Source organism: Comamonas suwonensis, assembly GCF_012844455.2.
Classification (GTDB): domain Bacteria; phylum Pseudomonadota; class Gammaproteobacteria; order Burkholderiales; family Burkholderiaceae_C; genus Comamonas; species Comamonas suwonensis.
The window spans coordinates 1-169,389 of the sequence record NZ_JABBCQ020000011.1; the positions used below are offsets into that span (position 1 = coordinate 1).

Here is a 169,389-nt window from a genome sequence, read left to right on the forward strand (position 1 = left end):
AATAGAAAAATAGCTGAATCTCCAGACGTGCTGAATGGGCCGTTGGTAGATTCAGGACTGTAATTGTTGATGCCGCTACCCACGACAGCAAACCATCGATAAGTTGCAGGTGATGCAGTGCCACTGGTCTTGAATTTCAGTATCTGAGGCTGACCAATTACTTGTCCGAGGTCCGCATCGTCGGCGCGTGTGAATTCCCACATGACATTCGATGCTGTAAAGCTGCCGGGGGATGTAACGTCTAGGGCAAACACGCCCGACCCGCCGCCTCCTGTGCCGCCCACGAGTACTGTCTTCCAGTCAGCGGCCACATCATTGTTGGCAACTTGCGCTTCGCTGATAGCGAGAGGTGCATCAACGTAGTTCTGATGGTTGTTGACATAGCTTGGGCTTGTCAGAGCAGCCAGTTTGGGGCCAAGCCAGCTTGGAATATATCCGAATAGCTCATTTCCATTATTGGCATTGAACGCATGAAGCATGCCATCGTTGGCACCAGCAAAAACACTCGGCGTGCGTGCGTTATATGCAGTGCGAAATGCTGCATAACCTACACCGCTGTATGCGGCTGAGGGAGCGCCTGAATACACCACATTGGAGTTGACAATATCACCCAGCAAAGTACTTCTGACTCGAAATGGATTGCCTTCAAGTGAGCGATCTCCTCTGATGAAATTCAAACGCTCCTGCCCGCGGCCATCCCCAGTGGAGGTGGTTGTGAGTTTTCCTAAGTCAGTTCGCAACTGCGCGCTGATCGTATCCCAGGTGAAGTTGTTCGCTGTGGGGTTGGTATTTCCGCCACCTGCTCCAACCACAATATTGCGATTAGTCGCCGGTGAAGTCATTGCTCCCAATTGATTTGATGCACTCCACAAGGGGCTAGAAATTGATACTTGATTATTGGTGTCCACGGTCACAGGCTCTGCAACCACATCTCCGCTCCAGTTGCTAGTGTCAAATTTGGCGGAATAGGTGATGGCTCCATTGGCACTTGAAACCACGCTGGAAGGTGTGGCGACTCCTGCAATGCTTCGTGCAGACGTTGAAGCGCGGCTGAAAATTTCGTCAAATGCATTTAATACCGCGCGAGCATTACTTTGTAGGTAATAGCTGGAGGCTTCGCCAGGGGTTGCAGATTTTTGCCAAACATTATTATCATTGGTAGCATCCTGCTTCTTAAATGGATTTCCCCAGGTATTGTAGGGGCGTGAACCTTGATTGGAAGGATCGCTTTCAAAGCCTCCGTACTTTGCAGCCATGAAAAACTGGTTGGCATTTCGACGAGTAGTTTCATTGTTCATCGTGCCATTTTCATTGACGTCAAAAACATGGGTTTTAACGCGCAATCCCGGTCGTTTTTTAGTTCCGACATTCTGTGTCCAATCATTGCCGCGAATATCATGGGTGTGGGCCCAATATGCGTAGCCCATGATTTGGCTCGTCTGAGACGATGACGGAACACTATTGTTGGTGCCGTTGGGGTTTCCACTCGTTCTTGCCGCCCCTTGGCCGTCTACATAGTTGGTCGCACTATTCTTTTCGAAGTTTTGAACAAGGCTGTGCCATGTTCTAAAGTTAGGAACGTTGCTGGCTTTATTGTCTGTCGTCGGAATATTCCGCCAATTTCCATCATGGGTGTTGACATCGCCGATTACGACAATATTACTTTTAAGGCAGGAATAATCAGAGGAATCACTTCGAGTTCCTCCATATGGATCTTCATCCCAAGTGGTATAAACAGGGAAGCCATCACGCATGGTGTCATCAATGTTGTTAATTGCATCGGCAGTGGGGCCGAGCCCTTGTAAATACCTTAAGCTTTGATAATAAAGCTCACCCACAGGGTCATATTTTTTGTATTTGCCTGGTGTGGGGCCTGTACGCCCAAATTTATTGAGATAGTTGATCACGCCGCTGGTTTGCATGGCGTGATTTTCGGGGTTTTCAATAAATACGCCGGTATTGGAGTTCCATTCTGCTTTGCTGTTGCCGCCAGCAGGGGTGTTGTCTTGCCCATTTTCATTGTATGTCTTGTTGCCTACATACTTCATTGGGGCACGCAAAACACCACCATAGCGACCTGTATTGTTGTTGTCATAACTAGCAGTTTGATCCATCAAATAACCAAATGCAGACAGCCGTAATTGATCGCTATACTTCTGAATAACACCGGTTGGCTTGTAATTTCCATTTGGGTATTGTTGGCACAGTTTGTAATCTCTGGAGTCTTGGAGTGAGCCATTGCTCGAATTACAGACTTGCACTCTCGAATAGAAAAAACCATCGCTGTTTAAAGCGGTGGTGGCAGTCGGCGTCCAAGAACCGGTGTATGGGCGCACGTAGCAGCTTTTAGATGCCCCAGATAATGGGTCGCCCAAGTTCGTGTAAGAGCACAGGGCCCCGTTAAAAGCTGGGCCTTTGTTCCAGTAATTTCTACCATTTGTCCTTGTGCCAAACCAAACTTCCTGTACACCCGTAAAGCTGCATTGGCTTGTGGAGCCATCTGCAGCACAGAGGATGGCATCGGAGGGAAGAGTCGCGGATGAGTTCTCTCTAGGTCCTAATTGTGAGCCTGCAGAGCTGAGTGTGTAGGAGCTGGTGTTTGTGCAGCTGCCGCCTGATGCCGTACCGAAGTAAATACGATTAAGCGTATTGGCAACAAAAATGTTGTTGCTGCCAGCAGCTGTTCTCATGGCCGTGGGGACAGCGCCCAAGAAATCTCCGCCGTTTCGTGATAGTTGCTTTGACGGAAAATTTCCACTATTCCACATGCAAACAGGATCGCCGTTTGGGAGAGCTGCTCGCTGCAAAATTGTCAGGTTGGGCGTGTCTATATATCTGTCTCCGCCAGATAATGCCAAGCGAAGCATGTCAATGGCAGAGCTGGTAGACCAATTTAAAAAATTTCCACTGAAGGCGTTGGTGCATTGTCGAGATGTCGCAGGCCCCGATCTGTCAAATCGTTTGTAATCAGTTAGCGTTTTTGGTGAAACTACAGTTTCTGTGGGGGAATCGTTATAGGTGTAACAGCTTTCTGCATCATAATATCCCAGATATTCATCTGTGTTGCTGTATGTGTTCACTGCATCACTGGAGTTGCGTGGAACATATTGTGCTCCTACTGTAGGATATTCAACAGATAATGCGAGCGCCATTGTTGGTTTGTCCACAGTAACTGCTGCGTACAAAGGCTCAGTGGCTAAATTAATGGCAGGGATGCTGGGTGGAGTTCCTGTGCCATAAGCAACTAAAGATGTGATCGCTGCGATGGGTAATATTCCCCACGCTAGCCAGGAGCGAGGAGAGCTCGGGAGTAAGGGCTTCCAGTTTTTTTCTTCAGCGGGTTGCTGGTGACCAGTATTTGAGGATTTGCGTAACTGCATATTAATCTCAATTGCGGTACAGCATTTGCACCACGGTTTGTGTTTCTGGGTTAGGGCCAAAACCCATGGCTGTTACGCGATAAATATATTTAATATCGGTGGGTTTGGTGGTTCGTGAATTTTCCGGATCGGGTATGGCCTCTATAACGTATCGAGGTGGTTTTGATGGTTGAATTCCAGCACCACCGGCAGGAAAGGTGCGGCCCGTAAAAGTGCCGAATGCAATGGTGTTCGCATTATTTCCGCTGTTGGTGAAATCCACAGCGAGCCATGCAGGTTTTCCGGTTTCATTCAATGAGCATAAGCCCGTTGAGGGGGAGCTTGCTCCGCAACCGGTGATGAATTTAGAAATATCGGTTTGGCCTAATTTGAATATGGAATTTCTTTTGTTGGTTGCTCCGGCGGGAAGTCCCTCAATGTCGAACTCAGCGTCAACAAGAGCAGCCTCGCTAGCTTGCCAAGCAATTTGATAATCTCGATCATTTCGTGAACTCTTTTCGGCCATCATCGATATTTGAACGCCGCTAACACCCAGGATTGAAACTATTACTAATATTAGCAATACGACAATCAGGGAAACACCACGTTGGTAATTATTTTTCTTTAGATGGATCTGATTGAATAGTAAAGACATGCTCAGAGGTCCTCTTGATAATTTCGCAAGTGGATCGTAAAGGTAACAACTTGACGAAGTCGACCATCTGCCGTGGGGGTGAATGTGGTGCCGGGATCGGCACTGCTGGCAAATGCGCTGCCTTCGGCTCCTGTTGATGAGGCTTTGCTGGATCCCAGAGGGTAGAACGTCTGGCTGCTTCTGTCGAGTGCGCTGCCAGTTGCTCCTCGCAGAACCAATCCCACACGTATGCTTCTAACTCTTTGCCAATTGGCATTAGTGGCGGAATCATTTCCCGTCACCGTTAATTGGTCCGCGCGCAGATAGCGTTCCGGCACAGAATCAGCTGTGTTTGTAGGTATTGGAACGACTGTATTTGCTGGGCCGATGCCATCAACTCCATAGAGAAATTGTAGATTCTCAACGCCTTGAATAATTGGTTGCGAGTCATAAGGTGCCATTCCCGTACTTGATCTAGAGCACATTAAAGATGGCTCGCCGTTGGCACTTGCTCCGATATGAAGAATACTGACAATGCGATCATCGCGCGCACTAGGAATTACGGAAGGACTTATGCCCATGCAGTCAATAATCGTGCCATCAGAAGCTGTAGAGTTAACCGTTGATGCGCTGGCTTGATAACGTAGAACCAAAATATCGCTACCATAACCGACTGAACCTGAAGAGCGCGTTGTGCCTTGATCCCATGTGTTGGTGGTGGTTCGGGATGCATTGTTTAATCCGAATACATTAGGTGCGGGAGTGTCCGAAATTCCATCGGTACTAACCGCCCTTTTTGTGGCTGCATATTGAAGGCTTTTGTAGCCTGTTTGAACCCCAATGCGCTGAAGCATGTCTTGAATAAAGCGGCCGTTATCGCGTAATTGAGCGGCGGCATCGACATTGTTAAATCCTTGTCTTGCAAGCACCAGTGCACCCGCTGCGGCCATGGTGATTAATAAGGCTAAAACCATTGCGACCATGAGCTCGACCAAGGTCAATCCAGATTGCAGCCTTCGGATGTGCGGAGAATTTTTAAAAGGCATTTTCTTTACGGTGTGCTTCCACTGGTGCTGTTTCCGCTTGTAACCGGGAACGTTAATCCGGGGCGCGAAGTGCTGTCTGTTGTTTGTTCAAACGCATTGGCGCCCGTGAGTGTTTTGTTGGTGCTCACTTGCGTCCAACCGATCTTGATGTAAATGATCTCGTCAGCGCCCGCTGCTGAACATGTCCACTGTGCGAGGCCGTCACTGGTGAAGGGTGATCCATCCAGGCAGACGGAAACACGTGCACCTGGGAGCGTTGTGTCAACTCTCGCTAGCCAGTCCGACATTTGTGCAGATGCGACTTGTGCTGTGGATGTGCAGCCGGTACTGGCATTGCTAACATTCAAGCAATATGAAGGGCTGCTCAGGGTCAGATTACTGGCGCTGAAGGTGCCTAAATAAGGATTTTCTGCGGAGGTGGTTTTGGCTGCTATCTGCAGATTGCCGCGCATCATCTCGGCCAGCTCTCTTGCAAGCGAGGTTGCTTGACTTTGAAGGCGCGCCTCTCGATTGGCTTGCAAAGCAAAAGCCTGCATTCCTACCATTCCAAGAAGTCCGAACGAAAAAACGACAATGGCCACCAAGACTTCAATCAAGGTGAAACCTTTGGGATGGCGGCGCTTGAGGCGCGTGTGGCGTCGTTGAGGCTCAGGTCTGGTAAGTAGCATGTAAGTATGCTAATCAGACCCCTTGATGAAAGGTGTACCGTTGATCGCTGGAAAACCCGCCGTCTGGCTGGAATTTCTAGCCATCACCCCCATAGTTTCAAATAGTTAGCGTCTTGTGTATCCCGCACAAGCTCCCGCATTGGGCCTGCCTTGGCACTCGCGGTATAACCTGCGATCGCGTTCAGCGGTTGTTTCTTGTGATCCACTACGGATGTTCTCAATTTTGACGCGGCTGCTTTGACGCTTTTCAGTTTTGGACTTGCTCGACGCGTGCGAATAGGGCGCTTGCAGCGCAAGCCCCACCGTCAGCAAGAAAGCAGTGGCTGCGGCAAGAGAGAGCTTTGAATGTGGCAGTTGCATGACATCTTCCTCTCGGGTTTAAAGCGCTTGCATTGTGCGACTTGTGTAGCGCACGATTTGTCAGGGGTTGGCTTGATCTCGCTGTTCCAGATGCCGCAGTGTGGGTAGGTGCTTGAGATGGGTAAAAGGCTATTGATATAATCGATTGGTTTTGCATGGTGCAGAACGCACGCTGAGGCCTTTCCAGCCCTGGCGCAAGTAACCAAGGTGCTCCTTGCTGAGTGCCAAATCCTAAGGAAAACAAAATGATCGCTGCCTCTATCAAGGCCGAAGTTGTCAAGGCTAACGCTCGTTCCGAAAACGACACTGGTAGCCCCGAAGTGCAAGTGGCTCTGCTGACCGCTCGCATCAACGAACTGACTCCTCACTTCAAGGCAAACGCCAAGGACCACCACGGTCGTCGCGGTCTGCTGCGCATGGTGAGCCGTCGTCGTAAGCTGCTGGACTACCTGAAGTCCAAGGACGCTGAGCGTTACACAGCTCTGATCGCCAAGCTGGGCCTGCGTAAGTAAGCACGGTAAATGATCGAAACGCCTGAGTTAGATTCCTAGCTCAGGCGTTTTTTACTTCGGAGTTCGCAAAACAGAGCGAAGCTGTGTCATTCCAGTACTGCATTAAATGCTGCATTATTGATAGCGCCTAGCGCAGTGCTGGAATGGCATCGTGTTCTGTTTGCACTCCAAATTTAAGCGGGATGTATGCATCCAGCTATACATAAAGGAGTCACTATGACCATGTTCAATAAAGTCACCAAGACTTTCCAGTGGGGCCAGCACACGGTCACCATGGAAACCGGCGAAATCGCCCGTCAAGCTTCCGGCGCCGTGCTGGTCAACATCGACGACACCGTAGTTCTGGCCACTGTCGTGGGTTCCAAGATTGCCAAGTCGGGTCAGGACTTTTTCCCTCTGACCGTTGACTACATTGAGAAGACATACGCTGCCGGCAAGATCCCCGGCAGCTTCTTCAAGCGCGAAGCCAAGCCTTCGGAGCTGGAGACTCTGACCTCGCGTCTGATCGACCGTCCTATTCGCCCTCTGTTCCCCGAAGGCTTCTACAACGACGTGCACGTGGTCATCCACACCATTTCGTTGAACCCTGAAGTCGATGCTGACATTGCCGCCATGATTGCCGTGTCCGCCGCGCTGTCGGTGTCGGGCCTGCCTTTCAATGGCCCCATCGGTGCCGCCCGCGTGGGTTACATCAACGGCGAATACGTGCTGAACCCCGGTCAGACCCAGCGCAAGGATTCGCAGATGGATCTGGTTGTTGCTGGTACGGAATCTGCCGTGTTGATGGTCGAATCCGAAGCCCTGCAGTTGCCTGAAGAAGTGATGCTGGGCGCCGTGGTCTATGGCCACGAGCAAAGCCAGATCGCCATCAACGCCATTCACGACTTGGTGCGTGAAGGTGGCAAGCCCGCTTGGGACTGGACTGCGCCTGCCAAGGACGAAGCCCTGATCGCCAAGGTGGCTGAGCTGGGTGAAGCCAAGCTGCGCGCTGCTTACCAAGAACGCAACAAGCAAGTGCGTACGCACGCTTGCCGTCTGGCTTATGCCGACGTCAAGGCTGGCCTGACCGAGCAAGGCGTGGCGTTTGACGGCGTCAAGGTCGAAAGCATGCTGTTCGACATCGAAGCCGGCATCGTGCGTTCGCAGATCCTGGCTGGTGAGCCCCGCATCGACGGCCGCGACACCCGCACCGTGCGTCCTATCGAAATTCGCAACTCCGTGCTGCCCCGCACCCACGGCTCGGCCCTGTTCACCCGTGGTGAAACTCAGGCTCTGGTGATTTCCACTCTGGGCACCGAGCGTGATGCACAGCGCATTGATGCGCTGGCTGGCGAATTCGAAGACACCTTCCTGTTCCACTACAACATGCCTCCCTTTGCCACTGGCGAAGTGGGTCGCATGGGTTCGACCAAGCGCCGCGAAATCGGCCACGGCCGTCTGGCCAAGCGTGCTCTGGCCGCTTGCCTGCCTTCCAAGGAAGAGTTCCCCTACACCATTCGCGTGGTGTCGGAAATCACCGAGTCCAACGGCTCTTCGTCCATGGCTTCGGTCTGCGGCGGCTGCCTGTCCATGATGGACGCTGGCGTTCCCATGAAGGCACATGTGGCAGGTATTGCCATGGGTCTGATCAAGGAAGACAACAAGTTTGCCGTGCTGACCGACATCCTGGGCGACGAAGATCACCTGGGTGACATGGACTTCAAGGTGGCCGGTACCACCAACGGTATTACTGCGCTGCAGATGGACATCAAGATCCAGGGCATTACCAAGGAAATCATGCAAGTGGCACTGGCGCAAGCCAAGGAAGCGCGCATGCACATTCTGGGCAAGATGCAAGAAGCCATGGGCGAAGCCAAGACCGAAGTGTCGGACTTTGCTCCCAAGCTGTTCACCATGAAGATCAACCCCGAGAAGATCCGTGACGTGATTGGCAAGGGCGGCGCTACCATTCGTGCGCTGACTGAAGAAACCGGTACCCAGATCAACATCTCGGAAGACGGCACCATCACCATCGCTGCGACTGACGGTGCCAAGGCTGAAGCTGCCAAGCTGCGCATTGAGCAGATCACCGCTGAAGTCGAAATCGGCAAGATCTACGAAGGCCCGATCGTCAAGCTTCTGGAATTCGGTGCCCTGATCAACCTGCTGCCCGGCAAGGATGGCCTGCTGCACATCAGCCAGATCGCCCACGAGCGCGTGGAGAAGGTGACGGACTACCTGCAAGAAGGCCAAGTGGTCAAGGTTAAGGTTTTGGAAACCGATGACAAGGGCCGGGTCAAGCTGTCCATGAAGGCTCTGATTGAGCGTCCTGCTGGTATGCCCGAGCGTGAACCCCGCGAACAGCGCGAGTACCGCGACCGTGCTCCTCGTCAGAACCGCGATTCCCGCGACAACCGTGAGCCACGTGAAAATCGTGCTTTCGGCGACGACCAGCAGCAACAGCAGCAGTAATTGCTGAGCAGGAGTCCATCGCGAGATGGGCTCCTGTTTTGTTGATGGCGAATTAATCCTGATTTGATAGCTGTTGGCGCTTATCTAATAAGAGCTAGCGCTTGATTTCATTGAAAAGCAAAGCCTGAATATGGAAATGAACACAATGCGAGCGGTGGAAATCACCAGCTATGGCACGCCCGACGTGCTGCGCATGGGTGTGCGTCCCATGCCTGTGGTGGGCGAGGGTGAAGTACTGATTCGCGTTGCCGCGAGCGGTATCAATCGCCCCGATGTGCTGCAGCGCAAAGGTCATTACGCGCCGCCTCCGGGGGCTTCGGATCTTCCGGGGCTGGAGGTGGCAGGGGTGATCGTTGCGGGCGATGAGCCGGCCATGGCGAAAGCGGGCTTCAAGCTCGGCAATCGCGTCTGCGCGCTGGTGGCGGGTGGTGGTTATGCGCAGTTTTGCGTTGCACCACTGGCCCAATGCCTGCCAGTGCCGACAGGCCTCAGTGATGTACAGGCGGCAGCCTTGCCCGAGACCTTTTTTACGGTCTGGAGCAATGTGTTTGACCGGGGGGCTTTGCAGCCCGGTGAAACCTTGCTGGTGCAGGGCGGCAGCAGCGGTATTGGTGTCACGGCGATTCAACTGGCCAAGGCCAGAGGTGCGCAAGTGATTGTCACGGCTGGCAGCGATGCCAAATGTGATGACTGCCTCCAGCTCGGGGCGGATCACGCCATCAACTACAAGACGCAGGATTTTGCGGCTGAAGTGCAGCGCATTACGGCAGGTGAGGGTGTCAATGTCATTCTGGACATGGTTGCCGGCAGCTACGTAGCGCGTGAAGTGCAATGCCTGGCGCCTGACGGGCGACTGGTCATCATTGCGGTGCAAGGTGGCGTCAAGGCCGAGCTGGATGCAGGTCTGGTGCTGCGCAAGCGGCTGACTATTACTGGCTCAACGCTGCGTGCTCGGTCTGTGGCCTTTAAGGCGGCAATTGCCGAGGCGCTCAAGCGCAATGTCTGGCCCCTGCTGGAGTCCGGCAAGGTGCGCCCAGCCATTTATCGTGAATTCGATGCTGCTGACGCGGCGCAGGCTCATGCGCTGATGGAGTCCAGCCAGCACACCGGAAAAATCGTTTTGACTTGGGAAACATGAAGCAAAAACTCATTGTTGGCAACTGGAAGATGAACGGCAGCCTGGCTGCCAATGCTGCTTTGCTGCAGGCCATCAAGCAGGGCTTGCCCGCCGATAACAAGGCCGGTGCTGCCGTGGCTGCACCTGCGTTATATCTCGCTCAAGTTCAGGCGGAACTTGCGGGTTCTGCTATCGGAGTGGGAGCGCAGGATGTCTCTCAGCACGAGCAGGGCGCCTTTACCGGCGAGATTTCAGCCACCATGCTCAAAGAGTTCGGCGTGCGCTATGCGCTGGTCGGACACTCCGAGCGTCGCCAGTACCATGGCGAAACCGATGTCATCGTGGCTGCAAAGGCGCAAGCTGCTTTGTCCAAGGGAATCACTCCCATCGTTTGCGTGGGTGAAACTCTGGCTGAACGCGAAACCGGTCAGACCGAAACCGTGGTCAAGCGTCAGCTGGCAGCCGTGATTCATCAAGTGGGTCAATGCGTGAGCGAGCTGGTGGTGGCCTATGAGCCTGTCTGGGCGATTGGCACCGGCAAGACGGCATCGCCTGAGCAGGCTCAGCAAGTGCATGCCGTGCTGCGTGCGCAGCTGGCGGCGGCTAGCGACAAGGCGGCTCGGGTTCCCTTGCTCTACGGTGGCAGCATGAATGCGGCAAATGCCGAGCAATTGCTGGCACAAGCCGATATCGATGGTGGTTTGATCGGCGGAGCTGCGCTAAAGGCCCCTGATTTCCTCGCCATCATTGCGGCAGCGCAATAATTCGTTTCTTCGTTAGCGCCATACCGCCGGTGTGGCGTGCAATGATTCAGATAACTAGGTTTTGATATGAACGTCTTTTCCAGCGTCATTCTCGCGGTCCAGATGCTGGCCGCTCTGGGCATGATCGGCCTGATCCTTATGCAGCACGGCAAGGGGGCCGATATGGGGGCTTCCTTTGGTAGCGGCTCATCGGGTAGCCTGTTTGGTGCATCCGGCAGTGCCAACTTCCTGTCACGCTCCACAGCGGCTCTGGCCACCGTGTTTTTCGTGGCGACTCTGGCTCTGGCCTATATGAGCAACATCCGCCCCGCTAGCTCCGGCAGCGTGCTGGAAGGCGCTCCTGTGACCGCTCCCGCCCCCGCTTCGTCGGCTCCTGCAACTGGTGCTGATGTGTCTGTGCCCTCAGCAACGCCTGCAGCCGGTGCTGAAGGCGCAGCGCAGATTCCTACGAAATAAATTAATAAAAGCTTGAAGAACTCCGGAATGCGGGGTTTTTCAAGCTAGAATCTAGGGATTGTCTGGGGATCAGAATCTTTGCAACGAAGGTTCCTGTGGTTGCCAGACTTTGAGACGATGCCGTCGTGGTGGAATTGGTAGACACGCTATCTTGAGGGGGTAGTGGCGAAAGCTGTGCGAGTTCGAGTCTCGCCGACGGCACCAACACATAACTAAAAACCTGCCCTGCTGATCAGGCAGTGATCGGTGAGGCATGTTTTAAAAAAACAAGGCCCACTCGATGAATATCGATCAGTACCTTCCCGTTCTCCTGTTTATTCTCATTGGTATTGCCGTGGGCGTCGTGCCCTTGGTGCTCGGCTACGTGCTGGGTCCGAATCGTCCGGATGATGCCAAGAACTCCCCTTACGAATGCGGTTTCGAAGCGTTTGAAGACGCCCGAATGAAATTTGATGTGCGCTACTACTTGGTCGCCATCTTGTTCATTTTGTTCGACCTGGAAATTGCATTTCTGCTGCCCTGGGCTGTCGCACTCAAAGATGTTGGCGGCGTGGGTTTTGTTGCTGTTCTGATCTTCTTGGCCATTCTGGTCGTGGGCTTTGCTTACGAGTGGAAAAAAGGCGCCCTGGATTGGGAATGAGTAGCTTCACTGAGGAAACACGATGATCGAAGGCGTGATGAAGGAAGGCTTCGTCACCACCAGTTATGACACGGTGGTGAACTGGGCCAAGACGGGGTCGATCTGGCCCATGACATTTGGCCTTGCCTGTTGTGCGGTGGAGATGATGCATGCAGCTGCTGCGCGCTATGACATTGGTCGCTTCGGCTCCGAAGTCTTCCGTGCCAGCCCCCGCCACTCGGACCTGATGATTGTTGCCGGTACGCTGTGCAACAAGATGGCCCCAGCGATGCGCAAGGTATATGACCAGATGTCCGAGCCTCGTTGGGTCATCTCCATGGGCTCTTGTGCCAATGGTGGTGGTTACTATCACTACAGCTATTCGGTGGTGCGCGGTTGCGATCGCATCGTACCGGTGGATGTCTATGTACCTGGTTGCCCCCCGACAGCGGAAGCGCTGATCTACGGCATCATCCAGCTGCAGCAGAAGATCCGTCGTACTCATACCATCGCTCGCGTTTAAAGGGCTGAGATGACTGCAATTGCAATTCACCCCGAGAAGCTTCGGGACGTGGTTACTGCGGCTTTGGGTGACAAGGTTCGCTCCATTACTCTGGCTTATGGCGAAGTGACGGTGGAAGTTTCCGCTGACAAATATCTGGAAGTGATGCAGATCCTGCGCAATGCGCCTGACTGCCAATTCGAGATGTTGATGGATTTGTGTGGTGTGGACTATTCCACGTATGCGGAAGTCGGCAAGGACGGTCCGCGTTTTGCCGTGGTGTCCCACCTGATGTCTCTGACGTTGAACCAGCGTCTGCGTGTGCGCGTGTTCTGCGCCGACGATGACTTCCCTGTTGTCGCATCGATCAACGACATCTGGAATGCGGCCAACTGGTTCGAGCGCGAAGCGTTTGACTTGTTCGGTATCGTGTTCGAAGGTCACGAAGATCTGCGTCGTATCCTGACCGACTATGGTTTCATCGGACACCCATTTCGCAAGGACTTTCCTGTGTCCGGCTATGTGGAAATGCGCTACGACGCCGAGCAGAAACGTGTGGTGTACCAGCCTGTCACGATCGAGCCGCGCGAAATCACTCCGCGCATCATTCGTGAAGAAAACTATGGCGGAGGCCTGCACTAAAGGGCGCGCCAGCGCCTTTTGACGGAAGACCATGGCTGAAATCAAGAACTACTCCCTGAACTTTGGTCCGCAGCACCCGGCAGCGCACGGTGTGCTGCGTCTGGTGCTGGAGCTCGACGGTGAGGTGGTGCAGCGCGCCGACCCTCATATCGGCCTGCTCCACCGTGCGACCGAAAAGCTGGCCGAAAGCAAGACGTATATCCAGTCGCTGCCCTATATGGACCGCCTGGATTACTGCTCGATGATGAGCAACGAGCATGCTTACTGCCTGGCCATTGAAAAGCTGATGGGCATTGAAGTGCCTATCCGTGCCCAGTACATCCGCGTGATGTTCTCGGAAATCACCCGCATCATGAATCACCTGATGTGGCTGGGGTCCTCGGGTAACGATGCTGGCAGCTCCACCATTCTGATCTACAGCTTCCGTGAACGCGAAGCGCTGATGGACATGTATGAAGCCGTTTCGGGTGCACGTATGCACGCGGCTTACTTCCGTCCTGGTGGCGTGTACCGCGATCTGCCGGACAGCATGCCTCAGTACAAGGCCAGCAAGGTGCGCAATGTGCGCTCCATGGAAGCCATGAACGAAGACCGCAAGGGCTCGCTGCTGGACTTCATCGATGCCTTTACCCAGCGCTTCCCCAAGTGCGCCGACGAATACGAAACCCTGCTGACCGATAACCGTATCTGGAAGCAGCGTAACGTTGGTATCGGCGTGTTGACCGCGGAGCGTGCTATCAATCTGGGTCTGACTGGCCCCATGTTGCGCGCCTCCGGCCTGCCTTGGGATATGCGCAAGACGCAGCCCTACGAGGTCTATGACAAGATGGACTTCGATGTGCCCGTGGGTGCAACAGGCGATTGCTATGACCGTTATCTGGTTCGCATGGCTGAAATGCGCGAATCGAACAAGATCATCAAGCAATGCGTGGACTGGCTGCGTGTCAATCCCGGCCCCGTGATTACGGACAACCACAAGGTTGCACCCGCAAGCCGCGAAGCCATGAAGTCCAATATGGAAGAGCTGATTCACCATTTCAAGCTCTTTACCGAAGGCTTCAAGGTTCCCGAGGGCGAGGCCTATGCCTCTGTCGAGCATCCCAAGGGTGAGTTCGGCATTTACTTGATCAGCGATGGCGCTAACAAGCCTTATCGCCTGAAGATTCGTCCACCAGGATTTGCGCACATGGCTGCTCTCGATGAAATGAGCCGTGGCCACATGCTGGCTGACGCCGTGATGGTGCTCAGTACCCTGGACATCGTGTTTGGAGACGTTGACCGATGATTACCGAAGCGACCAAAGAACGCTTTGCGCGTGAGGTGGCCAAGTACCCGGCTGAACAGAAGCAGTCGGCTGTCATGGCCTGTCTGAGCATCGTGCAGCAGGAGCAGGGCTGGGTCAGTGCGGAAAGTGAAGCCGTCATTGCCGATTATCTCGGCATGCCCGCTATTGCTGTGCACGAAGTTACTACGTTCTACAACATGTACAACCAGCACCCCGTTGGCAAGTACAAGTTGAACGTGTGTACCAACCTGCCATGCCAGTTGCGTGATGGCTACAAGGCCTTGCACCACCTGGAAAGCAAGCTGGGCATCAAGATGGGTGAGACCACTGCTGACGGCATGTTCACACTGCAGCAGTCCGAGTGCCAAGGCGCTTGCGCTGACTCTCCCGTGTTGCTGGTCAATGACCGCCACATGTGCAGTTTCATGACCAATGACAAGCTCGATGAGCTGGTTGACGGCCTGCGTGCCGCGGAGGGCAAGTAATGAGCTCCGCAGCACAAAACGTTCTGGCCAAGTTTGCCTCGACTGGTGAAGAAACCTGCTTTCATAACCGTCACATCAACCCGCAAATCTGCGCTGATCTGAATGGCAAGAATTGGTCCATCAAGGACTATGAAAGCCGTGGTGGTTACCAGGCTCTGCGCAAGCTGCTGGGTAAAGATGGCGGCGAAGGTCTGACGCAAGATCAGGTCATTGCTACCGTCAAGGAATCCGGTTTGCGCGGCCGTGGCGGCGCTGGCTTCCCTACGGGTTTGAAGTGGAGCTTCATGCCTCGCCAGTTCCCCGGTCAGAAGCACCTGGTGTGCAACTCCGACGAGGGTGAGCCGGGTACCTGCAAGGATCGCGAGATCCTCATGCATAACCCCCATATCGTGATCGAAGGCATGATCATTGCGGCCTACGCAATGGGTATCAGCATTGGTTACAACTACATCCACGGTGAAATCTTCGAAGTCTATGAGCGCTTCGAAGCCGCACTGGAAGAAGCCCGCGCTGCTGGCTTCTTGGGTGACAACATCATGGGCAGCAACTTCAGCTTCGAGCTGCACGCTCACCATGGTTTTGGCGCTTATATCTGCGGTGAAGAAACCGCGTTGCTGGAGTCGCTGGAAGGCAAGAAGGGTCAACCCCGCTTCAAGCCACCATTCCCCGCCAGCTTTGGTCTGTACGGCAAACCTACGACCATCAACAACACCGAAACCTTTGCGGCAGTCCCATGGATTATTCGCAATGGTGGCCAGGCGTATCTGGAATGTGGCAAGCCCAATAACGGCGGCACGAAGATCTATTCGGTCAGCGGTGACGTGAACCTGCCCGGCAACTACGAAGTGCCCATGGGCACGCCTTTCAGCAAGTTGCTGGAGCTGGCTGGCGGTGTGCGCACCGGCCGCAAGCTCAAGGCCGTGATCCCTGGTGGTTCCTCGTCGCCTGTGCTGCCTGCAGACATCATGATGCAGTGCACGATGGACTATGACTCCATCTCCAAGGCCGGCTCCATGCTGGGTTCGGGCGCCGTGATCGTGATGGATGACTCGCGCGATATGGTTGAAAGCCTGCTGCGCCTGTCGTACTTCTATTCCCACGAGTCCTGCGGCCAATGCACGCCTTGCCGTGAAGGCACAGGCTGGCTGTGGCGCGTGGTGAACCGTATTCAGCACGGCGAAGGCCGTCCGGAAGATATCGAGCTGTTGGACTCGGTATCCGTAAACATCATGGGACGCACAATCTGTGCGTTGGGCGATGCGGCAGCCATGCCGGTGCGCGCCATGATCAAGCACTTCCGCCACGAGTTTGAAGCGAAGATCCAGAACGCTTCCAAGCAGGCCGCATAAGCGGACTGATCGCGAGACAAGCATATGGTTGAAATTGAACTGGACGGAAAAAAGGTAGAGGTTCTGGAAGGCAGCATGGTCATGCATGCAGCCGAAAAGGCCGGCACCTATATTCCTCACTTCTGCTACCACAAGAAGCTCTCCATTGCGGCTAACTGCCGCATGTGCCTTGTGGATGTTGAAAAGGCTCCCAAGCCCATGCCTGCCTGCGCCACGCCAGTGACGCAAGGCATGATCGTGCGCACCAAGAGCGAAAAGGCCATCAAGGCCCAACAGTCGGTGATGGAGTTCTTGCTCATCAATCACCCACTGGATTGCCCCATCTGCGACCAGGGCGGCGAATGCCAGCTCCAGGACTTGGCAGTGGGCTACGGCAGCAGCTCTTCTCGTTACGAAGAAGAAAAGCGTGTTGTGCCCGTGAAGGATGTGGGGCCGCTGATTTCCATGCAGGAAATGAGCCGCTGCATTCACTGCACCCGTTGCGTGCGCTTTGGCCAGGAAGTGGCCGGCATCATGGAGCTGGGCATGGTCAACCGCGGCGAGCACGCTGAAATCACCACAGTCGTGGGCGATACAGTGGACTCCGAGCTGTCGGGCAACATGATCGACATCTGCCCCGTGGGCGCGTTGACCAGCAAGCCTTTCCGCTACAGCGCCCGTACTTGGGAGCTGTCGCGACGCAAGTCGGTGGCCCCGCACGACTCCACGGGTTCCAACCTGATTGTTCAGGTCAAGAACCACAAGGTCATGCGCGTTGTACCCTTCGAAAACGAAGAGATCAACGAATGCTGGATTGCCGACCGTGACCGCTTCTCCTACGAAGCACTGAACAGCGATGAACGTCTCACCAAGCCCATGCTCAAGCAGGGCGGCGTGTGGAAGGAAGTTGACTGGCAGACCGCTCTGGAATACGTGGCTAACGGCCTGCAGCAGATCAAGAACGACCATGGCGCTAGCGCCATTGGTGCTCTGGTCAGCCCCCACAGCACTGTGGAAGAGCTGTACCTGGCTGGCAAGCTGGTGCGCGGTGTGGGCAGCGAGAACATCGACTACCGCCTGCGCAATGCTGAGTTCACCGCCGCCCAAGGCGTGCAGTGGCTGGGTATGCCTATTGCCACTCTGAGCAATCTGCAGTCGGCTCTGGTCGTAGGCTCGAACCTGCGCAAGGATCACCCACTGTTTGCTCAGCGCATTCGTCAGGCGGCCAAGAAGGGCTGCAAGGTCTTCTCCATCAACGATCGCGTGTACGACTGGGCTCTGCCTGTTGCCGCTTCGGTGGTCGCTGCAGGTGACTGGACTCAGGCGCTGGCTGATGTGGCTGCCGCTGTGGCTGAAGCCAAGGGTGTGACTGCACCTGTGGCAGGTCAGGCTCATGACGAAGCCAAGGCCATTGCTGCAGCGCTGCTGGCGGGCGAGCAAAAGGCTGTGCTGCTGGGTAATGCCGCAGCTCACCACGCTCAAGCTACCACGCTGCTGGCTCTGGCTAACTGGATTGCTGAGCAAACCGGTGCGACTGTGGGTTACCTGACTGAAGCGGCCAACACCGTTGGCGCTCAATGGGTCAAGGCTGTACCGGCTGCTGGTGGCATGAACGCTGCTCAGATGATTTCTGGCAATGTCAAGGCTGCCATCTTGCTGAACGTCGAACCCGAGTTCGATAGCGCTGCTGGCAAGGCTGCCGTTGCGGGTCTGAACAAGGCCCAGATGGTTGTGACACTGAGCCCGTTCAAGGCGAACATGGAATTCAGCGATGTACTGCTGCCCATTGCTCCGTTCACCGAAACATCGGGCAGCTTTGTGAACGCCGAAGGTCGTCTGCAAAGCTTCCACGCTGTGGTCAAGCCTCTGGCTGAAACCCGTCCCGCATGGAAGGTGCTGCGCGTTCTGTCCAACTTGATGGGCGTGAAGAGCGTGGACTACGAAACGTCGCAAGACGTGCTGGCCGCTGCTACTGCTGGTGCCACGCAAGTGCCTGCCAGCGTGCTGAGCAATGCCGCTAAGGCAGTGAGCGCAGTGTCGGCTGGCAATGTGGCGGCTCCCGTGGTCGCAAGCATTTACCAGCTCGACAGCATTGTGCGCCGCGCTACGTCGCTGCAATTGACGGCAGACGCCCGTCAAGTTCGTGAGGGAGGCGCCGCATGATCGACGCATTGAAAGCTTGGGGCCTCGGATTGTCCGCAGCCCCCTTCTGGACCGACATGGCCTGGCCTGTCATCTGGATTCTGCTGGGCATCGTAGCTATCGTGGCTCCGCTGATGGGCGCTGTGGCTTATCTCACACTGTGGGAGCGCAAGCTGCTGGGCTTCATGCAGATTCGTTTTGGCCCTAATCGCGTGGGTCCATTTGGTCTGCTGCAGCCTCTGGCTGACGGCTTGAAGCTGCTGACCAAGGAGCTGATTCAGCCTACGGCAGCTGCCAAGGGCCTGTTCTATGTGGGCCCTGTCATGGCCATCATGCCGGCTCTGGCTGCATGGGTTGTGATCCCTTTCGCTCCCGAAGTGGCTCTGGCTAACGTGAATGCGGGTCTGCTGCTGATGATGGCCATTACTTCGATCGAAGTCTATGGCGTGATCATTGCGGGCTGGGCTTCGAACTCCAAGTACGCCTTCCTGGGCGCGCTGCGTGCTTCGGCTCAAATGGTGAGCTACGAAATCGCGTTGGGCTTCTGTTTCCTGGTGGTCATCATGGTCACCGGCAGCATGAACCTGACAGATATCGTGATGAGCCAGGGCAAGGGGCAGTTCGCATCCATGGGTGTGAGCGTTCTGTCGTGGAACTGGTTGCCTTTGCTGCCAATCTTCGTGGTCTACCTGATCTCGGTGGTTGCTGAAACCAACCGTCACCCGTTTGACGTGGTGGAAGGTGAAGCGGAAATTGTGGCCGGTCACATGGTCGAGTACTCGGGTATGGGCTTCGCAGTCTTCTTCCTGGCTGAATACGCCAGCATGTGGCTGGTTTCCATTTTGGCCGTCATCATGTTTCTGGGTGGCTGGTTGCCTCCGGTTGACTTCCTGGGATTCATCCCCGGTTGGATCTGGCTGGCTATCAAGACCTTCCTCGTGGTGTCGTGCTTCATCTGGATTCGCGCTACCTTCCCTCGCTTCCGTTATGACCAGATCATGCGTCTGGGCTGGAAGATCTTTATTCCCGTCACCCTCGTGTGGCTGGTGGTCGTGGGTGCTTGGCTGTACTCGCCTTGGAACATCTGGAAATAAGCGGAGTACGTATGTCTGCTGCAGTCGCTGCAACTCCTTTCTCCTTTAAGGATTTCCTCAAGAGCTTCATGCTCTGGGAACTGGTCAAGGGCATGGCCCTTACTGGCCGCTACACCTTCCGTCGCAAGATTACGGTGCAGTTCCCTGAGGAAAAAACCCCTCAGTCGCCACGCTTTCGTGGTCTGCACGCTCTGCGCCGTTATGACAACGGTGAAGAGCGCTGCATTGCCTGCAAGCTTTGCGAAGCCGTGTGCCCTGCCATGGCTATCACTATCGAGTCCGATGTGCGTGACGACGGCTCACGCCGCACCACGCGTTACGACATCGATTTGACCAAGTGCATCTTCTGTGGCTTCTGCGAAGAAAGCTGCCCGGTGGATTCCATCGTCGAGACGCACATCTTCGAATACCACGGCGAAAAGCGCGGTGACCTCTACTTCACCAAGGACATGCTCCTGGCAGTGGGTGACCGTTATGAAGCCGAGATTGCTGCCAACAAGGCAGCAGACGCCAAGTACCGCTGAAGCGGCTCCTTGATCACTTGAAGAGATTCGATTCATGGACGCCAAAACTGGTTTTTTCTATCTGTTCTCGGCAGTGCTGCTTTTTGCAGCCTTCCGGGTCGTCACGGCTCGCAACCCTGTGCATGCCGTGCTCAATCTGATTCTGGCTTTCTCGCAAGCAGCTGCTATCTGGCTGCTGTTGAAGGCTGAATTCCTTGGCATCGCTCTGGTGCTGGTCTATCTGGGCGCCGTGATGGTGCTGTTCCTGTTCGTGGTGATGATGCTCGATATCCGTATCGACGACATACGCCGCGGCTTCTGGAAGCATTTCTGGTATGCGGCTCCATTTGGGGTGCTGATTGCCGTTGAAATGGGCATGGTGCTGATGGGTGGTTTCGGTGATGTGGAGGACGTGAAGGCTGCAGGTGCGACCATGGTCAACGCTGCGGGTCAGATCGTTCCTTACTCGAACACTCATGAGCTAGGCAAGCTGCTGTACACGGAGTACCTGTACCCCGTGGAAATCGCGGCGGTGATCTTGCTGGTGGCCATGATTGCCGCCATTGCTCTGACCCTGCGCAAGCGCAAGGACAGCAAGGCAATGAACCCAGCGGATCAAATTCGTGTGCGCGCTTCTGACCGTATCAAGCTGGTCAGGGTGGAGACAACCAAGCCTGCACAAAAACCTGACGCCGAAGCTGCGGCGCCTGCTGTGGAGACAAAAGCATGACGCTGACTTTGGGCCACTTCCTGACGCTGGGTGCAATGCTGTTTGCAATCGCGGTGGTTGGCATCTTCCTGAACCGCAAGAACCTGATCGTCTTGCTCATGGCCATCGAGCTGATGCTCCTGGCCGTGAACACGAACTTTGTCGCGTTTTCCAGCTATCTGGGCGACATGCACGGGCAGGTGTTCGTGTTTTTCATCCTGACCGTAGCCGCTGCTGAAGCGGCAATCGGTCTGGCGATCTTGGTGCTGTTGTTCCGTAACAAGAGCAGCATCAACGCGGAAGACCTCAACACCCTCAAGGGTTGAGTTCGCCGTTACTTGCAAGGTTCTCTAGAAATGAGTCAAACCCTTTCTGCATCCCTGCTGCTTGCGGTGCCTCTGGCACCGCTGGTCGGCTCCCTACTCGCGGGTATTTGGGGCACGGCTTTCGGCGGCAACAAGATTGGTCGCACCGGCAGCAGCTCCCTGACGATTCTGGGCGTGCTCGCCGCCTTCATTCTGTCGGCACTCACGTTCAAGGCCGTCGTTTTTGACGGCGCCACGTTCAACGAGTCCATCTATACGTGGATGGTTGTCGGCGGCCTGAAGATGGAAATCGGTTTCCTGATCGATTCCATCACCGCCATGATGATGTGCGTGGTGACCTTTGTGTCGCTGATGGTGCACATCTACACCATGGGCTACATGGAAGAAGACGAAGGCTACAACCGCTTCTTCTCCTATATCTCTCTGTTCACCTTCTCCATGTTGATGCTTGTCATGAGCAACAACCTGCTGCAGCTATTCTTCGGCTGGGAAGCCGTGGGTCTGGTGTCCTACCTGCTGATCGGTTTTTACTACAAGAAGTCCACAGCCATTTTCGCCAACATGAAGGCCTTCTTGGTCAACCGTGTGGGTGACTTTGGCTTCATCTTGGGTATTGGTCTGATCGCTGCCTACACCGGTACGCTGAACTACTCTGAAATCTTTGCCAAGCTGCCCGAGATTCAGAACACTCAGCTGCCCGGTACAGGCTGGATGCTGGTGACCGTGACGGCCATCTGTCTGTTTGTGGGCGCAATGGGCAAGTCGGCCCAGTTCCCTCTGCATGCATGGCTGCCAGACTCCATGGAAGGCCCCACACCTATCTCCGCGCTGATTCACGCGGCGACCATGGTGACGGCGGGTATCTTCATGGTGTCCCGCATGTCTCCTCTGTTTGAGCTGTCGGATACGGCCCTGAACTTCATCCTCGTGATCGGTTCGATCACGGCGCTGTTCATGGGTATCCTGGGCATCATCCAGAACGACATCAAGCGCGTGATTGCGTACTCCACGCTGTCTCAGCTGGGTTACATGACCATAGCCCTGGGCGTGTCGGCTTACTCTGTGTCCGTGTTCCACCTGATGACGCACGCCTTCTTCAAGGCTTTGCTGTTCCTCGGAGCGGGTTCCGTCATCATGGGTATGCACCACAACCAGGACATCCGCTGGATGGGTGGCGTGCGCAAGTACATGCCTATCACCTGGATCACCTTCCTGCTGGGTAACCTCGCGTTGATCGGCACACCGTTCTTCTCGGGCTTCTACTCTAAGGACGCCATCATTGAAGCGGTTCACGCTTCTACCCTGCCTGCTGCTGGCTTTGCCAACTTCGCCGTGCTGGCTGGTGTGTTCATTACGGCCTTCTACTCGTTCCGCCTGTATTTCATCGTGTTCCACGGTAAAGAGCGCTACGACCAGAACCCCGATGCGCACCATGATGACCATCACGCACATGACGACCACCACGGCCATGGCCACGATGCCAAGCCGCATGAGTCGCCTCTGGTCGTGACCGGTCCTCTGATGCTGCTGGCCATCCCTTCGGTGGTGATCGGTGCGATTGCACTGATGCCCATGCTGTTTGGCGACTTCTTCAAGGGCGTGATCTACGTCGAGGGCTCCAAGCACGGCGCCATGGCTGAACTGGCCGAAAAGATTCACGGCTGGGTGCCTATGGCCCTGCACGGTTTCACGGCTGCACCGTTCTGGCTGGCTCTGGCTGGTGTGGTGGTGTCCTATGTGTTCTACATGGTCAAGCCTGAGATCCCCACCGCCATCATGGCTGCTTCCAAGAAGGTTGGTCTGTACCAGGTTCTGGAAGGCAAGTACGGCGTGGACTGGGTGTATGAAAACATCTTTGCCCGTGGTGCCCGTGCCTTCGGTAGCTTCTTCTGGAAGGTTGGCGACCAGGCCATCATTGATGGCGCGATGGTGAACGGCTCCTGGAAGCTCATGGCCAAGTTTGGTCAGTGGATGCGTGGTCTGCAAACAGGCTATGTCTATCACTACGCGTTGGTCATGCTGCTGGGTATCGTTGCCCTCATGACGTACTTCGTGTGGCTCAACAAGTAGTAGAGGAAGAACAAAAATGGGTTTGTTGAGTCTTTCTATCTGGGTACCGATTGCATTCGGCGCCCTTCTGCTGGCCTTCAGCAAGGAAGGGCAGGCCAACGCAGTGCGCTGGCTGGCCCTGATCGGCGCGCTGATCGGCTTTGCGGTAACCATTCCTTTGGTTACCGGTTTTGACACCACTACTGCCAATATGCAGTTTGTGGAGAACGCGCTCTGGATTGAGCGCTTCAACATCCACTACCACCTCGGCGTGGATGGCATCTCCATGTGGTTCGTTCCACTGACTGCTTTCATCTCCGTCGTTGTGGTGATTGCCTCCTGGGCAAACATCACAGAGCGCGTGAACCAGTACATGGGCGCGTTCCTGATCCTGTCGGGTCTGATGATCGGCGTCTTCTCGGCGCTGGACGGCATGCTCTTCTACGTGTTCTTCGAAGCCACCCTGATTCCGATGTATCTGATCATCGGTATCTGGGGTGGTCCGAACCGTATCTACGCTGCCTTCAAGTTCTTCCTGTACACCTTGATGGGCTCGCTGCTCACGCTGGTGGCGCTGATCTATCTGTACACCCAGTCGGGTGGCAGCTTCGAGATCCTGGACTGGCACAAGCTGCCACTGTCCGGCACCGCACAGACGCTGATCTTCTTTGCCTTCTTCGCCGCGTTTGCGGTGAAGGTGCCCATGTTCCCGTTCCACACATGGTTGCCAGACGTTCACGTGGAAGCGCCTACAGGCGGCTCCGCCGTGCTGGCTGCCATCATGCTGAAGCTGGGTGCTTACGGCTTCCTGCGCTTTTCGCTGCCCATTGCTCCTGATGCGGCACACGAGTGGTCGGGCCTGATGATCACGCTGTCGCTGATTGCCGTGATCTACGTGGGTGTGGTGGCTCTGGTGCAAAAGGACATGAAGAAGCTGGTGGCTTATTCTTCCGTAGCGCACATGGGCTTTGTGACTCTGGGCTTTTTCATGTTCAACAACCTCGGTATCTCCGGTGGTCTGGTGCAGATGATTGCCCACGGTTTCGTGTCTGGCGCCATGTTCCTGTGTATCGGCGTGCTGTATGACCGCGTTCACTCGCGTGAAATTGCTGCCTATGGTGGTGTGGTCAACACCATGCCCAAGTTTGCTGCCTTCGCACTGCTGTTCTCCATGGCCAACTGCGGTCTGCCTGCAACGGCCGGCTTCGTGGGTGAGTGGATGGTGATTCTGGGCGCTGTGCAATACAACTTCTGGATTGGCATGGGCGCTGCAACAGCCCTGATCTTTGGCGCTGCCTACACCCTGTGGATGTACAAGCGCGTGTACCTGGGTCCTGTGGCCAATGACCATGTGAAGGAACTCAAGGACATCAACTGCCGTGAATTCCTGGTTCTGGGCATTCTGGCTGCAGCCGTGATGGTCATGGGCCTGTATCCCAAGCCCTTCACCGATGTGATGGATGTGTCTGTGGCAGAGCTCATCAAGCATGTGGCTGTGAGCAAGCTCAACTGACCAGACTGAAACGAGAGACACGAGATGATTGACAACATCAGCTGGCTGGCTATTTACCCGGAGATTGTTCTCCTGGTCATGGCCTGCATCATTGCCTTGGTGGACTTGGGCGTGACAAGCGCCCGCCGCACAGGCACCTATGTTCTGACCATGCTCACCCTGCTTGTTGTAGCGGTGATGCAAGGCATGTATGCCTCTAGTGGCAATACCTTCTACGGCTGGGGCAACATGGTTGTCTCTGACGCCATGGGCAACTGGCTCAAGTGCTTTGCTACGATTGCCATGATGATCACCATGGTCTACGGCCGTCCCTACGCGGCCGAGCGTGACATGCTGCGCGGCGGTGAATTCTTCACCCTGTCCATGCTGTCGCTGCTGGGCATGTTCATCATGATCAGCGGCAACAACTTCCTGGTCCTGTATCTGGGGCTGGAGCTGCTGACCCTGTCCAGCTACGCGCTGGTGGCTCTGCGCCGTGACAATACTGCTGCTGTTGAAGCGGCCATGAAGTACTTCGTGCTGGGCGCCATGGCTTCGGGCTTCCTGCTGTACGGCATGTCCATGCTCTACGGTGCTACCGGTTCGCTGGATATCGGCCAAGTCTTCAAGGCCATTTACTCCGGTGAAATCAAGCATCAGGTGCTGGTCTTCGGTCTGGTGTTCGTGGTTGCTGGTCTGGCCTTCAAGCTGGGTGTGGTTCCCTTCCACATGTGGGTGCCTGACGTTTATCAGGGCGCACCTACAGCCATCACCGCTTTGATCGGTGGCGCTCCCAAGCTGGCTGCTTTTGCCATGACTATCCGCCTGCTGGTGGATGGACTGCTGCCCCTGGCCGTTGACTGGCAACAGATGCTGATGGTTCTGGCTGTTTGCTCGCTGCTGGTGGGTAATCTGGCCGGTCTGCAGCAGACCAGCCTCAAGCGCATGCTGGCTTACTCGACGATTTCCCAGATGGGCTTTGTCATGCTGGGCCTGATGTCGGGTGTGGTGGATGGCAAGGTTGATCCTGCGACCGTCGAAAACGCCTATAGCTCTGCGATGTTCTACGTGGTGACCTATGTGCTGACGGCTCTGGCATCCTTCGGTGTGATCTTGCTGCTGGCCCGCGAAGGCTTTGAAAGCGAAGAGATCGCTGATCTGGCTGGCCTGAACCAGCGCAGCCCGCTGTACGCTGGCGTGATGGCGATCTGTCTGTTCTCCATGGCTGGTATTCCTCCACTGGTGGGCTTCTATGCCAAGCTGTCCGTGCTGCAAGCACTGATTGCTTCGGGCAGCAGCCTGTACATCGGTCTGGCCGTGTTTGCTGTGATCATGTCGCTGATCGGCGCTTTCTATTACCTGCGCGTCGTCAAGGTCATGTACTTTGATGCTCCAATCACAGCTACCAGCGTGTCCGCTCCTCTGGATGTGCGCGTTGTGCTGACCATCAACGGTGCGCTGGTTCTGCTGCTGGGCATCTTGCCTGGTGGTCTGATGGCCTTGTGCGCTGACGCCGTGGTGCGTGCCCTGGCTTCCTGATAAGACGAATGCGATGAGGGCTTGATGCCCTCATCGCTTTTTCTAGGAATGGCTTAGTGTCTATTACCGCCTCTATCTGGCTCATCATCTTGGCTGCCCTTGTGGCAGCCAATTTGCCTTTTATCAACCAGCGTCTGGGCATCGTCGGCCCGGTCGTTACAGGTCGCAAGTCCTTGTGGGTTCGCCTGCTCGAAATGGTGATTCTCTATTTGCTGGTCGGCGGTTTCGGTCTGCTGCTTGAGCGCCGTGCCGGGCAGATATCACCACAAGGCTGGGAGTTTTATGCAGTGACTGCGACACTGTTTCTGACGCTGGCATTCCCCGGCTTCGTGTATCGCTATCTTGTCCATCGCAAGGGTTGAATGCAGCTATGAAAGTGCTTGATCTTCACTGCCCTGCAGGCCATGTCTTTGAAGGCTGGTTTGCATCGGAAGATGATTTTCAGAATCAGCTGCAACGCCAATTGGTGCAATGCCCCATGTGCGGCGACAGCGATGTGACCAAGCGCTTGAGTGCCCCTCGCCTGAATCTGGGTGCCCAGCCACCCAAGACACCTCAAGTCTCCACACCGGCTACAGCATCCGCCCCTGCGGTTCCGGCCGTCACGCCGGAGATCAGTGCGGAGGCGCGCGCACATCTTCAGTCCATGCAGGTCGCGTGGATGCAGTGGTCGCGCAAGGTGGCAGAAAACACCGAAGACGTAGGTCAGAAGTTTGCTGAAGAAGCGCGTCGCATTCACTATGGTGAAACCGAAGAACGTGCCATTCGCGGCCAGACCAGCCCCAAAGAAGCGATTGAACTGATGGAAGAAGGTATTGGCATTTTGCCACTGGCCTTGCCTGAAGCCGTCGGTGGCGAAGGTGGCAGCGGCAGCTTGCAATAGGCGCTGCTGATACTTTGCTGGCGAATTCGCACAGTGCAAAGATCAATCAATCAAGCTGGCAATAGATCGCATCGGCCAGAACTTGCAAACTCTCGCGCGGCAAGTCGGCACTCAGGGCGTAACCCTGCTGGCCATCAATCCAGTAAAAGCCATGTGTTGTGCCATTACGTGACCACTGAAAAGCGGCCGGTGCCGATGCTGTCGTAGTCTGCTGATCCAAGACAGAGACATAGAGCGTGAGACGCTCGCCGGCCATGTCTTCATACATGAACTGTGCTCGCGCCTGCCCTGTTTCGCCTGGCAGCAACCTTCCCCCCATGAGCTGAAAGCCTTGTGCCTCCAACACAGGTGTTTTCAGTGGCACGCCTAACCGTTTGGACAGCCACTGCACCAGATGCGCCTGCTGCTGCGCCACGACCTCTACCGGGTGGCGCTTCTCTGGCACATAGACCGCATGGGCCGCTGCGGCCTCGCGCACAAAGCCCGGCAACTGCTTTGTTAGGCCGGTTTGCGCGACTGCCATTTTTTGCTGACTTGCACCATAGCCAAGACCAAACCCCGCGCTGATACCCAGACTCAGCATCAGACCGGCAGCCAGTGCATGCTGCCAGCGCCATTGGATTGGCGGTTGACGCAGCGCCCGGGTGAGTTGAGGCGGAACTGGCTCATCCAGCACCTGAGTGTGCAGAGCTTGCAGGCTCGCAGTCTGGGCTTGAATGGCGGCCATACGCGCAGCTTCATCGGGGTGATCAGCTAGCCACTGCGCAACGGCTGCGGCACTTTCGGGCTGCAACTCTCCATCGACCCAGGCGTGCAGCGTGGTTTCATCAGGTCGCTGGTTGCTCATCTCACTTTCCTTCACTTCACAGCCCTCAGCACAGCACTTGCAGGCCGCTCGCCATCCATCAGGCGTCGCAGTTGCTCGCGTGCGCGGGACAGACGTGACATCACCGTACCCACTGGCACGCCCAGCATTTGCGCCGCTTCGCTGTAGCTGAATTGCTCCATGCCAATCAGCAACAGTACCTCCCGCGCCTGAGGGGAGAGCAGGCCCAGTGCCCGCTCCAGATCCAGCTGCAATGCCAGCTTGGGCATGGGGTCGTGGCTGGGGTCTTGCGCGTCATCGAGCTCCACGGTGCGATGCCGCGCCGCCTGCTGCCACTGGTTGGCGTAGAGGTTGTGCATCACCGTCAGCAGCCAGCTGAGCAAGGCTTTTTGCGCTTCTTCAGCTGTGGCAGCAGCGGGTGGATGCCATAGCGCCCATTTCTGGCAGGCCCGCTCCAGCGTATCTTGAACCAGATCATCAGCCAGCGCTGCATCACCCGCCAGCGCACGGGCATAGCGGCGCAGGCGGGGAATGTGGGCGAGGGCTGAGTTGATGTTCACTCGATACGCTCAAACAGGCTCAGGGCTTGGCAACATGCCAGCTGTTGTTGAGGAGGCCGTCGCCGGTCATGTCGCCGGGTTTGGTGTCCTTGGCCCAGTGGTAGAGCGGACGGCCTTTATAAGCCCACTGTTTGCTGCCGTCGTCGCGCATTACCACGCTCCAGTCGCCAATAGGGGTGGCATTGGCGAGGGCCATCAGCGGCGGCCAGTTGGTGGCGCAGCCGCCGTTGCACATGCTTTTGCCGGCAGCGTCTTTGTCAAAGACATAAAGCGTCATTTGCGTAGGGCCGACCAGCATGCCGTTCATGGTTGTCGCCGGAGACTTTGCCGGGGTGGCTGTGCCGGTGGCGCAGCCCGCTAGCAGGGCGGCAGAAAGAATCGTCAGGGATGCGATGCGAAGCATGGGAACTCTCCTTGTGGTTGACCTGCGGTAAACAGTTCAGGGGGGCGTTTTATTCCATGCTTTTTCAACAATGCATGCAAGCGTTGTTGATTTAATTTTTTTGATAGCGCCTACCGCTTGTTAAAAATGGATTTCATGAATAAAACAAGCTGGAACTTATGAATAAAAAGAGCAAGCAGCTTTGAAATGAATAGCGACTCCTGATGTCATTTGTCGCCATGGGTTTTCATGGGCGACAAATAGCAAGCATATTTGCGGCGCTTGGGATAGTAACCAAGTTACCTGCGTGGGAATTTTCAGGCACAGGGTTTACGGCAACTTTGCTGCTGCCTACACAGCTTGTCGGCGTTTGATCGACAGGCTGTTGTTATGAATATTGATAGCGCGACAGCTATGCCCATCATGAGGTTTGCGAGTACTGAAGTGGACGCTGACATCTGTGCGAGCTACTTTCTGCCGAATGCTTTGAGTCTTGCTCTTGCCGTTTGAAGTTTGCGATTACTCCTTTTGAGACCACCTATTTTTGGAGTACCTAGGGAAAGCATAAGTGGCTGCCTGCCACTCCCCTAGGAGTTTCCCGCTGCGGCAGCGCCGCCGGGCAGCCCAAGATGCCAAGCAAGTAGAGGGTGCATTACAAGGTGCACCTGTCTTTTGTTTTCCAGCACTCAGGATTGACGGCCAGCGCATGAGCGACCTAATTCTCGAAACCAAGCAACTCACCAAAGAGTTCAAAGGCTTTACCGCCGTCAGCAAGGTGGATCTGGCCGTGCAGCGTGGCTCCATTCATGCATTGATCGGGCCTAACGGTGCGGGCAAGACCACTTGCTTCAATTTGCTGACCAAGTTTCTGGAACCTACTTCCGGAAGCATTCAATTCAACGGCGTAGACATTACCCGCGAAGCCCCGGCGCAGATTGCGCGGCGCGGCGTGATTCGCTCGTTCCAGATATCGGCCGTATTCCCGCACAGCACTTTGCTGGAGAACGTGCGCATTGGCCTGCAGCGCAAGCTGGGTACGGCCTACCAGTTCTGGACCAGCGAGAAGACGCTGAATCAGCTCAATGACCGTGCCATGGAACTGTTGACCGAAGTCGGCCTGCAGGACCTGGCCGATGAACTGACCGTGAACCTGCCTTATGGCCGCAAGCGTGCATTGGAGATCGCCACCACGCTGGCCATGGAGCCCGAGTTGATGCTGCTGGATGAGCCCACGCAGGGCATGGGCCACGAGGACGTGGACCGCGTCACGCAGCTCATCAAGAAAGTCTCGGCTGGCCGCACCATCTTGATGGTGGAGCACAACATGAAAGTGATTGCGACGATTGCAGATCGCATCACCGTGCTGCAACGCGGCGCTGTGCTGGCCGAAGGGCACTACGAAGAAGTTTCAAAAAATCCGCAGGTGATGGAAGCCTATATGGGGACCACGGATGGGCAGTTGCAAGGTGCGCATTGAATGCTCCTCCCTGTGCCGTTCACGCGGCTTCCCCCTGAGGGGGACAGCACCATCGCTGCGGGGCGGCCCTTGCTTGGTGTTTTTGACTTGGGTTCGTGCCAGTTTTGAGATCAGATGAACAATGAATAAGACAAGTACTCCGGCGCTGGAAATTTCGGGACTCAATGCCTGGTATGGCGAGTCTCATGTGCTGCATGGCATGGACCTAGTGGTTAACCCTGGCGAGGTGGTGACATTGCTGGGCCGAAATGGTGCGGGCCGCACCTCCACGCTGCGCGCCATCATGGGCCTGACAGGATCGCGCAAGGGCTCCATCAAGATCAATGGGGTGGAAACCATTCAGTGGCCTACGCACAAGATTGCACATCTGGGCGTGGGCTACTGTCCCGAAGAGCGCGGCATTTTTTCCAGTCTCTCCTGCGAAGAAAACCTGATGCTGCCGCCGCCGCTCAAAACCGGCCAGCCCGGTATGAGCGTGGACGAGATCTACCAGATGTTCCCCAACCTCTACGAGCGCCGCAATAGCCAGGGCACGCGCCTGTCGGGTGGCGAGCAGCAGATGCTGGCCGTGGCGCGCATTCTGCGCACGGGCGCACGTCTGCTGCTGCTGGATGAAATTTCTGAAGGCTTGGCGCCCGTCATCGTTCAGACCCTGGCCCGCATGATTAAAACGCTGCGCGAAAAGGGCTACACCGTGGTGATGGTGGAGCAGAACTTCCGCTTTGCCGCGCCTCTGGCTGATCGATTCTATGTGGTCGAGCACGGCCATGTTGCGCTGCGTTTTGGCGCTGATGAGCTGGACGCAAAGATGTCTGTGCTTAATGAGCTGCTGGGCGTTTGACGCACTGAATTTCTCTTTTCTTTTTCATAACAAAGACCTAACCCTGGAGATCAAGATGAAAGCAAAACTGAGCGTTCTCTCGTGCATGCTGGCTGTTGCTGGTTTGACCAGCCCTCTGGTGCAAGCCCAGGAAAAAGTGAAGATCGGCTTTGTGACCGATATGTCCAGCCTGTATGCCGACGTGGAAGGCAAAAACGGCGCTCTGGCCATGCAAATGGCAATTGACGACTTTGGTGGCAAGGCGCTGGGTCAGCCCATTGAGCTGATGAGCGCAGACCACCAGAACAAGGCCGATATTGCTGCATCCAAGATGCGCGAGTGGATTGATACGCAGAACATCTCGCTGGTCTTCAGCGGCACCAACTCCGGTACAGCGCTGGCGGTCTCGCAAGTGGCGAATGAGAAGAAGCGCGTGCACATCAACAGCGGTGCAGGCTCTTCTGCTTTGACCAATGAGCAGTGCAACCCCTACACCGTGCACTACGCTTATGACACCGTGGCGCTTGCCAAGGGCACGGGTGGCGCGGTGGTCGATCGCGGTGGCAAGGACTGGTTCTTTTTGACGGCTGACTACGCCTTCGGTCAGGCGTTGGAGAGCGATACCACCAAGGTCATTCAAGCCAAGGGTGGCAAGGTGTTGGGCTCGGTCAGGCACCCTCTGAATGCGTCGGACTTCTCGTCCTTCCTGCTGCAGGCGCAAAGCTCCAAGGCCCATATTCTGGGCCTGGCCAATGCGGGTGGCGACACCATCAACGCCATCAAGGCAGCCAAAGAGTTCGGTATCAACAAGACCATGAAGACCGCCGGCCTGCTGGTCTTTCTGACCGATATTCATAGCCTGGGTCTGAAGAACACAGAAGGTCTGCTGCACACCACCAGTTGGTACTGGGACATGAATGACGAATCGCGCAAATTCGCCAACAAGTTCTTTGCCAAGACCAAGCGTATGCCTACCGATGTGCAGGCCGCGGACTACTCGGCTGTCATGAACTATCTGAAGGCCGTCGAAGCCGTCAAGACCACCAATGCGGACAAGGTGATGGCCCACCTGAAGAGCACGCCCATCAATGACTTTTATGGCAAGGGCGTGATCCGTCCGGATGGCACGTTTGCCCATGATATGTACCTGGTCGAAGCCAAGAAGCCCAGCGAATCCACCAAGCCCTGGGACTACCTCAAGGTCCTGACCAAGCTGCCTGCTGACACGGTCTGGACGACCAAGGCCGAGACCAAGTGCGCGCTCTGGAAGTAATCGCGACCTTGGACTGATGCACACCTAATACCCACCAGCGTATCTCTCATGGAAATCTTCGGCGTTTCATTGCCCGGCCTGATGAGCCAGCTCCTTCTGGGGCTGGTCAACGGTTCGTTCTACGCAATTCTGAGTCTGGGTCTGGCCGTGATTTTCGGCCTGCTCAATGTCATCAACTTTGCGCATGGCGCACTGTTCATGCTGGGCGCCATGTGCACCTGGATGGCCATGAGCTACTTTGGCATCAACTACTGGGTGATGCTGATTCTGTCGCCCGTGCTGGTGGGTATTCTGGGTGTGCTGATAGAGCGCTTTTTACTGCGCTGGATCTACAAGCTCGATCACCTCTACGGCCTGCTGCTCACGCTGGGACTGTCGCTGCTGATCGAAGGCGTGTTTCGCTCCGTCTACGGCGTCTCGGGTCTGGGCTATGACACGCCCGAGTTGCTGGAAGGTGCGACCAATCTGGGCTTCATGATTTTGCCCAACTACCGGGCGTGGGTGGTTGTGGCCTCCATTGTGGTCTGTGTGGCCACCTGGTTTGTGATCGAGAAGACGCGTATCGGTGCCTATCTGCGTGCTGGTACCGAGAACCCGCGTCTGGTTGAAGCCTTTGGCGTCAACGTGCCCGTCATGATCACGCTGACCTATGCCTTTGGTGCCGCACTGGCGGCTTTCGCTGGTGTGTTGGCTGCGCCGGTCTACCAAGTCACGCCGCTGATGGGGCAGAACCTCATCATCGTCGTATTTGCCGTGGTGGTGATTGGCGGCATGGGCTCCATCATGGGCTCCATCCTGACGGGGCTGGGGCTGGGTGTCATCGAAGGGCTGACCAAAGTGTTCTGGCCTGAAGCATCGTCCACCGTCGTGTTTTTTATCATGGTCATTGTTTTGCTGATTCGCCCCGCTGGCCTGTTCGGTAAAGAAAAATAAGAGGGGCACGACATGAAATCCAAGACGCTTGTTCAACGCATTGCCCCCGTGGGCTACGGCCTGCTGTTACTGGGCCTGATTGCAGCGCCGTTTCTCGGTGCCTATCCCGTCTTTGTGATGAAGCTCATGTGCTTCGCACTGTTTGCTTCTGCCTTTAACCTGCTGCTGGGCTATACGGGTCTGCTGTCCTTTGGTCATGCAGCCTTCCTAGGTGGCGCAGCCTATGTGGCGGGCTACAGCATCAAGGCCTGGGGCTTTACGCCAGAAATTGGCATGCTGCTGGGCACCGTGGTCGGCGGACTGCTGGGCTTGATCTTTGGCTGGCTGGCCATTCGCCGCCAGGGCATCTACTTCTCGATGATTACGCTGGCGCTGGCGCAGATGCTGTTTTTTGTCGCGCTGCAAGCCAAGTTCACCGGCGGTGAAGACGGCCTGCAAGGTGTGCCACGTGGCAAGCTGTTCGGCGTGATTGATCTGAGCAGTGATCTGACGATGTACTACGTGGCATTGGTGGTGGTGACACTCGCCTTCCTGCTCATCGTGCGCACCATTCACTCGCCTTTTGGTCAGGTGCTCAAGGCCATCAAGGAAAACGAGCCACGCGCGATCTCGCTGGGCTATGACGTGAACCGCTTCAAGCTGCTGGCCTTTGTGATCTCTGCTGCGCTCACCGGTCTGGCGGGCTCACTCAAGACGCTGGTATTGGGCTTTGCCACCTTGTCCGATGTGCACTGGACCACCTCTGGTCACGTGATTTTGATGACGCTGATGGGTGGCCTGGGCACGCTCTCCGGCCCGTTGCTGGGCTCGGCTGTGGTCGTGGCGCTGGAAAACAAGATTGGCGACTTCGGCACCTTCCTCGCTCACACCACGGGTGTTGAATGGTTTGGCACGCTGGGTGAGTCCGTTACCATCGTCACCGGCCTGATCTTTGTGCTGTGCGTGCTGATGTTCCGCAAGGGCATCATGGGCGAGCTAATTGCTTTTCTGGAAAAGAAAAGGTAGACAACCCCTGAGCGGCTTGGCCGCTTCCCCTTCTCTCGCTACGCGGGAGAGGGGCGATAGCCTCGGTGCGGGACGGCCCTTGCTTGCTGTCTCTGACTTGGCGTGTTACGAATCCTCTTACTGGTGCTTGTTGTGACGCTATAGCTTCATCGCTGAAACATAGCCGGTCATTTCAAGATAGCCACGGCCCACCGGGCTGCTACGGCCATCGGATGCAATGCGGCGCAGCTCACATAAACCTTCCCAGTAAATCGCGCCAGTGCTGGCGCGGCTGTCCAGTTCTTGGTCATCCACCAGTGCATACACTTCAAAGCGTCCGGCGGGCGTCTGCACACGCCATGCAACCGGATAGCGCGCCTTGCTGTGAGGACTGATCCAGTAGCGCAGCGGCTTAAATTGCACTTGATTGGCACTAAAGATTTGCGCATTTTCCCCGGCTTGGCGAAACGAGCCGCCAGCCCAGAGTGCGGAGCCGTCCGGGTGCCGTAGATGAAAGGCCGTCAGGGCGCTTCCGTCATCCAGATTCATACCAATCCAGTCCCAGCCCTGTGCCTCTTTATCCATGATGGCGGCGCTGCATTCATGGTCTAACCATGCGCGGTTGTGGGGGCTGGCTTGCACTGGCAGGCGTTGCTTGCCCAAGGTGATGAAGCCGTTGACTCTGAGCTGAGGCTGGCTGTAGTAATAGCTGGCCTGTTCTACTTGCGGGCCTTTGCGTGAAAGACCGTTGGAGCCCTGTAACAGCAAGTGCTGCGTGCTATCAAATTCAAGATCAAGAGTGAAGTCTTTGGCGGCAAGCTTGGCGCTGTAGCGGCTGGCCTGCGCCGCATCTTTCCCGGGGACAGTCTGGCGCTTCAGATACCAGTCGTTGATGTAGACATGGGTGTCGCTTTCACTGGCATCGGCCAGCCCCAGGCCTGCGCGCGCCATGCGCTGGTCGTGATGCAGTTTCTGGCCCTGAACATCGCATAGTGCGGCGTGGGCAAAGATCAGTTGTTTGGCGGCCAGCGGTGATTGCAGGCCTTGCGCAGCCGCAATGCGCGAGCGAAAAAAAGTCAGTTGAAAGCCCCACGGCTTTCCGTCTGCCTGCAACTGCCCGGTGATGTACCACCACTCGGTTTGCAGATCTGGATGGCTGCCAAAATCACGCGGAAATTGCAGCGATTTAATGGGCAATGCTCTGACTGAAGGCGCAAGCATCCAACTGCTCAAACCCAGGCCTGCTGCAGCCAGTGCATGCAGAGACATCCGGCGTGAGATGGCTGCGTCGGTGGGTGCGAAATGAGGTGCGAATTCGGATGGCATCAGGGGCAGTTGGCGCATGCCCCATTGTTACCGCTCAGCGTGTAGCGATGCTCTTTCAGAATTGCTGTGCATTAGCCAATATCAAGCAGCGGAACAATCACCATCCAGCTAATGCCAAAGCGATCCGTCACCATGCCAAAGCTGCGGGCAAAAAAGGTCTCGCCCAACGGCATCTGTACCTGACCTCCTTCGCCGATGGCGGCAAAGATGCGGTGAGCCTCATTTTCATTCGGGGCGGTGATAGAGAGGGCAAAGCCTTTGAAGTCAGGCTTGCCGCCATTCATGCCGTCCGAGGCCATGATCTGTGTCTCGCCAATCTGCATATTGGCGTGCATGATTTTTTCCGGGTCCATCTGACCAGGACCGCAGCCTTGCTCGGCGGCTGGTTCGGGCTGGGGCGGAGCGTCCTTGTAGCGCATCAGCGCCGTGACTTCTGCGCCGAGGGCCGCTTGATAGAACTCCAGAGCCTCTTCGCAGCGGCCATCAAAAAACAGATAGGACTGGACTTGCATACGAACTCCCCAGAGCTGAGTCAGAGCATTGATTGTGCGCTGCCCTTGTTTGCCGTTGTATGAAAAACGCTGCTGAGATTGCAGGTATAGCGATTGGGTATTTACCAGTCTTCTTTGACGGCCAGCACGGCATCTGCGCTGGCGGCTTTTCGTCCGGCCAGCCAGGCGGTGACGACTCCGGCGAGTATCACGGCTGCAGCAAGGCTCAGCAGGCGCAGTGCGGGCAGGCGCAGCTCCATCGTCCAGTGAAAGCTTTGCGGGTTGACCACGTGTACCAGAATCACCGACACCCCCAAGCCCAGCAGCGTGCCAGCCATGGCACCCAGCGTGGTCCACGCAAGCCCTTCTGCCGCGACCACGCTGAGCACATTGCGGCGTGTGAGGCCAAGGTGGGCCAGCAGTCCGAACTCTTTGCGCCGCGCCAGCACCTGGGCGCTGAAGCTGGCGGCAATGCCGAACAGGCCAATGCCAATGGCTACGGCCTGTAGCCAGTAGGTGACGGCAAAGCTGCGATCAAATATGCGCAGCGATCGCTCGCGCAAGGAGGTACTGCTGACAAATTCCAGAGCCACCGCAGGCTGGCCTGGTGTGGTGATGGCTTGCTCTATGGCGGCTTGCAAATCGGCGGGTGTGAGAGCGCCATCAGGCCGGGGCCAGATGGCCACTTCGCTGATCTGGGCGGCATTGCCGGCATCACCCGTCAGAGCCAGATAGTCCTGCCAGTCCAGTGCCACAGCGCCAAACTGGCGCACATAGTCGCGCCAGATGGATGCTATGTAAAACGTAGCTTCTTGCGCTTTATGGTCATGGGTTTGAAGGCTAAAAGCCTTTGAAAGCAGCGGCCACTCATCGCCGGGCTTCAAGCCATATAGCTGGGCCACGGCTTCGCTGATGTGTACGGGAATGCCACTGCGCGTTGAGGCGATCGGCCCGTCGACCCATGGCAGTTGCATGGCCTGATCACCTTTTAGCGGGCGAATCAACAGGCTGATGGCGGGGCGATCAGGGCTGAGCAGCAACTGGCTGCTGCGCATGGCTTGTGCGCGCTCTATCGCCGGCAACTGGCTGATGCTCTGTGCGGCGTCGGTGGGAAGCAAGGCTGCATCGACACGGCTTGAGCCACCGGCGGCACGTACATACAGAGGCGCAGGCAGCACGGCGTCCAGCCACTCCATCATGCTGCCGCGAAAGCTGGTGACCATTACCGTCAGCGCCACGGCCAGACTCAGGCTGGCCACCACGCCGCCCACGGCCACCGTGGTTGCGTGGCGCATACGGCGTGCGCGCTCAAGCGCCAGCATGGCCAGTGGCTGGCGTGACAGTTTGGCGGGCACCATTCCCAGCACCGTACCCAGCAGCCACGGCAGCGCCGCCATGCCGCCCAGTAGCAGCAAGCCCACCGCGATGTACGCGGCCAGCGGAATACCGGCGATGGGGGGCATGAAGGCCAGCGCCACGCTGGCTGACAGAAGTAGCAGCGCAGGCCACAGGTGCGGCGTTTTTTCATGCGTGCTGCCCAGGCCTTTGAGGGTGGCAGCGGGCGGTAAATCCATGGCGGCGCGTGCAGGCCACCATGCGCCAGCCAGCGTGGCGGCAATGCCGAGCAGGCCAAAAACCAGAGCAGCGACAGGGCTCCAGTGCAGCGTGGGCTGCACGCCGGCAAAAAAGCCGCCGCCCAGATCACCGCCCAGTATTTGCAGCGCCAGCCAAGCCAGTGCGCTGCCGAGTGCAATACCGGCCAGACTGCCTAGAACGCCCAGCGCCAGGGCCTCAAGCAGCACCAGAGCCATGCGCTGACGCGGCGTGGCACCCAGCACGGCCAGCAGCGCAAACTGCGGCGCACGTTGCGCCACGCTGAGTGCCAGTACCGAGAACACCAGAAATGCCCCGGTAAACAAAGCCACCAGCGCCAGCACCGTGAGATTGACGCGGTAGGCGCGCGACATCTCGCCCACGCGCTGCTGGTCGTCGCTGGGTTGTTGAATCAGCACCTGGCTCTGCCATGCGGGCAGGGCGTGTAAAGCGGCCGTGATCTGGCTGCGATCCGTGCTGTCGGCCAGCAAAAGGTCGATGCGATCAATACGGTCAAAGCGCTGCAGTTTTTGCTGCAACGCGGCAATGTCCATGATGGCAACGGGTGCGCCCGTAGCCGCCACCGTGCCTGCAATACGCAGTTGTTGGGGCTGGACATTGAGCAGCCATTGCAAGGGGGCGTTGATGGCTTGCGCGGGGCTGAGATGCAAAGCCTGCAAGGCGGCGGCGTTGAGAAACACCGCATCGGGCGCAAACAGATCGAGCCGGTTGCCGCCTTCAAAAAAATGCGGCATCAGCGCGGGGGCGACGGGGGCCAGCTTCAGCGCATCGCTGCCCAGCACGCGCAGCGCGGTGCCTTGAGTCGCGCCTTGCACCGCGCTTTTTGTGCGGCTGCGGGTGCTGGTATCGCCGGGATTGTGCGTGGGCAGCAGCACGGTGGTCTCCAGCCAGGGCACGGCAGTGGCAATGCCTTGGGTCTTGGCGACTTGCGGGTACAGCGCCAGCGGCAAACCACCTTGCATGGCGTGCAACTGCAAATCGGGCTGGCCGTTGACGCTGCGCACGGCGCGCGAGAATTCATCAAGCGCCGACTGGTTGATGACATGTACTGCAAAGCCCAGCGCCACGCCCAGCATGATGGCGAGCAGCGCCGTGGCCGTACGCCAGGGGTGCTGGCGCAGCTCTTGCCAGGAAAAGCTGGTCAGCAGCAGAAAGATGGGGGAGCGTGACATCACAGCGCGGGCTCGGTCTGCATGCCGCTGGCCGTCAGCCGCAGCACGCGATCGGCACGTTTTGCTGCATCGGCGGAATGGGTGACAAGGATGAGCGCCGTGCCGTTGTCGCGGGTTTGCTGCAGCAGCAAGTCCATGACCTGCTGGGCGGTGCAGGGGTCCAGGTTGCCCGTGGGCTCATCGGCCAGTAGCAGCTGCGGCGAATGGACCAGTGCGCGGGCAATGGCCACGCGCTGCAGCTGGCCGCCGCTGAGCTGCTGCGGCAGGCGCTGGCCCAGTCCATCCAGTCCCACGGCCTTGAGCACCTGCTGCACGCGTTGCTCACCTTGTGTATTCATGCGGCCCAGCAGCATCAGCGGCAGGGCGATGTTCTGCGCCACATCGAGATGCGGCAGCACATGAAAGGCCTGAAACACAAAGCCCAGATGTGCGCGGCGCCAGATGGCACGCGCTGTTTCGTCCAGCGTGGAAAGGTCTGTACCCTGATGCAGCACCTGGCCTTGCTGCCAGCTGTCCAGCCCGGCAAGGCAGTTGAGGAAGGTGGACTTGCCTACGCCAGAGTTTCCGACGATGGCGACAAACTCACCGACCTGAACCTCACAGCTGATTTGCTCGAAAACAGTGCTCTGGGCTTGCGCCTGTCCATAGCGTTTGGCCAGGTCTTGAACTTGCAGCAGTGGCTGAGATGAGATCGGGTTTGATGCGTTGGCTGCCATGAAGGCATCTTAACCAGCGCAGGCTGGGCGTTGACCTCGCTCAGCGAGCGGCTTGCTGCGCTGCGTCAATAACGGCCATGGCCGCATCCAGCAGTTGCTGCTGGGCATCTGCTGCATCGCAGGCAATGGCACGGCGCTGGGGCATGGAGCGCAGCCAGGTGATCTGGCGCTTGGCCAGCTGGCGGGTGGCAGCAATGCCTTTTTCGCGCAGCAGTTGGAGGTTGATTTCGGACTGGTTGTGTTGCTCTTGCCAGTCCAGTTCTTCCCAGGCCTGACGGTAGCCCACGCAGCGCATTGATGGCAGATCCAGATGCAGATCGCCGCGTGTGCGCAGCTGGCGCACCTCATCCAGAAAGCCTTGCTGCAGCATCAGATCAAAGCGCTGTGCAATGCGCTGATGCAGCCACTTACGGTCTTCGGGTTCCAGGGAGAAAAGGGCTGTAAGCCCCATCTGCACTGCGGGACCTGCTTTGTTTTTGGTAGTGTGAAAGCTCGACAGCGGTTTACCGGAAACATGCCACACCTCCAGCGCACGCTGAATGCGCTGGCTGTCGCCGGGTGCCAGGCGCGCAGCGGTCACGGGGTCGACTTCAGCCAGCTTGGCATGCATGGCGGGCCAACCCCGCTCGGCGGCTTGCGCATCCAGCATGGTGCGCACTTCGGGGTCTGCAGCGGGCATGTCGTCCAGCCCGTCCATTAGCGCCTTGAAATACAGCATGGTGCCGCCCACTAGCAGTGGTATGGCGTTGCGACTGCGGATGTCATCGACCCGCGTTTGCGTGTCGCGCACAAACTCTGCGGCGCTGTAGGACTGCAGCGGGTCGATGATGTCGATGAGATGATGCGGCACGGCGGCCAGCTCTGCGGCTGTCGGTTTGGCCGTGCCAATGTCCATGCTTTTGTAGACCAGGGCCGAGTCCACGCTGATGATCTCCGTCTTCTGCCAGCGCTGCGCCAGTCGTTCAGACAGCGCCAGTGCCGCAGCAGTTTTGCCCGAGGCGGTGGGACCAGCGATGGCGATACAGGGCAGGGGATGAGAAGCAGTCATGGCGCAGAAATCATTACAGGGCTGGGAGCCAAAAACAAATGGCCCGTGAGGCACGGACCATTGGCGTTTGCAGGCTGCGAAGGATAACGCACCCTATGCCCTTCCCTGTAGCAGCGGGGCTTAACCCTGTTTCAGGCTGGCAGGCACATAACGGTCTGCCTGAATGTCGGGCGACAGGCCGTGGCTGTAGCTTTCGGCGGTAATCGGCAGCAACTGCTCATTCCACTCTTCCCATTGCCTGCGCAGGCTCGTGAAGATTTCGGGCTGATGGTCTTTGAGGTTGGCGCGCTCGCGGGCATCGTCCTCGACGTTGAACAGAAACTCGTTGTCATTGATCTTGAGGTATTTCCACGGCCCTTGTCGCACGGCGCGCTGGGCTTGGGATTTGTAGCGCCAGAACAGAGTGCGCTCTTCGCTTGGCACATCGCCTTCCAAAACAGGCAGGATGTTCTGACCATCGCTAGGGTAGTTGGGGTCTTGCTGGGCTCCCGCGGCTGTCAGCAGTGTGGGCAGCCAGTCAAAAGTGGCGGTGACCTGTTCCTGCACCTGGGGCTGAATGCGAGCGCTCCAGCGCAGCAGCGTGGGTACGCGGATGCCGCCTTCCAGAAGCTCGGTCTTCTGGCCCGTGAACGGCCAAGTCTTGGAAAAGCGCTCGCCGCCGTTGTCGCTGGTGAAGATGACGATGGTGTTGTCGGCCTGACCGCTATCGTCTAGCGCCTGCAGCACCTGGCCCACGGCCTTGTCCAGCGCTTCGACGATTTCGCCGTATTTCTTCAGGCTGCCGCCGTCGTAGTGAAACAGGTTCTTGATGCTGTGAGCGACATGCTCGTCATCCGGCCCCTCCCAGGGCCAGTGTGGTGCTGTGAAATGCAGCGAGAGGAAAAAAGGCTTGGCGATGTTCTTGCGCTCCTGCACATAGCGCGTGGCTTCGTCGCCAAGGATATAGGTGTAGTAGCCCGAGCGCTCCACAGGCTCGCTGCCCTGCCAGAGATCGCGGTCGAATTGTTCGCCCACACCGGGCTTGTGTGTGAAGTAGTCGATGGCTCCGTGGTGGTTGCCAAAGAAATAGTCGTAGCCGCTGCGCTGCGGCCCATAGGCCGGGGGCTGGCCCAGATGCCACTTGCCGATGAGTGCGGTGTCGTAGCCTGCCTTCTTGAGCAGCGATGGCAGCGTAGGATGATCGGGCGGTAGGCCCAGCTGGCCGCCATAGCGCGCCAGCGGCTCTTCAAGTCCTGCACGCAAACGGTATTGGTAGCGTCCGGTAATCAATGCGATGCGGGTGGCCGAGCAGACGGCGGAGTTGGCATAGGCCTGATTGAAGCGCACGCCTTGGGCGGCAAGGCGGTCCAGATGCGGCGTCTTGAAGTCGGTTGCGCCATAGACGCCAAGGTCGGCCCAGCCCAGATCGTCGGCCAGGATGAAAACAATATTCGGAGCAGTCATGAGTCAGTTGCAGTGATTATTCGATGGAGAAACCCGAGGCCGTGATGACGGGACGCCACTTGGCGATCTCGGCCACACGCAGTTGCTCCAGCGCCTGCGGCGTGCGCGGGTCGGGTTGCAGAGAAAGTTCGGCCCATTTGGGTTGCAGCTTGGGGTCGATCAGGGCCTGGTTGACTGCGTGGTTGACGGTTTGAATCGCCTCGGCCGATGTGCCCTTACGCGCCCACAGGCTGTACCAGCCGCTGCCCATGGCCTTGGGATAGCCGGCTTCGGCAAAGGTCGGCACCTTGGGCAGTTCGCGGCTGCGCTGGTTGCCGAAGGTGCCCAGAATGCGCACCTTGCCTTCCTTGTGCAAGGGGCCGAGCTCGCTGGTGGTCTGAATCGCGGACGCCAGCTGGCCGCTGATCAGGTCGGTCATCATGGCTGGGCCGCCCTTGTAGGGCACATGTACGATGTTGACTCCTGCGGCTTCACCCAGCAGCAGGCCGAAGAAATGGGGCAGGCTGCCCACGGCCGGGCTGCCGAAATTGGCTTGCTGTGGGTGGGCCTTGAGCCAGGCCACATATTCCTGAATATTGCGCGCCGGGTGCTTGGCCGGAACGGCCAGACCGAACTGGAAATGCGCGAGCAGGCTGACCGGGGAAAAGTCGCGGGCCGGGTCGTAGCCAGGCTTTTTGTAGACGATCTGTGAGAGTACCGGGGTGATCAGCGGCGCAATCAGATAAGTGCCGCCGTCGCTGGGCGCATTGAGCAGAATCTGCGCTGCAATCTGCCCGTTGGCACCGGGCTTGTTGTCCACCACGACATAGTGGCTCTTGCCCAGTTGTGTGGCGATGTTTTCGGCCAGCACGCGTGCCAGCAGGTCAATGCCGCCGCCAGCACCAAAGCCCACCAGAATTCGGCTGGCCTGGGGTACGGAAGCCGCTTCAGCCGCCTTGGCCAAGGAGTTCAAAGAGAAGCTTGCGGCGCTGGCGGCAAGCAGCGAGTGCTGCAGAAAAGAACGACGGGAATGCATGGCTGTAGATCACAAAAGTGCGGCGCGTGGGCCAGTCCATGCATTCTGAAAAAATCTCTATAAAAAGAAAAATAATAAAAATTGGTTTTTAAATAGCTGAAACATCTTATGGGTTGGTGTTTTTGGCTTTGACGGTGTGGCACCAGCCTATTGCGCGTCAGCCTTCATGCCGAACAGCTCCTGCAGGGCCGCGCGGTACTGCTTGAGCGCCTTGCTCTGGGTGTTGTGGTGCGTGGCACCATCCACCAGCAAAAAGCGTTTGGGTTGCTGGGCCGCGTCAAACAGCTGTTGGCCCAGCCGAGCGGGAATCAGCGGGTCTGCCGAGCCATGCACAACCAGCAGTGGCGAGCCAATGCGGGCCACCTTGTCCACGGAGTCAAAGCGCTGCGTAATCAGCCAGCCAACGGGCAGCCAGCCCCAGCGCATGGAGTCAAGCACATCGGGGATGCTGGTGAAGGTGGATTCGACGATCACGCCCTGTTCATCATTCACGGCGCTGGCCAGGTCGATTGCTATAGCTCCGCCCAGAGAGTGGCCAAAGATATAGCGCGGCTTGCCCCCCGCCTTCTGGCCCAGCCAGCGCCATGCGGCGCGGGCGTCTTCGGCGGCGGATGCTTCAGAGGGCAGGGCCTTGCTGCTCTGGCCAAAACCCCGGTAGTCCACGGCCAGCACCGAAAAACCCATGGCGTGCAGCCGCCTGATACGGGGCGATGAACCCGTCACATTCCAGCGCGCACCGTGCAGAAACAGCAGCAGTGGCGCCTTGGTGTTGCTGGATGGCATCCACAGCGCATGCAGTTTTGCGGCGCTGCCGTCGCGGCTGCGAAAGTCAATCCACTGCTCCTGCATGCCTGCGGTGTTGGCGCCGGGCCAGCTGCGGTCGCTGGGCTGAAAAATCCACAGGCGCTGTCGGGCATCCAGCTCGTTCAAGCCCCAGCTGGCAAGGCCTGCAAGCATGGCCAGCCCCAGCGCAACCATGGCGCGGCGCAGACTCCAGAAGCGTGAGAGGAAAGGCATGGTTGAGTGAGGTGCAGAGAAGGCGGCTGTCAAGTGCTGCGCAAGTATGGCTGTCTCAACCTGCCCGATTCATTTGCAGGACATGAATTGGCGATATTCTTGAGGGGTGTTTCAACGCACAAATCGATAGCTGGTTGTGCAGCATCTGTGAGCGCTTGAAGCCTGTTTGAGGATTAGTTCAATATGTCGATCTGCCTGGGCCTTGCGGCCAACAAACTTCATCACCAGACCGAGGATGCCGCGCTGTTTTCCTTGCTGCGCGCCTGTGAGGCGGGGATTCGTGAGCTCAAGCTCGGCTTTCACACCGTGGGCCGAACCTACGATGCCATCACGGCCGCCAGCATGCTGCAGGGCTATAAAGGTCTGGTGCGCTATCCCTATGGCCGCGAAGGCGGGCTGATGAAGCTGGTCGCCGAAGTGGTGGGCATGGAAGGCGACGAGCGCGCGCTGGATGGTGCCATCTACCTGATGGACCCGGTCGATCCTTCCTCCATCTTCCCGGAAGCGCTGGCCATGAAGCGCCAGTGCGTGATTCACGGCAAGCCGTTTCTGTCGACTGTGGCATCCGCGCGTGACTGGATTGAGATGGAGCGCATTCACGCCGGTTTTGCGCGTGACCGCAATGCAGACCGTTTTTATGACTATGAAAACCAGACGCTGGCGCTGATCGCCCACGATGCGATGAAGCCCACGATGATGGACTTTGCCGAGCGCAACTTTGACCTGCTCAGCCGCTACCGCCGTCGCGTGGGCACGGGCACCACGGGCCAGAAGCTCAACGAGATGGCCTGGAGCAAGGGCTGGCCTACCGACAAGCCATGGGTGGACCGCTACAACAGCGGCCCGCTGGGGGGCGATGCACAGATTGCCGACCTGGTACTGGAAAAGCGCTGCCACCGTGCTATCTTTTTTGAAGACCCGCATGTGGCCCGCCAGCACGAAGCCGACATTCAGCTGCTGGAGCGAGCCGTCACGACTGTCACGCATGATGCGGTGTGCAGCACGTCGCCCAAGGTGGCGCAGCGCTGGTGCGATGCGGCGGTACAGCGCGGCACCTGAGCGCCCGGCGAGCTGTTTTAACGGCTGTTACCTGGCGCGATAGCGCATCAGTTCGGCCTTCAGCCAGGCCGCGCTGGGCTCGGCCTCCTTGCCTGCGCAGCGCACCTGGTAGGGCTTATGGCTCATGCTGCTTTCGCTGGCGGCGCGGGCGATGAAGTCTTCAGACGTGAGCACCCAGCCCTTTTTGAGCAGGTAGTCGTATTTGCCGCGCAGGTGGTCTGCCGCCTTGGCGCTGTCATACCAGCTGCCATTGCGCTGAAATTCGCAGCCTGAATTTTTAAGGTGGCTGATCAAATGCTCAATCTCCTGCGTGGCCGCAGGTGTGGGCTTTTCGGCCAGAGCGGCGCTGGTGGCTGCGCACAGCAGCAGGGCAGTAATGAGGTGCTTCTTCATGGTGCGTTGATCGTACAAAGACAAAAGCCGCAGCGATGAACTGCGGTTTTTTGACAGCACTTGTGTGGGTCAGCAGAGGTTTTTTTAAACGTTCAAGGCGCAGGCGTGGCCAGCGGCTTACCCTTTTCCACCACATACACGCCAATCAGTTTGACCGTGCCGCTGCTGGCGTTGTGCGCGTCATGCACGACGCCGGCGGGCACCACAAACGATTCACCAGCCTTGAGGGTGCGGGGCGGCTGGCCGTCGATAAGCAGCTCCACTTCGCCTTCGCTGATGTAGCTGATTTCATCGCCGGGGTGGGTGTGGCGACCGGCGCGTGCACCCGGTGCTACCTCAACCTTGGCCACAACCGCCTCGCGGCCCGGCACCGAGACATCGGCCTTGCCCACCATGGTGCGCGACAGGCCGCTGGCCTGCGCCATGGCGCTGCCGCTGATGAGAAACAGGGCGCTGGTGCAAAGCAGGGCAGCGGGTTTGAGCAAGTGGCGCATGGCAGTCCTTGGGGGTGAAACGTCAAAGAAACTTTTGTACCCGCTGCGCGCAAGCGGTGCATGAGGGCTTGCCCGCTTATGCACAGCGCTTTCTGATGGGCGGCAGATTTTCTAGAAGTAGTGCCGTATGCCCATGGCCACAGAACGGGCACCCACGCCCGCCTCGCCCGTCAGATAGCTGGCGCGCTCGTGGTTGTTGACGCGGGTGTAGAGCGCGTAGAGCTTGGTGCGGGAAGTGACGTTGTAGTTATAGGCCAGCGTCCATTGCATGGCCTGCGTACCGGCCTCGCCGCCTACCGCGCTGGCATAGCCTGCGTTCAGGTGATACTCGCTGGGGCCGTCTTCATACTGAATAGCCACGCGACCCATATTGCGTGTTCGCTGGCTGCTATCAACCTTGTAGTGAGCCTGATCCCAGCCACGGCTGTTCTGGATCAAACCTGCTAGTGTCCACGCACCCGTGGTGTAGGTGGCGCGCAGGGTGGCTTGTTCGGCCGCGCCCCAGCGGTTGTAGCCCATGCCCAGCGTCAAGTCGCCCAGTGCGTAATTGGCTGCCAGGTCCCATGCGTTATTGCGAGGCTCGGCCTGCTTTTTATGCAGGCTGGTGCCCAGCTCCACGGTCAGGCCCTGATATTCAGGCAGGCGCCAGGACACATGGTTGCCTCCGTTGGAGACCCATGCATACAGTGCATCGGATGAGATGCCGGTGTCAAAGTTATGCATGCTCACCACATCGGCAGTGGCGTAGTAGGCCTCGCTGAACATATGGCCCATGCGCAGCATGCCGAAGCTGCCGCTCAGGTTCACCTCGTTCTTGCGGTTGAAGTAGTTGCCACCGCTGTTCGCGCCAGTGTCCAGCTCAAAGCCGTGCTCCAGAATGAACCCGGCCTGCATGCCGCCGCCCAGATCTTCCTGTCCACGCAGACCCCAGAAGGATTCATTGCTGCGCAGGCCCTGCACGGCGGCTTGGCCTTCGGTCCAAGAGCTTTCGACTGAAGTGTTGATGCGGCCATAGATTTGTAGCGTGCCATTGGGCGCTTGCTGGGCATGGGCGGAAGCTGCGGAAATCAGCGCGGTCAAAGCAGCGGTGCTGGCAAAAAAAGCCAGACGCCTGCGGGGTAAAGCGGTCACGGGCAACAACAAATGCAAAGCGCCCGGCGGTACCGGGCGTTGTCAGAGGGCAGAAGGCGCGAGGCCCAATGCAGGAAGAGGGGCAATCCTAGGGGAAGCCCTTTGTTTGTGCAGGGCTGCGACTAGATACCGGCGTGTGGTGAGCTGTTTTTGCGAGCCTTGAGAGGCCTCCAAGGAGCACTCTCAGCAGCCATGAAAAAAGGCCCCGTAGGGCCTTTTTGCGAGCAGGTCAAGCGGTAAAGCTTAGATCACGCCTTGTGCCAGCATGGCGTCAGCCACCTTCACAAAGCCAGCGATGTTGGCGCCGTCGATGTAGCTCACAGTACCGTCTTCGCGCTTGCCGTGCTTCACGCAAGCAGCGTGGATGCTTTGCATGATCTGCAGCAGACGAGCATCCACTTCTTCAGCAGGCCAGGACAGGCGGGCCGAGTTTTGCGACATTTCCAGACCCGAAGTGGCCACGCCACCGGCGTTGGATGCCTTGCCGGGGGCGTACAGCACGCCAGCTGCTTCGAAGGCACGGGCGGCTTCGTTGGTGGAAGGCATGTTGGCGCCTTCAGCTACACACAGCACGCCGTTGGCGATCAGGGTCTTGGCATCGGCTTCGTTCAGTTCGTTCTGAGTGGCGCAAGGCAGGGCCACGTCCACCTTGATAGACCAGGGGCTCTTGCCGGCCAGGAATTCCACGCCGGAAACCAGCTTGGCGTAGTCGCTGACACGGCCATACTTGTGGTTCTTCACATCCATCAGGATGGCCAGCTTCTCGGTGGTGAAGCCGGCAGCGTCGTACACGGTGCCCGAGGAATCAGACACGCTGACAACCTTGGCACCCAGTTCCATGGCCTTTTCCACGGCGTATTGCGCCACATTACCGGAACCCGACACGGACACGGTCTTGCCTTCAAACGACTGGCCGCGAGTGGCCAGCATTTCACGAGCGAAGTACACGGTGCCGTAGCCGGTGGCTTCAGGACGGATCAGCGAGCCGCCGAAGGCCAGGCCCTTGCCGGTGAACACGGAAGCTGCGGTGTTCGACAGTTTCTTGTACATGCCTGCCATATAGCCCACTTCGCGGCCACCCACGCCGATGTCACCAGCCGGCACATCGGTGTCAGGACCCACGTGGCGGTACAGCTCGGTCACGAAGGCCTGGCAGAAGCGCATGACTTCGGCAGGGCTCTTGCCCTTGGGGTCGAAGTCGGAGCCGCCCTTGCCGCCGCCCATGGGCAGTGTGGTCAGTGCATTTTTGAAGGTTTGCTCGAAAGCCAGGAACTTCAGCACGGACTGGTTGACCGAGGGGTGGAAGCGCAGACCACCCTTGAAAGGACCGATGGCCATGCTGTGCTGAATGCGGAAGCCGCGGTTCACTTGCACATGGCCCTTGTCGTCAGTCCAGCTCACGCGGAACTGGATGATGCGCTCGGGCTCGACCAGACGCTCCAGCAGAGCATGTTCAGCGTACTTGGGGTTGTTCTCGATGAAGGGCCACAGGCTTTCCATCACTTCGGTGACGGCTTGCAGGAATTCGGGCTGGCCAGGGTTGCGTTGTGCGACTTCTTCCAGAAACTGGCCTACGGACTCGTACTTCATAAAGAGCTTTCTGACTAAACAAGGGAGCGTGCAAACTTGCGGAACCAAGATTATGCCAAAAAGTTATGCCTCTATGCATTATTTTGGTGAGTGAGTGCCCAAATTTGGTGCTGAGAGGCTGTTTGTTGGTGCATTTCCAGGGAGCTTGGCTAGATTTGGTGCACGGTCGAGCCTTGCTGCCGTGCATAAGCGTGGAATGTATGGCCTGCATTTTTTGCGTGCATAGGCCTCAATTTCCTGACACAAGGGCTGTACGGTTGCGACTTTCAGGCCAAAAAAAACGGCCATGTCGATGGACTATGGCCGTTTCAAGGTGGGTCTGCCTAGGTTGACCCGCGGTGCAGCAGAGGGTGTTTGGCAAACAAGTCTGCGGCCCAGTCCACAAAGGCCCGCACCTTGGCACTGAGGTGGCGGTTGGGGGGATAAACCACGTGAACAGGCAGAGGCGGTTGTTTCCAGTCGGGCAGGATTTCAACCAGTGCACCGCTGTCTAGCAAGGGCTGAGCGATGACCGTGACAAGCTGGGCAATGCCGAAACCGGACAGCACTGCTGCGGTGTAGGCATTGCTGTCGTTGGTCGCAAGCCGGTAGTTGCCGGGCACATCGATGGATTCCTCGCCTTGCTGGAATTCAAGCGGGTACATGCGACGCGTGTGACCAGAGAAAAACCCCACGATCTGATGGGAGGAATGGAGATCGTTTGGATGTTGAGGCATGCCGTAGCGCGCTATATAGGCCGGCGAGGCGACCGTGATCCAGTTCAGGCTGCCGATGCGCCTTGCCACCAGTGACTGATCGCTGAGTTCTCCGCCGCGGATCACGCAGTCCACATTGTCCCCAATCAGATCGACAAGACGGTCGCCCACGCCCAGGTCGATCTGGATGTCCGGATAGCGCTCGCAGAAATCAGATAGCGCGGGGATGATGACCATTTTTGCCATGGAACTGCCCACATCCAGCCTCAGTCTGCCGCTGGGGGCCGTCTGGGTATTGGCCATGCTCGCATCGAGATCGTCGAAATCATTGAGCAGGCGCGCGGCGCGTTCGTAATAGGCCGCGCCGTCGGGCGTAACAGTGACACGACGTGTTGTGCGATTGAGCAGTTTGACGCGCACACGCGCTTCCAGCGCCTGTATCTGTTTGGTGACCGTGCCCTTGGGCAGGTCTAGCGAGTCTGCGGCACGCGTGAAGTTGCCAGCTTCCACCACGCGAACAAAGACTCGCATGGCTTGGATTTGGTCCATGAGATGTTGCTCCTGCAACGCACGGCAAGGAGGTGCCGGCTGCGGAGAATTCTCACACAGGCCAGATCGGCTGATTGTTAGCCAAAACGAAACAGAGCAATGGTCGAGAGGCGGTTTTTCGCATGCACAAGCTTGCTTATAGTCCAGCCATCGACCATTGCCGCAGGTTCGCGCCATGTCCACACATTCATCGCTTCCGTCGGGTTCGCCCACTGAAGTGCATATCGCAGAAACAGATATCTCCATCGAGTTGCCCGAGCGCGAGCCAGTGGCTGCGCGCACCTATGGAAAACGCAACCCCGGCGTTGCGTCGCCTTTGGTGCTGCACTTTCATGGCGGGACGTTTGACTGTGGCTCGCTCGATAGCGGCGGTCATATCAGCCGTTTGCTGGCCGCAGCGGGTGCGGTCGTGGTGTCTCTGGCCTATCCGCTTGCGCCCAAGTATCCGTTTCCTCAGCCGATTGAAGTGGGCTACGCGGTGCTGCAGTGGCTCTACAAACATCGTGTGCGGCTGGCAGGTAAGGGGGCTGCGCTGTTTCTTGCCGGTGAAGAGGCTGGCGGTAATCTGGCCGCAGCCGTAGCGGTGGTCGCGCGTGACCGGGGCCTGCCGCCCTTGGCGGGGCAGATTCTTGTGTCGCCCATGCTCGATCCTTGTACGGGCACGGCCTCCCAGCGAGAAGCCACGACCAGCGACAGCGAATGCCGCTGGGCCAAAGGCTGGCGAGAGTATCTGAGCTGTCCTCTGGACGCCATGCACCCCTATGCCGTGCCAGGTTCTTCTCTGAGGCTGACTCAGCTGCCGCCAGCACTGGTGCTGGTAGGAGGAGATGACCCGCTGCGCGATGAAGCCCAGGCCTACGCCGGGCGTATGCGTGCCGCAGGCGTCACGGTCAGCCACTACGTGCTGCCGGGTGCTTCCAACTGGCCCCAGGCCTTGTCTGAAGCCGAGGTGTGCGCCGCTTGCAGCTCGACAGTGCAGCAGCACTTCGCGCGCTTTTTTGAGGCCTCCGTGACAAAGCCTGTCACATCCGGCGAGTCAGGCTAGTTTTTAAGCCATAGACAACTGCCGCTGCCAGCTTGCCGGTGAGAAAGCGGCAGTCGTTTGCTTTCCCAAGTTCGCCTTCTCGGTGCTTTCAGGCACCGGGCGGGCATCGTGTTCCCCGAAATACCGTTGTTGATCCTGAGGACGACTGCCATGAATACCGAATCTTCCACTCCCGCACCGCGTAAACGCTGGGCAATTCCTGCGACCTTTGCCGCTATTTTGGCGGTCAGCGCGGGCCTGTTTGGCCTGCATGGGCTCGATGCCAAAGCCGATGCAGCCCCTGCCCAGCCAGCCGCGACTTCTGTGTCCGTGGCGACTGTCGCCAAAAGCGATGTCACCGTCTGGGACGAGTTCTCGGGCCGTCTTGAAGCCGTGGAGCGTGTGGACATCCGCTCTCGTGTGGCCGGTGCCGTGCAGGCTGTGCATTTTCGCGAAGGTGCATTGGTCAAGCAGGGGGAGTTGCTGATCACGATTGACCCTGCACCCTATGTCGCTGAAGTGGAGCGGGCTGAAGCACAGGTTGCATCGGCCCGTGCGCGTCAGTCCTATGCACGCAGCGAGCAGGAACGTGCACGTCGCCTGTGGGATGAACGTGCGATTGCCCAGCGCGAGCTGGATGAGCGCGTCAACGCGGGCAGCGAGGCGGAAGCCAATCTGCGTGCCGCCCAGGCCTCGCTGCAGTCGGCTCGGCTGAATCTGGGCTATACCCAGGTACGCGCTCCGGTATCGGGCCGCATCGGCAAGCGAGAGATCACGGTGGGCAATTTGGTAGCTGCAGGTCCGGGTGCTCCGGTGCTGAGCACACTGGTTTCAGTTAGTCCTATTTATGCGAGCTTTGATGCGGACGAACAAGTCATTGTGCGGGCCCTCAAGGACTTGGGACGCAGCGCAGCGAACCGCTCAAGCATCGACAGCATTCCAGTACAGATGGGTACAGCCACGGTTGGCAGCACGCCTTTCGAAGGTCACTTGCAACTGATCGACAACCAGGTGGATGCCAGGAGCGGGACGGTGCGCGTACGTGCAGCCTTTGACAACAAGGATGGCGTATTGATCCCGGGCCAGTTTGCCCGCATCCGCATGGGACAGGCGCAGACCAGCAACATGCTGCTGGTCAGTGAGCGCGCCATTGGCACCGACCAGAGCAAAAAGTTCGTGATGGTGGTGGATGGCAACAACAAGGTCAACTACCGCGAGGTGGCGCTGGGGGCCTCGATCAACGGCCTGCGTGCCGTCACTCAGGGTCTGCAAGCGGGAGAGCGCGTGGTCGTCAATGGCCTGCAGCACATTCGCCCCGGTGCGCTGGTGGAGCCCAGGGAGATGGCCATGGACGCTGTGGGAGATGCTACGCAAAAGTCCGTGGAATCCGTCGAAAAAGTCGCAGCCAAGTCCTGAGTCGCACATTGAATAACACGCCTTAGCCGTACCCCTCCAAGCCTCAAAAAATGCCGCTTCTCAGCAGGCGGTATGGGCCGCGCTTTGCCGCGGTAAAGCAAAAAATCATGAATCTTTCAAAATTCTTCATAGACAGACCGATCTTTGCGGGTGTGCTGTCGCTATTGATGCTGATTGCCGGCTTGATAGCGATGGGCGGTCTGCCGATCTCCGAGTACCCCGAGGTCGCGCCGCCGTCCGTGGTGGTGCGGGCCCAGTACCCGGGTGCCAATCCCAAAGTCATTGCCGAAACCGTAGCCACGCCGCTGGAGGAGCAGATCAATGGTGTGGAAGGCATGCTCTACATGGGCAGCCAGGCCACCAGCGACGGCGTCATGACGCTGACGGTGACTTTCCGCCTGGGCACCGACCCCGACAAGGCCCAGCAAATGGTGCAAAACCGGGTCTCGCAGGCCGAGCCGCGTCTGCCTGAGGAAGTGCGCCGCCTGGGCATCACCACGGTGAAAAGTGCCCCCGACCTGACCATGGTGGTGCACTTGGTATCGCCCAACAAACGCTATGACATCAATTACCTGCGCAACTACGCGGTGCTGAACGTCAAGGATCCACTGGCACGCATCGAAGGCGTGGGTCAGATTCAGATTTTCGGCGGTGGCGATTACGCCATGCGCGTGTGGTTGGATCCACAGAAAGTGGCGCAGCGTGGTCTGTCGGCCAGCGATGTGGTGGCAGCGATTCGTGGCCAGAATGTGCAGGCTGCGGCCGGTGTGGTCGGTGCTTCGCCGGGTCTGCCGGGTGTGGACATGCAGTTGTCCATCAATGCCCAGGGGCGTTTGCAGACCGAGGAAGACTTTGGCGACATCATCGTAAAAAGCGGCGCTGATGGCGCGGTAACACGACTGCGCGATATCGGCCGATTGGAAATGGGCGCGGCAGACTATTCGCTGCGCTCGCTGCTCAACAACGATCCGGCTGTGGGCATGGGCGTGTTTCAGGCGCCTGGTTCGAATGCGCTGGAGATCTCGGCCAATGTGCGCAAGACCATGGACGAGCTCAACAAGAACATGCCGGAGGGGCTGGAGTATCGCATTGCCTATGACCCGACGCAGTTCGTGCGGGCATCGATTGAATCGGTGATTCACACACTGCTTGAAGCGATTGCTCTGGTGGTGATTGTGGTGATCTTGTTTCTGCAGACCTGGCGCGCCTCCATCATTCCGCTGCTGGCCGTGCCGGTGTCGGTGGTGGGCACTTTTGCCGTGCTGCATCTGCTGGGTTTTTCCATCAATGCACTGAGCTTGTTCGGACTGGTACTGGCCATCGGTATCGTGGTTGATGACGCTATCGTGGTGGTGGAGAACGTGGAGCGCAATATCGAGGCCGGGCTTTCGCCCCGTGATGCCACGTACCGCGCCATGCGCGAGGTGTCTGGTCCCATCATCGCCATTGCGCTGGTGCTGGTGGCGGTGTTTGTGCCGCTGGCCTTCATCAGCGGCCTGACAGGCCAGTTCTACAAGCAGTTCGCGGTGACGATTGCGATCTCCACTGTGATCTCGGCGATTAACTCGCTGACCCTCTCGCCCGCACTGGCCGCGTTGCTGCTGCGCAGCCACGATGCGCCCAAGGATGCGCTGACGCGTGGCATGGATAGCGCTTTCGGCTGGCTGTTCCGTGGTTTCAATCGCCTGTTTCATCGTGGCTCCGAGGCTTACAGCGCTGGCGTGGGTCGCGTTATCTCACGCAAGGCGCTGATGCTGGTCATCTATGTGGCGTTGATTGCCGTGACCTTCGGTCTGTTCAAGGCCGTGCCTGCGGGCTTTGTACCAGCACAGGACAAGCAGTATCTGATCGGTTTTGCGCAACTGCCTGATGGCGCCACACTGGATCGCACAGACGAGGTGGTCCGCCGCATGGGCGACATCATGAAACAGAACCCCCATGTGGAAGACACCATTGCCTTCCCGGGTCTGTCCATTAACGGCTTCACCAACAGCTCCAATTCCGGCATCGTCTTCGCCACACTCAAGCCCTTTGACGAGCGCAAGCGCGCCGACCAGAGCGGCGGTGCCGTAGCCGGTCAGCTCAACCAGGCTTTTGGCAGCATTCAGGACGCGTTCATCGTGATGTTCCCGCCACCACCCGTGGCCGGTCTGGGGACGACCGGCGGCTTCAAGCTGCAGCTGGAAGACCGCGCATCGTTGGGCTATGACCAGATGGATGCCGCCGTGAAGGCCTTCATGGCCAAGGCCTACGAGACGCCTGAACTCATGGGCATGTTCACGAGCTGGCAAGTCAATGTGCCGCAGTTGTATGCCGATATCGACCGGACCAAGGCGCGCCAGCTGGGCGTGCCGGTGACGGATATTTTCGAGACCATGCAGATTTATCTGGGCAGCCTGTATGCCAACGATTTCAACAAGTTTGGTCGTACCTACAGCGTGCGCGTGCAGGCCGATGCGCCTTACCGTGCGCGTGCCGAGGATATCGGCATGCTCAAGGTGCGTTCCACCTCTGGTGAAATGATTCCGCTTTCTGCGCTGATGAAGGTGGATTCCACCTTTGGGCCTGAACGCGCCATGCGCTACAACGGCTATCTCACGGCAGACATCAACGGCGGTCCAGCCCCCGGCTATTCGTCGGGGCAGGCCCAGGACGCCATCAAACGGATTGCTGCGGAGACATTGCCTCAGGGCATATCGTTTGAATGGACCGATCTGACCTATCAGGAAATTCTGGCCGGCAACTCTGCGATGCTGGTGTTCCCGCTGGCCATCTTGCTGGTGTTTCTGGTGCTGGCTGCGCAGTACGAAAGTCTGACGCTGCCCATCGCCATCATCCTGATTGTGCCCATGGGCTTGCTGGCGGCAATGGCCGGTGTCTGGCTCTCGGGCGGCGACAGCAATGTCTTCACACAGATTGGCCTGATTGTGCTTGTTGGCTTGAGTGCGAAGAACGCGATTCTGATCGTGGAGTTTGCCCGCGAGCTGGAGTTCGAGGGCCGCACCCCGGTGCAGGCCGCCATTGAAGCCAGTCGTTTGCGTCTGCGTCCCATCCTGATGACTTCGCTGGCCTTTGTGATGGGGGTTCTGCCACTGGTGGTGTCTAGCGGGGCGGGCTCTGAAATGCGCCGTGCCATGGGTGTTGCCGTGTTTTCCGGAATGATTGGGGTGACGGCCTTCGGCCTGTTCCTCACGCCCGTGTTTTATGTGTTGCTGCGCCGAATGGCAGGCAACCGCCCGCTCAAACAGCATGGTGACGTGCATGCGGATGTGCCTCAGCTGCACTCTGCTGGAGCAAGCCAAACACAGCACATGCCCGCCGCACCACGGGGTGAGCACGAATGAGCATCGAACGAACCCCAAAACAGGAGCCGATCATGAAGAACTCTATGCTTTCGAGCCGCCTGCTGCCACTGGTCATGGCGCTGGTACTTGTCGGTTGTGCCAGCGTGCCCCAGAGCCTGCCAGAACTGGCTGAGGCTCCGGTCTTCAAGGAGCATGGCGTCACACCTCCCGCAGGATGGACGCAGGCCTTGCCTGCAGAAGCCCAGCAGCGTGGTCAGTGGTGGTTGGTATTTGCGGATCCGGTGCTTGATACGCTGGTGGAAAAAGCCAGCGTGGATAACCAAAGTATTCAGGCTGCGGCGGCTCGCCTGGCCGAGGCCCGTGCACTGGCGCGCAGCGCCAATGCCCAGCGGCTGCCGCAGGTGGGCCTGGGTGGCGGCGTCAGCCGCGCTGCGGGTGCGGACAGAGCTACCGGTACCCAGCCTGCAACTTTGGGCAATGCCGGATTGAATGTGGCCTATGAGGTTGACCTGTTTGGCCGCATTTCTCAAGGTGTCGATGCGGCCCGGCTGGATGCGGAAGGACGCGAGGCCCTGCTGCAAAGCACACGCCTGGCCGTGCAGGCAGAAGTGGCTCAAACCTATCTGCAGCTGCGAGCCCTGGATGATGAGCGTGCGCTGATGCGCAAGACGGTCGATGCTTACCGCGATACGCTGCGCCTGTCGCAGCGCCGCGAGCAAGCGGGCGATATTGCCGAGCTGGACGTGGCGCGCATACAGGCCGAGCTGTCGGCCACCGAGTCTGATGCGCTGGCGCTGGATCGTCAGCGTTCCCAGATGGAGCATGCGCTGGCGGTGCTGGTGGGTGATTCCGCATCGCGCTTTGACTTGCCAGGCAGCGAATGGTTGACAGCCCTGCCCAGCATTCCGGCGGGCGTGCCATCAACGGTGCTGACGCGCAGGCCTGATATTTCTGCCGCTCAGCGTGCCGTGTTTGCGGCGCAGTTGCGAGTGGGCGTGGCCAAGACGGCCTGGTTTCCCAATATCTCGCTCACTAGTGCGGCGGGCTTTGCAGCACCGGATCTTGGCGATCTCTTCAAGTGGTCGGCGCGCTCCTGGGGCGTGGGTGCACTGCTGTCGCTTCCGGTCTTTGATGGCGGGCGGCGCGAGGCCGGTGTGCAGTCGGCCAGTGCGCAGCTGGATGCGGCTTTGGCAGCCTATCGTCAGCAGGCCCTGGTGGCATTTCAGGAAGTGGAGGATCAGCTGTCGTCCATCCGCATTCTGCAGGAACAGTCCACGGTACAGGCCCAGGCGGTAGTGGCCGCGCAGCGTGCGACCAGCCTATCGGATACGCGCTATCGCAATGGCTATGTCAGTCAGCTGGATTTGCTGGATGCGCGTCGCAGCGAGCTGCGCAACCGGCGCCAGGCCTTGCAGGTGAAATCTGCCCAGTACCAGGCAGCCGTGGGCCTGATTCGCTCGATTGGTGGGGCCTGGGACGTACCGGGTAACGAAGTGCTGACGCAGGCCGCTTTGCGTTGATGGACTGACGCGATGAAAAAGGCCCCTGCGGGGGCCTTTTCTTATTAGCGGCCGCGCAAAAACAGCGCGTCCAGCTCTTTCATGGTCAGCTGGCGCCAGGTGGGGCGGCCATGGTTGCACTGGTCAGAGCGCTCGGTGACTTCCATCTGGCGCAGCAGTGCGTTCATCTCGTCCAGCGTGAGCTTGCGGTTGGCACGCACGGCACCGTGGCAGGCCATGGTGGCCAGAATTTCATTGCGTGCACGCTGTACCACGGTGCTGGCATCGTGCTGGGCCAGTTCTGCCAGTACGCTGCGGGCCAGCTCCACCGCATCACCCTGCGCCAGCGTGGCAGGCACGGCGCGCACAGCCAAGGTCTTGGGCGAGAAGGGCGAGACCTCCATGCCCAGCGCCAGCAAGGTGTCGGCATGGGCCTCGGCGGTGGCCACTTCTTCACGTGTGGCGGCGAAGGTCGCCGGAATCAGCAAGGGCTGGCTGGGAATGTTCTCTTCGCCATTTTCCGTATTCACCGCGTTCTTGAGCTGCTCATAGACGATGCGCTCGTGGGCGGCATGCATGTCTACGATGATCATGCCTTGACTGTTCTCGGCCAGGATGTAGACGCCATGCAGCTGCGCCACGGCACGGCCCAGCGGCCAGACGGGGGCGGTGTCTGCGCTGGCTGGGGATGCGGTGGTGGCTGCTGCTGGTGTTGCGGCAACGGGTGCTGCAGCTGGTGCGGGTTGTGCCGCCACTTTTACTACCGATTCAATAGCTGCAGGCGCTTCTTGCACCTGCGCTACAGCCGCTTTTCGCTGAAAGTAGCTGGACTGGCCCGATGGACGCAGCTTGATGCCGTTGTCTTGCTCTACTGGGGCAGGAACAGGGATAGGGGCTGGCACGGGCGCCGCAAAAGGCTTGGCCGAAGTGACAGGGGTAGCGACAGGCGCAGCCGGTGATTCCGCCACAGGGGCTTGCGCTGGCATGACTGGCGCGGTTACCGCTTCGGCTTCTGCTGCTGTCGTTGGCACTGTTTGCGCGATGGGTGCTGCTGGCGTTTCAGCCTCAACCACTGGCGTCTGCTCGCGCATGGGCTCCCAGAGCTTGGCCAGATCGCTGACCGGGTTGCCGATTACGGACTCACCAAAACTCATGCGCGTTTGCGGCCAGGCGGGGGCGGCGGCAGCTGCGGGCTTGGTCGCTGTGGCTGCAGGTTCGTCGCTCAGGCCGGGCTGGCGTGCGGCTTCTTGCGCAGCGGCTTCCACCATGGCCGCAGCGCGGGGTGCGGCCAGGGCATTCTCAATGGCGTGGCGCACGGCCTGATGCACTTCGCGGCTTTCGCGAAAGCGCACTTCGATCTTGGTGGGGTGTACGTTCACATCCACGCGCGATGGGTCGATCTCGATGTACAGCGCGTAAATGGGCTGTTTGTTGCCGTGAAGAATGTCTTCATAAGCAGCGCGTGCGGCATGTGTCAATACCTTGTCGCGCACAAAGCGGCCATTGACGTAGCAGAACTGATGGTCGGGCTTGGAGCGCGAAGCGTCGGGCACGCCTGCGCGGCCGGTGACATGCACGGGGCCGGACCAGTGATCGACGATGACGGAGTTGGCGACAAATTTCTCGTTCAGCACATCGGCCAGTCGGCTGGCGATGGCTTCCTCGGGCGTGCCGGTGGCGGCGCGCCATTGCTCGACCAGCTTGCCTTCATGCCAGATGGCAAAGCCCACATCGGGGCGGGCCAGCGCGTGGCGGCGCACAGATTCAACGCAATGCGCCAGCTCGGTCGCATCGGTCTTGAGGAATTTGCGGCGGGCCGGGGTCGAGAAGAACAGCTCTTTGACTTCGACCGTGGTGCCTTGATTGCGGGCGGCAGGACGCAGCTCGCCACTGCGGGCGTCCAGCAGATAAGCGGTGTCTTGCCCGGCCGGGCGCGAGAAGATAGAGGTTTCAGACACCGAGGCAATGGCGGCCAGCGCCTCACCCCGGAAACCCATGGTGGCTACGGTTTCCAGATCATGCAGATCGGTAATTTTGCTGGTGGCATGGCGGCGCAGGGCTACGGGCAGCTCGTCACGCGGAATGCCGCAGCCGTCGTCTTCCACCGCAATCAGGCGCACACCACCGGCCAGAAGGCGCAAGGTGATCTGGCTGGCGCCGGAGTCCAGGGCGTTATCGACCAGCTCGCGCACCACGGATGCGGGGCGCTCCACCACCTCGCCGGCGGCGATCTGGCTGATCAGCTCATCGGGCAGGTCGCGAATAGGCCGACGCGGAGACTCCGCGGCCGTGGCCTGTGCAATGGTTTCGGAAGGGGTGGAAGAGAGTTCAGGGCTGGATGCGTTCACATCAATCATTCTAGGCTGGTGCGCAAGCCGGCTGGCGAGTGAGTTTTTGTGTGCGTGTTTTTGGCCAGCCAAAAACAAAAAGAGCTGCCATGAGCAGCTCTTTATCAGCCTCTGAAAGAGGGCTTAGTGGCGGTGACCGCGGCCACCCTTGGTCAATTCATTGCCGACCAGCGCGCCGGCGGCAGCGCCACCGATGGTGCCGATAGGGCCGCCAAACAGCACATTGCCGACAGCGCCGCCCGCAACAGCGCCAGCGCCGATGCCCACTTGTTGACGGCTGGGGCCATGTGCGCAGCCACCCAGTGCCAGAGCGCCAGTGAGTGCGACTGCCAGAGTCAGGGCCTTGCCGTAGCGCGTAGTGATCTTGTTCATGCTCGTATTCCTCTCGTCGTGCTAGTTGTGGGGAAGCGGTCCGGTCTTGCAGGCTCCCCAGAATTGGGGACGTGCCAGACGCGGGACTTGCGGGCCTTGGGCCGTGTTCTGGACAGCAATGCACGGCTTGCTGTCTGACATCTCTACTGTGCCAGCAGAAAGGGCAAGCTGACGTATTGTTGACGTATAGATTTATCAAAACTTGTAACAAACACCGTTTTGATGCCTGTGATTGTTGCAAGGGGAAAGCAACTGTGCCCGGAACATCAAAATCGCTAGCAGATCAGCGGCTCAGGTACAGGGGCTTCTGCCAGTCGAAGTACATTACGTGCCGGCATGCGCTGGTATGCCTCTTCTTAATTTTGAGGACTGTGTTTTGGAAATCATTCAGTTTCTGATCGACTTCATCCTGCATATCGACAAGCACCTGGAAGCATTTGTCGTCGCCTACGGCCCCTGGGTGTATGCCTTGCTGTTCATCATCGTGTTTGTGGAAACCGGCGTGGTGGTCATGCCCTTCCTGCCCGGTGATTCGCTGATGTTCATCGTGGGGGCGCTGTGCGGTGCCGGTTATATGAACTATCCGCTGGCCGTGGTCGTGCTGCTTGCGGCCGCCATTCTGGGCGACCAGAGCAATTACACGATTGGCCGCTACCTGGGGCCCAAGGTTTTCCAGTGGGAAGACTCGCGCTGGTTCAACCGCAAGGCCTTTGATCAGGCTCACAGCTTTTATGAGCGCTACGGCGGTGTGACCATCATCCTGGCGCGCTTCATGCCGTTTATTCGCACCTTTGCACCCTTTGTGGCCGGTGTGGCGCACATGGACCGTGGGCGTTTCAGCATGTTCAACGTGGTGGGTGCGATTCTGTGGGTGGTGGGTATCAGCGCCGCAGGCTATTTCTTCGGGAATATGGAATGGGTGAAGAACAACCTGGAAAAAATCATCTGGGGTCTGATTCTGGTGCCCGGGCTGATTGCCATCATCGGCGCATGGCGTGCGGGCAAGGCAGAGAAGGCGGACAAGCCCAAGGCCGTTTGATCTGCCGTTTTAATAGCGCCTAGCGCTTGTCGAATAAGCGCTAGAGCCTTGTTTGATGCACAAGAAAGCCCCGGCATGCCGGGGCTTCTTTAATGGGTGAGTGGTTGTGAAGGGTCGGCTGACGTCTCGAGGCTGGTGCTCGCGGAGCTTATTGGCGCTTGCCCACTTCGTTGCCAATCAGTGCACCAGCGGCTGCGCCGCCCACGGTACCCAGTGTGCCGCCAAACACGGCATTGCCCACCACGCCGCCAGCCACGGCACCCACACCGGTGCCAACTTGTGCATTGGTGGGAGAGGTAGAGCAGCCGGCCATGAAGAGGCTGAGGGCTGCAGAGATGGTTAACGCCAAGGTTCGCAGTTTCATGAGGTCTCTCCTGTATCGCTGCCGCGAGGACAGCTTTTTGAAAACAGGCTTTGATAGTGAACCTTGACGCGCGCTCTTTTAGTAGGAGATGGGGCCAAGCTCATGTCATTTGAGCTTGGCAGCTGTCATCGTTTTGGCCATAAAGCTGACAGCAGTGACTAATGGTTTATGGCAAGCGCGGCGGATTTGTTCAAACCGAGCGGCTGCGCGCCAGCGGCGGGTTGTGCGCAAAGTAGTTGCGAATGCCGCGCATCAGCGCATCAGCCAGTTGATCGCGGTAGGCGGCAGATGCCAGCTTGGCCTCTTCTTCAGGGTTGCTGATAAAGGCGGTTTCGACCAGCACGCTGGGAATGTCTGGTGCTTTGAGTACGGCGAAACCGGCTTGCTCTACACGCGCCTTGTGCAGCTTGGCCATACCGCCAATCTCGCCCAGCAGCGAAGTACCGAGCTTGAGGCTGTCCTTGATTTGCGCCGTGGTACTCATGTCCAGCAGCATGCGCTGCACATGCCGGTCTTGCATGCCGCCCACATTCAGGCCACCCACCAGGTCAGCCTGATTTTCCTTGTTGGCCAGCCAGCGCGCCGCCGTGCTGGAGGCACCGCGTTCGCTGAGTGCAAACACGCTGGCACCGCGAGCGGCGGGTGTGGTGAAGGCATCGGCATGAATGCTGATGAACAGGTCAGCCTGCACGCGGCGGGCTTTTTCCACGCGGGTGGCAAGGGGGACGAAGAAATCGGCATCGCGGGTCATCACGGCGCGCATGGGGCTGCCGCCAATGCGGGAGTTGTTGATGCGCTCGCGCAGCAGGTGCGCCACCTTGAGCACCACATCTTTCTCGCGCAGACCGCTGGGGCCGGTGGCACCGGGGTCTTCACCGCCGTGGCCGGGGTCCAGCACCACGATGATGATGCGGTCCGTGCTTTGCGAGGTGGCAATGTTGGGCGCAGGCCGTGGCGCGGGTGCTGGTGCGGGCGCAGGCCTTGGGGCCGGAGCGGGCGCTTGAGCAATCACGGCGGGTGCTGCGGCGACCGGGGCAGGCGAGGGTGCAGGCACGCGCTGATTGCGCTGGGCAATCAGGTCGCCCAGCGGGTCAGCCTGCGGCGCGGCGGCAATGACGGCTGGTGGCGGTGTGGTGATCAGGCCGCTGTGAGGGGTGGGTGCGGCGGCGATAGCACCGGTGCTGCCCACGCTGCTGGCATCTCGCAGGCGTTCGCTGATCAGTGCTTCCAGCGGATCCACCGCCTTGGCGGGGTACAGATCCAGTACCAGGCGGTGCTTATAGGGGGCAATCGGCTGCAGCGTGAAGACCTGGGGGCGGGCTTCTTGTTTGAGGTCGATGACCAGTCGTACCACACCCGGTGCGAACTGGCCCACGCGGATGCTGGCGATATTCGGATCGTCGGGGCGAACCTTGGCCACCAGCTCTTTCAGGGCCGGGTTCAGATCCAGCCCTTCCACATCGACGGCCAGGCGCGGTGGGGAGGAGACGAAGACGGGCTTGGCTGTCAGCGGAATATCGGATTCCAGTGTGACACGTGAATAATCGGGGGCGGGCCAGATGCGCACGGCCACAATACTGGCCCCTTGCGCAATATGCTGGCGACCCAGCAGCAAGACGATGCTGCCTGCCTGCAGCAGGTTGCGCCGGGACAGACCGAATGGAGCAGGGGTGGGGTAAGTTTTGCTCATGCCGTAAATGCTTCAAGCACCGTGCAGCCTGCGGGGGTGCCTGCTTTGAGCGTCACCTGCCGTTGCACATCGTCAATTGCTTCAATATGGATAGCGATGTCCGCAACAGGTGTAACCGCTGCAGCCTTTTCGGGCCATTCTGCCAGCTTGAGCCCGGGGCTTGCAAAAATGTCGCGAAAACCCGCATCTTCCCATTCCCGTGGGTCGTCAAAGCGGTAGAAGTCAAAGTGCCAGATGGACAGGTCGCCCGCCTCATGCGGCTCCACCACGGCATAGGTGGGGCTTTTGATGCGGCCTTGCACGCCCAGAGCGCGCAGCCAGTGGCGCACCAGCGTGGTCTTGCCCGCGCCCAGGTCACCGTGCAGAGTGGCATAGGCGTTGCGCAACTGGGGCAGGGCCGCCAGTTGTTGTGCAAAACGCTGAGTATCTTGTTCGTCGCGCCAGACTATCTGTAGCTGCGCCAGCGCGGGTGCAGGATCGCTTCCTACAATTCGGGGAGTATGTTGAGCAGCAGTCAATTGATTCCTTTGATGCAAGCCTGGGCTCGCGAGCTGGGATTTTCCCAAATCGGCGTGGCGGGCGTAGATTTGTCTTCGGCAGAGCCCGGCTTGCTGCAATGGTTGGCGCAAGGGTTTCATGGCGAGATGCACTATATGCAGACCCATGGTTTAAAACGAGCGCGCCCCGCGGAATTAGTTCCCGGAACCGTGAGCGTGATTACCGTGCGCATGGATTATCTGCCCCAAGCCACGGCGGATGGTTGGCAGGCCGTGGAATGGGATCGCTTGAAGAACCCCGCCGAAGGCATTGTCTCCATCTATGCCCGGGGGCGGGATTATCACAAGGTGCTGCGCAACCGCCTGCAAAAGCTGGCCGAGCGCATTGCGCAGGAAATGGGCCCGTTTGGCCACCGCGCCTTTACTGATTCGGCCCCCGTGCTGGAGGCCGAGCTGGCCAGTCGCAGCGGCCAGGGCTGGCGCGGCAAGCACACGCTGGTGCTGAGCCGCGAGGCGGGATCCATGTTCTTTCTGGGCGAGATTTATGTGGACTTCGCCATTGACCCTACCGAGCCGGTGACTGCGCACTGCGGCAACTGTACATCCTGCATAGACGCCTGCCCCACGGGTGCCATCATCGCGCCGCACAAGGTGGATGCGCGTCGCTGCATTTCGTACCTGACGATTGAGCACGCGGGCAGCATTCCCGAAGACATGCGCCCGCTGCTGGCCAACCGCATCTACGGCTGCGACGACTGCCAGCTGGCCTGCCCCTGGAACAAGTTTGCCAAGCCCAGCCAGTTGCCAGACTTTGACGCCCGCGCCGGGCTGACAGGCTCGCAGCTGGTGCATTTCTTTGCCTGGGATGAAACCACGTTTTTGCGCATCACCGAAGGCAGCCCCATTCGCCGCATTGGCCATGCCCGCTGGCTGCGCAATGTGGCTGTGGCATTGGGCAACGCATGGCGTGAGACAGGTCAGCCCGAGCTGCAAGCAGCGCTGCAAACCCGTGTCAGTCACCCAGACCCCGTGGTCGCCGAGCATGTGGCCTGGGCGCTGGCGCAGCGCGCTTGATTTTTGATTCAATAGGGCTCTGGTACTTATTGAATAAGCCTTGGCAGCTATTGAATTTGATCAAACCCCAATCAGCCAAAGCCCAAACGGCAAGCTGAGCACGCCCAGCATGGTCGAGAGCGACACCAGGCTTGCCACAAACGCCCCCTCATATCCCATGCGCACCGCCAGCACATAGCAGGACGAGGCCGTGGGCATGCTGGAAAACGCCATCAGTGCAATGGCCTGCGCACCGTGAAGTCCGAACAATCGCACCATGCCAAAGGCAATCAGTGGCTGAATGGCATGGCGTATCAGCAGCAGCTCGCCGGCCAGCAGCTTGTTGCTGGCCAGTGCGCTGACCTTGAGCCCCGCCCCCGCCGCCATCAGCCCCAGGGCAATCGAGGCTGCGCCCAGGCGTGTCACCGGTGTTTCCAGCAACTCGGGAATCTTCAGGCCTGCGGCATTGAAGATCAGGGCGCAGACGGTGCTGACGATCAGCGGGTTGCGCAGCAAATGGCCCACAAAATGCTGGCTGCTGCCGCGTGTCATGGGCCAGACGGCTGCCACATTGAACAGCGGCACTGACACGCCGATCAGCACCGAGACATAAAGCAGGCCTTCCGGACCCGCGAGACGCGATACCAGGGCCAGAGCGATGAAGGAGTTAAAGCGAAACGCCACCTGCGCCGCCGAGGCATGGCTGCGCCGCTCAATGCGCCGACCCAGAAACGGCAGATAGGGCAGGCTGTAGGTCAGTGCAACGCCAAGCAGACCGCCCAGCACGCCCGCGCCCAGCAACTGGCTGGCATCGCCCCACTGAATCGGATTGCGCGTGATGGAGTGAAACAGCAAGACCGGGAACAGCAAGTAGTACACCAGTTGCTCCACCGCCTGCCAGACGCTGCGGTTAATGGGCGTGAAGCGGCACAGCACATAGCCCAGCACGATGAGCGAGAAATCGGGGAAAAGCAGTTCTAGATAGTTCACGGCGCAAGCATAGGGCCGGCAGAGCCTGGACTTTGGCTTGCTGAGAGAAAGCTGTCACCTTGGTGCTCAGTGGTAGTACTTACTGTTGCGAATCCACCGATTCGATTTGAACCTTGATCCGGTGCAATGTTTTTGCACAAACCTAGGGTTTTCACTGGCGAATCAGGGCTAACAAGGATGTGTCAGGTTTTTGTCGCCACTTACCATCAGCCGTCAATTTTTGAAATCATAAGGAGACCCCTTCATGAATCGTCGTATGTGCATGGGCCTGACCGTGGCTCTGGCAGCCGCAGGTTTTTCTACCGCTGTGATGGCTGAGGCCAACTACCCTACCAAGCCCATCAAGCTGCTGGTGCCCTTTGCCGCAGGCGGCACGACAGACATCATTGCCCGTGTGATCGCCGAGCCGCTGGGCAGGGAACTGGGTCAGTCCGTGATCGTGGACAACAAGGGTGGTGGCGGTGGCGTCATCGGCGCGCAGGAAACCGCCCGCCAGAAGCCCGATGGCTACAACCTGGGCATTTCCACGCTGTCGACCATGGCCACCAACCCGGCCATCAACCCCAAGACTCCCTACAACCCGCTGACCGACTTCACGCCCATCATCAACATTGCCGCCACGCCCAATGTGATCGCCGTGAACCCCAAGTTTGCGGGTAACGCCAACTACAAGGCATTCGAGGCTGAACTCAAGGCCAACCCCGGCAAGTACTCGTACGGCTCGTCCGGTACGGGTGGCATTCAGCACATGCTGATGGAACTGTACAAGTCGCTGACCGGCATCCAGATGACCCACGTTCCCTACCGTGGCGCGGGCCCGGCCCTGAATGACGCCGTTGCCGGCCAGATTCCCATGATTCTGGACAACCTGCCCTCGGCACTGCCCTTCATCAAGGACAACCGCCTCAAGGCCATCGCCGTGGCCGCCCCCCAGCGCCTGGCTGTGCTGCCTGATGTGCCCACCTTCAAGGAAGTCGGTCTGCCCCAGGTCAACCGCATGGCTTCTTACGGCATTTTGGGCCCCAAGGGCATGGACAAGGCCACAGTGGAAAAGATCAATGCCGCGGTGAAGAAGGTGCTGCAGGACCCCGCCGTGAAGAAGCGCATTGAAGATACCGGCTCGCTGGTGGTTGGCAACTCCCCTCAGGAGTTTGCCAAGGAACTCAAGGAAGAGTTTGAAACCTACAAGCAAGTCGTGGCCAAGCAGAAGCTGACGCTGGACTAAGCACCTCCTCTGCTACTGAAGAAGTAGCAAGTACCGCTAGCCCGAATTGCCTTTGAGGTGATTCGGGCTTTGTTTTTGATTGTGCTTGGGGGCGTTTTCGACCCGTTGCTGTCACTGAAGTATCTACCATGGACTTCCGCAGCTAGCCAAAGAGTTGTCGGTGGCGGTATGTAGAGCCGGTCGTTCAATGTTTCGGTTTTTGCAGTAGCGCCAGGTTGAAGTACGCATATGAATCCAAAATGCGTTTAGTGGCGTATAGAGAACATGCCGTTTTTTTCTAAACTTTCCACCTCTATGAGTCGCCGCCTAGGCCTTATCGGCATCGGTTCCGCCATCGCAGCGCTGCTGTCCGGGTGTTCTGGTGCCCAGGTGTTGGACCACCTAGTGGCACATGACACCTACCACGGCCCGACGGGCGTGCGCTATGGGCCCGATCCGCGTCATCTGCTGGATGTGTACCAGCCAGAGGGCGGCACAGTGCCCGGCAATGCACCCGTGGTGCTGTTTTTTTACGGCGGCAACTGGACAAGCGGCGAGCGGGCCGAGTACCGTTTCGTGGGCGAAGCCCTGGCGGCCAACGGCATCATCGCTGTGGTGGCCGACTACCGGCTAAGCCCCCAGGTGCACTACGAAGGCTTTCTGGCCGATTGCGCATTGGCCCTGCAGTGGACCTTGGCAAATGCAGCCAGCCTGGGTGGCGATCCTGCGCGGGTGATGGTGATGGGCCATTCCGCCGGGGCTTACAACGCAGCGATGCTGGCCTTGGACCCGCGCTGGCTGGCGCCTTTAGGCTTAACACCCAGTCGCCTTGCAGGCTGGATTGGCCTGGCCGGGCCCTACGATTTTTTGCCGATTGTGGACCCCCACGTCCAGGTTGCTTTTGGCTGGCCGCACACCCCTGCCGATTCCCAGCCCCTCTTCTACGCCAACGCCAAGGCCCCCAGCACCTTGCTGCTGGCTGCACGCAACGACAAGGTGGTGGACACGCAGCGCAACACCGTCGGCTTGGCGAACCGGTTGCGGGCTGCCGGTACTGAGGTGGATATGCGGATCTTTGACCGCCTCAGCCACGTGACTACCGTTGCCGCATTGGCCCGACCGCTGGACTGGCTAGCCCCGGTACTGCCGACGGTGGTGGACTTTGTGCGCAGTGAGTCACTGCGTAGCGGCATCAACACATTGAGGAATACAACGGCTTGAGCCATGGGGTTAGGCGGCTTCTCGATCTCGTTGGGCGCTTACCCTGCCAGCTTATTGCCTTCGGAAGAAGGCATGATTTCTCTAGGCATAAGCCAGTGCGGGGTAAGTTTCAGAGTAATCACGAAATTTGACAACGACTTAAAGGAAAACCGGAGTCGATAACGACTCAGACCAGCCTAGACCTGCCGTTTGCAGCCACGCGCCGGACGGCAGTTTCTGGCCGTTACCGACCATTGCCGCGCCCACTCCAGCGTGTACCCTCGCTCCATGCCTGAAGCCGAGAAAAAACCACGCCAATCGCAGACCCCTGAAAACTGGCCTGCGCCTTTGCCCGCCAGTCAGGATGCGCTGGATTTATTCATTGATGCCTTGCTGCTGGAGGATGGACTGTCGCGCAACACGCTGTCGGCCTATAGACGCGACCTGAGTGCGTTTGCGCAGTGGCTGGCCAGCTTGCTGCCGCCCAAGGCGGTGGATGACGCGCAGGAGGGCGATATCAACGCCTACTTTGCGGCGCGGGTCGGTGAGACCAAGGCCACGTCATCCAACCGCCGCCTCACGGTGCTGCGCCGCTACTACCACTGGGCGTTGCGTGAGAAGCGCATAGCTACTGACCCCACAGTGCGCATGCTGGCTGCCAAGCAGGCACCGCGCATGCCCAAGGTACTGACGCAGGAGCAGGTGGAAGCCTTGCTGAAAGCGCCCGATGTGGAGATGTCGCTCGGCCTGCGGGACCGGGCCATGCTGGAGCTGATGTATGCCAGCGGCCTGCGTGTGAGCGAGCTGGTGGGCGTGCGCATGCACGAGCTGGACTTGCGCGCCGGCGTGCTACGCGTGACGGGCAAGGGGCGCAAAGAGCGGCTGGTGCCCTTTGGCCAGGAGGCGCAGCACTGGCTGGAGCGTTATCTGCAAGGCGCTCGCGCCATTATTCTGGGCGGACAGCAGACCGACGCGGTGTTTGTCACCCAGCGCGGCGCGGGCATGAGCCGGGTGATGTTCTGGGTCATCGTCAAAAAATGCGCGCAGATTGCAGGTGTGACTTCACCCCTCTCGCCCCACACGCTGCGCCATGCGTTTGCCACACACTTGCTCAACCACGGAGCTGATTTGCGTGTGGTGCAGATGCTGCTGGGCCATGCCGATATCTCCACCACCACCATCTACACCCATGTGGCCAGGGAGAGGCTCAAGTCGCTGCATGCCGAGCACCACCCACGCGGCTAGTGCATGTTTAAGCGACGGCTGGGCTGATCTGTATGTAGTACAGCCCCCAGACCGCCGCAGGAAAGCGCTGTTGGATGGGCAGCTGGCTTAGTTCAGGGATGTGCTGGGGCGCAAAAACGGCCCAGAGCGGCCCTACGCCACCGACAGACAGCGGCAACCCGTCGAGCTGGGTGGCCAGCAGAATGCGCCAGCGCACGGCTTGTGTCAGTGGCATCTGGGTGCGGTAACCGTCAATGCCTTGCAGGGTGAGCTGCAGGCCTTGTGCAATGGCGTGGGCGATATCGATGCCTGCGGCCTGCAGCACATGCTCCAGCAAGGGACCTTGCAGGCGGTGCTCGGCTTCGTCGTATTCCAGCTGGGTGGTCAGCTGGTGCTGCTCCAGGCTGTTGAGCGCATCCAGCCCGCAAGACCAGGCTGCATCAAACTGATAGCCGTGTGTGTTGAGCATGCGGTCGGCAACGGCCTGGGGCTTGCCGCGATTGGCCTGCACGCCTGTGCCGCTGATGGTGAGCATGACGGGCTGCAGGCCATCCAGCACGCAGGTACTGGATGCCGAGCGGGAAGCCGGGCGCGAGGCGGTACGAGCCGATGCAGCGGCTGCGGGCAGGGCCATCGCACTCAGCGCCGCACTGGCGGCACTGCCTTGCAGCAGTGAACGACGTGAAAACAGAGACTTGGCAGCCATGAAGCGCTTTCTGTGGTGTGGACTCTCTGCAGTCTAGCGACAAGCGCCGTGGATCAAGCATTTAGCCGTCATTGATAGCATGTATTGGTCAACTTGTAGTTTTCTTATCGCTGTTTTGATGGTTTTTGAAGTTTTAATTGCCGATTCGACACCGCATTCATCTCGGGAATGCTCTTTGGTCAAAAATGCAGGCCTTGTTATCTGGATTTGAGTAATGACTAACTTTGTTCGCCGCAGCGTGCTGAGCTGTGCGCTGGCCGCTGCGCTGCCTGCCGCTTTTTCCCTGAATGCCCAGGCGGCTGATAAGGCCGATGCGGCGTGGCCCAGCCGTCCTATTCGTCTGGTGGTGTCTTATCCCGCTGGCGGCGTGAGCGATGTCGTGGCTCGTGCTTTGGGTGAAAAGCTCACCGCCTCGCTGGGTCAGCCAGTGGTGATTGAGAACAAGGCCGGTGCCGGTGGTGCGATTGGTCTGGATCAGGTGGTCAAGTCCAACCCCGATGGCTATACGCTGGGCTTTTCCTCCATCAGCCCGCTGACGCTGAGCCCGCATCTGGGCAAGCCGCTGTTTGATGCGCAAAAGGACATCACACCCGTGGTCAGCGTCATGTACTCGCCTGTGCTGCTGCTGGGCACCACGCGGCTGACGGCCAAGAGCTTCCCTGAAATGCTGGCGCAGGCCAAGGCCAACCCCGGCGATGTGCGTTGGGCTACGGCCGGTCTGGCATCGTTGGGCCACATCATGCTGGAGCAGATTGCCGACCAGTCCAAGACCCAGATCACGCATGTGCCTTACAAGGGCGGCGGCCAGCAGCTCAATGACGGCCTGAGCGCGCAGTTTGAAGTGCTGTCTACCAACGCCGGCCCGGCCGTGATGCAGCACATCAAGGCTGGCAAGTTCAAGGCGCTGGCTGTGGGCGCGCCTTCGCGCCTGGATTCGCTGCCGCAAGTGCCTACACTGGCTGAGCTGGGCTACAAGAACGCCAACACGACCTCGGTCTTTGGTATCTTTGCCCCCGCCGGTGTGCCCGCCCCCGTGCTGGCCCGCCTGAACGCCGAGGTGAACAAGGTGCTGGCGCTGCCTGAAATGCGCCAGCGCCTTGAGGCGACGGACAACGTGCCCACAGGTGGCAAGGCGGCTGACTTTGCCAAGCAGATCGAGGCGGAGTCCAAGGCCAATGCACACATCATCAAGGCAGCCAAGATTCAGCTGAACTGATAAGTAAAACGATAGCGCCTTGCGCTTGAATGAAAAGGGCTTGCGGCCGATTTAGCCGCAAGCCCTTTTGTCTATGTGCGCTAGAAGCTCACATTTTGATAGTCAAGCTCCTTCGCTGATCAGGCTGTCAGCCCAACTCAGGGCCTGCAGGTGGGCCCAGTTGACCTGATGGTTGGACAGGTGCAGCGCATTGGCGGCCTGTGCAAAGGCCGCTTCGTCGCCCGATTCGCAGGCGCGCGTCAGGTCGAGGAAGGGGGCGAACACGCCCTTGTTGTGCACCAGTGCATCGACGACGGATTGCGGCAGTGCCACGGATTCCAGTGCCTTGACGATGGGCTGGCCCAGCATCACGTCGAGCAGCGAGAACACGCCGACCACAAAAGCATGGTCGCTTTCCTCGGGGGGCAGTAGCTCGGCGCTCAGCAGTTCCATCAGGCGGCCGCGCACCACGGCGGTCTGGCCCACGGCGGGCGGCGTACCGCCTGCACGCGAGGTGGTCAGCAGCAGTGCCGCCCAGCGGAACAGCTTTTTGAGGCCCAGAATCATCACTGCATGGCGAAAGGATGTGACCTCGCAGGACAGGCCAAAGCCCGAGCTGTTGATGAAGCGCAGCAGGTTGAAGGACAGCGTGGGGTCCTTCTTGAGCAGCTCTTCAATCTCTTCGGTACTGGCCTGCTGGCGCACGAGGTTGATGAGCTGAATGATGGTCGCCTGCGTGGGCCGAATGGTGCGCGCCTGCACCACCTGGGGCTGGGCGAACCAGTAGCCCTGGAACAGTTTGATGCCCAGGCCGAGCATGTGATCAAACTGCTCGGCGGTTTCGACCTTCTCGGCCACGATCTGAGCGCGGGTGTAGGTCTGAGCAAACTTCACCAGCTTTTCGGCGTGCTCCAGTCCGAAGGCCTGCATGTCCAGTTTGACGAAGGAGGCCATGGGCAGCCACGACGCGTAGTTGCGGCGCAGCAGGTTCTGATCGAACGCCAGACGAAAGCCGCGCTGGCGCAGGGCGTTGAAGGTGGGCAGGCAGGCCTCGATGCTCTCCGGCGAGGCATCGGCAGGCAGGGCCGGCACTTCCAGTACCACGCGATCGGGGTGAATCAGCTCCAGATGGCCGCCACTGAGGCTTTCATGCGTGCAGTTGATGAAGACCGTCTTTTTGCCCACCAGCGCTTCGGCGCCTGCGTACGACAGGGCGTTGAACAGCAGTGCAGCATCAGAGGCGGCGGTGTGCGCGTTGTGCGAGACGGAGCGGTCAAACAGCTCGTAGCCGAACACATCCCGTTTTTCATCAACGATGGCCTGACGCGCAATGCTGGCGATGTTGGCATCGTCTTTGTCCGTGCTTGGGTCAGCGGGCTGAGGCAGGTCGGAGGTGTCTGAGGTTTCCATGGTTGCTATCAATAGGGTGTGTGCTGTGCTCTGTCAATCGGACAGGCACTCCGTCCAACTCAGTGCCTGCAGGTGGGCCTGGTTGATGTCGTTGTGTTCCAGCTCAAGGCTGTCAGCGCTGCGGTCAAACTGATCCAGGTCCTGGCTCTCGCAGGCTTGCGTGAGGATGAGCAGCTCACCCAGAATGCCTTCGTGGCGCAGCAGGGCGGCAGAGACGGCCTCGGATACGGGAATCAGCGCCAGAGCCGCGGGCAGAGGCATGTTCAGCATGCGGTCGAGCATGGAGAACATACCGCAGATAAAGGCCAGGTCGGTATCGGTCTCTGTCAGCGAATGTTTGGCCAGCAGCTCCATCAGGCGCCCGCGAATCACAGCGGTCTGGCCTACGGCGGGCGGTGGACCCCCTTCGCGGGCGGCCGTCAGCAGCATGGCCGCCCAGCGGAACAGCTTGTTCATGCCGAGCAGCATGACGGCTTGCTTGAACGAGGTGATCTCGCGGTGCGCGCCAAAGCTGGCTGAGTTGATGAGGCGCAACAGGTTGAAGGCCAGTGCTGCGTCTTTTTTCAGAACTTCTTCAATCGCATCGGTGCTGGCTTGCTCGCGCACGAGGGTCAGCAGCTGAATGATGCTTTGCTGTGAGGGGGTGAGCAGGCGGGTTTGCATCACCGTGGGGCGTGCAAACCAGAAGCCTTGAAACAGCTCGATGCCAAGGCGTTGGCCCAGGTCGTGCTGCAGCGCGCTTTCCACCTTCTCGGCAATCAGTTCGGCACGGGAGTGGCGGCTGGCAAATTTGACCAGTACTGTCAGCTGGGCCGGGGCCAGAGCCGACAGGTCCAGCTTGATGTAATCGGCCAGCGGCAGCCAGGCCGAATATTCAGACTCCAGCACCGTATGGTTGAAGGCCAGGTGAAAGCCTTGATCCTTGAGGGCCAGCAGTGTGGGCAGGCGTGCCGCGACTTCGTGAATGGCTGCGTGGCCCAGCGGGGGAATTTCCAGCACCACCTTGTCGGCGGGCAACAGCTCCAGGTGCTCGCCGGTCAGACCTTCATGCGTGCAGTTCACAAACATGAGCTTGGTGCCCACCAAGTCTTCTTCGCCCGCGTGCGTGAGGGCGGCAAAGATCAGCGTCGCATCGGACGACATGGTGTGGTCGTAAGGCGAGCGCGAGCGGTTGAACAACTCATAGCCAATGATTTGCTGCAGCCCATTGACGATGGGCTGGCGGGCAATCATGCCTTTGGACAGGTTGCGCGAGGGGGCGAAAGCCGTGTCCTTTAGGGTTTGTTCACTCATCTGTACATGCCATCTGTTGGTGAGGAAAAGTTGGCTTTGCTCGTTGCTGTAAGAATGAGCCGATCATAGTGTCAGCTTTGAGCGTGTGGGGCTTTTGCGCCAACAACTTGGGCTGAAGGGGTGTAACAGCTCAAAAAACTTGATTCGAGTCAAGAAAGATGACTCAATTTTGTTTGAGCCAGTCCATCTCCGTCACCGTAAAGCCTGCGGCAAGGCGCGCACTTTCGTTGAAGGGCGGGCGCATGCGCGGTGCCTCGTAGCGGGTTGCCAGTTCCTGATACAGCGGAACGGGGTCCCGTCCATCTTTCTCGCACAGCCAGCGGTACCAGTGGTTGCCGATGGCGACATGGCCCACTTCCTCGCGCAAGATGATGTCCAGAATCTCTACAGCTGCCAGTGCATCGGGTGCATGGGTGTTGCGCAGCTTGTTCTGAATTTGCGGCGTGGCGTCAAGACCACGGGCCTCCATCGTTCTGGGTACCAGTGCCATACGGGCGGTAATGTCGCCCGCCGTTTTCTCGCACATGGTCCACTGACCCTGATGGGCGGGGTAGTCGCCATAGTCCTTGCCATGGCACTGCTGCAGGTGCTCGCGCAGCAGGCGGAAATGCTTGGCTTCCTCGGCCGCAACCTGCAGCCAGTCGTAGTAATACTGCTGGGGCATGCCGTCAAAACGCCATACCGCATCCAGCGCCAGATTGATGGCGTTGAATTCGATATGCGCAATGGCGTGGATGAGAATGGCCCGCCCCTCTGGTGTGGCGGGTGAGCGGCGACCGACTTCCGTGTGGTGCTTGAGCTCGGGCCTGGCCGGGCGGCCCGGCAGCTCAGATTCGGGGACAGGCAGCGCAGGCGCGGTATCTGCTATCGAATAAAGAGCTTTTTGCGCATACAGATCAAGGGCTGCAGCGGCTTTTTGTTCTGGGTCTGAAAAGCACAAGACCTCTAGCGCGCGATGACGTAACTCCATCCCTACAATTCTAGGTTGTTGAGAGAAGTAAGAAGTCATAAACCACGGAGACAAAACACATGGCAATTTACGAACTGGATGGCGTGGCGCCCGAGATCGATGAGTCCGCCTGGGTGGCGGACAGCGCAGAGGTCATGGGGCGCGTCACGCTGGGCAAAGATGCCAGCGTCTGGTTCGGCACCGTGATCCGTGGTGATACCGACAGCATCACCATCGGCGAGGGCTCCAATATTCAGGATGCCAGCGTGCTGCATGCCGATATGGGCAAGCCGCTGAACGTGGGTTGCAATGTGACGGTTGGCCACCAAGTAATGCTGCATGGCTGCACGATTGGCGATGGCTCGCTCATCGGCATTGGTGCTGTGGTGCTCAATGGCGCAAAAATTGGCAAAAATTGCCTGGTTGGCGCAGGTTCGCTGGTGACGGAGGGCAAGGAATTTCCTGACGGATCCATGATTTTGGGCAGCCCCGCCAAGGCCGTGCGTGCGTTGTCGCCAGAGCAGATCGAAGGTCTGCGCCAAAGCGCCAAAAATTATGTGTTGAATGCACGTCGCTTCAAGAGCGGCTTGCGCAAGCTGGGTTGATAGCAGCCCAGCCTTTACCGGGATCTATTAGCGTGTCTGAACTGCATAAATTCATTTTTGACGGCCTGCCCGTGCGTGGTGCCATCGTCCGCCTGACCGATGCCTGGCAGGAAATCCTGCAGCGCCGTGCTGGCAACAGCGAAACCGGTGCCTACCCCGAAGCCGTGGCTGCCCTGCTGGGCGAGATGGCTGCTGCCAGCGTGCTCATGCAGTCCAACATCAAGTTCAATGGCGCTCTGGTGTTCCAGATCATGGGTGACGGCCCCGTCAAGCTGGCCGTGGCTGAAGTGCAGTCCGACCTGAGCCTGCGCGTCACGGCATCGCTGGTGGGCGAGGCCAACTACCCGCTCAAAGGTCAGCAGGCTCCGCTGGCGAATCTGGTCAATGCACGCGGTGCAGGCCGTTGTGCTGTCACGCTGGACCCCAAGGACCGCCAGCCCGGGCAGCAGCCTTATCAAGGCGTGGTGTCATTGAACGATCAAAATGGCGGCCGTTTTGAACGCCTGTCGGATGCTCTGCAGTTCTATATGCAGCAGTCCGAGCAGCTGGACACCGTGATGGTGCTGGCCGCCAACGATCAGGTCGCCGCAGGCCTGATGCTGCAACGCATGCCTGTGAAGGGCGAAGCCAATCTGTCCGCAGCCACCGAAAGCGGTGATGCCGAGCATGATGCCCAGGGTATGAACGAGGAATACAACCGCATCGCCACGCTGGCCTCCAGCCTGAAGCAGGAAGAGCTGCTGACGCTGGATGTGGACACCATCTTGCGCCGCCTGTTCTGGGAAGAAAAGCTGCTGCGCTTTGCGCCCCAGGCCGATGAGCTGGCACCCCGCTTTGCCTGCACTTGCAGCCGCGAGCGTGTGGGAACCATGCTGGTCTCGCTGGGCGAGAAAGAAGTGGAGTCCGTCTTGGCCGAGCGTGGCCAGATTGAAGTGGGTTGTGACTTCTGCGGTCAGCAGTACCACTTTGACCCTATCGATGCGGCGCGCTTGTTCACGGATTTGAAAACCCAGCCTCCAAGCTCTGCTGCGGTGCAATAAGTCGCTGCAGTAACTTACTGCGGTAACTGAAAAAGGCCAGCGTCAGCTGGCCTTTTTCAGTTGGGCGAACAGAGCCTGTTCGCATTCAGGGTCGTCGCACTGCTCGCAGCCCTTGAGGCGCATGCGCGCGCTGGGCTTCCAGGGGTTTTGGGCTGAAATCCAATTCCAATCAGCGTCAGGTGCTACGGATTTTAAAGACTCTGCGAGCTGCAGCCACTGTGCAGAAGGCTTTCCATACAGCATCACATAAGGCCGCTGCTCTGCGTCCAGCTGCTCTCGCCAGGCGCTGATCTGCCGCGCAATTGTTGGATCTGCCGGGTCGCTATCGCGCCAGTCTTGGCCTAGCACATACACCAAGGCTTCTTGCGGCCAAGCCTCACTCGCTTGAGGGGCAAGGCATTGCCATGCGTTCTGGCTGCCCTTGTTTGCACCTTGCTCCCACGCCTGCAGCAAAGCGTGGGCCATGCTGCGGGACAGCGCATGGGGCATGCCCAGCAGAACGACGGTGGGGTAGCGGTGATCAGTCATGAATATCAATGAAAAAGCCAGCGCAAGGCTGGCTTTGAATGCTGCGGGGCGGGCCGTGGTCAGCGCTTGGAAACCTGAATATAGATTTCATTGGGCTTGACCATGCCCAGCTCGTAGCGGGCTTTTTCTTCCACGGTCGACAGGCCGTCCTTCAAGTCATTGACTTCAGACTCCAGTCTGTCGTTTTCAGATTTTTCCAGGGCATTGGCGGCGTACTGCTCCTGAATCTGCTGATGCAGATCCTGCACATAGGCCATGCTCCCATTGCCCAGCCAGAGCTGGGCATGAATGGCGGCCAGAAGAACCAGCAGAGTGACGCAGACGACGCGGTTAACCATAAAAAAACCTGGTGGAAACAGGAGAAGCGCCGCAGCCGAAAATCGGTTGCTGGGCGCTTACTCTTAGCCCTGCACTTTAGCGCAGGTTGTAGAAGGCCGCGTTGCCAGGGTACTCAGCCACATCGCCCAGATCTTCTTCGATGCGCAGCAGCTGGTTGTACTTGGCGATACGGTCGGAGCGGCTCATGGAGCCAGTCTTGATTTGACCTGCGTTCAGGCCCACGGCGATGTCAGCAATGGTGCTGTCTTCGGTTTCGCCCGAGCGGTGCGAGATCACTGCGGTGTAACCAGCGCGCTTGGCCATTTCGATGGCAGCGAAAGTTTCGGTCAGGGTGCCGATCTGGTTGATCTTGATCAGGATGGAGTTGGCAATGTGCTTGTCAATGCCTTCCTTCAGGATCTTGGTGTTGGTGACGAACAGGTCGTCGCCCACCAGCTGAACCTTCTTGCCCAGACGCTCGGTCAGGATCTTCCAGCCATCCCAGTCGCCCTCGTGCATGCCGTCTTCGATGGAGATGATGGGGTACTTGTCGCACCAGCCGGCCAGCATGTCAGTCCACTGCACAGCGGTCAGTGTCATGTTGCCTTCGCCAGCCAGAACGTACATGCCGTCCTTGTAGAACTCGGAAGCAGCACAGTCCAGACCCAGAGCGATTTGCTCGCCGGGCTTGTAGCCAGCCTTCTCGATGGCTTCGATGATCAGCTGAATTGCCGCTTCGTGGTTTTCCACGGAAGGCGCGAAACCGCCTTCGTCACCCACGGCAGTGGACATGCCCTTGTGGTGGATGATGGCCTTCAGAGCGTGGAACACTTCAGCGCCCCAGCGCACGGCTTCACGGAAGGTGGGAGCGCCGACAGGGATGATCATGAATTCTTGCAGGTCCAGCGAGTTGTTCGCGTGGGCGCCGCCGTTGATCACGTTCATCATGGGCACGGGCAGTTGCACGCCGCCCATGCCGCCGAAGTAGCGGTACAGGGGCAGACCGGCTTCTTCAGCAGCGGCGCGGGCCACAGCCATGGACACGGCCAGCATGGCGTTGGCACCCAGGCGGCTCTTGTTGTCGGTACCGTCGAGGTCGATCAGGGTCTTGTCCAGGAAGGCTTGCTCGGAAGCATCCAGGCCCAGAACGGCTTCGGAGATTTCGGTGTTGATGTGCTCAACAGCCTTCAACACGCCCTTGCCCAGGTAACGGCTCTTGTCGCCGTCACGCATTTCAATCGCTTCGCGCGAGCCGGTGGATGCGCCGCTAGGCACAGCCGCACGGCCCATCACGCCGGATTCCAGCAGCACGTCGCATTCAACGGTGGGGTTACCGCGGCTATCCAGCACTTCGCGGCCTACGATGTCAACAATGGCACTCATTGCATTTCCTTTGGGTTTCTGAAATCGGTACGTGCAGGCTGATTTCGGTTATGAAATCACGCCCAAGCGCTTGAGCATCAAGCGCAAGCTGCTATTAAAACTTGTGAAGCTGGTTGCTTTCCACCTGCTGCGCGCGCCATGCACGCGATCAGTATGAAAGAGGCTGCGGCAGCTATTGTGCACAAATTTGACAGGCCGCTTTAGCCTTGACGTGATGCTGTAATCGAGTTTCTTCTTTTTGAATATTGCGGTTACAGGCTTTGGGCACAAAAAAGGCATGACGCCACGGTTCATCGTGTCAGTCATGCCGGGGTGCATCATGGGCTTAGACGCCTGGCCGCGGTTTGCGGCGCTCGGTGTGCGTGCGGTTGATGCGCAGTGCTGTCATGCTCAGGCTTCGAAATGGTTTTCGAGGAAACCGTTGCGCTTGGTGATGTCATCCAGTGCCACCAGGGTCTCCAGCAAGGCCTTCATGTGCTTGAGAGGCACGGCGTTGGGGCCGTCGGAGAGGGCGTTGCTGGGATCAGGATGGGTTTCCATGAACAGACCCGCCACGCCCACGGCCACTGCGGCGCGGGACAGAACAGGCACCATCTCGCGCATGCCGCCGCTGCTGGTGCCGTTGCCGCCAGGCAGCTGCACGCTGTGGGTGGCGTCAAATACCACGGGAGCGTTGGTCTCGCGCATGATGGCCAGCGAGCGCATATCGCTAACTAGGTTGTTGTAGCCAAAGCTGGCACCGCGTTCACAGGCGGTGAAGCTGTCAGCAGGCAGACCTACTTCGAGGGCGGCAGCGCGGGCTTTGTCGATGACATTCTTCATGTCATGCGGCGCCAGGAACTGGCCCTTTTTGATATTCACGGGTTTGCCGGACTGGGCCACGGCACGGATGAAATCCGTCTGGCGGCACAGGAAAGCCGGGGTCTGCAGCATGTCCACAATGGACGCTACATAAGGTACTTCTTCGACGGTGTGCACATCGGTGAGGATGGGCACGTTCAATTCTTTTTTCACCTTGGCCATGATTTCCAGACCCTTTTCCATGCCGGGGCCGCGGAAGCTGGTGCCGGAGGAGCGGTTGGCCTTGTCAAAGCTGCTCTTGAAGATGAAGTTGATGCCTAGAGAGGCCGTGATTTCTTTCAGTTGCCCAGCCACGTCCATCTGCAGCTGCTCGGACTCGACCACACAGGGGCCGGCGATCAGGAAGAAGCGTTTTTCAAGGCCAATGTCAAAGCCGCAGAGTTTCATGGTGGGTTCCTTTGTGCACGCATTGCATGCTTCAAAACTGAAGCTGCTGGCGCTATAAATTGAATGACTTCAGCAGCATTTGATGCTGAAGTCTTCATATTTCAAGCGCTGGCAGCTCCTATTTCAGGATTGATTCCAGTGAACGGGAATCAGGCCTTTTTGCCCGAACGAGCCTTGTTGTCCATCGCTGCCTTGATGAAGGCATTGAACAGGGGGTGACCTGCCCAGGGAGTGGACTTGAACTCGGGGTGGAATTGCACGCCGATGTACCAGGGGTGAGTCTTGGCAGGCAGTTCCACGATTTCGGTCAGCTGCTCACGCTGAGTCAGCGCCGAGATCACCAGACCGGCTTCACGCAGCTGGTCCAGGTACTGGGTGTTGGCTTCGTAGCGATGGCGGTGACGCTCGGTGACCACATCGCCATAGATGCTGTGGGCCAGTGTGCCGGGTTGCACGTCAGACGACTGTGCGCCCAGGCGCATGGTGCCGCCGAGGTCGGAGTTGGCGTCACGTGTCTTGATCGTGCCGTCCGCATCCTTCCACTCGGTGATCAGCGCGATCACGGGGTTGGGCGTGTTGGCGTCGAACTCGGTGGAGTTGGCACCTTCAAGACCGGCCACGTGGCGGGCGTACTCGATGGTCGCAACCTGCATGCCCAGGCAGATGCCCAGGTAAGGCACTTTGCTTTCGCGGGCGAACTTGGCGGTCGAGATCTTACCTTCCACGCCACGCGAGCCGAAGCCGCCGGGCACCAGAATGCCGTCGTAGTCCTTGAGCAGCTTGGAAGCGTCTGCATCGTGGATGGTTTCCGAGTCCACGTGCGTGATCTTGACGCGAACATGGTTGCGCATGCCAGCGTGCTTCAGGGCTTCGTTGACCGACTTGTAGGCGTCCGACAGTTCCACGTACTTGCCCACCATGGCAATCTTGACCTCGCCTTGAGGATGCTCAGTCTCGTAGACCAGCTCATCCCAGCGCTTGAGGTTGGTAGGAGGCGTGTTCAGGCGCAGCTTGTCGCAGATCAGGCCGTCCAGACCTTGCTCGTGCAGCATGCGGGGCACCTTGTAGATGGTGTCCACGTCCCACATGGAGATCACACCCCATTCGGGAACGTTGGTGAAGAGGGAAATCTTTTCCTTCTCTTCATCAGGCACCTGGTGCTTGGCGCGGCACAGCAGAGCGTCGGGCTGGATACCGATTTCGCGCAGCTTCTGCACGGTGTGCTGGGTGGGCTTGGTCTTGAGCTCGCCGGCCGTTTCGATGAACGGCAGGTAAGTCAGGTGCACAAAGGCGGAATTGTTGGGGCCGAGCTTCAGGGCCAGCTGACGGGCAGCTTCCAGGAAGGGCAGGGACTCGATGTCGCCCACGGTGCCGCCGACTTCGCAGATGGCAACATCCACTTCGTGGTCTGTGCCCAGACCGGCACCGCGCTTGATGTATTCCTGAATTTCGTTGGTGATATGGGGGATGACCTGCACGGTCTTGCCCAGATAGTCACCACGGCGTTCTTTTTCCAGCACGGACTGATAGATACGGCCCGTGGTGAAATTGTTGGTCTGACGCATGCGCGTTTCGATGAAACGCTCATAGTGGCCCAAGTCCAGATCGGTCTCGGCTCCGTCATCCGTCACGAACACTTCACCGTGCTGGAAGGGCGACATCGTGCCCGGGTCCACGTTGATGTAGGGGTCGAGCTTGATGAGGGTGACTTTGAGACCGCGCGATTCGAGGATCGCTGCAAGGGAGGCTGAGGCGATTCCCTTACCGAGGGAAGACACCACACCGCCGGTGACGAAGACGAACTTGGTCATGTCTTTTATTGGTGGTGGTAAAACAGGATTATAGGTTCGCCACGAATTTCGGCGTGGCGTACAGGGATGCTTGAGTCGCAGAAAACTGGCCCAGGTCTGATAAATTGCGCAGCATGAATGACGTGTTCGCAGGCAAACATCTGGTGCTGGGCCTCTCCGGGGGCGTAGCTTGTTACAAATCGGCCATTTTGTGCCGTTTGCTGGTTCAGGCCGGCGCTACGGTCCAAGTGGTCATGACGGAGGCGGCTGAGCAGTTCATGACAGCCGTTACCATGCAGGCGCTTTCTGGGCGCGCAGTCTACACCTCTCAGTGGGATGTGCGTGAGCCCAACAACATGCCCCACATCAATCTGAGCCGCGAGGCCGATGCGATGCTCATCGCCCCTTGCAGCGCAGACTTTATTGCGCGCCTGGTGCAAGGCCGTGCCGATGAGTTGCTGAGCCTGATGTGCCTGGCACGCCCCACGGACAAAGTGCCCCTGCTGCTGGCCCCCGCCATGAACCGAGAAATGTGGGCCCACCCCGCAACCCAGCGCAATCTGGCGCAGGTGCAAGCCGATGGCGCCACGGTGCTGGGAGTGGGTAACGGCAGCCAGGCCTGCGGTGAGACGGGTGATGGCCGCATGCTGGAGCCCGAAGAAATCATGGAGGAGCTCGCCGCCCACTTCACGGCTAAGCGCCTGCAAGGTCAGCATTTGCTGGTAACCGCCGGCCCGACCTTTGAGGCGATTGACCCTGTGCGCGGCATCACCAATTTGTCGAGTGGAAAGATGGGTTTTGCCATTGCCCGCGCCGCGCAGGAGGCGGGCGCGCAGGTCACACTGGTGGCCGGCCCCGTGCACCTGCCTACGCCGCGTGGCGTGGTGCGTATCAATGTGCAATCGGCCCGCCAGATGCAGGAAGCGGTGCAGTCGCAGGTGGGACGTGCCACTATTTTCATCGCTACCGCCGCTGTTGCGGATTGGCGTCCAGCCGAATTTTCTGATCAAAAAATCAAGAAAGACGGCTCTGGCGATGTGCCTGCCATGAGCTTTGTGGAGAATCCCGACATTCTGGCGGGCGTCGCCCAGTCTGCGCAGGCCAAGGCTGGCAAGCTGTACTGCGTGGGTTTTGCGGCGGAAAGCCATGACCTGCTCAAGCACGCCACGGCCAAACGCCTGCGCAAGGGCGTGCCGCTGCTGGTGGGTAATATTGGCCCCGCCACTTTTGGCAAGGACGACAATGCCCTGCTGTTGATTGATGGCAAGGGCACGAAAGAGCTGCCCCACGCCAGCAAAGATGTGCTGGCGCGCCAGCTGGTGGATGAAATTGCGCTGCGACTCCCCGCTGTGAATCCGTAATCTGGCAGCCCTGACCGAACACTGAGCCCTAGGAACCTGAACATGATCCCCTCCAGCTATGAAGGCCCGCGCAATGGCGACTATGTGGCCTATGTGGACCAGTTGCTGCGCGCCAGTCCTGAGTACCGACGTACGCAACGCAGCATTGCTGGAGCGATGCAGTCCGCTGTGATTACGCCCGGAGGGCAGGCCAGCTCACCCATGAGCCAGTTACGTGACACCCTGCAAAAAGCCAGAGACATGGCTGAGCAGCAGGTGGAGCGCAAGCCTGTCATTCAGAAGACTGTTGCCAGCCGCACCGTTGCAGCTCACCCCTTGCGAGGGGGCAAGGCCGTCAGCAAGGAAGAGGCCCAGCAGCGCTTCAAGGCGCTGGAGCGGGATATTGAAAACCAGAAGGCACAGGCTGCCACGCAAAAGAAGCCCTGGATTTCGCCTGTCTCTCTGGCGATGATCGTAGGCGGAACCATCATTGCGCAGTTTGTGCCGGGCTTTGGCGCCATGCTCTCCATCATGGGCTTGATGACCCTGGTGGGGGGTGTGCTCAACCGCCTGAAGGGCAAGTAGGGCTAATAGGGTAGGCAAGCCGAATCTGCTGCGCATTTTTGCGTGTGCAAAAGGGCGACAATGACGCCCTTTATTCAATAACCAGACGCAGCAGCGCTGCGCTCTGGATCACTGCAAGGCCCGGTTCCCGGGCTTTTTGCCAAGGTTTTTATGAACGTAGATGTCAAGATTCTCGATGCGCGCTTGCGCGAAAACATGCCCGCTTACGCGACGCCTGGCAGCGCCGGACTCGATCTGCGCGCCTGCATTGATGCGCCCGTGACGCTGGAGCCCGGCCAGTGGCAGCTGATCCCCACCGGCATGGCCATGCACCTCAAAGACCCCAACTACGCCGCTCTCATCCTGCCGCGCTCGGGCATGGGCCACAAGCACGGCATTGTGCTGGGCAACCTCGTGGGCCTGATCGATTCCGATTACCAGGGCCAGCTCATGGTCAGCGCCTGGAATCGTTCGCCAACCGCTTTCACGCTGCAGCCCATGGATCGCCTGGCTCAACTGATGATCGTGCCCGTGGTGCAAGCCCAGTTCAATCTGGTCGATGACTTCGCTGATGCCAGTGAGCGCGGCGAAGGCGGTTACGGCTCCACCGGCAAACAGTAAGCGCTAGTCATCTCCGTCCACCAGCGCATGAATCGCAAGCCCTCAAACCGCACGCATCGATCTGCCTCGTGGACGAGGGTGCTGCTCACCCAGGAAGACCGGCTGCAAAAGCGCCTGACAAGGCGCCTGCAAGAACGCCACTGGTTGCGCCTGCATGCGGCGCTGACGGGCGGACTCAGTCTGGCGGGCATGTCCTTGCTCAGTCTGGGCCTGCTGCATGTGGGCATGGACAGCATGGCGTTGCGCTACGGCATCTCTCTGGCCTGCGGCTATCTGCTGTATTTGTTGCTGGTGCGGCTGTGGGCCGGATGCATGTTGCGTCGGGATTGGAATCTGGGTGATATGCCTGCCGACTTACCCGGTGGCTCGGTGCGGACCACAGCCCCGGAGGTTGCAGGCAGTGTTGAGCGCGGGCAGGGCGGCTCGTTTGGCGGCGGCGGAGCTCAAGGTGACTGGGGCGGCGATTCAGCTTCCCTGCTCGACAGCGCGCCCTCGCTGGGGGAGGTCGCTGGCTCTGGCTCTTCTGGTATTGATATTGGGGATATAGGCGGGCTGGACGACGGTGCTGTGGTCGTCGTTCCCGTGTTGCTGCTCTTTGCAGGTTTGCTGCTGGCGGTCACCGGTGCCGGTTCGTTGCTCTGGCTGGTATTTGGCGCAGACCTGTTTTTGACCGTGGCCGTCGAAGTGGCGTTTGCGCTGCTGATGACCCGAACTCTTTATGTGGTGGAGCGCGAAGGCTGGCTGCTGGCCGCCTTGCGCATGAGCTGGAAACCCATGCTTGGCGCACTGGTGGCCGCCGTGTTGCTGGGTGCTCTGGCTGACTGGTGCTTTCCGCAGGCCGACACCCTGGTCCAGGTCTTGCGCAGTCTCTGAACCAGCTCAGGTTCTGCGCGCCCCTGGCAGCTTCAATTCCATGCGCAGCCCCCCCAATGGCGAGTCAGAGGCTTCGATGCTGCCGCCATAGGTCTGAACCAGATCGCGCACGATGTCCAGACCCAGGCCTGCGCCCTCCCTTTGCTCATCAAGTCGTTCACCGCGCATGAAGATGCGCTCGCGCTGTTCGGGCGCAATCCCCGGGCCGTCATCGTCAATGTTCAGCATGACGAACCGGCTGTCGTCGGCTGCCGGCTGAATCTGCAGCAAGACCCGGGATTGGGCCCATTTGCCCGCGTTATCCAGCAGATTACCCAGCATTTCCATCAGATCCTGCATGTCCCCCCTGAAGTCCCAGGCCGAAGCGTCTCCCTGCAGCTCGAAACAGATGTTCCGTGCGGCGTGCAGCTTGCTCATGGTGCGGACCAGCGACTGCAGTGGTTCTGCCAGCGGTGTGCGCAAGCCGTGGCCTTGCTGCGCAGCAGCGGCGGCAGCGCGTGCGCGGGCCAGATGATGCTCGACCTGACGGCTGGCACTGGCGACCTGCTCGCGCACCAGCGCTGCCAGCGCAGTGTCTTGCTGCGCTGCTGCATTGCCCATGATGTTCAGCGGCGTGTTGACCGCATGGGCCAAATTGCCGGCCTGGGTGCGCGCACGTTCCACCATCTCCGCATTCATGCGCAGCACATGATTGAACTCGCGCACCAGCGGCATGATTTCTGCGGGGTGATTGCCCTTGATCTCGGGAGCTTCACCCTGGCTGACGGCGGTGAGCTGACGACGCAATGCCGCCAGAGGTGCCAGCGCCAGCTGGAGCTGAACTACCACGGCCACGGCCAGCCCTGCAGCGAGCATGCACAGGGCGGCAATCAGCATCTGGGTAAAGCGTTGCAGCGGAACAGCCAGCGTGGCCGTGTCGGTGGCGACCATCAGACGCAAGGGCGGGGCATCGGCCTCCGGCAGTTGAACGGTGCGTGTCACCACCAGCAACTCGTTGCCGTTGCCATCCCATATGCGGCCATAGGTGGCCGGTGTGTGCAGCGGCAATGTGGGTTCCCAGACCTTGTCGGCCTTGAATTGCGACCACTCCAGCGTTTGATCCCAGAGTGAACGCGAGCGCTGAATGCCGGCATAGGTCGTGGCCTTTCCCGTGACATCCAGCTGATCAACCTGCCAGTAGGTGCCCGACAGGGGTTGCTGCAGCAGCGGATCGCCAGAGAAGGGTGTGACCGTGACCTGTATCGGTTGATCCGGCTGGAAGCCGACGGCCGCGCTCAGGCGGTCAAGTCTTGCCACGAGCTGAGAGCGCAGCTGCTGTGCCTGATGTTCGGCGAACAGCGCCCGCAATCCCCAGCCGGTCAGCAGCAGCGTCGCCAGAACCCAGATCAGGGTGCCGGTCAGCAGGCGCAGGCGCAAGGAATTTTTCCAGGAGCCGGTTTCGGACTGCGGTGGTTGATGGTGAGTCATGGGCGGGTGAAGAGTGTGATCAGACATGCTTGTCCTGAGAGGTTTGCTGAGGCACCAGGCGATAGCCCAGACCCCGTACGGTTTCTATCGATCCGGTCGGCAGCTTTTTCCTCAGGCGTCCGACAAAGACTTCGATGGTGTTGGAGTCGCGATCGCTGTCCTGCGGGTAGATATGCTCCGAGAGCTCGGTGCGTGAAACCACGTCATTCATTCGTTGCATGAGCAGGGCCAGCACCTTGAATTCATGACTGGTGAGCGTCAGCGCCTGGCCGTCGACGGTGACGCGTGCCTGGCGCGAGTCCAGGGTGATGGCGCCGCATTGCCAAAGCGCGCTGGCATGCGGGCTCAGGCGACGCAACAGGGCTCGCAGCCGGGCCAGCAGCTCTTCCATGTGAAAAGGCTTGGCCAGATAGTCGTCGGCTCCGGCATCCATGCCGGCCACTTTTTCGTGCCAGGCACCGCGTGCCGTGAGTATCAGCACGGGCATGGTTCGGCCTTGCGCACGCCAGGTGCGCAGAACGCTGAGTCCGTCGCGGATTGGCAGACCCAGGTCCAGCACTGCAGCGTCAAAGCTTTCCACCTCTCCCAGGTATTGGGCCGTCTCCCCATCTGCCGCCATTTCCACGGTATGGCCAGCTTGCTGCAGTGCTTGTTGCAGTTGCTCGCGAAGTGTGGACTCATCTTCGATCAACAGGATTCGCATGCTTAGTCTCTTTCTCGGAGCGAAATGGGTGGGCAATGCATCATTTCTTGCGTTTCATGCTGATCAGGCTGCCATCGCGCGCATCGATTTCGAGCTTGACAACCTTGCCGTCGGTTTGAAGCAGCCGGATTTCATAGATGAACCTGCCGTCCTCCCGGTCGAATTCCACTTTGATCACCTGGCCCTGGTATTGCTGCTCGACCCGGTCCAGAACCGTGCGCAATGGCAAGACCTGGCCCTGGCGCAGGGCCTGGCGTGCCATTTCGTGATCGTTGTCACCGGCGTCCGAGGTGGTGGGCCACATCGCCAGCGTGCAAAAACCGGTCGAGGCCAGCAGCAGCGCGAGCAAGGCATGGCGCTTGCCGAGTCTGCGCGACGCAGCATCGGGGGAGCGGTGGTGGTGATGGTCGGGTGGTGAGGACATGGCGTATCGGCAAGGGTTGTCTGGGGAAGGCCTGGCCAGCATTGCTAGCCGCAGCCGAGGTTATAGGCCGGGCAGCATGAACGGAAGCTGAACGCAGGCTTCAGAAGCGGTTCAGGCGGGGTTGCCAACAATGGGCCGAACCCACCGGGCCGGACTGCTGCTGCCTCGGACGTGGTTGCTTCACCAAACAAGTCAAAAGGAATTTCAAATGAACCGTCCGCAGGCCGATATTGCCGCTACTCGCTTGATCTCCGAACCTCGGCACAAGGCGGTCAGCATGCCGGTGTTGAAAAGATCTCCAAGGCCGCTGTGTCGCGCTGCTCTGCTGGGGCTGGCTGGGTTGATGTTTGCCGGTCTTGGTCAGGCTGCGCCACAGAACTCCATGGTTGACCGGGCTACGGCTTCGCTGGCCGCCGTGCGTGGCATGGCCATGGGACCGACTCTGGGGATTCGCGAAGTGTGCGACCAGCTCGAGAAGCTCGGCTATCGCGAGTTTCAGGAGATCGAGTGGGATGACGGTGTTTACAAAGTCAAGGCCACGGCCAGCGATGGAAGCTATGTCAAGCTTGATGTAGATGGCCGCAGCGGCGAAGTGCTGCGTGTTCGCCGCAAGAACTGAGCGAGCAGATATTGACTGCTCTCTTGGTCATAGCGCACAGCGATGGCTGGTTCTGAAATTTGACCTGTTTCAACTGAAGAATGAGCTGCAGCAGACCCGCCCAGCTATCGTTGCAGGAGCGAGGATGGCGTTTTCCGGGGGCTGAGTATTGTTAGCAAGTGTGAAAGATGTCGTCCCGGCAGCAGGGTGGGGCGTTTTAGTGGAAATCCGATGCGAATTGGATCGGTACACTCATTCACAACATATATTGCGGCGCATGCTCCCAGCATTCGCCTGTCAGGAGATTTCCATGCAAGTCATTCAACGCTGGGGCCGCGTGGCCATGGTTGGCGCAATTGCCGCCGTTCTGTCGGCCTGTGCTGCCTATCCTCAGGGCAGCTACCAAAATGGCTACCCCGCACAGGGCGGTTATCAGCAAGGTGGCTACTCTGGTTCGGGCTTTCCGGCCACCACGCAGACCTACCCTGTTGGCAGCATCCCTGCACAAGGCTATCCCGCCAATAATTGCGGCTACAACAATCCCAACTGCTATTCACAGCAGCAACAGCCCCAATACGCCCAGCAGGGCCGTGTAATGAACATTGAAACCGTGCGCGTGCAGGATGGCAGCGGCGTGGGTGCCGGTGGTGCGATTGCCGGTGGCGTGATCGGTGGCGTGTTGGGTAACCAGGTGGGCAAGGGCTCGGGCCGCACACTGGCCACGATTGCCGGCGTGGTGGGCGGCGCCTTGGCTGGCAACGCCGTGCAAAACGGCGTGGGCGGTGGCAGCGTGCGTGATGTGTACCGCGTGACGGTGCAGCTGCAAGACGGTAGCATGCGCGCCGTTGACTACCAGTACGCACCGCAGCTCAGCGTTGGTGACTATGTGCGCGTGGAAGGCAACCAGATCTTTCGCCGATAAACATCAGGCCAATTAAGAAGGGACTCGCAAGAGTCCCTTTTTTGTTTCAAGCACCGCGATCAGTGCAGGGTGTCGTTGCCCGGAGCCTGGGGCTCAATGCGGAAAAAGCCTGTGCCAGCCGTACCGCGGCCCACTTCTTCTTCGGTCGCATTGCGCACGGCTTCGATCTGCACATGAATGCGCAGCGCAATACCGGCCAGCGGGTGGTTGCCGTCCAGCACCACATGCTCGGGGTAGATTTCTGTGACGGTGTAGAGCAGACCGGGCAGCACGGGGTTGGTACCCTGGGGCATGGCGCTGCTCTCGAAGGTCATGCCTTCTTCGATCTCGGCGGGGAACAGCTCGCGCTTTTCCAGGAAGATCAGGGTTTCGTCATAGTCGCCAAAAGCTTCTTCGGGCTCCAGGTGCAGATCCAGCTTGTCGCCAGCCACATGGCCTTGCAGCGCTTCTTCGATGCGCTTGAGCAGATCATCACCGCCGACGAGAAAGTCCACCGGCTCGTCCAGCACGTCCAGCTCTTCGCCCAGAGTGTCTTTCAGTGTCCAGGTCAGAGCGACCACGCATTGTTGGGTAACTTCCATGGTGTGTATGCAGTTGGGTGAGCTGCAGGCCAGTCCCGCAGCAAAAAATAAAACGCAGCCACGGCTGTGGCGCAATGGCTGGCATTGTCCCATGTGCAGCTTGTCACTGCATCAGGGGCGTTTTGTTACATCCTGCAAAAAGCGCTTGCATGGCCTTCACATGGGCGCTCTTGCAGGCCTGCATACTGGCCTTATCTTTGGTGCCATAAAGGAACGCATCATGACCTCTCAAGAGCAACAATTGCTGCAAGACCTGTGCGCGCGACTGACGCTGACACAGGGGCAGCCCAAAGACCCGCAGGCCGATGCTGAACTGCGCAGCGGCCTGACTGCCGCGCCCGATGCCGTTTACTGGCTGGCCCAGCGCACCTTGCTGCTTGAGCAGTCTTTGCAGCAGGCGCAAAAGCAGATCAGCGAGCTGCAGCAGCAAGTGCAGCAGGCCCGGCAAAACCAGAGTCAGGGTGGCTCCAGCTTTCTCTCGGGCGGGCTCAGCACGCATTTTGGCCGTGCGCCAGAGCCTTCTGTGAATGCCGCTAGCGCGCAGTCGTCGTATCAAAGCCCCAACCAGTTTCAGCCAGCCGTGCAAGCATCCAGCTGGCGCGATCGCTTTTCAGGCAGTGCCGCATCCAGTGCCGTATCCAGCTCCCCCAGCGCTGCCCAGCCTGCAGCACCGGCAGGCGGCAGCTTTCTGGGCAGCGCCGTAGCGGCAGCGGCCGGTGTGGCGGGAGGCATGTTTTTGTTCAACGGGCTGGGTAATTTGATGGGTAATCACCAAGCCAGCACTGCCAGCCCTTTAGGTGGCAGCGAAAGCAAAGCGCTGGCCCAGGACAGCAGCACGCAGAACCTGCAGGAAGGCAGCGGCAACACCTCCAGCCTGGCGGATGACGCAGGCCTTGGCAGCATCGATAGTGCAGCCAGCGGCAGCTGGGATGATGGCGGTGGCTTCTTTGATGACGACTTTGCGTGATTCAGTAATTTGAGTGTTTTTGAGCTGCAGCCCTTGTTCATGAAGCGCTAGCTGCTATCAAAAACGAAAAGCCGCCCGGCAGCAATGTGCGGGCGGCTTTTTGATGGTCGCTTAGAAAGCGGCTGACCAAGCGGCTTAGAACGGATAGTGGCGCTCTGCGGTCTGCATGGTCACCCAGCGGGTTTCAGTAAAGGCGTCAATGCCTTGCCGCCCGCCAAAGTGGCCGTAGCCCGAAGCTTTGACGCCGCCAAAAGGCATCTGCGCTTCGTCATGCACGGTAGGGCCGTTGATGTGGCAGATGCCGGCCTCGATGCGTGCCGCCACGCGCCAGCCGCGGGCGGTGTCTTTGGTGAAGACGGCCGAGGACAGACCGAACTCGTTGTCGTTGGCCGTGGCAATGGCTTCTTCTTCGCCGTTGACGCGAACAATGGCTTTGACGGGGCCAAAGGTCTCTTCGTGGAAGATACGCATTGCGGGTGTCACATGGTCGATCAGCGTGGCAGGCATCAGCGTGTTCTCGGCCTTGCCGCCGCAAACGAGCTTGGCGCCCTTGGCCAGCGCATCGTCGATCATGGCATTGCAGCGCTCCACCGTCGCCAGATCGACGACGGACCCCAGTACCACCGGGCCTTTGCGTGGGTCGCCCAGCGGCAGGCTTTGGGCCTTGGCGGCAAATTTGGCGATGAACTCCTCGGCCACCTTGTTGTCCACCACAAAGCGCTCGGTGGACATGCAGATCTGGCCCGAGTTGGCGAAGGCTCCAAAGGTGGCAGCGGCCACGGCGGCGTCGATATCGGCATCGTCCAGCACCAGGAAGGGTGCTTTTCCACCCAGCTCCAGCAGGGCCGGTTTGAGGTGCTTGGCGCAGGTCTGACCGATGATGCGGCCCACCTTGGTGGAGCCGGTAAAGCTCACGCGGCGCACGGCGGGGTGGGCCACGATGGCTTCAACCACGGCACCCGCATCGGCGGGGGCATTGGTCACAAAGTTCACCACGCCTGCAGGCAGGCCTGCGTCCTGCAGCGCTTCGATGATCAGGCCATGCGTGGCGGGGCAGAGTTCAGAACCTTTGAGGATGACTGTGTTGCCGCAGGCCAGAGCGGTGGAAATGCTGCGCACGGCCAGAATCACGGGCGCATTCCAGGGCGCAATGCCCAGCACCACCCCAGCGGGCTGGCGCACGGCCATGGCCACGCTGCCCGGCACATCGGAGGGAATGATCTCGCCATTGATCTGCGTGGTCAGCGAGGCGGCTTCCAGCAGCATGCTGGCGGCCAGATGCACATTGAAGCCGGCCCAGATGCCCGATGCTCCGGTCTCGGCGGCCATGGCGGCGGCAATCGCTTCGCCCTTGGCTTCGAGTGCGTGCGAGGCTTTCATCAGCATGGCGCGGCGGGCGTTAGGGCCCAGTTGCGACCAGGCGGGGAAGGCGGCGGCTGCGGCATCACAGGCGCGAATCGCATCTTCGGTGGTGGCGGCTGGCGCACGGGTGGCAACGCTTCCATCCAGCGGGTTCTTGCGCTCGAAAGTCGCGCCATTGCTGGCGATGCATTCCTGGCCGGCGATCAGCATTTTTTGTTCGATCATTGGGTACTCCTTGCTTGTTCAAAATCAGTGTGTGCCGCCCAGGTACGCGCGTCGCACGGCCGGGCTGTTGGAAAGTTCTGCGGCCGAACCCTGGCCCACAATGCGGCCAGTCTCGAGCAGATAACCGCGATCTGCAATCGCCAGGCTTTGGCGGGCGTTCTGCTCTACCAGCAGCACGCCCATTCCCAGTGTTTTGATGCGGGCCAGCGCTGCAAACAGCTCTTTGCACATCAGTGGAGACAGGCCTAGCGAAGGTTCGTCCAGCAGCAAAATATCGGGTTGGCTCATCAGGGCGCGGCCCACGGCCACCATTTGCTGCTCGCCGCCGCTCATGGTGCGAACGGCCTGGGGCAGGCGGTCGCGCAGCTTGGGGAAGAGGGTAAAGACCTGCTCCAGATTCTTGGCCTCATTGGCTCGCGCACGCTGTGGCTGTGCGCCCAGTTGCAGATTTTCTTTCACACTCAAATCACCAAACACGCCGCGTCCTTCGGGTACCAGTGCCAGGCCGGACTGCACGATAGCGTGGGCGGGCAAGCGCATCAGTTCCTTTCCGGCCAGTTGCGCACTGGCACCGGACTGTGGCGTGACCATGCCGCCCAGCGCCTTGAGCAGGCTGGACTTGCCCGCACCGTTGGCGCCCAGCATCACCACCAGCTCTCCGGGCTGCACATTGAGACTGACCTGGTGCAGGGCTTCGTGCTTGCCGTAGCTCACCGAGATATTGCGCACATCAAGCATGGTGGGTCTCCGCAGTTTCTTCTTCACCACCATCCACATCCTCGCCCAAATAGGCGCGTACTACTTCGGGTTCCTTTAGTACTTGTGCCGTGGGGCCGTCGGCAATCTTGGTGCCGGCATTCATCACCACGCAACGGCTGCAAAGAGCGTGCACGGCATCCATCACATGCTCGACCATGAGAATCGTCAGCCCTGTGGACTGCAGTTGCTGAATCAATGCAATGCCTTGCTGCAGCTCGGTGGGGTTGAGGCCGGCCAGCCATTCATCCAGCAGAAGAATTTGCGGCTCAAGCGCCAGTGCGCGGGCCAGCTCCAGGCGCTTTTGGTTGATGTAGGTGAGGTCACCGGCCGGTAGGTGTGCAAATTCGCCCAGACCGACCTGCACCAGCAGCGCCAGCGCCCGCTGCGTGGCCGCTTTGCCAAACAGCGGGCGAGGTTTGAAGGCCAGGCCGGCGATGACGTTGTCCATGCAGCTCATGGAGCCCAGCACCTTGACCAGCTGAAAGGTGCGTGCAATGCCTAGCCGCGCAATCTGATGGCTTTTGAGTGTGTGAATGGGCTGGCCGTGAAACAGAATCTCACCGCCGTTGACGGGCAGAGCGCCCGAGATCAGGTTCATGGCCGTGGTCTTGCCCGAACCGTTGGGGCCGAGGAGACCCACGACTTCGCCGGGGTAGATGTCAAAGCTCAGTTCGTTGACCGCGACCAGACCACCGAAGCGTTTGGTAGCCGAGCGCACGGAGAGCAGGGTGGCTGTCTTCATGGTTTGTCCACCTTTTGGGCTGAGCTTTTTCCAAACAGCTTGGCTAGCACGCCAGACAAGCCTTGGGGGATGAAATACACGATCACGATAAACACCAGGCCCAGCAGAATCGAGAAATGGTTGGGAAAGTTGGCACCCAGGTATTCAAACAGCAGCACCAGCGGCACGGCTCCCAGAATCGGGCCGAATAGTGCACCGGCGCCGCCCAGTAAGGCCATGATCAGCGTCTGAAACGAGATGGCAGGGGCGAAGGCAATGCTGGGGTCGATATAGGTCCAGCGCGGGGCCATGATGGCGCCGGTGACGGTGATGAAGACGGCGCTGACGGTGAATAGCAGCACCTTGGCGTGCGTGGTGTTGATGCCCACGTGGGTGGCCACGGTTTCGTCCTCGCCGATCACGCGCAGGGCCAGGCCCAGGCGCGAGCGGTTGATGAGGGCGCGCAGCGCCAGCACCAGTGCCAGCAGGGCCAGCAACTGCCAGTAGATGTCGAGCTGGGTGATGTCCACAAACACATAGCGGCCCAGGTCTTTGGTGATGTTCACCTCCCACCAGGTCACCAGTTGCTTGACCAGCTCGGCCAGGCCAAAGCTGAAGATCACAAAGTACACGCCCGACAGGCGCAGCGTGGACAGGCCCACCAGCAGCGCGGTGACCAGCCCCACACCGGCAGCAATGCCCAGCACGGCAGCCCATGGCAGCGATTCACCAAAAACGGCCGTGACGTAGGCACCGAGGCCGAAGAAGGCGACGGTGGCCAGCGAGATATAGCGTGTGGGTCCCGAGAACAGTGCCCAGGCTGTGGCCAGCACGCAGTACATGAGGATGCTGATAAGTAGGGACAGGTAGTACTCGTCCGTCAGCCAGCGCGGCAGCAAGGCCAGACCGGCGGTGGCGATGGCGCAGAGGGCCCAGATCAGAACTTCTTTACGGCTCATCGTGCAGCCCTCCCGAACAGGCCTGTGGGCTTGAACAGCAGCACCAGCAGAAATACCGCGTAGTTGACGGCCAGCGTCAGGCCGGGGTCGATGAAAGAGGCCACCAGTGTCTCGGCAAAGCCCAGCAGCATGCCGGCCACCAGGCAGCCCATGAGATTGCCCACGCCGCCCATGATGACGACGATCAGTGCCTTCATCGCAAACATGGTGCCCATGCTGGCCGAGAAGGGCAAAAACATGCTGACCATCACGCCGCAGACGGCCACCAGTGCGCCGCCCAGCCCGTAGGCCAGTGCCGCCGTGCTGCGCACATTGATGCCGACCATATGCGCAAACTGCGGTGCCACGGCCACGGCGCGCACCACGGCTCCGGCGCGGGTGCGCGTTAGCAGCAGATAAAGTCCGCCACCCAACACCAGTGCCACGACCAGCACCAGCAGGCGATTGGCTGCGACCTTGCTGCCCAGAATCTCCACCGTGTCCGACAGATAGGTGTAGCTGTGATAGTCGCCGCCAAAGTTCACCAGCATGATGCCCTGTGCCACAAACAGCATGCCAAAGGTGGCCAGAATCGAATCCACCTCCAGCGATGGTCCGCCCTTGGCGCGGCGCACCAGCGGGGTCAGCAGCAGTTGGTAGATGACCCATTGCACGGCAAAGCCCAGCGGCACGACCAGTGCCAGCACAAGCAGGGGCGAAATACCCCATTCCGTGACCGCGAAAAAAGCCAGAAAGGCCGGTGCAATCAGAAACTCTCCATACGAGAGATTCATGATCCGCGCCACGCCGTACTGCAGCGTCAGCCCCATGGCCACCAGGCCGTAGAGGCCGCCGAGCATGGCGCCTGCGAGAAGAATGTCTATAAAGTTCATAGCGTGTACCGCTGGATATTCATTGTTCTTGTTATGAAATCAGTCTGAAGTGGCTTGAATGCATGCGCTGCCAGCTCTTGTTTTGATAGTTCTTGCAAAGCTGGGCGAGATGTTTGAACAGGCATGCCCCAGCAGCGGTGCAGCGAGCAAGCGCTGCCGTGCAGTGAGGCTGTCCCCCTCCCGCATTGCGAAGCAAAGCGAGAGAGGGAGAAGGCGCGCAGCGCCTTAGGGGGTGACACGCGGAATCACCGCCGGCTTCACGCCAGCGCGGTTAACGGGAGCAATGGCGTTGAACTCGCCGTTCTGCCACTGGCCCACATGCCAGAGCTTGGTCAGCATCTGGCCTTCCAGCTTCACATTGCCCAGCACGGTGTCGAAGCTGCCGGTCTTGAGCTCTTGCGTCACGGCGGCGCGGTCAATCTTGCCGACGCGCTCAATCGACTGCTGCAGCATTTGCAGCGAGGTGTAGACGATGGGGCTGGCAAAGCGGTCGCTTTCCTGGCCCGTGACTTCCTTGAAGCGCTTCAGATAGGCCTGCATCTGCGGATTGCTGGCATCGATGCCGCCGGGAGCCATCACGCCTTCAGCCGCCGCGCCAAACTTGCCCTTGAACATGGGGAACTGCGTGCCCACGCCGGTGAACAGCACCTTGGGTGTCAGGCCCAGTGTCTTGGCCTGCTCATTGATCAGCATGGTGTCGGGCGGGTAGGAGTAGGCGACGAAGGTGTCCGCGCCCTTGCCCTTGGCTTCGTTGATGACGGGCGTCATGTCTTGCGTGCCGATGGGGTAGCTTTTGTCGTACACCAGCTCAAAGCCATGCTGCTTGGCCGCCTTGCGCGTGGCATTGGCCAGTTCCACGCCAAAGCCGTCGGCGATGTTGATCATGGCGATCTTGTTGTTGATCTTGCCTTCCTTCTTGGCCTTTTCCAGCATGGCGACCAGGTCTTCGGCGTATTCACCGCCGGTGCCCAGGAAGAAGAAGGCATGCTTCCAGCGTTTGGCCAGCTCAGGCGCCTTGTCGGTCACCGATGTGGCGGCCAGCAGCGGGTATTTGTGTTTTTCGTAGGTCGGCCCCACGGCCAGATTGGAGCCCGTGCTCCACGGCGGCAGCACAAAGTCCACCTTGTCCTGCGTGATCAGGCGTTCGGTGGCACGCACGGCTTCTTCGGTGCTGGAGCGGTCGTCGTACTCGATGACTTCAATCGGCACGCGCTTGTTATAGGCCTTGAGCATGATGCCGCCCGCATCATTGATCTCCTTGACCCACAGCTTGTAGTTGGGCGCGGTGGTGACGGAGGTCCCGCCCGCGTTGATGCCGGTCTTGGCAATGGCCCAGCCGATGCGGATGGACTTGGGCGCTTCTTGTGCCAGGGCCGCGCCGCCCAGACCGGCCAGCGCGGTAGCGGCGACCAGACTCTTGAGAATAAAGCGCTTGTTGCTGAGATTCATGCTTGTCTCCTGTGTGGATGGTTCCGGTTCTCAGATCAGTCATACGCTCTGAACCCGGTTTTTTCCCATCGTAGGAACACCGCGCCGCAGGGGTTTGTCTGGGTGTGCACAAAGTCTTGTCTGGCCGTGCAGACCTCTCTGGGTAAATACCAATTTCCCTTTGTGGCGCTGGGCGCGAGAAAGAGCTGGGCAGGCTGCTATGGATAATGAAGCATCCTGTTACGTGCAGGGAGAATGTGTTAACGACCGAGGAGTCCGCATGCCCCAGGCCACCGCCGCTTATCAGACGACAGAGATGCAAGGCAAGCAGGCCATTGGTGCATGGCAGCACTGGATGTCGTCGCTGTATGGCCTGGAAAGCGATGTCTATGACGACCAGCAGTTCTCGGCGCGTCTCAACACCTTTGAGCTGGGTGCTGTGGGGATGACCCAAATAGAGGCCAGCCGCCACCGTGTGCGGCGCACTTCGGCCAGCATGGCCAGTCACAGCACGGACTTCCTCAAGATCGTTGCCCCCTGGCAAGGCGCGGCCAGCGTCTGCCAGAAAGGCCGCCAGGCCCATGCGCGCAGCGGCCAATGGCTGATCTACGACAGCACGCAGGAATACGAGGTGCTCAACCCCGAGTGGTGCGAGCACTTGATCATCACCCTGCCCAAAAGCCGCTTTGCCGAGCATGGCCGCGCCGTGGATGCGCTGATGGGCAGCTATGTGGGCGGCACCGAAGGCGTCTCGCGCATTGCGCTGGACATGATGCGCGGCATGTTTGCCGAATGCCGGGTGATGGGGCCGGGTGTGGCCCAGCATGTGACGGATTCGCTGGTGCAGCTCATTCAGCTGTCCCTGTTAGAGGCTTGTGGCCGAGCCTCAACGCTGAGCGCCAGCGAGCTGCTCAACAGCCGCATCAGGGCTTATGTGCGCCAGCATCTGCGTGACCCGGGCTTGTCTGCCGATGGCATGGCCGCTGCGCTCAACTGCAGCAAACGCCATCTCTACAACGCCTTTGCCGATGATGAACTGAGCATCAACCAGTATGTCTGGGCCCAGCGCATTGCGCTGTTTCAGCAAGATGTGCGCAAACGGGCCAACCAGCACTGCACGCTGACCGAGCTGGCGCTGGCCTGTGGCTTTGCCAGCGGTGCCCATCTGAGCCGCTTGTTCAAGCAGCACACGGGACAGACGCCGGTGCAGTTCAGAGCCGGGCTTGCGACGAGTCATTGACTGAACTAAATGCCAAACAGGCCTGTAGCGCTTACCTATCAAGCGCAAGCAGCTATCAAATAAAGAGTTGCAAAGGCTAAAAGGTCGCCTGGGCTCCCAAGTCGGGCGGCTTTTTTAGTTTTCAGCGGCTAGGCACCAAGCCTGATCAGGCATGTCCAATCGAAAGATAGCAAGCGCCGCCGCGCAGCGAAGCGGTCATCCCACCTCCCTGGCGCGCAGCGCGAAGAGAGAGGGGGTCGTGGCAAAGCTGCTCAGCGGGCGCTTAAATATCTATCCCGCTTTGCCTGAAGCCAGAATGCACTTAGGTCCGGTGCATGCTTGATCGCTTGGTCATTGATCTGCGCTGACCGGCGTTATTGGGGGCTATAGGACAATGCAGACCATCGCTTAGATAGCAGGACTGTATTTTCATGGACATCAACACGCCACTCGCCTTGCTCGGTGGGCTCACCGCTTCCCAATTCATGCGCAAGCACTGGCATAAAAAGCCTTTGCTGGTGCGTCAGGCCATTCCCGGCTTCAAAGCACCTATCCCGCGTGCTCGGCTGCTGGCCATGGCCGGTGAAGAGGGTGTGGAGTCGCGCCTGATTCAGCAGCTTGACGGTGACAACTGGAAGCTGAGTCACGGCCCCTTGTCTCGCCGCAGCCTGCCCGCGCTCACCAAGCCGGGCTGGTCGGTGCTGGTGCAGGGCGTGGACATGCATGACGACAAGGCCCATGAGCTGCTGCAGCAGTTCCGCTTTGTGCCTGAGGCGCGCCTGGATGACCTGATGATCAGCTTTGCGACGGACAAGGGCGGCGTGGGCCCGCACTTTGATAGCTATGACGTGTTCCTGCTGCAAGCCCATGGAAAGCGTCGCTGGCGCATTGGTCGCCAGAAAGATTTGTCGCTGCAGGAAGACAAGCCTTTGAAGATTCTCGCGAACTTCGAGCCCGAAGAAGAGTTTGTGCTGGAGCCTGGTGACATGCTGTACCTGCCTCCCAAGTGGGCGCATGACGGCGTTGCCGAAGGCGAGTGCATGACGTACTCCATCGGCTTCCGTTCACCTGACCGTGGTGAGATGGGCCGTGAGCTGCTGCTGCGCATGTCTGACGAGCCTGACGAGCCAGAAAACCCCGTCATTTACCGTGACCCCAAGCAGGAGGCAGTCAGCAACCCCGCTGAAATTCCGGCTGGCATGTATGACTTTGCCCGCGAAGCCCTGCAAAAGGCGCTGGCCGAGCCGCTGGCACTGGAGCGTGCTCTGGGTGAGTATCTGTCGGATCCCAAGCCCAATGTCTGGTTTGAGCACGGCGATGAAAACGGCATGTTCGAAAGCGTTGTGCTCGATCGCCGGACCCGCATGATGTATGACGCCAAGCACATCTTCATCAACGGAGAAAGCTATCTGGCCGGTGGCCGCGATGCGACGCTGATGCGGAAGCTGGCGGACACGCGGATGCTGTCTCGCAAGGACCTGGCAAGTGCCAGCGATGATGCTCTGGAGCTGCTGTCATCGTGGTTTGATGCGGGCTGGGTTCGCTCAGGTGATTAATTGGAGGGTGGACTTGTAACGGGCTCCGTGCTAAGTTACGGGCTTACCCTCTATGGGTTCCTGCTGATAATTGAAGAGGCTTTGTACGGGTTTTGTAAATCTTTATGAAAGCTCTGTCAGGGAATTGACAGGAAAGAATTTATGGATCACAGTGTGATCCATGGCAAGCGAAGGCTTGCCCGGTAAATAAGAAATGCACCGATTTGTGCAGATTTGTTGAGTTGCTGTCAGTCTTAGTCAGTAATGAGCAAATCTACCTATAATGCGTGCTGAGTCAAATTTATCGTTTGAACTGATCTGCCATAGCGATCAATAGCTGCAAAAAGCTGACCGTAATGGCAATCTGCATACTGTCTGCTGAACCTCCAACTAGGAAACTGTCATGAAGAACTCTCTGATTCTGGCTACTGTGATTGCTGCTGCTGCTCTGGCTGCTTGTGGCGACAAGAAGACTGAAGCTCCTGCTGCTGCACCTGCTGTGGAAGCTCCTGCTGCTCCCGCACCTGCTGTGGAAGCTCCTGCTGCTCCCGCCGCTGAAGCCGCTCCTGCTGCCCCCGCTGCTGATGCTGCTCCTGCCGCTGAAGCTGCTCCTGCTGCTGACGCCGCTAAGACTGAAGCTGATGCCGCCACTGGCGCTGCTACAGCCAAGTAAGCTGCTTAAGCAAGTTTGAAGCTTCGGCTTCAAACACAAAAAAACCGCACTCAGGTGCGGTTTTTTTACGTCTGTACTTTGCGCATTATTTTTTGTTTTCTTGCAGGCTTATCCCGCTTTCTCGAGCACACATGAAAAAGCCACCGATGACTATTGTCACGGTGGCTTTTCTAGGGGGCTGAAATTTACTTCAGATCATCGGTAATGATGCGCACAATGCGCTGGCTGTTGGTGCTGCTGTCTGGCTGGCCTTGTTCGTTCAGAACGCTGACCTGGGACTTGTTGCCTTCGCCCTTGACCTGAATCTGGTACTTGGCGGGGGCAGCAGCTTCCTTGCCTTGGCTGAAGATCTTGCTGAAGAAGCCCTTGGCCTCTGGCTTGGCGTTTGGATCGACATAACGCACAAAGTAGATGCCGCGGCTGCGGTCGCGGTCTTCCACGGTAAAGCCGGTGCGATCCAGTGCCACGCCCACGCGGCGCCAGGCGCGCTCGAAGCCTTCGTCCAGTTGCAGGGTAGGCACGCCGTTGACAGTGTCCATGCGTGCGCTGCTCGAAGCGACGGCGGCAGACTTGTCAGCCTTGGCGACAGCCGATGCCTGTTCTTCGCTCACGCCCAGCTTGACCATGATTCGGCGCAGAAATTCTGTTTCCAGCTCAGGATCGCGGGGGCGAGGTTGCCAGATGGTGTTGTCCTTGCGCTCGCTGGTGTAGACCTCCTGCATGCCACGGTGAGTGACATAGATGCGGGTCTTACCATCGGCTTCGCGCTCCAGGCGGGTGCGGAACTTGTCGCGCTCGCTGGTGGAGTAAAGCGAATCGAACACCTTGCCCAGGCTCTTGCGGATGATGTCCTGGGGCAATTTGGCGCGGTTTTCGGCCCAGTCTGTTTCCAGAATGCCCAGCTGGCGGTCTTCCATCGCGTAGATGAAGCCGTTTTCCAGCCAGAAGTCACGGGTAGGTTCCCAGAGCTTGTCGGCAGCGCGGTCCACCACCAGCCAGTGCTCGGCGCCGTCGCGCTCAATGCGGACGTCACCAATCTTGTTGGCTGCTGTGCTGCTGTCGGCAGGCTTTGCAGCCTTGGCATTAGCCTGCATGGCAGCTGCGGACACAACGCCACCAGGGACGTTGTAGCGCGAGTCTTGCGACAGCTGCGTCAGATCAGGAGGGACTTCAAGAGAAGGAGCTTGGTTCTTGCCCGCGCTCTTGTAGTCAATCTTGGTCTCTTGGAACGTGGTCGAGCAGGCAGAAAGACCCAGTGCGATGCTGAGCAAGCCCAAACGTGCTGTTTGTTGTTTCACGCGGATTGTCCTTGGGTAGCGGTTCAAGCTAAATGCGAAAAACCGCTAGCTTAGCGCAACTCAGTCAGAGAATGCCAACTTTACTGAGAGCACCCTCGACAAGCGCCTCATATTGCTCGCTCAAAGGGGTCATGGGTAGGCGCATGGCGGGGCCGCACAAGCCCATGCGGGCTGCTGCCCATTTCACGGGAATGGGATTGGCTTCTACAAACAGACTCTTGTGCAGAGGCATCAGCTTGAACTGGATTTCCATGGCGCGCTTGGTATCGCCAGCCATGGCCGCTTTGCACAGCTCGCTCATCAGGCGAGGAGCCACGTTGGCTGTCACGCTGATGTTGCCGTGACCGCCGCAGAGCATTAGAGCCACGGCAGTGGGGTCATCACCGGAGTAAACGCCAAAGCCGGCGGGCACATCGCGAATCAGCCACTGAGCGCGCTCGATATTGCCGGTGGCTTCCTTGATACCGATGATGCCGGGGATCTGAGCCAGACGCAGCACGGTGTCGTGCTGCATGTCTGCGACCGAGCGGCCGGGCACGTTGTAGAGGATTACGGGCAGGTCACCAGTGGCTTCGGCAATGGCCTTGAAGTGCTGGTACTGGCCTTCCTGTGTGGGCTTGTTGTAGTAGGGAACCACCTGCAGCTGGCTGTCTGCACCCACCATCTTGGCGTATTTGGCCAGCTCAATCGCTTCGTGCGTGCTGTTGGCACCGCAGCCAGCCATGATGGAGACGCGGCCTGCGGCTTGCTCGACGGAGACGCGAATGATTTCGCGGTGCTCTTCAACATTGACGGTGGGTGACTCACCAGTCGTGCCAACCACACCGATGCAGCTGGTGCCTTCGGCCACATGCCAGTCGATGAGTTTGCGCAGCGACGGGTAGTCGACGCTACCGTCTTCGAGCATGGGCGTAATGAGGGCAACAATGCTGCCAGTGAGGGCGACGGAGGGTGATGTCATATCCGCAATCAGAAACGGGAAAAATGAATTCTACAAACAGGGAAAGGGTCCCGGCAGTGGTTTATGGTAAACAGTGTCGAGCAAAACTCTGTTTTAGTCAAAATATTGTCAATAAACGACGAAATGACGAAATATTGGATTTTCTGGCGTCATATTGATTGCTTGGCGTAAGGGTTTTTTAGACGGCATGCGTTGAGGCAATAGCTCCAGGTCTGGCCACTTGGGTCAAGGCCGAAGTCTTTGATAAATAGCATGACTATTTCAGCTTCTGGCCTTTGCTGAATAAGCGTGAGCAGCTCACCTTTTTCATTTTGCGGCGAAGCGGCTGCAGTCAACATCAGGGGCTGACAGCCTTTTCCGCTCGTGCTGTAGACAGACACGAGGGCGGCCTTTGCTGTCAATCGCCAGCCGCTTGTGCCGAGCAGTGCCCTGGGCTGCGTGCTGCTGAAGCCGCACTCAATGGTTTTGTGCTGGCAGGGGGATGATTTCCTGGCCGCTGATAGGCAGCATCTCTTCCCAGATATAGCGGCTCTCTTCACCCTGTGCATTGACGCAGGGCAGGCACACCGTTGTAACCAGCCAAGCTGGTCTTGGCGTTGAAGCTGCCAATATGCTCGTCGCTCCGGGCATCGCCCTGCAGCGTGCTCAATAGCAGTGGCGTGCTGCTGTACCACTCGTCCCGCCTTTAAAGGGCCACCGGGCTGGACGGGCTATTCGGTGGCGGGGTTGGGGTGTTGGCCGTGGGCGAGCAACAGCGCGCAGTTGGGCACGGGGGTCAGCTTTGCAGAGGGAAGGCGGTGTTTGCCACAGAGTCAGCCGGCTTGATGGCGGCAATACGCTGCACCACACGGTCGGGCTGGTGCAGCACGCCATGCTCGTAGGCGACGATGGTCCAGCCAGCACAGACTTGTAGCAGCTCGCCGGGTGCCAGCAAAAAATCCGGGCGCGAGGGCTTGCCGTAGGCCTCATTGCCGTGGCCAAAGGTTTCATACAGCAGCACGCCGCCGGGTTTGACGCTGGCCAGAATCTGCGGCCACAGTGGGCGCCAGAGGTAGTTGGTGATGACCACGCCGTCAAAACTGCGACCTGCCAGCGGCCAGGAGCCGTTTTCGATATCAGCGGTAATGGTTTCTGCGATGTCTGCTATGGATTGCGTAGCTTCTTGCGATTTGTCTACGCTGGTTAGAGCATGATTTGATGCGAAAAAATAGCGGGTGTGGCGACCCATGCCGCAGGCCAGATCCAGCACCGTGCCTTGCGGGCGTACCAGATGGGCGAAGCGGGTAATCCATGCGGAAGGCGCTTGCGCGCCATGGGCTGCAGTCATTGAAGGCAGGGGGCTTGGGCTCGGTTGAGCGCCTTGAGGTGCGTCGGGTGTTTTGCAAGTCATCTTGCAAAAACTATAGCAGCGCCGCGCTGCAGGGGGCTGACAGGGTCTGTCACTGTCATGCGCCTGGTGGGGGTCAATGCGGTTTCACATCGTCCTTGAGTGCCGCCAGCGCCATGTTCTCCACCACGCCGGGCGCAACCAGCTTGAGTAGGCGGCCCAGCTTGCCTTTGTCCATCACCACCTCGCGTTGGCGCTGGTTCATGCCGCGGATGATGAGGCGCGCGCATTCTTCTACCGACATGGCTTTGTCTTCCTTGAGGCCGCTGACGCCTGCGGCCACGCCTTTGGCGTTGTAGCCGCGGTTGCGAATCTGCGTCGCCACTACGCCGGGGTAGGCCAGCATGACGCTCACGCCTGCGGGTTTGAGTTCGGCGCGCAGCGCTTCAAAAAAACCGGTCATGGCAAATTTGCTGGCGCTGTAGGCCGTGCGGCCCGGCACACCGATCAGACCGGCCAGCGATGACACGGCGACGATGGCCCCCTTGCTGGCCTTGAGATGTGGCAGCGCAGCATGGGTGCACCAGACACTGCCCCAGAGGTTGATGCGCATCAGTTGCTCGTACCAGTTCAGGTCTTGGGCGCTGACCTCTTCCAGCAAGGCGTGGGCTGAGATGCCTGCGTTATTGATCAACACATCGATGCCGCCAAAGCGGTGCACGGCTTCTGCAATCAGCGTGCGGCACTGGGCTTCGGCGGAGACATCGGTGGGCTGCACCAGCACCTGAGTGCCATGCGCCTCGCACTGGCGGGCCACGGCTTGCAGATTGTCTGCATTGCGCGCGGCCAGTGTCAGTTGCAGCTGGCTTTGATAGGTTTGCGCCAGCTGGCGGGCCATTTCAGCGCCAATGCCGTCAGACGTGCCAGTAATCACGATACGGTGCATGCTTTCTCCCGGCCTGACTGCGGGGCCGGGTGGCACCCAAAGCTCAGAAGCAGGCCCAGACTTGGTCCGCCAGTGTGAGCATGAATTGCGGTTGCAGATACAGGGCAAACACGGCCAGCAGCACCGCCAGAATGGCGGCCCAGATGAGGATGCGTTGCCAGAGTTTGATCTGCATGGCTTCAGGCTGGAGTGACTGTGCTGCGGCGCACAATGGCGCTTTCGCGAACCGGCAGGTTGACGAGGGCGGCAAAGATGCCCAGTCCAATCGAGATGTACCAGACCATGTCGTAGTTGCCGTTGATGTCATACAGATAGCCGCCCAGCCACACGCCCAGAAAGCTGCCGATCTGGTGGCTGAAGAACACAAAGCCGCCCAGCATGGACAGGTGCTGTACGCCAAAAATCTGGGCGATGGTGGCATTGGTCAGCGGCACAGTAGACAGCCATAAAAAGCCCATGGCCGCGCAGAAGATGTAGACCGACCAGGGCGACAGCGGAGCTAGCAAAAAGCCGACCGTGGCCACCGAGCGCAGGCTATAGATGCCCGACAGCAGGTAGCGTTTGGGCATTTTCTGGCCCAGATTGCCCGCCAGATAGGTGCCAAAGATGTTGAACAGGCCCACCAGCGCCAGAGAGTAGCTGGCCACATGCGGCGCCATGCCAAAGTCTTTGAGGTAGCTGGGCATGTGCACGCCGATGAACATGACCTGAAAGCCGCAGACAAAGTAGCCCGCCATCAGCAGCAAAAAGCTGGGGTAAGACCAGGCCTCTTTGAGCGCCTGCACCACAGTCTGCTCACGCTTGATAGGTGTGCCGCCGCTAAAGCCAGGCTCACGCAGGCCAAAGGCCAGACCGGCAATCAGCAGGGCGAACACCGCCAGGACCAGCAAGGCGTTAGACCAGCCGAACTGCGCAATCAGCCCGCCCTCCACCGGTACCATGAAGAACTGGCCGAACGATCCCGCTGCCGCGGCCACGCCCATAGCCCAGCTGCGCCGCGCCACGGGAATCTGCCGCCCCAGCACGCCGTAGATCACGGCATAGGTGGTGCCCGCCTGTGCCGCGCCGATCAATACCCCGGCGGTGAGCAAAAACATTGTGCTGGTAGGCGATAGCGCCATGCCGACCAGACCCAGCGCATACAGAATAGATCCACCAATCAGCACCTTGAAGGCACCGATGCGGTCGGCCAGCATGCCGACAAAAATGCCCAAAATGCCCCATGACAGGTTTTGCACGGCAATGGCCAGCGAGAAGCTTTCGCGCGTCCAGCCCATCTCCTGCGTGATAGGTTGCAGCCACAGGCCAAAGCCATGGCGTATGCCCATCGAAAGGGTGACGATGGCACCACCGCACAGAAGAATCTGCGCCATGGACAGCGATGGTTGTGTTGTCTTTGTTGTCATACCGTGCGTGCGGAAAACGTGTCAGTACTCGACTTTAACGAAACAACGGCTTTTGCGCGTACGCTGGCCGTCGCCTGCGCGGCAGGCTCACTTGCCGGAATGCGAGAGCGGGGCGTGGCTGTCGGCCCTGAGAAGTGGCTGGAAGTGCGCGATAGCGTTAGGGTTGATTTTAAAAAGTGAGCACTTTGCACTTGTTGTTCATGGATTTCAGCATTGAATAGCGTTGAAACTCATTGAATAAAGGCGCTGCAAGCTATTGTTTTGATGAGGTTTATAGTGCTCGCTCTGCAAGCAAAAACACATGCCAAAGACAGTTTTTCTGGCTTTGTGCAAGAGTATTGGGAGTAAACAACTGTGAATTTATCCAGCATTCATCTGGAGAGCCCACTACAATCCGCCCCCATGGCAGTCAAACCGTCCAACGAATATTCCGAAGGCTCGATCCGCGTTCTCAAGGGTCTGGAGCCTGTCAAACAGCGACCCGGCATGTACACGCGTACCGACAACCCCCTGCATATATTGCAGGAGGTGCTCGACAACGCGGCCGATGAGGCACTTGCCGGTTACGGCAAAAAGATCAAGTTCACCATACACGCCGACGGCTCATACAGCGTGGAAGACGACGGTCGCGGCATTCCCTTTGGCATGCACCCTGAAGAAAAAGCGCCCGTGGTGGAGCTGGTCTTCACGCGTCTGCACGCCGGTGGCAAGTTCGACAAGGGCAATGGCGGGGCTTACAGCTTCTCCGGCGGCCTGCACGGCGTGGGCGTCTCGGTGACCAATGCGCTGGCCACTCGCCTTGAAGTGGCGGTGCACCGCGATGGTCAGGTCGCCACGCTGGTGTTCTCGGCTGGTGATGTGATTGAGCCGCTGCAGATTCGTGATCTGCAGCCCGGCGAGCGCAAGCATGGCACTACCGTGCGGGCCTGGCCTGATGCCAAATATTTTGAGTCTTCGGCCCTGCCCATGGGCGAGCTGGTGCATTTGCTGCGCAGCAAAGCCGTGCTCATGCCCGGCGTGGCCGTTACGCTGGTCAATGAAAAGACGCGCGATACGCAAACCTGGCAATTCAAGGGCGGCCTGCGTGACTATCTGGCGCAAAGCCTGCATGGCGAGCCTGTCATCCCCCTGTTTGAGGGCGAGGGCTTTGCCGACAAAAACAACGACAGCTTTGCCGAAGGCGAAGGCGCGGCCTGGTGCGTGGCCTTTACCGAAGACGGCTCGCCGCTGCGCGAAAGCTATGTCAACCTGATCCCCACCACCGCTGGTGGCACGCATGACAGCGGCCTGCGCGATGGTCTGTTTCAGGCCGTCAAAGCCTTTATCGACATGCATTCGCTGCTGCCCAAGGGCGTCAAGCTCATGCCTGACGATGTGTTTGCCCGCGCCAGCTATGTGCTCAACACCAAGGTGCTGGATCCGCAGTTTCAGGGCCAGATCAAAGAGCGCCTGAATTCGCGCGACGCCGTGCGTCTGGTTTCGGGCTTTGTGCGCCCCGTGCTGGAACTCTGGCTCAACGAGCATGTGGAGTGGGGAAAGAAGCTCGCAGAGCTGGCCATCAAGGCCGCCCAGACGCGCCAGAAGGCCGGTCAGAAGGTGGAAAAGCGCAAGGGTAGTGGTGTGGCTGTGCTGCCCGGCAAGCTGACCGATTGCGAAAGCAAGGACATCAGCGTCAACGAAGTGTTTCTGGTCGAGGGTGACTCTGCCGGCGGCAGCGCCAAGATGGGCCGCGACAAGGAAACGCAGGCCATCCTGCCGCTGCGCGGCAAGGTACTCAACACCTGGGAAGTGGACCGCGACCGCCTGTTTGCCAACAACGAAATTCACGATATTTCGGTGGCGATTGGTGTGGACCCACATGGCCCTCATGACGAGCCCGACCTGTCTGGTCTGCGCTACGGCAAGATTTGCATCTTGAGCGATGCGGACGTGGACGGCTCCCACATTCAGGTGCTGCTGCTCACGCTGTTCTTCAAACATTTCCCCAAGCTCATTGAAGCCGGTCACATTCATGTGGCCCTGCCTCCGCTGTTCCGTGTGGATGTGCCCGCACGCGGCAAAAAGCCCGCCATCAAGGTCTATGCGCTGGATGCAGGCGAGCTGGAAGCCATCATCGAGAAGTGCGCCAAAGATGGCGTGCCGCGTGAGAAATGCCAGGTCAGCCGCTTCAAGGGCCTGGGCGAGATGAATGCCGAGCAGCTGTGGGAAACCACGCTCAACCCCGATACACGCCGCATGCCCGCAGTGCAGTTCATGCATCTGGACTTTGCAGAGGCTGCAGCCGTCGTCACCAAGCTCATGGGCAAGGGCGAAGCCGCCGCCCGCCGCGAGTTGATGGAACTGCACGGTGACGCCGTGGAGATTGACATCTGAGCAAGGCAGGCGTTACGCACAACCTTCTGCGGTCACTGGATCAAGCCATGTCAAATTTCCTGTTCTGTACTCAGCAACAGCCTTCGCAGAAAAGCGGCAGGCTGGCGCGTTTGCGCACTGGTCTTCGTCTGGCAGGTGCGCAGTTGTTGCTCGCTGGCGCTGGCTGGCTTGCGTTTGCGCCGGCGGCGCATGCCGATCTGTGGGCGTATGTGGATGAGTTTGGCATCACCCACTTTGCGGCCGAGGCGCTGGATGAACGCTACAAGCTGTTCTTCAAGGGTGAGCGCTATGACAGCACTCAGTCTGGCCTGCGCCCCGATACCGCTGCGCAGGGCCTGGCAGCCCGCACCCGTGTGCAGAGCTTTTTTGAAGTGTCACCGCGCTACAAAAGCGTCAGGCCGCACCTGCAAAAGGCCGCGGAAAGAACGGGCGTGGAATACGAGTTGCTGAAGGCCGTGATTGCGGTGGAGTCTGGCTTTGACCCCGGAGCCGTGTCTCCCAAGGGGGCTGTGGGCCTGATGCAGCTGATGCCTGCCACCGCCGAGCGCTTTGGCGTGGCCGCCAGCAAAAGCCGCAGCATGCAGGAACAACTGGCTGACCCTGCCGTGAATATTCCCGCAGGCGCCCGCTACCTCGGCTATCTGATGACGCTGTTCCCCGAACGGCTTGATCTGGTACTGGCCGCCTATAACGCGGGCGAAGGCGCGGTGCAGAAATTTGGCAAGGCCATTCCGCCCTATAAAGAAACGATGAATTACGTCAAAGCGGTCACGGGCATTTATGAGCAGTTGCAGGCGGGTAAGCCGCTGAGTGGCCGAGCTTCATCTGCGACCACTGCGCGTGCTGGAGCCTTTGCATCGGCTGGACATGGCAGCTCGCGCATTCGCATGACTTTGCCGGGGGCTGCTTCGGCCCCAGACGTACGCATACCTTGATTCGCCGTACAGGCGATATTTGGAAAATTACTGAGAATTCATGAGCGATCAAACCACACCGGATTTGTCTCTTCAAGCCGCTGGCGATGTACTGGACCTGGGCCAATACGCACAGCGTGCCTATCTTGAATACGCTTTGTCGGTCGTCAAAGGCCGTGCCCTGCCCGATGTCTGTGACGGCCTGAAACCCGTACAGCGTCGCATTCTCTATGCGATGGATCGCATGGGTCTGAGCTATAGCGGCAACAATGGCAACACGGCTGCCAAGCCTGTCAAAAGCGCCCGCGTGGTGGGCGATGTGCTGGGCCGTTTTCACCCGCACGGCGACCAGTCTGCTTACGATGCACTGGTGCGCATGGCGCAGGACTTCAACCAGCGTTACCCGCTGGTCGACGGCCAGGGCAACTTCGGCAGCCGCGACGGTGACGGCGCAGCCGCCATGCGTTACACCGAAGCACGCCTGTCCAAAATTACCAGCTTGCTGCTCGACGAAATCGACATGGGTACGGTGGACTTTGTGCCCAACTACGACGGCAGCACGCAAGAGCCCAAGCAGTTGCCGGCTCGCCTGCCGTTTTCGCTGCTCAACGGTGCCAGCGGTATTGCCGTGGGTCTGGCCACCGAAATCCCCAGCCACAATTTGGTCGAGGTCGCTGCGGCGTGCGTGAATCTGATCAAAAAGCCCAACCTGTCCGAAGAAGAGTTGCTGGCGCTGATCCCCGGCCCCGACTATCCGGGCGGCGGGCAGATCATCTCTTCCAGCAGCGATATTGCCGATGCCTACCGCACCGGCCGCGGCAGTCTCAAGGTGCGTGCGCGCTGGAAGATTGAAGAGCTGGCACGCGGCCAGTGGCAGCTGGTGGTGACAGAGCTGCCCCCTGGCGTTTCGACCCAGAAGGTGCTCGAAGAAATTGAGGACATCACCAACCCCAAGGTCAAGACTGGCAAGAAGACGCTGACACAGGAGCAAACCCAGCTCAAGGCCAGCATGCTGGCCGTGCTTGACTGCGTACGCGACGAGTCGAGCAAGGATGCGCCGGTTCGCATCGTGTTCGAGCCCAAGACCGGCAAGACTCCGCAGTCCGAGCTGATTACGGCGCTGCTGGCCCACACCGGCCTGGAATCATCGAGCTCTATCAACCTGACCAGCATTGGTCTGGATGGTCGCCCCGTGCAGAAGTCGCTGCGCCAGATGCTGGAAGAGTGGATTGCCTTCCGCTTCCAGACCGTCACGCGCCGCAGCCAGCACAGGCTGGCCAAGGTGCTGGACCGCATCCATATTCTGGAAGGCCGTCAGGCCGTTCTGCTCAACATCGATCAGGTCATTGCCATCATTCGCGCCAGCGATGAGCCCAAGCAGGCGCTGATTGAAGAGTTCAAACTCTCTGAGCGTCAGGCCGAGGACATTCTTGAAATTCGCCTGCGCCAACTGGCGCGCCTTGAGGCCATCAAGATCGAACAAGAGCTCAAAGAGCTGCGCACCGAGCAGGGCAAGCTGGACGATATCCTGGGCAGTGAAGCCACCATGCGCCGCTTGATCTGCAAGGAAATCGAGACCGACTCCAAAACCTTTGGCGATGCACGCCGCACGCTGATCCATGAGGAAAAGAAAGTGGTGGCCGAAGTCAAGGTGGTGGACGAACCCATCACCGTCATCATTTCCGACAAGGGCTGGGTGCGTACGCGTCAGGGCCATGGCGTGGATGCCGCCACCCTCAGTTTCAAAGCGGGCGATAGTCTGTATGGCACGTTCGAATGTCGCACGGTTGATCAACTGTTGGCCTTTGGCAGCAATGGCCGTGTGTACTCGGTGCCAGTGTCGGCGCTGCCCGGCGGGCGTGGTGATGGCCAGCCCGTCACCACGCTGATCGAGCTGGAAGCAGGCACGCAACTGCTCTACTACTTTGCGGGCGCTGAAAGCACGCAACTGCTGCTGTCGGGCTCGGGCGCTTACGGCTTTATGGCAGCGGTGGGCGATATGCTCTCGCGCCAGAAGGCGGGCAAAGCCTTTGTCACGCTGGGCGAAGGCGAGACTTTGTGCGCGCCATCCGTCGTGCATGGTGTGCCCATGAATGCGCGTGCTGAATATGTAGAAGGTGGTGAGCAGGCGGTTGGTCTACTCAACGCCGCAACGCATGTGATTTGCGCGTCGGTCGGTGGGCGGATTCTGACGTTTGAGATTGGCGAGATCAAAGCCATGCCCAAGGGCGGTCGCGGCCTCATGCTCATCAGTCTGGAAGATAAGGACACCCTGGCCGGAGCTGCGGCCTACACGCGCAGTATTCGCATCGATGGCATTGGTCGTGGTGGCAAGGCTCGTACCGAGACGCTGGAAATTCGCAGCCTCAACAACGCTCGTGGCAACCGTGGCCGCAAGGGGAAGGCTGCCGATTTGGGCTTCAAGCCGCAGACGGTGACGCGCGTGGAATAAGCGTGGTACCCATGGCAAAAAATCCGCACCAGACTTTGTTCTGGTGCGGCTTTTTTGATGGCGAACCGATGAGCTTGGTTGGTATTTTGATCTGATGCCTAGCAGCCAAAGATTCGTGCCATTCAGTGAGTTTGCGTGTACTCACAAGGCACGGGCCAATGACAGGTTGTATCTGATTAATGGATAATACCAATTACATTCTGTAGCATTCTGATATTGAGATCATTGGCTGCAGACTAATTTTTCGACTGTTTGCCTGGCTTTGCGTCTTCCACTTGCAGGGATGGCCTCTTTGCAGGCTACGTAAACTTGATTTGAGATGGATAGATGCGATGAATTTTTTCAAGCTGAACATTGGTGCCCGTCTGGGTCTGGGGTTCGCCGTGGTACTGGCGTTTGCCGTAATGATCACCGCCATAGGCATGTGGCAGCTGCGATCGGTGGGGCAGGCAACGCAGCAGATGATGCAAGAGCCTTTGACCAAGGAACGTCTGATCAGTGACTGGAACAGCAACGTCAGCGTGGCGGTGGCACGCACTACGGCCATTGCCAAGAGCGGTGATGCCAGTCTGGTGCCATTTTTCGCGGCAGATGCTGCGGCCACGTCCAGAAGTACCGCTGACCTGCTCAAGCAGATTGAGCCGCTGATTTCCCAGCCTGAAGAGCGCGCGATCATGGACAAAATCATGGCCATTCGCAAAACTTATATCGCCAGCCGCGACAAAGTCAGTCAACTCAAGGCCGATGGTATGGCCGACGAAGCCGAGGCCATGCTGGTTGACTCCTATGTGCCGGAATCCCAGAACTATCTGAAGCTGCTCAAGGAGCTGCTGAGCCTGCAGCGCGCGAGCCTAGATGAAAAGGCCTCCCAGGTGGCTCAGATTGAAAGCACCAGCAAGGCCTATTTCATGATCCTGGCCGCGCTGGCTCTGGCTATTGGCGCTGCGCTCGCCTGGCGCCTGACCGTAGGCATTACCGTACCGCTGAAAAATGCCGTCACTGTTGCTCGCCGTGTGGCCGATGGTGATTTGAGCACCAACATCCACGTGAGCGGTACCGACGAAACGGGCCAGCTGATGCAGGCTTTGCACGACATGAATGCCAGCCTGGGTCGTCTGGTCGGTCAAGTGCGTGAAGGCACGGACAGCATTGCCACGGCGTCCAGCCAGATTGCCTCCGGCAACCACGACCTGTCCTCGCGCACGGAAGAGCAGGCCAGTTCGCTGCAGCAGACAGCGGCGTCGATGGAACAGCTGACTTCCACCGTCAAACAAAACGCCGATAACGCCGGTCAGGCCAACCGACTGGCCCTGTCGGCCTCGGCGGTTGCCGTCAAGGGCGGCCTGGCGGTGTCGCAGGTGGTGGACACCATGAGCGCCATCAGTACTGCATCCAAAAAGATTGCCGACATCATTGGCGTGATCGACGGTATTGCTTTTCAGACCAACATCCTGGCGTTGAATGCGGCGGTGGAGGCGGCCCGTGCTGGCGAGCAAGGTCGTGGATTTGCCGTGGTGGCGTCGGAAGTTCGCTCTCTGGCTGGCCGCAGCGCTGAAGCTGCCAAGGAGATCAAGCAACTGATCGAGGCCTCGGTCACCAAGGTGGAAGAAGGCAGCTTGCAAGTCAGCCAAGCGGGGCAGACGATGGACGAAATTGTCAGCAGCGTGCAGCGCGTGACCGACATCATGGGCGAGATTACGGCCGCCAGCCAAGAGCAGACCATCGGCATTGAGCAAATCAACCGTGCAGTGACTGAAATGGATTCTGTGACCCAGCAAAATGCCGCCTTAGTGGAGGAATCCACTGCCGCTGCGCAGTCCATGCAGCAGCAAACGGGGGACCTGTCGCAGCTGGTGAGCGTGTTCCGTCTCAAACATGCTTGAACCGCTGAGATCCACTGCATTTGGCCATTTTCAATGGCTCGCGCTTTGACTGGCGGCTCATTGAACGCTGAAGGTCGCTCTTGGGCGTAGTGTGGACACAGATTCTGTGTCCACACACTGGACAGCGCGGAGCCGCCAATCCCTTTCTGCAGGCTGTGCCGCAAGTTGCAGAAGGTGCGACGATCTTGAAGGAGCGCTTCTGTGCAAAGTTGGCCAGCGCATTCAGCTCATGCCGCAGTGTCATGGCATGAAGTTATGCGGGACATATTGGGGCGTATTCAATGCCTGTCGCTGGTCTCGCTCAGTCACTCCGCTATTCGCTATGCCGTCGCAACCGGCACCGCCGCAAATGTTTGCGCGGGCTGGGTAATCTGATCGCGGCAGGCGACCAGGGGCAGGTCGCGCTGACCGGAAACCGTGCTGGACACCAAGGCATACAGCGTGCTGACTGCTTGGGAAACCGCATCCGGCACGGCCTTGCCCTGAATCAGGTGGCCCAGCAGCACGGCTGAGAACACATCGCCCATGCCATTGGGCAGTGGATGCAGGTCGGTATAGGGGGTCTGCACCAGCCAGGCCTTGTCTGCAGTCACGGCCAAGGTGGCCAGTTGATCGGTGGGCAGGTCGTTGGTGCGCAGGCTGGTGATGACGATCAACGCGGACTGGCTGTCATGCATTTGCCCGAGCATGGTGCGCGCTGCCTGTGTGGCAGCCTGTACGGTGGTCAGCGGGCCGCCGCAGAGCAGTTCAAACTCGTAATGATTGGGCGTGATGACGCTGGCTTGCGATAGCGCACGTTTGCGCAGAAATTCGGGGATGCCGGGGCGCACAAACACGCCGCGCCCCACATCGCCCATGACCGGGTCGCACAGGTAGTAAGCCTTGGGCTGTGAAGCCCGCACTTCCTGCACGGCGGCCAGGATCGCTTCGCCCACACCGGCATCGCCCAGATAGCCCGATAGCACAGCAGTGCAACGCTCCAGAACGCCGCGCGCGCGCAGGCCGTCCAGCACGTCCTGCACATGGGCGGGGGTGAAGACCTGACCTTTGAATTCGCCATAACCCGTGTGGTTGGAGAACTGCACGGTGTGCACGGCCACGGGCTCTATGCCCAGCAGCTGCAGCGGCAGCATGGCCGCGTCATTGCCTACATGGCCGTAGGCGACGTGGGATTGAATGCTCAGAACCAGAGGGGGCGTAGTCATGTCGGTCAGGCGGTGTGGCGTTGGAGGACTATTTAGTCGGCGAGTTCGGCGATCAGTTCGATTTCAACGCAGCAGCCCATGGGGATCTGTGCCACGCCGAAGGCGCTGCGGGCGTGCTTGCCTGCTTCGCCAAAGACTTGAGCCAGCAGCTCGCTGCAGCCATTGGTGACCAGGTGCTGGTCGGTGTAGCTGGTGGTGGAGTTGACCAGGCTCATTACCTTGACGATGCGTTTGACGCGGCTCAGGTCGCCATCACAGGCGTGTTGCAGCGTACCGAGCAGGTCAATCGCTACGGCGCGGGCGGCCAGCTTGCCTTCTTCGGTGGTGATGTTCTCGCCCAGCTTGCCCACCCAGGGCAGGCCGTTTTGCTTGGCGATATGGCCGCTGAGGAAGACCAGCTTGCCGGATTTCATATAGGGCAGGTAAGCGGCGGCGGGGATGGCCACTTCGGGCAGGGTGATGTTCAGGGCTTTGAGTGTGTCGTTGATGCTCATGACGGACTCCAGAAGTGAGGCAATAGTGCAGGAATGAAAGACTGAAGAGTTTGACACAGCGATTGCACCCCGACGATCTTTTGAATTGATAGCTGATATCGCAATACAGATGAGCGTTTGAAGCAGTTTTAATGTTGAAGACAGGGCAGGGATTGCCGCAATTCTGGCGCACCTGCGCCGCCCCTAGCATGGCGAGGTGCCGTCCAAATTCACACCGCCCCTCCAGCGTGCGCGCCTTTCATGGCTTGCACCGCTATGGGGCTGCGTGCTGGGTGCGGCATGGCAGGTCACGCAGGCGCAGCTGTGGAGCTTGTGGGCCTTTCAAGGCTTGCTGGTGCTGGGTTTGCTCATGTTGTTGCTGGCTGGGCCATTGCGGCGCAGGCCGCTGCTGTGCTGGTTGCTGCTGATGTGGGCAGCCGCCTGCTGCGTCGCCGGGGCCACCGGCTGGCGCGCTCATGCTTATCTGGCGCAGACCTTGCCCAAGCCGCTGGAGGCGGTTGATCTGCAGGTGGAGGGCGCGATTGCATCCATGGTGCAAAGCACTGGCAACGGGCAGCGCTGGCGTTTTGTGGTGGATGCCGCGCCGCCGGGCGTGCCGCCTCTGCTAGAGCTGGCCTGGTATGGCCCTTACGGGAAAGAGCTGGATGCGAGTCAGCCTCTGGTACCCCCTTGGGCGCAAGGTGTAGCGCTGAGCCCCGGCCAGCGCTGGCGACTGACGGTTCGGATCAAACGCCCGCACGGTGCCCGCAACCCCCATGGTTTTGATTATGAGTTGCAAGCGTGGGAACAGGGTGTTCAGGCCACAGGCTATGTGCGTGAGCAAGCGCAGCAGCAACTGCTGGAGATGACTACGCAATACCGGCTGCAGCGCTGGCGTCAGTGGCTGCGTGACCGTATTCAGGCCCAGTCGCCGCGCTTGCAGACATGGCTTACGGGTGTAGCGCCAGAGCGCCAGCAAGCGGCTCTGGGCGTGGTGGCGGCGCTGGCGGTGGGGGAGCAGCAGGCTATTGACCGCAAGGACTGGGCAATGTTTCGCCAGACAGGGGTCTCTCATTTGATGAGCATTTCGGGTCTGCACATCACCATGTTTGCGTGGCTGGCGGCCTTGGTGGTAGGGCGCGTGTGGCGCTGCAGCGCAATTGCCTGCCGCATTTTTCCGGCCCCGCATGTGGCTTTGCTGGCGGGTGTGGCGCTGGCTGCCGCTTATGCGCTGTTCAGTGGCTGGGGGCTGCCCGCGCAGCGCACGGTCTGCATGCTGGTGGTGGTGGCGCTGCTGCAAATGCTGGGTGCGCGCTGGCCTTGGCCCTGTGTCTGGCTGCTGGCGCTGGCCGTGGTGGTGGTGCTGGACCCGTGGGCGCTTTGGCAGGCAGGATTCTGGCTGAGCTTTGTGGCGGTGGGGGTGCTGCTTGCTTCTAATTCAATAGCTGCTGGCGATTATGGTAAAAGCGCTACAGGCCGATTTCTCTCGAAAGTTTATGCCTTGTGGCGTGAGCAATGGCTGATCTCTTTGGCGCTGGCGCCGCTGGGACTTTTGCTGTTTGGGCAGGTATCCATCGTCGGTTTGCTGGCCAATCTGATTGCCATTCCATGGGTGACTTTGGTGGTCACGCCACTGGCTTTGCTGGCGGCGCTGGTACCGATGGCGGCGGCTGGAGCTGCGCTGGCCATGTTGCCGTTGATGCGTTTGCTGCAATGGCTGGCCGAGCTGCCCTGGGCCGTATGGGTCTTGCCCCAGCCTGCATGGTGGGCCAGTGTGCTGGCGATTGCTGCGGGCTTGTTGCTCATCGCGCCTTTGCCTGTGCGGCTGCGACTGGTGGCGACCTTGTTCGCACTGCCTGCATTGTTCTGGCCGCAGGCTTGGCCCAATGTGGGCGAGTTTGAGCTGCAGGCCGTGGATATAGGGCAGGGCAATGCGGTCATCATCAGCACGGCAAGGCATAGACTTTTGTATGACGCCGGGCCGCAGTACAGCCGCCAAAGCGATGCAGGCGAGCGCGTGATTGCGCCTTTGCTGGCTGCGCAGGGAATGCGCCTGGATGCCATGATGCTCAGCCACCGTGACAGCGACCACACGGGCGGCGCACTGGCCATCAAAGCGGCGCAGCCGCAGGTAAAAATCTGGGGATCGGACTCGGTAATTAACGACCCGCTGCTGGCAGCGCTGGCCCCTGTGCAGCGCTGCACCCAAGGCCAGCACTGGCAGTGGGATGGTGTGACGTTTGAAGTGCTGCACCCCCCCGAAGGCGATGCATGGTTGAACGGGCGCAAGCCCCAGCCCAACTTTGGCAGCTGTGTGCTGCGCATACGCTCGGCCAGCGGCCGCGTGGCTTTACTGGCTGGTGATATTGAAGCTGCACAGGAGCAGCTGCTTTTGCAGACCAGCGTTGCCGCTCCGGTGGATTGGTTGCTGGTGCCGCACCACGGCAGCAAGACTTCATCGACGGATGCATGGGTCAAGACGCTGCGCCCGCATTGGGGTGTGGTGCAGGCCGGTTATCTGAATCGCTTTGGCCACCCGGTGGCGGCTGTGGTTGAGCGGTACAAGGCTGCAGGGAGCCAGCTGGTGTTGCAGGACCGCTGCGGTGCCGCACTATGGCAGTCTGATCGCCCTGCTGATTTGCAGTGCGAGCGGCAGATCAGGGCGCATTACTGGGATATTCATGAGCTGCCGCCCTGAGGTGCCGTTGAAACTGGCATGAGGCTTGCATAGCTGCAATGCCACTCTGTAAGTGAATGCAGACAGGCGGAATCTGCTGGTCTTCGCCAGCTTGGGGGAGCGCGCAGGGTGGCTAAACTGAAACAAGCGGCTCGCATGCGTGAGCCGTGTCAGAAATAGAGAGGACAGAATGCGCACATTCGATGAGATGTATCTGAACTCGCCCGCCGAAGGTGGCGCCGTGCGAGACCACTATCTGGACTATGCGCAGTGGCTGGGCAAGCAATCGCAGGACTATCTGCGCGCCCGCAGTGCCGAGGCAGAAATTGTGTTCCGCCGCGTGGGCATCACCTTTGCGGTCTATGGCGACAAGGACGAAAGCGGCGCAGGTACCGAGCGTCTGATCCCCTTTGACCTGATTCCCCGCATCATTCCGGCCCATGAGTGGGAGAACATGCAGGCGGGGCTGGCCCAGCGCGTCAAAGCGCTGAACTGCTTTATCCGCGACGCCTACCATGATCAGGAGATGGTCAAGGCCGGCCTCATTCCGCATGCGCTGGTGGGCGGCAACAGCCAGTACCGGCCGGAGATGGAAGGCATTCAGGTGCCCAACGATGTCTACGCCAATATTGCCGGCATCGACATTGTGCGTGCGCCCGATGCAGACGGTAATGGTGTCTATTACGTGCTGGAAGACAATCTGCGCGTGCCCTCAGGCGTGTCTTACATGTTGGAGAACCGCCGCATGACCATGCGCCTGTTCCCCGACCTCTTTGGCAAGCATTCCGTGGCACCGGTGGCCCATTACCCTGACATGCTGCTGGACACCTTGCGCGCCAGCGCGCCGTCTGGCGCTTTGGAGCCCACGGTGGTGGTGCTGACGCCCGGCATGCACAACAGCGCCTACTTTGAACATGCTTTTCTGGCTCAGCAAATGGGCGTGGAGCTGGTCGAAGGGCAAGACCTGGTGGTTGAAAAAGACATCGTTTACATGCGTACCACGCAAGGACTGCAGCGGGTTGATGTGATCTACCGCCGCGTGGATGATGATTTTCTGGACCCCGAAGTCTTCCGCCCTACGTCCACGCTGGGCTGCAAGGGCCTGATGCGCGCTTACCGTGCAGGCAACGTCAATATCTGCAATGCCGTGGGCACAGGCCTGGCCGACGATAAATCGGTGTACCCCTATGTGCCGGAGATGATTCGCTTCTATCTGAATGAAGAGCCGATTCTGCAGAACGTGCCTACCTGGCTGTGCCGTAAGCCGGACGATCTGAAGTATGTGCTTGACCATCTGCACGAGCTGGTGGTCAAGGAGGTGCACGGCGCTGGCGGCTATGGCATGTTGATTGGTCCGACGGCCACAACCGCCGAGATTGAAGCCTTCCGCCGTGTGCTGCTGGGCAACCCCAGCAACTATATTGCCCAGCCTACGCTGAGCCTGTCTACCTGCCCGACCATGGGGAGTAAAGGTATCGCGCCGCGCCATATCGATCTGCGGCCTTTTGTGCTGACGGGTACGGAGGTCAACATGGTGGCGGGCGGCCTTACGCGGGTGGCTCTCAAAGAAGGCTCCTTGGTGGTGAACTCCTCTCAGGGCGGCGGAACCAAAGACACCTGGGTGCTGGAAAATCAAGACGAGCCGAAGGGAGGTCGCTGATGCTGTCACGTACCGCAGACCATTTGTACTGGATGTCCCGCTATACCGAGCGGGCAGAGAACACCGCGCGCATGCTCAGCGTGGCCTATGAAACTGCCATGCTGCCGCAGGCAATTCATGATGCGCATCGCGGCTGGCAGAGCGTGTTGTCCATCAGCGAATTGATACCGGCGTTCAAGGCACAGTATCCGGTGGTAGATCGTGAATCCGTGCTGCAGTTCATGGTGACGGATGAGGCCAATCCGTCGTCCATCTTCGCTTGCCTGAAAGCTGCGCGAGAAAACGCTCGTGCCGTGCGCGGTGCACTGACGACGGAGTCGTGGGAGACACAAAACCAGACCTGGCTGGCGCTGCAGCGCAATTACTCGCAAGATGCCTGGCAGAAGGACCCGGCGCAGTTTTTTGAGTGGGTCAAGTACCGCTCGCACCTGTGGCGCGGCGTGTCGCTGGGCACCATGCTCAAAGATGAAGCACTGCACTTTGTGCGGCTGGGCACGTTTGTGGAGCGGGCCGACAACACGGCGCGACTGCTGGATGTGAAGTTTCATTCGATCGAGCGCGACTACCACGGCATGCCGCGTGGACGGGCGCTGATGAACTTTGACTTTTATCACTGGAGCGCCTTGCTGCGCAGCGTCTCGGCCTTCGAGGTTTACCGCAAGGTCTACCGCGATGTGATTACGCCCGAACGCGTGGCCGAGCTGCTAATGCTGCGCGCCGACATGCCGCGATCATTGCTGGCCAGCATGCATGAGGTCGTGAAAAACCTGGATCGCGTGAGCAACGACCACTCACAGGAAACCCAGCGCAAAGCAGGACGCCTGCTGGCCGATCTGCAATATGGCCGTATCGACGAAATTCTGACCACCGGTCTGCACGCCTATCTGACGCAGTTTCTGGACCGGGTTAATGATCTGGGCTCAGGCATCAGCCGCGACTTCTTGCTGCCGAGTTGAAGCGCGTAAATGCCGTGACCGTAGAGAACAAAGCCGCCTTCGGGCGGCTTTGTTCTGTGCATCAACGACTTGCTTCAAGGCTGGGTTTGGCCCAGATCTAGCGTTACCTCGGCCCCATCACCTATAGGTATCACATCGCAGTTGCTGCCCACCCCTCCGCGGTCAACCACCATGAAGCGTGCGGGAGCATGCAAGGCGATTAGCGAGTGATGCCATACGCCGCGTCGATAGTTGACACCCTGGCGGCCATCGGTGATGAAGGCGCGCAAAGCGGTAGGCTCCACGCGCTCGCCGATCGGTGCGACCACCACGATAAAAGGCTGTGCATCCAGAGGCATGAAGGCCTGGCTGCCAAGCGGATGGCGTTCCATGCTCAATAGCGTCATGGGAAGCGCATACGGCAGAGCGTGAAACAGGTTGATCAGCGCATGACCTTCGTCTCCTCCGGTGTCCACGCGAGCCAAGGCGTGGAAGCGTTCGGTCATGCCGTCGTTGATCAACAGCGGGGTGTGGCCCGTGCTGGATATGACCTCTCCGAACTCGGCGAAAGCCTCGGCGGTGAGTGGCTGGATGCTTAGACGAAGACTGGCGGGGCGTAGCTCTAATGAGGGGGTCACGAAATTTTGCCTCTTGTTTTCATACTGGTAATACCAGTTTGCAAGTGAATCAAGAAATTGTCAAATGCGCTATTCAGAAAGAACGGATTCCATTAGTAGGGGTAAATGCGAGTGCGCACATCACTGGACAAAGGGTACCGTTCGCTTCGTAATTTAAGACCGGTAATACCAGTTGATTAAAACCACTCAACCAAGGACTCTCTGATGTCATCTCTTCCTGCATCTGCCGAGCTTGCTGGCGCGGCCCCGGCGCTGGCCAGCGAAACGCCTGCCGAGACCGCCGTCTATCGCAAGGTGGCCTGGCGCCTGCTGCCTTTCATCATGGCCTGCTATGTGGCCGCCTATCTGGATCGCGTGAACGTGGGCTTTGCCAAGCTGAACATGCTGGCTGATCTGCAGTTCAGCGAGGCCATGTATGGCCTGGGTGCAGGGCTGTTCTTCATCGGCTACTTCTTCTTCGAAGTACCTAGCAATATGCTGATGCACCGCATAGGAGCCAAGGCCACCATCTCACGCATCATGATCATGTGGAGCCTGATCTCGGCGGCCATGATGTTCGTGAGTACACCTACCCAGTTCTATGTGCTGCGCTTCTTGCTGGGTGCGGCTGAGGCGGGCTTTTACCCCGGCATGATCCTGTACATGACCTACTGGTTTCCCTCGTACCGGCGCGCCCGCATGGTGGCGCTGTTCATGTGCGCGATTCCGGTCTCGGGCATCATTGGCGGCCCCTTATCTGGCGGCATCATGGAGTTGATGCAAGGCGTGTCTGGTCTGCATGGCTGGCAGTGGTTGTTTTTGCTTGAGGCCATTCCTTCCTTGATCCTAGGTATTGCCGTACTCTGGTATCTGGACAACAACATCCGCAGCGCCCGCTGGCTGACAGAGGCCGAGAAGGTTCTGCTGGAGCGCAATATTGCCCGCGAGAACGCCAGCAAGAGCGACAGTCACATGACGCTGCGTGCGCTGTTTTCCGATCCTCGCATCATCAAGATGGCCATGATTTGCTTTTGCACCGTCATGGGCCAGTACGGACTGACCTTCTGGTTGCCTAGTCTGATTCGTCAATCCGGGGTGGAGGGCGCTTTCCATATTGGCTTGCTCACGGCAATTCCTTTTGCGGTGGCTGTGGTGTCCATGAACCTGGTCAGCCGTAGTTCGGACCGCATGCGTGAGCGCCGTTGGCATTTGATCGTGCCATTTTGCGTGGGCGCTCTGGGCCTGATCCTCTCGGCCATCTTCAGCGGTAATGTCTATCTGTCGCTGGCTGCACTGGCGCTGGCCGCAGGAGGAAGCCTTGCAACCTCGCCTTTGTTCTGGAGCTTGCCCACCGCCATTTTGTCCAGCGCGGGTGCAGCGGCCGGGATTGCGTTGATCAACTCCTTTGCCAATCTGGCGGGTTTCATCAGCCCTTACATGATTGGTCTGATCAAGGATGCAACGCAAAGCACCAACGCGGCCATGTTCGTGCTGGCTGGTGTGTTGCTGCTCGGGGCATTTCTGACCTATACCGTACCAGCCAAGCTGGTCAACAAATAAGGCAAGAGGGCGGGAATAGTGCAAATGCAAGGGGACAGTCGCTAAGATCGGGCGCACCCCTTTTTTTGATGACTGACCCTACTGTATGGAATCCACCAGCGCCACCAGCCTCGCCGTTGCCAGCCACGCCGCCCGCGTGATTCGGGAATGGATAGACGATGGCGTCTATCCGGTCGGCTCGCTGCTGCCTTCGCAGCGAGATTTATCGGAACAGCTGGGGATCAGCCGGACCTCGTTACGCGAGGCGCTGTCCACCTTGCAAGGCCTGGGCTTAGTAGTGGCGCGTCCAGGCAAGGGCATGTATGTGACCGAAGCGCCGGAGGCTCAGCCTTCCGGCGTGGTCTGGCGCTTTGCGGATTCTCATGCGCTCAACGATGTCTACCAACTGCGCTATGCGTTGGAAGGCTTTGCATCCCGTTTGGCCGCTCTGGTCATACAGCCCGAGGATGTTTCGGCCATGCAGGCCAACCTGCAGGCCATGCAGCAGAGTATTGAGCTGGCGGATTTTGCACAGGCCAGCAGGCTGGATTTCGACTTCCACCTGCAGATCGCCACTATTTCTGGCAACCATGCCATTGCCGATGTGTTGCGCGGCAGCGGCGAAGTCATGCAGGAAAGCCAGCGCCTGCCGTTTTACCGACGCGGCGCGCGCCACGCCACTTGCGAGGAACATGCGGCCATCATTGATGCGCTGTCCCAGGGCCGCCCCGAGCTGGCCCAGCAGACGATGGCCATGCATATCGTGCAGGCGGCGCAACGCGCGGGCGTGCACTTCCCCACAGGACTTTGAAAAAACAAAATAACGGGCCAAGGCCCGTTATTTTGCACTGTATGCGCTAGCTTTACTGGATCTCGCCCATCAGCGACTGCAAATAGTTCTGCGTGCCGACCTTGTCGATCAAATCGATCTGGGTTTCGAGGAAGTCGATGTGCTCTTCGGTATCGTCCAGAATCTTCTGCAGCAGATCACGCGAGACATAGTCACGTACGGATTCGCAGTGGGCAATGCCATCCTTGATGGTCTGCTGAGCCGCTTGCTCCAGGCGCAGGTCGCAGGCTAGTGCTTCAGGCACGTCTTCACCGATTTGCAGCTTGCCCAGATCCTGCAGATTGGGCAGGCCGTCGAGTGTGAAGATGCGGTCCATGAGCCAGTCGGCGTGCTTCATCTCGCCGATGGATTCTTCGTATTCCTTCTTGGCCAGCTTGTCGAAGCCCCAGTGCTTGTACATGCGGTAGTGCAAAAAGTACTGGTTGATGGCTGTCAGCTCGTTCTTGAGCTGGGCTTGCAGCCAGGAAATGACTTGTGCATCACCTTTCATGGGGGACTCCTTCTCGGTCAGTTGTTGTTCGATCTGGATTGTCCATGCTTTGTGAGGCAAATCAAACAAAGTCCATGCTTTGGCGAATTGGCTGCATCTGATGCGCGTTCTCGTTTAGCTTACGGGCTGGTTGCTCGCGGTCTTGCACAGGTGCTGAGATGGTGATGACAACAAAAGCTATGAGCGTGATTGAAGGACTATTGGCTTGAAGTGAGCGAATTCGGCCCACAATAGAAAACTGAGCTGCAAAGCGCTGCGGCTTGAGTCCAGAATGACGGGGAATTGTTTTTGATAGTCTTATTCAATCAATTCAATGAAATCAATTGATTGGATTTATTGATTGAGTCCCTCTAAACTTCATCCTGTCATCAACACCAACCACAAGGAAACATCAAATGTCTTTGATCAATACACAAGTTCAACCGTTCAAGACCGAAGCTTATGTGAACCGCAACGGCAAGGGTGAATTCATCACCGTGACCGAAGAGAGCCTGAAGGGTAAGTGGTCGGTTCTGATTTTCATGCCCGCAGCCTTCACCTTCAACTGCCCCACCGAAATCGAAGACGCAGCGGACAACTACGCTGAGTTCCAGAAAGCTGGCGCTGAGGTCTACATCGTGACAACCGACACCCACTTCTCGCACAAGGTGTGGCACGAAACTTCCGACGCCGTGGGCAAGGCCAAGTTCCCTCTGGTGGGCGATCCTACACACCAGCTGACCAACGCTTTCGGCGTGCACATCCCTGAAGAAGGTCTGGCTCTGCGCGGTACTTTCGTGATCAACCCCGATGGCGTGATCAAGACCATGGAAGTGCACTCCAACGAAATCGCCCGTGACGTGTCGGAAACTCTGCGCAAGCTGAAGGCAGCTCAGTTCACCGCCGCTCACCCCGGTCAAGTGTGCCCCGCCAAGTGGAAGGAAGGCGCCAACACGATCACTCCTTCGCTGGACTTGGTTGGCAAGATCTAAGCCTGATTGCTATCGGCTGAGCGCGCAGGCGCTCTGAAAGCCGGACGACGCTCAGGCACCCGGTGTCCGTTCGTCCGGCTTTTTTACGCCCAGTTTTTGCTTTATGGGCGGGCAAGTGGCTAGAAACCACCTTGCTGCACTGCATCAACAACTCAAAATTCAAAGGAATCCACCATGCTTGACAATCAACTCAAAGCCCAACTCGCCGCCTATCTGGAACGTGTGCAGCAGCCGTTTGAGCTGGTGGCTTCTCTGGATGACAGCGAGACCAGCGCCCAGATGCGCGATCTGCTGCAAACCATCCAGTCCCTGCGCAGCGACAAGATCACGCTGCGCACCGATGGCAACGACGCCCGCAAGCCCTCGTTCCTGCTGCAGCGCAAGGGCACTGACACCCAGCTGCGCTTTGCCGGACTGCCCCTGGGCCACGAGTTCACTTCGCTGGTGCTGGCGCTGCTGTGGACGGGTGGCCATCCACCCAAGGTGGAGCAGGATCTGATTGACCAGATCAAGTCTCTGGACGGCGACTATAACTTCGACGTCTACATGAGCCTGACCTGCCACAACTGCCCGGACGTGGTGCAGGCGCTGTCGCTCATGGCTATCCTGAACCCCAAGATCAAGACGACTGTGATCGAAGGCGGTGCCTTCCAGCAGGAAGTGAACGACCGCGAAATCATGGCTGTGCCCATGGTGTTCATGAATGGCAGCGTCTTTGGCTCCGGCCGCATGACCCTTGAAGAAATCGTGGCCAAGCTTGATACCGGCGCAGCCTCGCGTGAAGCCGCCAAGCTGTCGGCCAAGGATGCGTTTGATGTGCTGGTGATCGGTGGTGGCCCCGCAGGTGCAGCGGCTGCTGTGTACGCCGCTCGCAAGGGCATTCGTACTGGTGTGGCGGCCGAGCGCTTTGGCGGTCAGGTCAACGACACGCTGGCGATTGAGAACTACATCTCCGTGCTGGAAACCGACGGCCCCAAGTTTGCGGCTGCGCTGGAAGCCCACACTCGTGCCTACGATGTGGACATCATGAACCTGCAGCGCGCCGAGAAGTTGATTCCCGCCGCGCAGCCCGGCGGTCTGGTGGAGGTGCAACTGGCCAATGGCGGCTCGCTCAAGGCCAAGACCGTGATTTTGTCGACCGGCGCCCGCTGGCGCAATGTGAATGTGCCCGGCGAAGCCGAGTACAAGAACAAGGGCGTGGCCTACTGCCCGCATTGCGACGGTCCCCTGTTCAAGGGTAAGCGCGTGGCGGTCATTGGTGGCGGCAACTCGGGTATTGAGGCGGCCATTGATCTGGCCGGTCTGGTGGCCCATGTGACGGTCGTGGAGTTTGCCGAGCAGCTCAAGGCCGATGCCGTGCTGGTCAAGAAGCTGCACAGTCTGCCCAATGTGACCGTGCATACCAATGCACAGACCACCGAAATCACCGGTGCCAATGGCAAAGTCAACGGCCTGCGCTACAAAGACCGTGTGACGGGTGTAGAGCAGCATATCGAGCTGGAAGGCGTGTTCGTCCAGATCGGTCTGGTGCCCAATACCGAGTGGCTCAAGGGCACAGTGGAGCTGAGCAAGTTTGGCGAAATCATTGTGGATGCCAAGGGCCAGACCAATCTGCCCGGCGTGTTCGCAGCCGGTGACTGCACCACGGTGCCGTACAAGCAGATCGTGATTGCGGCGGGCGCGGGTGCCACGGCAGCCCTGTCTGCTTTTGATCACCTGATCCGAAACTAAATCCGGGTCTGAAACCGTGATTGCGATCTCCGTAGAGGAGATCCATAAAGGCGATGTGAATGAACTGCATACAGCTAGTTCTTCCATCGCCTTCTTTTCTTTCCAAGGCATACAGAGCGAGACGCGACTATCGAGTCTCGCTCTTCAATTCGTGCAACGCTCGAATCTGTCAAGTGACGTTGACGGTCATGAAATCCGGCAGTTTTTTTGTGGCCCGAGGTCACGTGGCGCTCATGGCGTTGATTGGAGCTGATTTACGCGATCTATTTCGCTGGCACATTTCTTACGCTGTACCCGTTTGTGCAAATCAGGGATGTGAGATTTTCAGCAGGCTTATGGCACAAGCGTTTCAAAGGCGATCGATACTGCTGAGTTGAAAGCGAAATACGGCTCCTTTCTCGGGCAGCGGCACCAGTTGAATGTCGCTGCCGTGTAATTGCAGTATGCGTTTTACGATCACCAGGCCCAACCCGCCGCTACCGGAGCTTTCGGTGCGCGAGCCACTCATGAATGCTGGTCGCATGAATAGCGACTTCTGAAGCTCGCTCGGGATACCACCTCCCGTATCGCTGACCTGGACTGATACGCCGGCATGGTGAGCACGTAACTGCACTACGATTTCCCCACCCATTGGGGTGTGACGGATGGCGTTGTCGAGCAAATTGGTCAAAACCCGCTCAATCATGCCGAGGTCGGCTGAGACCACGGGCAGGTCGGGTGCAATGTCGGGCGTGAGGCGTTGATGGCGTGCCTCGGCAGCCAGTTCAAATTTCTGGAACACGTCCTGTACAAGATCCGCCAGTGCAAAGCTTTCCTTCTCAGGCTTGACCACGCCGTATTCGAGTCGTGCCAATTCGAACACTTCTTGCGCGAGACGTCCGACCTTGCGGCTCTGGCCCAGTGCGATTTCCAGGTAGCGCCGTCGATCCGCCTCGTCGAGCGTGTCGGCCTTGAGCATCAAGGTTTCCAGATAGCCATGCAGTGATGTAAGAGGCGTGCGCAGGTCGTGTGAAATATTGGCAAACAGTTCGCGGCGTTGCTGATCTTGCAGCGTCAGCTCGCGCCATTGTTCGGCGATGCGGTGGGCCATTTGCATGAAAGCCTGGCCTAAATGCGAAATTTCGTCGTTGCCTTGTGACAGGCGGGCTAGCTTGGGTGCCTCATTTTCCAGCGATGCGATGCCCTCGGTATCGAAACGCTGCACCACTTCGGTCAGCTCGCGCAGTGGGCGGGTGATGAGGCGAAATGCAGCAAGGCCGGCGAGTAGGCCCAGCAGCGCAACCACGCCCATCAACCACAGAGTAGTGTGCAGCACATTGTCGGCTGCCGTGTTGGCGACCAAGGCATCGTGATCTTCGCCTTGCAGCACGACATAAACATAGCCGGCATCGTGTCCAGACACGCGCAGCGGGGCAACGCTGAACACCTTGGATGCATCAGGGCTGCGCGGGTCATCACCCACAATGGGCAGTGCTCCGCCAGCGAGCAACTCATGGATAGGCTTCAAGTTGACCTTGTCGCGCTTGAGGTGACCTTGCGGTGCGGCCTGCGCTTCGATGCGGCCGTCGAGACCCAAGAGATAGAGCTCCGCGCTGGGGTTGACCGCCATGAGCTTGTCAAACAGATCTTTCACGGCATCCTGGTTCAGGCCGCCGGGCTTCATCAACTCCGCGTTCTCGGCAATGTGTGCTGCCAAACCACTCGACAAGCGCTGAATGACTTCTTGCTCGTGCTTGCTGGTGGCGCGAATCTGCAGCCAGACCGAGGCCCCGCAGCACACCAGCAGCAGCACTGCAAAAACGACCGATAACCGCCTCGACAAAGTCATCATGATGTGCTCTCCCCGTTGGCAGAGGTCGACAACTTGTAGCCGTGCCCCCATACCGTGAGAATGCGGCGCGGCTGGGCGGGATCGATTTCTATTTTGATGCGTAGCCGGTTGATATGCGTGTTGACGGTGTGCTCGTAGCCATCGTGCTGATAGCCCCAGACATGGTTGAGCAGGTCCAGCCGTGAGAACACTTTTCCGGGGCTGCGGGCAAAGAAGTACAGCAGGTCAAACTCGCGCGGAGTGAGTTCTATGAGCTTGCCATCGACGCGCACTTCACGCGCCAGCGGCTCGATGTCCAAATCGCCAATCGAGAGGCTGCCCGAATCCATGCGGGCATTGCGAGCCAGTGCATCGGTGCGCCGTAGCAGGGCCTTGACGCGGGCGACCAGCTCCAGCACCGAAAAAGGCTTGGCCAGGTAGTCGTCTGCGCCGAGTTCCAAGCCCAGGATGCGGTGTACCTCACTGGAGCGGGCGCTGATGATGATGATAGGCGTGTACCTGGCCATGGCACGGGCTCGTCGGCAGATTTCCAGGCCGTCGATGCCCGGAAGCATCAGGTCAAGAACCAGTGCATCCCAGTGACTACGCTCCAATTCGCGCAGACCTGCATGGCCATCAGCGGCATGCTCAACGACATAACCTTCATCGCGAAGATGCATGCGCAAAAGCTCCGCAATGTGGAGGTCGTCTTCGACAATCAGTACGCGTTTATTGGAGTCCATAGAGGGCCATTCTCTCGCGACAGGCGTTTTTGAGTTATCACAATTAATTGAACTTTGCGTGATACATCCGCCATGGGGCCAGCCGAACAATGGCCTCCATGACCCGCACCATCATCGCCCCAAAAACTGTCCAGGCAGGCCCGGTGGATCTGGCTGCTAGGCCCGTTCATCCACTGTGGATGCGCATCACGCACTGGCTCAATGCCTTGGCCGTGGTGATCATGGTGATGAGCGGCTGGCGTATTTATGACGCATCGCCGATCTTTCCCTTTTCCATACCAGCCGTCATCACCCTCGGTGGTTGGTTGGGCGGTGCGCTGCAATGGCATTTCGCGGCCATGTGGTTGCTGGTGTTCAACGGTCTTTTGTACTTGACGCTCAACATCGTGAGCGGTCGGCTCGTCCGCAAGTTCTTTCCCATCACGCCGCGTGGCGTGCTGCACGACTTGCTGGAGGCGCTTAAAGGCAAGCTCTCGCACGGCGACCCACGTCAGTACAACAACGTGCAAAAGCTGGCCTATCTGTTCGTGATGCTTGATCTGATCGTGATCGTTCTCTCGGGCCTGGTGCTGTGGAAGTCGGTGCAATTTCCTGTGCTGCGCGAATTGCTGGGTGGCTACGAGTTTGCTCGCCGCATTCACTTTTTCGCCATGGCCGCCATCGTTGCCTTTCTTGTTGTGCACTTGGTCATGGTGGCTCTGGTGCCCCGCACCTTGCTCACGATGATCCGAGGCCGCGCGCCCAAAACATCATGAAAATCTTCAAGCCCCATACCTTGCTCGACATCGACGCTGACGCCGTGCTGCGTGAAGCCCGTACGCGGCTTGCCAAGCAGCTCGAGCAGCCCGCACGCCGCATCTTCCTGCAGCGCACGCTGACGCTCGGGGGACTGTCACTGCTGACCGGTTGCAGCATCAGCGATGACACCCATGTCGAAGCCGCGCTCAGCAAAATTTCACGTTTCAACGACAAGATACAGGGCCTGATTTTTAGTCCGTCGCAGCTGGCTCCTACCTATACCGAGGCCGAGATCACGCGGCCCTTTCCCTTCAACGCCTACTACGGTGAAGACGAGATCCGCGAGGTGGACGAGGCCAGCTATCGACTCGAAGTGACCGGCATGGTCGCCGACAAGCATGCCTGGAGCCTGGCCGAGCTGCGAGCCATGTCGCAGCAGGAGCAGATTACCCGCCACATTTGCGTGGAAGGCTGGAGCGCTATCGGCAGGTGGGGCGGCGTCCGCTTTTCTGATTTTTTACGCCATATCGGAGCCGACACCAGCGCTAAATACGTGGGCTTCAAGTGCGTGGACGACTACTACACCAGTATCGACATGCCTACCGCATTGCACCCGCAGACGCTGCTTGCTTTGAGCTATGACGGACAGCCATTGCCGCCCAAATATGGCTTTCCGATGAAGCTGCGCATGCCGACCAAGCTTGGCTACAAGAACCCCAAGTACATCCAGGCGATGTTTGTTACCAACACCTATTCCGGTGGCTACTGGGAAGACCAGGGCTACAACTGGTTCGGAGGGAGCTGAGGGGTTGCTGCAACCGCTCGACTGCCGAAGAAAGCGCGAGGCCGAGTTCTCTGGAACGTAAGCCCATCTTTTGAAGATGACACCCCAACTGAAGGAATCCAAATGAACAAGCTCACCACAACCCTGCTGGCCACTTGTCTCGCCGTCGCTGGCGCCTCGGCCTTTGCTGCCGATGACATGTCCAAGGACAGCATGGCCAAGGATTCGATGGCGAAGGACTCCATGTCCAAGGATTCGATGGCGAAGGACTCCATGTCCAAGGACAGCATGAAGAAAGACTCCATGGGCAAGGACGGTATGAAGAAAGACAGCATGAAAAAGGACGGTATGAAGAAGGATTCAATGTCCAAGGATGGCATGGGCAAGGACGCGATGTCGAAGGACTCGATGTCCAAGTACTGAACTCGGTCCGCTCGATGCGCTCAATCCGCCACGTGACTGACGGATTGAGCCCATTGCCCTGACTCTGGCGTCGAAACCTACTGGAAGAAATCTCATGAAGTCCCTCGCACTGACCGCCGGAACTTTGGCCGCTGCAGCGCTGCTTTGGTATGCCGTGCCCAGCCTCGCCGAATCGGCCCGCCGCGTACCGGCTCCCACGGCGGATCTGACCGCTGCAGCTGCAGCAAAGACCGAAAGCGCAGTCTTCGCTGGCGGCTGCTTCTGGGGCGTTCAAGGCGTGTTCCAGCATGTCAAGGGCGTCAGCAATGCTGTTTCTGGCTATGCCGGAGGCGCTGCCAAGATGGCGCGCTACGAGGATGTCGGCACGGGCCGTACCGGCCATGCCGAAGCGGTGCGTATCACCTACGATCCCCAGCAAATCAGTTATGGCAAGTTGCTGCAAATCTATTTCTCGGTGGCGCACGACCCGACCGAGCTGAACCGCCAGGGGCCCGATACCGGCACGCAATACCGCTCGACCGTGTTTGCGGAAAATGCCGAGCAGGCGCGCATCGCGAAGGACTACATCGCTCAACTCAACCAGGCCAAAATCTACGGCAAGCCGCTGGCCACTACGGTTGAACTGTCCAAGCCTTTTTACGTCGCCGAGGACTATCACCAAGACTATCTGACACTGCATCCGCATCAGCCCTATATCGCGATCAACGATCTGCCTAAGATCGACGAGCTGAGAAAGCTGTTCCCCGAGAGTTATACGGCTGCGCCAGCGCTGGTTCACGCGGCTAAGGCAAGCAAATCGTGATTGCGGCGGGTGCGGGTGCCACGGCAGCTCTGTCGGCTTCGATCACCTGATTTGCAACTAAAACAAGCGGTAGTCCTTTTTATATATAGGCTAGTAGCTATTAAAAGAGGACTGTTTCAGCAGTCCTCTTTTGTTTTGTATCTCGTTGCGCGGCGCTACAGCGTCGCCAGCATCACTACAACGGCTACGCCCATCAGCAGCGTAGCGCCCCAGCCCAGCAGGCGGTGGCGCAGCGAGATGGTCAGCTCGCCCATGATGCGTGGCGACTGGCCCAGCCACAGCATCACGGCCATGATGGGCACCGAGATCACGCCATTGACCACGGCGCTCCAAACCAGCGCTTTGATGGGGTCGACCTCCAGCATGCCCAGCACGGTGCCCAGGCCTGTGGCGGCAATGATCAGCCCGTAAAAACCGCGTGCTTCATGAAAGCCGTGCGAGAGACTGGCCTTCCATCCCAGAACCTCGCTCACCGCATAGGCGGCCGAGCCAGCCAGCACTGGTACGGCCAGCAGCCCTGTGCCGATGATGCCCAGCGCAAACACCGTAAAAGCCAGGTCGCCTGCGACGGGGCGCAGTGCTTCGGCGGCCTGCGCGGAGGTCTGAATTTCGGTGATGCCGTTCAGATTCAGCGTGACGGCGGTGGCCACCACAATGCTCAGCGCCACACCGTTGGACAGCAGCATACCCACCGTCGTGTCCAGCCGGATGCGAGCCAGATGCTCTTGCACATAGGCGGGGAATTTGCGCAGCGCAGCAGCGTCTGGCCGCAGGCGTTGGTCTTCCACTTCCTGTGAGGCTTGCCAGAAGAAAAGATAGGGGCTGATGGTGGTGCCCAGCACGGCCACCATCATGGCGGCATAGTCGCTCAGCGAAGCGTGGGCAGGCAAGAAGCGCCAGGGCTGCAGGGACTCCATCGTCATTTGCTTGAGGGGCACATGCACCACCATCACGACGGCGAAATAGGCCAGCAGCGACAGCGTCAGCCATTTGAGAAGCCGCACCGAGCGTTCATATGAGAAAAATACCTGAGCCAGCAGGCACACTGCGCCAAACAGCAGGCTGAACAGCACGGGCGAGCCGCCGACGATCAGGCGCGCTGCCTCGGCCATGGCTCCAATGTCCGCCGCAATATTGATGGTGTTGGCCACCACCAGCAGCGCAATCAGGCTGCGCGTGAGCCAGCGTGGGCACAGCGTCACCATATTGGCAGCCAGCCCCCGGCCGGTGGCCCAGCCGATGCGGGCGGAGAGCATCTGAATACCAATCATCAGCGGCGTGGTCAGCAACAGCATCCACACCAGACCAAAGCGCCATTGAGCACCAGCTTGGGAGTAGGTGGCAATACCGCTTGGGTCGTCGTCGGCAGCCCCGGTAATCAGGCCTGGGCCCAGGCGGCGGGCAGCAGCCATGCTGCGAGGGATGAGCAAAAATCCGTGAGGGAATTTCCGGGTGAAGAGGTATTTCATGGGCGGCTCCCGGCAGCCGTGCACAAGGCATGGCCGCATCAGTGGCGGGCGGGGAGCGGCATGCGCCTTGGGTGCGCAGCAGACTCTCCGGGTGGAGGGTGGGCCCCTCTCTCCCGGACTCTGCTGCAAGGCCTGTGGCCCTGACTTCAGCGCTGGGACGAGATGGACCCGTGACTTCGGTCAGGGTTCATGGTCGTCAATAAATAGCTGTGAAAACAGGGCGGATCATGAACCTGAGGCCAGTGAATGACAAGCGCTTGTTCAAGCTGTTTTTCCTCTTTTTGTAACGCTTATTTTTGCTATTGAGAATTATTCGCATATACTGCATTCCGTTCAGCCAGCAAATGAGTGCCAGCTACAGGTCATAAAACTTCACCCGTTTCAACCTGTGGCAGTCAGTGCACCTATCAGAAGCCAGCTCTTGTCCATTTCAATGAATAAAGAGGGTTTCTGGTATGGCTTCCGCCACTGTTTCGCACGCCCACGCCGCGTTGGCGCCGCGCTCCGACATTCGTCCCCTGGTTCTGGCATGTGCTCTGGCATGCGCTGCCATTTCTGCTCAGGCTCAGCAGCAATCTTCTGACACGGTTCAAGTCGCAGCGGCACGCGCGGACCGTTCCACGCCCGTGCTGCGCGATGTGGTCATCAGTGCCTCGCGCGACGAGCAGGATGCCGACAGCCTGCCTATGACCGTCGACGTCATCGACGCCAAGCAGATGGAAGAGGAGCAGATCGGAGATATCCGCGAACTGGCTGCCAGACTGCCCAATGTGGAGGTGCCGCGCAGTCCAGCGCGTTTTTCGCTGGCAGGAACGTCCACGGGGCGCGATCAGAACAGCGGCTTCAATATCCGTGGGCTGGATGGCAACCGCGTGCTGATGCTGGTGGACGGCGTGCGCCTGCCGCGCAGCTATGTCTTCAGTGCCAATGCCTTTGGCCGTGACTCTTTGGATCTGGGCCTGGTGCAGCGCGTGGAAATTTTGCGCGGTGCCGTGCCCGCGCTCTACGGTTCGGACGGCATGGGCGGTCTGGTCAACTTCATCACCATGCAGCCCGATGATTTGCTCAAGGACGGCAAAACCATTGCGGGTCGTGCCTCGATCAGCTATGACGGTGCGGACAACGGCAAGCGCGTGGGTGCGACGATTGCAGGGCGAGTCAACCCCGAGTGGAGCTGGTTGCTTTCCGCCGGAATTGGTCGTTCCAGTGCTCTGGAGAACATGGGCACCAACGATGTGGTGGGAGCGAATCGCACCACGCCCAACCCTGAAAAAGACAAGAGCCATTCGCTGTTCGGAAAGCTGGTCTATACGCCATCGGCCGTGCAAAAGCATGTCTTCACGCTGGAGAACGTGGACAAGCGTGCCAACTACGACCTGCTGAGTGCTCGCAGCGCCACTGTCAGCGATTCGCAGGCCGAGACCACCATGAAGCGCTGGCGCGCTACTTGGCAGGGTCAGTGGCAGCAACTGGATACGGCGCTGGCCGATGAGCTCAAGCTGATGGCGAGCTATCAACGCGCAGACTCGCGCGAATTTGTGACCGAAACTCGCATCGGCCTGCCGTATCGCGAGCGCGATGTGACTTATGACGAGGACACATTGCAATTGCATGCACAGGCGGGCAAGACATTGCGCTGGAGCAATGGCGTCAGCGGCAAGTTCACCTATGGCGTGGATTACACACGTGGCAAGGTGGTCAACGAGCAAAACGGCATTACGCCACCAGCCGGCGAGAGCTTCCCGCTCAAGCGCTTCCCTGACACGACGGAAACCTCATCGGCACTGTTTGCCCAGGCAGAGCTGCACTATGGCGCTTTCAGCCTGACGCCCGGCGTGCGTGCCGAGCACTACAGCCTCAAGCCCAAGCAGCAGGGTTTTGCCAGCCCCGTGGTCAGCAACTCGGACTCGGCCGTCTCGCCCAAGCTGGGCGCCATGTTCCAGATGAACGATGCCTGGTCGGTCTACGGCAATTACGCCGCAGGCTTCCGGGCGCCCAATGCGGGTCAGGTCAACGCTTTCTTTGAGAATCCGCTGGCGTCTTATCGCAGCATTCCCAACCCCAACCTCAAGCCCGAAAAGAGCAATACCTTCGAGCTGGGCCTGCGCGGACGCATGAACGCGTTGCGACTGGATGCTGCTGCCTTTACCGGCAATTACAAGGACTTCATCCAGGATCAGGTACTGGTCTCGGGTCAGTACGGTAACCGCGCCAATCCTGCCACCTTCCAGTCTGTGAATATGGACCGGGTGCGCATCAGCGGCTTTGAACTCAAGGCCGATTACGACTGGGGCCAATTCGCCGGTGGCAACTGGCGCACCAATGCGGCTTATGGCTACACCGAGGGTAAGGATAGAAACACCGGCAAAGGGGTAGACACCATCTCGCCCCAGCAACTGGTGCTGGGCGTGCGCTACGAGCGCTCGGATGTGGGTGTGCAGTTCAGCGCATCGCACTGGTCGGGCAAGAAAGCCAAGGACGCCGCACAAGGCGCATGGCTGAGCCCCAGCGCCACGGTACTGGATTTGAGCGCGCAGTGGCGCATTCGCCCCAGCACCCGCCTGAACGTGGGCATCTACAACTTGACCGACAAAAAGCACTGGCGCTGGAGCGATGTGCGCGGCCTGACGGGCAATCCCGTCAACGTCGATGCCTATACGCAACCCGGCCGCAATGTGCGCGTGTCTCTGGTTCAGGACTTCTGATTTGATAGCTGATAGCGCTTGACTGGTAAGCGCTAGAGGCTTGTTTGACTCAAATTTTTACTCAAAAACTGCAGGAGTGAGCCATGTCTGTTTATGAGAGCGCCGCGAATGCCCAGAGTGAATCTGGCAGCCGCGATGAGGAATATCTGCTGACCGAAGGCGAAGCCCAACTGGCCACCGTGCTGGCGCTGATGACCGGCTTTAGCCAAGGCTGCTGTGCGGCGCACCGTGCGCCCATGGCACAGCGTGTGTCGGACCAGCTGGCGCGCATGGCCGATGGGCTGGATGGTCACGCCCGCTCTGACGACATGCGCCATTTTCTGCAAAAGCTGGGGCATCGCTGGTCCACGGTGGCCCAGGTGCTGGCACAGCCCGAGCCGGATCAGCAAGCCGCCGAGTCCGGTTTTAACGACGAATTTAACCAACCACAAACGCACTGGCACAACAGCCCGGAGACCCTGCAATGAACGCCATCACATCCCCCGAAATGAACACCATGACAGCGGTGCAGATTCGCGAAGAATTTGCCCAAAAGCGTCTGCAAGGTCTGCGTGCCAAAGACGCCGCCGAGGCGCTGCAACTGAGCGAAGGCGCTGTGATTGCAGCCCACGGCGGCGAGCATGAGCGCAGCTTGAAAGCCGTGCCGCTGCGCGCTGAGTGGCTGGACATTCTCAAAGGCCTTGAGGCCTGCGGCACGGTGATGGCGCTGACGCGCAACGAATCTACCGTGCATGAAAAAGACGGTATCTATCAGAACGTATCGGCCCAAGGCCCCGTCGGTCTGGCGCTGAGCCGCGAGATTGATCTGCGTCTGTTCTTCATGCACTGGCATGCCGGTTTTGCCGTGACGGAAGCGGCGGCCAATGGCAATCGCCCGGCGATGCACAGCCTGCAGTTCTATGACGCAGCGGGCCGTGCCGTGCACAAGGTGTTTGCGCGTGAAGCGACCGATATGGCCGCATGGAATGCACTGGTGGAGCGTTTTGCCGAGCCCTCCGCTGGCTATGTCTTCCGCGAGCCCGCAGCCAAGCCCGCCATCAAGGCCGATGCCGAGATTGATGTGCCCGCACTGACGCAGGCATGGACCGCGTTGAAGGACACGCACGAGTTCTTTGAAATGCTGCGCAAGTTTGGCGTCGAGCGCCAGCAGGCTTTCCGTCTGGTGCCGCAGTATTGCGAGCGTTTGAGCGCCGATGCCGTCACCCAGCTGCTGGGCAATGCCGCGGTGGATGGTGTCTCCATCATGGTGTTTGTGGGCAACCGCGGCTGCATCCAGATTCACACCGGCCCGGTCAGCAATATTCAGTCCATGGATGGCAAGGATGGCGTGCGCTGGATCAATGTGCTGGACAAGGGCTTCAACCTCCACCTGCGCACCGACATGATTGCCAATGTGTGGGTAGTGCAAAAGCCCACCAGCGATGGTGTGGTGACTTCGGTGGAAGTGTTTGATGCCGACGGCAACAACATGGCCATGTTTTTTGGCGAGCGCAAGCCCGGCCAGCCCGAGCTGCAAAGCTGGCGCGATCTGGTGGCAGGCCTGCAGCGCCATGCGGCGGTGGCGGAGGCTGCATGAGCGACCTATTGCTGTCACGGCGCGCCAGTCTGCAGTGGCTGGGCGGTGCGGCGATGGCTTCTGCCATGCCCGTATTTGCACAAAATTCTGTACAAGCGGCGTCACCCGCACGCCGTCTGGTCTCGCTGAGTGGCGCATTGACCGAGGTGGTCTATCTGCTGAACGCTCAGAATCTGCTGGTGGGCACGGACACCACCAGCCTGTTCCCCGAAGCCGCGCAGAAAACGACCAAGGTCGGCTATGTGCGCCAGCTCTCGGCCGAAGGCCTGCTGTCGCTCAAGCCCGATGCGGTGGTTGGCACCAGCGATGCCGGGCCGCCCGTGGTGCTCGATCAGATTCGACAGGCCGGCGTGCGTGTGGCTCTGGTCAAGGCTCAGCACAACTGGGCTGAGGTGCAGGAAAAGGTCAAGGTCGTTGGCCGCGAAACGGGCCGTGTGGCCGAGGCCGAAAAGCTGCTGGCTTTGCTCGATACGCAGTGGAGCGCGGTGCAGGCCCAGGTCGCCAAGGCCCAGCGCAAGCCGCGCGTGCTGTTTGTGCTGGCGCACAGCGGCAGCCCGCAGGTGGCAGGGCGGGGCACGGCGGCCAATGCGCTGATTCAATACGCAGGCTGCGTCAACGCCATCGACCAGTTTGATGGCTACAAGCCGCTGACGGCAGAAGCCATGGCCAGCGCCGCGCCAGAGGTCATCATCAACACCACCCAGGGCATTGAAGCGCTGGGCGGTGAGCTGGCCTTCTGGAAGCGACCTGAGCTAGCCCTGACCCCTGCCTTTGCCAAGAAGGCTTTGGTCACGCTGGAGGCCAGCCATCTGCTGGGCTTTGGTCCGCGCCTGCCTACGGCCGTGCAGGCGCTGCATATGCGCAGCCTGCAGTGGGTGGCATGAGATGAGTGTCGTGCTCGCCAAGCCGGGCAAACCGGTTCAATCGGTCACGCCGGTGCGTTGCGCGCCCGTTGCGGCATCGCGCTGGCGCACGCCATCCGGGCGGCTCAGCCGCAGCGCCGCGCTGCTGCTGGGCGCGGTGCTGGTGCTGCTGGCCATGGTCTGGGGGGCGGCCAGCGGTGCCTATGCGATTGCGCCCGCGCAGTTGCCAAGCATTGGCTGGGATGGTCTGCGCAGCCTGCTGGGCGGTGCAGTGCAGCAGGGGCCAGAGCATCTGGTCTTTCTCAATATTCGTCTGCCGCGCCTGCTGATGGGCGTGGCCGCTGGCGCAGGTCTGGGGCTGGCCGGCGCGCTGATGCAGGGGCTGTTTCGCAACCCGCTGGCAGACCCCGGCCTGATTGGCGTGAGCAGCGGCGCTGCGCTGGCGGCTGGCATCACCATCGTTCTGGGCGGCCTGTATCTGCCGTGGCTACCGCGCCATCTGGGCAGCTGGGCCCTGGTGGTCATGGCATTTGGCGGTGGCCTGGCCGTCACGGCGGTGGTCTATGTGCTAGGCCAGGTGCAGGGCACCACCCGCATCGGCCTGATGTTGCTGGCTGGCATTGCGATTAATGCGCTGGCTGGGGCCGGGTTGGGCTTTTTGAGCTTTATTTCGACCGACGAGCAACTGCGCAATCTGCAGATGTGGCTGCTGGGAAGTCTGGGCGCATCGCGCTGGAGTGCTGTGGGCTTGGTCGGTTTTGCCGTCGCTTTAAGCACGCTGGCCGCGCTGGCGCTGGCAAGGCCTTTGAATGCGATTGCACTGGGCGAGGCGCAGGCCAATCTGCTGGGCGTGGCGGTTGAAAAGACCAAGCGCCGCACCGTGCTGGTGGCGGCGCTGGCTGTGGGCGCGGTAACGGCGACCACCGGCATCATCGGCTTTATCGGCCTTGTCGCACCGCACTGGGTGCGGCTGATTGCCGGGCCAGATCACCGTGTGGTACTGCCGGGCTCGGCTCTGCTGGGGGCGGCGCTGGTGGTCAGTGCAGATGCCGTGGCGCGCACCATCGTCAAACCGGCGGAGCTGCCGCTGGGCGTGCTCACCGCCTTTATCGGCGTGCCGCTATTTCTGGCCATGCTGCGCCAGTTCAGGAGCAAGGTATGAGTGCCGTCTCGCAGATGGGTTCACAGATCGAATGCCGCAAGCTGGGTGTCGGCGTGGCCAAAGGCCCGCGTCTGGCCACGGTCGATGTGCAGATTCAGGCTGGGCGCTTTACCGCCATCCTCGGCCCCAATGGTGCGGGCAAATCCACGCTGATGTCCATGCTGGTGGGTGAGCGCGCACCGCAGGCCGGGCAGGTGTTGCTGGACGGGGTGGAGCTGGCGAGCCACCCGGTTGAGCGACTGGCCCGCCGCCGCTCTGTCATGCCACAGGATTGCAGCGTGGCGTTTGACTTTACGGCGCAGGAAGTGGTGGAACTGGGGCGCTACCCGCACCGCAACCAGCCCGGCGCTGAAGAAGCGCAAATTCCGGCCGAGGCCATGGCGCTGACGGGTGTTGACCATCTGGCCCAGCGCAGCATCAATACATTGTCGGGCGGCGAGCGGGCCCGCGCCCATTTGGCAAGGGCTTTGGCGCAAATCTGGCAGGCTCCTGCCGATGGTGCTGCACGCTGGCTATTGCTGGATGAACCCACGGCTGCGCTTGATTTGGCCCACCAGCACCACGCCATGCGCCTGCTGCGCGATTGGGCCAGCGAGCGCGGTGTGGGCGTGGTAGCGGTCTTGCACGACTTGAACCTGGCCCTGCGCTATGCCGACGATGTGCTGGTGCTGGGCGGAGCCGCTGGCGTGAGCTGGGGCGCAACGCAAGAAGTGCTGCAGCCTGAGCTGATTCAGCGTGTGTGGGATATGCAGTGCGACCCAGTGCGCAGCAGCGACGGTGCGCTGCAATATCTTTTTGTAGCGGGTAGCGCTATAGCTGCCTGATACTTGAATGAAAAAACCGTGAATCTGAAGTCAGTCAAGCGCAGAGTGCTTCAGATTCAATAGCGAGAAATCAGAGTGCTCAATGCAGGTGCACGGTCAGTGCGACCAGCTTGAGCACCAGCGGCCTGACCAATATCACGCAGCAGAACGCCACGGGCATGGCCAGCGCATAGGCGCTGAACACCCGCTGGACATAGCCGGCATTGAAGCCGCTGTTGGCGGCCACGATGGTGCAGCACATCAAAAACGCCATGATGCCCGCCATGTAAAACGCAAAAACAATCGGGGTGTAGCGCTTGTGCAGCTTCAATGTCGAGGCTTGAGATGAGGAAGAATTCATGAGGTCCGTCAAGAGAGCATGCATCCAGATTCATAGCGGCCTGCGTCAGCCCGGAGAGGGCTTCAATCTGAATGCAGTGTGGGGGAAAAGTTGGACTGTAAGCATCATCCCCGCAGGGCGGTAGAGGCCTGGAGCTTGTTTCACTCATAAGCTGAACTTTCGAATGAATTTACGGATACATTCGATTCCATGCCGAATCTGCGTGCCATCGAAACCTTTGTCAAAGCGCTGGAGGGCGGCTCTATCGCCTCGGCCGCGCGTCAGCTGGGCATTTCCCCTGCGGCTGCCAGTCAGAATATTGCGCGGCTGGAGCGGGAACTGGGCACGCGGCTCATTACCCGCACCACGCGCTCCATGGCACTGACCGAAGCCGGTGAGCGCTATCTGGCCCGCGTCGCCCCTGTCCTGGATGAGCTGGAAAAAGCCCAGTCTGACCTTTCACTGATTCATGGCGAGCTGCAAGGCCGTTTGCGCATTGCGTGCATGGCGGCTTTTGGCCGCCATGTGCTGGCGCCGCTGCTACCGGCCTTTGCTGCGCAGCATCCGAGGCTGGAGCTGGAACTGTTGATTACCGACCGCCATGTGGATGTGCTCAAGGAGGATGTGGACTTGAGCGTGCGCTATCGCGATGTGCTGGAGCCTGGCATGTCCGTGCGCCAGCTGGCATCCGTGCCGCGCATTCTTTTTGCATCACCCCAGTATTTGCAGCAGCACGGCACGCCGCAGACAGCGCAAGAGCTGTTGCAACATGCCTGTCTGCTGTACCGGCGCGAGCGCGATGGTCGTTTGATGCGCTGGCCGTTTCAGCGCGATGGGCAGCGGGCCGATCCGCAGCAGCGCATTGCGCTGATTGGCAGCGATATCGATGCACTGGTGGAATATGCGGTCGCGGGCGGCGGCATTACCTGGGCGGGGGACTTTATCGTGCACGAATATGTGCGTGACGGGCGGCTGGTGCCGCTGAGTCTCAAGCCGGGGCGCAAAGGGCAGCTGCAGTTTGCCGATGCGCCGCTGGACTTTTTTGCCTGCTTCAGAGATCGCCAGTATGTGCCCGCCAAGGTGAGGGCTCTGGTGGACTATCTTGTTAAGGCATTACCGCAGCGGCAGACGGATCTTTGAAATGGTTCATTGCCTTGACAACTGACGCGATCCAAGCAAGAGACACCGAGGAAGGGCCGCACCGCACCGAGGGTGTCGTCCCCCTCCGCGAAGCAGAGAGGGGGAAGGCGCGCAGCGCCTCAGGGGGCGCTTAGTGACCGAGGTGTTGCGGCAGCACTTCCTGCAGGATGGTGGTGGCGATTTCTTCAATCGACTTGGTGGTGCTGGACAGCCACTCGATCCCACTGCGGCGCATCATGGCCTCGGCCTCGGCGACTTCGTAGCGGCAGTTTTGCAGGCTGGCGTACTTGGAGTCAGGGCGGCGCTCGTTGCGGATGCTGGACAGGCGCTCGGGCTGAATCGTCAGACCAAACAGCTTTTTGCGGAAAGGCTCCAGCGCAGGCGGCAGTTGCTTGCGTTCAAAGTCTTCGGGGATCAGCGGGTAGTTCGCTACCTTCAGGCCAAACTGCATGGCCAGGTACAGGCTGGTGGGCGTCTTGCCCGAGCGGCTCACGCCCACCAGAATCACGTCCGCACCGGTGAGGTCGGTATGGGTCTGGCCGTCATCGTGGGCCAGCGTGTAGTTGATGGCCTCCATGCGCTCCAGATATTCCTTGCTCTCGCTGATATCGGCAAAGCGGCCCACGCGGTGCAACGACTTCTGGCCCAGCTCCACCTCCAGCGGGCGCACAAAGGTGCCGAACATGTCAAACAGCTTGCCCTTGCTATTGGCCTCCAGAAATTCCAGCATCTCCTGATTGACCAGCGTGGTGAAGATGATGGGCTTCTTGTTTTCCACATCCGCCACATGATTAATCTGGCGAACCGCTTGATGAATCTTGTCCATCGAGTCCACAAAAGGGATGCGAATCAGTCGAGGCTTGCTGTCGAACTGGGCCATGATGGCAGTCCCAAAGGTCTCAGCCGTGATGCCTGTGCCGTCAGAAATGACAAAAATCGTATGGGTATGCATGGTGCGCGCAGTGATTAGGTGGGGGCGGGGCTGGCAATGCCATTCCCTGAGCGGAGAAACAGGTTTGTGCCACGCGAGATGTCATGGCTAGGCCTACAATTGCGCCCATTATTCCCAAATTCCCCCCATGCTCGTTGACGGTCAACATCCAGAACAGCAAAGCACTGCCTTGATGCAGCGTGGGTTCGCGTCGCCTGGCCATTCAGCCCAGGCCTCGCAAGCGTGCCGGTTTTTTACCTTTGGAGCTTTCCCATGTCTCAACTGTTCGAAGCGACCGCATTAGTCGTTCCGTTTGAAAAACTGAGAATGACCGACGTTGAGTCGGTCGGCGGCAAAAACGCCTCGCTGGGCGAAATGATCTCGCAACTGCCTCAGGGCGTGCGCGTTCCTACCGGCTTTGCGACGACGGCTCATGCCTTCCGCGAATTCCTGGCCTTTGAAGGTCTGGCTGGCAAGATTTCCGCCAAGCTGGCTGCTCTGGATGTGGACGATGTCCGCGCTCTGGCCGCCGTGGGCGCTGAAATCCGCGCCATGGTGGAAAGCCAGCCTTTCCCCGCCGACCTGGAAGCGGCCATCCGCGCTGACTTCATCACGCTGCAAGCGGGAAACCCTGCCGCTTCGTTCGCAGTGCGCTCTTCCGCCACGGCAGAAGACTTGCCCGACGCATCGTTCGCCGGTCAGCAGGAAACCTTCCTGAACGTGGTGGGCATCGAAGACGTGCTGCACAAGATGAAGGAAGTGTTCGCGTCCCTGTACAACGACCGCGCTATCTCCTACCGCGTGCACAAGGGCTTTGAGCACGATGTGGTGGCGCTGTCCGCAGGCGTGCAGCGCATGGTCCGCTCCGACTTGGGCGCTGCCGGCGTGATGTTCACCATCGACACCGAGTCTGGCTTTGAAGACGTGGTGTTCATCACTTCCAGCTATGGTCTGGGTGAAACCGTGGTGCAGGGCGCTGTGAACCCTGACGAGTTCTACGTGCACAAGCCCATGCTGAAGGCTGGCAACAAGGCTTTGATTCGCCGTAATCTGGGCTCCAAGCTGATCCAGATGGTCTTCTCTTCGCCTGAAGAGAAAGCTGCCGACGGCAAGCTGGTCAAGACCACCGATGTGGCCCACGAACTGCGCAACCGTTACTCGCTGACCGACGCCGATGTCGAGCAACTGGCTCGCTACGCTCTGGTGATCGAAGAACACTACGGTCGTCCTATGGACATCGAGTGGGGCAAGGACGGCACCGACGGCCAGCTCTACATCCTGCAGGCACGCCCTGAAACCGTGAAGAGCCAGTCCAAGGGCCAAGCAGAGCTGCGCTACAAGCTCAAGAGCACCGGCACCGTACTGGCCGAAGGCCGCGCCATTGGTCAGAAGATTGGTACCGGCCCTGTGCGTCTGGTGTCCGACATCTCGCAGATGGATCAAGTGCAAGCTGGCGACGTGCTGGTGACCGACATGACAGACCCTAACTGGGAACCCGTCATGAAGAAGGCCTCCGCCATCGTCACCAACCGTGGCGGCCGTACCTGCCACGCTGCCATCATTGCGCGTGAACTGGGTATTCCTGCGGTTGTGGGTTGCGGCAACGCCACCGATCTGCTCAAGGCCGGCACTCTGGTGACCGTGTCTTGCTCGGAAGGCGACACCGGCAAGATCTATGACGGCGTGCTCGACACCGAAGTGACCGAGGTCAAGCGCGGTGAAATGCCTGCCATCAAGACCAAGATCATGATGAACGTGGGCAACCCCCAGCTGGCATTTGATTTTGCCCAGCTGCCTAATGAGGGCGTGGGTCTGGCCCGTGTTGAGTTCATCATCAACAACAATATCGGCGTGCACCCCAAGGCCATCTTGGACTACCCCGCTGTGGATGCCGACCTGAAGAAGGCCGTGGAATCCGTGGCCCGTGGTCACGCATCGCCCCGCGCTTTCTACGTGGACAAGGTAGCTGAAGGCGTGGCCACCATTGCCGCTGCTTTCTGGCCCAAGCCTGTGATCGTGCGCATGTCGGACTTCAAGTCCAACGAGTACCGCAAGCTCATCGGCGGCAGCCGCTACGAGCCCGAAGAAGAGAATCCCATGCTGGGCTTCCGTGGCGCTGCCCGCTACATCTCCAAGGAATTCGGCGAAGCGTTCAAGATGGAATGCGAAGCTCTGCACCGTGTGCGCGAAGACATGGGCCTTACGAATGTGCAGATCATGATTCCTTTCGTGCGTACGCTGGGTCAGGCCAAGCGCGTGACCGAGCTGCTGGCTGAAAACGGTCTGAAGCGCGGCGAGAACGGCTTGAAGTTCATCATGATGTGTGAAGTGCCTTCGAACGCCATTCTAGCGGACGAGTTCCTCGAGTACTTCGACGGCTTCTCCATCGGCTCCAACGATCTGACACAGCTGACACTGGGTCTGGACCGTGACTCCGGTCTGGAGCTGCTGGCTGCTGACTTTGACGAACGCGACCCTGCCGTCAAGAAGATGCTGGAGCTGGCGATTGGTGCCTGTCTGAAGCAAGATAAGTATGTGGGCATCTGCGGTCAGGGCCCTTCGGATCACCCTGACTTCGCTCTGTGGCTGGCAGAAAAGGGTATCAAGTCGATTTCGCTGAACCCCGACAGCGTTGTTGCCACCTGGCAGCGTCTGGCTCAATAAGCCCCAGCATCGCCATGCAGACGCACCACGCGCCTCAGCATGACGATGCCGTGTCGGATGCCTCTTTGCAGGCATTCGACGCTTTCGATGCATTGGGCAACCCGGTGGAAGTCACCTTCCCGCCGGACTTGCACGACACACACCACCTGAGACTCAAGGCCTTATTGCTGACTGTCTGGGTGGTGTTTTCATTTGGCACCAGCTATTTCGCGCGTGATCTGCAGGCCCTGATGCCGGGCTGGTCGGCGGCTTACTGGATGGCGGCCCAAGGGGCGGTCCTGATGTTCCTGCTCATCATCGTGGTCTATTGTGTGGCCATGGATTATTTTGAGCGCCAGCAAGCACGCGACGAGGCCCATCAAGCGATCAGTAGAGCGGCCGCTGATCACGACGCAACATCCTCCGCCACTGATTTACATGCCTGAGGGAGCGGCACTGAGCGGCGCCTATCATTGGCGGCTGCATCGCATTCTTTTTCTCTATGTGCTGGGCGTGGCAGGCTTTGTGCTGACCATGCTCTGGGCCGAAGGGCGCGGCCTGTCACGCCACTGGATCGGGCCCATTTTTCTGTTTTGCACTGTGATGGTGTATGCCGGCATTGGTGTCTACACACGCACCAGTGATGCCGAGGAATACTTTGTCGCCGGGCGGCGCATACCGGCTTTTTACAACGGCATGGCAGCGGCTGCGGACTGGATGAGCGCTGCATCGTTCATTAGCCTCTCTGGAGCGCTGTATTTGCAAGGTTTTTCGGGAGCAGGCACCCAACCCGGCGGCCTGGCTTATGTGCTAGGCTGGACGGGGGGCTTCTGCCTCGTCGGCATGCTGATTGCCCCCTATCTGAGGGCCATGAATCTCTACACCGTGCCTGACTTTTTTCAGGCCCGGTTTGGCGGACGCTGGCCGCGCATCATTGCCGCGCTGGCGGCCATTACCTGCTCGTTTACCTATGTGGTGGCGCAAATTTACGGTGTGGGCCTGATTGCCGCACGGCTGACGGGTGTGCAGTTTGAGATCGGCATCATGCTGGGGCTGGGCGGCGTATTGCTGTGCTCGTTTCTGGGCGGCATGCGTGCGATTACCTGGACGCAGGTGGCACAATACGTGGTGATCTTGCTGGCATTCATGCTGCCTGTGTCATGGCTGGCGTATAAGCAATTGGGCAACCCTTTGGCGCCAGCAGCCTATACCCAGCAACTGGGCAAGATCGCCCAGCTGGAGCAGCAGTTGCTGGCCTCTGAAGCCGAGCAGTCTGTACTGGAGGCCTACCGCACCCGCGCACAGGTGCTGCAGGCCAAACTGCGCGATGTGCCCAATGTGCTGACGGCGGAGCGCCAGGCGCTGAGTGAGCATATCCGCGAGCTGCGCACCAGCAGTGGCAATATCGGCGCCATCATGGCCGCCAGCCGCGAACTGGCGGCCATGCCCAAGGATGAAGCCGCCGCGCGTGAGCGCTGGACGCGTGAGCTGCGCGAGGCCTATGAAAGGGCCAAGCCGCTGGGCGGCATGCCGCTGCAAAGCCAGCCTTTTGCGGGTGACCCGCATGGCACGCCCGAGGAGCAGCAGACCTATGAACACAGTCGCCGCAACTTTCTGGCGCTGATGTTTTGCCTGATGGTGGGTACGGCCGGCCTGCCGCATTTGCTCACCCGCTATTACACGGTGCCTACGGTGTCGGCAGCGCGTAGCTCGGTGGCGTGGACGCTGTTCTTTATCGGCCTGCTATACCTGTGTGCGCCTGCGTTGGCAGTGCTGGTCAAGTACGAGGTGATGAACAACCTGGTCGGTGCGCACTTTGATGCCTTGCCCAACTGGATTGCCCAGTGGTCCCGGGTCGATGGATCACTGCTGGCGGTGGAAGACATCAACGGCGACGGCATTTTGCAGTTTGGCGAGATTCGCATGGGTGCCGACCTCATCATGCTGGTTACCCCCGAACTGGGCGGCATGCCCTATGTGCTCTCTGGCCTGGTGGCTGCTGGTGGGCTTGCGGCAGCACTATCCACGGCAGATGGTTTGCTGCTGACCATCAGCAACGCGCTGGTGCGGGACCTGTATTTTCAGGAGCGCCAGCGTGTGGATACGGCCCGAAAACGCCGAGTCTTGCCTGAGCAGCGCGTGATTTTGTCCAAATTTGCGCTGATGCTGGTGGCGCTGTCTGCGGCCTTCGTGGCGGCGCGGCGCTCGTCAGATATTTTGCCCATGGTCTCGGCCTCGTTCTCGTTGGCGGCATCGGCCTTTGTGCCAGCCATGGTGATGGGCATCTTCTGGCGCGGCACTACTAGGCGCGGGGCGGTGGCCGGCATGCTGCTGGGACTGGCTGTTACCGTGTATTACATGGTCACCCATGTGCAGGGCCTGCAAGGCGTGCTGCCAGCAGCTTTGCGTGCCGAGGCGCTGTGGTGGGGCATTCAGCCCATATCAGCAGGCGTGTTTGGTGTGCCTGCGGGCTTTGCCACGACGTTTCTGGTCAGCTGGTGGGAGCTGCGCCGTACCAAATCCATCTTGACTACTTAAATTGATAGCTACTTGCGCTTGTATATATTGAGCTAGAGGCCTGTTTTAGATGAAATTTTGGCTCATCCATCCTGCCTGAGTTTGCAGGTAAACCCGCTTTGCAGCCTTTGTCATAGCTGCCACCCTGCTTTTCCAAGATCCCTGTTTTCAAGAACACAAGTAAAGAAGAGGCAAGGCGGATGTACTTAGTCAAAACACCCGAAGGGCAGCAGGCCTTCAAGGAGCGTCATGTTGATTTGAGTCAGCGGCTGCGCTCGGCTTTTTTGCTGTTTGATGGCCGTCGCAGTCTGGCGCAGGTGCTGACCGCCACGGCAGCCACGGGTGTGAACAAGGATGATATTCTGGCCTTGGTCACCAAGGGTTGGCTGGCCAAGCGCGAAGCTCCAGCCCTGGCGGGTGGTGCGACTGTGGCTGTAGAAGCGCAGCCAACCCAGAGTGTGCTGCCGTCTCTGGCACCTGCCAAGGTAGACCCAGCCAGTACCATGCGCCGTTATCAGCAGGCTTACCCCATGGCGGTGTCTATTACTGGTGGGCTGGGGCTCAAGGGCTTCAGGCTCAATCTGGCGGTGGAAGCGGCCATGGGCTACGAGCAACTGGTGGAGCTGGCCCCGCGCATCCGCGAAGCGGCGGGCGACAAGGCTTATGGGCCGCTGCACAAGGCCTTGTTTGGGAGCGAGGCCGAATAAGCGTCTGGCATTGACCTAAAGAAAAAGCGGCTTGAAAGCCGCTTTTGTCATTGCAGAGTCTGCAGCTTAGACCGCCAGCAGTTCCACATCAAACTTCAGAGTCGCGTTGGGAGGAATCACGCCGCCTGCGCCGCGAGCACCGTAGCCCAGCTCTGCAGGAATAATCAAGGTGCGCTGGCCGCCCACCTTCATGCCTTGCACGCCTTGGTCCCATCCCTTGATGACCATACCCGCGCCCAGCTGGAACACAAAGGGGTCATTGCGGTCTTTGCTGGAGTCAAACTTGGTGCCTTGCACGCCGTTTTTGTACAGCCAGCCGGTGTAATGTACGGTTACGCGTGCGCCGCGTGTGGCTTCAGCGCCGTCGCCCACGACGGTGTCTTCGATTTGCAGCACGGGTGCAGCCTTGCTGCCCAGCAGTTCCACGTCAAACTTCAGCGTGGCGTTAGGAGGAATCACGCCGCCGGCACCTTGGGCACCATAGCCCAGCTCTGCAGGAATAATCAAGGTGCGCTTGCCGCCCACCTTCATGCCTTGCACGCCTTCGTCCCAGCCGCGGATGACCATGCCATCGTCCAGTGTGAATTCAAAAGGCTCGCGGCGGTCTTTGCTGGAGTCAAACTTGGCGCCTTGTACGCCGTCTTGGTACAACCAGCCCGTGTAATGCACTTTGACGTCAGCGCCGCTGGTAGCTTCAGCGCCTTCGCCCACAAAGGTGTCTTCGAATTGCAGGCCAGAGGCAGTAGTGTTGAAAGCCATGATGGATTTCCTTTCAGCGCAAAGCAGAAAAAGGCGATTGAAAAAGGGCCAGCCAAGCATGCTTGGGGCCCTTGGATAATATGAGAGCAGGCTGCATAGCCCGCTTCCCGGCCGCATAGCGGCAAATTTTACTTCTTGGCGCGCGCTGCAACCCAGCGGTTGGCAAAGGCCTGCACGTCAGATAGGCGCTTGAGCAGGTCTTGACCGGTCAAAGTCACGGTATAGCCGTCGCTGCCATGCTCCAGCAGGCCACACTCGCGCAACTCCTTGATACGGGTGTTTAGGGTGTTCGGGGTGATGCCGCCAACGCTGTCTTGCAGCAGACGGAAGGTCTGGGGATGTCCATCCCGCAGAGCCCACAGCACGCGCAGCGCATAGCGGCATTCGAGCTTCTCGAACAGCTGGTTGATGGCGGCGTTTTCTTTGGAGCTCATGGACGCTTCTCCTTGCGCAATGATGTTGTCGAGCTGGGCGCACTGGGTGCGTACAGTGCCAAGTCTTAAAGACTATAGCTGTTAATTTATTTTGCTACAAGTTTAGTAGCTTCAAATCTGCAACTGCAACGCCTTGAGACGATAACGTCACAAACTAGCCGCAAGTGTTGCAGGCCAGCCACGAATCAACAGTCTAAATCCGGCTGCTTCAGGGTTTATAGCAATACAAAGAGGGCTGGGGCAGGCTTCAGGCCGATATGGCAAGGTTTGCAGGCTGTGTTAGCGCTGGCTTAATGATTTTTTGATCCATCAATGCACTCAAGCCCTTTATTGATAGGCGCTGACAGCTATGGAAATCATAGTTGCTCGGGTTTTGAAGCAGTTTGCCTGAGCTGGACCAGTACTTGCAGCAGTCGATTGGCCGGTGTGGCAATGCCCAGCGCCTGTCCGCGTCGCACCACATAGCCGTTGAGGTGGTCAATTTCCGTCGTCTTGGCGCGCGCCAGATCTTGCGCGGTAGACGACAGTTGCTGGGGCATGGTGCGCGCAATGGCGGCCACAGCTTCATCGACGTTGGCGGGCAGCTGCACGCCATCGGCCAGCGCCACGGCCTTGCATTCATTGGCAATGTCTTGCATGACGGCAGGCACACCCACCTGCGCCACCAGCCATCCATAGGGCTGCTGGGTGAGTGCGGAGAGCGCGTTGTACACGCAGTTGATGATGAGCTTTTGCCACAGCGCGGCCAGCACGCTGACCGAAACCTGGGTGGGGATGTGCGCGGCGCTGAACTGCTGTGCAATGGCCTCGCCTTGCGGGCAGGGCGCAATCACCAGCTCGCCCCGACCAAAGTGGCGCACATGGCCCAGCCCGGCCATGGCGGTTGCCACATAGACCACGGCAGCGGCCACGGGCTGGTTGCCCAGCACTTGGCGCAGGCGCTGGTCGTTGTCCACGCCGTTTTGCAGGCTCAGTACCTGAGTGTGACTGGCAAGGTAGGGCTTGATCTGCGCGGCGGCGGCTTCTGTGTCGGTGGATTTGACGCAGAGCAATACCACATCAGCCCCTGCGACGGCGTCGGCCGATGTGCTGGTGGCCATGGGCACATGAATGTCTTCCGTGGCGGTCTGCAGCCGCAGGCCGTGCTCGTTGATGGCCTGCATATGTGATGCACGGCCAATCAGCGTAACGCTGTGACCAGCGCGCGCCAGCAGGGCACCAAAGTAGCAACCCACCGAGCCCGCGCCCATGACGGCGACGGACAGGGGGTGAGAGGTAGGGGCGGCGGAAGAGTTCATGCGCTCAAGCATAGCGGGGCTTAGCTCTTGAGCTTGAGCAAATAGGTCATCAGCTGCGCGGTGGAGGTCTCGATCTCCATGAAGTCGTGCAGGGCCTTGCCGGTCATCCACGAGGCGTTCCAGCTGTTGCTGGCCAGACTCTGCTTCCAGCTGTCTTGATTGCTCGCAAATTCGATAGCAGCCAGCATCTGCTTGGCGCGCTCTGGTGCCACATTCTTGCCTGTCATCACGGCGCGCCAGTTGGACATCTCTGCATCAAGGCCTTGATCGCGCATGGAAGGAATGCCGAACATGGAGCGGCGCGAAGAGACCCCCAGCGCGCGCAGCTTGCCGCTTTGCAGTGCCTCGCGCAGCTCGCTATAGCCCGAAATCCCAACCTGCACCTGTTTTTGCAGCAGAGACTGCAGCACCTCGTTGCCGCCAGGGAAAGGCTTGTATTGCAGCTGTTCGGCGTTGGCCTTGGAGACACGGGCCAGCATGCCGGCATACATATGGTCCACACCACCGGCCGATCCGCCAGCAATCGCCACCTCAGGCAGGTTTTCACGCATGGCCTTGGCCAGGTCCTTGGGACTGCGGATGGAAGAGTCGGCGGGCACGGCCACGACCAGATAGTCGCTGGTCATACGTGCCAGTGTCTGGACCTGATTCAACTCGGCCGATGCCTTGTTCAGGGCCAGTGCGCCCACCATGACCATGCCGCCAATCAGCAGACTGTTGGGGTCGCTGCCGTAGCGCTTGGTGTAGTCGGCAAGGCCGATGGTGCCTCCCTTGCCGCCAATGTTTTCATAGACCACCTTGTCCACCATGCCGCTGCTGGTCAGTGCTGCGCCGAGTGCTCGGCCGGTCTGGTCCCAGCCTCCGCCGGGGTTGGCGGGAATGACGATGCGCAGCTCATTGCCCAGCCGATGTGCCTGACTGGCTTGCGCCAACGGTGCGGCAAAAGCGCTACCGGCCAGCAATGCTGAGCTGTAGTTCAACCATTCACGGCGAGTGATGCTGCGGCTGATGGCTTTGCTGAGCGCGGTCGAAAGGCTGTTGGCCATGGGGTGTCTCCGTTATTTTTGGCTTGTCCGTGGGTTTTGCGCGCAAGCAAAGACTTGCTGACCTGAGCGCAAATGAAAAAGCCCCGACCTATGGCAGGTCAGGGCTTTGAGCAGTGAGGAACCAGCAGGCTGATTCCATGTACAGACTTTACAGCGAGTCGATGAAGCTGCGCAGCTTATCGGAGCGAGAAGGGTGCTTGAGCTTGCGCAGTGCCTTGGCTTCGATCTGACGGATACGCTCGCGTGTCACGTCAAACTGCTTGCCCACTTCTTCCAATGTGTGGTCGGTGGACATTTCAATACCGAAGCGCATGCGCAGCACCTTGGCTTCGCGGGGTGTCAGGCCATCCAGGATGTCTTTGACCACGTCGCGCAGGCCGGCTTGCATCGCTGCGTCGATAGGCGCAGTGTTGTTGCCGTCTTCGATGAAGTCGCCCAGGTGAGAGTCGTCATCGTCGCCGATGGGGGTTTCCATCGAAATCGGCTCCTTGGCGATCTTCATGATCTTGCGGATCTTGTCCTCGGGGATTTCCATCTTGGCTGCCAGGATGGACGCATCGGGCTCGAAACCAAACTCTTGCAAGTGCTGGCGCGAGATGCGGTTCATCTTGTTGATGGTTTCGATCATGTGCACGGGGATACGGATCGTGCGGGCCTGGTCAGCGATGGAACGCGTGATGGCCTGACGAATCCACCAGGTGGCATAGGTCGAGAACTTGTAGCCGCGGCGGTATTCAAACTTGTCCACGGCCTTCATCAGGCCGATGTTGCCTTCCTGAATCAAGTCCAGGAACTGCAGGCCACGGTTGGTGTACTTCTTGGCGATGGAGATCACGAGACGCAAGTTGGCCTCGATCATTTCCTTCTTGGCGTAGCGGCTGGCACGCTCGCCATTGTTCATGCGCTTGTTGATGCTTTTCAGTTCATCCAGCGGCACAACCACGCGGGCCTGCAGGTCGATCAGGTTTTGCTGCAGCTCTTGCACGGGCGGAATATTGCGTTCCAGCACGGCGCTGTAGGGCTTGCCTGCGGCGACTTGCTTGATGACCCATTCCTTGTTCAGCAGGTTGGGCGGGAAGTCCTTGATGAACTGTTCCTGCGACATGCCGCACTTGTCCACGATGATCTTGCGCAGCTCGCGTTCCTTCTTACGCACGTCATCCACCTGAGCGCGTACCAGATCGCACAGTTTCTCGATGGTCTTGGCCGTGAAGCGGATGGTCATCAGCTGTTCTGTGATGGCCTTTTGCACCTTCATGTATGCCTCGGTGCCGTAGCCTTCCTTGTCATACACCTTGTGCATCTTGTCGAACTGCTCGCGCATGTTGTCAAAGCGGGTCAGCGCTTCGTTTTTCAACTCTTCGAGCTTCTTGGTCAGCGCCTTGGAGCCGCCCTTGCCGTCGTCATCGTCTTCTTCGTCGTATTCGTCGAAGTCTTCTTCGGCCACGTAGTCATCGTTTTCGTTCGCATTGACGAAACCGTCCACCACGGTGGTGATGACAACCTTGCCTTCGCGAATTTCCTCAGACATGTTGAGGATCTCGGCGATGGTGGCAGGGGAAGCCGAGATGGCTTCCATCATGTCCATCAGACCGCCTTCAATGCGCTTGGCGATTTCAATTTCGCCTTCACGCGTCAGCAGCTCAACCGTACCCATTTCACGCATGTACATGCGAACGGGGTCGGTAGTGCGGCCGAATTCCGAGTCCACGGTGGACAGAGCGGCTTCCGCTGCTTCTTCGGCTTCCTCTTCGGTAGCGGCGGACTGCCCGGTGTTGTTCAGCAGCAGGGTTTCGGCGTCGGGCGTCTGCTCGTACACCGCCACACCCATGTCGTTCAACATGGAGACCACGACCTCCAGCGTTTCGGCATCGACCAGCTTGTCGGGCAGGTGGTCGTTGATTTCAGCGTGAGTCAGATAGCCGCGAGTTTTACCCAGCTTGATCAGCATCTTCAGACGCTGACGGCGGGTGTTCAACTCGTCTTCAGTCAGAACGGTTTCGTCCAGACCGAATTCTTTCATCAAGGCGCGTTCCTTCGCCTTGCTGATCTTCATGCGCAGAGGCTTGACTTTTTCGGCAGGAGCAGCGGCTGCTCCGGTTGCCACTTCCTCTTCGACTTCGCCTTCCAGGTCGCTGTCAATATCCGACAGATCTGCATCGTCCATGCCTTCATCGGCATCCTTGGCCTTGGGCTTGCGGCCGCGCTTGGCGGGGGCCTTGTCAGCGTCTGCGCTGGCGGCAGGCGCCTTGACTGCAGCGGCTTTCTTGGCTGCGGGCGCTTTTTTGGCGACAGTCTTCTTGGCTGCGGCGGGGGAGGCAGCGGTGTCGTCGTCTTCGGCCTTTTTACGGCTGCGCTTGGGGGTTGCCTGTGCCAGCAGCGCATCGGCCATGGCTTTGAGTTCGGCTTGTGACTTGGTAACCACGGTGGTGTCTTTCTTTGCATCGGCCGCAGCTGCGGCACTCTTTTTCACAGCAGGCTTGCTGGGGCTGGCCTTGATGGGCGCTGCTGTGGAAGCAGAAGTTTTAGAGGTCTTGGGCTTCGCGGAAGCTGCTGGGGCCTGCTTGGACTTCTCGGACTTTGAAACGGGCATGAACACCTCTCGGGGTACGAACACACACAAACACACAAAGGAAAACGAAATTTGCAAACAAGCGCCACACATGCTGGCGCACGAACTGGCTTAGCCAGTCCGCTGGAAGCCGAAGACTCCCGGGCAAGATGTTGGGGCGATCATTTGGTATGCAATCCTTGCGAATATTGGGCCATGCAGTTGCTGCAATCTCGTGATTTCTTCACGGGGCCCGGGTCGGAGGTGTTGCTGTCGCTCTTGCCGATAGATATTTAAATTATACCTTTTAATCAGATGTCAAGAGGTAGTGCTAATAATTACAGATAATTTTTTTCGTCGTTCCTGAAATTCGATATATCGCCTTGCTGCGGTTGGATCAGTAGCTATCTCTTTAAGAGCTTTGCCTTCTTCGCGCTTGAAGTGAACTACCAAAATCTGGTTCAAAGTGCCGCGAAACTCTTTGCGTAATTCATCGATTTCACCTTCGGGCTGGGAATGAGTTCCGCTACTCATCAGTTTGGTGGCAAGTGCTTCACACGGGGCGCCTTGCAATTGCTCGCGCAACAAGGCCCAGGAGCGGGGGCCGGATTCGGTGAACTGTGCCTCCAGCCAGCGAAACAGCGGTGCGTGGCTTTCATTGCAGCGAGCCAACGCATCAAAGTCCTCATGGGTCATTTCTTCCATGAACTCCATATGGCACATCAGCAGGCGCGCGGCCTGATCTTCGCGGCTGACGGGGGTGGGGCGCGGCCCCAGCTGTGGTGGATTCCAGTCCTCGCCTTTTTTGCCCCAGGGCTTGCGCGGGCGGCCAAATTCCTTACGGCCAGCCCAGTTGCCGCCGCTGTTTTGGGGCTGATACGCGTGTTGAGCGGGTGCGCTGGGCTCTGTCCAGTCAGGGGCGTTGTCCCAGTTGCTAGGCGGTGCATCCCATTCCGGGGCTTGTTGATGTGTGGGGGCGGCAGGCGCACGGCGGGCCATAGGCGCGGTGCGTGCTGTTTCTTGGGCCCAGATGTCGGTGAGGTCTTGTGAGTTCAGCTGTGCCAGCGTTGCAATTTCAGACAGCAGCTGACGCTTGAGTACGCCATCGGGCAGCAGCGACCACAGCGGTCTGGCGTTGCTGGCCATACGTGCGCGGCCCTCGGCTTGGCCGAGATCACAGCCTTCACTGGCGGCTTCAATCAGGAAGCGGCTTAGCGGTGTGGCATCCCCCACATAGCGGGCAAACGCATCGGTGCCGAACTCACGAATAAAGGTGTCCGGGTCATGCTCGGACGGCAAGAACAAAAATTTGATGGAGCGTGTGTCGGTAGCCAGAGGCAGGGCCGCATCCAGTGCCTTGCGGGCGGCGCGGCGGCCGGCACCATCGCCGTCGAAGCTGAAGACCACTGCTTCGGTGAACCGAAACAGCTTTTGAACATGCTCGGGTGTGCAAGCGGTGCCCAGCGTGGCCACGGCGTTGGCAAAGCCCAACTGTGCCAGGGCCACCACGTCCATATAGCCTTCGGTGACCAGGGCGTAGCCCATGTCGCGCAGCGCGGTGCGGGCTTCGAACAGACCATACAGCTCGCGGCCTTTGTGGAAGACCGGTGTTTCGGGGGAGTTCAGGTATTTGGGCTTTTCGTCACCAAATACGCGCCCACCAAAGCCTATGCATTCGCCTTTGACATTGCGAATGGGGAACATGAGTCGGTCACGAAAACGGTCATAGCGGCGACTGTCTTCTTCGCTAACGATGACCAGGCCTGCTTCTTCAAGCTGCGGGCTGTCATATTCAGGGAAAACACTGGCCAGCCCATGCCAGCCTGCAGGCGCGTAGCCCAGGCCAAAGCGTTTGGAAACCTCGCCCGATACACCGCGTTTCTTTAAATATTCAATCGCCTTGGGCGCGCCCCTGAGATGCTTACAATACGACTCGCCTGCTTTTTCCAGCAGGTCGCTCAGGCTCTCTGCCTTTTGCTTTTGCTGGGCTTGGCGCTGGCGTTCGGCGGGGCTGATGTCGTCTTGCGGCACTTGCAGGCCGCACTGGTTGGCAAGTTCCTGCACGGCTTCTACAAAGCCCATGCCGGCATGTTCCATCAGGAAGCCGATGGCGTTACCGTTCTTGCCGCAGCCAAAGCAGTGAAAAAACTGTTTGCTGGGGCTGACGGTGAACGAGGGCGACTTCTCTCCATGGAACGGGCACAGGCCCATGAAATTGGCGCCGCCCTTTTTGAGTTGCACATAGCGGCCCACGATATCGACCACGTCGACACGGGAGAGCAACTCTTGGATAAATGATTGGGGAATGGACACCCCCGTATTCTGCCTTTTCGGCAATCGCCGAGAGCGAAAGAGGAATGCAGAGCGTGGGATGGGCGGGCAAAAAAAAGCCTGCACCAACAGGTGCAGGCCCAGGTCTCCAGATGCCCGGTCATTGCCGGGCGCTCCTCTAAATGTCTCCTCCGCCTCACAGCTTTGAGTTTCCAGAATCGGTTCCATGCGGGGAAGGAATTCCGGTCTTGTCTGCCAGTGATGGCAGCCATCGCCTCAAAACATGGGCGAATTCTAAAAGCGATTTGAAGTCTTTGCGCTTGATAAGTCAGATAAATGATGTCTTATAGATGACTGGTGCTGCATGCCAAAAGATTCAGCAGCAATGCACCATCGATTGAATTTCTAGTGCATTGATTCATAAGGTATTTATTGAATTTCAGAAGATTTTGAAAATTCTGTCTGAACTAATAACCTTTGATGACTCTGAGGATTGTTGAGACGCTGCTGGGCTGCCTTGGCAGATTTTACGTCTAGGGCTGCTGGCTACGGCTCAAAACATGCCAGTGCCGCGCTGGGTTGTAAGCTGGGTGCAGCTCTAGCTGGGGTACAAAACGCTCAGGAGACAAAACATGACAAGTCACATCACTAGCAATATCCCCAGCCAATACGACCTGAACCTTGCCCCCACAACCTCCAACTATGCTGCGCAAACGCCTTTGAGCTTTATTGCGAGAACGGCCGAGGTCTACCCCGAGCGCCTAGCCATTGTTCATGGTGATTTGCGCCAGACCTGGGGCCAGACCTATTCGCGCTGTCGACAGCTGGCCAGCAGCCTGCAAAAAATAGGCATCGGCAAGAATGACACCGTGGCTGTCATGCTGCCGAACACGCCGCCCATGGTGGAGGCCCACTTTGGCGTGCCCATGTCTGGTGCCGTGCTCAATACGCTCAACACCAGGCTGGATGCCGAGACGCTGGCTTTCATGCTTGACCACGGCGAAGCCAAGGTGCTGATTGTGGACCCCGAATTCACAGGGCTGATTGCCAAGGCGCTGAAGCTGCGCAAGAGCGCGGAACCTCTCTATGTGATTCAGGTGGACGACGCGATGTATGGTGATGCGGCAGAGGCGGTGGGCAACATCGATTACGAAAGCTTTGTGGCCCAGGGCGATGCTGGCTTTGAGTGGCAGATGCCTGGCGATGAGTGGGATGCGATTGCGCTGAACTACACCAGCGGCACCACGGGCAACCCCAAGGGTGTGGTCTACCACCACCGCGGCGCGCACAACAACGCCATCAGCAATGTGTTGGAGTGGGATATGCCCAAACACGCCGTCTATTTGTGGACGCTGCCCATGTTTCACTGCAACGGCTGGTGCTTCCCGTGGACGGTGGCGGCCCGCGCGGCGGTGAATGTCTGCCTGCGCCGGGTGGAGCCGCAGGCGGTGTTTGATGCCATTCGCAACCATGGAGTGACCCATTACTGCGGCGCGCCCATTGTTCATGGTCTGCTGGTCAACGCGCCAGCTGCTATGAAAGAAGGCGTGCCCGTAGGCATCAAGGCCATGGTGGCGGGCGCTGCGCCACCGGCTTCCATGATTGAGGGCATGGAGGCCATGGGTTTTGATATCACCCATGTGTATGGCCTGACCGAAACCTATGGCCCCGCAACCGTCTGCGCCAAGCATGAGAGCTGGAATGCGCTGGATATTGGCGAGCGCGCCCGCCTCAACTCACGTCAAGGCGTGCGCTACCACCTGCAGCGCTCTGCTGCCGTGCTGGACCCCGAGACGATGCAGCCAGTGCCGCATGACGGCCAGAGCATGGGTGAAATCATGTTCCAGGGCAATATCGCCATGAAAGGCTACTTGAAGAACCCGCAGGCCACGGCTGAAGCCTTCCGGGGTGGCTGGTTCCATAGCGGCGACTTGGCGGTGCAGCACCCAGATGGTTATATACAGATCAAGGACCGCAGCAAGGACATCATCATCTCGGGCGGCGAAAACATTTCGTCGATCGAGGTGGAAGACGTGCTGTACCGCCACCCCGCCGTGCTGGCCGCTGCCGTGGTGGCCAAGCCCGACCCTAAGTGGGGAGAGACGCCTTGCGCCTTTGTGGAACTGAAGGCCGGCGCTGAAACCACGCCAGAAGACATCATTGCACACTGTAAAAAGCATCTGGCCGGCTACAAGGTGCCGCGGGCCGTGGTGTTTGGCGAGCTGCCCAAAACCAGCACCGGCAAGATTCAGAAGTTTGAGTTGCGCAAGCAGGTAGGTTCGGCTTCGGCGATCTCGGTTTAAGCCATACCCGCCAGTAAAAAAGCCCGATGCGCAGTGCATCGGGCTCTTCATTGAACTTTTTTGTATTCAGGGTGTTTTTTAATTTGATAGCTGCATGCGCTTTTTATTCATAGGGTTGCAGTCGCTTTTATTTATGAACTCTATGAATATCAAGCGCTGAAAGCTCTCAAAAAAGTAGCGATTCAAGCCAGCTCAGGGGGTATGCGTTGCCAGCCTTCAGGCGTTACACGCAGTACCTCCGCACGGTGCTGCGTGGCATCAATGTGCCAGTCGCTCAGCACGATGCGCCATTGATCTTTGCCCAGCGCATGGTCTGCGGGCTGATGGGTGTGGCCGTGAATCAGCCAAGGTGCTTGCGCAGCCTGCATCCAGGTGGCGACCATTTGCGCGTCGGCATCGGCATAAGGCGCGCCGCTTTGCTTGCGCTGCTCGCTCTCGGTACGGGCCGATTTGCCAATGGCACGGCGCACGGCCAGTGGCTGGGCCAGCAACTGCTGCTGCCAGGCAGGGCTGCGCGATACGGCGCGAAACTGCTGGTATTCCACATCATCGAGACACAGTGTATCGCCATGGCTGAGCAAGATGCTGGGGCCAGCCCAGTGCAGCACCGTGGGCTCGGTCAAGCCGGTCATGCCGCTGCGCTTCAGAAACTCATCACCTGCCAGAAAGTCGCGGTTGCCTACCAGGAAGAACAGGGGGCGTTTTTGCGCGGCCTCGTGCAGCAGTGCCGCGCATGCGGCTTCAAAGCTATGGGGTTCATCCAATGCATCGTCGCCCACCCAGACTTCAAACAGGTCGCCCAGCATGAAGATGGCATCTGCCACACTGCGCGCCAGATAGTCCCGCCAAGCTTCAACCGTCTGCGGCTCCGAGGGCTGCAGATGCAGATCGGAAATGAAGTCAATGGTGCGCCACTCGGGCGCGCCTTGCAGTTGCGCCACCTGAGGTGCAGTCGTGCGGGGATCTGAAGAGTCAGTCATGGATAAAGAGAAAGGGGCGCAGCCTTAAAAACAATAACGGCCTCACAGTGGGGCGGCAAGCAAGGGCCGCCCCGCAGCGAGGCCGTCGTCCCCTCCCGCGTAGCGAGAGAGGGGGAAAGCGCGGTAGCGCCTCAGGGGGAGCGATTAGATCGCCACAGCCTTGTCGATCACCACGGCGTCAAAAGGCACGTCGTCGTGGAAGCCCTTGCGCGAAGTGCGAACCTTCTTGATGGCTTCAACCACTTCTTCACCCTTGACCACCTTGCCGAACACAGCGTAGCCCCAGCCTTGGCCGTTGGGGGCCGTGTGGTTGAGGAAGGCGTTGTCCACGGTGTTGATGAAGAACTGAGCCGTAGCGCTGTGTGGGTCGCTGGTGCGAGCCATAGCGATGGTGTACTTGTCGTTCTTCAGGCCGTTCTTGGCTTCGTTCTCGATAGGCGCATCGCTGTCCTTTTGCTTCATGTCAGCAGTGAAACCGCCGCCTTGGATCATGAAGTTCTTGATCACGCGGTGGAACACGGTGCCGTCGTAGAAGCCCTTGTTCACGTAGCCCAGGAAATTCTCGGTGGACTTGGGAGCGTTCACAGCGTCCAGTTCCAGAGTGATCACGCCTTGAGTCGCGGTTTCAGCCACGTTGATGGTGATGTGCAGTTCAACTTGAGGATTGCTCATGTCTGTCTTTCTTGAGGATTGAGAGGGGGAGGCTGGCGCTGGCACCTGAATGCCGGGCAGCCCTTGCTGGCTTATTTGATTTCGGTGGCCGAAAGGATTGTCACCGCCGTCACGGGCACATTCTGGTGCATGCCGCGGTTGCCCGTAGCCACGGCACGGATTTTGTCCACCACATCCATGCCCTTGGTGACCTTGCCGAACACGGTGTATCCGTGGCCGTCAGGCTTGGGGGCGTTGAGCATGTCGTTATTCACCAGATTGATGAAAAACTGGGAGGTAGCCGAGTTGGGGTTGCCGGTACGCGCCATGGCGATGGTGCCGCGGTCGTTTTTCAGGCCATTGCTGGCTTCCAGTGGAATCGGGGCGCGGGTGGGCTTTTCGTTCAGGTTGGCATCCATGCCGCCGCCCTGAATCATGAAGCCATCAATCACGCGGTGAAACACCGTGCCGTCATAGTGCTTGTCGCGTACATATTGCAGAAAATTGGCCGCGCTCTTGGGGGCCTTGGCGTCGTTCAGCTCCACCACAATGTCGCCCATGCTGGTCTTGATCTGCACCTTGGACTGCGCTTGCGCGAAGCTGGGAGCTGCAAAAACAGTAGCTGTTAGCGCAATAGAAGCAAGGGTTTTAAGGATTTTTCGACGAAAATTCAGCATGTCATATTCCTGAGGTGTGTACGCCTTGGCCGCAAGCCGCTGTGCCGCGGCCTCTGAGTTCAGGCTGTATGGGAGCTGAGGGCGCAGACCCACTTCACAAGAGGCGGATCGCTTTATACGGGACTGATGAAGCGTAGCTTCAGCGTTGAGCAGGCTGCGTGGGCTGGACTGCTGCAGGTCCCGTTGCTGGCGCAGCGACAGACGCTGCAGGCTGCAACATATCCTTGAGCTGCTTGAGCTTGGGGTTCAAGGCAGCAGGGCGGCCGCCCTTGGCCAGAGACTGCGCATAGGACTGGTAAGCGAGGCGGGCGTAGATATCGCCCAGGTTCTCGTGTGCCACGGCGTAATTCGGGTTGTTGCGCACAGCGGCCTCAAGGGCGGAGCGGGCGCGGTCCAGATCACCCTGACGCGCATAGATCACGGCCAGGTTGTTATAGGGCTCGGGCAGCTCTGGGTAGTCCTCGGTCAGCAGGCGGAAGGCGGTGATGGCGTCTTCGGTCTTGCCATCATTGGTCAGTGCAATACCGCGCAGAAAACGCATCTGCGGGTCACGCGCATTCTTGGCGAGATAGGTGTCGGCTTTTTGCAGTGCCTGTTGCGTCTTGCCGCTCTTGAGTAACTGGGCAACATCCGAGTAATCATCGGCGTAGGCGCTGCCGGCGGTGAGCATGACGGCCACAACGGCCATACGCGCTGCGGTACTAAACAAGTTGCGTACAGGCATGTAGGTGCTTTCGGTGCGCCGCAAGAACTGCCCTGCGGCGGGGGCTTATACTGACGGGAATTGTAGCTGAGGGGTGCGCAGCGCTTAGGCGTCTGACCAGGCAGGGATGTGTCTGGATGCTAGTGCGCATTTTTCAGTCTCAGGGTATGGCAGCACGGTTGATGCAAAGCAGCATGCCGGTCCGCTGGTCGCCACCCTCTCTCCCTAATTCAAGATTCATGAGTTTGCGTATCTACAACACGCTGTCGCGTGCATTGGAATCGTTTTCGCCGATCGAGCCGGGTCATGTGCGCATGTACGTCTGCGGCATGACGGTGTACGACCTCTGCCACCTGGGCCATGCGCGCTCCATGGTGGCATTTGACGTGGTGCAGCGCTGGCTACGTGCCACCGGCTACCAGGTGACCTATGTGCGCAACATCACCGATATTGATGACAAGATCATCAAGCGCGCGGTGGAAAACGGAGAAACCATCCGCAGCCTGACTGATCGCATGATCGACGCGCTGCATCAGGATGCCGATGCGCTGGGCATTGAGCGCCCCACGCTGGAGCCGCGCGCCACCGAATATGTGCCACAGATGCTGAACATGATTGGTACTTTGCAGACCAAGGGTCTGGCCTATCAGGCAGGCAATGGCGATGTGAACTATGCCGTGCGCAAGTTCCCCGGCTACGGCAAGTTGTCTGGCAAGTCGCTGGACGAGCTGAATGCGGGTGAGCGTGTGGCAGTGGCTGATGGCAAGCATGATCCGCTGGACTTTGTACTGTGGAAATCCGCCAAGGCAGATGAACCAGCGGACGTGAAATGGCAAAGCCCATTTGGTGAAGGCCGCCCCGGTTGGCACATTGAGTGTTCGGCCATGGGTTGCGAGTTGCTGGGCGAGAGCTTTGATATTCATGGCGGTGGTGCTGACCTGCAGTTTCCCCACCACGAAAACGAAATTGCCCAGAGCGAAGGCGCCACCGGCAAGCCGTTTGCCCAGACATGGATGCACAACGGCTTCATCAACGTGGACAACGAAAAGATGTCCAAGTCGCTGGGCAACTTCTTCACGATTCGGGATGTGCTCAAAGAATACGACGCTGAAACCATTCGTTTCTTCGTCGTGCGCAGCCATTACCGCAGCCCGCTGAACTACTCCAACGTGCACTTGGATGATGCGCGTGTGGCCCTCAAGCGACTTTATACGGCTCTGGATCTGGTAGCCGCTGCTGCCGTGCAGGTGGACTGGAGCAATCCTTACGCCGCGCGCTTCAAGGCGGCGATGGATGAGGACTTCGGTACACCCGAGGCGGTGGCTGTGCTGTTTGAGCTGGCTGCTGAAGTCAACCGCAACAAGTCGCCCGAAGTGGCGGGCTTGCTCAAGGCGCTGGGCGCAAGCCTGGGTCTGCTGCAGGGCGAACCTCAGAAGTTTTTGCAGGCTGGCGCTGAAGGTGTGGATGCTGCCGCCATTGAGGCGCAAATTGCCGCCCGCGCAGCCGCCAAGGCTGACAAAAACTGGGCCGAGGCCGATCGCATTCGCAAGGAACTGCTGGGGCAGGGCATTGTCCTGAAGGACTCTGCCGCCGGTACGACTTGGGAAGCTGCGGCTAAGGGTTAAGGCTTCATGCAAATTTCCATTAACACTGTGCGCAGTGCGAAAGGCCGTGCATGAGCGCGGTCAAACATCTGGACACCATGGATTTTGAGCAGCTGCCTCTGGTGGCTGATCTGCCTGTGCCCATGGGCCCGGCAGCACCGTTGCCTGTGGCTCCTTTAGGGGCTGCTGGGGCTGTAGCGCTTGCTGAGACGATGGTGTCAGCTAGTAAAGCGGTAGCGTCCCCCAAGGCGGCACCCGTCCCCAAGGCGCCTGCGCCCAAGATCAACCTGGCTTTCCCAGAAGGCGTGCCAGCCTACTGGGAAGAAGCCTGCCGCCAGCTCATGCGCCGTGATCGCGTGCTCAAGCGCTTGATTCCGCAGCTCAGCAGCCAGGCGCTGCTGCCGAGTGGCTCAGGGTTTGGACAAGGTCAGGGTCAAGATCAGGCCTTTGCCACGCTGGCTCGCTCCATCGTGGGCCAGCAGATTTCTGCCAAATCCGCCAAGACGCTGTGGAACAAGTTTGCCAAGCTGCTCATTGAGATGCAGCCTGAGCAGGTGCTCAAGCTCAAGGTGGACGATATGCGCGGGGCTGGCCTGTCGGCACGCAAGGTGGACTATCTGGTCGATCTGGCGCTGCACTTCACGGAAAACCGCCTGCGCATGGATGAGTGGCCTGAGATGGGTGATGACGAAATCATCGCCGAGCTCATGTCCATTCGCGGTCTCAGTCGCTGGACGGCTGAGAATTTTCTGATTTACTACCTGGCGCGGCCGAATGTGCTGCCGCTGGATGATGCCCGGTTGATTCAGGGCATTTCACTCAATCATTTTTCGGGCGATCCTGTCAGTCGCAGTGACGCCCGAGAGGTCGCCGAGGCTTGGAAGCCGTGGTGTACGGTGGCAACTTGGTATATTTGGCGCTCGCTCGAAGCGCAGCCTGTGGCTTGATGAGATCTGTCCACTGGCCGATTGCAAGAGTTGCAACAGGCTGGCACAAGGAGAAATACGTTGGCGAAAAAGAACTTTCTGGATTTTGAGCAGCCCATTGCAGAACTCGAATCCAAAATCGAAGAACTGCGTTATGTGCAGACTGAAAGCGCAGTCGATATCTCGGAAGAGATTGATCAGCTCAGCAAAAAAAGCCTGCAGCTGACCAAGGACATCTACAGTGATCTGACCCCTTGGCAGATCACCAAGATTGCCCGTCATACCGAGCGTCCCTATACGCTTGACTATGTGCGCGAGTGCTTTACCGACTTTGTCGAGATGCACGGTGATCGTCACTTTGCCGACGATCAGTCCATCATCGGTGGTCTGGCCCGTTTCAACGGCCAGCCCTGCATGGTGATTGGTCACCAAAAAGGCCGTGACACCAAAGAGCGCACGCTGCGCAACTTTGGCATGACGCGTCCTGAAGGCTATCGCAAGTCTCTGCGTCTGATGAAGACCGCAGAAAAGTTCAAGCTGCCCGTGTTCACTTTTGTGGATACGCCCGGTGCCTTTCCTGGTATCGATGCTGAAGAGCGTGGTCAGTCCGAAGCCATTGGCCGCAACATCTATGAGATGGCCCAGCTGCAAACCCCCATCATCACCACCATCATTGGTGAAGGTGGCTCGGGCGGCGCGCTGGCCATTGCTGTGGCTGACCAGGTGCTGATGTTGCAGTACTCCGTGTACTCCGTGATCAGCCCCGAAGGTTGTGCTTCCATTCTGTGGAAGACGGGTGAAAAGGCCCAAGAGGCGGCAGATGCCATGGGCATCACCGCTCATCGCCTGAAGGCGCTGGGCCTGGTGGATAAGATCGTCAACGAACCCGTGGGTGGCGCTCACCGCGATACCAAGCAAATGGGTGCTTTCCTCAAGCGTGCGCTGGGCGATGCTCTGCGTCAGCTGTCGGATCTGAAGCCCAAGGAACTGCAAGATCGCCGCTACGAGCGTATTCAGAGCTACGGCAAGTTCTCTGATACCAAGGCGGACAACAGCTAAGCCAGCGTTTAAGCATCTGCTTGACTGGCGCTTGCGCGCAATGGCTCCTTCGGGAGCCATTTGCTTTTGCGGCGGGGTAAGCAGGGTTTTTTGATGAAATATGCCTCTAGCCCTTATGTAGAAAGCGCTAGCTGCTATTGAAATATGAATCTGGAGTCTATTTGCAATGCAAACCCAGTCCGATGCTGACTTGTTGAGCGCCTCGGCTGCGCTGGTCGATGCGGCCATGGCTGCTTTTCATCCGCCTTTGCCGCTGGCGGTGGCTTTCAGTGGCGGAGCCGACTCGTCTGCTTTGCTGCTGGCTTGTCATGCGCGCTGGCCGGGGTGGGTGAGGGCGATTCACGTCCACCATGGCTTGCAGGCAGCGGCAGATGATTTTCAAAAGCACTGCGAGCAACTGTGCGCGCAGCACGGCATTGCGCTCAAAGTCTGCGCTATTGATGCGCGAAATGCCCAAGGTCAAAGCCCGGAAGATGCGGCACGCCAGGGTCGTTACGAAGCCTTGGATGGTGCTGCGCAGCAAGACTGGTTCAGTGTGGATGGCGTGGCGCTGGAGCCTGTACGCTCTCTGGCGCTAGCGCAGCATGCGGATGATCAGGTGGAAACTTTATTGCTGGCGCTGTCACGGGGTGCCGGGGTCGCTGGTTTGGCGGCCATGCCTTCGCATTGGCAGCGGGCGCAGCTTGAATGGTTTCGCCCTTTGCTGGCCATCCCCGGGCGGGTGCTCAGAGACTGGCTGTGTCTGCGGGGTGTGGGCTGGGTGGAAGATCCTACTAATGCGGATCAGGCTTATACGCGCAATCGCATACGGGCGCAGTTGCTGCCAGTGCTGGAGCAAGTCTTTCCACAATTTCGCAGCACCTTTGCCCGCAGTAGCGCTCATTGTGCGCAGGCATCTGAGTTGCTGGATGAGCAGGCAGCGGTTGATTTACAGGTGGTGGGCACCCCGCCTCATATCAAGCCATTGCAGGCTTTAACTTCGGTGCGTCTGGGCAATGTGCTGCGCTACTGGCTGCGCTCTATTTATGGCACAACGCCTACGGCGGCCCAGCTTTCACAGCTCATGCAACAGATCGGCGTTTGTACTACGCGAGGGCACCGCATCCATATCAAGGTGGGACGCGGTTTTGTCGAGCGCCGAGGGCTAACACTCGATTGGTACAATTCCTAGGTTTTGGTCTTTCTACTTGCACGAAAACCGCCGGCGCGCCAAAACCTTTGTGACCTGCGCCGTGGCAGCTGTTTCGTCACCCTTTAGTATCCAATGGCACTGATCGTTCATAAATACGGCGGCACCTCGATGGGCTCGACAGAGCGCATCCGTAACGTCGCCAAGCGCGTGGCCAAGTGGGCTCGGGCAGGCCACCAGATGGTGGTTGTTCCCAGCGCCATGAGTGGCGAAACCAATCGCTTGCTGGGTCTGGCCAGCGAACTGGCTCCCAGTCACGCGAAGAATTCGTACTACCGTGAGCTCGATATGCTGGCCTCCACCGGCGAGCAGGCATCGTCGGCGCTGCTGGCGATTGCTCTGCAGGGCGAGGGCGTCGAGTCTGTCAGCTACGCTGGCTGGCAGGTGCCTGTGCGCACGGATAGCAGCTTCACCAAAGCTCGCATCGAGTCTATTGATGACAAGCGTGTGCGCGCTGATCTGGATGCAGGTCGCGTCGTCATCGTGACGGGCTTTCAGGGTATTGACCCCGAAGGGAACATCACGACACTGGGACGCGGCGGCTCTGATACATCGGCGGTGGCTGTGGCTGCGGCGCTGAAGGCTGCCGAAGTGCTGATCTACACCGATGTGGACGGTGTCTACACCACCGACCCCCGTGTGGTGTCTGCGGCGAAGCGCCTGGGTACTGTGAGCTTTGAGGAAATGCTGGAAATGGCAAGCCTTGGTTCCAAGGTGCTGCAGATCCGCTCCGTGGAGTTTGCTGGCAAGTACAAAGTGCCTATGCGCGTGCTTTCCAGCTTCACCCCTTGGGACATCGATCTGGAAGAAGAAGCCAAGTCCGGCACCCTGATTACTTTTGAGGAAGACGAAAAAATGGAAAAGGCTGTCGTATCCGGCATTGCGTTTAACCGTGGTGAGGCCAAGATCTCTGTGCTGGGTGTGCCAGACACCCCCGGCATCGCTGCTGGCATCCTGGGTCCAGTGGCTGATGCCAACATCGAAGTTGACGTGATCATTCAGAACATCTCCAAGGATGGCAAGACTGATTTCAGCTTCACCGTCAGCCAAGGCGACTACCAGCGTGCACTGGAGCTGCTGAGCGAAACCGTGGCTCCTTCTCTGGGTGCTTCTGAAGTGGTGGGTAATCCCAACATCGCCAAGGTCAGCATCGTCGGTATCGGCATGCGCAGCCACGTGGGTGTTGCTTCCACAATGTTCCGCACGCTGAGCAAGGAAGGTGTGAACATTCAAATGATCTCTACTTCCGAAATCAAGACCTCGGTCGTGATCGACGAAAAGTACCTGGAACTGGCCGTGCGCTCCCTGCACACAGCCTTTGGTTTGGATAAAAGCGAATAATTTTCGCAACTTTCCAAAAACGCTTTAAAAGCTGCTTACAATAGCGACATACTGGAAACGTGACCGAGTGGCCGAAGGTGCTCCCCTGCTAAGGGAGTATGGGGTGTAGAGCCTCATCGAGGGTTCGAATCCCTCCGTTTCCGCCAAATCAAAGAAAAAGCCGAAAGGCTTTTTCTTTTTGTTAGGATCCTTTGGGTGCTAACAAAAAGTTTCAAAAGACTTTGGTTAAACACTTGAGAGTAGTGTTAGAATTCAAA

The 169,389-nt window shown here is 59.0% G+C and carries 153 protein-coding genes, 2 tRNA genes and 1 pseudogene; 83 read left to right on the forward strand and 73 right to left on the reverse strand.

Annotation, left to right across the window (positions count from 1 at the left end; genetic code table 11):
- The 5 genes from HF327_RS13315 to HF327_RS22420 all read right to left on the reverse strand — a co-directional run.
- The coding region (locus HF327_RS13315; protein ID WP_198460632.1) for a pilus assembly protein at nucleotides 1-3,380 on the reverse strand (3,380 nt) is incomplete at its 3' end.
- Nucleotides 3,381-3,387: 7 nt separating this feature from the next.
- Nucleotides 3,388-4,014 carry a pilus assembly PilX family protein gene (locus HF327_RS13320; protein WP_198460633.1) on the reverse strand — a complete coding sequence of 209 codons (627 nt, stop codon included), beginning with the start codon at nucleotides 4,012-4,014 and terminating at the stop codon, nucleotides 3,388-3,390.
- Nucleotides 4,015-4,016: 2 nt separating this feature from the next.
- Entirely contained in the window at nucleotides 4,017-5,039 is a 1,023-nt protein-coding gene (locus HF327_RS13325) for a PilW family protein (protein WP_198460634.1), read from the reverse strand.
- Between the two features lie 5 nt (nucleotides 5,040-5,044).
- The gene (pilV, locus tag HF327_RS13330) at nucleotides 5,045-5,707 is read right to left on the reverse strand and encodes a type IV pilus modification protein PilV (RefSeq protein WP_198460635.1); all 663 of its coding nucleotides are present in this window, start codon (nucleotides 5,705-5,707) and stop codon (nucleotides 5,045-5,047) included.
- A 105-nt stretch (nucleotides 5,708-5,812) separates the two neighbouring features.
- Entirely contained in the window at nucleotides 5,813-6,067 is a 255-nt protein-coding gene (locus HF327_RS22420) for a hypothetical protein (RefSeq protein ID WP_407927042.1), read from the reverse strand.
- A 245-nt stretch (nucleotides 6,068-6,312) separates the two neighbouring features.
- Between HF327_RS22420 and rpsO the strand changes: the two genes are divergently transcribed.
- The 22 genes from rpsO (at nucleotide 6,313) to HF327_RS13440 (ending at nucleotide 26,965) form a co-directional block, all read left to right on the forward strand.
- Nucleotides 6,313-6,579, forward strand: a complete 267-nt coding sequence (gene rpsO / locus HF327_RS13335; protein WP_099738165.1) for a 30S ribosomal protein S15 — start codon at nucleotides 6,313-6,315, stop codon at nucleotides 6,577-6,579.
- A 216-nt stretch (nucleotides 6,580-6,795) separates the two neighbouring features.
- Nucleotides 6,796-9,030, forward strand: a complete 2,235-nt coding sequence (pnp, locus tag HF327_RS13340) for a polyribonucleotide nucleotidyltransferase (RefSeq protein WP_198460636.1) — start codon at nucleotides 6,796-6,798, stop codon at nucleotides 9,028-9,030.
- 130 nt (nucleotides 9,031-9,160) lie between these two features.
- The gene (locus tag HF327_RS13345; RefSeq protein ID WP_236024189.1) at nucleotides 9,161-10,168 is read left to right on the forward strand and encodes an NAD(P)H-quinone oxidoreductase; all 1,008 of its coding nucleotides are present in this window, start codon (nucleotides 9,161-9,163) and stop codon (nucleotides 10,166-10,168) included.
- Nucleotides 10,165-10,911 (forward strand): triose-phosphate isomerase, encoded by a 747-nt coding sequence (tpiA, locus tag HF327_RS13350; RefSeq protein WP_198460637.1) that lies wholly within the window; start codon nucleotides 10,165-10,167, stop codon nucleotides 10,909-10,911. The genes HF327_RS13345 and tpiA overlap by 4 nt, the downstream gene beginning before the upstream one ends.
- 66 nt (nucleotides 10,912-10,977) lie before the next feature.
- On the forward strand, nucleotides 10,978-11,367 hold the full coding sequence (gene secG, locus HF327_RS13355) for a preprotein translocase subunit SecG (RefSeq protein ID WP_198460638.1): 390 nt from the start codon (nucleotides 10,978-10,980) through the stop codon (nucleotides 11,365-11,367).
- 119 nt (nucleotides 11,368-11,486) lie between these two features.
- A tRNA-Leu gene (locus tag HF327_RS13360) sits at nucleotides 11,487-11,571 on the forward strand.
- A gap of 76 nt (nucleotides 11,572-11,647) precedes the next feature.
- Nucleotides 11,648-12,007, forward strand: coding sequence for an NADH-quinone oxidoreductase subunit A (locus HF327_RS13365; RefSeq protein WP_099738160.1), 360 nt, complete (start codon nucleotides 11,648-11,650; stop codon nucleotides 12,005-12,007).
- A 22-nt stretch (nucleotides 12,008-12,029) separates the two neighbouring features.
- Nucleotides 12,030-12,509 (forward strand): NuoB/complex I 20 kDa subunit family protein, encoded by a 480-nt coding sequence (locus tag HF327_RS13370; RefSeq protein ID WP_003057832.1) that lies wholly within the window; start codon nucleotides 12,030-12,032, stop codon nucleotides 12,507-12,509.
- A gap of 9 nt (nucleotides 12,510-12,518) precedes the next feature.
- Nucleotides 12,519-13,130: an NADH-quinone oxidoreductase subunit C gene (locus tag HF327_RS13375; RefSeq protein WP_198460639.1), complete on the forward strand. Its 612-nt coding sequence runs from the start codon at nucleotides 12,519-12,521 to the stop codon at nucleotides 13,128-13,130.
- A 31-nt stretch (nucleotides 13,131-13,161) separates the two neighbouring features.
- Nucleotides 13,162-14,415 (forward strand): NADH-quinone oxidoreductase subunit D, encoded by a 1,254-nt coding sequence (locus HF327_RS13380; protein ID WP_099738158.1) that lies wholly within the window; start codon nucleotides 13,162-13,164, stop codon nucleotides 14,413-14,415.
- Nucleotides 14,412-14,900, forward strand: a complete 489-nt coding sequence (nuoE, locus tag HF327_RS13385; RefSeq protein ID WP_198460640.1) for an NADH-quinone oxidoreductase subunit NuoE — start codon at nucleotides 14,412-14,414, stop codon at nucleotides 14,898-14,900. The genes HF327_RS13380 and nuoE overlap by 4 nt, the downstream gene beginning before the upstream one ends.
- Nucleotides 14,900-16,249, forward strand: a complete 1,350-nt coding sequence (gene nuoF, locus HF327_RS13390) for an NADH-quinone oxidoreductase subunit NuoF (RefSeq protein ID WP_198460641.1) — start codon at nucleotides 14,900-14,902, stop codon at nucleotides 16,247-16,249. The genes nuoE and nuoF overlap by 1 nt, the downstream gene beginning before the upstream one ends.
- 24 nt (nucleotides 16,250-16,273) lie before the next feature.
- Nucleotides 16,274-18,391 carry an NADH-quinone oxidoreductase subunit NuoG gene (gene nuoG, locus HF327_RS13395; RefSeq protein WP_198460642.1) on the forward strand — a complete coding sequence of 706 codons (2,118 nt, stop codon included), beginning with the start codon at nucleotides 16,274-16,276 and terminating at the stop codon, nucleotides 18,389-18,391.
- Nucleotides 18,388-19,464 (forward strand): NADH-quinone oxidoreductase subunit NuoH, encoded by a 1,077-nt coding sequence (gene nuoH / locus HF327_RS13400; RefSeq protein WP_099738154.1) that lies wholly within the window; start codon nucleotides 18,388-18,390, stop codon nucleotides 19,462-19,464. Before nuoG ends, nuoH begins: the two co-directional genes overlap by 4 nt.
- Nucleotides 19,465-19,475: 11 nt before the next feature.
- Nucleotides 19,476-19,988, forward strand: coding sequence for an NADH-quinone oxidoreductase subunit NuoI (gene nuoI / locus HF327_RS13405; RefSeq protein WP_099738153.1), 513 nt, complete (start codon nucleotides 19,476-19,478; stop codon nucleotides 19,986-19,988).
- A gap of 34 nt (nucleotides 19,989-20,022) precedes the next feature.
- Nucleotides 20,023-20,697, forward strand: a complete 675-nt coding sequence (locus HF327_RS13410) for an NADH-quinone oxidoreductase subunit J (RefSeq protein ID WP_198460643.1) — start codon at nucleotides 20,023-20,025, stop codon at nucleotides 20,695-20,697.
- A complete protein-coding gene (nuoK, locus tag HF327_RS13415; RefSeq protein ID WP_198460644.1) occupies nucleotides 20,694-21,002 on the forward strand; it encodes an NADH-quinone oxidoreductase subunit NuoK in 309 nt (102 codons plus the stop codon). Before HF327_RS13410 ends, nuoK begins: the two co-directional genes overlap by 4 nt.
- Before the next feature lie 30 nt (nucleotides 21,003-21,032).
- Nucleotides 21,033-23,072 (forward strand): NADH-quinone oxidoreductase subunit L, encoded by a 2,040-nt coding sequence (gene nuoL / locus HF327_RS13420; protein ID WP_198460645.1) that lies wholly within the window; start codon nucleotides 21,033-21,035, stop codon nucleotides 23,070-23,072.
- A 16-nt stretch (nucleotides 23,073-23,088) separates the two neighbouring features.
- Nucleotides 23,089-24,564, forward strand: coding sequence for an NADH-quinone oxidoreductase subunit M (locus HF327_RS13425; RefSeq protein ID WP_099738150.1), 1,476 nt, complete (start codon nucleotides 23,089-23,091; stop codon nucleotides 24,562-24,564).
- Between the two features lie 24 nt (nucleotides 24,565-24,588).
- Nucleotides 24,589-26,082, forward strand: coding sequence for an NADH-quinone oxidoreductase subunit NuoN (gene nuoN, locus HF327_RS13430; RefSeq protein ID WP_198460646.1), 1,494 nt, complete (start codon nucleotides 24,589-24,591; stop codon nucleotides 26,080-26,082).
- 56 nt (nucleotides 26,083-26,138) lie between these two features.
- Entirely contained in the window at nucleotides 26,139-26,444 is a 306-nt protein-coding gene (locus HF327_RS13435) for a DUF2818 family protein (protein ID WP_198460647.1), read from the forward strand.
- A gap of 8 nt (nucleotides 26,445-26,452) precedes the next feature.
- Entirely contained in the window at nucleotides 26,453-26,965 is a 513-nt protein-coding gene (locus HF327_RS13440; protein WP_198460648.1) for a DUF1178 family protein, read from the forward strand.
- A gap of 46 nt (nucleotides 26,966-27,011) precedes the next feature.
- Here the strand turns inward: HF327_RS13440 and HF327_RS13445 are convergent, their stop codons facing one another.
- The 3 genes from HF327_RS13445 to HF327_RS13455 are packed head-to-tail and all read right to left on the reverse strand — an operon-like array spanning nucleotide 27,012 to nucleotide 28,754.
- Nucleotides 27,012-27,812: an anti-sigma factor family protein gene (locus tag HF327_RS13445; protein WP_198460649.1), complete on the reverse strand. Its 801-nt coding sequence runs from the start codon at nucleotides 27,810-27,812 to the stop codon at nucleotides 27,012-27,014.
- Between the two features lie 11 nt (nucleotides 27,813-27,823).
- Nucleotides 27,824-28,351, reverse strand: a complete 528-nt coding sequence (locus HF327_RS13450) for an RNA polymerase sigma factor (protein WP_198460650.1) — start codon at nucleotides 28,349-28,351, stop codon at nucleotides 27,824-27,826.
- A gap of 19 nt (nucleotides 28,352-28,370) precedes the next feature.
- The gene (locus HF327_RS13455) at nucleotides 28,371-28,754 is read right to left on the reverse strand and encodes a COG4315 family predicted lipoprotein (protein ID WP_198460651.1); all 384 of its coding nucleotides are present in this window, start codon (nucleotides 28,752-28,754) and stop codon (nucleotides 28,371-28,373) included.
- A 685-nt stretch (nucleotides 28,755-29,439) separates the two neighbouring features.
- On the opposite strand from HF327_RS13455, the gene HF327_RS13460 reads away from it, so the two are divergent.
- The 5 genes from HF327_RS13460 to HF327_RS13480 all read left to right on the forward strand — a co-directional run bounded on the left by HF327_RS13460 (nucleotide 29,440) and on the right by HF327_RS13480 (nucleotide 34,241).
- Nucleotides 29,440-30,210 (forward strand): ABC transporter ATP-binding protein, encoded by a 771-nt coding sequence (locus tag HF327_RS13460; protein WP_198460652.1) that lies wholly within the window; start codon nucleotides 29,440-29,442, stop codon nucleotides 30,208-30,210.
- Nucleotides 30,211-30,331: 121 nt separating this feature from the next.
- Complete coding sequence (locus HF327_RS13465) at nucleotides 30,332-31,051, forward strand: ABC transporter ATP-binding protein (RefSeq protein ID WP_099738143.1); 720 nt, start codon at nucleotides 30,332-30,334, stop codon at nucleotides 31,049-31,051.
- A gap of 55 nt (nucleotides 31,052-31,106) precedes the next feature.
- Nucleotides 31,107-32,303, forward strand: coding sequence for an ABC transporter substrate-binding protein (locus HF327_RS13470; RefSeq protein WP_198460653.1), 1,197 nt, complete (start codon nucleotides 31,107-31,109; stop codon nucleotides 32,301-32,303).
- Between the two features lie 48 nt (nucleotides 32,304-32,351).
- Nucleotides 32,352-33,236 (forward strand): branched-chain amino acid ABC transporter permease, encoded by an 885-nt coding sequence (locus tag HF327_RS13475; protein WP_198460654.1) that lies wholly within the window; start codon nucleotides 32,352-32,354, stop codon nucleotides 33,234-33,236.
- Nucleotides 33,237-33,248: 12 nt separating this feature from the next.
- On the forward strand, nucleotides 33,249-34,241 hold the full coding sequence (locus HF327_RS13480) for a branched-chain amino acid ABC transporter permease (RefSeq protein WP_198460655.1): 993 nt from the start codon (nucleotides 33,249-33,251) through the stop codon (nucleotides 34,239-34,241).
- 138 nt (nucleotides 34,242-34,379) lie between these two features.
- Here HF327_RS13480 and HF327_RS13485 read toward each other — a convergent pair whose 3' ends face one another.
- The 8 genes from HF327_RS13485 to HF327_RS13520 form a co-directional block, all read right to left on the reverse strand.
- Nucleotides 34,380-35,489 (reverse strand): lipocalin-like domain-containing protein, encoded by a 1,110-nt coding sequence (locus HF327_RS13485; RefSeq protein ID WP_236024194.1) that lies wholly within the window; start codon nucleotides 35,487-35,489, stop codon nucleotides 34,380-34,382.
- 128 nt (nucleotides 35,490-35,617) lie between these two features.
- A complete protein-coding gene (locus tag HF327_RS13490) occupies nucleotides 35,618-36,058 on the reverse strand; it encodes a VOC family protein (protein ID WP_198460656.1) in 441 nt (146 codons plus the stop codon).
- Nucleotides 36,059-36,159: 101 nt separating this feature from the next.
- Nucleotides 36,160-38,823 (reverse strand): FtsX-like permease family protein, encoded by a 2,664-nt coding sequence (locus HF327_RS13495; RefSeq protein WP_198460657.1) that lies wholly within the window; start codon nucleotides 38,821-38,823, stop codon nucleotides 36,160-36,162.
- Nucleotides 38,823-39,539, reverse strand: a complete 717-nt coding sequence (locus HF327_RS13500) for an ABC transporter ATP-binding protein (RefSeq protein WP_198460658.1) — start codon at nucleotides 39,537-39,539, stop codon at nucleotides 38,823-38,825. Before HF327_RS13500 ends, HF327_RS13495 begins: the two co-directional genes overlap by 1 nt.
- 40 nt (nucleotides 39,540-39,579) lie before the next feature.
- Nucleotides 39,580-40,587, reverse strand: a complete 1,008-nt coding sequence (miaA, locus tag HF327_RS13505) for a tRNA (adenosine(37)-N6)-dimethylallyltransferase MiaA (protein WP_198460659.1) — start codon at nucleotides 40,585-40,587, stop codon at nucleotides 39,580-39,582.
- Between the two features lie 120 nt (nucleotides 40,588-40,707).
- Nucleotides 40,708-42,030 (reverse strand): sulfatase family protein, encoded by a 1,323-nt coding sequence (locus HF327_RS13510; protein ID WP_198460660.1) that lies wholly within the window; start codon nucleotides 42,028-42,030, stop codon nucleotides 40,708-40,710.
- A gap of 16 nt (nucleotides 42,031-42,046) precedes the next feature.
- Nucleotides 42,047-43,045 (reverse strand): tripartite tricarboxylate transporter substrate-binding protein, encoded by a 999-nt coding sequence (locus HF327_RS13515; RefSeq protein WP_198460661.1) that lies wholly within the window; start codon nucleotides 43,043-43,045, stop codon nucleotides 42,047-42,049.
- Between the two features lie 147 nt (nucleotides 43,046-43,192).
- Nucleotides 43,193-44,062, reverse strand: a complete 870-nt coding sequence (locus tag HF327_RS13520; protein WP_198460662.1) for an alpha/beta hydrolase — start codon at nucleotides 44,060-44,062, stop codon at nucleotides 43,193-43,195.
- Between the two features lie 183 nt (nucleotides 44,063-44,245).
- Here HF327_RS13520 and HF327_RS13525 point away from each other — a divergent pair, with 183 nt between their 5' ends.
- Complete coding sequence (locus HF327_RS13525) at nucleotides 44,246-45,121, forward strand: methylglyoxal synthase (RefSeq protein ID WP_198460663.1); 876 nt, start codon at nucleotides 44,246-44,248, stop codon at nucleotides 45,119-45,121.
- A 27-nt stretch (nucleotides 45,122-45,148) separates the two neighbouring features.
- On the opposite strand, the gene HF327_RS13530 is transcribed toward HF327_RS13525, so the two are convergent.
- The 5 genes from HF327_RS13530 to HF327_RS13550 all read right to left on the reverse strand — a co-directional run bounded on the left by HF327_RS13530 (nucleotide 45,149) and on the right by HF327_RS13550 (nucleotide 49,973).
- Nucleotides 45,149-45,514 carry a YfeK family protein gene (locus tag HF327_RS13530; RefSeq protein ID WP_198460664.1) on the reverse strand — a complete coding sequence of 122 codons (366 nt, stop codon included), beginning with the start codon at nucleotides 45,512-45,514 and terminating at the stop codon, nucleotides 45,149-45,151.
- A 92-nt stretch (nucleotides 45,515-45,606) separates the two neighbouring features.
- Entirely contained in the window at nucleotides 45,607-46,008 is a 402-nt protein-coding gene (locus HF327_RS13535) for a cupin domain-containing protein (protein ID WP_198460665.1), read from the reverse strand.
- Nucleotides 46,009-46,119: 111 nt separating this feature from the next.
- Entirely contained in the window at nucleotides 46,120-47,139 is a 1,020-nt protein-coding gene (locus tag HF327_RS13540) for a porin (RefSeq protein ID WP_198460666.1), read from the reverse strand.
- 243 nt (nucleotides 47,140-47,382) lie between these two features.
- On the reverse strand, nucleotides 47,383-48,729 hold the full coding sequence (gene gdhA / locus HF327_RS13545) for an NADP-specific glutamate dehydrogenase (RefSeq protein WP_198460667.1): 1,347 nt from the start codon (nucleotides 48,727-48,729) through the stop codon (nucleotides 47,383-47,385).
- 323 nt (nucleotides 48,730-49,052) lie between these two features.
- On the reverse strand, nucleotides 49,053-49,973 hold the full coding sequence (locus HF327_RS13550) for a LysR family transcriptional regulator (RefSeq protein ID WP_198460668.1): 921 nt from the start codon (nucleotides 49,971-49,973) through the stop codon (nucleotides 49,053-49,055).
- Nucleotides 49,974-50,148: 175 nt separating this feature from the next.
- On the opposite strand from HF327_RS13550, the gene HF327_RS13555 reads away from it, so the two are divergent.
- From HF327_RS13555 to HF327_RS13570, 4 genes are all read left to right on the forward strand, one after another.
- Nucleotides 50,149-51,018: an alpha/beta hydrolase gene (locus tag HF327_RS13555; RefSeq protein ID WP_198460669.1), complete on the forward strand. Its 870-nt coding sequence runs from the start codon at nucleotides 50,149-50,151 to the stop codon at nucleotides 51,016-51,018.
- Nucleotides 51,019-51,168: 150 nt separating this feature from the next.
- Nucleotides 51,169-52,413: an efflux RND transporter periplasmic adaptor subunit gene (locus tag HF327_RS13560; RefSeq protein WP_198460670.1), complete on the forward strand. Its 1,245-nt coding sequence runs from the start codon at nucleotides 51,169-51,171 to the stop codon at nucleotides 52,411-52,413.
- A gap of 107 nt (nucleotides 52,414-52,520) precedes the next feature.
- Entirely contained in the window at nucleotides 52,521-55,757 is a 3,237-nt protein-coding gene (locus HF327_RS13565) for an efflux RND transporter permease subunit (protein ID WP_198460671.1), read from the forward strand.
- 32 nt (nucleotides 55,758-55,789) lie between these two features.
- Nucleotides 55,790-57,238 carry an efflux transporter outer membrane subunit gene (locus tag HF327_RS13570; protein WP_198460672.1) on the forward strand — a complete coding sequence of 483 codons (1,449 nt, stop codon included), beginning with the start codon at nucleotides 55,790-55,792 and terminating at the stop codon, nucleotides 57,236-57,238.
- Between the two features lie 44 nt (nucleotides 57,239-57,282).
- Here HF327_RS13570 and mutL read toward each other — a convergent pair whose 3' ends face one another.
- Both mutL and HF327_RS13580 read right to left on the reverse strand, forming a co-directional pair.
- Nucleotides 57,283-59,574: a DNA mismatch repair endonuclease MutL gene (mutL, locus tag HF327_RS13575; protein ID WP_198460673.1), complete on the reverse strand. Its 2,292-nt coding sequence runs from the start codon at nucleotides 59,572-59,574 to the stop codon at nucleotides 57,283-57,285.
- A 114-nt stretch (nucleotides 59,575-59,688) separates the two neighbouring features.
- Entirely contained in the window at nucleotides 59,689-59,937 is a 249-nt protein-coding gene (locus HF327_RS13580) for a hypothetical protein (RefSeq protein ID WP_198460674.1), read from the reverse strand.
- 376 nt (nucleotides 59,938-60,313) lie between these two features.
- On the opposite strand from HF327_RS13580, the gene HF327_RS13585 reads away from it, so the two are divergent.
- Nucleotides 60,314-60,976, forward strand: a complete 663-nt coding sequence (locus tag HF327_RS13585) for a DedA family protein (protein ID WP_198460675.1) — start codon at nucleotides 60,314-60,316, stop codon at nucleotides 60,974-60,976.
- Nucleotides 60,977-61,124: 148 nt separating this feature from the next.
- On the opposite strand, the gene HF327_RS13590 is transcribed toward HF327_RS13585, so the two are convergent.
- The 3 genes from HF327_RS13590 to tsaE form a co-directional block, all read right to left on the reverse strand.
- Complete coding sequence (locus tag HF327_RS13590) at nucleotides 61,125-61,340, reverse strand: glycine zipper 2TM domain-containing protein (RefSeq protein WP_099738123.1); 216 nt, start codon at nucleotides 61,338-61,340, stop codon at nucleotides 61,125-61,127.
- Nucleotides 61,341-61,530: 190 nt separating this feature from the next.
- Nucleotides 61,531-63,030, reverse strand: coding sequence for an N-acetylmuramoyl-L-alanine amidase (locus tag HF327_RS13595; protein WP_198460676.1), 1,500 nt, complete (start codon nucleotides 63,028-63,030; stop codon nucleotides 61,531-61,533).
- The gene (tsaE, locus tag HF327_RS13600) at nucleotides 63,027-63,548 is read right to left on the reverse strand and encodes a tRNA (adenosine(37)-N6)-threonylcarbamoyltransferase complex ATPase subunit type 1 TsaE (RefSeq protein ID WP_198460677.1); all 522 of its coding nucleotides are present in this window, start codon (nucleotides 63,546-63,548) and stop codon (nucleotides 63,027-63,029) included. Before tsaE ends, HF327_RS13595 begins: the two co-directional genes overlap by 4 nt.
- A gap of 12 nt (nucleotides 63,549-63,560) precedes the next feature.
- On the opposite strand from tsaE, the gene queG reads away from it, so the two are divergent.
- A complete protein-coding gene (gene queG / locus HF327_RS13605; RefSeq protein ID WP_198460678.1) occupies nucleotides 63,561-64,601 on the forward strand; it encodes a tRNA epoxyqueuosine(34) reductase QueG in 1,041 nt (346 codons plus the stop codon).
- Between the two features lie 60 nt (nucleotides 64,602-64,661).
- On the opposite strand, the gene HF327_RS13610 is transcribed toward queG, so the two are convergent.
- On the reverse strand, nucleotides 64,662-65,570 hold the full coding sequence (locus tag HF327_RS13610; RefSeq protein ID WP_198460679.1) for an AEC family transporter: 909 nt from the start codon (nucleotides 65,568-65,570) through the stop codon (nucleotides 64,662-64,664).
- Between the two features lie 244 nt (nucleotides 65,571-65,814).
- Here HF327_RS13610 and HF327_RS13615 point away from each other — a divergent pair, with 244 nt between their 5' ends.
- The 3 genes from HF327_RS13615 to xerD all read left to right on the forward strand — a co-directional run bounded on the left by HF327_RS13615 (nucleotide 65,815) and on the right by xerD (nucleotide 69,219).
- A complete protein-coding gene (locus tag HF327_RS13615) occupies nucleotides 65,815-66,795 on the forward strand; it encodes a tripartite tricarboxylate transporter substrate binding protein BugE (protein WP_198460680.1) in 981 nt (326 codons plus the stop codon).
- 294 nt (nucleotides 66,796-67,089) lie between these two features.
- Nucleotides 67,090-67,995, forward strand: a complete 906-nt coding sequence (locus tag HF327_RS13620; protein ID WP_198460681.1) for an alpha/beta hydrolase — start codon at nucleotides 67,090-67,092, stop codon at nucleotides 67,993-67,995.
- A 267-nt stretch (nucleotides 67,996-68,262) separates the two neighbouring features.
- Nucleotides 68,263-69,219 carry a site-specific tyrosine recombinase XerD gene (xerD, locus tag HF327_RS13625; protein WP_198460761.1) on the forward strand — a complete coding sequence of 319 codons (957 nt, stop codon included), beginning with the start codon at nucleotides 68,263-68,265 and terminating at the stop codon, nucleotides 69,217-69,219.
- A gap of 7 nt (nucleotides 69,220-69,226) precedes the next feature.
- On the opposite strand, the gene HF327_RS13630 is transcribed toward xerD, so the two are convergent.
- A complete protein-coding gene (locus tag HF327_RS13630; protein WP_198460682.1) occupies nucleotides 69,227-69,904 on the reverse strand; it encodes a molybdopterin-dependent oxidoreductase in 678 nt (225 codons plus the stop codon).
- A gap of 214 nt (nucleotides 69,905-70,118) precedes the next feature.
- On the opposite strand from HF327_RS13630, the gene HF327_RS13635 reads away from it, so the two are divergent.
- A complete protein-coding gene (locus tag HF327_RS13635; protein WP_198460683.1) occupies nucleotides 70,119-71,120 on the forward strand; it encodes a Bug family tripartite tricarboxylate transporter substrate binding protein in 1,002 nt (333 codons plus the stop codon).
- 102 nt (nucleotides 71,121-71,222) lie between these two features.
- Here the strand turns inward: HF327_RS13635 and HF327_RS13640 are convergent, their stop codons facing one another.
- The 3 genes from HF327_RS13640 to HF327_RS13650 all read right to left on the reverse strand — a co-directional run bounded on the left by HF327_RS13640 (nucleotide 71,223) and on the right by HF327_RS13650 (nucleotide 74,772).
- The gene (locus HF327_RS13640) at nucleotides 71,223-72,509 is read right to left on the reverse strand and encodes an EAL and HDOD domain-containing protein (protein WP_198460684.1); all 1,287 of its coding nucleotides are present in this window, start codon (nucleotides 72,507-72,509) and stop codon (nucleotides 71,223-71,225) included.
- 33 nt (nucleotides 72,510-72,542) lie between these two features.
- A complete protein-coding gene (locus HF327_RS13645) occupies nucleotides 72,543-73,802 on the reverse strand; it encodes an EAL and HDOD domain-containing protein (RefSeq protein ID WP_198460685.1) in 1,260 nt (419 codons plus the stop codon).
- Nucleotides 73,803-73,965: 163 nt separating this feature from the next.
- Nucleotides 73,966-74,772, reverse strand: a complete 807-nt coding sequence (locus tag HF327_RS13650; RefSeq protein WP_198460686.1) for a ferritin-like domain-containing protein — start codon at nucleotides 74,770-74,772, stop codon at nucleotides 73,966-73,968.
- Nucleotides 74,773-74,831: 59 nt separating this feature from the next.
- Here HF327_RS13650 and HF327_RS13655 point away from each other — a divergent pair, with 59 nt between their 5' ends.
- Nucleotides 74,832-75,356: a gamma carbonic anhydrase family protein gene (locus tag HF327_RS13655; RefSeq protein WP_198460687.1), complete on the forward strand. Its 525-nt coding sequence runs from the start codon at nucleotides 74,832-74,834 to the stop codon at nucleotides 75,354-75,356.
- A gap of 32 nt (nucleotides 75,357-75,388) precedes the next feature.
- The gene (gene hslO, locus HF327_RS13660; RefSeq protein WP_198460688.1) at nucleotides 75,389-76,396 is read left to right on the forward strand and encodes an Hsp33 family molecular chaperone HslO; all 1,008 of its coding nucleotides are present in this window, start codon (nucleotides 75,389-75,391) and stop codon (nucleotides 76,394-76,396) included.
- A 42-nt stretch (nucleotides 76,397-76,438) separates the two neighbouring features.
- On the opposite strand, the gene HF327_RS13665 is transcribed toward hslO, so the two are convergent.
- The 5 genes from HF327_RS13665 to HF327_RS13685 form a co-directional block, all read right to left on the reverse strand.
- Complete coding sequence (locus HF327_RS13665) at nucleotides 76,439-76,924, reverse strand: hypothetical protein (RefSeq protein ID WP_198460689.1); 486 nt, start codon at nucleotides 76,922-76,924, stop codon at nucleotides 76,439-76,441.
- A 59-nt stretch (nucleotides 76,925-76,983) separates the two neighbouring features.
- Nucleotides 76,984-77,262 carry a septum formation initiator family protein gene (locus HF327_RS13670; RefSeq protein ID WP_198460690.1) on the reverse strand — a complete coding sequence of 93 codons (279 nt, stop codon included), beginning with the start codon at nucleotides 77,260-77,262 and terminating at the stop codon, nucleotides 76,984-76,986.
- Nucleotides 77,263-77,338: 76 nt separating this feature from the next.
- Nucleotides 77,339-78,625 carry a phosphopyruvate hydratase gene (gene eno / locus HF327_RS13675; RefSeq protein WP_198460691.1) on the reverse strand — a complete coding sequence of 429 codons (1,287 nt, stop codon included), beginning with the start codon at nucleotides 78,623-78,625 and terminating at the stop codon, nucleotides 77,339-77,341.
- 390 nt (nucleotides 78,626-79,015) lie between these two features.
- On the reverse strand, nucleotides 79,016-79,873 hold the full coding sequence (kdsA, locus tag HF327_RS13680) for a 3-deoxy-8-phosphooctulonate synthase (RefSeq protein ID WP_099738105.1): 858 nt from the start codon (nucleotides 79,871-79,873) through the stop codon (nucleotides 79,016-79,018).
- 149 nt (nucleotides 79,874-80,022) lie between these two features.
- Nucleotides 80,023-81,684 carry a CTP synthase gene (locus HF327_RS13685; protein WP_198460692.1) on the reverse strand — a complete coding sequence of 554 codons (1,662 nt, stop codon included), beginning with the start codon at nucleotides 81,682-81,684 and terminating at the stop codon, nucleotides 80,023-80,025.
- A 113-nt stretch (nucleotides 81,685-81,797) separates the two neighbouring features.
- Here HF327_RS13685 and coaBC point away from each other — a divergent pair, with 113 nt between their 5' ends.
- The 4 genes from coaBC to HF327_RS13705 all read left to right on the forward strand — a co-directional run bounded on the left by coaBC (nucleotide 81,798) and on the right by HF327_RS13705 (nucleotide 85,061).
- On the forward strand, nucleotides 81,798-83,024 hold the full coding sequence (gene coaBC / locus HF327_RS13690; RefSeq protein ID WP_198460693.1) for a bifunctional phosphopantothenoylcysteine decarboxylase/phosphopantothenate--cysteine ligase CoaBC: 1,227 nt from the start codon (nucleotides 81,798-81,800) through the stop codon (nucleotides 83,022-83,024).
- 42 nt (nucleotides 83,025-83,066) lie between these two features.
- Nucleotides 83,067-83,588, forward strand: coding sequence for a hypothetical protein (locus HF327_RS13695; protein ID WP_198460694.1), 522 nt, complete (start codon nucleotides 83,067-83,069; stop codon nucleotides 83,586-83,588).
- A gap of 150 nt (nucleotides 83,589-83,738) precedes the next feature.
- The gene (dut, locus tag HF327_RS13700; RefSeq protein ID WP_198460695.1) at nucleotides 83,739-84,188 is read left to right on the forward strand and encodes a dUTP diphosphatase; all 450 of its coding nucleotides are present in this window, start codon (nucleotides 83,739-83,741) and stop codon (nucleotides 84,186-84,188) included.
- Nucleotides 84,189-84,215: 27 nt separating this feature from the next.
- Nucleotides 84,216-85,061: a hypothetical protein gene (locus tag HF327_RS13705; protein WP_198460696.1), complete on the forward strand. Its 846-nt coding sequence runs from the start codon at nucleotides 84,216-84,218 to the stop codon at nucleotides 85,059-85,061.
- Nucleotides 85,062-85,067: 6 nt separating this feature from the next.
- Here HF327_RS13705 and HF327_RS13710 read toward each other — a convergent pair whose 3' ends face one another.
- From HF327_RS13710 to HF327_RS13720, 3 genes are read right to left on the reverse strand one after another with little or no spacing between them, the layout of a single operon-like run.
- Nucleotides 85,068-86,555: a sensor histidine kinase gene (locus HF327_RS13710; RefSeq protein WP_198460697.1), complete on the reverse strand. Its 1,488-nt coding sequence runs from the start codon at nucleotides 86,553-86,555 to the stop codon at nucleotides 85,068-85,070.
- The gene (locus HF327_RS13715) at nucleotides 86,548-87,231 is read right to left on the reverse strand and encodes a response regulator transcription factor (protein WP_198460698.1); all 684 of its coding nucleotides are present in this window, start codon (nucleotides 87,229-87,231) and stop codon (nucleotides 86,548-86,550) included. Before HF327_RS13715 ends, HF327_RS13710 begins: the two co-directional genes overlap by 8 nt.
- A 40-nt stretch (nucleotides 87,232-87,271) precedes the next feature.
- Complete coding sequence (locus HF327_RS13720) at nucleotides 87,272-87,580, reverse strand: PepSY domain-containing protein (RefSeq protein ID WP_407927044.1); 309 nt, start codon at nucleotides 87,578-87,580, stop codon at nucleotides 87,272-87,274.
- A 283-nt stretch (nucleotides 87,581-87,863) separates the two neighbouring features.
- On the opposite strand from HF327_RS13720, the gene HF327_RS13725 reads away from it, so the two are divergent.
- Together HF327_RS13725 and HF327_RS13730 are read left to right on the forward strand one after the other, a co-directional pair.
- Entirely contained in the window at nucleotides 87,864-88,274 is a 411-nt protein-coding gene (locus HF327_RS13725) for a PepSY domain-containing protein (protein ID WP_198460700.1), read from the forward strand.
- A gap of 289 nt (nucleotides 88,275-88,563) precedes the next feature.
- Nucleotides 88,564-89,175: an outer membrane lipoprotein gene (locus HF327_RS13730; protein WP_198460701.1), complete on the forward strand. Its 612-nt coding sequence runs from the start codon at nucleotides 88,564-88,566 to the stop codon at nucleotides 89,173-89,175.
- A gap of 59 nt (nucleotides 89,176-89,234) precedes the next feature.
- Here the strand turns inward: HF327_RS13730 and HF327_RS13735 are convergent, their stop codons facing one another.
- Nucleotides 89,235-89,756, reverse strand: a complete 522-nt coding sequence (locus HF327_RS13735; protein ID WP_099738099.1) for an FKBP-type peptidyl-prolyl cis-trans isomerase — start codon at nucleotides 89,754-89,756, stop codon at nucleotides 89,235-89,237.
- A 220-nt stretch (nucleotides 89,757-89,976) separates the two neighbouring features.
- Here HF327_RS13735 and HF327_RS13740 point away from each other — a divergent pair, with 220 nt between their 5' ends.
- The gene (locus HF327_RS13740; protein WP_198460702.1) at nucleotides 89,977-90,723 is read left to right on the forward strand and encodes a DUF2076 domain-containing protein; all 747 of its coding nucleotides are present in this window, start codon (nucleotides 89,977-89,979) and stop codon (nucleotides 90,721-90,723) included.
- 135 nt (nucleotides 90,724-90,858) lie between these two features.
- On the opposite strand, the gene HF327_RS13745 is transcribed toward HF327_RS13740, so the two are convergent.
- The 6 genes from HF327_RS13745 to HF327_RS13770 form a co-directional block, all read right to left on the reverse strand.
- Entirely contained in the window at nucleotides 90,859-92,310 is a 1,452-nt protein-coding gene (locus HF327_RS13745; protein ID WP_198460703.1) for an aldehyde dehydrogenase, read from the reverse strand.
- Between the two features lie 24 nt (nucleotides 92,311-92,334).
- Entirely contained in the window at nucleotides 92,335-93,048 is a 714-nt protein-coding gene (locus HF327_RS13750; RefSeq protein ID WP_198460704.1) for an ABC transporter ATP-binding protein, read from the reverse strand.
- Nucleotides 93,041-93,811, reverse strand: coding sequence for an ABC transporter ATP-binding protein (locus tag HF327_RS13755; protein ID WP_198460705.1), 771 nt, complete (start codon nucleotides 93,809-93,811; stop codon nucleotides 93,041-93,043). Before HF327_RS13755 ends, HF327_RS13750 begins: the two co-directional genes overlap by 8 nt.
- Nucleotides 93,808-94,749 carry a branched-chain amino acid ABC transporter permease gene (locus tag HF327_RS13760; RefSeq protein WP_198460706.1) on the reverse strand — a complete coding sequence of 314 codons (942 nt, stop codon included), beginning with the start codon at nucleotides 94,747-94,749 and terminating at the stop codon, nucleotides 93,808-93,810. The genes HF327_RS13755 and HF327_RS13760 overlap by 4 nt, the downstream gene beginning before the upstream one ends.
- Nucleotides 94,746-95,621, reverse strand: coding sequence for a branched-chain amino acid ABC transporter permease (locus tag HF327_RS13765; protein ID WP_198460707.1), 876 nt, complete (start codon nucleotides 95,619-95,621; stop codon nucleotides 94,746-94,748). Before HF327_RS13765 ends, HF327_RS13760 begins: the two co-directional genes overlap by 4 nt.
- A gap of 225 nt (nucleotides 95,622-95,846) precedes the next feature.
- Nucleotides 95,847-97,070, reverse strand: a complete 1,224-nt coding sequence (locus HF327_RS13770) for an amino acid ABC transporter substrate-binding protein (RefSeq protein WP_198460708.1) — start codon at nucleotides 97,068-97,070, stop codon at nucleotides 95,847-95,849.
- A 259-nt stretch (nucleotides 97,071-97,329) separates the two neighbouring features.
- Between HF327_RS13770 and HF327_RS13775 the strand changes: the two genes are divergently transcribed.
- From HF327_RS13775 to HF327_RS13785, 3 genes are all read left to right on the forward strand, one after another.
- Nucleotides 97,330-98,289 carry an AraC-like ligand-binding domain-containing protein gene (locus HF327_RS13775; RefSeq protein ID WP_198460709.1) on the forward strand — a complete coding sequence of 320 codons (960 nt, stop codon included), beginning with the start codon at nucleotides 97,330-97,332 and terminating at the stop codon, nucleotides 98,287-98,289.
- A 410-nt stretch (nucleotides 98,290-98,699) separates the two neighbouring features.
- Nucleotides 98,700-99,824 carry a cupin domain-containing protein gene (locus HF327_RS13780; protein WP_198460710.1) on the forward strand — a complete coding sequence of 375 codons (1,125 nt, stop codon included), beginning with the start codon at nucleotides 98,700-98,702 and terminating at the stop codon, nucleotides 99,822-99,824.
- Between the two features lie 382 nt (nucleotides 99,825-100,206).
- Nucleotides 100,207-100,476 (forward strand): hypothetical protein, encoded by a 270-nt coding sequence (locus HF327_RS13785; RefSeq protein ID WP_198460711.1) that lies wholly within the window; start codon nucleotides 100,207-100,209, stop codon nucleotides 100,474-100,476.
- Between the two features lie 185 nt (nucleotides 100,477-100,661).
- Here the strand turns inward: HF327_RS13785 and bamC are convergent, their stop codons facing one another.
- The 7 genes from bamC to HF327_RS13815 form a co-directional block, all read right to left on the reverse strand.
- Nucleotides 100,662-101,774, reverse strand: coding sequence for an outer membrane protein assembly factor BamC (gene bamC, locus HF327_RS13790; RefSeq protein ID WP_198460712.1), 1,113 nt, complete (start codon nucleotides 101,772-101,774; stop codon nucleotides 100,662-100,664).
- A gap of 64 nt (nucleotides 101,775-101,838) precedes the next feature.
- Complete coding sequence (gene dapA, locus HF327_RS13795; RefSeq protein ID WP_198460713.1) at nucleotides 101,839-102,735, reverse strand: 4-hydroxy-tetrahydrodipicolinate synthase; 897 nt, start codon at nucleotides 102,733-102,735, stop codon at nucleotides 101,839-101,841.
- A gap of 149 nt (nucleotides 102,736-102,884) precedes the next feature.
- Nucleotides 102,885-103,115, reverse strand: coding sequence for a hypothetical protein (locus HF327_RS13800; protein WP_198460714.1), 231 nt, complete (start codon nucleotides 103,113-103,115; stop codon nucleotides 102,885-102,887).
- 395 nt (nucleotides 103,116-103,510) lie between these two features.
- Nucleotides 103,511-104,062, reverse strand: a complete 552-nt coding sequence (locus HF327_RS13805; protein WP_236024190.1) for a class I SAM-dependent methyltransferase — start codon at nucleotides 104,060-104,062, stop codon at nucleotides 103,511-103,513.
- Nucleotides 104,063-104,198: 136 nt separating this feature from the next.
- A complete protein-coding gene (locus HF327_RS13810; RefSeq protein WP_198460716.1) occupies nucleotides 104,199-105,008 on the reverse strand; it encodes an SDR family oxidoreductase in 810 nt (269 codons plus the stop codon).
- Nucleotides 105,009-105,051: 43 nt separating this feature from the next.
- Nucleotides 105,052-105,183 carry a hypothetical protein gene (locus HF327_RS22315; RefSeq protein ID WP_268904701.1) on the reverse strand — a complete coding sequence of 44 codons (132 nt, stop codon included), beginning with the start codon at nucleotides 105,181-105,183 and terminating at the stop codon, nucleotides 105,052-105,054.
- A gap of 4 nt (nucleotides 105,184-105,187) precedes the next feature.
- Nucleotides 105,188-106,414, reverse strand: coding sequence for an MFS transporter (locus HF327_RS13815; RefSeq protein ID WP_236024191.1), 1,227 nt, complete (start codon nucleotides 106,412-106,414; stop codon nucleotides 105,188-105,190).
- Between the two features lie 402 nt (nucleotides 106,415-106,816).
- Between HF327_RS13815 and HF327_RS13820 the strand changes: the two genes are divergently transcribed.
- The 4 genes from HF327_RS13820 (at nucleotide 106,817) to HF327_RS13835 (ending at nucleotide 114,036) form a co-directional block, all read left to right on the forward strand.
- Entirely contained in the window at nucleotides 106,817-108,787 is a 1,971-nt protein-coding gene (locus HF327_RS13820; RefSeq protein ID WP_198460717.1) for a DNA topoisomerase IV subunit B, read from the forward strand.
- 47 nt (nucleotides 108,788-108,834) lie between these two features.
- Nucleotides 108,835-109,722 (forward strand): lytic transglycosylase domain-containing protein, encoded by an 888-nt coding sequence (locus tag HF327_RS13825; RefSeq protein ID WP_198460718.1) that lies wholly within the window; start codon nucleotides 108,835-108,837, stop codon nucleotides 109,720-109,722.
- Nucleotides 109,723-109,762: 40 nt separating this feature from the next.
- Entirely contained in the window at nucleotides 109,763-112,153 is a 2,391-nt protein-coding gene (gene parC, locus HF327_RS13830; RefSeq protein WP_198460719.1) for a DNA topoisomerase IV subunit A, read from the forward strand.
- A 332-nt stretch (nucleotides 112,154-112,485) separates the two neighbouring features.
- Nucleotides 112,486-114,036, forward strand: coding sequence for a methyl-accepting chemotaxis protein (locus HF327_RS13835; RefSeq protein ID WP_198460720.1), 1,551 nt, complete (start codon nucleotides 112,486-112,488; stop codon nucleotides 114,034-114,036).
- A 320-nt stretch (nucleotides 114,037-114,356) separates the two neighbouring features.
- On the opposite strand, the gene pdxY is transcribed toward HF327_RS13835, so the two are convergent.
- Nucleotides 114,357-115,241 (reverse strand): pyridoxal kinase PdxY, encoded by an 885-nt coding sequence (pdxY, locus tag HF327_RS13840; RefSeq protein ID WP_198460721.1) that lies wholly within the window; start codon nucleotides 115,239-115,241, stop codon nucleotides 114,357-114,359.
- Between the two features lie 32 nt (nucleotides 115,242-115,273).
- Nucleotides 115,274-115,735 (reverse strand): RidA family protein, encoded by a 462-nt coding sequence (locus tag HF327_RS13845; protein WP_198460722.1) that lies wholly within the window; start codon nucleotides 115,733-115,735, stop codon nucleotides 115,274-115,276.
- A gap of 265 nt (nucleotides 115,736-116,000) precedes the next feature.
- Between HF327_RS13845 and HF327_RS13850 the strand changes: the two genes are divergently transcribed.
- The 3 genes from HF327_RS13850 to HF327_RS13860 all read left to right on the forward strand — a co-directional run bounded on the left by HF327_RS13850 (nucleotide 116,001) and on the right by HF327_RS13860 (nucleotide 121,007).
- Nucleotides 116,001-118,412, forward strand: a complete 2,412-nt coding sequence (locus HF327_RS13850; protein ID WP_198460763.1) for a DNA internalization-related competence protein ComEC/Rec2 — start codon at nucleotides 116,001-116,003, stop codon at nucleotides 118,410-118,412.
- 169 nt (nucleotides 118,413-118,581) lie between these two features.
- A complete protein-coding gene (locus HF327_RS13855) occupies nucleotides 118,582-120,051 on the forward strand; it encodes a circularly permuted type 2 ATP-grasp protein (RefSeq protein ID WP_198460723.1) in 1,470 nt (489 codons plus the stop codon).
- Complete coding sequence (locus HF327_RS13860; protein WP_198460724.1) at nucleotides 120,051-121,007, forward strand: alpha-E domain-containing protein; 957 nt, start codon at nucleotides 120,051-120,053, stop codon at nucleotides 121,005-121,007. The genes HF327_RS13855 and HF327_RS13860 overlap by 1 nt, the downstream gene beginning before the upstream one ends.
- A gap of 74 nt (nucleotides 121,008-121,081) precedes the next feature.
- On the opposite strand, the gene HF327_RS13865 is transcribed toward HF327_RS13860, so the two are convergent.
- Entirely contained in the window at nucleotides 121,082-121,624 is a 543-nt protein-coding gene (locus HF327_RS13865) for an ureidoglycolate lyase (protein ID WP_198460725.1), read from the reverse strand.
- A gap of 204 nt (nucleotides 121,625-121,828) precedes the next feature.
- On the opposite strand from HF327_RS13865, the gene HF327_RS13870 reads away from it, so the two are divergent.
- Nucleotides 121,829-123,163, forward strand: coding sequence for an MFS transporter (locus HF327_RS13870; protein ID WP_198460726.1), 1,335 nt, complete (start codon nucleotides 121,829-121,831; stop codon nucleotides 123,161-123,163).
- A gap of 85 nt (nucleotides 123,164-123,248) precedes the next feature.
- On the forward strand, nucleotides 123,249-123,953 hold the full coding sequence (locus HF327_RS13875) for a FadR/GntR family transcriptional regulator (RefSeq protein ID WP_198460727.1): 705 nt from the start codon (nucleotides 123,249-123,251) through the stop codon (nucleotides 123,951-123,953).
- Between the two features lie 52 nt (nucleotides 123,954-124,005).
- Here HF327_RS13875 and bfr read toward each other — a convergent pair whose 3' ends face one another.
- Nucleotides 124,006-124,482, reverse strand: coding sequence for a bacterioferritin (gene bfr, locus HF327_RS13880; protein WP_198460728.1), 477 nt, complete (start codon nucleotides 124,480-124,482; stop codon nucleotides 124,006-124,008).
- A 395-nt stretch (nucleotides 124,483-124,877) separates the two neighbouring features.
- On the opposite strand from bfr, the gene ahpC reads away from it, so the two are divergent.
- Both ahpC and ahpF read left to right on the forward strand, forming a co-directional pair.
- A complete protein-coding gene (ahpC, locus tag HF327_RS13885) occupies nucleotides 124,878-125,453 on the forward strand; it encodes an alkyl hydroperoxide reductase subunit C (RefSeq protein ID WP_099738069.1) in 576 nt (191 codons plus the stop codon).
- Between the two features lie 174 nt (nucleotides 125,454-125,627).
- Nucleotides 125,628-127,184, forward strand: coding sequence for an alkyl hydroperoxide reductase subunit F (gene ahpF / locus HF327_RS13890; protein ID WP_198460729.1), 1,557 nt, complete (start codon nucleotides 125,628-125,630; stop codon nucleotides 127,182-127,184).
- A gap of 349 nt (nucleotides 127,185-127,533) precedes the next feature.
- On the opposite strand, the gene HF327_RS13895 is transcribed toward ahpF, so the two are convergent.
- Both HF327_RS13895 and HF327_RS13900 read right to left on the reverse strand, forming a co-directional pair.
- On the reverse strand, nucleotides 127,534-129,015 hold the full coding sequence (locus HF327_RS13895; protein ID WP_198460730.1) for a sensor histidine kinase: 1,482 nt from the start codon (nucleotides 129,013-129,015) through the stop codon (nucleotides 127,534-127,536).
- Nucleotides 129,012-129,737 carry a response regulator transcription factor gene (locus HF327_RS13900; RefSeq protein WP_198460731.1) on the reverse strand — a complete coding sequence of 242 codons (726 nt, stop codon included), beginning with the start codon at nucleotides 129,735-129,737 and terminating at the stop codon, nucleotides 129,012-129,014. The genes HF327_RS13895 and HF327_RS13900 overlap by 4 nt, the downstream gene beginning before the upstream one ends.
- A 98-nt stretch (nucleotides 129,738-129,835) precedes the next feature.
- Here HF327_RS13900 and HF327_RS13905 point away from each other — a divergent pair, with 98 nt between their 5' ends.
- The 4 genes from HF327_RS13905 (at nucleotide 129,836) to msrA (ending at nucleotide 132,484) form a co-directional block, all read left to right on the forward strand.
- A complete protein-coding gene (locus HF327_RS13905) occupies nucleotides 129,836-130,492 on the forward strand; it encodes a cytochrome b/b6 domain-containing protein (RefSeq protein ID WP_198460732.1) in 657 nt (218 codons plus the stop codon).
- Complete coding sequence (locus HF327_RS13910; protein ID WP_198460733.1) at nucleotides 130,489-131,280, forward strand: molybdopterin-dependent oxidoreductase; 792 nt, start codon at nucleotides 130,489-130,491, stop codon at nucleotides 131,278-131,280. The genes HF327_RS13905 and HF327_RS13910 overlap by 4 nt, the downstream gene beginning before the upstream one ends.
- A gap of 102 nt (nucleotides 131,281-131,382) precedes the next feature.
- Nucleotides 131,383-131,682 (forward strand): pentapeptide MXKDX repeat protein, encoded by a 300-nt coding sequence (locus tag HF327_RS13915; protein WP_198460734.1) that lies wholly within the window; start codon nucleotides 131,383-131,385, stop codon nucleotides 131,680-131,682.
- Between the two features lie 94 nt (nucleotides 131,683-131,776).
- Nucleotides 131,777-132,484 carry a peptide-methionine (S)-S-oxide reductase MsrA gene (msrA, locus tag HF327_RS13920; RefSeq protein ID WP_198460735.1) on the forward strand — a complete coding sequence of 236 codons (708 nt, stop codon included), beginning with the start codon at nucleotides 131,777-131,779 and terminating at the stop codon, nucleotides 132,482-132,484.
- A gap of 155 nt (nucleotides 132,485-132,639) precedes the next feature.
- On the opposite strand, the gene HF327_RS13925 is transcribed toward msrA, so the two are convergent.
- Complete coding sequence (locus HF327_RS13925) at nucleotides 132,640-133,953, reverse strand: NRAMP family divalent metal transporter (RefSeq protein WP_236024192.1); 1,314 nt, start codon at nucleotides 133,951-133,953, stop codon at nucleotides 132,640-132,642.
- A gap of 455 nt (nucleotides 133,954-134,408) precedes the next feature.
- Here HF327_RS13925 and HF327_RS13930 point away from each other — a divergent pair, with 455 nt between their 5' ends.
- From HF327_RS13930 to HF327_RS13955, 6 genes are all read left to right on the forward strand, one after another.
- Complete coding sequence (locus tag HF327_RS13930) at nucleotides 134,409-136,658, forward strand: TonB-dependent hemoglobin/transferrin/lactoferrin family receptor (protein ID WP_198460736.1); 2,250 nt, start codon at nucleotides 134,409-134,411, stop codon at nucleotides 136,656-136,658.
- A gap of 83 nt (nucleotides 136,659-136,741) precedes the next feature.
- Complete coding sequence (locus tag HF327_RS13935; RefSeq protein WP_198460737.1) at nucleotides 136,742-137,125, forward strand: hypothetical protein; 384 nt, start codon at nucleotides 136,742-136,744, stop codon at nucleotides 137,123-137,125.
- Nucleotides 137,122-138,234, forward strand: a complete 1,113-nt coding sequence (locus HF327_RS13940; RefSeq protein ID WP_198460738.1) for a hemin-degrading factor — start codon at nucleotides 137,122-137,124, stop codon at nucleotides 138,232-138,234. The genes HF327_RS13935 and HF327_RS13940 overlap by 4 nt, the downstream gene beginning before the upstream one ends.
- Nucleotides 138,231-139,118 carry a heme/hemin ABC transporter substrate-binding protein gene (locus tag HF327_RS13945; RefSeq protein WP_198460739.1) on the forward strand — a complete coding sequence of 296 codons (888 nt, stop codon included), beginning with the start codon at nucleotides 138,231-138,233 and terminating at the stop codon, nucleotides 139,116-139,118. Before HF327_RS13940 ends, HF327_RS13945 begins: the two co-directional genes overlap by 4 nt.
- Nucleotide 139,119: 1 nt before the next feature.
- Nucleotides 139,120-140,259, forward strand: a complete 1,140-nt coding sequence (locus HF327_RS13950) for a FecCD family ABC transporter permease (protein WP_407927043.1) — start codon at nucleotides 139,120-139,122, stop codon at nucleotides 140,257-140,259.
- Nucleotides 140,256-141,083, forward strand: a complete 828-nt coding sequence (locus HF327_RS13955) for a heme ABC transporter ATP-binding protein (protein WP_198460740.1) — start codon at nucleotides 140,256-140,258, stop codon at nucleotides 141,081-141,083. Before HF327_RS13950 ends, HF327_RS13955 begins: the two co-directional genes overlap by 4 nt.
- A 79-nt stretch (nucleotides 141,084-141,162) precedes the next feature.
- On the opposite strand, the gene HF327_RS13960 is transcribed toward HF327_RS13955, so the two are convergent.
- A complete protein-coding gene (locus HF327_RS13960) occupies nucleotides 141,163-141,423 on the reverse strand; it encodes a DUF2798 domain-containing protein (protein ID WP_198460741.1) in 261 nt (86 codons plus the stop codon).
- A 189-nt stretch (nucleotides 141,424-141,612) separates the two neighbouring features.
- Here HF327_RS13960 and HF327_RS13965 point away from each other — a divergent pair, with 189 nt between their 5' ends.
- Nucleotides 141,613-142,542 carry a LysR family transcriptional regulator gene (locus HF327_RS13965; protein WP_198460742.1) on the forward strand — a complete coding sequence of 310 codons (930 nt, stop codon included), beginning with the start codon at nucleotides 141,613-141,615 and terminating at the stop codon, nucleotides 142,540-142,542.
- Between the two features lie 130 nt (nucleotides 142,543-142,672).
- On the opposite strand, the gene ppsR is transcribed toward HF327_RS13965, so the two are convergent.
- Entirely contained in the window at nucleotides 142,673-143,494 is an 822-nt protein-coding gene (gene ppsR, locus HF327_RS13970) for a posphoenolpyruvate synthetase regulatory kinase/phosphorylase PpsR (protein ID WP_198460743.1), read from the reverse strand.
- A 252-nt stretch (nucleotides 143,495-143,746) separates the two neighbouring features.
- Between ppsR and ppsA the strand changes: the two genes are divergently transcribed.
- The 4 genes from ppsA (at nucleotide 143,747) to HF327_RS13990 (ending at nucleotide 149,340) form a co-directional block, all read left to right on the forward strand.
- Nucleotides 143,747-146,137: a phosphoenolpyruvate synthase gene (gene ppsA, locus HF327_RS13975; RefSeq protein WP_198460744.1), complete on the forward strand. Its 2,391-nt coding sequence runs from the start codon at nucleotides 143,747-143,749 to the stop codon at nucleotides 146,135-146,137.
- Nucleotides 146,138-146,151: 14 nt separating this feature from the next.
- Nucleotides 146,152-146,562: a DUF4212 domain-containing protein gene (locus HF327_RS13980; RefSeq protein WP_198460745.1), complete on the forward strand. Its 411-nt coding sequence runs from the start codon at nucleotides 146,152-146,154 to the stop codon at nucleotides 146,560-146,562.
- Nucleotides 146,555-148,654: a VC_2705 family sodium/solute symporter gene (locus HF327_RS13985; protein ID WP_198460746.1), complete on the forward strand. Its 2,100-nt coding sequence runs from the start codon at nucleotides 146,555-146,557 to the stop codon at nucleotides 148,652-148,654. The genes HF327_RS13980 and HF327_RS13985 overlap by 8 nt, the downstream gene beginning before the upstream one ends.
- Before the next feature lie 179 nt (nucleotides 148,655-148,833).
- Entirely contained in the window at nucleotides 148,834-149,340 is a 507-nt protein-coding gene (locus tag HF327_RS13990; protein ID WP_198460747.1) for a hypothetical protein, read from the forward strand.
- 66 nt (nucleotides 149,341-149,406) lie between these two features.
- On the opposite strand, the gene HF327_RS22100 is transcribed toward HF327_RS13990, so the two are convergent.
- The 7 genes and pseudogenes from HF327_RS22100 to dnaG form a co-directional block, all read right to left on the reverse strand.
- Nucleotides 149,407-149,760 carry an FKBP-type peptidyl-prolyl cis-trans isomerase gene (locus HF327_RS22100; RefSeq protein ID WP_236024200.1) on the reverse strand — a complete coding sequence of 118 codons (354 nt, stop codon included), beginning with the start codon at nucleotides 149,758-149,760 and terminating at the stop codon, nucleotides 149,407-149,409.
- Nucleotides 149,755-150,099 (reverse strand): annotated as a pseudogene (locus tag HF327_RS22105) (FKBP-type peptidyl-prolyl cis-trans isomerase); the annotation flags it as partial. The pseudogene HF327_RS22105 and the gene HF327_RS22100, both read right to left, overlap by 6 nt.
- Before the next feature lie 128 nt (nucleotides 150,100-150,227).
- Nucleotides 150,228-150,533, reverse strand: coding sequence for a winged helix-turn-helix transcriptional regulator (locus HF327_RS14000; protein WP_003057624.1), 306 nt, complete (start codon nucleotides 150,531-150,533; stop codon nucleotides 150,228-150,230).
- A gap of 356 nt (nucleotides 150,534-150,889) precedes the next feature.
- Nucleotides 150,890-151,831 carry a ketopantoate reductase family protein gene (locus HF327_RS14005; protein ID WP_198460749.1) on the reverse strand — a complete coding sequence of 314 codons (942 nt, stop codon included), beginning with the start codon at nucleotides 151,829-151,831 and terminating at the stop codon, nucleotides 150,890-150,892.
- Nucleotides 151,832-151,851: 20 nt separating this feature from the next.
- Nucleotides 151,852-152,877, reverse strand: a complete 1,026-nt coding sequence (locus HF327_RS14010; RefSeq protein WP_198460750.1) for a Bug family tripartite tricarboxylate transporter substrate binding protein — start codon at nucleotides 152,875-152,877, stop codon at nucleotides 151,852-151,854.
- A 148-nt stretch (nucleotides 152,878-153,025) separates the two neighbouring features.
- Nucleotides 153,026-155,470: an RNA polymerase sigma factor RpoD gene (rpoD, locus tag HF327_RS14015; RefSeq protein ID WP_198460751.1), complete on the reverse strand. Its 2,445-nt coding sequence runs from the start codon at nucleotides 155,468-155,470 to the stop codon at nucleotides 153,026-153,028.
- A 276-nt stretch (nucleotides 155,471-155,746) separates the two neighbouring features.
- Nucleotides 155,747-157,741: a DNA primase gene (gene dnaG, locus HF327_RS14020; RefSeq protein ID WP_198460752.1), complete on the reverse strand. Its 1,995-nt coding sequence runs from the start codon at nucleotides 157,739-157,741 to the stop codon at nucleotides 155,747-155,749.
- A gap of 614 nt (nucleotides 157,742-158,355) precedes the next feature.
- Between dnaG and HF327_RS14025 the strand changes: the two genes are divergently transcribed.
- Nucleotides 158,356-160,002: an acyl-CoA synthetase gene (locus HF327_RS14025; protein WP_198460766.1), complete on the forward strand. Its 1,647-nt coding sequence runs from the start codon at nucleotides 158,356-158,358 to the stop codon at nucleotides 160,000-160,002.
- A 182-nt stretch (nucleotides 160,003-160,184) separates the two neighbouring features.
- Here the strand turns inward: HF327_RS14025 and HF327_RS14030 are convergent, their stop codons facing one another.
- The 4 genes from HF327_RS14030 to HF327_RS14045 all read right to left on the reverse strand — a co-directional run bounded on the left by HF327_RS14030 (nucleotide 160,185) and on the right by HF327_RS14045 (nucleotide 163,034).
- Entirely contained in the window at nucleotides 160,185-160,982 is a 798-nt protein-coding gene (locus HF327_RS14030; protein ID WP_198460753.1) for a UDP-2,3-diacylglucosamine diphosphatase, read from the reverse strand.
- A gap of 144 nt (nucleotides 160,983-161,126) precedes the next feature.
- Entirely contained in the window at nucleotides 161,127-161,654 is a 528-nt protein-coding gene (locus tag HF327_RS14035; RefSeq protein WP_099738045.1) for a peptidylprolyl isomerase, read from the reverse strand.
- Between the two features lie 71 nt (nucleotides 161,655-161,725).
- Nucleotides 161,726-162,310 (reverse strand): peptidylprolyl isomerase, encoded by a 585-nt coding sequence (locus HF327_RS14040; RefSeq protein ID WP_198460754.1) that lies wholly within the window; start codon nucleotides 162,308-162,310, stop codon nucleotides 161,726-161,728.
- A 139-nt stretch (nucleotides 162,311-162,449) separates the two neighbouring features.
- On the reverse strand, nucleotides 162,450-163,034 hold the full coding sequence (locus tag HF327_RS14045) for a tetratricopeptide repeat protein (protein WP_198460755.1): 585 nt from the start codon (nucleotides 163,032-163,034) through the stop codon (nucleotides 162,450-162,452).
- Between the two features lie 218 nt (nucleotides 163,035-163,252).
- Between HF327_RS14045 and cysS the strand changes: the two genes are divergently transcribed.
- The 6 genes from cysS to HF327_RS14075 all read left to right on the forward strand — a co-directional run bounded on the left by cysS (nucleotide 163,253) and on the right by HF327_RS14075 (nucleotide 169,278).
- On the forward strand, nucleotides 163,253-164,638 hold the full coding sequence (gene cysS / locus HF327_RS14050; protein ID WP_198460756.1) for a cysteine--tRNA ligase: 1,386 nt from the start codon (nucleotides 163,253-163,255) through the stop codon (nucleotides 164,636-164,638).
- Between the two features lie 50 nt (nucleotides 164,639-164,688).
- Complete coding sequence (locus HF327_RS14055) at nucleotides 164,689-165,564, forward strand: DNA-3-methyladenine glycosylase family protein (RefSeq protein ID WP_198460757.1); 876 nt, start codon at nucleotides 164,689-164,691, stop codon at nucleotides 165,562-165,564.
- Nucleotides 165,565-165,624: 60 nt separating this feature from the next.
- Nucleotides 165,625-166,602 carry an acetyl-CoA carboxylase carboxyltransferase subunit alpha gene (locus HF327_RS14060; protein ID WP_099738040.1) on the forward strand — a complete coding sequence of 326 codons (978 nt, stop codon included), beginning with the start codon at nucleotides 165,625-165,627 and terminating at the stop codon, nucleotides 166,600-166,602.
- 166 nt (nucleotides 166,603-166,768) lie between these two features.
- Entirely contained in the window at nucleotides 166,769-167,773 is a 1,005-nt protein-coding gene (tilS, locus tag HF327_RS14065) for a tRNA lysidine(34) synthetase TilS (RefSeq protein WP_198460758.1), read from the forward strand.
- A gap of 93 nt (nucleotides 167,774-167,866) precedes the next feature.
- Nucleotides 167,867-169,132, forward strand: coding sequence for an aspartate kinase (locus tag HF327_RS14070; protein WP_099738038.1), 1,266 nt, complete (start codon nucleotides 167,867-167,869; stop codon nucleotides 169,130-169,132).
- A gap of 53 nt (nucleotides 169,133-169,185) precedes the next feature.
- A tRNA-Ser gene (locus HF327_RS14075) sits at nucleotides 169,186-169,278 on the forward strand.
- The last annotated feature ends 111 nt before the right edge of the window (nucleotides 169,279-169,389 follow it).

Excerpts from the sequence above, each read along its gene's own strand:
- HF327_RS13320 (WP_198460633.1), bottom strand. The coding sequence starts at position 4,014 with ATGTCTTTACTATTCAATCAGATCCATCTAAAGAAAAATAATTACCAA.
- HF327_RS13325 (WP_198460634.1), bottom strand. The coding sequence starts at position 5,039 with ATGCCTTTTAAAAATTCTCCGCACATCCGAAGGCTGCAATCTGGATTG.
- pilV (WP_198460635.1), bottom strand. The coding sequence starts at position 5,707 with ATGCTACTTACCAGACCTGAGCCTCAACGACGCCACACGCGCCTCAAG.
- HF327_RS22420 (WP_407927042.1), bottom strand. The coding sequence starts at position 6,067 with ATGCAACTGCCACATTCAAAGCTCTCTCTTGCCGCAGCCACTGCTTTC.
- rpsO (WP_099738165.1), top strand. The coding sequence starts at position 6,313 with ATGATCGCTGCCTCTATCAAGGCCGAAGTTGTCAAGGCTAACGCTCGT.
- pnp (WP_198460636.1), top strand. The coding sequence starts at position 6,796 with ATGACCATGTTCAATAAAGTCACCAAGACTTTCCAGTGGGGCCAGCAC.
- HF327_RS13345 (WP_236024189.1), top strand. The coding sequence starts at position 9,161 with ATGGAAATGAACACAATGCGAGCGGTGGAAATCACCAGCTATGGCACG.
- tpiA (WP_198460637.1), top strand. The coding sequence starts at position 10,165 with ATGAAGCAAAAACTCATTGTTGGCAACTGGAAGATGAACGGCAGCCTG.
- secG (WP_198460638.1), top strand. The coding sequence starts at position 10,978 with ATGAACGTCTTTTCCAGCGTCATTCTCGCGGTCCAGATGCTGGCCGCT.
- HF327_RS13365 (WP_099738160.1), top strand. The coding sequence starts at position 11,648 with ATGAATATCGATCAGTACCTTCCCGTTCTCCTGTTTATTCTCATTGGT.
- HF327_RS13370 (WP_003057832.1), top strand. The coding sequence starts at position 12,030 with ATGATCGAAGGCGTGATGAAGGAAGGCTTCGTCACCACCAGTTATGAC.
- HF327_RS13375 (WP_198460639.1), top strand. The coding sequence starts at position 12,519 with ATGACTGCAATTGCAATTCACCCCGAGAAGCTTCGGGACGTGGTTACT.
- HF327_RS13380 (WP_099738158.1), top strand. The coding sequence starts at position 13,162 with ATGGCTGAAATCAAGAACTACTCCCTGAACTTTGGTCCGCAGCACCCG.
- nuoE (WP_198460640.1), top strand. The coding sequence starts at position 14,412 with ATGATTACCGAAGCGACCAAAGAACGCTTTGCGCGTGAGGTGGCCAAG.
- nuoF (WP_198460641.1), top strand. The coding sequence starts at position 14,900 with ATGAGCTCCGCAGCACAAAACGTTCTGGCCAAGTTTGCCTCGACTGGT.
- nuoG (WP_198460642.1), top strand. The coding sequence starts at position 16,274 with ATGGTTGAAATTGAACTGGACGGAAAAAAGGTAGAGGTTCTGGAAGGC.
- nuoH (WP_099738154.1), top strand. The coding sequence starts at position 18,388 with ATGATCGACGCATTGAAAGCTTGGGGCCTCGGATTGTCCGCAGCCCCC.
- nuoI (WP_099738153.1), top strand. The coding sequence starts at position 19,476 with ATGTCTGCTGCAGTCGCTGCAACTCCTTTCTCCTTTAAGGATTTCCTC.
- HF327_RS13410 (WP_198460643.1), top strand. The coding sequence starts at position 20,023 with ATGGACGCCAAAACTGGTTTTTTCTATCTGTTCTCGGCAGTGCTGCTT.
- nuoK (WP_198460644.1), top strand. The coding sequence starts at position 20,694 with ATGACGCTGACTTTGGGCCACTTCCTGACGCTGGGTGCAATGCTGTTT.
- nuoL (WP_198460645.1), top strand. The coding sequence starts at position 21,033 with ATGAGTCAAACCCTTTCTGCATCCCTGCTGCTTGCGGTGCCTCTGGCA.
- HF327_RS13425 (WP_099738150.1), top strand. The coding sequence starts at position 23,089 with ATGGGTTTGTTGAGTCTTTCTATCTGGGTACCGATTGCATTCGGCGCC.
- nuoN (WP_198460646.1), top strand. The coding sequence starts at position 24,589 with ATGATTGACAACATCAGCTGGCTGGCTATTTACCCGGAGATTGTTCTC.
- HF327_RS13440 (WP_198460648.1), top strand. The coding sequence starts at position 26,453 with ATGAAAGTGCTTGATCTTCACTGCCCTGCAGGCCATGTCTTTGAAGGC.
- HF327_RS13445 (WP_198460649.1), bottom strand. The coding sequence starts at position 27,812 with ATGAGCAACCAGCGACCTGATGAAACCACGCTGCACGCCTGGGTCGAT.
- HF327_RS13455 (WP_198460651.1), bottom strand. The coding sequence starts at position 28,754 with ATGCTTCGCATCGCATCCCTGACGATTCTTTCTGCCGCCCTGCTAGCG.
- HF327_RS13460 (WP_198460652.1), top strand. The coding sequence starts at position 29,440 with ATGAGCGACCTAATTCTCGAAACCAAGCAACTCACCAAAGAGTTCAAA.
- HF327_RS13465 (WP_099738143.1), top strand. The coding sequence starts at position 30,332 with ATGAATAAGACAAGTACTCCGGCGCTGGAAATTTCGGGACTCAATGCC.
- HF327_RS13470 (WP_198460653.1), top strand. The coding sequence starts at position 31,107 with ATGAAAGCAAAACTGAGCGTTCTCTCGTGCATGCTGGCTGTTGCTGGT.
- HF327_RS13475 (WP_198460654.1), top strand. The coding sequence starts at position 32,352 with ATGGAAATCTTCGGCGTTTCATTGCCCGGCCTGATGAGCCAGCTCCTT.
- HF327_RS13480 (WP_198460655.1), top strand. The coding sequence starts at position 33,249 with ATGAAATCCAAGACGCTTGTTCAACGCATTGCCCCCGTGGGCTACGGC.
- HF327_RS13485 (WP_236024194.1), bottom strand. The coding sequence starts at position 35,489 with ATGTCTCTGCATGCACTGGCTGCAGCAGGCCTGGGTTTGAGCAGTTGG.
- HF327_RS13490 (WP_198460656.1), bottom strand. The coding sequence starts at position 36,058 with ATGCAAGTCCAGTCCTATCTGTTTTTTGATGGCCGCTGCGAAGAGGCT.
- HF327_RS13495 (WP_198460657.1), bottom strand. The coding sequence starts at position 38,823 with ATGTCACGCTCCCCCATCTTTCTGCTGCTGACCAGCTTTTCCTGGCAA.
- HF327_RS13500 (WP_198460658.1), bottom strand. The coding sequence starts at position 39,539 with ATGGCAGCCAACGCATCAAACCCGATCTCATCTCAGCCACTGCTGCAA.
- miaA (WP_198460659.1), bottom strand. The coding sequence starts at position 40,587 with ATGACTGCTTCTCATCCCCTGCCCTGTATCGCCATCGCTGGTCCCACC.
- HF327_RS13510 (WP_198460660.1), bottom strand. The coding sequence starts at position 42,030 with ATGACTGCTCCGAATATTGTTTTCATCCTGGCCGACGATCTGGGCTGG.
- HF327_RS13515 (WP_198460661.1), bottom strand. The coding sequence starts at position 43,045 with ATGCATTCCCGTCGTTCTTTTCTGCAGCACTCGCTGCTTGCCGCCAGC.
- HF327_RS13520 (WP_198460662.1), bottom strand. The coding sequence starts at position 44,062 with ATGCCTTTCCTCTCACGCTTCTGGAGTCTGCGCCGCGCCATGGTTGCG.
- HF327_RS13525 (WP_198460663.1), top strand. The coding sequence starts at position 44,246 with ATGTCGATCTGCCTGGGCCTTGCGGCCAACAAACTTCATCACCAGACC.
- HF327_RS13530 (WP_198460664.1), bottom strand. The coding sequence starts at position 45,514 with ATGAAGAAGCACCTCATTACTGCCCTGCTGCTGTGCGCAGCCACCAGC.
- HF327_RS13535 (WP_198460665.1), bottom strand. The coding sequence starts at position 46,008 with ATGCGCCACTTGCTCAAACCCGCTGCCCTGCTTTGCACCAGCGCCCTG.
- gdhA (WP_198460667.1), bottom strand. The coding sequence starts at position 48,729 with ATGAAGTACGAGTCCGTAGGCCAGTTTCTGGAAGAAGTCGCACAACGC.
- HF327_RS13550 (WP_198460668.1), bottom strand. The coding sequence starts at position 49,973 with ATGGACCAAATCCAAGCCATGCGAGTCTTTGTTCGCGTGGTGGAAGCT.
- HF327_RS13555 (WP_198460669.1), top strand. The coding sequence starts at position 50,149 with ATGTCCACACATTCATCGCTTCCGTCGGGTTCGCCCACTGAAGTGCAT.
- HF327_RS13560 (WP_198460670.1), top strand. The coding sequence starts at position 51,169 with ATGAATACCGAATCTTCCACTCCCGCACCGCGTAAACGCTGGGCAATT.
- HF327_RS13565 (WP_198460671.1), top strand. The coding sequence starts at position 52,521 with ATGAATCTTTCAAAATTCTTCATAGACAGACCGATCTTTGCGGGTGTG.
- HF327_RS13570 (WP_198460672.1), top strand. The coding sequence starts at position 55,790 with ATGAAGAACTCTATGCTTTCGAGCCGCCTGCTGCCACTGGTCATGGCG.
- mutL (WP_198460673.1), bottom strand. The coding sequence starts at position 59,574 with ATGATTGATGTGAACGCATCCAGCCCTGAACTCTCTTCCACCCCTTCC.
- HF327_RS13580 (WP_198460674.1), bottom strand. The coding sequence starts at position 59,937 with ATGAACAAGATCACTACGCGCTACGGCAAGGCCCTGACTCTGGCAGTC.
- HF327_RS13590 (WP_099738123.1), bottom strand. The coding sequence starts at position 61,340 with ATGAAACTGCGAACCTTGGCGTTAACCATCTCTGCAGCCCTCAGCCTC.
- HF327_RS13595 (WP_198460676.1), bottom strand. The coding sequence starts at position 63,030 with ATGAGCAAAACTTACCCCACCCCTGCTCCATTCGGTCTGTCCCGGCGC.
- queG (WP_198460678.1), top strand. The coding sequence starts at position 63,561 with ATGCAAGCCTGGGCTCGCGAGCTGGGATTTTCCCAAATCGGCGTGGCG.
- HF327_RS13615 (WP_198460680.1), top strand. The coding sequence starts at position 65,815 with ATGAATCGTCGTATGTGCATGGGCCTGACCGTGGCTCTGGCAGCCGCA.
- HF327_RS13620 (WP_198460681.1), top strand. The coding sequence starts at position 67,090 with ATGAGTCGCCGCCTAGGCCTTATCGGCATCGGTTCCGCCATCGCAGCG.
- xerD (WP_198460761.1), top strand. The coding sequence starts at position 68,263 with ATGCCTGAAGCCGAGAAAAAACCACGCCAATCGCAGACCCCTGAAAAC.
- HF327_RS13630 (WP_198460682.1), bottom strand. The coding sequence starts at position 69,904 with ATGGCTGCCAAGTCTCTGTTTTCACGTCGTTCACTGCTGCAAGGCAGT.
- HF327_RS13635 (WP_198460683.1), top strand. The coding sequence starts at position 70,119 with ATGACTAACTTTGTTCGCCGCAGCGTGCTGAGCTGTGCGCTGGCCGCT.
- HF327_RS13640 (WP_198460684.1), bottom strand. The coding sequence starts at position 72,509 with ATGGAAACCTCAGACACCTCCGACCTGCCTCAGCCCGCTGACCCAAGC.
- HF327_RS13645 (WP_198460685.1), bottom strand. The coding sequence starts at position 73,802 with ATGAGTGAACAAACCCTAAAGGACACGGCTTTCGCCCCCTCGCGCAAC.
- HF327_RS13650 (WP_198460686.1), bottom strand. The coding sequence starts at position 74,772 with ATGGAGTTACGTCATCGCGCGCTAGAGGTCTTGTGCTTTTCAGACCCA.
- HF327_RS13655 (WP_198460687.1), top strand. The coding sequence starts at position 74,832 with ATGGCAATTTACGAACTGGATGGCGTGGCGCCCGAGATCGATGAGTCC.
- HF327_RS13665 (WP_198460689.1), bottom strand. The coding sequence starts at position 76,924 with ATGACTGATCACCGCTACCCCACCGTCGTTCTGCTGGGCATGCCCCAT.
- HF327_RS13670 (WP_198460690.1), bottom strand. The coding sequence starts at position 77,262 with ATGGTTAACCGCGTCGTCTGCGTCACTCTGCTGGTTCTTCTGGCCGCC.
- eno (WP_198460691.1), bottom strand. The coding sequence starts at position 78,625 with ATGAGTGCCATTGTTGACATCGTAGGCCGCGAAGTGCTGGATAGCCGC.
- kdsA (WP_099738105.1), bottom strand. The coding sequence starts at position 79,873 with ATGAAACTCTGCGGCTTTGACATTGGCCTTGAAAAACGCTTCTTCCTG.
- HF327_RS13685 (WP_198460692.1), bottom strand. The coding sequence starts at position 81,684 with ATGACCAAGTTCGTCTTCGTCACCGGCGGTGTGGTGTCTTCCCTCGGT.
- coaBC (WP_198460693.1), top strand. The coding sequence starts at position 81,798 with ATGAATGACGTGTTCGCAGGCAAACATCTGGTGCTGGGCCTCTCCGGG.
- HF327_RS13695 (WP_198460694.1), top strand. The coding sequence starts at position 83,067 with ATGATCCCCTCCAGCTATGAAGGCCCGCGCAATGGCGACTATGTGGCC.
- dut (WP_198460695.1), top strand. The coding sequence starts at position 83,739 with ATGAACGTAGATGTCAAGATTCTCGATGCGCGCTTGCGCGAAAACATG.
- HF327_RS13705 (WP_198460696.1), top strand. The coding sequence starts at position 84,216 with ATGAATCGCAAGCCCTCAAACCGCACGCATCGATCTGCCTCGTGGACG.
- HF327_RS13710 (WP_198460697.1), bottom strand. The coding sequence starts at position 86,555 with ATGTCTGATCACACTCTTCACCCGCCCATGACTCACCATCAACCACCG.
- HF327_RS13715 (WP_198460698.1), bottom strand. The coding sequence starts at position 87,231 with ATGCGAATCCTGTTGATCGAAGATGAGTCCACACTTCGCGAGCAACTG.
- HF327_RS13725 (WP_198460700.1), top strand. The coding sequence starts at position 87,864 with ATGAACCGTCCGCAGGCCGATATTGCCGCTACTCGCTTGATCTCCGAA.
- HF327_RS13730 (WP_198460701.1), top strand. The coding sequence starts at position 88,564 with ATGCAAGTCATTCAACGCTGGGGCCGCGTGGCCATGGTTGGCGCAATT.
- HF327_RS13735 (WP_099738099.1), bottom strand. The coding sequence starts at position 89,756 with ATGGAAGTTACCCAACAATGCGTGGTCGCTCTGACCTGGACACTGAAA.
- HF327_RS13740 (WP_198460702.1), top strand. The coding sequence starts at position 89,977 with ATGACCTCTCAAGAGCAACAATTGCTGCAAGACCTGTGCGCGCGACTG.
- HF327_RS13745 (WP_198460703.1), bottom strand. The coding sequence starts at position 92,310 with ATGATCGAACAAAAAATGCTGATCGCCGGCCAGGAATGCATCGCCAGC.
- HF327_RS13750 (WP_198460704.1), bottom strand. The coding sequence starts at position 93,048 with ATGCTTGATGTGCGCAATATCTCGGTGAGCTACGGCAAGCACGAAGCC.
- HF327_RS13755 (WP_198460705.1), bottom strand. The coding sequence starts at position 93,811 with ATGAAGACAGCCACCCTGCTCTCCGTGCGCTCGGCTACCAAACGCTTC.
- HF327_RS13760 (WP_198460706.1), bottom strand. The coding sequence starts at position 94,749 with ATGAGCCGTAAAGAAGTTCTGATCTGGGCCCTCTGCGCCATCGCCACC.
- HF327_RS13765 (WP_198460707.1), bottom strand. The coding sequence starts at position 95,621 with ATGAACTTTATAGACATTCTTCTCGCAGGCGCCATGCTCGGCGGCCTC.
- HF327_RS13770 (WP_198460708.1), bottom strand. The coding sequence starts at position 97,070 with ATGAATCTCAGCAACAAGCGCTTTATTCTCAAGAGTCTGGTCGCCGCT.
- HF327_RS13775 (WP_198460709.1), top strand. The coding sequence starts at position 97,330 with ATGCCCCAGGCCACCGCCGCTTATCAGACGACAGAGATGCAAGGCAAG.
- HF327_RS13780 (WP_198460710.1), top strand. The coding sequence starts at position 98,700 with ATGGACATCAACACGCCACTCGCCTTGCTCGGTGGGCTCACCGCTTCC.
- HF327_RS13785 (WP_198460711.1), top strand. The coding sequence starts at position 100,207 with ATGAAGAACTCTCTGATTCTGGCTACTGTGATTGCTGCTGCTGCTCTG.
- dapA (WP_198460713.1), bottom strand. The coding sequence starts at position 102,735 with ATGACATCACCCTCCGTCGCCCTCACTGGCAGCATTGTTGCCCTCATT.
- HF327_RS13805 (WP_236024190.1), bottom strand. The coding sequence starts at position 104,062 with ATGACTGCAGCCCATGGCGCGCAAGCGCCTTCCGCATGGATTACCCGC.
- HF327_RS13810 (WP_198460716.1), bottom strand. The coding sequence starts at position 105,008 with ATGCACCGTATCGTGATTACTGGCACGTCTGACGGCATTGGCGCTGAA.
- HF327_RS22315 (WP_268904701.1), bottom strand. The coding sequence starts at position 105,183 with ATGCAGATCAAACTCTGGCAACGCATCCTCATCTGGGCCGCCATTCTG.
- HF327_RS13815 (WP_236024191.1), bottom strand. The coding sequence starts at position 106,414 with ATGACAACAAAGACAACACAACCATCGCTGTCCATGGCGCAGATTCTT.
- HF327_RS13820 (WP_198460717.1), top strand. The coding sequence starts at position 106,817 with ATGGCAGTCAAACCGTCCAACGAATATTCCGAAGGCTCGATCCGCGTT.
- HF327_RS13825 (WP_198460718.1), top strand. The coding sequence starts at position 108,835 with ATGTCAAATTTCCTGTTCTGTACTCAGCAACAGCCTTCGCAGAAAAGC.
- parC (WP_198460719.1), top strand. The coding sequence starts at position 109,763 with ATGAGCGATCAAACCACACCGGATTTGTCTCTTCAAGCCGCTGGCGAT.
- HF327_RS13835 (WP_198460720.1), top strand. The coding sequence starts at position 112,486 with ATGAATTTTTTCAAGCTGAACATTGGTGCCCGTCTGGGTCTGGGGTTC.
- pdxY (WP_198460721.1), bottom strand. The coding sequence starts at position 115,241 with ATGACTACGCCCCCTCTGGTTCTGAGCATTCAATCCCACGTCGCCTAC.
- HF327_RS13845 (WP_198460722.1), bottom strand. The coding sequence starts at position 115,735 with ATGAGCATCAACGACACACTCAAAGCCCTGAACATCACCCTGCCCGAA.
- HF327_RS13855 (WP_198460723.1), top strand. The coding sequence starts at position 118,582 with ATGCGCACATTCGATGAGATGTATCTGAACTCGCCCGCCGAAGGTGGC.
- HF327_RS13860 (WP_198460724.1), top strand. The coding sequence starts at position 120,051 with ATGCTGTCACGTACCGCAGACCATTTGTACTGGATGTCCCGCTATACC.
- HF327_RS13870 (WP_198460726.1), top strand. The coding sequence starts at position 121,829 with ATGTCATCTCTTCCTGCATCTGCCGAGCTTGCTGGCGCGGCCCCGGCG.
- HF327_RS13875 (WP_198460727.1), top strand. The coding sequence starts at position 123,249 with ATGGAATCCACCAGCGCCACCAGCCTCGCCGTTGCCAGCCACGCCGCC.
- bfr (WP_198460728.1), bottom strand. The coding sequence starts at position 124,482 with ATGAAAGGTGATGCACAAGTCATTTCCTGGCTGCAAGCCCAGCTCAAG.
- ahpC (WP_099738069.1), top strand. The coding sequence starts at position 124,878 with ATGTCTTTGATCAATACACAAGTTCAACCGTTCAAGACCGAAGCTTAT.
- ahpF (WP_198460729.1), top strand. The coding sequence starts at position 125,628 with ATGCTTGACAATCAACTCAAAGCCCAACTCGCCGCCTATCTGGAACGT.
- HF327_RS13895 (WP_198460730.1), bottom strand. The coding sequence starts at position 129,015 with ATGATGACTTTGTCGAGGCGGTTATCGGTCGTTTTTGCAGTGCTGCTG.
- HF327_RS13900 (WP_198460731.1), bottom strand. The coding sequence starts at position 129,737 with ATGGACTCCAATAAACGCGTACTGATTGTCGAAGACGACCTCCACATT.
- HF327_RS13905 (WP_198460732.1), top strand. The coding sequence starts at position 129,836 with ATGACCCGCACCATCATCGCCCCAAAAACTGTCCAGGCAGGCCCGGTG.
- HF327_RS13910 (WP_198460733.1), top strand. The coding sequence starts at position 130,489 with ATGAAAATCTTCAAGCCCCATACCTTGCTCGACATCGACGCTGACGCC.
- HF327_RS13915 (WP_198460734.1), top strand. The coding sequence starts at position 131,383 with ATGAACAAGCTCACCACAACCCTGCTGGCCACTTGTCTCGCCGTCGCT.
- msrA (WP_198460735.1), top strand. The coding sequence starts at position 131,777 with ATGAAGTCCCTCGCACTGACCGCCGGAACTTTGGCCGCTGCAGCGCTG.
- HF327_RS13925 (WP_236024192.1), bottom strand. The coding sequence starts at position 133,953 with ATGAAATACCTCTTCACCCGGAAATTCCCTCACGGATTTTTGCTCATC.
- HF327_RS13930 (WP_198460736.1), top strand. The coding sequence starts at position 134,409 with ATGGCTTCCGCCACTGTTTCGCACGCCCACGCCGCGTTGGCGCCGCGC.
- HF327_RS13935 (WP_198460737.1), top strand. The coding sequence starts at position 136,742 with ATGTCTGTTTATGAGAGCGCCGCGAATGCCCAGAGTGAATCTGGCAGC.
- HF327_RS13940 (WP_198460738.1), top strand. The coding sequence starts at position 137,122 with ATGAACGCCATCACATCCCCCGAAATGAACACCATGACAGCGGTGCAG.
- HF327_RS13945 (WP_198460739.1), top strand. The coding sequence starts at position 138,231 with ATGAGCGACCTATTGCTGTCACGGCGCGCCAGTCTGCAGTGGCTGGGC.
- HF327_RS13950 (WP_407927043.1), top strand. The coding sequence starts at position 139,120 with ATGAGTGTCGTGCTCGCCAAGCCGGGCAAACCGGTTCAATCGGTCACG.
- HF327_RS13955 (WP_198460740.1), top strand. The coding sequence starts at position 140,256 with ATGAGTGCCGTCTCGCAGATGGGTTCACAGATCGAATGCCGCAAGCTG.
- HF327_RS13960 (WP_198460741.1), bottom strand. The coding sequence starts at position 141,423 with ATGAATTCTTCCTCATCTCAAGCCTCGACATTGAAGCTGCACAAGCGC.
- HF327_RS13965 (WP_198460742.1), top strand. The coding sequence starts at position 141,613 with ATGCCGAATCTGCGTGCCATCGAAACCTTTGTCAAAGCGCTGGAGGGC.
- ppsR (WP_198460743.1), bottom strand. The coding sequence starts at position 143,494 with ATGCATACCCATACGATTTTTGTCATTTCTGACGGCACAGGCATCACG.
- ppsA (WP_198460744.1), top strand. The coding sequence starts at position 143,747 with ATGTCTCAACTGTTCGAAGCGACCGCATTAGTCGTTCCGTTTGAAAAA.
- HF327_RS13980 (WP_198460745.1), top strand. The coding sequence starts at position 146,152 with ATGCAGACGCACCACGCGCCTCAGCATGACGATGCCGTGTCGGATGCC.
- HF327_RS13985 (WP_198460746.1), top strand. The coding sequence starts at position 146,555 with ATGCCTGAGGGAGCGGCACTGAGCGGCGCCTATCATTGGCGGCTGCAT.
- HF327_RS13990 (WP_198460747.1), top strand. The coding sequence starts at position 148,834 with ATGTACTTAGTCAAAACACCCGAAGGGCAGCAGGCCTTCAAGGAGCGT.
- HF327_RS14000 (WP_003057624.1), bottom strand. The coding sequence starts at position 150,533 with ATGAGCTCCAAAGAAAACGCCGCCATCAACCAGCTGTTCGAGAAGCTC.
- HF327_RS14005 (WP_198460749.1), bottom strand. The coding sequence starts at position 151,831 with ATGAACTCTTCCGCCGCCCCTACCTCTCACCCCCTGTCCGTCGCCGTC.
- HF327_RS14010 (WP_198460750.1), bottom strand. The coding sequence starts at position 152,877 with ATGGCCAACAGCCTTTCGACCGCGCTCAGCAAAGCCATCAGCCGCAGC.
- rpoD (WP_198460751.1), bottom strand. The coding sequence starts at position 155,470 with ATGCCCGTTTCAAAGTCCGAGAAGTCCAAGCAGGCCCCAGCAGCTTCC.
- HF327_RS14030 (WP_198460753.1), bottom strand. The coding sequence starts at position 160,982 with ATGACTGACTCTTCAGATCCCCGCACGACTGCACCTCAGGTGGCGCAA.
- HF327_RS14035 (WP_099738045.1), bottom strand. The coding sequence starts at position 161,654 with ATGAGCAATCCTCAAGTTGAACTGCACATCACCATCAACGTGGCTGAA.
- HF327_RS14040 (WP_198460754.1), bottom strand. The coding sequence starts at position 162,310 with ATGCTGAATTTTCGTCGAAAAATCCTTAAAACCCTTGCTTCTATTGCG.
- HF327_RS14045 (WP_198460755.1), bottom strand. The coding sequence starts at position 163,034 with ATGCCTGTACGCAACTTGTTTAGTACCGCAGCGCGTATGGCCGTTGTG.
- cysS (WP_198460756.1), top strand. The coding sequence starts at position 163,253 with ATGAGTTTGCGTATCTACAACACGCTGTCGCGTGCATTGGAATCGTTT.
- HF327_RS14055 (WP_198460757.1), top strand. The coding sequence starts at position 164,689 with ATGAGCGCGGTCAAACATCTGGACACCATGGATTTTGAGCAGCTGCCT.
- tilS (WP_198460758.1), top strand. The coding sequence starts at position 166,769 with ATGCAAACCCAGTCCGATGCTGACTTGTTGAGCGCCTCGGCTGCGCTG.
- HF327_RS14070 (WP_099738038.1), top strand. The coding sequence starts at position 167,867 with ATGGCACTGATCGTTCATAAATACGGCGGCACCTCGATGGGCTCGACA.